Source organism: Acinetobacter sp. YH16044 (assembly GCF_013417145.1).
Taxonomy (GTDB): Bacteria; Pseudomonadota; Gammaproteobacteria; order Pseudomonadales; family Moraxellaceae; genus Acinetobacter; species Acinetobacter amyesii.
The window spans coordinates 57,672-262,698 of the sequence record NZ_VPEK01000002.1; the positions used below are offsets into that span (position 1 = coordinate 57,672).

Here is a 205,027-nt window from a genome sequence, read left to right on the forward strand (position 1 = left end):
TCTGACACTGCAACACGACGCTGCATTTTCGGGATACCGCTCAATGCATCAATCACATAAATATAGGCATTTGAAGAAGCGATGAGAACATGACGCGCATCGAGTGATACCGGTGCTGCCATACCACGTAAACTAAACTGCACATTTGGCAAGTTATAGGTCCAAGTTTGTTGACCCGTTGCCACATCGTTTGCGTATACCGTACCATCATTGGTGACTGAAATAACACGACCTGCTTGAATCAACGACGGTGAAAGTAACGCGCCAGTTAATTGTGCAGTCCACTTTTGCTCACCTGTTGCCTGATCTAATGCAAATAATTGACCTTTTGCATTACCGACAACCACGATACCGTCAGCAGCTTCAACACCTGCAGTCAAACCTTGCTTAGAGATTTTCTTCTGCCATAAACGCTCTTTACCTTTGTAGGCTTGAACTTCACCGTTAGGGTTTACGCTAAAAACAACGCCATTATCTGCATCCATACGTAAACGCAGTGGATCCGCTTCCTCAGTTGAAGCCACACTGTTTGAAAATACAGGTGCTAAAGTTTTTGCCTGTTCCAATTTTGGTAAAGGATTTGGTTTTACTTTTTCTACTTTTCCTTTATTTGCACAACCAGCCAAAGCAAGTGTTAAAACTGTCAGCGCACAGGTAATTTTGTATTTTCTATTCATTCAGTTGCTTCCACTTGTGTATCTATAATCGGACGTTCAATTTCAGGATCATCAACTAAAACGCCTACACTTTCGAGTTTAATTTGTAAAATTTGACGTTCTTCTTGTCGCTCAACCAAAGCATCCCATGCACTTTGATAAACTTTCTTTGCATTTTCGATATCATTTTTCGCAACATAGACATCGCCACGGGCTTCATCTGCAGTTGCTTGAAAAGCAGGTTCTTTAACCGCTTCTAAAGTTTTTAATGCTTCATCAAATTTCTTTTGTGCCAATTGTGCATACGCTAAACGTAATTTCACCAATTGAACTAAGCCCGCATCGTCAACTTTTGAATTTTCAACTTTTTTCAAAGCTTTTTCAGCGTTGGCATAATCCGCTTTATCATACGCCAATTTTGCCATAAGCAACTGAGTTTGGATGGCTTGTGGCGAATCTGGCGCTTCTTTTACAATTTTATCTGCAGTCGCAGAAAGTTGTGTAAAAGCGTCACCCGTCGCCGACTGAGCATCATCCATTAACTGCTGGACTTTGGCTGTTTGCATTTGTGATTCAGCCAAAGTTTTCTTCTGCCAGTATTCCCATCCGAAAAAGGCAATCAACGCAATTAAAATGCCGCTAACAATGGCAGAGCCATATTTTTTAGCAAACGATTTTAAATTATCAAGTTGTTCTTCTTCACTCAATGCGCTCATGAAATTACCTTTTTCCTTATGTTATAGGGATTATTTTGAAGAAATTTTTTCGATAATGAAGGCAACAAAGTCTGCCACATTCACTTCGTGTTGTTCTGCAATCGCTAGCTCTTTTACCAGCACTTGCCCTGCTGCTTGCTCACGTTCACCGTAAATCACAGCAAATAAAGCACCCGATTGGTCAGCTTTTTTCATTTGCGATTTCATTGAACCTTGTGAACCAACTTTTAAGCGAATGTTACTACCCGCTGCTTCAAGTTGATCACGTATTTGTTCAGCAAGCACCAACGCTTTACCTTGAGTTGCAGGATCTGAAACCAAGAATAGCTCACAGTCACGCACTGGGGTATTGTCTTCCACTTGTTCAAGTAGAAGAAGCAAACGCTCCATACCCATTGCAAAACCAACAGCAGGCACCGACTGGTCTGCTTTACCTTTAAGCTGACCGACTAAACCGTCATAACGACCACCAGCACATACCGTTCCTTGAGAACCTAAGTGTGTAGTTGTCCATTCAAAGACCGTTTTATTGTAGTAGTCGAGACCACGAACCAATTTTTGATTGATCACAAAACCAACACCAGCGTCAGTCAAATACTGCTGCAATTGGGCAAAGTGAGCCAACGTTTCTTCACCCATAAAGTCGTGAAGTTTTGGCGCATTTTCCAAAATGCTTTGTGTTTTCGCATCTTTAGAATCCAAAATACGCAGTGGATTTGTGGTGAGACGACGCTGAGAATCTTCATCTAAGTCATTTTTATGTGACTCTAAAAATTCAACCAATGCCGCACGATAAGCTGCACGTTCATCAGACTCACCTAAAGTATTGAGTTCTAATTGAACTTTATCTGCAACGCCCATGCGTTTCCACAAACGCGCAGTCATTAAAATCAATTCTGCATCTTGATCTGGTGTTGCAACACCAAAGGTTTCTACGCCAAATTGATGGAACTGACGGTAGCGACCTTTTTGTGGTTTTTCATAGCGGAACATTGGGCCGACATACCATACACGCGGTGTAGCACCACGAAGTAAGTTATGTTCAAGCATTGCACGTACACACCCTGCTGTTCCTTCTGGACGCAAAGTCAAAGACTCAGGCGGATTACCTTTGTCTAAGAATGTGTACATTTCTTTTTCAACGATATCCGTTGCATCACCAATAGAACGTTTGAACAGATGAGTCTGCTCCACAATCGGCAAGCGAATTTGCTGATAACCATAAGCATCCATCAGGCTAGATAGATGCTGTTCTAGACGTCTCCATGCAGGACTTTGCGTAGGGAGAATGTCATTAAAACCTTTGATTGCGACGATTGAACTCATGATCTACTCAGAAAAACTTGTGCGAATAATCTCTTTAGCTTTAGCGTCTTCAAGATCGCTAACACGTTGACGAACCATCGCTTCGATTTCGTCAACCAACTGATTTGTGTCAATTAAATGGCTCTTTTCGCCATTACGATACACCAGTGAACGCGGACTTGCACCTACTACACCAATATCGGCTTCTTTGGCTTCACCCGGACCATTTACTTTACAACCAATCACCGATACATCCATTGGGGTACGAATATCTTCTAAACGCTCTTCCAATGTTTGCATGACTTTGATGACATTAAATTCTTGGCGCGAACAACTTGGGCATGCAATAAAGTTAATGCCGTTTGAACGTAAGCCCAATGATTTTAAAATATCAAAGCCAATTTTGATTTCTTCTTCAGGCTCTGCGGCCAATGAAATACGCATGGTGTCACCAATGCCTTCCATCAACAAACCGCCTAAAGCGATAGCAGATTTGACTGAACCCGTGCGGTAGACACCTGCTTCAGTCACACCTAAGTGTAATGGGTTATCAATTTGTGCAGAAAGTAATCGGTAAGCATCCATCGTCAGAAAGACATTGGATGCTTTGACTGACACTTTAAATTCATGGAAATTTAAACGGTCTAAAATATCAATATGGCGCATTGCAGATTCAAGCAAAGCCTGACCTGTAGGCTCACCATATTTCTTTTGAATATCTTTTTCCAGTGAGCCTGCATTGACACCAATACGCATTGAAATGTCATTGTGCTTCGCTGCCGCAACCACTTCACGAATTTTGGCTTCAGAACCAATATTACCCGGGTTAATACGCAAACAATCTGCACCAAGGTCTGCAACACGTAAAGCAATTTTATAATCAAAGTGAATATCGGCAACCAATGGCACTTGCACACGTTTACGAATTTCACCAAAAGCTTCAGCAGCTTCCATACTCGGTACAGAAACACGCATGATGTCCGCACCGACGTCTACACAGCGCTGAATCTGTGCCACGGTCGCTTCGACATCACAGGTTTCAGTATTGGTCATACTTTGGATGCTAATCGGCGCATCACCACCGACATACACCGAACCTACTTTAATTTTACGCGTTGGACGGCGCTTAATTGGATTTTCAATCATTGTTCAGTCTGCTCTGTTGTCCCTTAACGTGATAAACGGAAATCTGCTTTGCCGTTTACGGTATATGGTGACAATGAAATATTTTCATTATTTAAGCTTAATGACACTACTGTTGCATCATCCAAACGAATTTGGAATGGTGTTTCACCGTTTAAGTTGAGCGTCGATGCTTGACGACCTGTCGCCAACACCTTACCCGTCGAATCAACAATATGTACTGAAGTCGGGCTACTGAAGGTCAATGTCAATTGATCGCCACTGACCGCTGCATTTCCGCCATTCATGTCGAGGACTTGAACTTCTGAAGCGACATCACTGGTCACAGCGTCTTCATTATCGCTGCCCGAGGTCATGCCTTGAATCGCTGCCACGATCGCACCAATGACCACCAACACCGCCAATGCAATCAAACCACGTTTGATCCATTTACGATTACGGTCACGGTTAGAACCGGGTAATTTACCCATAATTTTAATCGGTGAATTATTTAACGCGTGATTTGGCAACAATCCCGTATCGTTGGCATAAATATCATCAAAACGTTGAATGATATTGGTTGCATCAACTTTTAAATATTTGGCATAAGTGCGGTAGTAACCTTTAATAAAGGTCGCTTCAGGCAATGACTTATAATCATCTTGCTCAAGTGCAGTCAGTGTTTTTAATGGAATATTGAGTTCTGATGCGACAGCTTCAAGTTCCAGTTTTTGCGTAATACGTACTTGACGTAAATACTCACCTGGGCGTTGTACATTTCCTAATGCATTTGGAGCTACGCTCGAACCATTCGATTGCGGTGAATTAGGATTTACTTCCATACGGCCTCAGTACTGTACTGTAATTGCAAATAGCGTTGGTATTCAGGACTTTCTGGGAACAAAGCACGTAACTGGTTAACCAGTACTTGCATACCCAAATTGTCGCCATTGGCACGCGCTGTTCGAATGCCAATCCAGAGTGCGCGCGCACCCTGATTTTTTTGTCCTACTGCACGTACAAATTGTTCATACATTTGTGTGGCAGCAGGGAACTGCTGATTCAAATAAAAGATTTCAGACAACTCTAACATTGAAACATAGGAATCACGATTAGCCTGCAAAGCTTGTTTGAATGATTTTTCAGCATTCGCCACATCACCCACTTTCAGGTAAATTCGACCTAAATTTTCCAATGCTTTGAAACGTTGATCATAACCTAAAGTTGAACCTGCGATGCTGAACTGTTCAATCGCATCATTATAGCGCTCAACTTGGTATAAATACGTACCGTAGTTGTTACGCGCTTGAGAATTTTTTGAGTCTGCTGAAATTGCACGCTTAAAATAACTATCTGCTTTTTCTAAGTTGGCTGGGCTGCCTTCTCGTTGTAGTAAGACACCCATCATCATATTGGCTTGGGAATCGCGAGAATCCACTTCTAAAGCCTGATCTAATGCGCGTTTAGCAGAGTCCAAATCCCCTACTTTCATGTGTTCAACAGCCAATTGCGTTCTGATTTTTACGGCTTTCTCTGGGTCTTTTTTCCCAATCTCAGGCGTTTGACATGCTGTTAATGCCAAAACCGATGCACATAAAGCTGAAACGAAAGTGAACTTATACGTTAACTTTTTCAATTGGCTGCCTCTTTATTATCCTTGTGAGCGCAGTATCTCATTTTGCTGCGCAACTTTCTTTTTCCATTGCTCCGCACGACGAGTACGGTCAGCAACTTGCCCCACGAGTTGTCCACACGCAGCGTCGATATCATCACCACGTGTCTGACGAATCGTACACACAAAACCGGCATCAGACAAAGTTTTTTGGAAAGAAATAATACGGTTACGGCTTGAACGACCGTATGGCGCATGCGGGAACGGGTTAAACGGAATTAAATTAATTTTGCTTGGTAAGTTTTTCAACAGCTTTAACATTTGCTGTGCATGTTCAGGATGGTCATTTACACCATCTAACATCACGTATTCGATGGTCACATGTTTACGTGAACTTTCATTGCCATCTTTGGCGATATAACGCTGACAAGCTGCTATCAACTGTTCCAACGGATACTTTTTATTGATCGGAACAAGTTCGTTACGTAGTTCATCATTTGGCGCATGGAGTGAAATTGCCAAGGCTACATCAATGTCTTGTGCCAATTGGTCAATTTTAGGCACCACACCTGAGGTTGATAAAGTCACACGGCGCTTCGACATACCATACGCAAAGTCATCCAGCATGATACGCATTGAATTCAATACGGCATCATAGTTCAACAGCGGCTCACCCATGCCCATCATCACCACGTTGGTCACTGAACGTTCACGATCCGCAACTGGCACATCTTCCATATAAGAGAAGTTCGCCACCCAAAGCTGTCCAATAATTTCAGCTTGGCTCAAGTCACGTTGAAAACCTTGTTTCCCAGTTGAACAAAATGAACAGTCCAGAGCACAACCCACTTGTGATGAAATACACAAGGTCTTACGTGCGCCGGTTTTATCTTCCGCAGGAATGAGCACAGTTTCAACCAATGAACCTGCACCTTCACCTACACGGAACACCCATTTACGAGTACCGTCTTTTGAGTAATTTTTATGCACCACTTCAGGCGCTTTAATTTCACAAATCTTTTCTAGTTTTTCACGCAATTTACCAGAAATATTGGTCATTTCAGCAAAATCAGTCACGAAGAACTGATGAATCCATTTCATCACCTGCCCAGCACGGAATTTCTTCTCCCCCATTTCTTCGAAGAATTTTTCCATTTGCGGACGTGACATGCCCAGTAAATTCACTTTCTCCACAGTATTTTTCTGCGTCGGAGCGGATGGAGATTGTTGCTGTGCATCAGAAACAGCTGATGTAGCGACTACTTCAGTACTCATGTGTAATTACCTAAACCATGTCTAAAGATCAAAGGAGAAGCTCAGTTATTGAGCAAAGAATTATTCAGAGAATAAAAAAACCAGACAAGCAGTATACCACTTATCTGGTTTGAATACTTCGAATTAACGAGTACGTGGAGCGATCTCAGTTTGAGCGAAGAAGTAGTTAACTTCACGATCAGCAGATGCTACAGAGTCAGAACCGTGAGCAGCGTTTTCGTCGATGCTTACAGCGAAGTCTGCACGGATAGTACCAGGAGCAGCTTCTTTAGGGTTAGTTGCGCCAAGGATTTCACGGTGAGCAAGAACTGCGTTTTCGCCTTCAAGAACTGAAACTACAACTGGACCAGAAGTCATGAATGCAACTAGGTCAGCAAAGAAACCACGTTCTTTGTGCTCAGCGTAGAAGCCTTCAGCTTCAGCTTGAGTCAAGTGTTTCATTTTAGTTGCAACGATTTGAAGACCAGCTTTTTCGAAACGAGCAAAGATGTCGCCGATGTGGTTTTTAGCAACTGCGTCTGGTTTAACGATAGATAAAGTACGTTCAATAGCCATGAGAGGCTCCTTAAGTCAATTTGACGTGAAAAATTTGCCGCATTATACCGAATAATGCGCTATTTTCTGCTTTTGCTATACAAAAAAATTGCTTTTTTCGATGTAGGGATTAACTTGCCTCATCAATCCAGGCCATCTGAATTCCCTCAAGCAGACCTTCAGTCGACTTTTCTGGGTCATCAGTGAAATTTGGCAATGCACATACCCATGCATGTAGGTCAGTAAAGCGAATCCATTGCGGATCAACATCAGGGTGAGCTTCATACAGCTCAATTGCGATATCAATGGTATCTGTCCAGCGTAAACCCATGGGTCTTCCTAACATCGTCTATAGAATGATGGCTTACTTTAACAAATTTCGGCAATTGGACGTGATAAACCCTTTTAATTTTTTTATTACCAGATTTTGCAATTGAGATGTCCACTTCAAACTATAAAATCAAACCAAAAAGAGGTGCACAGAGAATAATTGCGGCACCCACTGCAGCGCCTATAGCAGCACCGACAGCGACATCACTTGGGTAATGCAAACCTAAGATCATGCGAGATAATGCCACCAATAAGCTAAAGGGCAACATTAAGACCAACAACATGGGTTGAATATAGCCCAGCACTGTTGTTGCCATGACCGCATGTAGAGTATGCCCCGATGGAAAACTAAAATGATCTAGAGGGCGTTCACCTAAGCGAATCACTTGATGCACTTGGTACGGTCTTGGGCGCACAGTTTTCTTTTTGAGGAGTTTATAGATCGAGGTGCCGACGAAACCACCCAGTAATACATAGACGATTTGTACACTGTAATACATGCCCTGCACGATCCAGACCGTCGCCAACATGACATACCAAAACACACCATCACCAAGTCGACTCACCATTTTAAATATGTCAGCGACAACTTGTTGATGCGAAAAATGATTGAGATAAATACAGCCTTTTAAATCGAGATGCAGCATTCTTGTTTTTGCATTTTTAAAATTCATCGCTAATCTCCTATCTACAGTCAAAGCCTGACTATGTTGGGGTTGAGCTAGATTTGTGTTGTTATTTTTACAAGTTGAGATCTGTGTTTGACTCAGCTTAAGTTATCTTTTTGACAGTGCAATGATGCTTTGATGACAGTTCGATGAATATTAATTTTTGAAGATGCTCAACTTTTCTATACAACCAATAGCGCTAGCTCCATTGGCTCATCATAGCTTGATCCACCACGCGATATAGCGCGTGCTCAAATTGCTGTACAGGATATTGCCAACCAATTTTAGCTGCGTCGTTTGCCGCTTCGATGCCCATGGTTTTTAATTTGGCGCGTTGCGGCAATTGCTGCATGAGGCGAATAAATTCATCGGTTCGAGATAAATGACATAACCATCCCGTTTGCTGATTTCTCACGTGCAGTTGGGCACATGCGGCATTATATGCAATCACAGGCAATCCGCTGGCCATTGCCTCCAAAACCACATTACCAAAGGTCTCAACCTGACTTGCGAAAACAAAAACATCCGCACTGGCATAGGCTTCCGATAAAGCCTGACCACTTAAACTTCCCATAAAAATAACATCTAGGGATTTTGCCAGTTGCATTAGTCGTTCACGATCAGGCCCATCACCCACAATGACCAATTTCGTTCGTGCATCCATAGCCAACATCGAACGGTAGGCAGAAATCAAAACATCCACCTCTTTTTCAGGAGATAGCCGACCGACATAGAGCATCACGCGGGTATGTTCATCTGCTTGCCACTGTTGTCTCAGTTCTGCTCGATAATGTGAGGGAGAAAATCGACTATGGTCCACACCTCGCCCCACCACCACCAATGGACAACTAAAACCTAATCGATGCAAGGCATCCGCAGTATCTTGGCTCGGGACACAGGTGAGTTGAGTATTGTTATGAAACCATCGTAAATAATGTTGTACAGGCTTCATTAAAAACGCTAAATCAAAGAAGCGACTAAAATCATGAAAGGCCGAATGAAAACCACTGGACACAGGAATCTGTAAAGAACGCGCCAGTTGAAGCATAGCAAATCCCAAAGGTCCTTCAGTGACTATATGCACAATGTCGACTTGGGCTTTTTTTAAAGCTTTACTCAGTTTAATTAGTTGCGGCCAGCCAAATTGTAAACCTGAATATTTAGGAATCGACTGCGCTCGAACCAAACACTCTTGATCAGGTCTGAAATCATGACAACTTTCGGACTGTTCAGGACGTATTAAAAAAATTGAGTTGCCTTGTTGCTGCAAGCCTTTACACAACTGCAATAAAGAATGTGCAACACCATTAATTTCTGGCGCCCACGTATCTGTAACAATGGCGATTTTTAGACCTGGACGGATTAAAGTTGAGACCGTTTGCATATCCATTCGTGATTGCATATGCTTAAATTGGAATTGAAAGCGTGCAGGTTCATCCTGCATACACCCCAAATCGTTAGCCGATTCTGTCATGATCTTACACGCTTCTTATAAATGTATATCCACAGTTTAAGCAGCAATTTTTTGCATTTTGATGATTATTTGATGACAGTTTATTGAAAGAAATTATCTTATTTCATCTACAAAATCATGATTTATCCGTAGTTTTTAATCACTTTTAAAATCGTCTGACCCGCACGAGAAGCTATTTGCATATCTGCGTTCATCCTTTCTAAACACCCACTCATACTACGAAGCCCCACACTCAAACCAGCTTGATTAACCAGATCCACATCCCCCCACGCCATTGTCTTCAACTTCCATTATCAACGCCGAGTTTTCATAATAAATTCGGATCTGCACCACGGTCGCATGACTATGCTTCACAATATTGGTTAATGCTTCTTCAGCTACGCGCTGTAAGCTTAGACATTCCAATGGGGTAACATCCACTTCCCATTTTGCAGGAACTGACCATTTAGCGTGTATATCGAGCTCATCAAATAACTGATTAAAACGGTGTCTAAAGTTGTTATCGGGGAAGCATATGCTGAAATCAAATTTCCTTCATTTCTGACTTTATACGCATAGCAGAAAATTAAGCTACTTAGATTAGAGCCCAAGATTCACCTAAATATCTATCATCAAGCTTCAATCTAGCGGTATGAACGAAATCAGCACTCTGCATTATTCACCTTAGCCATGAAGAAAATCGGTCGCTAAGCATCTCAAAACACCATATTTACAAAGACTGTATCGCGGTAGATTCCTGCAGGTGTCGTTGCATTCACTCGTTCTACCAAACGCACAGCAATCACATAGTTATTTTTGCCAGCGCCTTGCTCGGTAGAAACATTCCACAGATTTTCCATCGCACCTGAAACAGTCATTCGTGTTTTCAGCTTAATCGGGCCATTCGTTACAAAACTACTGCCCGAAGTATCCTGCAAATTTCGGCTATTAAAGCGTATGCGGTATTTACCTGAACAATCGACACTAAATGAACTTGCCGCTTGACTATTATAGTAATTCGCCAAGCGCATATTGGTTTCACTGATTCGTCCCATTTCACAGCGACTCGGTGCTGCAAATGTTATTGAACTAAATAACGCTGCTGAGATGAGTAAAATACTTTTCATTGGAAATACTCCTTTATTTACACTGCAATGTAATTAATTCAGGAGTTTGGTTTTCTACCTTTTTCGGCACTGTTAACGCTGTTTGGCAAGATCGACCACCACTGGTCCTCACCGTCAACTTGTAGTAGCCTTCAACCAAACCATATAACATTACCGTGCCATCTGAACCCACTGGATAAACATCAGCTTCTGGGGTATCAATTGCAACTTCACTTCCTGCCACAAATTGATGACCTTGTTCATCCAATATTTTGACCAATATTTGTTGTGTATCAAATACTGAAAAATTAATGTTATAACCACGCTGTCTTAACGCAACTAAACGATGTGCAGCATTTGGAACTTTGCTTTCGATCGGCAATTGATTTTCATCGAATGAAATATCGTAATTAATATAAGGAACGATATCGTGTACAAAGGCATAGCCTTTTTTATTGGTTTTCGCGACTGGAGACATTGATCGCATGACATCAATATCTTCACGACCACCAACATTCACTAAAGCAAAAGCATTATCGACAAAACTGGTCAATGCGTATTGACCGCCCAACCACACCATAGCGCCACGGTAGCCAACCTGTGTTGTTGAATCATTTTCACTATAGAGATGACTCAAGGTTAAATCACCAACATTAGTGGACAAACCACCATAGGCATTTAATACCGTTTCATCATTACGATAATCCACACCGAGCGCATAATTTGCACCATATTCACCAAATGCATTTTGGATGAAACGTACACCGCCGGATTTATTGGTACCTGCATCAGCCTGAATACGTTTACCACCACCAAAATTATAAGAAAATGTAATAAAGGCACCTGAGTCATCGCTATCACCAAATTCTTTAAAATAATTGGCGGTATACATTAAATTCTGTGTGATTTCGCGACTCACACCCACTGTGAGCATTTTGCGATCCTCTAATTCAAATAAAGGATCATTAGATTCATACTGGGTTTGTTCGATATAGTTCAGGTTTAAATTTTGAAAGAATGGAAAATTAGCAAAACTCAAATACGCCATATTTTCAAATTTTGGAAAAATATGATTATCTTCATAACCCAACGCCCGATAATCATTTGTAGCGTAACGAGAACTCACACCAAAATTGAGTTTCCCGAAATTACGACTGATAGCAAAACCAGCAGAATAGCCATCGTCGTCATCGGTTTTACTGCCTAAAAAAATACTGTCTAAAACAAACCATCGATTGACCGCTTGCGTCCATAGCAGTCCTGCATTTTTTACTTTGTCACTATAGGTTGCACTTGCACCCAACGTGGTACGACTGGTGACACCTCTACGCCAATAGGCTGAACTAAAAAAATCGCGATAATCACTATTTTCTTCGTCATAACTGAAGCGTAGTTTCCCTAATGATATGTTATAATCATTTAAATCTTCTTTAAGCAATTTACTACTAATTAATACCGGGAAGCTTCGAACAGTGGTATTCCCCAATACATCTTGTACAACCATTTGCGCTGTACCGGCACTTTCAATATTGGCACCTGTTTGTAAGTTATAATCTCCAGGTGAAATCTTTTTCTGATAAATATTTACGCCATCAATATATAAATCAACAGTCGAAGGTAAAACCGCACTGCCTTTTAGACTTGGAATATTCCAATACACGAAATCTGGGCGTGACGTATAGTCTGTACCAAAACTCAAACCACCAAATCGCACACCATGAATTAATGCACTATATGCAGAGGTCGTATCACCAATAACCAGTTTGGTCGCACTTTTAGAAAAATCAAACTCAAGACTACTATTTAACCTGACGAATTTTTCTTCACGATAATCATCACCTTTATTATTTCGATAAAAGGCATTATTTCTTAAAATCCAATTGTCTTTAAACACGCCCAGTTCAGGTAGCACACCAAAATTATTATGTTGAGTATTATTTTCAAAATGCATTTCATAATTAAGAAATGCACCAAAATTTGCAGGCATCGGCTGGCTGATTAAGGTATCAGTTTCTAGCCCAAAGAAATATTTTGATGGAAGATTAATTTTGACGGCTTGCAATTGAGGATCAAATCCAGACTGAATATCTTGATCCGTTACCAAACAAAATGAATTTTTAGTTGCATGTCGTTTCAGAATTTCTACTTTGATTTGCAGCTTATCAAGATCTGCGCATTCTATATAAAACTTGTTATTTTCAGTCAGTAATAATACTTCGCTCTTGCGGTCTACTTCGTTTACCCAAATACTGGTTGGAAATAAATCATCAGGCATATCAACGGCTTCTGCATGAGCAGAATTAGCACATAAAATACAATATAGAAGCAATGTAATTCTGTTCATAGCCACTACTCAACTAAATTAAACTCCAAAGGAGTGTCACCTTTATCTGTTTCCACAACGACTTTATAATTACTAGCGCCTTGTAAAGAAACATTCCCGATGTCGTATTGGTTTTTACCTAATGCCAATAAATATTTCATATCGGAAGATTCAGCGACTGTTTTTTTGCTTTTATCGATGACATAAAGTTTTTGGATTTGAATGTGTGATTTTGCTAAATTTTCAACCTGAATAATGGTGCGACCATTCGTTTTTTTGGCAATAAATTTCAAATAAGCGGGTTCTTGTTTGCCGACAAAAAATGGCACATTAATACTTAATAACAGTGCAATTTTCGATTCAGAGTTCGTCACTTGTGGTAGCTCAGTATAAATAATACGCCATGCTTCTTCTTGTTGTAGATTCATACTTTCTACAGATTGAGTAAAACCCACACGAACCATTTGTTTTGAATTTGGTTTTAAAATAAAGTTTTTCGGATTGATAATAATATTGGATTCAGGTGAAAGAACATCTTCCCCTGCGGCATTTTGAGTCCATTTAAATGCTTGAGCCTCAAAAATACGTGGTGTCTCATCATCCCCTTTCGACTCCAAAGTAAATGTCGCACTGCGTTGTTTAGATTTATCGGTTAAATATAACTGCACAGGGCTAATTGAAATACCTGCAAATATTTGAGGACTCAATAAGCAAGTCATTAAACTAAATGAAACGACTTTGAATAAACTTTTCATATACCCACCCCAGTACATTTAAATATTATTATCAATTCAAAAATAAAAAGAAGTTGACCCTAACTGTGTAGAATCAACTCCCTAAATTTGGATTAGTAAGCTACTTTGATATATAAAGTATCTTTGTATGTACCAGCACGTTGAGTACCTGAAATTGTATTTTTTGGAGCTACAGATACAGCAAAGTTATCAACGCTCATACCAGTTACAGGTGTAGAACCGATTGGATAATTCACACCACCTTTTGAAGTCGTGATTTTTGTAAATACTTTGTCACTAGTGGTTTCATGTTTTACAAAAGTATCTGCACTTGAACCCGCGTTTAGCGTAGATAGATTTAATGTATATGGAGTGTTCGTTGTAACTGTAAAGCCACTAGCACCCCTATAACTGTCTTCAACGAGTTTGATGTCTTTACCTACCAAAAGCTCACATGCTTTAAGAATCTGTAACTCGATGTCGATTTCGCCTTCACACGGCGCACCGCCACATTGTTTAGATTCTTTTTTACCACCAGCGATTGCAGATGTTGCTGGAAGTGCTACGAACAATGTTGCAGATAGTACTGCGGTTAAAATTTTAGATGTAGACATTTCACTTCTCCATTCTCATATGAGATTTATTAGTATGTGCATCAAAGGATATTTATTAAGAAAAACTAATTAATCTTACTTTCCCTAGGTGCTGATTCATTCTTAATCATGTGGAGAAAAAAAGAACCTAATGCGGAATATTCACACGAATATTCATGTAATATTATTTTTTACGAATATTTAAATTATGTGGTTGTAATATATTAAATATTTTTAATTTTTATATTTTTATTTAATTTTTCTCTTTATCCCAAATTTTGGGGATTTTTTTCATATCCCTATTTTTTGGTATAACATATCTTATTGTTTTTATTAATTTTAGTAACATTAAAAATAATATAGGCTGTTACATATTTCACCAAATATTTGTGAAATAGTTCAAAATAATTTTCAAACAAACCAATACTACATGAATATTCAACCATATTAATAGTAAAGACCGATTAAATTTAAATTTTAAATAGAATCTCAAATGTATAATCACCACTTTCAGGTATGTCTTTTGAAACGCAATACAAGAATTACGTCACCAAATACTGAGCCTTTGTATTAAATTACAGGTTTTGAAACACGTCTTAGTTTCCAATGTTAAGCTTTTGTAAATCATATTTTCTTTCTTTAAATTTCAGATTTTTGTTTTTCAATTTTTTAGAATCTCATTTATTACATGAACTATCACGCATATTGAAATTCAGCTCCTCTCTTTCAACGCACTTTTTACTTTGATTTTTTATTCAAAATACTGAATACCTCTTTTAAAACTGCCTACATTCTTCTTTAGAAAATTCTATAAATAAAAAAAGCCCCAAGTTATGGGGCTTTTTAAAAAATTTAACTTACTCACTGACTGGATAAAGCAATCCTTGATCGACTCGAAAGATTTGACCTGATCCAAAGTCGATCTGCTGCAACTCTCCTTTTAATTTTGGGAAGCCTGCAATTTTTTCCAATTGTGGTGAGCGCTGAAAATTCTTCGTTTTAGGGTTGTACATCCAATAAATAAATTGCTTATCTTCTATTTTTCGACCATCAGAGGTATCTGAGAGTACAACATCATAGTATCCATCAAAATTAACATCCAAGAATCCTATACTACTCCCAAAGGCATTAAAGCCTTGTAAAGACTGTAGTACTGTGCCATTTGACTTATTAATCACATCTACGCGTTTTAGAGACTTCCCATAAGGTTGGTCTGCGGATTGCACCCCATAAAACTTAAACAGCAGGATAGGTTTATCTACAGCTTTAAACGCAGGCTCAAACTGTAGATAACTTGTAGATGGTGGTGCCGTTTGTTCCGTCAGTTCAGCTTTAAACGAGCCTGTATTTGCATTCAATGTTCCTGCTAATCGATAAGCTGTTGCAGCACTTTGTTCAGTCACAACATTAACTGAATTCAAGTCAATAAAATCAGCTTTTTGAGTCCCTTTAAAGTTAATTTGTTTGGGCTCTTGCAGATCAGTCAAAGTCCCGTGCGGATTCCATATTCCAGCATACAAGTCTAAGAAATAGCGCCCTTCAGTCGAACGAAGCATCCGCTGCATGGATATGCGAACATCAGGTAAAGGCTTTAACTCAGGCTGTGCTATATCTGCATCTTGTGCAAAACCCACCACAGGTAGACAAAGAGCGAGTAAAAGAGAGAGTTTTGATATTTTCATTGCAATTACACACTCCATACAGCATGAATAATGCCTACTCTATCACAACCTAAATTCAACACAGATGACACAAATATAGGAGTTTTGAAACTATCTATGACTCAAACCATTAGATTAAATTGGTGCCGCTTTTAAAGCCCATGTTTCCAATCTTTGGCATCCCCATTAAAAACATCTTTTTTGACTGAGAAATAAAATTTTGTTCTTTTATTGCTCTACAACTTTTTTTACTTGAATACAAGGAAGAAAAAGTACTGCTTTGAATGAAGCCCAAAAAGCAAATCACCGTTGTGGACGCAAAGAGGCCACGTACTGCCTTTTATCCTTTCTAGGTACTTAGCAAATTTAAATACCACTCAAATGAGTGGGCTTCCACATTCAAATCAATTGATTGGAGAAATTAGTTTTTCTCTTTATCAACGGTTTTACTTGCCTTTATGCTGATTTCAGTAAGGCATAAAAAAGCCCCTGTTAAAAACAGGGGGCTTTTTGACTTAGAAATCAAAACTTAGTTCTTTTCTTTGTCTACGATTTTGTTCGCTTGAATCCAAGGTATGAGCAAACTCAGAACACTGTTCTGAGTGAAGCGCAAGGAATAAAAGCACTGCTTACATCATTTGAGGCACGCAGCCTTGATACCGTCTTTTGTAAGGCATAAAAAAGCCCCTGTTAAAAACAAGGGCTTTTTGACTTAGATATCAGAACTTAGTTCTTTTCTTTGTCTACGATTTTGTTCGCTTGGATCCAAGGCATCATTGCACGTAGCTTACCGCCAGTTACTTCAATACCATGAGCAGCATTTTGACGACGACGAGCAGTCATAGAAGGATAGTTCAACGCACCTTCTTGGATGAACATTTTCGCGTATTCACCAGATTGAATACGTTTAAGCGCATTACGCATCGCTTCACGAGATTGTTCGTTGATTACTTCAACGCCAGTTACGTATTCGCCATATTCAGCATTGTTTGATACTGAGTAGTTCATGTCCGCGATACCGCCTTCGAACATTAAGTCAACGATCAATTTAAGTTCGTGTAAACATTCGAAGTAAGCCATTTCTGGTGCATAACCAGCTTCAACAAGAGTTTCGAAGCCCATTTTAACCAATTCAACAGCACCACCACAAAGGACTGCTTGCTCACCGAAAAGGTCAGTTTCAGTTTCTTCACGGAATGAAGTTTCGATAATACCAGTACGGCCACCACCAACACCTGAAGCGTAAGAAAGCGCAACGTTACGTGCATTACCAGAAGCATCTTGGTGAACAGCGATAAGATCAGGTACACCTGAACCACGTTGGAATTCTGAACGTACAGTATGACCAGGCGCTTTTGGAGCAACCATGATTACGTCAAGGTCAGCACGTGGAACAACTTGGTTATAAAGAACAGAGAAACCATGAGCAAATGCTAGCGTTGCACCTTGCTTGATGTTTGGCTCAATTACGTCACGGTAAAGTTGTGATTGGAACTCATCTGGAGTCAAAATCATAACTAAGTCAGCTTGAGCTACAGCAGCAGGAACTTCTGAAACTTTAAGACCAGCATTTTCAGCTTTTTTCCAAGAAGTAGAACCAGCGCGTAGACCTACAGTTACGTCAACGCCTGAATCTTTAAGGTTAAGCGCATGAGCATGACCTTGTGAACCATAACCAATGATTGCTACTTTTTTGCCTTGGATGATAGATAAGTCTGTGTCTTTATCGTAAAAAATTTGCATTGCTGTCTCCGCTAAAATGCTTTCGTTTCCTTTAACTTGATACCGTGATTCTGTTTGATTATTCACGTTTCAAGTACCTCACCCATAGGAGTGAGGTGAATATATAAAATTAGATAGTTAAAACTTTTTCGCCACGTGCGATACCTGAAACACCTGAACGTACAACTTCTAGAATTGTATTTTCAGCTAAGGCATCAATAAAACCATCTATCTTTTCAGTTGTACCTGCGATTTGAATGGTATATGTCGTTGGCGTTACGTCTACGATTTGTCCACGGAAAATATCCGCAGTACGTTTAATTTCGGCACGTGCTGAACCGAGTGCTTTGACTTTAATTAACATCAATTCACGTTCAATATGAGCACCTTCAGACAAATCAACAACTTTAACAACTTCGACAAGCTTGTTGAGTTGTTTGGTGATTTGTTCAATTTTATGCTCATCGCCATACGTGGTTAAAGTCAAACGCGAAAGCGTCGGATCTTCTGTTGGCGCTACGTTTAATGTCTCAATGTTATAACCACGCTGAGAGAATAAACCTACCAAACGTGAAAGCGCACCTGCTTCGTTTTCTACAAGTACAGAGATAATATGTCTCATTGTGTGCGCTCTCCTTTGCCTAACCACATATCTTTCATTGACTGGCCAGCAACCAACATTGGATATACATGCTCTGAACGGTCAACCATCACGTTAATAAACACGCACTTGTCATTGATCGCCATTGCTTCAGCAAGCTTCGATTCGAGTTCATCTGCATGATCAATTTGAATACCCACATGCCCATACGCTTCCATTAATTTAGGGAAGTCAGGAAGTGACTCAACATAAGAACTTGAGTGACGACCTTCGTAGTTCATGTCTTGCCATTGCTTAACCATACCTAATGCACGGTTATTCAAGCATAGAATTTTTACATTCAAGCCATATTGCTTACATGTAGAAAGTTCTTGGATACACATCTGAATCGATGCTTCGCCAGTAATACACACTACTTGTTGATCTGGGAAGGCAAGTTTAGCTGCCATAGCATATGGCAAACCTACACCCATGGTTCCTAGACCACCTGAGTTGATCCATTGACGTGGACGTGTGTATTTGTAGTAAAGCGCACCAAACATTTGGTGTTGACCAACGTCTGAAGTAATGATGGCTTGACTATTGGTAATTTTATCCAAGGCTTCAACAACTTGCTGTGGTTTCATTGAACCATCAGTTGGTTTGTCATAGTTCAAACCATGAACTTGACGCCATTCATTGATTTGTTTCCACCAAGCCGCGATATCTTCAGGATTTGGTCTAGACACATTCAATTGCTTTAATTGAGCCAACATTTCAGTCAATACAGGCTCTACTGCACCCACAATTGGGATGTGCGCCATAATTGTTTTTGAAATCGTTGCTGGGTCTATATCAATATGAATGACTTTCGCATTTGGACAGAATTTCGCTGGATTATTGGTTACACGGTCATCGAAGCGCGCGCCCACACACAGAATCACATCTGCATTGTGCATAGTCATATTGGCTTCGTAAGTACCATGCATACCCAACATGCCGATGAATTGTTCATCATTGCCCGGATACGCACCAAGACCCATTAGGGTACTGGTTACTGGATAACCCAGTAAATGTGCAAGTTCTGTCAACTGTGCAGAAGCATTGCCTTGAACCACACCGCCGCCTGAATAAATAATTGGGCGTTTAGCATGAATCAATTCATCAATTGCTTTACGAATTTGACCTGAGTGACCACGATGCGGCGGTTGATACGAACGCATTTTCACTTTTTCAGGATATTCGTAAGCAAATTTCTCTGCAGGATTCGTCGCATCCTTTGGAATATCAACGACAACAGGACCCGGACGACCACTTGAAGCGATATAAAATGCCTTCTTAATAATCGAAGGGATTTCGCTTGCATGACGTACTTGGAAGCTGTGTTTTACGATTGGGCGCGAAATACCAACCATATCAGTTTCTTGGAACGCATCCTCACCGATAAGATGGCTTGCAACCTGACCTGACAAAATCACCATTGGGATTGAGTCCATATAGGCAGTTGCAATTGGAGTTACGGTATTTGTTGCACCCGGACCAGATGTCACCAGTACGACACCTGTTTTACCTGTGACACGTGAGTAAGCATCAGCCATATGACCAGCAGCTTGCTCGTGGCGCACTAGGTAATGATTGATTTTTTCTTGTTGAAATAGCGCATCATAAATATGCAGTACTGCGCCGCCTGGGTATCCAAAAACATGTTCAACGCCTTCGTCCGCTAAAGCGCGTACGAGCATTTCACCACCAGATAAAAGTTCCAACGTGATTCACCCTAATCTTTTTTCACGCACAAATGGAGGGCATTTGTCGTGGTTAATTCATTAACTGTGTGCTCTGTTATAGCACACAAATTTCATAGTTTTCATAGCAATAAGAAAAAAATCTGACCTGCTTGCTGTTTGAGCAATATGGGGTCTAAAACATGTTGGGATAAACATATTTTGTTGGCTTTGTTCAACTTCTCGGCTAGAGAAGAAGTCCATTGCTAAAATGCACTCATTCGAAGGGTGATCGATCTAAGGCATATAAAACTAAAGACAGCATTTTTGTAGTTTCAACCATTAAAGTCAAGTTTAAAAATCGGCTTTTTTCTGATTACTTACAGACCGTTTGTTTTTTAAGCATACTCCCGTTCTTTGCATTCTTTGTAGTTTGTTTATTTATAACCAGTTAGCATGCATTTAATAAAATACTTTTATAAATCTAATAAATAAATTAAATGAATGGCTGTGGGTTTTTCATTCAATTGCCTCACTTTCAACTTAATGCATGGATTGGATCATAAGAACCCAACATTTTTATTGCTCATTAATTCCACAATTCATCATTCACAAAGTTACTCATCCCACGCGATGCCCCTTTTATCCTTTGTGCTAAAAAATGCATAGATTCTGCTGTCAAAAAAGCGCAAAATTTTCAGCATAATTTTGCATGATCACTATAACTTTGGGACTGAATTTATGATGAAGACGACGATTGCACGAACTGCCTGTATTTTATCTAGCATGGCGTTTTGCCTGACCAGTTTGGACCTTTCAGCGAAAGAATATTACAAATGGGTGGATGCTAAAGGTTCAACGCATTACACCACCACGCCACCGCCAAAAAATGCGCAGCGTAAAGGTAAAGTAAATACCTATGGCGCAACAACGACTACGCAATCAACTCCAGCAAAAAACCAAGAAGAGGTTTCACGTGAAGCCGAACAGTCGAATGAACAAAATGAGCAACAAGCAGAACAACAACGCGAAGCCAATGCAGCACTCCGCCAAGCTCAAGCGGTAGCTGCCGCAGCACAATAATTCACGCCAAAGTCCTGCTATATCGACTTAAATTATTTACATCTAGGCAGCATCGCAAAATTCACTCTAGGCGTATTTTGCGCTATGCTGTAGCACAAACTTTTTAACCGTTATTTCTATTTACGTTTATGACTACTCACATTGACCCTGAATATCAAGCCAGTGCGATTGAACCTACAGTCCAACAAGACTGGGAAAATCGCAAAGCCTTCAAAGTTGCCGACCAAGTAGAAGGACCACGTCGTTATATCCTCTCTATGTTCCCTTATCCAAGTGGCAAACTGCATATGGGTCATGTGCGTAACTATACAATTGGTGACGTGATCAGCCGTTTCCACCGCTTACAAGGTGAAACTGTACTACAACCAATGGGTTGGGATGCTTTCGGTCTACCTGCTGAAAATGCTGCAATTGCCCATCAAGTCGCTCCTGCAAAATGGACTTTTGAAAACATTGATTACATGCGTAATCAGCTTAAAAAGTTAGGTCTTTCTGTAGATTGGGATCGTGAATTTGCAACTTGCACACCTGAATACTACCGTTGGGAACAATGGTTATTCGTACAGCTTTATAAAAAAGGTTTAATTTACCGTAAGCTTTCAACAGTGAACTGGGACCCTGTAGACCAAACTGTTTTAGCAAACGAACAAGTTGAAAATGGTCGTGGCTGGCGTTCAGGTGCATTGGTTGAGAAACGTGATATTCCAATGTACTACTTCCGCATCACTGACTATGCGCAAGAATTACTTGACGATTTAGAAACATTAAAAGACGGCTGGCCACAGCAAGTTTTAACCATGCAACGTAACTGGATTGGTCGCTCACAGGGTATGGAAATTACCTTCCCTTCAGCGAATCCAAATGTTTATGCAGATGGTTTAACTGTATTTACCACTCGTGCTGACACACTCATGGGTGTGACTTATGTTGCAGTTGCAGCAGAGCATCCAATGGCACTTAAAGCTGCGGAAAACAACCCAGAGCTTGCTGCATTTATTGAAGAATGCCGTATGGGTTCTGTTGCAGAAGCCGATCTTGCCACTGCTGAGAAGAAAGGTATGGCAACAGGTTTGTCAGTTAAGCACCCAGTTACAGGTGAAGAAGTTCCTGTTTGGATCGCAAACTACGTCTTGATGTCTTACGGTTCCGGTGCGGTGATGGCGGTTCCATCACACGATGAACGTGACTTCGAATTTGCGAATAAATATGGCTTAACCATTAAGCAAGTGATTGATGCCAAAGGTGCAGACGATTCAGACTTTGACGCAACCACTTGGCAAGAATGGTACGGTTCTAAAGAAGGCAAACTGGTGAATTCAGGCGAATTTGACGGTTTAGATTTCCAAGGCGCGTACGATGCATTCCTTGCAAAACTTGAGCCTCAAAAGCTTGCAAATGTAAAAGTTCAATTCCGTTTACGTGACTGGGGTGTTTCTCGTCAGCGTTATTGGGGTTGTCCAATTCCTATGATCAACTGTGAAAAATGTGGTCAGGTTCCAGTACCTGAAGAACAACTTCCAGTTGTATTGCCAACGGACGTGGTTCCAGACGGTTCAGGCAATCCACTCAACAAAATGCCTGAGTTCTATGAAACCACTTGCCCATGCTGTGGTGGCGATGCTCGTCGTGAAACAGATACTTTGGATACCTTTGTAGAATCATCTTGGTACTATGCACGCTATGCATCTCCAGATTTCACTGACGGTATGGTGAAACCTGAAGCGGGTCAAACTTGGTTACCTGTGAACCAATACATCGGTGGTGTTGAACACGCAATTCTTCATTTACTTTATGCACGCTTCTTCCACAAATTGATGCGTGATGAAGGCGTCGTTCAAGGTAACGAACCATTCACTAACCTTTTAACACAAGGTATGGTGCTTGCGGATACTTACTACCGTGAATCTGAGTCAGGCAAGAAAACATGGTTTAACCCTGCTGACATCGATTTAGAACGTGATGAAAAAGGCCGTATCATTTCTGCGAAATATCAAGGTGATGGTCAAGATGTCGTGGTTGGCGGTCAAGAAAAAATGTCGAAATCGAAAAACAACGGTATCGACCCGCAAGCGATTATTGATCAATACGGCGCAGATACTGCACGTGTATTCATGATGTTCGCGGCACCACCAGATCAATCACTAGAATGGTCTGACGCAGGTGTTGAAGGTGCAAACCGTTTCTTAAAACGTGTATGGCGCCTAGCATCTGGTTTCCTTGAACAAGGCAACTCTGCTGCAAACATCGACAAAGCGACACTATCTACCGCTGCACAAGACTTGCGTCGTAAAACACACGAAACCATTCAAAAAGTGGGTGATGACATTGCTCGTCGTCATGCCTTCAACACCGCCATTGCTGCGATGATGGAACTTTTGAATGCAAACAATAAGTTTGAAGCGAAAGATGACAATGACGTTGCCGTTGCACGTGAATCAATCACAACCCTTCTAACTTTACTTGCTCCGTTTGCACCACATTTAAGCCAAACCTTATTGGCTGAGTTTGGTATCGAATTAACATCAGCACGCTTCCCTGCGGTAGATGAATCTGCGCTGACTCGCAATACACAAACGATTGTAGTGCAAGTGAACGGTAAACTTCGTGGCAAATTAGAAGTGTCTGTCGATGCCTCTAAAGATGACATTCTGGCGCAAGCAAAAGCATTACCTGAAGTTCAACAATTCTTGACTGGTCCAACCAAGAAAGAAATTGTGGTGCCGAATAAATTAGTGAATTTGGTGGTTTAATTTAATCCCCCTAAATCCCCCTTTATAAAAGGGGGACTTCCCGCTCCCAACAAAAAATCGGATCTCCTCCCTTTTTTAAAGGGAGGTCGGGAGGGATTAAAAAACAATTCCCAAACAAAGCCCGTTGCGAGTCAACGGGCTTTGACTTTACAATCCACACAGGATTTCAACATTATCCCTTCGGGAAACAGAGGACACTTTATGCACTTGGTTCAACGTGTTGCTGCAATTGTATTAACTATGGGCCTGAGCGCAGGCATGGTCGGTTGTGGTTTTCATTTAAAAGGCACCAACCCTGCTGCTGTACCTGTAGCCTATTCCAATATGCGATTGGCACTTCCTGAAGATACGGATGACTTACATGAAAAGTTAGCGATTTATTTAGGTTCTGCAGGCGTGCAATTGAGCAATAATCAAAATGCCTATGTCTTACATGTGTTGGATTACACTCCACGACGTTTAGAACTCAATGGTAAATTGGTTGAAACTTTACTGCGCTTGAATGTGACGTTCCAAATTGAAGATGCTCAAGGTAACCCTGTGACAGAACCACGTACATTGATGGCAACACGTAGCTACCAATACGACGTAGCAACCGTGAACACTGATGACCAAGAAGAAAAATATTTAAAACAAGTGATTATTGATGACATTGCACAACAGATCGTGCGCCAAATTTCATCAAACCGCTTACCAAAAGCAAACCCACTAACTGCACCGACCAAAGCTGAGTAATTTTGATTTATGAAACTTGACTATCTTCAGGCATTAAAACGTGTAGATGAAGCGCAAGGTGCCTGGGTGCTGCATGGTCAAGAGCCTTTACTTGAACAAAATCTCCTGGATGCATTTCGTAAGAGTTGGAACACTCGAGAAGTCGAGCGTCAACGGTATGATATTAGCTCTGCTGCTGATTGGAAACATGTCTTTAATGCTTTAAATAGCTTGTCATTATTTTCCAGTCAACTGGCAATTGAGGCACATGGCAGCATTAAACCCGATGCCAATGGACTAAAATTGTTAAAAAGCTATTTGCAGCAAAATGAAAGCAACTTGCTGCTCGTGGTCATGCCAAAGCAAGACAGTGCGAGTTTAAAGACCAGTTTTTTCCAAACCATTGATGCCAATGGAGTCAATGTTGCACTGACTGCAAACTACCCTAAAGATCGTCAGCAAATTTTGGCCGTTGAAGCACAAAAGCTCGGCATTAAACTCGCCAATGATGCTTGGCAATGGCTAGAACAGCATCATGAGCACAACTTACTGGCTGCAAAAAATAGTTTAATGCGTGTCGCAGATACTTTTCCTGAGGCAGAGATGATCCAGATAGATCATCTGTACTCTTGCTTACAAGATCAGTCACGCTACACCACCTATGATTTAAATGATGCCATGCTGCAAGGCAATTTGGCGCAATCAATTAAAATTTTTCAATATTTGATTGCCTCTGGTGAGCCAATGTCACTCATTTTATGGAGTATCAGTAAGGAAATGCGTTTGCTAATGCAACTGTTTGAGCAGCCACAAAATGCTTTGCAAATTGGTATTTGGAAAACCAAAGTCGGGCTGTATCAACAAGCGTTACGCCGTTTAAATGCGAACGATTTTTTGACTTGGCCTGCCCTATTACTTCGTTTAGACGCGTCAATAAAAGGTTTAGGTCATGAAAATCCTGAGCACTTGGTACAACAAGCTATTGCCAGCTTGTGTGGGCGCAGACTCTTCTAGTCTAATAAAAGGCTGTAATAACTTGCATTCCAGTATAAAAGAATAATTATCATTACTGTTTGCTCAAAAAGTTCACAATTTATCCGTATTTAAATCTTATAATTCAATCATCTTTATAAACTTTTAACTGCCAATCATGCCAAAAATAAAACCAGCAAAATTGATCGTAGCCATCATCGTTGCTTTGGCAATCGCTGTCACTGCATGGCATTTCCTAAAACCTAAAGAAACTCAGCCGCAATATATTACTGCTGAAGTGAGTCGTGGTGACATTGAAAACTCTGTACTTGCAACAGGTGTACTTGAAGCAACCAAAATGGTGAGTGTTGGTGCACAGGTTTCTGGTCAGGTGAAAAAGATGTATGTGCAACTCGGTGATGAAGTGAAACAAGGTCAGCTGATTGCCCGTATTGACTCGGTACGTCAGGAAAATGATTTAAAAACTGCAGAAGCCAGCATCAAAAACCAACAAGCGCAATTGGCAGTTAAACAAGCAAATCTTGCAAAAGTCCAAGCTGAATATAATCGTCAACAAGCAATGTACGCTCAAGACGCGACTAGTCGTGCAGAACTTGAATCTGCGCTAGCAAGTTATAAAACTGCGCAAGCTGATATTGCAGCCATTAATGCACAAATCGAACAATCACGTTTAACTTTAGCGACTGCAAAAGAAGACTTAGGCTATACACAAATTGTTGCACCTATGGATGGAACCATCGTGGCGATTGTGACTGAAGAAGGTCAAACCGTAAATGCCAACCAAAGTGCGCCAACCATTGTGAAATTGGCAAAACTCGACACCATGACCATTAAAGCTGAAATTTCTGAAGCCGATGTGATGAAAGTCCAAGAAGGTCAAAACGTCTATTTTACAACCTTGGGCGACAGTGAAACAAAACACTATGCTACCCTGCGCCAAGTTGAACCTGCGCCAAACTCAATTAACACCGAAAGTAACAACAACACCTCTTCGTCTTCAAGTACTGCGGTTTACTACAATGCGTTATTTGATGTCCCAAATGAAGACGGTAAATTGCGTATTGATATGACTGCTCAGGTGTATATCATTTTAGATGAAGCCAAGAATGTCTTGACTGTACCTGCCGCAGCCGTTCAAACCTCGAACCGTCCACAACGTAGCCGTAATAATGCATCTGCAAATGGTGAATCTACTGATAAAAAAGCCATCGCAGAAGCTAAATCGAATAAAGATAATCCAAACCGTCCTAAACGTTTAGAACTGACTGAAGCTGAAAAAACATTGGTCAAACAAGGTAAAGCCAGCGTTGCGATGGTTCGTGTACTACAAGCCGATGGTTCAGCTCAACCACAACAGGTATTACTCGGTTTAAATAACCGTGTGACCGCACAAGTGATCCGTGGCTTAAAACAGGGTGACAAAGTCGTGATTGCCGACGGTTCAGATACCTCTAATGATTCAGCGAAACGCAGCAACCGTGGTGGTGCTGGCGGCCCAATGAGAATGTAATGATGAGTCAAAATCAGACGCCTCTACTCGAGGTCAAGAATCTGACTCGTGAATTCCCTGCCGGTGAAAGCACAGTCCAGATTCTAAAAGGGGTCAATCTTGAGATTTACCCAGGTGAACTGGTAGCAATTGTAGGTCAGTCCGGTTCTGGTAAATCTACCCTCATGAACATTTTGGGGTGCCTTGATAAGCCAACCAATGGCAGTTACAAAGTCAAGGGGCGTGAAACCCGTGAACTTGAACCAGATGAACTGGCACAGTTACGCCGTGAATATTTTGGCTTTATTTTCCAGCGCTATCACTTACTCGGTGATTTGAATGCTGCAGGTAACGTTGAAGTTCCCGCAATCTATGCCGGTGCAGATGCAACCGAACGCAATGCACGTGCCAAGCAACTACTAACCGATCTTGGACTGGGTGAAAAAACCCAAAACCGTCCGAGCCAACTCTCGGGTGGTCAGCAACAACGTGTATCGATTGCGCGTGCCCTCATGAATGGTGGCGATGTTATTCTTGCCGATGAACCGACCGGTGCACTAGATAAGAATAGTGGTATTGAAGTGATGCGGATTTTGCGCGAACTCAATGCCAAAGGTCATACCATTATTTTGGTCACGCACGACCATAATGTTGCAAAAAATGCGACTCGAATTATTGAAATTTCTGACGGTAATATCATCTCAGATCAGCCCAATGTACCTGAAACAGATGATGAACCTTTAGAAAAACAGCAACTCGTTCCAAACACACAGAAAAAAACTTCAAGCTGGCGCTCTGCCGTTGACCGTTTAGGTGAAGCCTTCCGTATGGCGATCCTTGCCATGAATGCTCACCGTATGCGTACATTTTTAACCATGCTCGGGATCATTATTGGTATCGCTTCTGTGGTTTCTGTTGTGGCTCTTGGGAATGGTTCACAAAAGCAAATTTTAGAAAATATCAGCAGTTTAGGTACCAATACCATCACGGTGTATCAAGGTCGAGGCTTTGGTGATAATTCCAGATCCTCCCAAGTAAAAACATTGGTTCCAGCCGATGCGACGGCCCTTGCTGAGCAGCCTTATGTCGATGGCGTTAGTCCTTCGGTCAATTCATCTGTCACAGCACGTTTTAAAGACACAGAAGCGTCGACCACAGTGAATGGCGTGAGTGAAGATTTCTTCTATGTCAAAGGAATGAACTTCGCTTCGGGTCAACCTTTTGATAAAGAAAGTGTGACTGAGCAAGCGCAAGATGTGGTGATTGATAGTAATACTAAAAATACTTTCTTTGCAGATGGCACCAACCCTGTGGGGCAAGTGATTTTATTAGGCAGTGTGCCGAGCCGTATCATTGGCGTGATCGAAGAACAAAAAAGCATGATGGGCAACTCAGATAGCCTGAATGTGTATTTGCCTTATTCAACGGTTATGAGTCGTATGCTGGGGCAGTCGAATGTGCGCAGCATTATTGTCCGAGTGAAAGATGAATACCCAAGTGCCGCTGCTGAAAACGCCATATTAAACTTGTTAGTGCAACGTCATGGCGCGCAAGATGTCTTTACACAGAACTCCGATAGTATCCGTGAAACCATTCAACAAACTACTCAAACGATGACCTTGTTAGTTTCTGCAATTGCGGTGATTTCATTGATCGTCGGTGGTATTGGGGTCATGAACATTATGTTGGTTTCTGTGACTGAGCGTACTCAAGAAATTGGTGTACGTATGGCCGTGGGTGCCCGTCAAAGTGACATTCTGCAACAGTTCCTGATTGAGGCTGTATTGGTATGTATCTTAGGCGGTGTACTTGGAGTTTTATTATCTTTGGGTATTGGACAATTGATTAGTCATTTTGCCGGTGGAACATTCCAAATGGCCTATTCAACGACGTCTATCGTTGCTGCATTTGTCTGCTCAAGTATGATTGGTATTGTGTTTGGCTTTATTCCTGCACGTAATGCCGCACAGCTTAACCCTGTCGATGCGCTTTCTCGCGAATAAGGAAATAATGATGCAAATGACCTTAACTAAACTTGCAAGTGCCTTCATTCTCGGAACTAGCTTAGTCGGCTGTGCCGCTGTGGTTAAGACGCCGTATGAAGCTCCTGCAACACAAATCCCGACGCAATTTCAAAATGCGAAAGCCATGAGTCAGCAAGTTCATGCAGATACGTATGCTGACCAATGGTGGACATTGTTTAATGATGCTCAATTAAACCAGTTAGTGAATCAAGTTTTATCTGCCAATACAGACCTTGCGGTTGCAGGTATTAATTTACAGCAAGCTCGACTACAAGCAGGTTTGGCTGAAAATAGACAAGGGCCACGCGTGAGTTCAAGTGTCTCTACTGGACATAACTTTGACCTTAACTCAGGTGATGACTCATCAAAAGGTGTATCACTCAGTGGTGGCGTCAGTTATGAAGTAGATTTATTTGGTCGTTTGGCTAGCCAGACTGAGGCCGCAAAATGGGAAGCTTTAGCAACTGAACAAGACCTGCAAGCCACTGCCCAAAGTTTGATTGCAACAACAGCAAACCTATATTGGCAACTTGGCTATTTAAATGAGCGCTACAGTATTGCGCAGCAAAATTTGGCCAGTACGCAAAAAACCTATGACTTGGTCAAGGTGCAATATAAAGCCGGTGCTGTGTCAGGTTTAGATCTAACGCAAGCAGAACAGTCGGTCCAAAGTCAAAAATCGACCTTAAGCCAAATTGCCCAACAAAAAGTGGAAACACGTACTGCATTGGCTGTGTTATTACATCAACCTGTACAGCAACTGAATATTGCTGAGCCACAGCGTTTACCTCGAATTGCATTACCGACGATTGCAGCAGGTTTACCTGCCGAGTTGTTGTCTCGCCGTCCAGATTTACAAGCGAGCGAATTAAGATTACGTAAAGCTTTGGCAAATAAAGATGCAACGAAAGCCAGTTACTATCCTTCAATCAGTTTAACTGGCAGTTTAGGCTCGAGTAGTACCTCTTTGAGTAATTTATTACAAAACCCCGCTTTGGCTTTGGGTGCAAGTTTGAGTTTACCTTTCTTGCAATATAATGATATGAAGAAAGACCTTGCGATTAGTGATTTAGATTATGAAAAATCTATTATTCAATATCGTCAGACCCTGTATCAGGCTTTTGCCGATGTGGAAAATGCGCTATCCAATCGTACTGAATTAAGTCAACAAGTTGCTTTGCAAGAGCGTAATGTACAGCTTGCAGAAAAGACTGAGCGTTTGACTGAAGTACGTTATCGAAATGGTGCAATTGCGTTGAAAAACTTGCTTGATGCACAGGAGACCACACGTAATGCGCGACTGTCTTTGGTTCAGACGAAGCAAAGTCAATACAATGCTTATGTGACTTTGATGCAGGCGTTGGGTGGCAGTCCGATTCAGCAGTTGCCTTGATTAATATAAAAAAAGCCCTGAGGGGCTTTTTTTACACCTAAAGGGTTTAAATAACAAAAACTCTCTTTTTGAGATATTAAATTTGCTTTATTCTTTGGCAATATTTTAACAACTCTATAATTTTTAAGAATATGATTAATCGAAAATTCGCTTTTATTTTCCTCTCAAGCCTGACATTAGCGGCTTGTGCTAAAACGCCATCAGAGCCAGCAGCATCTTATCAAAAGCAAGCCAATCAGAAAGTAACTGATCCAAGTTTACAGAGTGAAATTCATGAGCTTGTCGAGCGCACAAAGAAAAATATGGTGAATGTACAAGGTGGTTCATTTATTATGGGGGATTTCGGCACCATCACCAAAGAACTAGAAAAAACAGCTCCAGATAGTGTGGCAGTAACGAATCCCAAAGGCAATGTCGAGACACCTCCCTACAATAGCTATGTAGGTTATTCATCTGATAAAGATAATAAACCACCGCATAAAGTGGTCTTAGACAGCTTTAAGATGACCAATAATAAAATTACTTTGCAAGATTATTTGATCTATCTCAAGGCCACCAATCAGGCACAACCAGATTATTTAGAAGACTATCCAAAAGAAATTTTTCATAAACTCCCAGCAGGTGCAAATTGGTACAATGCACAAAAGTATTGTCAGTGGTTAGGCAATCAAATGGGGCAAAAAATGGATTTACCGACAGAAGCACAATGGGAATATGCTGCCCGAAACCGTGGACAATACCTTCTCTATGCAACCAATGATGGCACCATGAAAAATGGGGTAAATATTGCAAGCTATGAACAACTCAAAACCAATTCTGTTAAATATGGGTATAATAATTATGGACATCTTCCTATATTAGGAAAAGTGTCACCAAATCCTTTGGGAATCTACGATATGGTGACAAATAATACTGAATGGGTCAGAGATTGGTATAGCGAAAACTACTATGCAGAGTCACCTGTTAAGAATCCACAAGGCCCTAAAGTGGGCACAGAAAAAGTCTTGCGCAGCTCCTTTCCACAAGGTGGTGATAATGCTGCTGGTGGTGATGGCATGAATATTTACCGTCAAAAAGCCCCTCCATCCGCTACGTTCAATGAGCATGGCAATACTATTGATGGAAGCCAAGATACCGCATTTCGTTGTATAAATTAATTTAAACTTGATACGTTCCATTTTGGTTATTTGATTCTAGTGAAGTATCAATGATCTCAATATTAGTTGCCAACAGTATTTCGCTATCAGATTTCCCCAAGTCTAGATCATTGGCAAGAATTTCATAGTCATTACTATCATTCATTAGCATGACTTGACCAATAGGAACTGTATCTAACACACTACAACGTAGTTGAATATACTCATCCAATATTGAATTACCTGTTTTCGGTGGTGAGATACAAGAGCGTCCCTCACTAATCGCATCATTCACTTCATTTTGATTGGCCAAAAATTTTCCTTCATTTAAAAAGAAAATGATGCGTGATTCCAAGTGAGAAATTGGCTCTATTGCTTTAGTACCACTCTCTGTCATATGTTGCAAAGTATTATCCCAAGCAGATTTTGTCATAATCGATTTAAATATATTTAAAACTGCACGTTTTCGTTCTGGTAAATGATGTATTTCCATTTTTGAAAAATCATATTCCAATCTATCAAAAGATTTTGAGAACCATACATCTTTTGTCAATGCATAAATCAACACTCCCCTAGTTTCAGGGGTTGCATATAATAATGCTTCCGGATTTATATTGATATTTTGTGCCAATGATTTTAATTCTCTTGCTTCACTGAACTCGTTATAAATACTTTTTATAACACTCCGTATTTCCCTTACAGAAGCATAAACTATAGAAATCCCCTTAATTGCAGCATAAACTTGTAGCATTCCCCAATATTCGAAAGCATCTTTAGCAATATAAGGTAAAATTTTTGTGCCATTCTGTCTAAGTTGGTAAGCAAGACATCGATTAAATTCAACTAATTTATTTGCCCCAACAGCAAGCTCTAACTCACCTTTTGCCCCGAATCCTAAACATAGTGAAGCTTTAACCTTTATCCTAAATTCACCACCAACTAACTTTATTTCAAAATTAAAAGCACCACTTACTCCTGCCTGTGCTGCCATTTTTGGTGCAACGGATGCAATATTTTCAAATTTTTTAGATTCCGGAGAAAGCCATTCCAAACCAGCTCCAATTTTTAATCCACCTTCAATTCCTGAAAAAGCTTCCACTCCAATTTTTGTATCAGCATTTAATCCTTGTTGTGATCCTGATTTGCTGTCCTCTTTTTCAACAACAAAAGTTGGGCGCTTATTTTTGCTATCATAATTCTGAGCAACTGATTGTTTAGGATAAATTACTCCATCACCTGAGAGCTCAGGCTCACCCAAAGCGTTATATCCAAGATTTAAACCAAAACCTATAGCAGCTCTAGCTCCATAAAATGCACTGACCTCTCCAAACACAATTCCCCTTAATGCACCCAAATAAATATCATGGTACTTTAGACTCACACCAGAACGACTTGGTATACATAAATTTGCCTTATAACCAGCTTCCACCAATACAAGTTTAGCCTGTGCTGTAACTTGAACTTTAACCCCTACATCTCCTTTTGCAGGATTCCAATTCATACTTCCTGATGCACCTGCACCACCAATTGCGCGTAACCATTGTGCATCGGTTGAAGAATCAAATGAATTCGACTGTTTTGCTTCTTGATGAAATGCTCCACCCAATGAAATCAAATCGATACTTTTTTCTTTTTTATACCATTCTTGTTTTAAGAGTGTGAGTTCAATTTTTTTTAGTTCATCAAAACCGGCTTTTTTTAATTCTGGGCTAATTTCTTTACTTTTTGCTGATTGAATCAGACCTTTAGTTAAATTATCAATTTTAAAATCAGCAATATTTAAGCGTTTAGCATTATATTTATCTTCATAACTTTTTAATTTTATATAACGACGAATAAAACCGTTTTTGACATCTTTTCCGTTATCAGTTTTATATGAAGTTGCAATAAAAATTTCAACTAAGTCTGCTTTATTTTTAAAGTTTTTATTTAAATGCTCAGCTACCTTCTTTTCATTTTCATCAATCTTCTTTTCTAGAGCTTTTATAACTTCAGCACTCGCTTGCTCACTTATGGCCTTATCTAGTTCTTGTTTACTTAAATATGAGTGGTACAACACTTTATCTAATTGTTTGCTCTCCTCCTCAAATTTTGCAAAATTCTCCGGATCTAGCACACAAGTCTCACACTTTAACAAATTGAATAGAATAGGAATCTTACTCGCTTGCTGTAAGTTTGCTTTAGTATCAACAGGTTTTTCACTGACCGCTTTCACTGCTGGCCATTCAATATCTTGATAATTTTTATTTGAAAATATTGAATAAAACTTTAAGCTATTTATTGGCACACGTTTTTCAATCCCTCCTTTTTCAAATCCAACTAATATCACTTCTCCTTTAATAGAATATAAAACTGGTGTCATTCCATTTTTATTTGTTTTTAAATTTTTTATATCAGTTCGATTGATTTTCTTAAATTTATGTTTTTCATCCAAAGTATAAAGATTAAATTTTATATCTGATAATGGTTTCTTTGTGATCGAGTCAATTAATCTATAACAATAATATTGCTTAACTTGAATATCTAAAGAGATGACATCATGCGTATTCTTAAGAATTTCAAAACCATGTAGCAAAATTCCTTTATCATTACCAACTCGTGAAATTTTATTCTGTACCCTATTATCTGTTATCCAAATTGCATATTTACCCACTGGTAAATCCATAACCTCAGTTATTCCATTTATATCAGTAGTCGAACTTCTAGCATTATAATTTTTTCTTATATTTTCAAGATTAATCGCATTTTTATCATTTAAAACAATTTTATTTGGGACATTAAAAACCTGTTTACTCTTATTAAAATCTTCAAGACTCAACTTTACATCTTTGGAATCAAAGTTTTTAATTCTAGCGGATCCATTCACAGCAGACAGCCGTTCTTTAAAAAACTCAGTAGTAGACTGATCATATTTTGTAATTACATAAGGCTTTGAAGAGAGAGGGATAATTTTGCCACTCGGCAACTCTTTTACAAACAATTTAAGTTTAATTTTGCTCATGTAATGTTTTCTCTCATAATTTCATAGCCATTGGTTTCTTCCTCAGGTAATTCTTCAAGTGTCACTAAAACACCTTGCGGTCCCTTTGTTATAACTTTCTGAGTTCTTCCTAATGAATCAGTTACTCCATGCAACTCTTGCCCATTAGCAAGAGTCATAACATATTTTCTATTAATTATAGGTTTTCCTGCTGAATCTTTTGCAACGTAGGTCATATGGTAATCAGGCAATAAAGCTAACTCTGGTTGTCTCGAATTAACCTTTTCCCCTTCCATAAACTTATGCTGCCCCGCTTTCGCCTCAAATTTTCCACTTGTGGTTGGAAATACACCCGAACCATTTAGTTTGATCTGCGACCCGCCCGCAGTTAAATTAATCTCTTTAGGGCTGGTGATATATACCGTATCTTCGGTTGAAATAACCTGAATGCCCTTACGTGCTATCAGATCCAAGCCATCGCCCTGTGCTTGAATTTCAACTTTCCCTTTCCCTGCAAATGCACGTAAACCCTCTTGAGCAGCAAATAAACTGATTTTTTTGCCTGCATGACCTATTAAAGATTTTTGCGTGGAAATGTTCATACTATCGCCTGCAGTTTGGCTAATCTGGCCATTTGAGGAAATATGTACATCTTCATTGGAACTCATCGCAATCGAATTTGGCGCAGCTAATACCATTACTGCCGACTTAAACTCAGCAGCTTTTTGCTGATCATCCTGACTTAACACCTCAATAAAGGCTTGAAGACTCTCCAATACTTCAAGCGGGTCGGTCTGTTGGTTTTTCGCTACATCACTCAACCCTTTAGCATTATTCAATGCGCTTTCTATTTGAGTATGGGCTTCATGGGTCGCTAAATGTAGCCCACCTGCCTGTGCTTGCTGATGTGTCGACACCAATAAACCTTGTCCAGCTCGTACTGCCCCCCATTGATCGGTCCGCAGCTCAAAACCTTCACCCCGACTTTCACTCTCAGCCTTTTCTTTAGGATGACTTAAATGACCTAAATTCAGTTGTGTTGCACCATGGCTACTTTGCAACTGCGTACTAATTTGCCCCGTGGTGTCATCAAAGCGTAATTGACCAAAACCCTCTCCCGCCACTTCTTTGGAACGAATTCCCGCGAGTTTTTTGGTATCGGGTAATTGTCCTTTATTGTCAAATTTAGTGGGACTACGCTGCGCTTCATGAATACGACCCACGACAAAAGGTCGGTCAATGTTGCCATCAAAGAAATCGACGACAACTATTTCACCAATTCGAGGTAAGAAGCGTGCACCATAGCCTTCGCCGGCCCAAGGGGTCAACACATCAACCCAAGCCGAGTCTGTGTCATTATTGTTCGCACCTGCACCACCATCATGGCTATGATCATCAGAACGGGTAAACAGAAAACGGACTTTTATCCGCCCCCATTCATCAACATGGATTTCTTCACCGGCAGGCCCCACAACTTTAGCACGCTGCGGATGTGTTACTGGTCGATGTGTAAGTGGATTAAATTCAGGAACGGTCGTAATATTTCGACGTTGCAAAGCCAAGGTATTGGCTTGGCGTTCATCCGCATCGCTTTGTTTGACTTGCCACTGACTTTGATGGATCAGCTGGGTCACTTGATCAGTTAAATCTTTAGGTAAATTATTTTGGTTATAAAATGATTTAGATAGAATAAGAAATTCTTGATCTGCACCGTTATGCTGATCAATTTCAGGATGCTCATCCAATTTGAACCAATAACCAACTTGCGTATCACGTACGGTACTTTTAGCAATAAATTGTTTGGCTTGAGCCGCATAATAATCACTAAAATTTTGATTGAGACGTTCAACTTGAGCACTATTAGAAGCTGTTGCAGCATCTTCACCATTCAGATCTTGCATCCATGCAGGGCTCAAATGCCATGCCTGCTCTAAGCTTAAGCTCGCATTATCTTGATTTTGACTATGTAGGTGCTTGCTTTGTACTGCACCACCACCTTCGTCCTGTTCAAGCACATCCGCCTGCCATCGTTGCACATGTACCGACGTCGGTTGCAGACTACGCTGACCGATAAAACTGGTCATACTGTCATTTTTTTCAGTCGCACTACTGCGATGAAAACGGATATTACGTCGCTCTAAAGCTTGATATTGACTATTATCATCAATCAAGCGTAGCTTTTGAGCTGCGATGGGTGTCGCAGACGATGTTACAAAAGATTGAGCTTCATCAACCAACCAATGAATGCCTTCACTGCGTAGTAAGCGGGTAATAAAATCATAGTCGGTTTCATTACTTTGCATCATGAATGGTCGAACGTCATACTCTTTTTTTAAGCCACTTAAGTCCAAACTTAAGCTCGCTGCAAAAAGTGGGCTCTTTTTTTGCCATTCTTTAAAAATAATCTCGACCACATCTTTGACCGATTTATTCATAAACACACGGCTATTACGACGCTTATACCACAATGCCGTTGCATCTTCTAAGGTCAACTTATATAGCGTTAATGCACCATCACTTTGGCCTTGAAATGCTTCAGTAATGATCCCGGTAATACGAAAAAGTTGCCCCGCATCGGTCACCTGATCAATTGCGACTTGTGTGCCAATAAATTGTTTCAGTTCGAGCGTGGCAGAAGTTGAGAGACAGATGAGCTGAACATTCAAACCTTCACTTAAGGCATGTTCCCCATCAATGCGTTGTAAAAATACCGCCTGATTTAATGTCGAATTTGAAAATTGAATATGCAAAGCACGTTTTTGTGGACTAATGCCCAATTTTTCAATTGCAGAATATATATTGTTCAGCATCGTTATTATCTAAAATCAGATTTTTATAAAATATGCGGGGTATTTAATCAAAAAAACTCATATTTTTCTAGGCATAATTTGCCTGCTTTTTTGGGTTTTATGTAAGTAAAAATTCAAATTTCCACATCAATTCTTTATGTTATTTTTACTCTATTTATTTCTGTATTAAAATAAATGTAGAGACCATCAAACTAAACTTCAGGTCTCTTCATACCACCTTACTGCTTTGCATCACGATTAATTGGCATTTAAAAATGCGTGAATATTCTCCAATTGTTCTTGTGCTTCAACATAGCCTTGCAAAGCCGCTTTTTCCAAATATTGCTGTGCAATTTTAAGATCACGCTCTACGCCCATGCCATGAATATAGAAATAACCCAATCGCGTTAATGCCGCAGCATTCATCCCCTGAGCCGCTTGTGCATAATAACTATGCGCTTGGGTTAAATCTTGCTGTACACCTAAACCATGTTCTGACATTTCACCAAGCTGGTACAAGGCAGTCACATTTCCCAATCCCGCCGCTTGCGAAAAATACTGCGATGCTTGTTGGAAATCTTGTGCTCCCCATTGTCCTTTTAAGTTAACCAGACCCAGTTGCGTAAGTGCATCAGGATGACCTAATTTCGCCGCTCTCAACAATGCTCGCTGTGTTTGAGCATCATCAAATGAGAGATCAGGCAAGATATTGTCCACGGCTAAACGGTAGAGATACCAAGCAGCATCCTGCGAACCTTGTTCCGCGGCTTTTTCCAGATAACTCAGACACTGATCACGATGTGCTAAAGGATATTCTGGCAATGCATAAAAACGTCCAATCACATAATTCTGATCGGCGACACAAGTAATGGACATATCATTTAAGTGTCTTGCCGCTTCAACTAAAAGTTGCTGCGCTTGCTTGATATTTCGCTCAACACCGACGCCGTGTAGATAGCATAGGGCCAAACCAACTTGGTTAATGAATAATGGTTTGAATTGATACGCTGTTTGATATAACTCAAATGCTTTTTGCGGATCATCACGAACCAAATACTTTTCAAAATACAGTGCGGCAATAAGACTAATCGCTTCAGCATCTTTAAGTTGAGCAGCTTCGGTCAGAAAGCGAAAACCTAAAGTTTCCTGCTTCTCCAAGTACCAACCATGAAAATGTGCAATACCTAATAATCGGCTGGCTGCAGCAACTTTGTGCTCTTTGGCCTGCTGCAAAAGATCATGATAAACCCGCTGACGCTGATCGACATCGATCTTACCCATCAATACTGCTTGATAATACTCATACAACTGCTGCTGGTGCCCGAGTAGCAATCCTCGCTTTAAATATTGCAATGACTTTTCATCATTTTGCGCAAGATACTTTCCTTGTGCATAGAATTGCTGCAATTGCTGCATAGCCGCCATATGATCTTGTTGGGCAGCTTTCAGTAAATATTCCAATCCCAGAGCAATATTTGGCGTGGCTTGGTTTAAATAGAACTGTGCCAATTGATACTGTGAATTGGCATGTCCATTGTCCGCATTTTTTTGCAACAAATCTAAATGTTGTTGCTCGGCATGTGTCTGATCTTCTGGGTTTAGTTCGGCGAGTCGATATTGCGCATCCAAATGACCGCGTGAAATCGCATGTCGATACCAATACTGCGCTTTTTCAAGATTGGGTACACCGCCATAGATACCTTCTTCAACTTGTCCCAACACATATGCAGCATCATCGCTGTCTAAACTATTGGCTTTTTCCAATAGAGCCAGCGCATTTTCCACACTGACTTCTCTGCCTAAGCCTTGTAAATGCATCTGTCCCATAGCGACATAGGCCTGTGGAATTTCATGCTGTTTGGCCAAATTTTGATACAACTCATAGGCACGCGCATAGTCGGTTGGTGCATCAAGCATTAAACGTTCTGCAAATTTCAGCTGTGCATCTAATTGGTCTATCCACAAGTCATGCCCAACCGCTTTAGCCTGATCGCGTTTCACTGGATCGGGTCTTTTCCACATCCAAAACGCAAGTGCTCCCATCCCCAAAATTAGTATCAGTAAAAACCACATACTCGCCCCAAAAAAATCAATATTTTAATTATTCCAACATTGTGTCTGATTTTAATTCTATATACAAAAAAAGCACCGAATTCGGTGCTTTATTTTTTTCAAAATGAGATAACTGTCATGCTTTTGCTCGTTTTGCATCAAGTTTTTTGAGCACCTCTGACACAGCCACCATCGCAAAGCTGGACGTCACCACTACTGCTGAACCATATCCACCACAACGTAAGCCCGCACTTGGACAAACATCAGCACTGGAAAATGGATTATCAATCGAATAAACACAGGTAATCCCAAACTTTTCTTTCGGCTTTTTACAAATGCCTTTGCCGCGTAATTGTGTGCGCAATTTGGCTAACATCGGGTCTTGCTCTGTTCTTGATAAATCTGCGACTCGGATTTTCAGCGGATCAAGTTTACCCCCTGCTCCACCGGAAACGATCAACGGAATTTTATTAAAACGGCAATGTAGCATTAAGGCAAATTTGGCCTTCACATCATCAATGCAATCTAAAATCAAGTCAGGATCACCTGCCAAAATTTCTTTGACATTTTCAGGTGTGAGATAATCATCAATCAAATTTATTTTGATTCGGGGATTAATCGCACGGCAGCGCTCTGCCATCACTTCAATTTTTTCATGTCCCAATGTCGTGCTCATGGCAGGCAATTGTCGATTAATATTCGATGCAGCAACCACATCCATATCGACCAAGGTCAGCTCACCAATACCTGTACGCGCTAAAGCTTCGACCGCCCAAGAGCCTACTCCACCGACCCCAATCACCATGACATGACTTTTTTCATAATGATGAAAACTTTCATCACTATATATTTTGGCTACGCCAGCAAAACGGCGGTCATATTCATCATCTTGGAGCAGTTCAGTCATAGGTTTGGAGGCTGTGTTAAATGAGCCGCCATTTTAGCAAATTCGCTACTTATTTTCTTTGATAAAACGCAATTCAGCAGTCAGCGCAACAGAGCGGCATTCACATCAGGTCTAAATCCATCAAAATAAACATTTACAGCGAACGGAGGTCTGCTTTAAAAAGTATAACCATAGATCTAAAACTCAAGTGTGTATTGCCATGGACATCCATCCTCTGCCAAATAATTTAAAAATTACCGATGACAAAAATGAAATGGATTTAGACACCGTGCATCGCTTTTTAAGACATACCTATTGGTCAAAAGATATTCCAAAACATGTGGTGAAAAAAGCGATTGAAAACTCTTTGGCCGTGGCCTTACTTCTCGATGATGAACTCATCGGTTTTGGTCGTGCTATTACGGATTATGCAACTTTTGCTTATTTAGCCGATATTTATGTCGCCGATGAGCATCGAGGCAAAGGCTATTCAAAATTAATTGTGAGTACTTTATTTGAAAAATGTGGCTCCTCAGATCTAAGACGCATGTTGCTTGCAACGGCAGATGCACATGGTTTATATCGTCAATTTGGCTTCACTGATTTGGCTCAGCCTGCAAGTTTTCTCGAGATTCATCAAGCCAACATCTATCAACGATAGAGAAAATTTCTCGGATAAAAAAAAGAGGCTTTCGCCTCTTTTTCGATCTCACAACCTTAGTCTTTATTCATAATAAAGAAATATTCACGGTAGTATTTGAGCTCTGCAATCGAGTCTCGGATATCATCCATTGCTAAATGTGAAGCATTCTTTTTCAAGCCACCCATGATCTCTGGGCGCCAGCGTTTCGCCAATTCTTTCACTGATGATACATCGAGATTACGGTAGTGGAAGTATTGTTCCATTTCAGGCATTAAACGATGCAAGAAACGACGATCTTGGCAAATTGAGTTACCGCACATCGGTGATGATTTTGGATTTACCCATTTTTTCAAAAATTCTAAAGTTTGCTGTTCAGCATCTTGTGCTGTCAATTTACTACGACGTACACGTTCGATTAGGCCTGATTGACCATGTTGGCGAGTATTCCATTCATCCATTGCATTGAGCACACGGTCAGACTGATGTACCGCAAGCACAGGCCCTTCCGCCAGAATATTTAAATTATCATCCGTCACAATTGTTGCAACTTCAATAATCTGGTCGTTATCTGTATCTAGACCTGTCATTTCAAGGTCAATCCAAATCAGGCGTGTATCAGGTGTGCTGCTCATAAATGTGCAATCTTATTAGGCTGTAAAAATGAACATAGTAGCAAATTTATTGGGCTTGCGCTGTAAATAGACCCTGCTTTCATGCTATTTTTGCCATCTAGTTTTCATGGTTTTTTAGGATATGAATGGCTTTAATTCGTAAGCGCCGACTGACTGAACAGCAGCAACGTCGCATTCAGAAGCAACATAAATCTCGTCAGGAAGAAATCGATACTTCTGCAGATTTGGAAGGCTTGGTCGTCCAACATTATGGTCGTCAACTTGAAGTTCAAGCGCTGTCTACACCCGACCAACATCCTGAAAAACCAATTGTGCAAGCAGGTGAACCTGAACCCCATTGGAAACCCATCGAATTAGGCAGTGTTTGGCGCTGCCATACCCGTACCAATCTCGAATTATTGGTGACGGGTGACCGTGTCAAATGGCAAGCTGACCCGATCACAGGTTTAGGGATTATTACCGCGATTCATCCACGCCAATCTTTACTGACACGCCCTGACCGTTATCACAAAGTGAAACCTGTCGCAGCCAATGTCAGCCTGATTGTGATTGTATTTGCACCGCTTCCTGAGCCAGCACCTGGCCTGATTGACCGCTATTTGGTGGCCTGTGCAGATGCTGATATTCCAGCCTTATTGGTCTTAAATAAATCAGACTTACTTAAAGACAACGATCCGATCTTAACGCTATTACAAGAATATCGTGACTTGGGCTATGAGGTCATGCAAACCCAATCCGATGGTGACTTAAGCGCACTTTCTGCTCGACTTTCTGGTGAAACTGTCGCATTTGTAGGTCAGTCTGGGGTTGGTAAAAGTACTTTAATTAATGCCATTGTTCCGGATGCTGCGCAAAAAACCAATATTATTTCGGAAAACTCCGCGCTCGGTCAGCACACCACCACCTCTACGCGCTTAATTGCGTTTGGTGAAGGTTCTGCATTGATTGATTCACCTGGAATCCGTGAATTTGGTTTATGGCACCTAGAATTGGAAAAAGTTCAGCAAGGTTTCCCTGAGATCGAGTCACATTTGGGTTATTGTCAGTTCCGTAACTGTACGCATAAACATGAAAAGCAATGTGCGCTTAGAATGGCGGCTCAAAATGGCGAAATTTTGCCGCGCCGATTAGACAGTTATTTACGTCTGATCGACGAAATCACGGAAGCGCAGCAAAAAAATTAATTTTTATTCTGTTCATGCCCTTGAAGGGGTGATTTTGATCACCATATTTATGGGCTATACTCTTGGCAATTTAAAATTGTAGTTAGGTGAATTGTGGAACGTTGGTTCGAATTTATGGGGAATCACCCCTTCTTATTTGGAACGCTGGCTGTATTGGTCGTGCTGTTCTTTATTCTTGAAGGCCAGCGTAATGGTCGCAAAATTTCACCTCAATCTTTAGGGATTTTAGTAAAAGCTAAAAATGCTCAATTGATTGACTTACGTGATGCGAAAGACTTCCGCGAAGGTCATATTAGCGGTAGCCGTAATATTCCATATAGCCAAATTACAAAACACATTGAAGAGTTAAAAACTTCTGATCGCCCGTTGGTTTTTGTATGTAACCTTGGTCAAGTGGCAGGTTCTGCATTGCAACAAGTCGGTCATGCAGATGCATACCGTTTAGACGGCGGCATTAGCAACTGGAAAGCTCAAGGCTTACCTCTAGTTAAAAGCAAATAAGCGCTTCTTAGGAGATTAACATGGCTGAAGTTACGATTTATTCAACAACGGTATGTCCTTACTGCATTCGTGCAAAACAGCTCCTAGAGCGTAAAGGCGTGGCTTATAAAGAAATTAATTTATCAAATGAAGCGCCTGAAGTACGTGTTGAATTGATGCAACGCACCAACCACCGTACCGTTCCTCAAATTTTTATTAATGATCAGTTTATTGGCGGTTTTGACCAACTTTATGCTTTAGAGCGTGAAGGCAAACTCGACGGCATGCTATCTTAATTTTAAACATAAATCGTCACCTCATATTAAGGAATAAACAATGAGTGAAGAACAACAAGCTCAACCACAATTGGCATTAGAGCGTATTTATACTAAAGATATTTCTTTCGAAGTACCTGGGGCTCAAGTATTTACTAAAGAATGGCAGCCTGAACTAAATATCAACCTTTCTTCTTCTGCAGAAAAAGTTGATCCAACACACTTCGAAGTTTCACTGAAAGTTGTCGTTCAAGCGAACAATGCGGGTGACACTGCATTTATCGTTGACGTTACTCAAGCAGGTATCTTCCTGATCGATAGCGTTGAAGAAGAACGTCTTCCGTACATTCTTGGTGCTTACTGCCCAAATATCTTGTTCCCATTCCTACGTGAAGCAGTGAACGATATGGTTACTAAAGGCAGCTTCCCACAATTATTGCTTACACCAATTAACTTCGATGCTGAATTCGAAGCGAATTTGCAACGTGCGCAAACTGCTGCTGAAGGCCAAGCTTAATTACTTGATCTCAGATATAAAAAAGACCGCTTTTAGCGGTCTTTTTTATTGCCTTTTAGCTTCCCCCTTTACTAAAAGGGGGAATGAGGGGGATTTACTTCTACTTAACAAAATCCCTCCCACCCTCCCTTTTAAAAAGGGAGGAGCAAATTACTCAGCATCTGCCATTAGATCAGCGCTCATACCTACAGTATTAAAGCCTGCATCAACATACAGAATTTCACCCGTAATACCATTTGCCCAAGGCGAGCAAAGGAACAATGCTGCATTACCGACATCTTCAATAGTTACATTGCGTTTAAGTGGTGCGACTTTTTCATTTAGGTCTAACATTTTACGGAAAGATTTAATCCCTGAAGCCGCTAAGGTACGAATCGGACCTGCTGAAATCGCATTTACACGAATACCTTCAGCGCCAAGACTTGTTGCCAAATAACGTACGCCTGCTTCTAGTGACGCTTTTGCCATACCCATAACGTTATAGTTTGGCATTACGCGTTCAGAACCTTGGTAAGTCAGCGTCAATAAGCAACCTTGACGTGCAGCCAATAAAGGTTTTGCCGCACGAGCCATCGCAATAAAGCTATATGCGCTGATGTCGTGAGCAATTTTAAAACCTTCACGGTCGGTAATATCAGTGAAATCGCCATCTAAAGTATGCGCCGGTGCAAAACCAATTGAATGCACAACACCGTCTAGACCATCCCAATGTTTAGCAAGTTCAGCAAAAGCGGTATCTATTTCAGCGTCCACTGCTACATCACATGGGAAAACTAAAGTTGAACCAAATTGTTCAGCAAAATCATCTACACGTTTTTTTAATTTTTCATTTGGATATGTAAAAGCCAGTTCTGCACCTTCGCGATGTAAAGCTTGCGCAATACCAAATGCGATTGATAACTTACTTGCAATACCCGCGATTAAAAAGCGTTTGCCAGCCAATAGTCCTTGTGCCATGTGAAACTCACTCAAAATAATTTAACAGCATAATGCCAAGTCTAAAGCATTTTAGAAATTGCATAATGCGCCTTTTTTTAGAAAACCATCATTGTATAAACAATGTGGAGAAAACCTGATTCAATCAAGCAGCGTCAATATTTGTTGCCGCTTAAGCGTTCAAATGCAATGCCTGTAATGAATTAGTCCATAAGATCTGTGCAATCTCAGATTCAATACGGTTTAAGCTCTGAGCTAGCCCCTGCAATACATAAGGCAAATTGACCGGCGTATTGCGGGTACGCCCTTCCGTCGAATGCTGACAACATAAGGGTGTCATATCTGGACAATCAGTTTCTAAGACCAAATGCGCTGCACCCAAAGTCTGAACCACTTGATGTAATTTTTTTGCATTGGGATTGGTGATTTGCCCTGTTACACCAATTTTAAAACCTAGCTTGGTAAATGCCTTGGCTTCTTCAACACCACCACTAAATGCATGTGCAATACCACCGAGCTTAAATTGATGCTTTTTCAACATCGAAAGCACCTCCGCATGGGATTTGCGAATATGCAGCAATATCGGTTTATCAAACTGCTGTGCTAACTCAAGTTGTGCGGAAAAATACTGCTGCTGCTTTTGAAAAAGTTCAGGCTGTTTATGCTGTTTCAAAAAAGTATCTAAACCTATCTCACCGACAGCAACACAATCATGCTGCTTTAGCATCTGTTCCACGTCGAGCAAATGTTCTGCACGATGTTGCTCAATATAAAACGGATGTAAGCCGGGAGCTAAATAGCTTTTGGGAGCATTGGATAAACGATCTAAAAACTCTTGGGTTTGCAGCAAATCGTGAAAACGTGACTGTACAAAACCAATCAATACTAACGCATCGACACCCGCCTGTTTGGCAGCATACGCCAACTGTTCCCGATCAGCGTCAAAATCGGGAACATCAAAATGCGTATGCGTATCAAACAGTGAGTAAGTCATTGAACTAATTAATTTGCTTTTGCGGCTGAGGCTTCAGTAGCTTCAACTGGAGGTAGATATTGCTTTTTCAATACACTTTGCAATTGATCATACGGAATGGTCAAGCGAGGTAAACCCACCACATACGGCCCAATTTCATATTCGGCATATTGCAAAATTAAACCTTGCTGACTCAGATAAAAATTATCAGACAGTTTAAATTTCCAAATCTGTTCGTATTCTTGAATATTGTCTGCCAACTTGGCATCTTTCACCCAAGTTTTAAAGACTTCATAGCCCCGCTTTTCAAGCTCTGCACGTTGATTAGGCAATAATATGTCATTGAGCTGCACCAATTTTTGAGCGCTTAAATCAAAGTTATAATATTGCTGTGCAGAAGAACCATGCGCTCCACCTAAATATGAACTGGTATTTAAAACCACTGTTGCCAAGGGTTTTTCAGCATTCAATATTTTAGGTTTAATCATCAAACTGATTTGCTGATTGGCACTTAAAGATTTCAATTCTTTATCTAAATTTAAGAACGCTTGCATGTAAGGCTGCGTGGCTTTTTCCAATTTTAATTTGGGCGTTTCAACCTTTGCCAAAGCAGATTTTGCTTCAGACGCTGCAGGTACTTCACTTGCAGCGGGAGCGTCTTTGCTCAGCGTTTTATCTTCTAAAGGCGAAACAGACAGGATCTCTCCCAACTGTTTTAAAATTTCCGCATCAATAAATTCATCAATAAAGGCTTGATTACTGTTTAAGCGTTCAACTGAAATTTCAGGACAGACCCCGCCATCACATTCAGGTAAATTCAGTTGTAATTTTTCCGCATCACCAATCAGTTTTGCACTCAAATCTGGCTGTTCAGTTTTGGCTTGATCCGGCTTTTTTTCAGGTTCAGCTTGTTGTGGCTGACACGCCGTGAATGCAACAGAAACTGCCAATATTGAGCTTGCCCAAATTTTATTTTTTTGCACCATTGCTTCAACCTTTCATTTCGAATAATTGATATTTATCTCAGTAAATATCTCATCAAATTAAATACTTTCGTTGTTTAGAACATATGCTGATACACATCAGCTTTCAAGACTTGTTGTGTTTGCGCTTTGCTGAGATAAATATCCAGTTGTGTACTATCTTTGATAATTTCATCTGTACGGTAATGCAAACCGACACCTTCTTGATCAAAGAACCAATCTGCTTGGCCCCAATAGAGCTTTTTCGGTGCCGATTTTTTGACATCCACATCTTGTTCATCTAACCATTTGCCATAGGCTTGCTGCACAATGGCATCCATATTTTGCTGCTGCTTTGCATCAATAATATCTAAGGGTTTGAGATTTTTTTTCGCACGACGGTCTGCCACAAAAAAATAATAGCGCTCTTTGACCGTGATATTTTCCTGTTTGGTATCGACACCGATTTGCAGCAGCACATATTGATTCCGTTGATATGGAACTCGTGTGTACATCGCCAATTCATAGGCTTTATTGGTTTTAAACTCGGCCTGCCAAGCATCTGATTTTTTCACATACGCATCGACAGCTTGTTGGAGATTCATATTCTGCTTTAGTGCAATCTGATCTTGTACGACGCTCGCCTGATTCTTTTCAATCCAGCTATTCAACCACGTATCTACGGTCTGAATGGTTTGTATCTCTAAATCAATACAACTTTTATTTTCACAAAACGGTTTGGCAATTTTAGCGGCTTGCTCTTGGATATTTAAATAAGGCAAAACATCTGGATTGATCACGGCCGCTTCAGAAGCGCCATCATCGGCCGGCTTTGTCGCTTTGTTTTCTTTTCCTGAATCACATGCACTGAGCAGCAAAACACTCCCCAAAAGTGCAAAAACTGTAGCATCCTTGAATATTTTCATGATGTCCTAAACGACCAAATGATTGCGTAATGTATGGATTTAAAAACTCTACCACAAAATAAAACAGCTTCACGAAGAAGCTGTTTTATTTCTGTAAAAGAACAACTTAGTGTTCACGTGTATTACGGAACACGATATCCGGATAACGTTCTTGCATTAACTGTAAATTCACACGACTTGGTGCAAGATAAGTTAAATGACCACCGCCATCGACAGACAATTGGTCATGTGCTTTTTTCTTAAATTCGTTGAATTTTTTCTCGTCATCACACGATACCCAACGTACGGTATTGATACTTACAGGCTCGTAAATACAATCAACTTTGTATTCTTCTTTCAGACGATAAGCCACGACTTCAAACTGAAGTACGCCCACAGCACCCACGATTAAGTCGTTACTGTTTTGTGGCATAAAGACCTGAGTTGCACCTTCTTCTGAAAGTTCTTTTAAGCCTTTTTGTAGCTGTTTTGACTTCAATGGATCTTTTAAACGCACGCGACGGAACATTTCAGGTGCGAAGTGAGGAATACCGGTAAAGTGTAAATCTTCACCAGAAGTGAAGGTATCACCGATCTGAATCGTACCATGGTTATGCAAACCGATAATGTCACCCGGCCATGCTTCTTCAAGGTGCTGACGGTCACCAGCAAGGAACGTCAAAGCATCACTAATACGTACATCTTTACCTAGACGCACATGTTTCATTTTTAAGCCTTTTTCATACTTACCTGAACAGATACGCATGAATGCAATACGGTCACGGTGTTTTGGGTCCATATTGGCTTGAATTTTAAAGACGAACCCTGTGAAGCCCTCTTCAGTCGCTTCAACTTTACGGTCTTGAGTCGGATGTGCTTTAGGTTCAGGTGCATATTGACTAAATGCATCCAACACATGGTCTACACCAAAGTTACCGAGTGCCGTACCAAACAGGACTGGCGTTTGACGGCCTGCCAAAAATTCATCACGGTCTAAAGGTTCATTGGCCATTTGAACCAGTTCCAACGACTCTTCAAATGCAGCCCAAGCGAGATCGCCAACTTTTTCACGCAAATCTGCATAGTCATAACCATCACGGACTTCAATATCCGTAATGGTTGAACCGAAACCTGCCTTATAAACGTAGAATTTTTCTTCAAGTAGGTTAAATACACCCGCAAAGTCACGACCTGTACCCAGTGGCCAAGTAATCGGAACACATTTAATTTTTAATACGTTTTCGATTTCATCAAGTAGTTCTAATGGCTCACGAATTTCACGATCCATTTTGTTGACGAATGAAATAATCGGCGTGTCGCGCATACGACACACTTCCATCAATTTGATCGTACGATCTTCGACACCTTTTGCACCATCAATCACCATAAGCGCAGAGTCAACAGCGGTTAATGTACGGTAAGTATCTTCAGAAAAGTCTTCATGCCCTGGGGTGTCGAGCAAGTTAATCATCTTGTCTTTAAACGGGAACTGCATAACAGAGGTGGTGATCGAAATCCCACGTTCTTTTTCCATTTCCATCCAGTCAGACGTTGCCGCACGATCAGATTTACGGCTTTTTACCATACCTGCAACCTGAATCGCCTGTCCCCATAACAACAGTTTTTCTGTCATTGTGGTTTTACCGGCATCGGGGTGGGAAATAATAGCGAAAGTACGTCGCTGAGCGACCTGTGTCGCTAATTCTTCTTTAAAACTCATGAAAGACACCTACTGCAAAACTCGCAGTGCAAAAGATCAGATCTGATCAATATGGAAAATTGGCGATATTGTATCAGATTGACCATTAAAAATAATCAACCACATCGGGTTGAGTCAAAATCTTAGCGTGGCGTGTCTTGATGTTTTACATTGGATGACGACCTGTTTTTATCGACGATATAACGTATTCCACTGTCTTTTCTTCTATACTCATTGGCAATGCGATCAGACTACGAGGACTTTATTCAACTTTCGCTTTCATGCTTTCTTCAAGCTGTACCACTGGCATCGGCATTCCTAACAAATATCCTTGTAACTGTTGGCAACCTAAACGTTTTAAAATTTCTGCTTGTTGTTCTGTCTCTACACCTTCTGCAGTGACTGTTAGCCCCAGTCGAATTGCCAAGTGAATAATACTTTCTAAAATAATTTCTTCTTTAGAGCCAACGCTCAAATTGCGGATAAATTCACGGTCAATTTTCAGCTCATCTACAGGTAGTTCTTTTAAATACAAGAAACTTGAATGTCCTGTTCCAAAGTCATCAATCGCAACTTTAATCCCCATCTGTCTCAAATGTTCAAAAGTCACGATACTGGCATCGATATGATGCATCGCTGTTGACTCGGTAATTTCAATAATTAAATTTGACGGGTTAATTTCATAACGTGCAAAAAGCGACTCTAAAGTACTAAATAAATGTTTATGCTCAAACTGGATGGCCGATAAATTGACCGCAATCGGATACAGCGGCATATTCAGCTTTTCCCAGTGCTGAATTTGCTTACAGGCTTCTTCAAGCGCCCAATAGCCCATGGCAATAATCAGTCCAGTTTTTTCCGCACCATTGATAAACTTATTTGGCGTCAGCATACCTAAGGTTGGATGATTCCAACGAATTAAGGCCTCAACCCCACAAATTTCACGATCAACGGCATTAAATTTTGGCTGATAAAACAAGCTAAACTGCTGTTCTTCTACCGCTTTATATAAATCATTGATCAGTTTCGTCTGACTTTTTTCTTCAAATTGGTCGGCAGTATAATTAAAAAATGAATAGGTATTACGCCCCTGATACTTCGAACTCAGCATTGCAGTGTCTGCATTGATCAGCAGATCTTGTAAGTTCGCACCATGTTCTGGGTACATCGCAATACCAATACTGCCTGAAATATTGATTTCCTTACCTGCAATCAAGAAGCTTTCTTGCATCAATTCCAATATTTTTTCAGACATTGCTGTGGCGGAGTCATTGCTTGCCGACTCAAGCACAATCAGAAACTCATCGCCACCGATTCGTAGCAATTTGGCTTGATCATCGATTAAACGGTGAATACGCGTAGCAATTTGAATCAGCAGTTGATCACCGACATGGTGTCCAAACACATCATTGACCGCTTTAAAACGGTCAATATCAATATAAATAAAAGCAATTTTATCTTGTCTTAAACGATGCTCTGTAAATAGAAAATGTGCATATTCAGCCAAAAATAGTCGATTAGGTAAACGGGTCAAATTGTCCTGTACCGCTTGATTGGCCAGTTCTCGATTTGCGCGCATCAACTGCAAACTGCGATGTTCTAAACGTTGCTCAAGTACTGCAACGCTAAAGGCCGCCATCAACAATAAACTGGTGACAAATAAGACAATAAATAGCAATAAATTATGGTTAATTTGAGCCGCAACCAATACATCCATCGAGTTTAGCGGTACAAAATCAACAGCTGCCATACCAATATAATGCATAGCGACAATGCTAAATGTCAGCATGACCGCAACAAAGGCATTCATGATGTTACGTTTAGACGAATATTTATTTTTAAACGTCATCCAAAAGGCCAAACCCGAACCACAGATCGCAACTAAAATTGAACAGATAACAATTAAAGGTTCATACCGTTGTTCATAGCCCTGAACGGCTAAACTCAGCATACCGGTATAATGCATGCCGGAAATGCCAAGGCCCATTAACACTGAACCTAAAATTAAACGCGGAAAAGGTAATGTCTGTCGTGTGGTTAACCACACAGCAAAAGTGGAAGCAACGAAAGCAATAAAATAGGATATCAGGGTCAGACTGGTATCGAAACTATGGCTTGAAGGCAAATGGCTGGCTATCATGCTTACAAAATGCATGCACCAGATCGCAGCACCTAAAATTGCACCGCTGAAGAATAAAATGACATTTTCATATCTTGGTCGTGTTCCACGAAACAACATTTGTTCGAGTGAAACAGCAAAGTAACAACTTAATAATGCAACTACGATTGAACCAGCGACCAGACTGTAATCATAATGAATATGAGTCATATCAAGCGTTCCGCTTAGGTTATCGTGGCACTTTCTTTAACCGAATTACCCAATCTATCTCTTCCCTTTAACTTGTTACGTTTTCAATTACTTACTTATTTTCCCTTAGAATCTATTAGTCTACGATAATGGTCAAGTCTTTCTTTCAAGATTTTAAGCAACTGATTAATTTAAAAAAAGAAAGCTTGATGAAGTTCACTAAAACTTAAACTTTTGATAAAAAACGCATCAGGTGGTTTTTATTTTAGAACAGTTTCTAACCATAATAAAATGAATAAGTTAGAATCATTTATAGATTGCTTTCTAGATTTAAATCGAACACCGCCCTACTCACAAAAAAAATAGCGAGCCGTAGCTCGCTATTTCTCAATGGATAAATTCATCTTTTCTGTCAAAAACTCAAGCAATCATCTCAATGTTATTTATGGATGAATTACTTACTTTTTGGCTGTTGTTGTATGCGTTTTGCCTTGTAATTTGGCATAGTCCATTAGCACGTTTGCTGCTTCCGTCACAAAGACTTCTTCTTCAGGCAGTGCTGGACGTTGGTTTGCCTTCATTTTTGCACGTGCCTCCACCAATGCATCCATAGACGCTTGGTAGCTTTCCCAGTTGGCATAAGGTTTTTGACCCACCACTTTACGACGCTGATTTTCAGCATCCAAAGACTTTTGCTCTAATGCCAACAGCTCAGCTTTACGCTTCGCTAAGTCAAGCACCACACGCTTTTGCTCTTCTGTCTTTTTCGCAATCGCAGTACGTTGCTCTAAATATTTAAATTGCGGATCAATGCTGACACGTTGCTGAGATGACTTAATCAAATCGGGAACATAGGCTTGGATCGAGCCTTCACGTTTAAACGGTGCGGTTGGAATAGTATCCCACTGTAAAGCATTTTTCGATTTACGCTCACCAAACTCTTCATTGTAAATATCGACCAGCTTAATATCCGGTACGACCCCTTTATTCTGGGTACTACCGCCAGTCACGCGGTAGAATTTACGTTGCGTTAAGGTTGCTTGACCATAGGCTAAAGAGTCAAGTTGTACCTGCGCTGTTCCTTTACCCGTTGTGGTACTACCAATCACCACACCACGCTCATAGTCTTGAATCGCAGCAGAATAAATTTCACTCGCAGAAGCCGAAGCCAAATTAATCAATACCGCCAATGGGCCTGCATAAGTTTGCGCGCCACCATCATCATCTTCAAACACGCTGACATTGCCATTACCATCACGGATTTGCACCACTGGACCTGATTTAATCACTTGTCCAAGCATACGTGCCACTTCTTCAAGTGAGCCGCCTGGGTTGTTACGCAAGTCAATGATGATGCCTTCAACATTTTGCGCATCTAATGTTTTTAAGGCTTTATTGGTATCTTCCGACACAGAACGGTAGTCTGTACCCGCACGACGTGCACGATAATTTAAATAAAACGATGGAATTTCAATCACACCAAACTTATGTTTTTTGCCATCACGTTCAATTTCAACGGTACGTGAACGCACGCCTGCATCTTCTTCTTGAATTACATCACGTACAATCGTGACATTTCGCGCTTGATTCATGGACGCACCAGCACCCAATAAACGTAAAGTCACTTTGGTGCCACGTTTACCACGAATCAGTCCGACAATTTCATTGCTCGGCCAACCGATCACATCCACCATTTTGTCGCCATCTTGGGCAACACCAACGATGCGATCACCTGACTTGACTTGTCCTGATTTGCTGGCTGGACCACCTTCTACAATCGTTTCAATTTTGGTGTAGTCTTCGTTGCCACGTTCAGGACGAATCGACACCCCAATCCCTTCCAATTGCAACGTGGTTTGACGGTTCAATTCCATCGCATCTACAGGCGGAAAATAGTTACTGTGCGGATCATACGTCAGCATCATGGCATTCAGAGTTTTATCAAGCACATCATCGCTTTTTAAACGACTAATCCGCTCTAACTGACGTGTATAACGCTTAGTTAAGGTCTGTTCAGGAGTTAAATCTTCAGGACCAGTTAAATCTTGACCATTTGCTAGGGCAGGATCATCTTTCAACGCTTTCTGTTTGGCTTTCTCTTCTTCTTTGCTGATGGTTAAATTGATCAGCTGAGAGACCAACATTTTATTCCAATGCGCACGCTGTTCTTCTGTCGACTTAAAGAATGGCGCTTTTTCACGATCGGTTTCGATGTAGCTATTCGGTTGATTTAAATTTTGTGGCTTTTTCAGCTCTTCCAACATATAGGTGTAGAACTGTTTTAAGCGCTCACGATATTGCGCATGAATGGCATACGGCCCTGTTAAATTGCCCGCTTTGAGATTTGCGCCAAAAGTTGGGCCATAACGTTTTTTATAATTTTCAATGTCCGGTGCCAAGAACAACGTATGTTCAGCGTCTAAACTATCAATATAAAAATCTAAAATACGGTTAGAGGTATTGGCATCTAAACGCTGATTTAAATAGTGTTGACGGTCTACCAATGTTGCAAGCTGACGTGAGACCAAGGCTTGTTCTTGAGTGGGTTGAATAGTACCCGCACTCACTGCTTCTGTATTATTGGCAGCAATTGCGTCATTCACCACATGAGTGAAAAAGAATCCACCTGTCGCAATCGCAACGGCACAAGCTAATGTTTGAAGTTTCATAAATAATTTGTACTTCCTTGGTATTAAGACCAATATTACCGTGTTGGTTTTCGACCTGAATTGAATAGATTCAAAATCTTAAACAACTTAATATGTTTATGTCGTGTAGTTTTATCATATTCTCTGCTGACAAAGTGTAGCAAATCATTGCAGAATTCAGGTATTGTTTTTCCTTAAAAATTCCAACACGGACACCGAATATGATTGGCGCATTAATGCTCGACATTGCTGGCACAGAACTCACCCAAGAAGATATTGAACTATTACAGGCACCACAAGTTGGCGGCATGATTTTATTTGGTCGCAACATTGAATCTCCTGAACAAGTTCGTGCCCTGACCGACCATATGCGTCAAATTCGTCCTGATATTTTAATTGCCGTCGATCAGGAAGGTGGTCGTGTACAACGCTTAAAGCAAGGCTTCACACTCCTACCAGCTATGGGTAAGTTTGGAGAACTTTACTTAACTGAACCTGAAAAAGCAGTTGAACTGGCTGAACAATGTGGCTGGTTGATGGCGGCTGAAGTCCTTGCGGTCGGGATCGATTTCAGTTTTGCACCAGTGCTGGACCTAAATAATGTCAGTGATGTGATTGGTGACCGTGGTTTTGCCAAAAATATGCAAGACATCATTCCACTTGCAAGTGCCTTCTTAAAAGGTATGAAACGTGCGGGGATGGCATCTACAGGTAAGCATTTCCCAGGCCATGGCTCGGTGAAAGCAGATTCACATGTCGCTGCTGCCATTGACCATCGTAGTTATGAAGAAATCTATCAAAAAGACATGCAAAGCTTTATTCAACTGCAACCACAGCTTGATGCCTTAATGCCTGCGCATGTGATTTATGAAAATATCGATCCTAATCCTGCTGGATTTTCACCGTATTGGATTCAGAAAGTCTTACGTCAAGAGCTCCAATTTGATGGCATTTTATTCTCCGATGATTTAAGCATGCAAGCCGCTTGTGTCGCTGGCGGCGCAGATGCTCGTATCCAAGCAGCATTAAATGCAGGTTGTGATATGGGCCTCGTGTGTAATAACCGTGAATCTGCATGCATTGCGCTGGATGGCATTCAAAACTTGGCTCTCCCAAATCAAGAACGCCTAGAACGTATGCGCGGTAAAATCCCACAGATTGAGATTGGACAAAGCATTGAACTCGGGGCGGACTGGCAAAACGTGCGTAACCGTATTGTGGATTTTAAAAATCAATATTGCTAATCCAAGACTTTCAAAATTCTAGAAAATGGAGCACGACAAGGTGCTCCTTTTTGATTTATGATGAAGACAAAATAAGTGCTTCGGCGCTATACAAAAATTGCCAATAAAAACAACATTAGGTCAGGACGACATGACACAAAGTTTATCGGAACATCGACACATTTCCTTTACTGCACATTACACCGGCTATATTTGGTACAGCATGGGGATTTCGCATCCCGTTTTTGCCACACGTAAAGGCAAATTTTTAGCACGTTTAGTCCATCCTTTAGAAAGCTGGGCAGAAAAGAATGTGGGCGGTAGCATGCGCTCGACGCTCAAACAGCGCCATGCCATGATCGATCAACATTTAGATCAACTCATTGCCCAACACCCTCAGCTACAAGTCCTTGAAATTGCCTGTGGCCTCTCCCCGCGCGGTTGGAATTTTCGCACCAAACATCCTGAAATTGACTATCGTGAACTCGACTTGCCAGATATGGCAAAAATCAAAACACAGGCACTCAAACAGATTGACCCGCATGCCCCCGAGGTCTTAACTGGCGACATTTTCACACAAGATTTTGAACGTATTTTTCAGAGTTTCAACCCTGAACGTCCTTTGGTGGTGATTAGTGAAGGGCTAATTAATTATTTTGATCAAACGCTACTGAATAAGTTATTGCAAGGGATCACCGAATATGGCGCCTCGTTTCAGGAATTACATTATCTGACCGACATCTATCCAGAACCCGTTAAAAACCGTTTAGCACGTTTTATTTGGGCCAGTAGTAAATTACTCAAAGTCATGTCTCGCAGCGCTTTTACTTTTCATTTTCAATCCCCTGCTGAATTACAGCAGTTTTTCACCCATACAGGATTTGAAGAAGTAAAAGTCGTTCAGCCGGCCTTATACTTTCCACAACAGCAACATGAACAAGTGATTCCTTTCCACGATGCAGAGCAGCACTGTGGCGATTTGGTTTGGATGGTCCATGCCAAAACAAAAAAACAGCGCTAAAGCGCTGTTTTTTTTAGTTGTTCATGTTTTAACTGACGGCTTCTAATAACAATACATCTTCTTTTTGGCGTTGTACAAAGCGTAATAAGCGCTCTGCCAACTCAAAACTACCATGCTTAAACAAAGCGCGAACCTGTGTATCCACAACGTCAAAGATGAGACATTCAATTTTAAACTCACCTTCTTCGTCTTCTAGATGTAAAGCCAAATCTCGTGGATATGCGTGCATGGAGTCCAACATTTCAGCCTGCACATTCAACAACACACCGAAATAATTTAAATCCATAATTTGAGTATCAACCACAAGGTCTGAATGGCGATGAGATAAATGCGTGAATGGCTGTTGTACACTTACACGCGCTTCGCCACGGCGTTCAATATTTTGCATTTGCTCACGGCTCATTGGAATGATCCCGTCCAACTGCTGAATAGACTCACCGCGTAGATAAGTTGCAAACAAATTCATGGTTTCCTTACGGCGTTGCAACTGCGGTAAATGATCCGCATTGGCAATCATAGCAAATTGCATATTCGGACATTGCAATGCAAAGCCCGCATTTTCATGTGGCAAAGTAAAACTGTCGTACTGCCCGCATGACACCAATACATCACACTGTGGAATCGGCACGTCTTGCAAACGCAGCAAACGATTACAGTTAATGTCATAACGCTCTTGTTCGGTATTGGTGAATTCAGCCATTTGTCTAAAGAACAAACGCTTCGCTGTCGGTGACATCCGCGTCACATCCAGTTTGGCATGATTGACCAAATACAAAATCACCGCTTGACCAAATTCATCCATGCGCTGTTCTTTCATTAAGTGCAAGGATTCTTCAAGCAACATGCGCCAGCTCTTGCGCGTTTTTTGCATCACGCCCATTAAAATCATGCGATCAATCAATTCAGGACGTTGATCGGCCAGACCTGCTGCCACCACTGAACCTAGTGACATCCCCATCACGGATACTTTTTCTAGCCCGACGATATCCAACCAAACGCCCAACATCTGCGCCAGATCACCCAACTCTAAAGTCCCTGCTGACACGGCTGTATCGACATTGGTAATTTGCTGGTTTGAGCCCATGGAGGGTAAATCAATTAAAATAATAGGGCCTGCCGCAAATAATTGTTCGACACAATATTTGTAGGAATTAAAGTTTTGAAATGCCCCACCAATAATAACAATCGGGGTGCGATGAATGGTTTCAGGTTGTGCAATGGCCATATATTCGACCTTCCAGCCATCAATCCATGTCGTTCTGGCAGGCTGTTTAAAGCTTTGCTTGTCATACAGATCAAAAAAACTGTAATGCGTACTTTCCTGTACGGTGGGATCCATTTGGATAATGGAATTCATATTCCTTTCCTCCATTCCTGCCTTATTTTTATTGTCAGGAATTCATTTAGAGACTCTGCTCGACTTAGCGTCCTGCTCTTTAATCGTTATTTGTACGACTTCAATGTCGCTATTGTTTCATTCTATACAGAGGTTCATTTTACAAGCAACTGATATCCCCGCCGCTTATCTACTTTTGTTCTAAAAACAATTTCAAAATGTTAATTCTGGTCAGCAAGTACAGTCGAATATGCACTTAAGTGCTTCATTGTTCAGTCACAGGCTGTTAATATCGAGTTGAAATTTCTAAGTGATCAAACCGCTATGCAAGAGTCTATTGAACAATACATGCAAACGGTAGGACAGCAAGCACGCACAGCATCACGTGTGCTCGCAGGGGCTTCTACCCAGACTAAAAATAATGCCTTATCAGCAATTTATACTGCTTTACAAAACAGTGAAACTGCAATTTTGGCAGCTAACCAAGTGGATATGACCAAAGCGCATAACAACAACTTGGATAGTGCTCTCCTTGATCGCTTAGAACTTACCCCCACACGCTTTAAAGGCATGCTTCAAGGTCTAAAAGATGTAATCGCACTGACTGACCCGATTGGCGAAATCACCGATATGGCCTTTCGTCCGACAGGTATTCAGTTAGGAAAAATGCGTGTGCCACTAGGTGTTGTCGGCATGATTTACGAATCTCGCCCGAATGTAACCCTTGAAGCCGCATCTTTAGCGCTTAAATCAGGTAACGCGATTATTTTACGTGGTGGTTCTGAAGCTTTGGAATCTAACCAAGCAATTGCAGCAGCGATTCAACATGGCTTAACTGCCGCTGGCTTGCCTGAACATGCCGTTCAAGTGCTTAATACCCCAGACCGTGCTGCGGTTGGCCAATTAATTACCATGCCTGAATATGTCGATGTGATCGTACCTCGTGGTGGCAAAGGCTTAATTGAGCGTATTACCAATGAAGCACGTGTGCCGGTCATCAAACATCTTGATGGTAACTGCCATGTTTTTGTGGAAGCTCAGGCTGATTTGCAAAAAGCATTACCTATTGCGCTCAATGCCAAAACACACCGTTATGGCGTATGTAATGCCATGGAAACCTTACTTGTCGATGAAAATGTCGCTGAAGAGTTTTTACCACGCATTGCTGAACTTTATGCGGAGAAAAAAGTTGAACTTCGTGGCTGTGCTGAAACGCAGCGCATTTTGGGTGAATCGATTGTTCCTGCAACTGAAGAAGATTGGTATACCGAATACTTAGGCCCGATTTTGGCAGTGAAAGTCGTTACTGGCTTAGATGAAGCGATTGAGCACATCAACAAATATGGCTCACACCATACCGACTCAATCATTACCGAAAACTTCAGTTTGGCGCGTCAGTTCTTAGCGCGTGTAGATTCGAGTTCAGTGATGATCAATGCCTCAACGCGCTTTGCAGATGGGTTTGAATATGGTCTTGGTGCTGAGATCGGTATTTCAACCGATAAAATCCATGCACGTGGTCCAGTCGGTCTAGAAGGTCTGACTTCTCAAAAATGGATTGTGTTTGGTGATGGTCAAATTCGCCAATAACACCCAATAAGACAATGAAAGCTGTGCTTTTCTGATTAAAGGCACAGCTTTTTTTATGGCAATTTAAAAAACTAGACCCAAGGTTCACATATTGAAATATAAGCCTGCAAACACACAGGATCTAGAATCGAAAAACAGATATTTTGACAATTAAATGCTTCAGAAAAATAAGAGAAGTTCAAATTACCTGCTTTTTTGCAACAATTTTAGGATTACAGCGCAGCAACCGCATGTTATGTTCTATGTATATCCCTTAAATCGTATAAATTTTGAGGATTATTTTATTAATAAATGAAAACTATGAACTGATAAATTTTAATTATTATTGTGCTCAGGGTCGATAGTGCTTAAGTCTAATCTCCTAAAGTCTATCTAGGACGATAAAAAAACCCATGATAAAACATCATCACAGATCTAAATTGCATCAATCAATACAACTGCAATCAGATCAACATTATGGATAAGTATTTCAATTAGAATTCGGGTATTTAAACGTGTCTACATCAGTATTAGTAATTAACTGCGGATCTTCTTCTATCAAATATGCGTTAGTTTCTGAGCGCCGTGAAGATCGTATTTTTGGTCTGGCCGAGAACCTAGGTTCTGCTGATGCACGTATTAAAGGGGTCACTACGGGTGGTGCTGCGCTTGAGCTGTCTATTCCACATGCTGACCATGAAAAAGCCCTCGAAACTATTTTAGAGCGTTTGGCTCACCATAATCCTCAAGCGATTGGTCACCGCGTGGTACACGGCGGTACATTAACCAAAGCTGAGCTATTAACACCAGAAATAATTGAACGTATTCGTGAAGCAACTCCGCTTGCTCCATTGCATAACCCGGCTCACTTGGTGGGTATCGAAGCAACCATGCGTTTGTTCCCTGAACTTCCGCAAGTAGCCGTATTTGATACAGCATTCCACCAAACGATGCCGTCTCATGCATACCGTTATGCATTACCAAAATTCTTGTACACACAGCATAACGTGCGTCGTTATGGCTTCCACGGTACAAGCCATGCCTACGTATCTGAGCGTGGCTCAATGTTGGCAGGCAGCTTTAAACAAGGTGGCTGGTTAACTGCTCACTTAGGCAATGGTAGCTCGACTTGTGCGATTTGGAATGGTCAATCTGTAGATACTTCAATGGGTCTAACACCACTTGAAGGTGTGGTTATGGGCACGCGTAGTGGTGATGTTGACCCAAGTATTCACAGTTTCCTTGCGAGCAACTTAGGTTGGGATATCTACAAAATCGACAAAATGCTGAACAGCCAATCGGGCCTACTCGGTTTGTCTGATCTTTCAAATGACATGCGTACATTGATCGAAGCATCAGAACAAGGCAATGAAGATGCCGCGCTTGCCATTGAAGTATTCTGCTACCGTTTAGCAAAATCTTTGGCAGGTCTCAGCTGTGGTCTACCACGTATTGACGGTTTATTCTTTACCGGTGGTATTGGTGAAAACTCTGCCTACATTCGTGAAAAAACCGTTTCATATTTACCACACTTTGGTTTCAACCTTAGTAAAGAATTAAATGACAACTTAAAACGCGGTACGGAAGGTCGTATTGACCACGGAACTGGCCCACAAATTTGGGTTGTTCCAACCGATGAAGAAGGCCGTATTGCCAAAGAAACTGAGCATGTTGTAGACGAGGTGACAGCGTCTGCTACAAAAAAGTCTGATGCTGAAGCTGCGATTGCATAAGCAATCGCATCAGCCCCTTCGCCTTCAATATTAATTTTTAGCTTTAATTTAGACACCGTATGAAAACAATTTTACTCGTGCCAACTGGGGAAGGTGTAGGTTTAACATCTGCATGCTTAGGTTTAATTTATGCTTTGGAATGCCAAGGGGTCAAAGCAGGTTTTCTGAAACCATTTTCACAGGAAAATGTCGCAGATACCGTGGACCGTACAACGGCTCTTTATCGTCATTTATTTAATAATGAAACGGTAGAACCTATTCATCATGCCACCATCGTGAAGCAAATCAGTCATGATGAAAGTGATGAACTGCTCGAAGAAGCGGTTCGTTTGCACCGTGAAATTGCAAAAAAGCATGATCTGATTATTGTTGAAGGCTTGGTTCCAAACAGCCGAGATAACTTTGCCTCAGAACTCAACGCAACTTTAGCAAAAGCTCTTGATGCTAAAGTAATTATTGTCAGCACAGCAGATATTCAAAATGCCACGAAAACGGCTGAGAAAATTGACAGTTCACTACGCCAATTTGGTGGTGCTGCATCTGAACGTACTGCGGGTGTTTTGTTTATGCGCACACGTGGCTTGCCAGAAGAGTCTGCGCAAATTCCTGTCACACTTGATCCAAATCTGCGTTTAATTAGTGACACCAATAAATTTGTACTCGAATTACAACAAAGTAATCCGCAAATTGGTTCTACACAGCTACCTGTTATTGGCCTCGTTCCATTTAGTAATACGCTCAGCGTACCGCGGATGTCTGACTTGGCGACGCATATTCAATCAGAATGGATCAACCAAGGCGATGCTGCTCATCGACGCGTACTACATAGCAGCTTAGTTGCCTCTAATATTGAACATGAACTTCACAAATTTGTGGCAGGTGAACTGATTATCAGCGCCTCTGACCGTATTGATGTGTTGTTGGCTTCTAGCCTTGCAAGTAGCAATGGTATTCCACTTGCCGGTTTGGTTTTGACTGAACACCATCAACCGAACCCACAAGTTTTGGATTTCTGCCAAACCGCGATTAAGCAAGGCTTACCGATTTTACATACGCCTTTAAGCACTTTTGAAACGGCACAACAACTTTCAAATTTAGGCAATGAAATTCCTGTCGATGACGTAGAACGTGCAGAACAAGTGACCCGCTTTGTTTCAAGCCACATCAATGCTGAGTGGATTACTGAAGTATTGAATGGTTCGTATCAACCCCGTTTGTCCCCTTCTGCATTCCGTCATGAATTAGTACAAAAATCTATTGCTGCGAAAAAACGAATTGTTCTACCTGAAGGTGATGAACCACGCACCATTCAGGCGGCTGCCATTTGTCAATCACGTGGCATTGCACACTGTATTTTATTGGCAAAACCTGAAGCCGTGATTGAAGTTGCAAAAGCACGTAATATCGAACTTCCACATGATTTGGAAATTATTGATCCAGATCTGATTCGTGAAAACTATGTGCCTAAAATGGTTGAGCTGCGTAAAGGTAAACTCAATGATCTACAAGCACGTGAACAGCTACAAGATACTGTGGTTTTAGGTACCATGATGCTTGCACTCGATCAGGTGGATGGCTTAGTCTCAGGCGCAGTACATACTACGGCGAATACTGTACGTCCTGCATTCCAATTGATTAAGACTGCACCTGATTATTCACTGGTTTCTTCTGTGTTCTTTATGCTGTTACCAGATGAAGTCTATGTATATGGTGATTGTGCCATTAATCCAGATCCAAATGCAGAACAGCTTGCAGAGATTGCGATTCAATCTGCAGATTCAGCGAAAGCTTTTGGTATTGACCCACGTATTGCGATGATTTCGTATTCAACAGGTACTTCTGGTGCAGGTGCAGATGTCGAGAAAGTGGCTGAAGCAACACGCATTGCCAAAGAACGCCGTCCAGATTTACTCATTGATGGCCCGCTTCAATACGATGCTGCATCGGTGGAAAGTGTGGGACGTTCTAAAGCACCTGACTCTAAAGTGGCTGGTCGTGCCAATGTGTTTATTTTCCCTGATTTAAATACAGGTAATACAACCTATAAAGCAGTTCAACGTTCTGCAAATGTAGTCAGTGTTGGCCCAATGCTGCAAGGTTTAAACAAGCCTGTAAATGACTTGTCTCGTGGCGCATTGGTCGATGACATCGTGTTTACCATTGCATTAACGGCGATTCAATCCGAACAACAAGAAGCTTAATTTTAGTTTCGAGTTCTTAACCACCCTTTCGAAAGACTGGGTGGTTTTTTGTTTTATATAACTTCCATTATATTAAAAATGGCTCAGAATTAGTGGAAATTTCTTTTAAATTCTATGGCTGAATTTTGAGTATTTGGTACATGACCAATAATGTATTCATTCTTCGCTTAAAAAAAGAAATCAAAGCTCTGATACACATATCTAATTTAAAAAATAAAAGGAAAAATTTACATAAATTAGAGCCTGGATATGAAACTAGGGCGTGACGTATTGCTTCAGTTTATGCCAATATTTATCTAGAAAAAGAAAAACATCGAAACAAAGATTTAGTTGGCCGTTACTATTGGATGGGCTTAGGTGCATTTGCTTCAAATAATCTTAGCTGCCATTTTAAACATGGTTTAACTGCATGGGAATATAAATGGATTCCACTAGGGGTAATTCGTGATCCTGTACATACTTTTGCAAAAGGTAACTTATGGCTATTTATGGATATTGCACCTTGGCATTATGCTTTGAGCATGTCTTCATCCTCTTTTAATCAATGCCGAACTCAACGTGATGTTTCCAAATTTACTCATATTAAAGAAGAAGTTATAAACGTTCCTTGGTCAAATTGTTTACCCATAATTAAAAACTTAAAAGCACTTTAGAAATTAAAAGTGCTTTTGAATATCTACCAAAATTGAAAAGTATTCTGCCGAGTTCTTATAATATCAAAAACATGGAAAGAGAATATCAGGGGCGACACGCCGGTGTACTCGATAAGGTACCAGAAACAGTATACAGCGAACCATTATCAAACACTAAAGTAGCCAATTATGATAGCCGTATGGAATGGATTAAAAAAGCAGCAGAAAAATATCATCGTTTAATGCAAAGTGATAAAGGAAGATACTTTTTAGAAGAAGAACTAAAAATTATTGCGAAATGGGGCGATAGCAAAGCTAATTTTACAGTTGGAAAGGATAGTAATGATGGAAAAATTTAATTACTGCATTGTTATTTTTATGGTGGGTTATCTCCTTTCAGCTTGTCAACCTAGTGCAAAAAATACAGAGAATAATGTCATGAATCAACAGCGTTTTAGTTTACATTTAGGCCAACAAGGATTTAAAGATTTTTCTCAACATAATCTTGGGCATCCCGATAGTCATCCATCTGGAGCAGGTTTTAGAGAGTTAGATTTTACACCGCCCAACTTAGGTCAGATTAAAGTTGAAAATGGTGAGAATAGCTTAGTGATAGATCATGTATTTTCAGTTCTAGGAACATCGTTTAATAATGAGGATGGAATACAAGGGCTTGATATTAATGCAGGGCTAAACAAAGAGGAATTTGTACGTCCTGAACAAGCCCACCAAGCTTATGTTGACTTAATGAAACGTATAAATCAGGCCGAATGGAAAAATTATTTCTATCGTTTTTCTGCACGAATAGCAAAGGATGATAATATTCGATATCTAATGAAATCAGGTGATGTCATTGACCCGACTTATATCTTTAATTATGAAGAATGGAAAAAGATAATAAATACAGTTGGAGGGAACTCTATAGGCTACCGATTATATGCCAATGGTATCCTTTTGGATCTGAGTATAAAACAAACTCAAAAAACTGAAGATGGTAAAGAACAATATATGGTTCGTTATGCTTTCAATACGATTCGTTATGATGAAAGAAATTCAATGGATGATTCAGAGAATAATATTGATACTTACAAAATGACCTCAAAAGAGTTAGAACAAGCATTTGCAAATGAGCTGATAAGAAATAAAAAATCAAGAGAAATTGATGAAAAAGAAGTTATAGTACAAGGCTACCATATCGATGAAAATTATGAAGATCCTGATGTTTGGCAATATGTTAAATAATCAAATGTTGTCGCGTTTAGACTCAATTTTAAAGCACTTTTACACAAAATTGATCATTGAAACTAAAGATTTGAAGATTTGAAGATTTGAAGATTTGAAGATTTGAAGATTTGAAGATTTGAAGATTTGAAGATTTGAAGATTTGAAGATTTGAAGATTTGAAGATTTGAAGATTTGAAGATTTGAAGATTTGAAGATTTGAAGAAGAATATTATTTTTATAAAATTTAAAGCAAAAAAAAAGAAGATAAAGCTTTAGGCTTGATCTTCTTGTTGACCGTAGAACCAAGTTGCTGCGATAAATAGAGAAAAACCAATAACTGACAACACTGGAGTAACCATATATTTCACACTCTAACTTTGATGACGTCATTATGTAAAAGTTTTATGACAGTTATATGACAAATATGAAATATTCAAAAACAAAAAATATCATTTATTTTCAATAGTTTGAAAATAAAAACATATCTCTCCCTCTAGTTTTGTGACAAATATTTCATGAAATATGACAGTTAAAACGTCATTTTCAGGCCATTTATGACTGCGAAACATGGCGCTGTTTAAGCCTATTAAACTTTCGGCCAAAGATTAAGCGAAATACCCACACAACTGTGTTTTTGTCTTATAATTTAGCCCGCTAGCTAACAGCCCGCTCAAGAGATATTTGTATGACAACTATTATCAAGCAAGATGACTTGATCACATCGGTAAAAGATGCGCTTCAGTTCATTTCTTACTATCACCCACAGGACTTCATCCAAGCGATGAGCCGTGCGTATGACCGTGAAGAAAACAAAGCCGCAAAAGACGCGATTGCACAAATTTTAATTAACTCTCGTATGTGTGCAGAAGGCCATCGTCCTATCTGTCAAGATACGGGTATTGTGAACGTATTTCTTGAAGTGGGCTTAGACGTTAAATTTGATTTAACCATGAGCCTAGACGATGCAATTAACGAAGGTGTACGTCAAGGTTATCTTGAAAACTCAAACATTCTTCGTGCATCAGTATTAGCTGATCCTGCTTTTGGTCGTAAAAATACCAAAGACAACACCCCTGCTGTAATTCACTACAAACTCGTTCCGGGTAATAAAGTTGATATTACTGTTGCTGCTAAAGGTGGTGGTTCAGAAAACAAATCTAAACTTGCAATGCTTAACCCTTCTGACTCTATCGTAGATTGGGTACTTAAAACTGTTCCAACAATGGGTGCAGGTTGGTGTCCTCCTGGTATGCTCGGTATCGGTATTGGTGGTACTGCTGAAAAAGCCATGATGCTTGCAAAAGAAGCATTGATGGAAGAAATCAACATGGACGAACTCCTTCGTCGTGGCCCACAAAACCAAATCGAAGAACTTCGTATCGAAATCTTCGAAAAAGTAAATGCTTTAGGTATTGGTGCTCAAGGTCTTGGCGGTTTAACGACTGTTCTTGATATCAAAATCAAAGACTACCCATGTCACGCTGCGGGTAAACCAGTAGGTATGATTCCGAACTGTGCTGCAACTCGTCATGCGCATTTCCAATTAGACGGTTCAGGTGTAGCGCATATTCAAGCGCCTAGCCTTGAAGACTACCCTGCGGTAACTTGGGATTCATCAACATCTAAACGTGTTGACTTAAATAACATCACTCAAGAAGAAATGAACTCTTGGCAACCTGGTGACACACTACTTCTTAACGGTACAATCTATACAGGTCGTGACGCTGCGCACAAACGTATGGTTGACATGTTAAACAAAGGTGAAGAACTTCCAGTTGACCTAAAAGGTAAATTTATTTACTACGTTGGCCCTGTTGATCCAGTCGGTGACGAAGTGGTTGGTCCAGCTGGCCCAACAACTGCAACACGTATGGATAAGTTCACACGTCAAGTGCTTGAAGCAACTGGCATGTTCGGTATGATTGGTAAAGCGGATCGTGGTCCTGCTGCTGTTGAAGCAATCAAAGACAACAAAGCAACTTACCTCATGGCTGTTGGTGGTGCTGCTTACTTAGTATCGAAAGCGATTCGTGAAGCTGAAGTTGTAGCATTTGCTGACTTAGGTATGGAAGCGATCTACAAATTTGTTGTAAAAGACATGCCGGTATCTGTAGCTGTTGACGTAAATGGTACTTCTGTTCACGCAACTGCACCAAAAATCTGGCAAGCAAAAATTGGTAAAATCCCAGTAGTTGATGCTGCTGCGAACTAATTTCGCCACATTCAAGATCAAAAAAAAGCACCCCATCGGGTGCTTTTTTATTGTCAATATTTAGACTGTCTGTCGAATGACATTCGCTATTTAATGCTTTCACACACTCAAAAACACGAGCTAATTACATTACCAAGTTAATGGATTCCACAGTTTAAAAGGCTTGGTCAACTGCACATCTTCCGCAGGATCATAATGAGGTGCTTTCAACTTCTGCGCACTTTTCCGCACTTTTCCAGTGTTTTGATCTTCTGCCACAAAGTTAAAACTGTTGGATTTCAACTCTGTAAATGCGATTTCATTTCGACCAATTTTTTCAGGCATGAGCAGCAATGGCCCTGAAACCGTTCTTTTACTGGATAAATTCTCTTCATCATATTTAATGAAGTAAGTTTGACCTGCTTCAACATCAAAGTCTAAATATTTAGGTTTTTGAAAATGATTCACCCCCAAAGGGCGACTCGATGATAAGCGGTAATTCCCCGCAGGTAACTCCACCCAGTAATAATGATTATTCAATAAACTTGGAATACGCTCACTGTTCAGAAATAAGCTGCTGGCCACAATTTCTTGACGATTCCATTTACTGTCTGGACGATATAAATACACAATCGCTGCTTGATCATGCTGAGCTTTCACTTCTTGAAAATGTCGGCCTTGTTTCTGATTGACCCAACCACCAATGGTAAACATACCCAATCGATATTGCTCAATATGACCCGGTGTACTTTCAGGATCCACAGGCTTTAATGTTGAAGCCAATGACGTTTGCTCAACGGCTGATTTTCCATGACAACCCAGCAGCGCTACACTGCTTAAAAGTAGAATTGCAACTCCACGCATGATTATCCCTCACTGCGTCTTTTTTTATTTTTACACTTTTGTTTTCAGTTTTTTACATTCAGGCATCCACGCCATCCTGCTGAGATTAACATTCTGCTTTTATTTTTGGAAATAAAAAACGTGTGCAAATCTTGGATTTACACACGTTTCAGACGAATAGCGCTTAAGCAGATTTAGAGTTCACAACTTTTAAATCTGACCTCGGTGCAGCTTCTTCAGTTTTCTTTGGTTGACGTTCTGATTTAAATTCAGGTTCCGCTTCACCATTAATCACCGCTTCATTGACGACAACCGTACCCACATCTGAACGACTTGGTAGGTCGTACATCGTTTCAAGCAATGAATTTTCTAAAATCGAACGTAGACCACGCGCACCCGTATTACGGTCAAGGGCTTTTTTAGCCACGGCACGTAATGCTGAGTCTTCAAATACGAGGTCAACATTTTCCATTTCAAATAAATATTGGTACTGACGTGTCAATGCATTTTTTGGTTCTGTCAGAATCTGCATCAATGCTTCTTCGTCGAGTTCTTCCAAGGTAGCAATGACTGGCAAACGACCAATAAATTCAGGAATCAGACCGAATTTAACCAAATCTGTCGCTTCAACTTGGCGGAATAAGTCAGATAATTTTTTAGTTTCATCTTTCTTACGCACTTCAGCTGTAAAGCCAATACCTCCTTTTTCCTGACGCTGCTGTACGATTTTCTCTAAACCAGAGAATGCACCACCACAGATAAACAGGATATTTGAAGTATCAATTTGAATAAATTCTTGCTGCGGATGCTTACGACCACCTTGAGGCGGAATCGACGCAACCGTACCTTCAATCATTTTCAATAACGCTTGCTGAACACCCTCACCCGATACATCACGAGTGATTGATGGATTTTCAGACTTACGGGTAATTTTGTCGATTTCATCGATATAGATAATGCCTTTTTGCGCTTTTTCTACATCGTAATCGGCTTTTTGAAGGAGTTTTTGAACAATGTTCTCAACATCTTCACCAACATAACCGGCTTCAGTTAAAGTCGTTGCATCTGCCATCGCAAATGGCACATCTAAAAGACGCGCAAGTGTCTGAGCAAGCAGCGTTTTACCTGAACCTGTTGGTCCAACCAACATAATGTTACTTTTCGAAATCTCTACACCGTCTTCTGGTTTTTTACCACTAGTGCCAACTTTTAGGCGTTTATAATGGTTGTATACCGCAACAGAGAGGGTCTTTTTCGCAACATCTTGCCCAATCACATATTGGTCAAGCGCAGCACGGATTTCATGCGGTTTTGGTAAAGGACGAGTTGCCCAGTCATTTGATTCAACTTGCTGACTGGTCTGAACTAGGTCAAGACATACGTCCACACACTCATTACAGATGTACGCGTCCTCACCTGCAATCAGTTTCCCGACTTCAGACTGCGTTTTACCGCAAAATGAACAATGCTTTTGTCCTTGAGGATGTTCGGACATATTCACTCCAATAATTAATTCTTTAAAACTTATGGGCGTTTAGATAAAACTTCGTCCACAAGACCGTATTCTTTCGCAGCTTGCGCTGTCATAAAGTTGTCACGGTCAGTATCTCGAGCAACAGTTTCGTAGTCTTGACCACTATGCTCTGCCATTAAACGATTTAAACGTTCTTTGATGAATAGAATTTCACGTGCATGAATTTCAATGTCAGATGCCTGACCACGGAAACCACCGAGTGGTTGGTGAATCATGACACGGGCATTTTCAAGACAGTAACGTTTGCCTTTAGCACCGGCGTTAAGCAGGAATGCACCCATCGATGCTGCTTGCCCCATGCAGTAAGTCACAACATCAGGTTTAATAAATTGCATGGTATCGTAAATCGCCATACCCGCAGTAACCGAACCGCCTGGTGAGTTGATATATAAATGAATATCTTTATCTGGGTTTTCTGCTTCTAAGAACAACATTTGGGCAACAATCAAATTTGCCATGTTGTCTTCAACTTCACCGGTTAAAAAAATCACACGTTCACGCAAAAGGCGTGAATAAATATCAAAAGAACGCTCGCCACGAGATGACTGTTCTACCACCATTGGCACTAGTGCGTTTTCAATTGTTGGAACATACATACGTTATTTATTCCTAAATTTTTCTGACTCAACCCATAATTCACAATATGAGGGATATTTGTCGAAATTGCAAAAGATTCCCAATTAAATAACAGATATTTTTTTCATAAGCATTGTGAAATCAGGACAACTTATTTGGGGGCAAATTTCGATAAAAAAAGGCGCTTAATGCGCCTTTTTTTGAAAGCTAAAAATTAGCCTTGTTGACGAGCTTGTTGCTCTTTCAATAAGTCTTCATAGCTCACAGTTGTATCAGTTACTTTAGCAGAAGCTAAGATGTGATCTACAACTTGGTCTTCTAGAATAACAGCTTCGATTTGAGCACGTTGCTGTTTATCGTTGTTGAAGTATTCAATTACTTCTTTAGGATCTTCGTAAGAAGAAGCCATGTCTTCGATGTAAGCATCAACACGTGCAGCATCAACTTCAATTTTAGCATCAGCCAATACTTTGCTGACTAATACGCCAAGTTTAACTGATTTTTCAGCTTGCTCTTTGAATAGGTCATCTGGAAGCATGCTTGAATCAAACGCTTTAGCGCCTTGAGCACCAAACTGTTGAGTGAATTGTTGGATCATTTGTTGACGTTGACGGTCAATTTCTTGAGCAACCATTGCTTCTGGAAGTTCTACTTCGTTTGCAGCTACAAGCGCATCAAAAGTTGCACCTTTCACTTGGTTACGAAGACCGTTTTTCACTTCACGTTCCATGTTTTTACGCACGTCAGCTTTCAGCTTTTCAACGCCTTCTTCTTCAGTTAGACCGAAGATTTTTAAGAATTCAGCATCAACTTCTGGAAGCTTTTGTTTTTCAACAAGCTTAACAGTGATTTTGAATTGAGCAGCTTTACCAGCAAGGTTTTCAGCTTGGTAGTCTTCAGGGAAAGTTACATCGATAACTTTCTCTTCGCCTTTCTTCATACCAACGATGCCGTCTTCGAAGCCAGGGATCATACGACCAGAACCTAGTACTAATTTAAAGTCTTCAGCAGCGCCGCCTTCAAACTTCTCGCCATCAACAGTACCTTCAAAGTCGAAAGTTACTTGCATGTCTTTTTTAGCCATGCCTTTAGTTTCAACCCATGAAGCGCGTTGTTTTTGAAGATTTTCAATCATCTTCTCAACGTCTTTGTCGTCAACTGAAGTTGTTTTACGTTCAACTTCTAGACCTTCGAACTTAACTTCAACTTCTGGATAAACTTCTACAGTTGCTTCATAAACTAAAGCATCATCTTTCATTTCAGTTTTTTCAATGTTTGGCATACCAACAGCATTGATTTTTTCTTGTTGGATCGCTTCGAATACTGTGTCACGAATGATGTCGTTTACAACTTCTTGATAGATACCAGCACCGTATTCACGACGAACAACGTTTACAGGTACTTTACCTGGACGGAAGCCGTTGATCTTCACAGTTTTGGCAGTGCGTTTCAAGCGAGCTTCAAACTGCTCGTTAATACGGCTCGTCGGTACAGATACATTTAAACGACGGGCAACGCCCGAAACCGCTTCAGAAGTTACTTGCATGGCTTCCTCGATAATTTGTTAGTTAAAACAGTTTTAAAAAAAAGTGCCACATTATATGACAACAATTAAAGATATACAAAAATGGATTATAACACTATAAATTCAGGCATGGATGCCCTTCTTATTTTTAGAATTTTTCAGCTTTTTTCGAAGAAATATTGATTATTTTTTAATTCACCATTGAAAATGAGAAACTTTCTCACTATTATTCTTGATGATATTTTTTTAATTTATTTTCATATATTTATCTTGTCCATATTTGGTATTCTTTTATGAGTAAATTTAATCTCAACCCTCTTTCCGCTGCTTTATTTGGGGCAATTGTAACTACTACGAGTTTCGCACATGCTGAAACGACTGAATCTCAAGCTCAACAGATGGAAACCATTGTTGTTTCTGCAGCGGGCTTTGAACAAAAGATCAAGAATGCTCCTGCTTCAATTACCGTGATTACGGCTGAAGACTTAAAAAATAAACGAATTACATCCGTTGCAGATGCATTAAGTGATGTAGAAGGTGTCGATATTAGCCCTACAGCAGGGAAAACCGGCGGATTAAATATTCGTATTCGTGGTATGGACGCCGAATATACCTTGGTTTTAATTGATGGCCGCCGACAAAATAGTACAGGTGACATTGCCCCTAATGGATTTGGTGAGTCGAATAATAGTTTTATCCCCCCTGTTTCGGCTATCCAACGCATCGAAGTCATCCGCGGACCAGCTTCTACTTTATATGGTTCTGATGCAATTGGTGGTGTAGTCAATATCATTACCAAAAAAGTTTCACCTGAATGGACTGGTTCGGTCACGTTAGAAGGGACAGTACTGCCAAATCACTCAGACTTTGGTAACCAACGCGCTGTCGATGCATTTTTAACAGGGCCAATCATTCAAGATTTATTGGGCTTACAAATCCGTGCACGTAAAGCGGAACGTGATCAATCAGATTTAATACGTAGTGATGACGATGATACTGGTGCTGAACTTAGTGGCGGAAATAGCCCAACTAAATCAGATCTAGAAACTATCGGTGCTCGCTTAACCCTGACACCGCACAGCGACCATGATATTTCAGTTGAATATGAAAAAACTGAACAATGGTATGACAATAGCAAAGGTCAATTAGGGACGCTTGGCGCAAACGGTGGTTATGGTGATGCTCAAGAATATAACCGTGAGAAAATGATCCTCGCACATACTTGGAATAATGCTATTGGCAAACTTGAGTCAAGTATTATCAATACTCAAACAGAAACGGTTGGACGTTTAATTCCTGCACGTGCACAAGGAATGTCAACAGCCATCACTCCTCGTGTGTTAGAAAGTGAAGATACGATTTTTGATACTAAATTTACCACTCAACATTTTGAAGACCACCGTATTACTCTAGGCGGTCAATGGTGGGAAGCCAGTATCAGTGATGGTTTGCGTGTAAAAAAAGAAGTTTCTTTTGAGCAATTGGGTCTATTCGCCGAAGATACTTGGTCGCTGAACGACAATCTTGCATTAACACTTGGTCTTCGTTATGACGACCACGATACGTTTGGTGACTTTTGGACACCACGTGCATATTTGGTATGGAATGCAAATGAAAACTGGACCTTCAAAGGCGGATATAGTGAAGGTTATAAAGCCCCACGTTTAGAACGTTTAACTGATGGTGTGGTCAATGTCAGTGGTCAGGGTCGTACACCAACTTTTGGCAACCCAAATCTAAAACCTGAAACCAGCAAGAACTTTGAGTTTGGTACATACTTTTCTACCAATAATAATTTTGACTTCAACGTAACAGCTTTCTTTAGCCAAATTGAAGATAAAATTATGACGGGCAATAAAGAAATTAGCTGTAATACTGATAACACAACAACTTCGGGTATTAATTGGTCTAAAGCGGACTGTGAAGCATTCATGGCATCGGTGGGAACGCCGTGGGTGATGGATTATAACCGTGGCAAACCAGATTCATGGAATGTGACTCGTCCTGTGAATGCCGAAGAAGCTGAAGTTTATGGTATTGAAGCTGGTTTAAACTGGGCATTTGCCGACAATTGGAAATTTGGTCTGAACTACACTTGGACTGAAACTGAAATTAAAGATAGTAGTTTAGGTAATCCTGTACTTAATGACACACCAGAACATATGGTCAATGCTTCACTTAAATGGCAAGCTGCTGACTTTGTGAATTTATGGGCGCGTGGTGAGTATCGAAGTGAACGTGCACGTTTCACCTCAACCTATGACAATCTAACTGTAGCGAATCAACAGGTTTATGACGCCCTAGGTGACTACAAGGAATACGCATTATTACACGTCGGTTCAAACTTTAATGTAACGCCAAACTGGGATATAGGTGTTGCTCTGTACAATATATTTGATAAAAACTTTAACGATTACGAGAAAGTCGCAGATAGCTATTACAACCGTTATAGCAATACTCAGGAAGGCCGCCGTGTACAATTAAGTACAACCTTTAAATTCTAAATAACCGCATAATAAAAAACCTGCTTCGGCAGGTTTTTTTGCATAAATAATTTACGATTACTTCTTATTTAATTCACAATCATGTCTATATTTATAATCTCAATTAAACATAAAAAAACAATACATTTTATCAATATTTAAATAAAACATAGTCTTAATTAATACTTGTTATATCATTACATTAAATAGGACTATCACAATATGATTATTTATCGTGATTTACAATTACACAAAGATGTAAGAAAAAATAAGAATCATTATTATTCGCATACAAATTCACTATTCCAAAACGGGTTCGAAATGGCCTTCATTAAAACACGTAAGAAAATTGTTTCTTCAGCAATTGCTTCTTCACTTTCTGTTATTGCTGTTAATGCAATCGCACAAGAGCAAGTTACTCAACTTCCAACGATTAACCAAGAAGTTGCTGCTGAAAAAGCACCAAGCTTAAAAGTTGATAAATCTGCGAATGCTAAATTTGTTGCTCCCCTTCTTGATACACCAAAATCAGTATCAGTGATTTCTAAGCAACTGATTGAAGACACGCAAGTCACAACTTTAAGTGATGCTTTACGTACAGTACCTGGAATTACCCTCGGTGCTGGTGAAGGTGGCAATCCAAATGGCGACCGTCCATTTATTCGTGGTTATAACTCTGAAAGCTCAATGTATGTTGACGGTGTACGTAACTCAACTTCTCAAAACCGTGAGATGTTTGCTGTAGAGCAAGTAGAAGTTACCAAAGGTTCAGCTTCTGCTATGGGTGGTGCAGGTACTTCTGGCGGCAGTATCAACATGATTTCGAAAGTTGCGAAAAAAGGTGACTTTTTAGAAGGTTCAGTTGCTGGTGGAACAGATGCTTATGCACGTGTGACGCTTGATGGCAACAAAGATTTTGGCAATGGGATTGCTGCACGTGTTGCCGTTATGGGCCACATGAATGAGAAAGCTGGTCAAGCTGATGGTGCTGAATACAAACGTGCTGGTATTGCCCCTAGTATTACTTTCGGCTTAGACACACCTACTCGTGCAACTGTTGGCTATTACTATCTAAAATCGGATGATACACCTGATTCTGGTGTGCCATATAACAATCCATTTGGCGCACCTAAAACTGGTGAAATGGACTACCGCCCATTAAACGGTAACGGTAAACCGATTGATGTCAAACAAGGCATTTACTACGGTTGGAAAGATCGTGATTTCCAAAAACAAGAAAATCATATTGGTACAATTAAGTTAGAACATGACTTAACTGACAACTTGACATTGACTAATACTGCTGTTTATAGCAAATCAAAAAATGACTATCTATGGACAAACCCAGACGACTCAAAAGGTAACTTTTTTGATAAAGCAACAGGCCAAGTAACAGGCAATGTATGGGCACGTGCAAACTCACGAGTTGCGGATACAGATGGCTTTACTGATCAACTGGCTTTAACTGGTAAATTTGACACAGGCTTTTTAAAACATCGTTTTAATTTGGGCGCAGAATATTCAGATCAAGAAACAGATCGTACCCAGTATATTATTGACGGCAAAAACTCGACAGGCTCTGCACATCAATCTTGTCCGGCAGATTCGATCGCAAATGGTTGGTGTACATCAGTGCAAAACCCTGACCGTGGTAATTGGACAGGCTCTTTAAGTACTGCTGGCGCAGATCTTTATAATATCGAAACTAAAAATACTTCAGTATATTTCCTTGATAGCATTGAATTACACCCACAATGGATCTTAGATTTGGGTGTACGTTGGGATGATTACTCAACAGAGCAAACGATGACTTATGGTGCGCTCAACAGCAATGTGACCTCAAATCCTGCTAAAGCTCAAGCTGGCGATAAAGTATCAATCAAAAATGAAAAAGACTTTATTAACTGGCAAGCAGGTTTAACATTTAAACCAACTGAAAATAGCAGTATCTATGCAAGCTATGCGACATCCTCAAATCCAGTCGGTGTTGATGGTGGTGATGGCTCAGAAGGTATTACTGCAGCAATCGAAAACCTTAAACCCGAAGAGGTTAAAACTTACGAGTTAGGAACGAAATGGGATGTATTAAACGACCGTTTAAACTTAACTGCTGCAATTTTCCGTACAGAAAAAACCAATACACGTGCAACAACAACAGAGGGTACTACAAGCAACATTGGTGAAACACGTGTTGATGGTATCGAACTTGGTGTTACTGGTAATGTAACTGATAAGTGGGCTGTAATGGCAGGTTATACCTACTTAGACAGCGAATTAGTTGACGGTGGTTTCACGAAAGTCGGTGACGACTATGTTGTAAATCCAAGCAATGGTAACCAAGTTCAAAACGTTGCGAAAAACTCAGCAACACTTTGGACAACTTACCAAGTCCTTCCACAGTTCACAATTGGTGGTGGCGCTACCTACATGGATAAAGTATTTGGTAATGCTACCAATACAAAATGGGTTCCAAGCTACGTACGCTACGATGCTATGGCGCGTTATACCGTTAACAAAAATGTGGATTTACAGTTGAATGTAAATAACCTTTCTGACAAACGTTATTTCACTAAAGCCTACGCATCTCACTATGCCACTGAAGCAGAAGGTCGCAGCGCAGTTCTATCTGTTAACTTCAAATACTAAGAAAAAATAAATACCATAAATAATTTATGGTATTGACTCAAATAGCCTCGCTTCGAGGCTATTTTTGTATATGATCAAAACATTAATATTACAGTTCCAAAGGGTTAGGCCGTGATTCACCATATCCCAAATGTATTGAGTAAAGAACAGGTCAACTACTTCCGCACAGAAATGCAAAAAGTAGAATGGATTAATGGTCAAAAAACTACGGGCTCACTGTCTAAAAATGTAAAAAACAACCAACAGCTAGATATAGACCATCCATTAACACAGCATTTAGGTGACATTATTCTGCATGAATTGTCACAACACGCGCTTTTTACATCTGCGGCTCTCCCCCTCAATATTTTGCCGCCCTATTTTAACCGCTATGAAAATGGTGAAACGTTTGGTTTCCATGTCGACAATGCCATTCGCTGGATGCCTGACAGCAATCAAAAAATTCGTACCGATTTGTCCTGCACGATTTTTCTAAGTGAACCCGAAGAATATGAGGGTGGTGAACTTGTGGTAGAAGACACCTATGGCTACCACGAAGTGAAATTGCCTGCCGGAGATTTGATTTTGTATCCATCTACCAGTGTGCATGAAGTTACTCCTGTGACTGCAGGCTGTCGTATTGCATCATTTTTTTGGTTGCAAAGTATGATCCGTGAAGATGCTGAGCGTCACATGTTATTTAATCTCGATCAAAGCATTCAAAATTTGCGTATGCAATTGGGTGATGCACATAGTGAAGTCGTCAAGTTGACTAGTCTGTATCACAACCTTATCCGCAAATGGGCCGAAATTTAAAGCTTAAGGTCAATAGACATGGACAAACTGACAATGACTGATCACAACATTTTAGCGCCACTCACTCAGATTCCAGCTCATTTGCAAACCATTGCAGATTATGAAGTCGAGGCTGAAAAACACCTTTCCAACATGGTGTGGCAGTACTTGCAAGGCGGCTCGATGGATGAACACAGTGTCCGTGGCAATTTGTCTCAGTTTGAACAGATACAACTGCTACCACGTATGCTGAAAGATCTAACCCAAGGTCATACCCAAATCGAAATCTTAGGGCAACGTTTCCCACATCCTATTTTTGTAGCCCCGATAGGTCATCAACAACAATTTCATCCTGATGCTGAAGCTGCAACAGCCCTCGCTGCCGAAGTCCTTGGCAGCAATATGATCCTCAGTACGTTTACCAATACAGATATGCGTAAGTTAAAGCAGAACAATCCGTACAAATGGTTCCAATTGTATTGGCAAGGTGAGCGCGAAAAGTCATTATCACTGGTCAAGATGGCAGAAGAACATGCCTATAAAGCGATTGTGGTGACTGTTGATTCCCCGCATACAGGGATTCGTGACCGTGAACGTCGAGTGTTTTTTCATTTGCCTGAAGGCATGCAGCATCCGCATACCCCTGCACATATCCCATTGCCTGAGCTCAACGATGGCGACCATCCCGTTTTTAAAGGTCTGATGAAAATCGCACCGACATGGGCAGATATCCTTTGGCTCAGTCAAAACACCTCATTACCAATTATTTTAAAGGGCATTGTCAGTCCACATGATGCTGAACTTGCCCTGCAACACGGTGTACAAGGCATTATTGTGTCGAATCATGGAGGGCGCGTACTGGACGGTTGCATTTACCCTCTCACCGCCTTAGAACTGATTAAAAAAGTTGTGCCTACGGATTTTCCAGTTTTATATGATGGTGGTATTCGTCGTGGTTCAGATGTGTTTAAAGCGATAGCCTTGGGTGCATCTGCCGTATTAGTTGGACGTCCTTGCATTTATGGTTTAGCGACTGCGGGGGCTTTAGGCGTTGCCCATGTACTCAAAATACTGAAAGAAGAATTTGAGATTACGATGGCATTGATGGGAACAGCCACCGTCGATGAGATCAATAAAGATTATATTTTTCAAAAAAGCTAATTTTATAGAAAAATATTTTCCAGTAATGGCATCTTGACGCAAAAATAGGAAATTATTTCCGGAATATATGGACTAATATTTAGTTATACATTTACGAGCTTACGGTAAAGCTAAGTCATGTGAATCTTTACAGATTTATTTCGACTTTCGACTAAAGACTCCGAAATTAAACTTGTAAATTGTTAGAATAGACACAATCTATATAAGTAGTACCTTGCCGTTTATCCACGACATTTATCCACGGTGCTATAAGGAGTTTTCACATGATGTTGGCAGATCCAAGCAAAAAATACCGTCGCATGTACCAACGTGTAGACTTACCAGACCGTCAATGGCCAAATAACGAAATCAATAAAGCGCCGATCTGGATGAGTACCGACCTTCGTGACGGTAACCAAGCGATCTTCGAGCCAATGAACATTGAACAAAAGTTCAAAATGTTCCAAATGCTTGTGAAAATTGGTTTCAAACACATTGAAATCGGCTTCCCTTCTGCATCACAAATCGACTTTGATTTCACCCGTTTGTTGATCGAAGGCGGCCATATTCCCGATGATGTGTACATCGAAGTTTTGGTTCAAGCACGTGATCATTTGATTCAACGTACATTTGAATCATTACAAGGTGCAAAACGTGCCATCGTGCATATCTACAACTCAAACTCGCCAACATTCCGCAATAAAGTGTTGAATGTTGATGTTGCTGGTGCAAAACAATTAGCGATTAATGCCGCAACGAAAGTCAAAGAATACGCTGCAAAACAGCCTGAAACTGAATTTGTATTCCAATACAGTCCAGAGTGTTTTACTGCAACAGAATTAGAAGTTGCTAAAGATGTCTGTGATGCGGTCACTGAAATTTGGGAAGCATCTCCAGAGAACAAAGTGATTTTAAACTTGCCTGCAACGGTTGAAGTTTCAGGTCCGAACGTCTATGCCGACCAAGTGGAATGGATGCATCGTAATATTGAGCGCCGTGACGGTGTGATTATTTCTGTACACTGTCATAACGACCGTGGCTGTGGTATTGCCGCTTCTGAGTTGGCGATTATGGCTGGTGCTGACCGTGTCGAAGGTTGTGTGTTTGGTAACGGTGAACGTACAGGTAACGTGGACGTTGCAGCGATTGCATTGAACATGTATACCCAAGGTGTTGCGCCAAACTTAGATTTCTCAAACATTAACGAAATTATTTCAATCATTGAAGAATGCACAGGCTTGCCGGTACACCCTCGTCATCCGTATGCTGGTGATTTGGTCTTCACCGCGTTCTCTGGCTCACACCAAGATGCCATTAAAAAAGGTTTCGAGTTCCAAAAGAACGAAGAAATGTGGGATATGCCTTATTTGCCAATCGACCCGAAAGATTTGGGCCGCGACTATGATGCCGTGATTCGTGTCAACTCACAGTCTGGTAAAGGCGGTATTGCGTACTTGTTAGAATCAAATTACAACGTGGTTTTGCCTCGTCGTATTCAAATTGAGTTCTCGCAAATCGTACAGCAAAAAACAGATGAAGACGGTACTGAGATTTCTGCGCAAGCGATCTGGTCATTGTTTAAAGACACTTATGTGGCTGCCAAAGATACGCATTATGCGGCGAAAAACTACCGCTTACATGATGAAAATGGCAAACAAGTCATTGAGCTTGATGTCGAAGTGAACGGTGAGATCCAGCAATTGCGCGGTGAAGGCAACGGCCCAATCTCTGCTATCTTAAATGCCTTGCAGTTGCCGATTGATGTCTTGAACTATGAAGAACGCAGCATCAGTTCAGGCGCGCATGCCAAAGCCTTGGCGTTGATTGAGCTTCAAGTGAAAGGCACAGGCAAGTCTGCATTCGGCGCAGGTGTACATGACAACATCGTGACTGCATCCATTGAAGCGATTATTGCCAGCACTAACCGTTTAATTGAACAAGGTGTTTTGAGTACTGAACAAGTGATTGCTGCTGCAGTCTAATTCAATGCTATAAATATCAAATAGCAATAAAATGACTTTAGAAGGATACCCTCAAGTGGTATCCTTTTATTATTCATACTAAAGATTTAAGGCGAATTATTCCTGTGTCTTTTCCAGCTGACTCAGTGGGCTTAGTTACCCCACAAAAGTTTATTTTTGAAGAGCCGTTAGAGCTCGAATGCGATCGCATACTCCCACGTTTTGAGCTCATGGTTGAAACTTATGGCGAACTGAATGCAGACAAATCCAATGCAATTTTGATTTGTCATGCACTGTCAGGCCATCACCATGCTGCAGGTTATCATCATGAAGATGACCGTAAGCCGGGTTGGTGGGACGCATGTATTGGACCAGGCAAAGCCATTGATACGTCAAAATTCTTTGTCGTAGCACTAAATAATATCGGCGGCTGTAGCGGTTCTACTGGACCGACCTCTCCAAATCCTGAAAATGACAATCGCCCTTATGGTCCTGATTTCCCATTAGTGACTGTCCGTGACTGGGTCAAAACCCAAGCCATGTTGTCTGATCGTTTAGAAATTCAGCAGTGGTATGCGGTGATTGGCGGCTCTTTAGGGGGCATGCAAGCTCTACAATGGTCTGTGGACTATCCAGATCGTTTACAAAAGTGCGTGATTATTGCCAGTACACCAAAACTGTCTGCGCAAAACATTGCCTTTAACGAAGTGGCGCGTCAGTCGATTTTGTCTGACCCTGATTTCCATGATGGTCGCTATTTAGAAAATGATAGTTATCCTAAGCGAGGTTTGATCTTGGCCCGTATGGTGGGTCATATCACTTACCTCTCTGAAGAAGCCATGAAACAAAAATTTGGCCGTGACTTAAAGTCAGGTAAATTTATGTATGGCTTTGACGTCGAATTCCAAGTCGAAAGTTATTTGCGTTATCAAGGTGAGCAATTTAGCCGTAACTTTGATGCCAATACCTATTTGATCATGACCAAGGCTTTAGATTATTTCGATCCATCACGTGAATATGAGCAATCATTAAAAACCGCGATGTCTAAAACCAAGTGTCAATTTTTAGTTGTTTCATTTACAACGGACTGGCGTTTTACCCCTGCTCGTTCGCAAGAAATTGTAGATGCATTAATTAGCAATCATAAGCCTGTGAGCTATGTGGATATTGATGCTGAACAAGGCCATGACTCTTTCTTGTTCCCGATTCCTTTATATGTGAAAAGCTTACGTGCATTCCTAGGCGGTGTAAAACACCTGCAAGAAACACCGAAGGAGACCAACTAATGCGTATTGATCATCAACTGGCTGAACGTTGGATTAAACCAGATTCAAGTGTACTCGATTTAGGGTGTGGTGACGGTGAACTGCTTGCACATATGAGCAAAAAGCACAATATTCGTGCATATGGCTTAGAAATTGATCAAGAAAAGATTGCAATTGCAGTCAGTCGCGGGTTAAATATCATCCAACAGGACTTGAACTTAGGTTTAAGTCGCTTTGCCGACCAGTCTTTTGACTATGTGGTTATGGCACAAGCCTTGCAAGCTGTAGATGCACCAGACGTTCTCTTAAGAGACATGGTGCGTGTGGGGAAACAGGCTATTATTACCTTTCCAAACTTTGCACATTGGAAGGCTCGTTCTTTCCTTGCATTAAAAGGAATGATGCCCGTTTCAGACGCGTTACCCTATATGTGGTATAACACGCCCAATATTCATTTATGTACTTTCCGTGATTTTGAAGCGCTGTGTGCTGAAAATAACATCCGGATTATTAACCGACTTGCCGTGAATGGGGATCAACAAGACAGTTTACTCAGTAAACGTCTCCCAAATCTATTTGGTGAAGTCGCAATTTATCGAGTGAGCGCTCTATGAAAAAATTATTATTAAGCACGACGCTACTGATTGGACTTTTTAGCATACAAGCCCATGCGGATTATGTTGCTCCATCATCTTCAGTTTCTAGCCAAGCTGCTCAATATTCAATTATGGATATTCACAGCTTAAGTAAAGCTGCTAAAGCAGGTCAGCCCGGTGCTCAGTTTTACTTAGGCACTAAATATCAACAAGGTAAAGACGTTGCCAAAGATGAACGTCAAGCTTTTGCATGGTATAAGGCTGCTGCTGATCAAGGTTTATCTGCAGCACAGCTTAATGTAGGTCGTATGCTTGCAGATGGCATTGGGACTAAAAAAGATGAAGCGCTTGCTCGTCAATATTTCGAAAAAGCAGCCAGCCGTGGTGATAACCGCGCAAGCTTTAACTTAGCCATGATGGAAGAGCAAAAGAAAAACTACATGGGTGCATACCAATGGTATGAGCTTTCTACCCGTGATGGCATGCTCGACAACAAAGTGATTAGCTTGTCTGAAGGTAAGAAAACGGCATTGGCAGCCAACTTAAGCCAAGACCAAATTCGTCAAGCACGTGACCGTGCAGACAAATGGATTCAAGCGCAATAAGTTTTTGAATCTTAAAAAGCACCTTCGGGTGCTTTTTTATTGCCTGTCAACCACAGCATCTTGTTAAAATAGCCTCAAATCTTGTTTTATGATGAATATTCACATGGCTTCAACTGATTGGTTATCTCAAGGCACTTTGGTGCTTGCAAGTAATAACAAAGGCAAAATTGCAGAATTTGAAAAAATGTTTGCGGAACTGAATTTGCCTGTTGAAGTGATTCCTCAAGGTCAATTGAACATAGAAGATGCCATCGAAGATGGTCTAAGCTTTGTTGAAAATGCCATTATCAAAGCGCGTCATGCGTCGAAAATTTCAGGCAAGCCAGCCATTGCAGATGATTCAGGCATTTGCGTTCCTATACTTGGTGGCGCACCAGGGATTTACTCAGCGCGCTATGCAGGTGAACATGGCAATGATGCCGCTAACAATGCCAAGTTGCTTGCTGACCTCAAACCGCTCCGCAAAGAGGGTGAAGCAATCGAAGGTATGTTTGTATGTGTCTTGGCTTTGGTCCAACATGCAGAAGACCCACTCCCACAAATTTTCCAAGGGGTTTGGCGCGGTGAAGTGATGGAAGCAGCACGTGGTGAAAATGGCTTTGGCTATGACCCACTGTTTTGGCTGCCAGAACTGAATGTTTCTAGCGCTGAATTATCAAAAGAAGAAAAAAATAAAATCAGCCATCGTGGTCAGGCGATGAAATTATTTAAAGCAAGTTTGAAATAATTTGCATTGGAGTTAATCTTAATGCCAAAGATTAACTCCAATCCCTGAATAAAAATAGAATAATTATGGAACTTCAACCGATACAGATCATATGCAACGCTTGCCATTACACTTCAACTGAAATCCCGACACGCTCTTTTCTTGGTTTTCAAAAACTAAGCTGCCCTCATTGCCAGGCGCAACTGACCTACCCGCTCACCTCAGGCTTTCGTACCACTTACGCTATTTTTGCAGTGTTGATCGTACTGTCGATCATGCTTAATCTGTCGCAAGGTCAAATTGGATTTCCAGGCCTGATAGGTATCGCGATGATATATGCCCTCGTGCGTGATTGGCAGATTCGCAAACAGCTCAAGTAGTCGCCCTTTACGGGCATTTATAATTCACTTTTCATTTTAAAGCGAAAAAAGATGCAAAATTAACCCATATATACTAACGACGATGCAGCTCATAATCGTGCCTGAAGCAATATAACGCGCCGAAGTGCCTGTTCCTTGATAATGCGTTTCTAAAGCCACAATATTCGCTGCAGGGGGTAAGCAGAACAGCATAAACATCACCCCAATATATTTCTCGATCTGGGGAATCGGAAGAAAGGCATAACTCAAACTACAGATCACCGCGCCAACGGTGAGTTTCATCGCATAAATACGACTACTGTTCATCAGATCACGCCATTGTACCTTGGTTTGACGCAGCCACATGCCTAAGACACACATCCCCGTGAAACTCATTCCAATTTTTGCAGCTTGATAGAGCCAATCTAAGATCTGATGTTCTTCTAAATGCTGCAGTCCAACTATTCGACAGACGCCTGCAATCATCAAGGCAAATACAGGGGGAGACATCGCCACTTTTTGCATCACGCTCGACCATGGTAATTGGGCTGAACTGACGGCTGTCACGGCCCACATATTGCCAAAGATAGAGCCACCGACATACAGAGCCACCATCGCTGCACTAATTTCAGGGCCAAACAGTGCTAAGGCAAAAGGAAAACCCAGCCAAGCCAAGTTCAAATAACTGACACACAAGGCACGTAAACTATCTTTTAACAGCCAGCGAAATAAATAAAACATCAGCACGGCAACACTAAAGCTAAAGAGCATGAGCGCTAAACTGCCTGCTTGATAGAACACCATGTTGTAGATGATTACGGCTGGAATAAAACAGCGTGCAAGTAAGCTAGAGAAAATCGATTTGAGCGATGCGGTTCCTGATAATGATGCCAATCCGAGGCCACTTAAAAAACCCAATATCGGAAGAAGAAACGCCACTACACCACCCTCACTGCTCAATCCATGCATAGTAACACTGAACATAAGCTTCGCGGCTGTCTTTAAACTGCAACATCTTGGTCACTTCACTGTCATCTACAACTGCTGAAATGTTGTGCAGACCAACAAGAGGATAACAAGATGGCTGGACTATCGATTTGGCATGTACTGATTTTTGCAATTGTGGTGATTTTACTCTTTGGTACATCAAAACTAAAAAACTTGGGCAAAGATGTCGGCGGCGCTGTCAAAGATTTCAAAAAATCGATGCGTGATGAAGACGCAGCAAAGACACAGCTTAATGAGCCTCGCACGCTAGAGCATGAAGCTCAAAATAAAACCAATTCCTCAGTTCAAAGCTAAGGAGTTGTCATAATGCTTAATATTGGTATTAGCGAATTACTGGTGTTCAGCATTATTGCGCTGATCGTACTCGGCCCAGAAAAACTGCCTGAAGGTATCCGCTTTGCAGGTAAATGGTACGGGAAAGTTAAACGACTGATCAGTAACGTGCAAACAGATATTGACCGTGAACTTCGCATGTCCGAACTTCGTGAAGAAATGCAAAAAGAAATGCAACGTATTCAACAGCTCGAAGCGCGTATGCAGGCTCAGATGAATGAATTGCAACAAACGCAACACCCCATAGAACAGACTGCGCTAAAACAACAAGAAGCCGTCCTACCTGACAATAAAAATTTATCCCCACGTTATCAGTACATCGAACGTGGTCAGAGCACGATCTTTGCCGTGGCTACACCCCAAATGAAAAAAAAGCACGAGATTAAAACAGACCAAGCTCCCACATTAAGTTCGACCGATGCATTAGCAGAATATCAGGTGGCCGTATGACAGATCTTTCATTGAATAATTCACAGAACACTGTGCCTGATTTGGAAGAAATGCCGATCACCAAACATTTGGTGATTTTGCGTCGGCATTTGATCAAAATTACAGGACTCATTTTGATTCTGTTCTTTTGTTTATTGCCCTTTGCCAATCAAAGCTATCAATTGATGTCAGAGCCTCTGCGTGCGCAGTTGCCGATGACCTCATCCATGATCGCAACGGATGTGACCGCCACGTTTATGGCGCCGTTTAAGCTGAATTTTTTTGTCGCGCTAATGCTCGCGATGCCCTTCGTGATTTATCAACTTTGGGCCTTCATCAAACCTGCACTGTATGAAAAAGAGCGGTATTTAGCGATGCCCTTATTATTCGGCAGCATCGTCCTCTTCTATGTCGGTATTGCCTTTGCCTATTGGGTTGCCCTGCCGTCCATCCTACATTTTTTTATGAGTGTTTCGCCTGAAACGGTCGCCCCGATGACGGACATCAATAGTTATTTAAGTTTTTGCTTAAAGCTTTTTTTGGTGTTTGGATTGACCTTTGAAATTCCGATCATCACATTAATTTTGATTTTGATCGGGGTGGTGTCTACTCAAACCTTGGTGGAGAAGCGTCGTTTTATTATCGTTGGCTGTTTTTTTGTCGCCATGTTTGCCACGCCACCCGATGCACTTTCGATGATCATGTTGGCCATACCCATGTGGATGCTGTTTGAACTAGGTTTATTTTTTGGCAAGCTGATTGAAAAACGACGTACATCTGCAACTTAAATAGACATATGTTTCGACAATTTTGGTGAGTTTTACACCTAAGAGGCTGAGATAGCCTCTTTTTTTATGCGCCCATTTAATGTTTTGCAATTTTCAAGCAGCGAAATCTAAACACCTATTTCATCAGTTTGCAACATTAGCTTCAAAGCACTGTCATATTTTATCGATAGTTTTATGTGATCAACTTTTACCCAGCACACCTTTGCCAGGATTTAAATTCATGACAAACATGCCATATAACGAAGATCAAGAACTTGATAACAACACTTCGGATAACCTTCATTTTCGTGACATTTTAGAACAACGCATCAGCCGTCGTAGCTTGATTACCAAGACTGCGAGTGGTGCAGTCGCACTTGCATTGGCATCTTCATTAACGGGGTGTAATGATGACAATGACTCAGATTCAAATAGCAATACCAAACCACCAGTTACCGATCCAAATCAAAAACCGACCAAATTCAATTTCACACCAGTGAAAAAGAATTTAGACGATATCGTGACCGTTCCTGAAGGCTATCAAGCGCATGTGCTATATGCGATGGGTGACTCGATTAACCCTGCATACCCAGCGTGGGATGATAACAATGTTCCTTCTGGCCCGAGCTTCCAATTCCGCTCTGGTGACTGCCATGACGGTATGAGCTTCTTTGGTTTAAATACCACCTCTGGACGTTATGATGCCAAGCAGTCTGACCAAGGTTTGTTGGTGATGAACCATGAATACATCAATCCGACCTTCTTGCACCCGCAAGGCCCAACCAAAGTAGAAGGTCGTCGCCCTGAAGATGAAGTCATCCGTGAAGTCAATGCACACGGTGTTTCTATCATTCAAATTGAAAAAGACAGTAAGACTCAAGCTGTCAAACTGGTACAAAACTCACCTTTCAACCGTCGTATCACAGCATCGACCGTAATGGACTTTAAAGGCCCTGTTGCAGGCTCAAGCTTAGTTAGTACGAAGTTTTCAGCCAATAGTCAACAAACCCGTGGTACACACAACAACTGTGGTAATGGTTATACCCCTTGGGGTACTTACCTGACGACAGAAGAAAACTTCATTGGTTACTTCGCTCGTGCGAAAGACGATGATGCCAAACGTAGTCCTGCTGAAATTGTTGCACTCAACCGTTATGGTCTAAAAGCGGGTGCGAACTCACGCTATGGTTGGGAAACAGCGATTGGAAGTAATGAGTCACAAGATTTATATGACCGTTGGTCAGCAAATATCATAGGTGCTCAGGCAGCTGAAGATTACCGTAATGGTCCAAACACCTTTGGTTGGATTGTCGAAATTGATCCATTTGACCGCCGTGAAAACCCCGTAAAACGTACTGCACTGGGTCGCTTTGCACATGAAGACTGCCGTGCAAGTCGCTTACGTGAAGATGACAACCTCGCATTTTACATGGGTGATGACTCGCGTGGTGAATACATCTATAAATTTGTATCCGACCAAAAATGGAATAAAAAAGATGTCAACGGTGGCTATGCTGCTGGTGACAAATACATGAACAACGGTAAGTTATACGTTGCCAAATTTAACAATGACGGCAAAGGTCAATGGATTGAATTGAGCTATAACGTCAATGGTTTAAACCAAAGCAACAGCGTGTATCCTTTTAGCTCACAAGCAGATGTTCTGACCTTCGCACGTCTTGCCGCAGATGCTGTCGGTGCTACCAAAATGGACCGCCCAGAATGGGTCGCTGTGCATCCAGACAATGGTGAAGTCTATGTGACTCTCACCAATAACTCGAACCGTGGTACGACGCATGCACTAGATGCTGCCAACCCACGTAACTACACCGACCCTGAAGGTGGTAAAGGCAACGTCAACGGTCATATTATCCGTTTCCGTGAAGATGGTGATACAACCACAGCGCTCAGCTTTACTTGGGATATTTACCTGTTTGGTGCTGAAGCAAAAATGGCGAGCAACATTAACTTATCTGGTCTCAATGACAACAATGACTTGTCTTCACCCGATGGGATGTGGTTCGACCCACGTGGTGTGTTATGGATTCAAACCGATGACGGTGCTTATACCGATACCACCAACTGTATGATGCTTGCTGCGCTTCCGGGTCAAGTCGGTGATGGTACAAAAGCCACGACATCATCGGGTCAAGAAACCATTGTGGGTGCAAAACTGAATGATGAAAACTTACGTCGCTTCCTGACTGGACCTAAAGAATGTGAAATCACAGGTGTGACGATGACACCTGACTACAAAGCGATTTTTATCAATGTGCAACATCCCGGTGAAGATTCAGCATCCTATTCTGAACCGACCAGCCACTGGCCTGCATCACAAACCAATGCAGCAGCGACTTCACGTCCTCGCTCAGCGACCGTAGTCATCACCCGTAAAGATGGTGGTGTGATTGCTGGCGAAGCGGTAGAACAAGCTCAGCCAACGCAAAAAACCGCATAAGACACCTCTAAAAAATAAGCCGACGAATCGTCGGCTTTTTTTTATGGCTTTAAATGCACTTCTATCTGGGTGATCTGTCCTTGTTGCTCACCCTGCTGCTGTTTTTCCTGCCAATGCCACTGTGAATCCCGCATACACAATAGATTTGAACAGCGGGTGCCATACACCGGACTTTGAATAAAGGTCGAAGACAGCAAATGTTCCATCTCTGTCTGAATCCCAGTATTGGGTAACAATGCTGGAATGATTTTACGTTCATCTTCCAAAATATCCCACGCAGCGGCATCTATGTCCGCCTGTGGTTGCTGGCTTTGTAGCATCGGCAAAAATTCTTGCGTGAAACGTTTACGTAAATGTCGGGTCTTTTCCCAATGCTCAGTCATTAAACCATTGGATGTGACATACACCCCTTTGGCTAAGACTTGTGGTGCTTCACCGCGATTACTCATATAAACGGCTTGAGTAGCGTCGCCAACGAATAAATTAAAGCCAGCATAATTACATTGGATTTGTTCAAGTGCTTGCGCAAAACGAATGGGCGTTTGCTCAGATTCTAAAAATTGCTGAATCAAAGCACCACGTGAAGTGGGATATGCAGTCTGATCACGACCATCACGAAAATTGGTCACAATCGCCCAACGCCCTAGAGCGGTTATCCCCATCCATGTTCCACAAGACTGTAAGTCCTGCCCTGCAATAATCGGACTATCCACCCATTGTTTTAGGCCTGCCGTCGGTCGATGATAAAACTCATCACGATTCGAAATCAGGCAGAGTGGCATGTCATCCAAGACCTGCCAAGCAAAAGCCACAATGCACATATTCAACTCTCAATATCTTTACACATTGAATGTACAACATTTTTCAGCACATTCAGCTAAAATCTGTGCAAAACATAATGACAAGGAACAGCAATGCTGACATATCCAAATATCGACCCTGTGGCGATATCACTGGGGCCACTACAAGTTCACTGGTATGGTCTGATGTATTTATTGGCCTTTTTATTTGCATGGGGCTTGGCAACCTACCGTGCAAAACAACGTGACGGCTGGAACGCAGAAATGGTCTCTGACCTGATTTTCTACGGTGCATTGGGTGTCGTGATTGGTGGACGCTTTGGCTATGTCTTCTTTTATGGTTTCGATCAGTTCCTTGCCAACCCACTATGGCTGTTCCAAGTTTGGACCGGCGGCATGAGCTTCCATGGCGGTTTCCTTGGTGTCATGATTGCCATGTTACTGTGGTGCAAGAAATATAAAATGACCTGGTTCCAGACCCTCGACTTTATTGCACCCTGCGTTCCAACAGGCTTGATGTTTGGTCGTATTGGGAACTTTATTGGTGGCGAACTGTATGGTCGTGCAGTGACCGATCCTAATTTTGCTTTCGGCATGATCTTCCCGACCGATCCACTTCAGTTGGTGCGCCATCCGTCACAGCTCTATCAAGCCCTCTGTGAAGGTTTAATTCTGTTTATTGTGCTGTGGTGGTTTAGTTCAAAACCTCGTCCACGTTATGCCGTTTCAGCCTTGTTCCTCATCGGATATGGTATCGCACGCTTCACCGTTGAATTCTTCCGTGAGCCGGACAATGGTCAACTGTTCATTGGATGGATGAGTAAAGGTCAGTTCCTGACAGTTCCGATGATTCTGATTGGCCTATGGATGATGTGGTATGCCTACCAGAAAAAAATCTATGACTGGGGTCCACAAAAAAATCATTAATTTTCCATGTGGTCTTAAATAAATTGATACTAATTTATCATTCAACGCCCAATGATTTTCATTGGGCGTTACTGTTTTAATGACAGGCCCATTGGAAAATAACTTGAGAAAAATCTTTATTCTTTAAATCCTGAGGATGAATATACCATTGGGCGATACCACCATCACACCATTCAAGACTATCATCTGTATCTAGCTGCATTAATAAAATATGATCTTGAATTCCAAGTTCAATACGATTATCTCTTGAATGTAAAAAGTTGGCATACCCTCCAAGACGGTGTCCACCTTCGATTTGAAAATATTCTGTATAGGGCTTTTCATAATACTCATACGCATGAGCAATATCTGCATAAGTATTGTTAGTCTCAACCTGTGTACGATTAAAAAGTAATGGAGCAAAACGGTAATCAAAAAAAGTCATGTACTGCTGTACAAATCTAAAATCAATCAAACGACTAGGTGCTACCCACAATTGTTCTTCATCTTCAGATAATTCAGTAAGCGCTTTAAAATTTTCAACCTGTTGTAAACAACCCTGCTCTTCAACGACTATTGGAAAATACAAAACACGATGATTTATTTGAACATTATCTCGGCTTTCATCTATTCCCAAACCTAAATCTTTCATATTTAAATAAAATTGTAAAATCCCTTGGTCTGGAAAATTTTCTAGATGAGGAATTTCACCAAAATTAATTTGACCTAAAAATTGTAAAGGTTGATCTGATTCTTTGGATTTCGGATATTCAAAACCCAATGGTAAATAAGGAGATCCTCCTAAATTACTATCCCAAGGTTTGAACTCATCGCTTCGCTCTTTATCAAACTCAATACAGGTTACTCTTGTTGACTTTATTTTTTCTAAAAAGGGATGAAATTGTTGAGGTAATTGTTCAAGTTCTGACATTATTATTTCCATTTTCTCTCATTAATCCGATATACAACTAAAACTTACATTCTACAAAAGATGATTTATACTTTTATTATCTAATAACACTCTTTCAATTATGCTTGAATTTTGGTTTAACCCCAGCATTTCTGTACTTAAAAAAATCCTGGTTTTTATTGCGATGGCCGTACTGACCGGTGTTCTCTACTGGATGGAACCCCTAACACTTCAAGCCATTCTAATGTTCATGGGTACAGGCGTCATTTTCCTGATTTGTCGTTATTGCAAGATTCATTTTGCAGCAAAAAATCCAACAGGTTTGCTCTATCGTTTATTGACTTGGATACCGATTGCACTGCTGTTAGCATTGGTTTTTATCAACATGAATAAGGGTGAAATTCTGATTCCCGGTGCTCAAGGCATTGGCTTTATGGCTTTGGCAATCTGCCTGCTCTCCCCGATTTCACTGCTGAATAAAAACGAGAAAACTTCACCCCAAGGTAAAGTTTAAATGCTGACGTTTTGGTATTCTGAGCGCTGTAACCGACAAATCAAGCTCATCATTTGTATCAGTACCTGCGTGCTTATTTTTCTATGCGCTGAACAAAAACAACTAGACCCCCGCTTTGCGGGCTTCAGTTTAGCGATTGGTTTGATGATTGATCTGCTTTATAAGCTCAGACAAGACAAACTAAAAACACTGTCTCAGTCATTAAAATGCGGTTTGGCTAGTTTGCCCATTTTATGTTTAGTGTGCTTAATTTATTTTCTACCCAATGAGCAACGCTGGATTTTAGCGCTGCAATGTGTGGGCTTTACTGCAATTGGATTATTTATCGTCTCGATCTACAGTCAGCGCTCAAAAAGGTTTGAAGACTAACCTTTTTTGCAGCCACGGGCTGTTAATCTGCTAAGCGATAATAGCTGTATTTCACATTTGGAGTTCGATAGACCGCATAGCCCGCTTGACGATAATCAGACACCCAGTCCTTACCTGAATATGCTGCGATATGACCATAACGACTACTTTGATTGCGGTCGATAATATAAATATCGCCTTTCTTAGGACGATCAAACGCTAAATTAATTTTTTGATAACCAATTTTTTGTAATGTGCTGCCCCAGTCTGCTGCGGCAACGGGGTGACCGTTAAAACGTGCCCCAGCGGACTCAAGTGCTAGACGAACACTGCGGGCACATTTCTGAGTACTGCTTTGACGGGTAATGCCTTGTAAAAATCCAGTCAAACGATCGATATCGATACGCTGACCATTTCGGGATACCACATTTTTAGTCGCTGCTTTTTGAGTGGTATTGGACTTGCCCGTATTTTTACTCGCCTGAGAACGAATTATGATATTTGCCTGAACTGGAGCATGCACTTCACTCAAGTTTACATTGTGATCATAAGCCATTCTTTAACCCACACTCCCGCCTGTATTTAGGCATTCAAAAATTTTAACGAGGGTGATAGTACCGCGTAAATCATGTTTTTTCATGTAAAAAATGTAAGATTTCTTAAACAAATCTTCACATTTAAATACGACCGTCTATTTTTAATTCAAATCGATTTATTTTTGATATCAAACCCTTATTCAGAAATAATAGCCCAAAATCATCTCTTCACAATGAGAAAAATCACGTTTATTTTTTAATCAAACTTATCTGTATTTTTTTCAACGCTTCGAATGAAACATCGTTCAATATAAAAACAATAGAGCTTAAGTTTCCTAAGCTCATGCTTGATTTAACAGACATATTGTCTCGTTAACGCTTGGTGTAATTGTTATTAATAGACGTATTCGCTCCAATAATTCAGTGCTTGTGGCATGCAAAATTTGGTCATCACCCAATAAACACCGTATGTTTTTGATTTTTTAAACCCGACCATATTCAAGTGCCCATCACAGTTCCTTCCACACGCAAAACAAGCTAATATGTGCCACAAGAAATTTAGCAAATTATGAGAGAGACATGCGCCAGTATTTAGACCTTTTACAACACATTCTCGACAACGGCGGCGACAAGGGCGACCGTACGGGTACGGGAACACGTTCTGTATTTGGTCATCAAATGCGCTTCGATCTTTCTCAAGGTTTCCCTTTACTCACCACCAAGAAAGTTCATTTCCGCTCTATCGTGATTGAACTGTTGTGGTTCCTTAAAGGCGATACCAATGTTCAATATTTGCAAGACAATAAAGTCTCGATTTGGGATGAATGGTCTACAGCAGAACAAACTGCACGCTTCGGTCGTCCTGCCGGAGAATTAGGTCCTGTTTACGGTCATCAATGGCGTAATTTCGGTGCAACCAAAAAAGCCGATGGCCTATATGAACAAGATGGTTTTGACCAAATTAAATGGTTGGTCAATGAAATCAAAACCAATCCTAACTCACGTCGTCTAATCGTGTCTGGTTGGAACCCAAATGAGGCCGGTAATGTTGCATTGCCACCATGCCATACCTTGTTTCAATTTTTTGTTCAAAACGGAAAATTATCTTGCCAATTATATCAACGCAGTGCTGACGTTTTTTTGGGTGTGCCGTTTAACATTGCCAGCTATGCCCTGTTAACACACATGATTGCGCAAGTTTGTGGTCTAGGTGTAGGCGACTTCGTTTGGACCGGTGGGGATACACATTTATATGCCAACCATTTCGAACAAGCGCAGTTGCAATTGACACGTGAACCAATGGGTCTGTGCCAATTAAAACTCAATCCTGAAATTACCGATCTTTTCGATTTTAAATTTGAAGATATTGAAATCGTAGGTTATGAATCACATCCTGCGATTAAAGCCCCTGTTGCGGTTTAATTTTTAGAAATCCCAAGTGAAAAGCAAAATCCCGCTTTACCTCAAGCGGGATTTTGCATTCTAATAGACGGCAAATATTTCGGCTATTTGAGTTCAAACTATGGCATTTCAAAATTTAGAAATCGTGCACGTTGTCGCTATGGATCAGCAGCGCTGCATTGGTAAAGGGAATGATTTGCCGTGGCATATATCTGCCGATTTACAGCACTTTAAAGCCATCACTCAAGGCGGTGTAGTGGTCATGGGACGCAAAACCTTAGAGTCTATGGGACGTACCCTACCGAAGCGTGTCAATTGGGTCATTACACGAGATAGCAATTGGTCATTTGAAGGCACCAAAGTCGCATATAGTATCGACGAGGCGTTAACGCAAGCTGTTGCTGATGTTGCAAGTTCAGAAAAACCAACGAGTTTGTTTATTATTGGTGGTGGTGAAATTTTTAAGCAAACCATCGGCATCGCAGACCGTTTAGAACTCACGCATGTTGAACTCGATGTTCAAGGTGATGCGCATTATCCTGAAATTCCTGCGGACTTTCAAAAAGTGGCGTCAGAACAACATATCGACGACAAAACTGGGATTGCTTTTGAGTTCGCAACTTACCGAAAATAAAGAAAAATCTTAAGCTAAAAGAAAAATATGCAACAGAGTGACCAACAAGCAATCTTCAAAAAAATAGGGCGAAGTATTCTTCATGCTCTATTTAGTGTGTTTGTCCTCTGTTCTTCGATTTGGCTCTGTGCCGCCCTGTGGATACAGCAACCGGCAGGCTGGTTAGGCAGCCGCATTATCATTGGGATCTGGATCGCTTTTGCCCTGAGCATTTTAGGCATCTATATTACCCAACACTTTTTTAGCCGTCGTAAAGATGTCTTGATTTATATTGTGGGCTTTATCTGTGGTCTATTTTGGTATTTTGGCATGGAGGCACGCCAAGATCGTGAATGGAATCCTGAAGTGGCAGAAATTCTGCATTATGAAAAGCAAGGCAATCTGGTCACCTTACACAATGTGCGTAATTTCGACTGGCATGCCGATGGCAGCTATACCCCGCGTTGGGAAACCCGCCAATATGACCTAAGTCAAATCAATGGCGTCAACATCATTACCTCGTATTGGATGGGGCCGAAAATTGCACATACACTGGTCAGTTTTGATTTTGCTGACCAACCACCGCTGACGTTTTCGATTGAAATTCGCAAAGAGAAAAATGAAGAATTCTCTGCGATTGGTGGTTTTTTCCGTAAATATGAACTGAGCCTCATTGCTTCTGATGAAAAAGATATCATCTATACCCGCAGCAACACACGCGGTGAACAGGTCTATTTCTTCCCCGTAAACATGCCAAAATCTGAAATGCAGGCGCTGTTTATTGAATATCTGCATAAAGCCGATGAACTACAGACTCAACCCAAATGGTACAACACGCTCACCAGTAATTGTACAACACTGGTGTTTGACATGATTCAAGCGGTTTCCAAACATCAACTTCCAACCGATTACCGCTTATTTGCATCCGGTTATTTGCCGAATTATTTGCACGACCTCCATGCCATAGACCAAAATTGGGATATGAAAACATGGTATCAAAAAGCCCATGTTAACCCCCGCGTCTCTCAAATTAAGCAACTGAGCAGTGAACAATATTCGAAGTTAATCCGACAAGGTTTGCCGCATTCACAGTCTAATCCAAGCGCCAATCAATTGTAATTCTTAAATATTGATACAAATATGGCTAGCTTATCTGTGCGATATTTGCTTAGATAATTGAAATGCTTCCACGGGGAAATTCCGATGCTAAAACAAATATTTGTTGCTGCAACTTTGGTTTCAACTTTAGTGGTGACAGGCTGTGAAAGCATGCCTGCACAAGACAACACCATAACTGAAAATTTAAACCTATTACAAAACCGTACTTGGATTGCCACTCAGATTGGCAACACCCCAATCAAAACAGCACCCAATGCGCATAATATTCCAAGCATTCAATTCGATGCGGCTTCAAAACGTGTCTCAGGTGCAGATGGCTGTAATCGTATAATGGGCGGCTATAATGCTGGCAAAGACACCATAACGTTTGGCCCGATTGCAGCGACACAGATGGCTTGTCTCAATAACAATGGGCTAGACCGACAGTACCATGCAGCACTCGAAAAGGTAACGCATTATCAAGTTTTTGGAAAAACTTTGAAATTACTAGACCGTCATGGCAATTTATTAATTCAATATGAAAGCGCCGTTCAACCGCGTTAAATCATTTTAAAAGTCTGCTTCGGCAGACTTTTTTATTCACTGTTCAGTCATGCCAGAGACATTTAATGCACATAAACTTGTGATTAGTATACAGACGTACATTGCAGTTTTTAGCTATAACCCCATATTAAACATCAGGGAACAAGATAGGATTTCACTATGCAACAAGCGGTATTTGGTGGTGGATGCTTTTGGTGTGTAGAAGCAGTTTTTCTACAACTTCAGGGCGTGCAAACAGTTGTCAGTGGTTATGCAGGGGGAATTACTCAGCATCCAAGCTATGAGCAAATCTGTGAGGGAAATACCCAACATGCAGAAGTCATTCAGATCAATTTTGATGACAGCCAAATCAGTTTTAGCCAATTGCTGGATGTATTTTTCGCAACCCACGATCCCACTACGCTGAACCGTCAAGGCAATGATGTCGGTACACAGTATCGCTCAGTGATTTTCTATCAAGACGAATCACAAAAGCAAATCGCTGAACAACGTATTGAAGAATTAAAAGCTGAAGGCATCAATATCGTGACTGAACTCAGTCCAATGCCGACCTTCTACCCTGCCGAAGAATATCATCAGAACTTCTTTGCGCGTAACCCAAACCAAGGCTACTGTAATTTTTCAATACCACCTAAACTCATGAAATTACGTAGCAAATTTCAAGACCTACTCAAATCTGAGTGATCTATTTGTACGACATTTTTTCAAAATAGAGACATAAAATAAAGCGACATTTCAGTCGCTTTTTTTTAGCTATCTTTACTTAGTGCTTAGTTATCACTGGCAAAGGCGATATCGCTGAGTCCGGCTCCACTCGCACGCGACATCACTTGCGCAACTGTGTCATAACGTGATTCTTTATCGGCTTTTAAGACCAATGCAGGTTTACGCTCTTGCTGACCAGCTGTATTTAGACGACTTTCTAAATCTTCGAGCGTCACAATATCACCATTCCAAGCGATATCACCCGCTGAGTTAATACTGATGGTTACGCTTTCAGGCGGCAGATCAATCACTTCTGCAGTCGTTTGTGGCAAGGTTAATGGAATTGATGGGTTGGCAACAGTCGCAGTCACCAAGAAGATGATCATCAATACCAACATAATATCGATGAGCGGAATGAGGTTCATCTCATTCATGCCAGCATCGTTGTCTTCACCCAATTGAAAAGCCATTAAGCTTGACCTCCAGCTAAACTTTGCTGTGCAGTTTTCACGTCTTCTTTCTTCGCTGCAGATTCTTGTTGCAACATAGTATCAATCAATAAACCATGCGCTTGATCTTGCAATTCATTCGACAGTGTACGGTTAAAACGAACACAAATGTTATAAGCCAATACCGCAGGAATCGCCACAGCCAAACCAAGACCGGTCATGATCAAAGCTTCACCGACTGGAGTTGCCACTTGCGCTAAACCCGCTTGACCGCTTTTACCCACTGCTACAAGGGCATGAAAAATACCCCATACTGTACCGAACAAACCTACGAACGGTGCAATTGAAGCAATCGTACCCAATACAGATACGCCTTTTTCAGCATTAGCTTTTTCTACCGAAATTTGACGTAGTAATGCTTGTTCAGCCACAGCCTTACGTTGTTCAAAAGCCAAAGGAGCAAATTTCGCTTTCAGTTTGCTTAGTGCATCTGCAAGGTGGTTATACGCCACTTGTTTGAGCTGACGTGTGCCCATAATACGAAGAACGAAGATCGTCCAAGTCGCAATCGACATTGCAAGTAACACGAAATACAGTGTTTTGCTGACTGCATCTGCATGTTGCCAATAAACTGAAAAGTTCATATTCGAACTCCTAATGGGTTAGCCGGAATCTTAATTAAGTTTAAAGTTGAATGGTTGATCAACTCGCGTCGGAGTTGCCACACCATTATCAATATATTTGGATAAACGTGCACGCTTCACTGCATCAGTCACTTTACGGTTTACAGCAGCGCCACAAGTCGAGTTTTTAATGGTTGCTGATTCGACTTTACCTTCAGCACTTGCAGCAATCGCAACTTCAACTGTACACGACGCTTTTAATTCACCATCTTCAAATTGAACATTAGGTTTCTTAATCCAACTGACACCATTACCGATGCTGACTATTTTAGGTGTCGGTGGCGCAGGTGGTGCTGGAGGCGCAGGTGGTGGTGCAACAGGTGCCGGAGGTGTTGGTTCAACACGAACGACTTTCGTTTCAGAAACCACAGTTGAAACAACAGGTGTTGGTGGTACGTTTTTGACCGCTTCAACAGTTGGTTTCGGCGCATCTTTCTTTTTCACCTGTTCCACTTTTTCCACTTTCTTCGGTGGAGGTGGTAACGGCTTATCTACTATTTTAACTTCTTTTGGCTTTGGTGGCTCTTTCTTCGGTTCTGGTTTTGGCTTCGGAGGTTCAGGTTTTTTCTCTTCAACAATCTTCACAAAACGAACTTTAATCGGATCTTTTTCGATCGGTTTAAGTTCTGGTGCTTTCATATTGCTGACCGCCCACAATACCCCCATATGCCCCACCACAACAGCGAGAAGCGCAGTAATGATTTTCTTTTTCATCGGGTTAGGTGATTGCATCATTGGAGCGGGAGATTGACTCATTAAACTCAGTTACCTTGAAGAAGCGATTGCATTTATTTTGTTAAAAATACAATCATGCTCATCGGTTAGCACAATTAAAGTACAGCAATAATAAATGAGAAGTGTTTTCATTTGCAACTATTAATTCGTCAGTTTTAATGACTTTTTTTAATCATAATATAAAAAAGGCATACCTAAAGTATGCCCTTTTATTCAAAAATTCATCTCGTTTTATTGAAATACAACAGTTTTATTACCATCGACAATAATACGATCTTCAAGATGCCATTTGACTGCACGTGCGAGTACATTACGCTCTACGTCCTGACCTAACTCACGCAATTGTTCAACGGTAAAGTCGTGACTTACACGCTCTACGTCTTGCTCAATAATCGGCCCTTGGTCAAGATCCGCAGTCACATAGTGTGCTGTCGCACCAATCAACTTCACACCTTTTTCATGCGCTTGTTTATATGGGTTCGCACCAACAAAGGCTGGGAGGAATGAATGGTGAATGTTGATCACTTTCATTTCCCATTTTTGAACAAATTCTTCGTCTAAAATTTGCATATAACGAGCAAGAACCAATAAATCATTGCCTTGCATCAATTGATCAATTTGCTCATAAGCTTCACGTTTGTTTTCTTTGTTCACAGGAACAACTTCAAACGGAATACCGAAATTTTCTACAGATTCACGTAAAGCATCGTGATTAGACACGACTTTGGTGATTTCACATGGTAAACCACCACGTGCATGACGCCATAACAGTTCAAGCAAAGCATGGTCAACTTTAGACACCAAGATACCGACTTTCTTCACATCACTGACTAAGGCTAAACGCCAGTGCATGTTGTAACGCTCAGCAACATTGCTCGCAAATGTTTGAGTTAGACTTTCTTTACGGCTTTGTAAATTGTCCAATTCGAACTCAACACGCATGAAGTATCGCCCCCCTTGAGCTTCAGTCGCGTATTGATCAAGTGCGGTAATATTTGCTCCCTGATGATACAAAAAGCTCGATACAGCTTGCACAATCCCTGGTTTATCTTCACAGGTAATGAGTAAGCGTGCTGTGTTAGCGGTCGACATATTCATGTTGGTTTATATCACTAATCAGTTAAATTGAAAAAATAGCCGAGTATTCTAACGCTTTTTAAAGCCAGACTAAATAGTCTTATTCAGTAACCTGATGCTTTACGTTTGAAAGACTTGCAAATAAGTCCGACGGCCCTAAAGTTTCGAGCAGTCGCTCATAGGTTTCACGGCTTTCACCACGTAGATATGCGCCTTCTAAGAACACCATTTGTCGCAGTGCTTGCCACACCCACTTTTCTTCCAAAGTATTGGAGTCGGTAATATGGCCCGACATATAAAGGAAGTTGGTCCAGTTGGTCAGCACGATCCACAAGTTAATGGTTAAGGCCTCAATTTCAGAATCGGTCATCTGCATTAAGCCTGCGTCAACAAAGGCACGATAAATTTTCTGCCCTTGTTGCATAACTTGACCGGCAAAACGTGGATACATTTTGCGGAAATCTTCATTATTTTCGACCAAGTGATAAACATCACGATGTAAAAAGCGATAAGCCCATAATTGGCTACTTAACACTTGGAAATAGCGAATTTTATCATTGGCATCAAGCTGACGATCATCAGGAAGCGCTAACATTTCTAGCGTTTCATGCTGATATTGCTCCATTAATTCCTTAATAATTTCACTTTTATTTCGGAAATGGTAATACAAGTTACCTGGGCTCATTCCCAGTTCAGCAGCAATATGATTGGTTGTCACTGAACGCTCGCCACGCTCATTAAACAACTGCAAACTCAGCTGCAAAATACGTTCTTTCGTTTTTAAGGTTTTGGTTTGAGACATCCTAAAACAACCATTTATTTCAAAGCATTAGAACACTAACACATAAAGTAACTTGACTATTTAGAGTATTTGCTCTAAAAATTAATTAATCGCTAATTTGGATATGGTCGTGCGACATGAATAGTCAAACAAAAACAACTTCAATGACACCACATTCTTTTGATCACCAGCATCTCAACAATATGTTGGAACAGCAGAAACAAGCGTATTTACGTTACCCATTGCCTACAGCGAAGGAACGTATAGACCGTTTGGCTCGGCTTAAGCGTATCTTAGTTAAGTATCAAGATCAATTTGCTGATGCAATTAATCAAGACTATGGTAACCGTTCTATTGGTGAAACCAAGATTGGTGAGTTACTCACATGTCTTGAACACATTAAATATTATAGCAAGCATTTGACAGACTGGATGAAACCATCCAAACGCCATGTCGGAATTATTCACCAACCTGCAAAAGCATGGGTGCAATATCAACCACTTGGTGTCGTCGGCATTATTACGCCATGGAACTACCCACTGCTTCTTTCTATAGGCCCACTGATTTGTGCTTTGGCTGCGGGCAACCATGCCATGATCAAAATTTCGAGTGCCTCTGCGGTATTCGGTGATGTGCTCGAAAAAGCTCTCGCAGAAGCATTTCCTCAAGAATTGGTCGCAGTCGTCAATGGTGGTGGCCCAATTTCAGATGCGTTTAGTCACCTTGCCTTCGACAAAATGATTTTTACTGGCTCGACCAATGTCGGTAAAACTGTCATGGCGGCAGCGTCTGAAAACTTAGTTCCGGTGATTTTAGAATTAGGCGGAAAGTCACCTGTATTGGTTCATCCGTCTATTGACCTAGCAGATGTCGCACAGCGTCTTGCTGTTGGTAAACTTTGGAATGCAGGTCAAACTTGTGTTGCACCTGACTATGTGTTCTTACCTCGTGGTAAAACTGCTGAATTTTTAGATCACTATAAAGTGTGCGTTGAAGCTATGTACCCAAGTATTGCTCATAATCAGGACTACACCTCGATTATTAATGACAAGCAGTACAAGCGCCTACAAGGTTATTTAGAAGATGCACGTGATCAAGGCGCACAAATCATCAGTTTTAACCCACAAAATGAAAATGTGGACGCTGTACGTAAAATTGCACCGACTGTTTTAACGGGTGTCACTCCAGACATGCAAATTATGCAGCATGAAATCTTCGGTCCGATCCTTCCGATCATGGAATATGATCAAATTGACGAGGTTATTGCTTTTATTAATAGCCGTCCTCGTCCACTTGCTTTATACTATTTCGACTTTGATCAGGCACGTGCCGACTATGTCGCGACACGTACCCATTCAGGACATTTCGGACAAAACACGGTATTAACCCATGTGGCTCAAGATGACCTGCCTTTTGGCGGTGTGGGGGCTTCGGGTATGGGGAAATATCATGGTCCAGAAGGTTTCTTCAGTTTGTCGCATGAACGCTCGGTGATGTCGAATCCAAAACTCTATAGTTTGAAATTCATTCTTCCACCGTTCAATAAGCCGATCCACAAACTGATTTCGAAGACACTTCTTCGATAAACGATCAAGGCATGAACGATCACACTAGGTGATCGTTCGTTTTATGCAAAATCGCTTGTCTTTTAAGCGCATTTTTGATATAAAACGCCCCTTGAATGAATTCAATGTTTTTTTTGACTGGCCATACAGATTTGCTGTTGGCTAAATCAATGGAGTTACACCATGTCTAAGGTTTGCCAAGTTACCGGCAAGCGTCCAGTCGTTGGTAACAACGTCTCACACGCCAACAACAAAACTAAACGCCGGTTCGAGCCGAACCTGCATCACCACCGTTTTTGGTTAGAAAGCGAAAAACGTTTCGTACGTCTTCGTCTAACTACTAAAGGTATGCGTATTATCGACAAATTGGGCATCGAAAAGGTTGTTGCTGACCTACGTGCTCAAGGTCAAAAGATCTAAGGAGCTACGAACATGCGTGATAAAATTCGCCTAGTTTCTTCTGCTGGTACAGGTTATTTCTACACTACCACTAAGAACAAACGTACTATGCCGGAAAAAATGGAAATCAAAAAATTTGATCCAAAAATCCGTCAACACGTAATTTTCAAAGAAGCTAAAATCAAATAATTTTAGTTTTTTGAAAAAAACGACCTGCTTAGGTCGTTTTTTTTTGCATTTTTTTTATTCGAATTGCTAAACTTTCAAAATGCTTTTGGCACTTTTTGTGCTTGTCTTTTTTACCCTTAACTTAGGCTTAAGGAGTTTTTAGTGCCTCATGATGTAGAACTCATAATATTACTTGCTGTTGGCTTTGGTTTTGCCTTAATTTTTGGCTATATAGCTGCGCGCCTGCGACTTCCTCCCCTCATCGGCTATCTGATTGCCGGTATTATTATTAGCCCAAATACGCCTGGAGTAGTTGGTGACATCCATCTCGCTAACCAGTTGGCCGAACTCGGTGTCATGTTCCTGATGTTTGGCGTGGGTATGCACTTTTCACTCAATGATTTGATGCAAGTCCGTCGTATTGCTTTGCCCGGTGCCATTTTACAAATTGCAGTGGCGACCTTACTGGGTATGGGAATTTCCATGCTTTGGGGCTGGAGCATGGGCTCAGCCTTAGTGTTTGGCTTAAGTTTGTCGTGTGCAAGTACGGTGGTTCTCCTCAAGGCTCTCGGTGACCGAGGCTTACTTAATTCCGTGAATGGTAAAATTGCTGTAGGCTGGCTCTTGGTTGAAGATTTGGTCATGGTCTTGGTTTTGGTCTTACTCCCTGCCACAGCAGTATTGCTTGGTGGACAGCCACTCACAGAAAGTAGTGCAGATGAAAATATCTGGCTCACCCTTGGTATTACCTTACTCAAAGTGGCAGGTTTTATTGCCTTTATGCTAATCATTGGTAAACGCTTAGTGCCAATGATTATGCAAGTGGTTGCGCGCTTAGGCTCACGTGAATTATTCACGCTCACCGTGGTTGCAGCAGCCGTGTCTATTGCCTTTGGTGCCTACAAGGTATTTGGTGTATCCATGGCACTGGGCGCATTTTTTGCTGGGATGGTAGTCAAAGAATCGGACTTTAGTCACCGTGCAGAAGAAGAAACTCTGCCGCTTCGTGAAATTTTTTCGATTCTGTTTTTCGTCTCCGTCGGCATGCTGTTTGATCCACGGATCTTGATTGAACAACCGCTTCATGTCTTAGCTGTGGTCGGTATTATCATGATTGGTAAGACCATCGCTGCAATGGCGTTGGTGTTGTTCTTCCGTTACCCCATCAATACCGCATTAACCGTTGGGGCGAGTTTGGCGCAGATTGGTGAGTTCTCATTTATTTTGGCGACCTTAGGTGTATCTCTAAATCTCCTTTCAATGGAAGGTCAAAATCTGATACTGGCAGGCGCTTTAATCTCGATTACGCTGAATTCATTTATATTTTCAGCCATCGAGCCTATGCAGCGACTCATCCGTGAGCGCTCGAATTTGGCCCGTTTACTGGAACGTAGTAGTGACCCATTGGCCATGTTGCCGGATGAGGTCTCACAGGATTATCTGCGTGATCAGGTGGTGCTGATTGGTCATGGTGAAGTAGGTCGTCGTATTACCCGCGAATTAATGAATGAAAACATTAAAGTGGTTATTGCTGAAGAAAACCGTGAAATCGTGGAAAACTTGCGGGAAAAAGGCATCGCTGCGGTATCCGGTGTAGCAACAGAACCGGGTGTTTTAATTCAGGCCCATATTCAACACGCACGCCTTTTGGTCATTTCACCTATGGATATTTTAGATATTCATAAAATTGTCGACATTGCCAAAATGCTGAATCCGTCTATCCAAGTATTGGTTTGTGCGGAAAGCAAAGAAGAAGCTGAAGTCATTCGTCGTGACAATGTCGGTGAGGTTTATTATGCCAAAGAGGAAATGGCAAAAAATATGAGCAATCATATTTTAAATCAAATCCAAATTGCGCATCACCAAACACCGACACACTAAATGCCTAAATAAAACGCTTAGGGGCAATACCCAAAAGGCGATGCATTAAAGCATCGCCTTTTTTTAAACTGATATAATTCAGTAATATTAAAATCACAAATAATTGAATTTAAAAAACATATTGATAAAATGAGCACCAAACAAAGCATCATTTTAAAAACTTCAAACAAGATAAACATGTTCATTCTCTATTTAGGCTTTGCCATTATTTTAATTGGCGGTCTGGGCTTTCTCATCGCTGCATTTAAAACCAGTATTTTATGGGGACTGGGCTGTCTATTCTTTTATCCCATTTCCATCGTCTTTCTGATTTTGTATTGGCAAGATGCCAAAAATCCATTTTTCTTACAGCTCATCGGGGTCTTCATTGTATTTTTAGGATCGATGCTGATCTCACCTGCTGAATTGGGCAAAGTCTAAGTGCCATTTTGAGTATAAAAAAACGCACCAAAAGGTGCGTTTTCATCAACATGATCCACAAAATCAGCAGCTATATGATTAGCTCATATATTTTGGCTTTTCATCAACCACTTCGGCATGCCATTCATCCACTTGTTTTTCTAACAAACCAAACAATGCAGCCTGAATCATTTGCTGAGCGATCACACTCATTTGATCGCCCAAAATATTGCGTAATTCTTCATTGAATTGGATAGTCACCAAAGGCTCTTTTTCTGAGCCTGCATTACGCAATGCCAACTCACCACCTTCCAATTGAACCAGCTCTAAAATTGCTTCCTGGTTCCCAAAGAGTTCTTTCAACTGTTCTATAGACATATATCCCTCCATGCGCAACATGGTGATAAAGGCATCTGCACTTTGTATTACTTAGATAATCTTATATCGGGTTAAATAAATTTATTTCAAGTAGCAATAGTCCGATTAGAATTCCACCATCTCGTTACGAAATCCATCAATCAATTGGGTTAGATCACGATGCCATTCACGCAAAATAGCGGTATCTGGCAACCATGCTTGCGGTGTTTGAGTGACTTTAATAATTAAATTTGAAGACGTTTCATCTTCTGGCTCTGGTGCAGACGGTTCAGGTGCATATTGACACATACGATGTGCGCGTTTCAGCTCTGCAATAAAGCCCTGCTTTGCCAATTGCTGCATAACAGTCACTTCAGGTGATACCTGACCTTTTTCAGCCATCAGCGTTTCAATCGACTTTAACGTGGGCGCAGGATCATTTAAACGATAGTAACGCACCAACTCTTGTAAAAACGCAAGTACTGCACCATGCAAATGAAAAACTGCTGCTTCGCGATAAGCCTGAGCTTGTTGAACATGATCGGTCTGCTCAGCTTGCTGACATGCAAGACGGCTAAAATATAACTTTTGATTGGTACGATCAGCATGAAAGCGAGCAACACGAGACATGAACAATTCCCTAAATTTTGGCGTTTTTCTACATGAATAAGCTTAAACGGATTTTTAGGAAATTCACAATAAATATTATGGATGATCGATTTCAATTAAATAAATGTCACGCTTTGCGGGAACAGGCATATCCCAATCAATCATCCTGATATTTTCTAGACGCCAAGCCCAATATCCTGCTGCCCAATATGTCGCCTGCGCTTGCTCTATCTCATTTTCAGTCCATGCATGAACGTCATACACATCGACCATCGCCACCGCACGTCCAAAATCTTCTTCTCCGCTTTCATGTAAGTAGCGTTGATTTTCCACGATCACTAAATCTTTTAAAGGCAAATGTTCGGGCTGCCATGAGCGGACTTCAAGCGTTTTAAGCCCACACGCAATGTTCGAACCAGATGGCGCAACAATAGACAAAGCCGAGTAGCGTTTTTTCATAGATCACCGATAAAAAAAGGAGCGTTACGCTCCTTTTTAAATTTATGCTTTAGGCTTATCTTCAGCCGCTTTTACGCGAATACCCGCACCTTTGACTTTCAAAGTATTCAGGCCTTTAATCGCTTTTACAGCTTCACGACCATTTGGCATTTCGACAAAACCAAACCCTTTCGATTTACCTGTGCTTGCATCCATAACAACAACAGCAGACTCTACTGCGCCAAATGGTTTAAACAGTTCAACCAATTCTGCTTCAGTAACTGAACGCTCTAAGTTACGTACTAAAATTTTCATTCAATCTTCCAAATAGACAGCATCATCAAAAAGCATTTGTCTATTTTGCTTTTTAACTTGCATGTAAATCACGTCAAAAATCTATTTTAATCGAGATCGATACCAAAATCTAAATTAATCGATTTTCTTTCGATTAAGGCACTTTTTACGGTTTGCTGACGGGTTTTATAGTGTGTTTCCAAACTACATAAATTTCGAGTTAAATCATTCATAAAGTAACTTTCTACTTTACGGCCTTGCTCATCGACAGTTTCACGTGCCCAGTGGTTCAAGTTTTGCTTGGTCAAAATCAATTCATTTTGCGCACGTGTCAGCGCCACATATAACACGCGACGTTCTTCTTCCACTTCATCGAAATTACCTTGGGCACGTGCATGTGGATATTGCCCTGGTGTGACATTCGCCACATAACAGACTTTTTGCTCCGTTCCTTTTGCCGAATGAATGGTAATTAAAGTCACGACATCACTGTCAGATTGGCGTTCAATTTCAGAAATGGAAACTGGATCAAGGACATATTCTTCTAAGAATTCACTCAACTGCGTATGTTTGGATGCCAATTGTTTCACCAGATCAAAATCACCGACACGGCGGTTCCAATCTTTTTTATAGTTTTCTTCCAGCTGCTCAGAAATCGCTTGAACAGCCAAGCTTACACATTCTTTGACCTGATCTTTCAACACCGACATTTGCTTCATCATCAGAATCGCTTGGTCAGGTACTTTGCCAAACTTTTCCAACTTGGTTGCAATGGCTTGCATTTCTGGCTCAAGTAAAATCTGCTGCGATAACTTACTCGCACCGACATCACCCACACCATTCCACAAGGTTAAAAAGCGCATCCACGCGATATCATCTAAAGGATTGGCCACTACACGCAGCACACTGAGCAAGTCTTTTACATGGGCTGTTTCAAGTAATTTCATGCCGCCGATAAAGCGATACGGCACATTTGCGGCAATACAGGCCGCTTCAATATGACGAGCAGCAAAGCTTGAACGCACAAGCACCATATGATCCGACCATTTGCTGCCTTCGAGGTAATGACGCTCTTTGATGTCGATGGCAATCCATTTGGCTTCATCAAACTCATTCGGGAAAATATGCATTTTCGGCTTAATCCCTTCACCACGATAGGCATCTAAGCGTTTGTCATATTTAATTTCGCTTTCATCCAACAACCAATTCGACAGGTCTAAAATTTCTTGGGTTGAACGATAATTTTTTTCAAGTTTAAAAATCTGTGCGTCGGGTACCCGCTCTTTGAAATGATGAATATTTTCAAAGTCTGCACCTCGGAAGCCATAGATTGACTGTGCATCATCGCCGACACAGAACAAACTGACACGTTCCTTTAGTGGCTCAAGTAACGCCCATTGTAGCGGATTGGTATCCTGCATTTCATCAACCAACATGTGGCGACAAATTGAAGCGACATAATCGACCAGTCCATCTGATTCCGCCAAGGCTTTCGCCACAATCGCCAAGATATCGTCATAATCTAAAAAACTACGCGCACGTTTACGGGCTTCGTATTCTTTCATGATATCCGCGATTTGATCTTTCAACGCAAAGTACTCAGGCATTTGCTTTTCCATAGCAATGCTGAGTTTTTGGCGCGTATTCCGCGCAAAGGAATACAGATCACAGAGTTCTTTCGGCTTGGGCAAGTGATTGGGGTTTTTCTTATCATCACGACCACGAATCAGGCGGAACATCATGAGTTGATCATCACGATCAATAATCGAAAACTGTTCTAGACCAAAGGCTTTTGGAATACGGCGCAAGAGGTACATACAAAAGGTATGAAAGGTTGATGCACGTAACCCTTTGGCTTGCTCACCTAGAGCCAACTCCACACGAGCAACAATTTCACTCGCTGCACGACGAGTAAAAGTCAAAATTTGAATTTGATTAGCAGGCACGCCTTGATCAATTAAATAAGCTGCACGCGCTACGATGGTTTTGGTTTTACCACAACCTGCTCCCGCCAAAACCAAGCTATGCTGTGCTTCTGTTGTTGCGGCTTGTTTTTGTTGAGGATTTAATTCATCAATCAGGTTGGCTAAACTCATGGTGTCTCATCGTGCTATGTGAGTTGGTAGTTTAACAGAGCTATAGATAAATTATGAGTTTTACAATCTAGTAAGAAATCTTGATTACCAACAAAGTGCAACACTTTATAGAATTAATTTCATTTAATAATGCCACTTGCTATCGAAAGTTTTTCAATAGTTTCGCAGTTTTTTTCAAAAGTCGTTCCTGATAAATTCTGAATTGCTAGTTGAAAAGGTAATATTTCATTTTTCAAATTATTTGCTAGATGCCCAGCATCTTGAATCTGTTTATTTTCTAAAGCTAATTTATACATTGCAAGTTTTGAGTCCCAAACCTTACATGTTAATAAATTGCTTTTTACAGTTGCCTCAAACGAACTTTCAGAATTTAACTTCTTTAGTGCTGCCTGATCTCTAGCAAGTTCATTTTTATAATTCTTATAATTTACATTAAATTCCGCTTCAGAAATTCTTTCTGCATAAATCGGTGTGCTCATAAACACTATTGAGAGAATTATTATTGGTTTCATAAATTTCATTTGTTTAATAATTAAAGAAAAACAATACTACAAAATAAACAAAGCTATTAGTCTTTTATTATAAAAAAATCATTACTAAAATTTCAGTCCCTTATAATATTGTATCTACATCTAATAGCCCTAACCACATTCTTGCAACACCATTCTAAATTTCTCTTACCATTTTTTAATGCATCTTCCAACTTACAATCTGGTGGATTAATCCCAACAATCTGTGTGAAACCTAAATCATAAAGTTCTGTTATTTCCTCACCCACTAGACCAGCAAAGGCGATCACAGGTTTATTATATTTTTTTGCAACTTGCGCCACACCAAATGGTGTTTTACCTAACTTGGTTTGATGATCAATTTTCCCTTCACCAGTCAGTACATAGTCTGCCTGTGCTATTTTTTCCTTCAACTGAGTTTGTTCAATGACCAATTCCACACCTGATTGCATCGATGCACCTGCAAAAGCCATCAACCCAAAACCTAATCCACCTGCAGCACCTGCACCTGCGACAGCACGTAAAGCACAATCCAATGTCGCTTCAACCACATCGGCATAATGACTGAGGTTCTGATCTAACTGACGCACCATCTCCTGCGTTGCACCTTTTTGCGGGCCAAAGATATGGGTTGCACCATTTTCACCACATAGTGGATTAATGACGTCGCTGGCAATGATAATTTCTGTATGCGCTAAACGTGAGTCGAGCTGCGTCAAATCAAGACTGTTAATTTGATCGAGACAACCACCACAAACTGCTATTTCCAAGCCATTTTCATCTAAAAATTGTGCCCCCAAGGCTTGCGCCATACCTGCACCGCCATCATTGGTCACACTCCCGCCCAAGCCAATGATAATTTTACTTACTCCGAAGTCTAGAGCAGCCTTGATCATTTCGCCCGTACCATAAGTTGACGTCAGTAAAGGATTTCGCTGAGCCATATCGACAAGATGAATACCATTGGCTTTTGCCATTTCAATCACTGCGGTTTTCCCACCGTCGATCAAACCGAAATACGTCGTCACACGTTGATTGGGCAAAGGACCTGTAAGCGCTATCGTCAATTTTTGGCCGTCGCAAGCACTGAGTAACGCATCTACAGTTCCCTCACCACCATCTGCCATTGGCACAGCGATGACATTTGCATCAGGTATGAGTTTTAAAATTGCACGCCGCATCGCGTCACAGGCTTGTTGAGCACTCATACTTTCTTTAAATGAATCGGGCGCAAGAACAAAAGTGGTCATCTAAATGCTCAAAATAAAACTTGTCCTCAACCATAACGGTTTTAAAATAGCAGGTATATCTAAAAACATCAGAAAGGCTCGAAATGTCACGAATCAATCTAGGTCAGTCTGCACCTGAGCTATATAAAAAAGTCGCAGAACTTGATGCACTGGCAATGAAAAAAATAAATGAAGCTGGCCTAAGTGAAGGATTAGCTCATTTACTCAAATTACGTGCATCCCAAATCAACGAATGTGCGTTCTGTATTCGCATGCATGCGCAAGATGCACTGAAAACAGGTGAAAGCATTGAACGTATTAGCCTACTGACTGCATGGCGTGAAACTGCGTACTACGATAAAAAAGAACGTGCTGCTTTAAACTTGATCGAAGCGATTACATTGATCGCCGAAGGCCAAGTTCCCGATGCAGTTTATGAAGATGCTTTGCCCTTTTTAACAGATGAGCAAATCAGTGCCGTGGAATGGTTGGCTATTGTGATCAACACATGGAATCGTATCGCCATTAGTAGCCGCTATAGCGTGAAACCTTAACGGGTTGTACATATTAAAAGTAAATAAAAAAAGAGTGCCTCAGCACTCTTTTTTTATTTATCGGATCCGCAAGCAGCTTACTGCTCTGCCGAGCTTTTCGGTACTTCACGTCGAATATAAGAAGCCAAAGTAAGGTAGTTGACCCCTTGGAATAAAATATCAACCGCCAAGAATAATCCTAATACCCAAAATGGCGCATCAGGCGACATCAAAATGATCACACCTGTAATCAAGGTCAATAGACCTGAAAATAGTGTCCATCCCCAACCTTGAAATGCTCGAAATAGCACAGCATTAAAGATACGAATGACCCCTGCAATGATCAAGATAATCGCCAATAAATTAGTCAGGACAATGGCTGTTTTGACAGGCGTTGTAAATGCATAATAGCCTGCGACCAAATACAGCACACCAAATAGTGCCCAGAACCAGCGGTAGCCGCCTTCAAAAATTTTAAATGCCGCGACGAAGTGGATTACACCACCTAACATCATCAGCACACCAAAAATATAAATCACCGTAAGTGTCGCAAATGGCAAAGCTGCCAAAAGGACCAATCCGAAGACCACCAATAAAGCACCTAAACCGAGATACCACTTACGGTTTTCATGGAGCTGACTGCGAATTAAATCGTTGCCTACTGTTCTCATGTTTTTTCTCAAGTTATTCGTTATTCAATGGATTATGCAACTTCATGATGAAGAAAAATGAAAGAAAAGTCCAAATCTTATCCACACTGCTGATTTAGACTGTGGATAAGATAGGTTTTATCCACATTATTTTTTCCATCCCACTTCAATCGCTGTGACGTCATTCACCACAGTATCAGCTAAATCTTCAGGCATTTTACTTTGCGTCTGTGAGGTAGGAATATGCCCTGCCATCAGTTCAGCTTTGCTTTGTGGAAACAAAGGCTGCCGCTCAGGTTCTGCATAACCGACAGGAAAAATCGGCTGACCTGTAGCCAAATCATACTTATCAGTTGCACCAAAAGCGTGTAATAACTCATGTGCTAAAACGATTTTATTCTGCGCTGTCTGTTTATTCGATGCAAATAAATTCACCGATCCAATTCGACCATTTTCCAAGGCTGTGGAATGTTTAAGTTCTTTGGTTTGAGTCGGATCGTAATAATTTAGAAAGAGCGTGACACTCGAAACCCCGTCTACATTTTTATGCTGTTGCCAAGCATAGTAGCGGAATTTCAAACTCCACAAGATAACGTCCAACATACCGGCGTCATTGGGTACTTTGGGAGGTAAAACTTTCAGCTCACGACCTAACTTAAAATACACATAAGTCGGTTGCCCTCGGTATTTCTGTGCTGTCGCTTGTAAATATTGTTGAACATCGTTTAAATCATTGACAGAGAGCTGCTGTATATAAGCTTGAGTGCTCTCTCGACCATCTGCATTAATTGGATGTAACAATACAAAGATCGGTTTACTCCAGTCTTGGTTTTTGTCTTTATAGGCATTGACTGCGACCACTAGTAAAATCAGCAATAAACACAGTACCCGAATTTTTTTCCACATTTTAAATCGTACTCTGCTTTTTTATCTTTCTTAAATACATTTGACTCATTTCTATTTTTGTTTCAAATAAATTTAGCGTTTTAATTAGTCCAGATAATTTTGCTCGACCGTAGTTTCTAGAATCAAAGTCAGGTTTGACTGCGCTGATATATTGCCCAACCATACTTAAATTGGCCCATCCATTTTCATCCGCATTATCTTTCACAGCTTTATAAATCAAATTTAAAGTGGGTTTATCAATGATTTCAGTGATTGTATTCTCTTTAATCTGCACAGATGGCTTTGGTTCACTTACTTTTGTATTTTCAATGACTTCTTTAATTGGTGAATTAATAAGATCTTCTTCAGTATTTTTTAGCTCATTATCTTGCAGTAAGTTTTCAACATAAATAAATTTATCACATGCTTTTTTAAATGCCTCTGGCGTCGACTTTTTTCCAAAACCGTAAACACTTAGCCCATTTTCACGAATTCTAGATGCTAAAGGGGTAAAATCACTGTCGCTTGAAACAATACAAAAGCCATCCAATGCACCTGCGTACAGCAAATCCATCGCATCAATGATCAAAATCATATCCGTTGCATCTTTGCCCTTTGTGTAAGCAAACTGCTGAACAGGTGTGATTGCATGAGGAAGTAAGACTTCACGCCAATTTTTTAAGGTTTCGCTGCTCCAATCTCCATAAACTCGTTTAACACTTGCGATTCCATATTTTGCAACTTCTTCCAACACAGATGGAATAGCATTGATTGATGAGTTATCCGCATCTATGAGTACAGCAAACTTTTTTGTTTGAATTTCCACTATTCCCCCAATCATTTTTATCATTTAAATTTTGATTAATTCTGACATAAAAAATGCCGACCGAAGTCAGCACTTTATTGGTTTTAAAGCTTAAGCCTCAACCCACTTACCGTCTTGGTACACCAAAGACCATTTGGTTTGTTTGCCTTCAGCATTTTCAGAACCAATATATTGCGCTTGGTTTTTACGGCTGAATTTTACTAATGTTGGGTTTCCTTCAGGATCGACATCTGGTGCTTGTAAGATAAACTGATATTTCGCATCCAATTGATCTGCGACAGAACGTAGTTCCGCGACTTTAGGCGCACGAGTTTCACGTACTTTCGGGAACTTACTTGCAGCTAAGAATAAACCTGCTGCGCCATCACGAAGGACAAAGAAGTCATCATGTTTGGTTGAACGTAAGTGTTCCATTTTAATTGGATCTACACGTGGAGGTGCAGGCTGACCGCTCTTCAACACTTTACGTGTATTGTCACAGCTATTACATGCAAAGTATGGACCGAAACGGCCTGTCTTCAATTGCATTTCGCCATCACACTTGTCGCAAGGAATAGTTGGGCCATCATAACCTTTGATTTTGAACTCACCTTCTTCAAGCTCAAAACCAGCGCAGTCTGGGTTATTACCACAGATATGTAACTTACGGCCGCCATCAATCACATAGCTATCCATGGCTGTTTCACAGATTGGACAACGTTTTTTCGACATTAAATCTGCTGTTTCTGCCGAGTCATCGTCAGACAGTGCAGCCAATGATTCTACAGGTGTTAGGTTCAAAGTCCCCTTACAACGCTCTTTTGGAGGTAAGTTATAACCGGAACAACCCAAGAACACGCCTGTAGTCCCTGTACGAATCTGCATCGGACGATCACATTCTTTACAGTGCACAGCATCCACTTCTACAGGTAAATTACGGCGCATGCCATTTTCACCCTGAGCTGTGGTTAAACGTGTTTTAAAATCACCGTAGAAGCTATTGAGTAACTCTTTCCAGTTACGATCACCATCGGCGACTTTATCTAGCTGACCTTCAAGATCTGCCGTAAATGCATAGTTCATCAAGTTATTGAAGTTTTCATCGAGACGGTCTGTCACGATTTCACCCATTTTCTCGGCGAACAAACGACGGTTATCGAGCTTCACATAACCACGGTCTTGAATGGTTGAGATAATCGCAGCATACGTCGATGGACGACCAATACCTTTTTTCTCAAGCTCTTTGACCAATGATGCTTCAGTGAAGCGCGCAGGTGGTTTAGTAAAGTGTTGAGATGGGTCTAATTTTTCAAGTTTCAGTAATTCACCGACTTTTACAGCAGGAAGCAGTACATCATCATCCGATTTGTTTTGGCCACGCACTTTAGTGAAACCATCAAAGACCAATGTACGACCTTTGGCTTTGAGTTCGACGCCATTGGCATTGACTAAAATCGTTGATGATAAATATTCTGCAGGGGTCATTTGACATGCAACGAACTGACGCCAGATCAAGTCATAAAGACGCTGTGCATCACGCTCTACACCCACCAAACTATCGCCTTTTAGCGCGACATTTGATGGACGAATCGCTTCATGGGCTTCTTGCGCACCAGCTTTATTGCCGTAGCGATTTGGTTTAGCCGGTAAATATTTTTGACCAAACTCAGTTTCAATATGACCACGAACCATATTTACAGCGTCATCACTCAAGAATGTTGAGTCTGTACGCATGTAGGTAATAAAGCCGGCTTCATATAACCGCTGTGCCAACATCATGGTTTTCTTCACAGAAAAACCTAAACGTGTACTTGCTGCTTGTTGCAATGTAGACGTGATGTAAGGCGCGCTTGGATTAACCTTGGTTGGTTTGTCTTCACGTGCTGAAACTGTGTAGTCGGCATCTTTAATCAGGTTCAGTAAAGCATCCGTTTCAGCTTTATTGTGCAGTTTTAAAGTCTTGCCATTTTGCTTCACCGCTTCTAAGCGGATATCGTCTTTCTTCGACTTGGTATCTGCAAAAACTTGCCAAAATTCTTCTGGAACGAAGGCACGAATTTCACGTTCACGCTCAACCACAAGTTTAACAGCCACAGATTGCACACGACCTGCCGATAAACCACGGGCGATTTTTTCCCATAAGAGTGGCGAGATCATAAAGCCCACAATACGGTCGAGGAAACGACGGGCTTGCTGAGCATTGACTTTATCTGTATCCAGGCGAGAAGGATGTTTAAACGCTTCTTGGATGGCATTTTTGGTAATTTCGTTGAACACCACACGTTGATAACGTGAGTCGTCACCGCCAATTACTTCTTTTAAATGCCAAGCAATTGCTTCTCCTTCCCTATCCATATCCGTTGCGAGATAGACCTCGTCAACTTGCGATGCAAGCTTTTTCAGTTCCGCAACAACATGTTCTTTACCCGGTAGGACTTCGTACTGTGCCTTCCAGTCATTTTCAGGGTCTACCCCCATACGATTAACCAAAGCTTTTTGTGCTTTTTTGGCTTTTTCAGCTTCAGTTAATTTCGCACGAGTTACTGGCTTTTTCTCTGCTGTTTTCGCAGAGCCACCTGTAGGTAAATCACGGACATGACCCACCGATGATTTTACGATGTAATCAGAGCCCAAATATTTATTGATTGTTTTCGCTTTTGCAGGCGATTCCACAATCACTAACGCACGCTTTTTCCCAGCATCGGCAGATTTTGCTGTGGTACTTTTAGATGTGGACCGAGGAGCGTTCGCCATAGTTAACCATCATTCCTGTTTAATAGGTTTTTTAAAATTTAAAGTTCAGCCAATGAATGTAAAAATGCTTTCATATCTTCAAGCTGTGTGGCTCTTAAGTCAGATTCTTCGTTCCAATAGAGTCCTACACAGTTTGCCTGCATATCAATAGCATAAATGCCCTTTAATGTAATGGCTAAATCCTTGAACTTGTCATCACCATGTACCAGTTCAAGTTTGTCATCGACCACTAAAGCACGCATTAAAGGCAAACGCGCATCTGGAATCAGCACACTGTAATACGCCACCATACTGGCACGTTTTTCAGAAGCCATTGGAATCTTGGTCCAAGCAGGTGCAGCCACTAAACGTGGGTGCAGCCCCATCTTACGCGCCTTCTCGCGCATAATGCCTAAGGCTTTTTCTCTAGGATTTACTCGAAGTCCAAAAATCGACCCAAGTACAAAGACCACAATAAAAACAGTAACCCAGATTCCAGTATTTTCCATAGCACAACCTTTATATTCCTTTATTAGAGTTGCATAAGCGCAATATAAAACGCAAGTTCACTCGATAAAATTAATTCAGGAACATCTCGTGGCTATACAGCACTTCGTGACCATTCCAATAGATATATCCTTTTTCGATCAACTCTTTAAGTAATAGTCGAACATCAGATTGTGGGAACATTTGCTCTAATAAATCACGTAAGGCGTAGATATCTTTTGGTTTATCTGACTTTAATTCATGCAATTTTCGGATCACTTCCATTTGCACAGGATCAATCTTATTGAAATTTTTAAATAAGCCTTGCTGTGCAGCCTGAATCATCGACGCCGTATCATCAGTATTTGATGTTTGATCTTCGAGTGAAGCAGTAAATGCATTCAGGTCTGTTTTGATGGGCAATGCTGTTTCAGCAGTCGCATTTAAATCTAGCTGTACCCATTGTTTGAGTACTTTTTTTCGAATCGAAATTTGCTCATCAAAGCGTTTGACGATTTTTAGATTGATCAACATACCGACCAAATGCTGAGCTTTTTCGCTAGAGACTTGCAAAATATTCATCAATGAGTTTTTCAGTTTATCCAAACTGTTGGGTTTGCCACTGAGTTTTTCCAGACCATCACAATAGTGTTTAATCAGTAATAAATCAGGTTTATTCCGAATGGTTTCTAGGTCAGGAATTTTATACTTCACTTTATGTGAAACTTCTTGTTCTGACTGAATTTGAATGAGATGTGCACTGAGTCCAGAGCCATCCAATTGTTCCATCAGTAATTCAATATCAGGCATTGCTGAAATGACTTCAATATGCGCATCTGGATCCATCAAGGCCATCAGTTGCCCCACAATCACCGCATATTCAAATTCTTTTTGCGGTGTTTCTGGAATATCCAAAACCACCAATTGACCACTCGCGATCCACCCTGCAATTTCAGTCAAATCTTCAAGTGCATATTCAAATTTTCCGCTGCAGCTAAACACATACAAAGTACTGTAATGTTCAATGATATTGCGCAATAGATTTGCTGTGGGCGGGTTATTTTCCAAATCTAGCAGGACAACTTTTTGACTCATGAGATGAAATAATGGGTTTCGATCAGCAGATGCGGTGCATTAGACCTGTCACGCTGCAAAAGGTCAAATAAATTTACACCAATCCACAGCTTTGGCGCTGATTCGTCATCTGCCTGTCATTCAATAGTGACATTAATAATGCGGTGGGCGGTTGGTCATTGGGTCAAATGCCGCAATACCTTCAGATAAATCTGCCGATTCAATACGACGATACAACATCTGCATTTGTTTCTTTAAATCAGCGATTTCGGCGTTTTGACGCGCAACTTGATCATTCAATTGATCAACTAAATCATCTAAAAATGCAATTCGGACTTGCAAATCTTCAATGGGTGCGGAAAATGACGCCTGTTCATCAAGATTTTGTTGTGTAGTCAATTTACACTCCTCATATAAGATTTCAGGAAACATTATGGCCTATATTACCTTAAGGGACGTCCAGCTTGCGTTTGGCGGACCTTCCCTACTCGACGGCGCGAACTTCAGTTTAGAACGTGGCGAGCGAGTATGTCTAATCGGTCGTAATGGTGAAGGTAAGTCTACTTTACTTAAACTGATTGAGGGAACTTTATTGCCAGATGGCGGTGAAGTTTCATTGCAAAATGGCATTACGATTTCAATGCTTGCGCAAGATGTACCCATGGATTCGGGCAAAGTCGCTGATATTGTAGCCGATGGTGCTGGTGAAGCTGCAACTGTTCTACGTGCTTATCATGAAGCCAGCGAAGCCTGCGTACTCGGCGATATGGATGCCTGTGAGCGCATGGGTAACTTACAACATCAGATGGATCAAATGGATGGCTGGTCACTTGAAACCAAAGTGAATGCTATCCTCAGTAAAATGGGCCTAGACCCAGAAGCTGACCTTGCAGATTTGTCTGGTGGTCGTAAGCGTCGTGTTTTATTGGCACGTGCTCTCTTGACGCAGCCCGATGTCTTACTACTCGACGAACCAACCAACCATTTGGACGTTGAAAGTATTGAATGGCTCGAAAAATTCCTGCTTGATCAAAACAACTTAACCCTGCTGTTTATTTCACATGACCGTTCATTTGTCGACAGCATCGCAACCCGTATTGTAGAACTTGACCGCGGCATTTTGCGTAGCTATGAAGGTAACTATTCACGTTACCTCGAACTCAAAGCTCAGCAAATGGAAGCGGAAGAAAAGCAAAATGCGCTATTCGATAAAAAACTCGCTGAAGAAGAAGTTTGGATTCGTCAGGGCATTAAAGCGCGTCGTACCCGTAACGAAGGTCGTGTTCGTGCCTTAAAAGCATTGCGTGAAGAGTCTAAAGCGCGCCGTTCACAACAAGGTAAAGTGAGCATGGCAACGCAAGATGCGCAGCGCTCAGGTAAAGTGGTCTTTGAAATTGAAAACTTAGCTGTGCAATTTGGCAACAGCGCGCCAATCATCAAAGATTTCTCGGCACTGGTATTACGTGGTGACCGTATCGGCTTAGTCGGTGACAACGGTGTGGGTAAAACCACCCTTATCAAAGCTATTTTGGGTGAGCAAGAACATACTGGTACAGTGAAAACAGGTACACAGCTTGAAGTTGCTTACTTTGATCAGCTTCGAAATGCACTTGATCTTGAAAAATCAGTGAAAGATAACGTTTCTGAAGGCTCAGACCATGTCGATGTCAATGGTAGCCGTCGTCACATCTACAGTTATTTACAAGACTTTTTATTCTCTCCAGAACGCGCACGTACACCAGTTAAAGCACTTTCTGGGGGTGAGCGTAACCGTATTCTGTTGGCTAAACTGCTACTGAAACCATCGAACCTTATCGTGATGGACGAACCGACCAACGACTTGGATATGGTAACTCTTGAACTGTTGGAAGAAATGCTCAGCGCTTACAAAGGCACACTGTTACTGATTTCGCATGACCGTGCCTTTATGGACAACGTGGTGACTTCGACTTGGGTATTTGATGGTAAAGGTCAAATCGATGAATACATCGGAGGTTACCAAGACTATTTGGAACAGCGTCCTGACCAAACTGTCGTGGATCAAAAAAGCGACGTGAAAAAAGCCATGGCTAAAGCCGAAGCAGCGGCTGCCGCTGCCGTGCCTAAAAAAGTCAAGCTCAGCTATAAAGACCAACGTGCCCTAGAACAACTGCCGACTGAAATTGAAGCATTGGAACAAGAGCAAGCTGAATTGTCTGAAAAATTAGCTGACGGTTCTTGGTTCATGACTGACGCCGAAGCTGCGACCAAAGCATCACAGCGTCTAGCTGAAATTGATGACGAAATGCTGGAAAAAATGGAACGTTTAGATGAGCTAGAAACGCTCGCTAAAGGCTAAATCTACAAATATTCCACACAGAAAAAGCCGTATTTCGATACGGCTTTTTTATGTCATATGACTCGACTGGATGGCTAACCTAAATGACGCTGTTTCAAATTGGAGCATACAGCGTCTGTAAAGACGATTCCGCAAATGTGAAATGCTTGCTATGGTGACGTTCAATATAAGATTGAGTCACGAGCATGCAAATTTCAGATCAAATTGTCTTGGTTACAGGAGGCGCACGTGGCCTCGGTTTGGCAATTAGCCAAACTTTAATAGCTGAAGGCGCACGCGTGGTCGTGAACTATCTATCCAGTCAAACTTTGGCAGAACAGTTGGCGACCGCATTTCCTCAGCAAGTGTTTGCCTATCAAGCAGATGTCACAGATAAAGCTCAAGTAGAACAGCTTTTTGCCGCAGCAGAAGCACATTTTGGTACCACGATCACCTCTGTCGTAAATAATGCCCTCATCCATTTTCAATTTAATGGCGATGCCCGTCCTAAAATGGAAGAACTGACTGCACAGCACTTACAGCAACAGTTTGATGGCGCAGTCGTCGCTGCACTCAACACCACGCAAGCGGCGCTTCCCAATATGAAAGCACAGGGTTTTGGTCGCATTGTCAATATTGGTACCAACCTAGTACAAAACCCCGTCGTGCCTTACCACGACTACACTGCAGCAAAAGCGGCACTTTTGGCCTTCACTCGCACAGCGGCGCATGAACTGGGTGAGTTTGGGATTAACGTCAATATGCTTTCTGGTGGCTTATTACAAAGCACCGATGCCAGTAAAGCGACACCCGATGCCGTGTTTGATTTAATCGCGGCATCGACACCTTTACGCACAGTGACCACGCCTGAAGAATTTGCTGCGGCCATCATGATGTTCTTGTCCCCTTACTCACGTGCGGTCACCGGGCAGAATTTGATTGTCGATGGCGGTTTAGTCAAAGGTTAAGTCTGATGCAGCATGAGGTTGAACTTTCTCTTTCAATTCAGCTTCATGCTAAACTGAACCCTATTTTTTAATCTTTGATTTAGCCCTATGAGTCAAAAGCCAACATATCAACCCGGAAAATTCCAATGGTCTTTCTTACTTCCGCAGTATTGGGGAATATGGATAGGGATTGTATTTCTTATGATTTTGGCGATTCTTCCGTGGGCAGTTCAGTATCGACTTGGGCAATTCCTCGGCTCTGTCGCATTTAACAATCTCAAATCACGTCGTAAAACCACGATTCGCAATTTGGAAGTTTGCTTTCCTGAATGGACGGCAGAACAAGTTGAGGCCAATGCACGACAGGTTTTTATCGACCAAATGATTGGCATTTTTGAAACTTTAAATGCATGGTACAGTCCGCAGTGGTTCAAAAATCGGGTGCAAATTGAAGGCTTAGAACATATTCAAAATGCACAAGCTGAAGGCAAAGGTATTTTACTCCTCGGCACACATTCTACCCTGCTCGATGCTGGTGGCTATTTATGCGCACAGTTCTTTGAGCCGGATGTGGTTTATCGTCCGCAAAATAATCCGCTGTTGGATATGTTGATTGTGCGTTGCCGTGCCACCATCTATGCCAACCAAATCGACCATGATGATATGCGTGGCTTAATTCGCAATCTGAAAAATGCCCATGCCATTTGGTACAGTCCCGATCAGGACTTTGGTTTAAAACAAGGGGTCATGGCACCATTTTTTGGTACTCCCGCAGCCACTGTTACTGCGCATCGTCGCTTATTAAAAATTGCTAAAGCCGTGGCGATCCCATTGTATTTTTATCGAGATGGCGACATCAGCAACCCTCAATATCATGTGCTGATTGAACCTGCTTTGAATAATTTTCCGAGTGAAGATGAAGTTTCGGATGCTATTCGAACCAATAAAATTATTGAAAATCAGCTACGAATCGCACCGATGCAATACATGTGGTTCCATCGCCGCTTTAAAACCCGCCCTCAAGGCTATGACAAAATCTATTGAGTTCAACTCAGCACATAAAAAAGAGAAATGCTATGAAAGTAATGCAGCTTTTACCTGAATTGAACAGTGGTGGTGTCGAGCGAGGAACCTTAGAAATAGCTCGTGCTTTAGTGACCGCCGGTCATGAGTCCTTAGTGGTTTCAAATGGTGGTCGCATGGTAACTCAATTGGAAGCTGAAGGTTCAACTCACCTCACGCTCGCAATCCATAAAAAAGCCTTATCAAGCTTATGGCAAATTCGTCCTCTACGTAAACTGATTGAGCAACATCAACCAGACATCGTGCATGTGCGCTCACGTGTCCCTGCGTGGCTCACGCATTTTGCCCTCAAAGGGATTCCTGCAAACAAGCGACCTCACCTGATTTCAACTGTACATGGTTTTTATTCGATTAATCGCTATAGTCAAATCATGACGCAGGCTGAAAAAGTCATTGCGGTCTCGGATAGTGTTGTCAAATACATCACGGACAACTACAAAAACTGTCCTACCAAGGACATTGTGCGTATTTATCGTGGCATTGACCCCGCTGCTTTTCCACATGGTTATCAACCCTCAGCACAGTGGCTCAATCAAACCCTAAAAGATTTCCCTGAACTAGAAAATAAGCGTCTGATTTGCTTACCAGGCCGTATCACCCGTTTGAAAGGTCATGAAACCCTGATCCATTTAATGGAACAGCTACAAACACAGTATCCCGACGTACATGCGGTGGTGGTCGGTGGTGCAGATCCGAAAAAAGCGGCTTATTTACAAGAAATGCAAGACAGTATTGCGGCTAAAGGGCTGAGTGATCGGATTACTTTTGTCGGTCATCGTTCAGATATCCGTGAATGGTTAGCTTTTAGCGATTTGGTTTTGTCTTTGTCGAGCCAAGCGGAAACCTTTGGACGGACAGTACTTGAAGCACTGTCTATAGGTACACCTGTGATTGGTTGGAACCGTGGTGGCGTAGCTGAAATTTTATCGAATGTCTATTCGCAAGGTTTAGTCACTGTCGATGATGAAACACAATTACTCGACACTTTAAAGTTGCATTTAGACCAACCACAACACGTGCAGCCTATCAGTATGTTTAGTTTAAAAGAGATGTGTGACCAGACTTTGGAGTTGTATACGCAGGTGGTCTCTCAGCATTCAGCTTGATTGACTACACTCCATAGATCTTTGCTGTGCAGGATAACGCTCTGGAAATATTTTTAATTCAGCAACTAGATCTGCATCTAGAAAGGATATTGTGAAATGCACAATATCCTTTTTTATTATGAATGACTCAATGGTGATTCAACCCTACTATTTAGCCCTTCAATTTCGCGCTTCCACTTAGCCCTTCCACACACGGTATCGAGCCATTAACCAGAGGATTAGCGGCAGTAACAAGACATTCAAAATATGTTGCAAACTTTGCCCTATACGCCAATAACCTCTATCTAAAATATCATGCCGTGCATTAAACAATTCCAACCCCACTGCGACGACCACAACGGTCCAAATCGCATAATGTGATTTCAATTGGCGGTGATGGCAAAAGGCCACAAAAAAGAACAGGATTAAGCCAAGGTAAATGGAAAGTGCATCCGTAGATAAGTGTGTAATCTGCAATATTTTCTGGTACCATTCGGACAGCATAGAACGCCTCATACCTATATTTTTATTGGAAATTCATCGCTTTTTTCTTGGCACACTGTATAAAGAAATTGATCAAAAGAAAAGCAAAAAATTCTATATCACAAAAGCAAAACCCGAGTTCTGCATCCTGCAAAACTCGGGTCTATGAGGTTGTGCTTTCACAAGTATTCTTTTTATTTTTTATTGGCTTTCCTTTCCTGCATCCGTTCCGTGATGCTTCCATCGGCTTCGTCTTCCTTAGTGGGATGTTCCGTTCCCAGTTCCATGTGCCGATGAACAAAGAATAAGTCAATACACTTGACCTGACCATTCGTCAGAAGCCGAAAGCTGTGTAAGCTATTTCTTACACTTTTCTCTTAAATCAAACAAAATCAAGGTGCCTTCGTACCATCCTTATAATCACGGGCGATTTCATCAGTCACAATCTTCTCCTCTTTCTCAGCTTTTTCTATACCCTCCTGAATTGCCTCTTGCGCTTCTTGTTCATCTTCATCTGTTTGCTCTAATTCTTCTTGGATTTGCTCAAATACCCTGCCTGTTTGCAGCACCACATAGACTGGAAAATGGTCTGAACCGATATTGGGCAAGCGTTCCATGTGTACCAATGCAAAATCTGTACTATGAAAAATATGGTCGAGCGACCAACGCAGCAGTGGATAATTGGCATGAAAGGTATTCACGAAATGCCGCCCAACTCGTGGGTCTAAAAGCCCACTGATCCGTTGAAAGAGTCGTGTGGTCCGTGACCATGCCACATCATTCAGGTCCCCCATAACGATGCAACTTTCATCTAAATCTTTGATCTGATCACCCACAATCAGCAATTCTGCATCGCGTAAGGTTGAATCTTTTGCTTCCGTTGGACTTGGCGGTTTGGGATGTAAACAATACAGTTGTACCTGATTTCCTGACGCTAAGGTGACTTGGGTATGAATCGAAGGAATTTCATCACTGAGAATAAATTTAACTTCAGTTTCAGTGAGTTCTAACTTGCTATACAAATGCATGCCATACAAATTATCCAAAGGCACTGGAACGCGGTAAGGATAATCAGCCTCAATCACTGCCAATTCATTTTGCCAAGTTTGATCGGTTTCTAGCGTGAGCACCAAGTCCGGTTGATGCTTCTGTATTTGTGACAATAACAAATGATATTGGGTATTTGGCGTGAGTACATTGGAGACAATGATTGAAATCTGTTTTTGTGTATCTAACTGGTCTGATCGGACTTGTTTGACTTGTTTTTTCCACAGAAAGGTATACGGCAAAACCATTTTCAATTGATATGCCAAGGCGGCAATCAACCCAATTAAAATGATTTCACGCGCCAAGTCCCATTCGGCATTCCATAAAATTAAGCCCATGAAGGCAAATATACCCAAAGCCAAGATTTGCAGGCGCGGAAAATCTGCACCACGAAACCACCATTCATCTCGTGGGATCAGTGACCAAAATGTCAACCAAATGACGAAGCTTGCCAGTATTTCAATCCAAATCATCACGCCTCCCTTATATTCTTTATTTTTTATTGATTCATAAATTTATATCAGTTTTGCATGTAACATAAACAAGATATATTGCACAATATTATTGGTGTTTTCATTATGTAGCGCTTGCAGTTATGCGCCCTTTTGGTACACTCGAACCCCCTTTTATTTTTTAACGCACCGAGGCAAAGTGACATGAAAGTAGGTCTGGTCGGTTGGCGCGGGATGGTTGGTTCCGTCCTTATGCAACGTATGGTTGAAGAAAACGATTTCGCTCATTTCGAACCGTTTTATTTCTCTACCAGTAATGCAGGTGGTGAAGCCCCTGCGTTTGGTGGTAAGACTGCCCCAGCACTTATGGATGCAACGGACATTGATAGTCTGAAGCAAATGGATGTCATTATCACCTGCCAAGGTGGCGATTATACGACTGAAGTTTTCCCTAAGCTGAAAGCTGAAAACTGGAATGGTTACTGGATCGATGCTGCATCGACTTTACGTATGGATGATGAAGCGATCATCGTACTTGACCCAGTAAACATGAACGTCATCAAAGACGGCTTAGTAAAAGGCACAAAAACATTCGTGGGCGGTAACTGTACCGTTTCATTGATGTTAATGGGTTTAGGCGGTCTATTCCAAAATAATTTAGTGGAATGGGCAACGTCTATGACGTATCAAGCGGCTTCTGGTGCAGGCGCGCAAAACATGCGTGAACTGATTTCAGGTATGGGCTACTTGTACAACAATACTAAAGATTTGCTGGATGACCCACGTTCACCAATTTTAGATATCGATTCTAAAATTGCACAATTACAACGTGGCGAAGGTTTCCCATCTGCAAACTTCGGTGTGCCTCTAGCAGGTTCGCTCATTCCTTATATCGACAAACAGCTTGAAAGCGGTCAGTCGAAAGAAGAATGGAAAGGTCAAGTTGAAACCAACAAGATCTTAGGCAACCAGCAAATCGTTCCAATCGATGGACACTGTGTACGTATTGGTGCGATGCGTTGTCACTCACAAGCATTGACTTTAAAACTTCGTAAAGATGTTCCACTAGATGAAATCGAAGATATCATCGCTAGTGCCAACGATTGGTCTAAAGTGGTTCCGAATACGCGTGAAGCTTCAATGACTGATCTGACTCCTGTTGCTGTAACTGGCACCTTGTCTGTTCCAGTTGGTCGTCTACGTAAGCTCAATATGGGTAAAGAATACCTAGGTGCATTCACTGTGGGTGACCAATTGCTTTGGGGTGCTGCTGAACCTTTACGTCGTATGCTAAGAATTCTCATTGATTATAAAAATGCTTAAGCATTTTTAAGTCTCTGAATAAGAAGCCGATCACAATTGATCGGCTTTTTTATGTAACTGTCGTGTAAATATTTTACAATTCTTCGACAACTCGCTAATCTATAATTTTCGCCATGCGACATATATTCGAGCTAAAGATTAAGATGACCGTATATAACAAATTAAAGATCGCCATTTTAGCCGTTATTGCATCTCAAAACATTCAAGCGATCAGCATTGATCCTGTACAAGTCCAGTCAGCACCCGGGGAATTGCTGTACGCTGAGATTCATTTTCGCCACTCAAATACATCTGTGCCGCTCAATGCAAGTTTAGCCACGGCAGAGGATTTATTGAGTATGGGTACAGGGCATCAACCACCGGGGCATTTAAACTTCTTCACGCGTCGTGATGGTGCGGGCAATGGGGTAATTACCATTACCTCTTCGCGTCCAGTGACCGAGGCTGAGCTTAATTTTATTGTCAATATTAAAGAAGGTAATGCTTCACGCCTGCAACAAATTCGTACCCCATTAAAACGCAATCCAGCGCCGTCGAATGCGACTCAAACCCGTGCCAATGAGCGTGCTTTAGCACCTGTTGTGATCGTAAATGAAAAAGAAATTGCCTTAAATTTACCTGTTAGCACCCTTTACACCGCAAAAGCACCTGTAGCTGCAGAACAACCCTTATTACTCAGCACCAAAACACCGCCGAAGTTAGCACAATTAGCAACGTCAACGCCTGTTGCGATTGAACCTGTCACGCATGTGCAAAATTATAGCGTTGCACCTGCGGAGCAAAATAGCGCAAGTACATCATCTGGTTCTGAAACATCAATTTCGCAAGTTACAAAAACCAATTCGACCGGTTCTGTCAGTTCAGAAATGCAAGCTGCAACAGCATCAACTGCAAGATCTCAAGACCCATTGGCACAAAAATTTGCTGCGGAACAGGCAGCACAGAAACGTGAAAATCCAACAACGACAGCTCAAACAACATCTACACCAAAACCAACAAGTACTGCAGCTGCATCGACAGCAACACCAGCGGCAAAATATGTGGTTCGCTCGAATGAAAGCCTTTGGGGGATTGCCTCACGTATTGCGACAGAACAAAACCGCCCTGTTTCTGAAGTCATGCAACAGATTAAAAACAGTAACGAACATGCATTCATTCAAGGCGACGTCAACCGTCTGCGCCGTGGTGCTGCCTTAAATCTGCATGGTATGCAGCAAGCAAAACAGCCTGTCAAAGTCTCTGCGGCAGAACTTGCCAAAGTGCCTTCGAAGCAGTCAGGCAAAACCAAATACCGCTTGAATCAAGCTGAAATGAGTCTGGTTGCAGAGAAAGCGCAAGATTCGGCACAATCTTCTGCCAACAGTGCAGCAGAAAAGAATAAAACTTCGAAAGAGTTGTCATTAAAAGTTATGACATCTCGTGAAAAAACCGTTAAATTACAGAGAAACGTAACTCAATTAGAATTGGCGCTAAATCAAAAGGATCACAGAATTCAATTATTAAATGCTCGTCTTGCCCAATTGCAACAACAGTTGAAAGCACAACAAGCAGATAAAAGAAGCCAATAAACTAAAACGTTACCAATCAAGATTTTATAGAGATGAGTGCAACTGTATATCGCTCTATCTCCAAGGGGTTAAAACATGCTGATTTATGTGATTCCATTAGTGATCTTAGTGATCGTATTGGTTTTTTTAAACAAACGCCAAAAAGGTCAAGAATCAGATAAAGCCAAACTAACATCCACTAAAACCAAGAAAACGGGTGTTTCGGCCAAAGCGACTCCGAAGAAAACTCAAGTGGTTGAAAGCAGTGTCATTGAAAAAAAATCAATGACGCCATTAACGACCGAAGCTCGTGGCAAAATTGAAAAATTAATTGCAGAACGTAATTTCTTTTCTGCTGAAGCGCAAATCAATCAATCATTAAAACGTGATAACTCTCAACATGAGTTGTATCTCTATCTATTAGATATTCATGTGTTACAAAAAGACGAATTTGCCATCAGCCAATTGCTAAGCCATATTCGTTCACTTGAACTCGATGAAATTTTAGAACAAGCTGAAGCAAAAAAAGTAGAATTTGAAAATTCTCAAAATGTGAAAGATGATGCCATTAACTTTGTATCACCGATCACTGAAGAGGCTCCATCAAAAGCTCAAAATACCTCTGATTTTGATGCTTTAATGCAAAGTTCAACTTCTGCACCTGTTGAGCCAAAAGCAGCTGAAATTAAACCTCTAGATTTTAATTTCACCACTGAAACGCCTGCAAAAGCAGACATTTCAGCCCCTGTTGAAAGTGCGCCTGCTGAAAAAATACAGCCGCTTGAATTTGATACGCTTTCAATTTCACCAGAGCCTGTACTTGAAGCAGCACCGAAAACCGAAGAGATTGCTCAGCCATCTCCTGCTGTTGAAGAAATCAAACCAATTGATTTTGCAATGGACTTTGCCCCAAGTACAGAAGCTGCTGTCGAAACCAAAACAGAAACTGTAGAAGAAAAAATCGAGCCTTTAGATTTTTCATTTACAACAGAAACACCGGTTGTAGAAGAAAACAAAGTTGAAGCTCCAGCCTTAAACTTTGACTTAGGTGCTTTTGAAACAGCAAAAACAGAAGAAGCCGTTGTCGCTCCTGCAACAGCGTTTAACCTAGAGTCTACGCCTGAAGAGAAACCTGCCGCACCTTCTTCAAGTGGTGTGAGTTTTGACATTAGCGGTTTAGGCACACCTTCAACCCCATCTGCTACAGACCAAAACGATCCATTGGTTCAATCTTTCCCCGAACTGGTTGAAGTCAATGAAATTGAATTGAATCTTGAGTTGGCAGCGCAATACATCAAACTGGGTGCTTATGACGCTGCACGTGAAATTTTGACTGAAAAAGAAGCTGAGTTTTCTTCAGCTCAACGTCAACAAGCAGATCAGTTACTGAATCAAATCGCATCTTAAGCAAAAGCGATTTAAACTAAAGCAGTCTTTCAAGGCTGCTTTTTTTATGATGAAAAAAATTGCTCTTATTTATATGGGTGGTACCTTCGGTTGTATCGGTGAACCGTTAAGCCCCATGCCAGCGAATGTGTTTTTACCTAAATTACAGCATGTGCTGCCACTACACCTAAACATTGAATGTTTTGTTGCACCTGTCATTCGTGACAGTAGTGCTTGTACTGCGCCCGACTGGCTGGCGCTGATTCAACAAATTCAAAGCTTACAATTACAACAATTTCAGCATTTCGTAATTATTCATGGCACAGACACGCTTAGCTATGCCAGCGCAGTACTTGCACACTTTATGGCACAGTCTGCTCATATCGTGCTAACAGGCAGCCAATATCCGCTGTTTAATGTGGCTGGTGACAACACCCGTGAATTTACCGATGCCATCGACAATTTAAATTTTGCATTGGAATCGGTACACCAATCGAGTGTTGGGGTTTATTTGGCCTTTCATCATCAACTGATGCATGCTCAATCCGCACTAAAAGTACATACAACCGATCTGAAAGCCTTTGATGGGCTGCCAGCCACACAGCCACTTTCAATGCTGACATCGCCGTATATTGTTCAGGCCAATGATTTAGACAAAGCAGCTCATTTCAATTGCCTGAATTGGATGTGGCAACCGATAGCAACTGATCTACACAATCAAAATTTAGTGGCTCTGCTTTCACACACGCCAGATGTTTTAATTCTGCAAGGTTTTGGCACAGGCAACATTGCCGTTGATGCTGAATTACTCAATGTATTAAAGGCTATACAACAAAAAAATTGCAAAATTATTTTAAGTACACAGGTTGTTCATGGCGGTATAGATCAGCGCTATGCTGTCAGTGACTGGGTCAAAGACAGTGGAATATTACTGAGCAATTGTTTGGGTCATGCAGATCTTTATGCCAAATGTTTGAAAATGTATTTACAATACGGCAGTGCCGCAGACTGGACTGCGCATTGGAACGATTAAGTCATTTGAGGTAACTATGCAACGTTTTGCGATTGGGATTGAGTTTTGTGGCATGCAATACAAGGGCTGGCAAACTCAGCAACCGGGCGTACCAAGCGTGCAAGAAACCATTGAAACCGTCCTCAGTAAAGTGGCCAATGAGCCAATCATGTTGCACGGTGCTGGCCGAACAGATGCCGGCGTCCATGCAACCAATATGGTGGCACATTTCGATACTCAGGCGATTCGTCCCATTCGTGGATGGTTAATGGGCAGTAATAGCCAATTACCTCGTGATATCTCCATCCAATGGATTAAGGAAATGGATCAGGACTTCCATGCCCGCTTTAAGGCGCAAGCGCGTCGATATCGCTATGTGGTCTATAACAATCCACAGCGCCCAGCTTTACTGCACAAACAAGTGACTCATGTTTATGCCAAGCTAGATGTGCTGAAAATGCAACGTGCCGCGGCCAAATTTGAAGGCACTCATAATTTCGAAAGCTTCCGTGCCGCAGCCTGTCAGTCCAATCAGCCCGTTCGTCATGTCAGTCATTGTCGCTTGATCCAACACGGATGTTACTTGGTCCTAGATATTCAGGCCGATGGTTTTTTACATCACATGGTGCGTAACATCATGGGCTGTTTATTGGAAATTGGGCAAGGTATGTATGACGTTGACCATATTGACGACATTTTTGCGGCTGAAGACCGAAAAGCAGCTGGTGTCACCGCACCGCCCGATGGGCTGTATTTTATCCATGCAGACTATCCAGCACAGTTTGAACTTCCTCAAGTTCCGCTGGGACCTCATTGGTTAAATATGCCTGAATAAAAAATTCCTCCCAACCTCCCTTTCACAGAGGGATGAGTGTCATTTTCGCCATTGCTAGGTTCTAAAAATGAAAGTACCCCTTTCAAAGGGGGGATTCTGTTTAGGGAAGGATTTTATCGAAGATCAACCTTAACGCTGCTTCCGCTTACGGTATTCCACAGGCGTTTCATTGGTCCAGCGTTTAAATGCGCGATAGAACGTACTTGGCTCAGAAAAACCCGTTAAGTAAACAATGCGCTCCACACTTTCATTGGTATTGGCCAATAATTTTTTAGCCAAACGACAGCGATAGTCTGACAAAATTTGCTGAAAACTGGTATTGGCTTCTGACAACTGAGTCCGTAAACGACGTGGGGTAATGTTGAGCTGTGCAGCGACCGTTTCGAGTGTGGTTTCACCACTTTCAAGCGTTGAACCAATAGCACGGCGAACTTCACCAACCAAATCATAACGCGCCAACTCCTGAAGTTTTTCAATCGCTAACTGCTCATGCAATTGTAATAACTCAGGTTCTGCCTGCCACAATTGATACTCTAAAATAGCCGGATCAAAATATAATCGGGTTTCTTTCTGCCCTAAACTCACAGGGCATTCATAGACACGGAAATACTCATCATCTGGCGCGCCCTGACTAAAGTTAAAGTCGATATAAATTGGCTGAAAACGCCCTTCAGTAATAAACTTAAAAAAACGCAAAACACCCGACATCGCGCATTCAGAAAAATGACGATTCACGATATTTTCTGCCCAAGGCTGATGACCATTGGTCAAATAGCAGCGGTCATCTTCAATCACCAATTGCGCATGAAAGGCATCGCTAATGAGGCGTTGATACGCCAAAGCCCGCTTTAAACCTTCACCAAAATTCTCAGATGATATAAATAAGTGTTCAATCACCTGCCCTCGATATAAAGGCAAATGCTCTCCCAGATGCAAACCAATGTCAGGATCCTTACTGACTTCTTCTGCAGCCACCCAGAATGCAAATTGCGCATTCAATGGGGTACGGTCATTGGTTTCAACCTGATTTAATGCCACACCCGCTTTTGTTAAAATTTCTTCTGTTGGCAATCCGGCACGACGAATCGCTTGATACCCTAAACGCAACACAACAGATGCATCAGTTAGCTGACCCACTCCAGAACCTTCCTTGTATGTACTTCATTTATACCTAAAAAGATTGATTTTAGATTAACTGCGATTGACCAAACTGACAACAGTTACTGCACATTTTTTGTTGAAAATATTTAACTAAATTGTTCGCTTATTTTACTGACAGTCGATCAGTTCAAAGCCTTTTACGGCTTGTATTCTGAAAAAAAATTGACTATAATTTGCGCCTTGCTAATTTATTCATTCAGGTAGGCTATGGCCAATAAAGAGGAACTCATCGAGTTCGAAGGCGTTGTCACCGAGACGCTTCCTAATACTATGTTCCGTGTACGTTTAGAAAACGGTCATGAAGTGATTGCTCACATCTCTGGCAAAATGCGTAAACACTATATCCGTATTTTGACTGGCGACAGTGTTAAAGTAGAAATGACACCTTATGATTTGACTAAGGGTCGTATCACTTACCGTGCGCGCTAAGTTTTAGCGAAGCGAAAAAGCCACTTTATAAGTGGCTTTTTTTGTATTTATTTCAATACAATGATAAAAATTGACTGCAAATTTGCTTTCCTTTACAGTCTAAAAACATAAAAATTCGATTATAAAATTCAAAATATAAGGACATAAAATCATATGAAACATCTAGGATTAGTCGGTGCTATCTTTTGTGTGGCTTGCGCCACGACAGGCCAAAAACAACTCAATCAATCCCTACAACACTATATTGGACAGCCAGCTGATCAAGTTCGTAAAGAGCTCAACTTGAGTCAATTGGGCTATAAAGTGATGGGAGCACCCGTACAAAGCAACGAAAAACTTAGCTATACCATTTTACGCTCGATGCCAATCCCGATTGGTACACCAAATATCGGCACCAGTATAGCCATGGGCGCCCCTATCCCAACGCCATCTAAAGGTGGTGTCACTGTCGATATGGAATGTAAAATCGAGTTCAAATTACGCAATCAAATAGTTGAATCCATTGACTATGTCGGTAAAGCTTGTTGATCCTGTATTTGAATACTAGAGGCTAATCCTGCTCGGATGACCGTGTATCAAATGACTACAGTGTTATACAGACCAATCTGACTAAACTGAATTTATTTCGTGAGGAGCTGATCCATGAAATTTATTTTGGAACATCAGGTTTACGAAGATCAGCATTTTATTCGCCCAATATTGAGCATGGGATGCGTTCTAAGCATTGTATGGTTGGCTGGTTGTACCACGACATCAACGATATCCTCCGTTGAACGTGAACGCTATTTAGCCTCATTTATTGGTCAATCGAGCCAAACGATTCAAGCAGAACTTAATCTCAGCAAACTCGGCTATCAAAGAACCTCTCCCGTAGAGGTCAGTTCAGACTACCTTCGTTATCGTGTTACACGCCCGATCAGTATTCCTTTACAGATGGCGGAAAATCCTGCGATGCGCATGGGCAGCGGCGCTGCTGTGCCGATTCCCAGTGGAAATACACGCTATGAGGTTGAGTTAAACTGCCTTATTCAATTTCGCTTAAAGCATAATATTGCAACTGATGTCCGATTAACTGGTCGCACCTGTTAGCGCATCAATTCTAAGATTGATAATTTCTAGGCACAAAAAAACGCAGCATAAACGCTGCGTTTTTTGATTCGCCATTAGTTCAATGCAGAAACTACAGCTTGACCCATTTCAACAGTACCGACTTGAGTACTGCCTTCTGACATGATGTCACCTGTACGTAAGCCTTGATCTAAGACATTACCTACAGCATCTTCAATTGCTTTTGCCGCCGCTTCTTCACGGAAGGTATAACGTAGCATCATAGCAACAGACAGAATTGTTGCTAATGGGTTCGCAATGTTTTGACCTGCGATGTCTGGTGCTGAACCGTGGCAAGGTTCATACATACCTTTACCATTTTCATCTAAAGAAGCCGATGGCAGCATGCCGATAGAACCGGTTAACATCGCCGCTTCATCAGACAAGATATCGCCGAACAAGTTACCTGTCACGATTACATCAAACTGTTTTGGCGCACGGACCAATTGCATGGCAGCATTGTCAACGTACATATGAGACAAGTTAATTTCAGGATACTGCTCTTCTTTTAACGCAGTTACGGTTTGTTTCCAAAGCTCAGTCACTTCTAGCACGTTGGCTTTATCCACTGAACACACTTTACCACCACGTAAGTTCGCCATTTCAAAAGCAACTTTGGCAATACGCTTGATTTCAGATTCTGCATATACGTCAGTATTGAAACCTTGTTTTTCACCGTTTTCGAGTTCACGAATACCACGTGGTTGACCGAAATAGATCCCGCCAGTTAACTCACGTACGATCAAGATATCCAAACCTGCTACGATTTCAGGTTTTAAGCTCGACGCATCTGCAAGCTGCGGATAAAGAATTGCTGGACGTAAATTGGCAAATAAATTTAATTCTGAACGAATTTTTAATAGGCCACGTTCTGGACGAATTGAACGCTCAATGGTATCCCACTTAGGACCACCCACTGCACCCAATAAAATCGCATCAGCAGTCTTCGCTTGTGCTGCTGTTACTTCTGGATAAGGTGAACCGTGCGCGTCGATCGCTGCACCACCTAAAAGACCTTGTTCCCAAGTCAAACCTAAGTTGAATTTTTCGTTTACACGTGTCAGCACTTGTTCAGCCGCTTTCACGATTTCAGGACCAATACCATCACCTGGTAAAATCAAAATATGTTTTGACATGAGTCTTTCCATTTATACGCTGGCTTGATTACCAGTCGGATTTAAAGTTTCTTTTCTACAAACTCACCAAGTCCTGTGAGGACATTGTAGGGTCGGCAGAAACGTCGAATCGTTTTTGCACCTTGCTTTAAGTCTACACAGAGCGGATCAGGCGCAGATTTATCTAGTAAACTGCCTGTGTTTTTTGAACGCTCACGGTACATTTTAAAGGTGTACTCGTGTTTGGACCTAAAGTTGTGAATGACATGCAAGCGCTCTGCTTTTTCCTGAGAAATTGGATAATAGCGAATCACGACTTCATGCTGACCTGAAGGTACAGACAAATACAAAGGATTAGGCTCAGACAATGAACGACCATTCAACCGTACAATGCCTGCTTTAATCGCAGCACGTTGTACATGTTGATTATTTGGATCAACCACCTGTATTTGATCAAAACGCTCAAATTCACAATGCGCTGTACCTGCACAGTAAATCAGAGCATTATTTTTTGTACTTTCAGTTTCTTTCACATTTTTAATGCGTGCCGTGTCAAAGCTTTGACAGGCAGAGAGCGTTGCGAACAGCGCTCCCGTTACAACCAGCTGACCGAAGAACTTTTTCATTTTTCGAACCCAACCTGATAAATTCTGGCTAACGTATAAATTTTGTTTCGCCTGATATTAGCAAGACTTAAGCCGACTGACTACTAAGAAGTTCTACAGTGACACTGACTTAAGCTTTAATTTCTGCAAATACCCAAGGGCGAGATGCTTTGGTTTTTTCTTCATAAGCGCGAATATCATCGGCTGCTTGTAAGGTTAAACCGATATCATCCAAGCCATTCAATAGGCAGTGTTTACGGAATGGATCGACTTCAAATGTAAATGCTTCACCACTCGGTGTACGTACTTCTTGCGCAGCCAAATCAATGGTTAATTGATAGCCTTCAGATGCAGCACATTCTTTAAATAACTGATCTACGATCTCTTCAGACAAGATCACTGGCAACATGCCATTTTTAAAGCTGTTATTAAAGAAAATATCCGCATAGCTTGGTGCAATGACAGTACGGAAACCATATTCTTCTAATGCCCAAGGCGCATGCTCACGGCTCGAACCACAACCAAAGTTTGCACGAGAGATCAAAATCGACGCACCTTGATAACGCGGTTTGTTCAATTCGAAATCGGGGTTAATCGGACGTTTTGAAATGTCCTGACCTAAATAGCCTTCATCCAAATAGCGCAACTCATCAAATAAGTTGGCTCCGAAGCCTGTACGCTTAATAGATTTCAAAAACTGTTTTGGAATAATTAAATCTGTATCAACATTGGCACGGTCTAATGGTGCAACGATACCTTGTTCAACGGTATATTTTTTCATGCGATTTGCTCCTATTAGCCCTGATTAGAAGGTACGAACGTCAACGAAGTGACCTGCAATTGCCGCAGCTGCTGCCATTGCTGGACTCACCAAATGCGTACGACCACCATTACCTTGACGACCTTCGAAGTTACGGTTAGACGTTGATGCACAGTGCTCACCCGGTTGCAACTTGTCAGCATTCATTGCCAAACACATTGAGCAACCCGGCTCACGCCATTCAAAGCCTGCTTCAATTAAGATTTTATCTAAGCCTTCTGCTTCTGCTTGTGCTTTAACTAAACCTGAACCCGGAACCACCATGGCTTGTTTAATCGATGCCGCCACTTTTTTGCCTTTGGCCACTTCAGCCGCTGCACGAATATCTTCGATGCGTGAGTTGGTACATGAACCAATGAATACACGGTCTAATTGGATATCTGCCAAAGCTTGACCCGCTTCTAAGCCCATATAGTTGTATGCACGTGTCCAGTCATTACGCTGTACGTCATCTTTGGCTTGTTCTAAAGTTGGCACTGCTTGAGATACAGGAATCACCATCTCAGGAGAAGTCCCCCAAGACACTTGTGGCTCAATATCTTCACCTTGCAATACCACAACAGTATCAAAATGCGCACCTTCATCAGACACTAAAGTATTCCAATACTCTACTGCAGCGTCCCACTGTTCGCCCTTCGGTGCATACGGACGGTCTTTCACATAGGCAATGGTTTTGTCATCGACAGCCACCATACCCACGCGCGCGCCACCTTCGATCGCCATGTTACATACCGTCATACGACCTTCGATCGACATATCACGGAACACTTGACCACCAAATTCAATCGCGTGACCTGTACCACCCGCCGTACCGATTTTTCCGATAATCGCTAAAACCACGTCTTTAGGAGTTACGCCTTGACCCAATTGACCATCAACACGCACCAACATATTCTTCATTTTCTTTTGAACTAAGCATTGAGTCGCCAATACGTGTTCAACTTCCGATGTGCCGATACCATGAGCCAAGCAACCAAATGCACCATGCGTTGCAGTATGTGAGTCACCACATACCACGGTCATACCGGGCAAGGTTAAACCTTGTTCAGGCCCCACCACGTGCGCAATACCTTGACGTACATCGTTGATGTCAAACTGGGCAACATCAAAAGTTTTACAGTTGTCATCTAAAGTTTGCACTTGGATACGTGAGGTATCATCTTCAATACCTGCAATACCTTCAGCACGCTCCTTAGTAGACGTAGGTACGTTATGGTCTGGCGTTGCAACATTAGCGCTTAAACGCCACGGTTTACGACCTGCAAGTTGTAGCCCTTCAAAGGCTTGTGGAGAAGTCACTTCATGCAATAAATGACGGTCGATATACAATAATGAAGAGCCATCATCTCGCTGTTTTACTAGATGGTCATCCCACAATTTGTCATACAAGGTTTTTTTTATTTGGGTTTCCGCTTTTTGGGTTTCGCCTGCCATGTCGATTTGCTCCACTGGACTGGGTAAATTCTTTCGTTAAATCGATTATAACCACGTATTCACATAAATCTAATTTATCATTTTTATTAGTTTAAAAACTTATAGGAATGATATTTAACTGCTGATTTCCGCTACATTTTAAAGACCATTAATGCGTTTAAAACACGCTCACTTCAATACTTTCAGCAGATGAAACTTTAGAATTTTCTCCGACTTTTTTGTTCACTGTCTGCCATTATTTAAACAGTAATTTAAAAATTCAATGATCATAAATCGAATTTTCTCTTTTACATTGCAAATAAGAATCATTATTATTAAATCATTGCCAAGATTTATCAATTTAACAAGGAGCTTTTTCATGGCACACATTAACAAGTTCGTCGAAAATAATCAGCGCATGTTCAAAAAAACCTTGAGCTATTACATCATGCATATCACGGTTGCGATGTTGGTTGGTTATTACGTGACAGGCAGTATTGCAATGGCTATTACCTTAAGTTTACTTGAACCAACTGTTCAAGCGGTTGCCTTTTTCTTCCACGAAAAAGCATGGGAAAAGAAAGATAAAGCTGTAGAGGAAAATATCCCCGCTTAATTCAACCCTGCTCCTTGTAAAAAAACCACCATCACGGTAGTTTTTTTAATGACCTTAAAACGTTCTTTTACTCTATCCACTTTAACTTTCTATTCATTTCATCCTATAGATTCAATTGTAGACAGATCATCAAAGCTTGGTTTTTTGTTGTAAAACCAGCTGATCATGCGCCTCGATCAATTGTTCTATCGCAAGAATCAGTTTGTTTTTTGCCGCATTACACTCGGCAGCTGCACGGTTTTCTTCGTCTTCATCGTCTGCGATTTCATATATCGCACAGCGCTTTTCGACTGTCACTTCAAAAATATCCAATAAATTTTTAATGTGTTTAATATCCATCGCCTTCTCCCTGTGAGATAAAACATCGCTAATAGATGCCGCCCTGACTGTACCTGTTGCTTTAATTATTCACTGAAAACTATGTTCCCCAAGCCATCAAAACTTGAACTCATTTTTTTGTTCTAGTTTAAAGCTGAGTTAAAAAGAAAAGCCATCTCTCCTCTTTAATTCAAACGGTTAAAAATACTTTTCAGCCCTATATTTTTTATATTATGCATAACTCTGGTTTCTGTTTAAAAAACAACTTTGTAACAGCGCATTTGAGCTGAAAACGTCACAGCCCAATCTCTAATCATGCAACAATCAAGCACTCGAATAACGCTATAGAACTCGGAAAATCCCCTCAGATTTAACGCGTAATATGGCTTGAACGCCTAGTTTTAAATCAAAAGATACAACTTTCCCTTTGATTTATTCTTAAAATATTATAACAATGAGACTAAGCATAAAAATTCTTTATAGGAATGAAGATGAATCTCGCAGCCTTTGAAGCCTTTGTAAAAGTTATGGAAACTGGTTCGATCTCTTTGGCAGCAGATCAGCTCTTCATTACGCAACCTGCTGTAACCAAGCGTATTCACAGTTTAGAAGAATACTTCGGTGTCAAACTTTTTGAATCCGCGGGTCGTGGTGTTCAAGCGACGCATGCAGCAAACTCTCTCTTGCCAAAAGTAAAAAGCTGGCTGAATGAGTTGGGCGATATTCACCATACGCTCAGCCATGAGCAAGGTCAGGTTCAAGGTAAACTGAAAATTGGTACCAGTCATCATATCGGCTTACACCATTTACCAGCGCATTTGCGTCAATATGTACAACAGTTTCCGGAAGTGACCTTAGATGTACACTTTGTTGATTCTGAACAGGCCCATGAGCAAGTTTTGGCTGGCGACTTAGAATTGGCATTTTTAACTTTACCGCCACAAGGTGACAGCCGTTTAAAATACATCACGACATGGAATGATCCACTGGTATTCGTGGTTGCGCCTTTCCATCCTTTGGCGCAAGTTGAACATTTAACCTTAGAAGATTTGATCCAATACCCAAGTCTATTGCCTGCGGCGCAAACCTATACCAGTCAAATTACCTTGGCTGAGTTTGAAAAGTATGGACTCAAGCCAAAAGTCACCATGAGCAATAACTCACTTGAGTCGATTCGCATGTTGGTTTCCATTGGTCTCGGTTGGTCAGTTCTTCCTAAAACCTTATTGAACCAAGATTTAAAACAATTGAATTTACCTTCAAACATGAATCGTCAATTGGGCATGGTATGGCACCCAGGCCGTACTCAGTCACTTGCTGCACAAAAGCTGGTTGAATTGATGAAACACATCTAATCGAATTTTTTTGCCTACAATATTTAATCGTTAAAAAAGCCACCGCTATGGTGGCTTTTTATATTCATCTGTTTAAGCATCTAGAAAAAGCGAATGATTTGATTAGCCAAGTGTTGAACAGTCCTTGTTGAATAGTCATCATATACAATGCAGTGACCTTCAAATCTGCCATCAATATTTGTAGCTTGGCTCAAGGTCAGCAATTTTTCATTAAAAATGGGATCGCCTATTTCAGCCGATCCCATTAAAAAAACCAAGGAAGACCTGTCGGTTTTATTTCGTCAATGAATCTTCATGTAATGATTCATTCAATTGATCGACAATAATCGCCCATTCACCATCTGACTTAATTTTTTCGGCCAAGAACTGACGCTGAGCATCTGTCCAATAATCTGCTTCGGTGATTTTAGTTTGGGCACTGAGTTGATGCGTCACGATAAATAAAGCAATCGCGTCTTCACTCGAATCTAAACCCAGTTGTTCAAATAGATGAGTCATGCGTGGACGTACACTCATTGTCATTCTCCGTGTTAAAACTTATTGTTTATGGATACAAAATTATTCTGTTTTAAGGATATAACACGGAACGGACACGCACTCAATTACAGAATTCTACAGCGGTGAAAATTGAATAAAAGGCAAACTGAGCATAATCATCACGACCGATTGAATAAATACCAACAACAAAGGCAGCCCCCAGTTCACTCCGCCTTCTTCAGCAAACACCTGCTCACTATATTTCGGCTGCTGCATATAGGCTTTGGTCTTTTGCACCGCAAAATCGCTATAAAGCCGCTTTCCGATGCCAGCGAGTATGAGGTTAGGAATCAATGCTAGCCCCATCAAGACTTGATCAGGCACTCCGATGATGAGTGCCAACATACTAATCAAAAAACCAACCGCAAAGAATAAGAAGAAATAGCGATACATCTTCCGATAGAGTAACCAATAGGGCCCAAAAATTAACCCCGCCCAACTCAGGCCACTGTTCTGCCCACCTTGTTGTTCTATGAACTTTAAATAAGATTGAGCACGTGGCCCTATAAAGATTTGAATTAAATGTTTAAAAGAAGCTTCTGTCTGCATATAGAGCGATAGTTCAAATTAGTGAGCTGAAGTTTAATCAAAAGGACGTCAAATAAAAAAGCATCTAATGATGCTTTTTTATCATATCTATTTTTAGGCTTGAATTGACCAGTCTTGAATGTCCCAACCTTGTTCTTTTGCAAGGACTTCTAAACGGTCATCTGGGTTAATTGCAAAGGCATGATCGGCATATTCCAATAGGAAGCGGTCATTAATCGAATCTGAATAGGCCCAAGATTCTGTCACATCACGACCTTCTAACCATTGATTCAAACGGACTAATTTGCCCTTTTGGTAGCACGGAGTATTAATCACTTTACCCGTATATTTACCATCCACAACTTCGGCATTGGTCGCAATGATTTCAGTAATACCAAATTCACGAAAAATCGGTGCGGTAATAAAATCAGACGTTGCGGTGATCCCGACCAATTGATGTCCTGCATCTTGATGGCGCTGAATGGCAGCAAAGCCCTCAGGACGCATTTGCGCACGAATAACTTTTTTCATAAACAACTGATGTAACTCAGTTAAGTAGGCATTGTCATGTTGAGTTAAAAACTCAAATACAAATTCATTATAAGCAATCGGGTCAAGCTGGCCTTTTTTATAATCATCATAAAATTTATCATTCATGGCACGATGATGAATTGGATCAACCAAGCCTTCATTGACCAAAAACTCCCCCCAAGAATGGTCTGAGTCGGTATTTAATAAGGTGTGATCAAGGTCAAACAGTGCCAATTTCATGAAAATACTCGTAAAAGCTGAAATTTAAGAAAAAAATTGTAAATCTATCTCCGCTAGTCGATAGAAATTCGTTAAGATCATAACAATTTTAACATTTTTACACTTTGCTTTTTCGAGATGGACACAGAAATAAACGTCCCCGTGAGCAAAGTCATAAATTACACAATATTTAGGTAGCCAAATGATCGATTCAGAAGGTTTCCGACCCAACGTCGGGATCATTTTGGCAAACGACATTGGACAAGTTTTATGGGCAAAGCGCATTGGTCACAATGCCTGGCAATTTCCACAAGGAGGTATCCAACATGGAGAAACCCCCGAACAGGCACTTTACCGTGAGCTGAGAGAAGAAGTTGGCTTACTGCCCGAACACGTCCAGGTGATAGCACAAACCCAAGGGTGGTTGCGCTATCGTTTGCCACATCGGTATATACGTACGGATTCAGACCCCGTTTGTATTGGTCAAAAACAAAAGTGGTTTTTATTAAAACTGACGGCTTCGGCACAGCATATTCAGCTGGATTTGTCAGACCCACCAGAGTTTGATCAATGGCAATGGGTCAGCTATTGGTACCCTTTGGGTCAAGTGGTGAATTTTAAACGCGATGTATATCGTAAAGCCATGGTGGAGCTGTGCAATCAGCTTCCGCAAAAACCGTAAAAATTTGCAGAATGGATGCAGATTTTTAGGATGAGTGTTGTTATAAATAAAGCAGAATAAATTTTGGAGCAGACACGATGTCGAACATGCAACTGGATACCTTAAGACGCATAGTCCAAGAGATTAATGCGTCGGCCAGTTTGCATGAATCTTTAGACATTATGGTCAATCAAGTGGCCGAAGCCATGCATGTGGATGTCTGCTCAATCTACTTGCTTGATGAACGAAATCATCGTTATTTACTAATGGCTTCTAAGGGTTTAAACCCTGAAGCCGTTGGGCATGTCTCTTTGCATACCAGTGAGGGTTTGGTCGGCTTAGTTGGACAACGTGAAGAAATCGTCAACTTAGACAATGCACCCAAACACGAACGCTTTATGTATCTGCCAGAAACGGGGGAAGAAATTTACAATTCCTTCCTCGGTGTTCCGGTGATGTATCGCCGTAAAGTTATGGGCGTCTTGGTGGTTCAAAACAAAGAGCCTCAAGACTTTAGCGAAGCTGCCGAATCTTTCCTCGTGACCCTGTGCGCTCAACTTTCAGGGGTGATTGCCCATGCACATGCCGTCGGGAATATTGAAGTCTTTCGTAAACCAAACAACCTCCCTGCCTATAAAACTTTCCAAGGTATTTCAGGTTCAGGCGGTATTGCGCTAGGTCGTGCAGTCATCCTGTATCCACCTGCTGATTTGGCTTCAGTCCCCGATCGTGAAGCCGATGACATCAGTGAAGAACTCGAATTACTCGACAATGCCATAGACGCAGTTCGTCAAGAAATTTTGTCTCTCGATGAAAAGATGCAAGATGCCCTCATGGCCGAAGAGCGGGCATTATTTAGCGTGTTCTTGCGGATGCTCGATGCCAATGCCCTCCCCGCGGAAATCAAAAGTGAAATTCGTGACGGTAACTGGGCACAAGGTTCGGTACGCATTGTTATTGATAAACATATTGCGCTGTTTGCACAGATGGAAGATGACTATCTCCGCGAACGTGTTTCAGACTTAAAAGATCTAGGGCGTCGTATCTTGGCCTTTTTGCAAGAAGCAGATGCCAGTCATCGTGAAATCACCGATGAAAGCATTTTAATTGGTGAGGAAATTTCTACGGCTGCCTTGGTTGAACTCCCTGTCGATAAAATCGCGGCGATTGTAACCACTGAAGGTGCCATGAACTCACACATGGTGATTGTGGCACGTGCCCTCGGTATTCCAACCGTAGTCGGTGTGACTGAACTACCAATTAATACCCTCGATGATGTCGAAATGATTGTCGATGCACATCAAGGTCGTGTATTCATCAATCCACCTCGTCGTTTACGCACACGTTATAAAGAGATTCAAAAAGAAGAAGAGCAAATTGCTAAAGATCTGAAGCAATACGAAACCAAAGATGCCATCACCCCTGACGGTGTTGCAGTTCGATTGTTTGTAAATACTGGCTTGATGATCGATGTGGTTCGCGGTGTACAACGTGGCGCCAAAGGTGTCGGTCTATACCGTTCTGAAATTCCGTTTATGCTGCGTGATCGCTTCCCTGGTGAAGAAGAACAGCGCGCTATTTATCGTCAACAGCTCAGTCATTTTGCCAATAAACCCGTAGTGATGCGTACCCTCGATATTGGTGCAGATAAAGACCTTCCTTATTTCTCGATTGAAGAAGAAAACTCAGCACTGGGTTGGCGTGGAATTCGCTTTACCCTCGATCATCCTGAGATTTTTTCAGCCCAAATTCGTGCCATGCTCAAAGCCAGTATTGGCCTGAACAACTTGCATATATTGCTGCCGATGGTGACCAGTGTCAGCGAAGTCGAAGAAGCGTTGTATTTGCTCGATCGTGACTGGCAAGCGGTGCAAGAAGAAGAACAGGTGAAGATTACCAAGCCAAAAATCGGCATCATGGTCGAAGTGCCGAGTGTGCTGTTACAGATCGATGAGTTTGCTGAATTGGTTGACTTCTTCTCGGTCGGATCTAACGATTTAACTCAATATTTACTTGCGGTTGACCGTAATAACCCACGGGTTGCCAATGTCTATTCACACTCACACCCAGCCGTACTTCGTGCGCTGACTCGCTTGGTGCAAGAATGTCATAAATACGACAAGCCGATTAGTATTTGTGGAGAAATGGCCGGTGATCCACTCACCGCTATTTTACTGATGGCGATGGGCTTTAACACCCTATCGATGAGTTCGAGTAACATTCTCAAAGTCCGTAAAGCCATCTGCCATGTGCCGATGCCAGATGCAAAAGAGCTCTTGGATCGTGCTTTGAGCATGAATAATCCACTGATGGTGAAAAGCATGATGGAGTACTACTTCAAGACTCATGGTCTTGGTGATATGGTGAAATCGGCAACCCGAATCGTGAGTGCTTAAGAACACTCATGTAAAATAATAAAATGAGGTGATGATGGATTTTTTATTTTTTCTGGCTTTTGTCGCCATTGCCTTTTATATGACAAAGATCCATCCGCAACTCAAACAAAAAATGTTAGAGCTGCAACACGATACACCGATTGAAAAAGTATCCTCAACTCGACCTAGACCGTCCCAAGCACAACAAGTCAATATACGCCCAACCAAGCCAACAAAATCCAAAGCTCCGGTCAGCCGCTCTCGTATTCCCCCCTTACTCGGTATAGAAATTACTGCGTCACAGCAGCGCCGCTTAGGTAAAAATGATCCATCGGTGCTGGCTGCACAGCGCGCCAAACAGCTAAATCAGACGCAGCACAGCGACGCAACATGGTTTGAGCAATTGACCAGTCAGGTGGAACACGTACTTCAGCAACCTAATAACGCCGTAAAACATCAAAGCACAGCGTCTAGACCACAACAAAAATCCACATTCAACAAAATGTTTGAAGACTTATTTTCAAAATAAGCGGTGTTTTAATGTTCAATATTTCAACTCAAAACCAATGCTTTAAATCCTGCATGGAACCACCTAAATGAACGTTGGTATCTTATTATTCAACGAAGTTGAAGTCTTAGATGCTGCGGGGATTTCTTCGGGGATCCATGCATCGCTTTATATTGTGGCCAAATTGCATGGCTTAGAGATTGCGAAGCAAACAGCAAAACGTATGGAATATGATGTGGAATTTGTTTAAGCAGATGTTGAAGCCGAATCATTTAGTAGACTAAAAACTGAGAAAATACACTGAAATAAAAAGGGAGATAATCATTCGAATATCCCCCTTTTTTGTGCTTTGCATAGCCGCGTTTTGCATTTTTCTTTCGATCTACAAAAGTTTGGCTTTTGTTAAAATCGTTCATGTGTTTTGCCACAAAGTTGCGAACTTCAACTTCAGGCAGGACTTTTTTCTTTGCCATTTGCATTCACCTTTTTGCCTATACAGCACCCTCGTACTGTAGTGCATATATTGATCTATTTTTAGATTTTTTCAAGCACTTTCCTATGGCTTTTTGATACAGCGTAGTTAGCCCCAAGGCCAAAAAAAAATTGCTTTGCCACATTATTTCCCTCTCCCTAACCCTCTCCCATTGAGAGAGGGAAATACGTTGTATTTAGCTAGCAAAAGCCCGTTCTAATACTCGCTCTACATCGACCTTTTTAGCATCCAGCATGCCCACCACTTGCCCATGTTTCGCACTATAGCGGCTTTGAATAAAACCATTTGCTACATAATCAGGCGCATAGCGTTTCAATAACACCGCTTGTGCAAGTACCGTTAAACGGCTGACTAGGCTACGCCCCATAAATTGTAAATCTTCAGGTGATTGATGAAATGATTTAAACAAGTCTTGTAACTCGGTTTGCAGGGTTGCATCTGTATTTGCTGTAGCGGCTAAATCTTTAAATAATACTTCGATGGACTCAGGATCACGCCCAATCGCGCGCAGCACATCTAGGCACATGACATTACCCGAACCTTCCCAAATGGTATTCACAGGTGCTTCTTTAAAAATGCGCGCCATGATGCCGTTATCGACATAGCCATTACCACCAAAGACTTCCATCATCTCACCAGTTAGTTCGACTGCACGTTTACAAATCCAAAACTTAGCTGCTGGGGTCATAATGCGTTTCCATGCCACAGACAAGGCATCATCTGATTCATAGCACTGCGCCAAATGGAAACTGAGCTGCGTCGCTGCTTCACTCTCTAAAGCCAAATCTGCCAAAACTGCACGCATTAAGGGTTGTTCAATCAAATGTTTACCAAAAGCCTGACGCTGACGGGTATAGGCAATGCATTGCACCAAAGCTTGACGCAGCATGGCGCTCGAACCGACCGAACAGGTCAGACGGGTGTAATTCGCCATTTCAATAATGGTTGGAATGCCACGCCCTGCCTCACCAATCATAATGCCCCACGCATTTTTGAATTCGACTTCCGAGCTTGAATTACTGCGGTTACCGACTTTTTCTTTTAGGCGTTGCACCTGAATATTATTCTTCGTGCCATCTTCCAACCAACGTGGCACAAAGAAACAAGCCAAGCCATCTTGTTCGGTTTTTGCCACCACCAAATGCGCATCACACATTGGTGCAGAGAAAAACCATTTATGCCCTGTCAGCAAATAAGCTTTGCCTCGTCCTGTTTCTGCCACAGGCACAGCGATAGTTTTATTAGCACGTACATCCGAACCGCCCTGCTTTTCAGTCATGCCCATACCGAGCCAAATCGACTTTTTCTGCGCAATCGGTACATCGCGTTCATCATATTCAGTCGATAGTAGTTTCTCTCCAATTTTGGCCCACAGTTCAGGTTCACGCTGAATGAGTGGAATACTGCCGAGTGTCATTGAATTTGGACATAAATTGCCGCACTCGACCTGACCTGCTAAATAAAAACGTGCTGCCCACTCCACCCATTTTGCCTTGGAATTTGGCTGATTAAATGGATGTGCATGGGTATCAAACTGGCGGTTGAGTCCCATCCATTTATACCATGAAGGATGAAACTCGATAAAGTCAGTACGACGGCCTCGCGCATCGAAGGCATGTAAAATTGGGGTATGTTTGTTGGCTAAAGCCCCATGCTGAAAGTATTCACTCGAACCTGCCACTTTGCCCATTTCGCATAAAGTCGGCTGATCATGGCTGCTGCAGCGTTTTAAGATTTCATGTAAAACCGTATCGCTTGAAAATAGATTGTAGTTTTCTAGTTCATCAAATTGGTTGCTGATTTGATGTGTCATCCATGTCTGTTCTAATGTATTCATCGTCTATATTTTCCACTTGTTCTTGTTGGCTTTTCATTTCAGTATAGAGAAAATTTAAAGCATAGACGTTCGGTTTTCCGCGCTTAAAAATATGAAGCATTCAGCCATTCAAATACGGCGTAAGCCGCGTCAATCACGTGCAAAGCTCACCCAAGAAGCCTTACAGGACAGTTTTGTTCGGCTTTTGCATGAGCGCCCTGCCAGTCAAATTACCATTCGGGAAATTACCGACCTTGCCGGTGTCGGTTTAGGCACCTTCTATGAGTATTTTTCAAAAAAAGAAGATTTGATTGCGCTGACTATTCATTTACATGTGAAACACAATGCCGAACAGATGAAAACTTATGCACAATCGCTGATCAAGTTATCCACAGATTTGGATTTTCAAGAGTATTTACAGCAAATCATCCACTTTCAAATTGAGCAAATTCAAGCACAGCAGTTTTTATGGTCACAGGTGTTTTTGTTAGAACGGCAGATTTCAGATATTGAAAGTTACCGTAAGAGTTATGCCATGATGGTGCAAATGTGGCGCAGTATGCTTGAGCCATTTATACAGGATGATGAACAGCTCAAACAGATGGCTTTAAATATGCAGCGGGTGTGTTATGGCTTTGTGTCGCAAAGCTTGTTGATCGTACCCAACTTTACTGAATGGGATGAATTAAAGCGAGATATAATTCATATGTTGCGCGATTAGACTTCGCGGACAAGTCTAATGATGTTTCAAATGCATCGGTGAATAAAATAAAGTCATGTTATTTACAAAAAATCGGCTCTTAAACCAGTTATTTTAGATATTTAGGAAATTCATTTTTACGGTAGAAGAAAATCATTCATCACTTGTTTCATCCGTCAATAAAAGTGCTTTAGAAGTTAAGCTTTTATTGCCAGCTTACTTGTCTCATTTATACGCCTTTGCAATGCTGGCCAGTTGTAAGCTCTTTAAAAATTCAGCCGTATATTTTGGACTATGGCCTAATGCACCACGATGATAGCCATTTGGGATCGCCTGATAGACTACTGGCAATTTTTTATTTGCACACTTTTTGGTAATAACTTTTGAGTACCAAGGTGATCGACCAATTGGTCTGCGGCGCCTTAAACAAACATCAGTGTTACGGTTAGGGTCATATATTCAATCGACTGCCGTTTTAAATAGCTTGGGGATGGCCTTAAGTCTGAATTTTTTAAAAGATTGGCTGAGGTGCTTGTTTTAACTAATTTTTTAGTTCTGATAAACAACGTTTACGGGCCTGATTTAGTAAAGACTGCATATCTGGACTAACCTGTTGATCTACATTGATCGATCTGCTGCGGCTGCTCCCTACAACACGCTGGGGAAAAATGCCGCTACGTTGGTATCTGGGTTTGGATTGGTTTCTACGTATTCAGCAATACATTCATATTGATAACCACCCGGTGCCAAGGGTATTGCAGCTTTAAAATTTAATTCAAGCGCATCTTTTTGCTCCTGAGCTGCAACCGCAATCACAGCTGCACCACCTTGACTATGCCCCATCACCATCCAGTCTTTATTAAATTGCTTCGACTTGCAAGAATGCAGTGCATGTACAGAATGCACCAAATTATAAACTTAACTGACTACATTCATATGAGGGCGCAGTTTTGGCTTACCCAGTCCTTATAATCTGTTGCAACCACTACATAGCCATGCCTCAAACAACTGTAGATTGCACCATCTATGACTAGTTGCAAACTATATACAGGCCCATTGTATAATCACTTGAAGGAGCACTTGTATCAGCCACACAGTCGTGCCATGTGCTCATGCCAATACGGTCCAGTCTTGTTTAAGTGCTTATCCTTTTAGGCGTAAAATATATCCCGAGGTCAAAATGGGTTCGCCATTAACCCCCTCAACTACGATATGCGATCACGTAAGGTTGCCTAGTATGTTGATATGATGTAGGAATCGATTCAAGCTGGAGTGACAACACCTGACCTGACAACAATAAAGATAGGTGTGCCAACTAGCATCACCCCATAAAAAATTTATTTACAATTTTCTAAAACAACTTAGACCACTTGCCAATATTTCTTCAGCTGTATTTTTAGCTTATTTTAAGTATTAAATAATGTCTTTAATGTTGAAAAGCTCTGCAATATTAACAACATAAAAATGTCTTTCATTAACTAGAATCAGCAAAAAAACCTATATTAAGGCCAAAATCCATAATAAAAATATGGATTTAGATATTTCGTCCTGTTCTACCTATCATAGCTTTATATTTGAGTTTAATTCATGGATAAAATATTAAAACAAAATATATAAATAAATAATATAAATTCAATAACTTAACCAATCGAATTAACCATTTATTCAAAACTATTTTTCCATTTGTCAAAAGCCACAGAAAGCTTTAGAGTCAATAAGTATATAAAGATTTTTAAGCTTTTAACGGCTACAGTTTTATGACTTCTCTTCGATTGATTGCTGCTTGAAAAATTTTAGAATGAGAGAAAAACTGTTGTCACATTGTCACTTTAAAATGAATTAACAAAACGGTTAATGTCATGTGCTGTTGAGCGTGATATCAATTGAAAGGTTATAACTCCCAACTTTAATACATGATTATAATAATGGAGATACTCAATGAGCGACGACGTTAAAAAATGTCCTGTCACCCACCTAACAACTGATGCTGGTGCTCCTGTTGTAGACAACCAGAACAGTATGACGGCAGGTGCACGTGGTCCTTTGCTTGCCCAAGACCTATGGCTTAATGAAAAACTCGGTAATTTCGTTCGTGAAGTAATTCCAGAGCGTCGTATGCATGCCAAAGGTTCTGGTGCTTTCGGTACGTTTACCGTGACTAACGATATTACCCAATATACCCGCGCTAAAATTTTCTCAGAAGTTGGTAAAAAAACTGAACTTTTTGCTCGTTTCTCTACCGTAGCGGGTGAGCGTGGTGCTGCAGATGCAGAGCGCGATATTCGTGGTTTTGCCCTGAAATTCTATACTGAAGAAGGTAATTGGGATTTAGTTGGTAATAACACACCTGTCTTCTTCCTACGTGATGCTCGTAAATTCCCTGACTTAAATAAAGCAGTGAAACGCGATCCTAAAACCAATAAGCGTAGTGCAACTAATAACTGGGATTTTTGGACTTTACTTCCGGAAGCTCTACACCAAGTTACTATTGTGATGTCTGACCGCGGTATTCCAGATGGTTACCGTCATATGCATGGTTTTGGTAGCCATACTTTCAGTTTTATTAATGCCAATAATGAACGCTTCTGGGTTAAATTCCACATGCGCACTCAACAAGGCATTAAAAACTTAACCGATGCTGAAGCTGAAGCGATTATTGCCAAAGACCGTGAAAGCTCACAAACCGATCTGTTCAATGCAATTGAACGCGGCGATTTTCCAAAATGGAAAATGTACGTTCAAATCATGCCTGAACTTGATGCAGAAAAAGTACCTTATCACCCATTTGATTTAACCAAAGTATGGCCTAAAGGCGACTATCCGTTGATTGAAGTGGGTGAATTCGAACTCAACCGTAACCCTGAAAACTATTTCCAAGATGTTGAACAAGCCGCTTTCGCACCAAGTAACTTGGTGCCGGGTATTAGCTTCTCACCTGACCGTATGCTGCAAGCGCGTTTATTCAACTATGCTGATGCTGCACGTTATCGCGTGGGTGTAAACCATTACCAAATTCCTGTAAATGCACCACGTTGCCCTGTTCATTCCAACCGTCGTGATGGTCAAGGCCGTATGGATGGTAACTATGGTTCAACACCGCATTATGAACCAAACAGCTTCAGCCAATGGCAAGAGCAACCACAATACAAAGAACCACCATTGAAAATTACTGGTGATGCTGACTTGTGGGATTATCGTGAAGATGACAGCGACTATTTCAGTCAACCACGTGCATTATTCAACTTAATGAATGATGAACAAAAACAAGCATTGTTTAATAACACTGCTGGCGCAATGGGCGATGCACTCGACTTCATCAAATATCGTCATATCCGCAACTGTTACGCATGTGATCCAGCTTATGGTGAAGGTGTTGCAAAAGCATTAGGCTTAACTGTAGCGGATGCGCAAGCTGCTCGTGCAACTGATCCAGCTCAAGGTAATCCTGGCTTGCTTTAAGTTTTATCTTTGAATAAAAAAACCACCTTTTAAGGTGGTTTTTTCTTGGCATTAAATATTCCAATTACCTTCTATTAATCCTTAAACAATCAATTTTTTGCCTTCATGCATGGTTAAAAATGGATTCATTAACTTTGATGTTTTTCGCATGGCTTGATGTAAGTCATGCTCCGGCTGGTCTCTAGCTTCATCAGTCAACTGAAACGTCCGATAATGCATTGCCAATGAACATTTTGACTGTAAATCTTTATGCGCCTGAAAAGCTTCTTCGGGATTCATGTGCAAATATTTCATTAAACGACGTGGCTCATAAGCTCCAATCGGTAATAACGCTACTCGGGGTGCACCTAAGCGTGTATGGATTTGTTTGAAATGTGCGGCATAGCCCGTATCTCCAGCAAAGAAGAAATGTCCTGTACTATGCACGATGGAAAAACCTCCCCATAAGGCATGATTTTGATCTCGCCAACCACGACCTGAACCATGCTGTGCAGGCGTATAAACGATACGCAAATCTTCAAACATTTCCGATTGCCACCAATCAAGTTCAATGACATTGAAATGTGTGGGTAAATAATAAGCATTGCCTAAACCAGTATAAATCGGCATAGCAAATTGTTCATGTAACCAATTCAAGGTTGCTAAATCCATATGATCATAATGATTATGGCTTAGTAAAACCCCATGAATTGTAGGTAATTCTTCTAAGGCAATTCCTGCAGGACAAGCACGTCGTGGTCCAGTCCCTTGACGTGGGCCTGCATACTCCGCCCATACAGGATCGGTCAAAAAATTATATGGCCCAATTTGAATCAAAACCGTCGCATGTCCGACAAACCAAACCAACCAATCATCCATTTTAGCCAATGGCCGATTGTGCGGAATGCTACGCGAAGAAGCAAAAAACTGTTGGTATTCTTGCTCACGATCTACTTTCCATGTATCGCTTTTACGCGTCATGATCCATTTCAGCATATCTTTACGCGTAAACGCATCTGGATTTCGAAGGGTATTAAAGAATTTTTCCCCATTAAAATGGTCAGTTGCCAGATAATCAAATACAGGCTTCGTCCACGTATGTTTCATACAGCGTTCAGTACTGATTTGAAACTGTGCTGATTGAGTTTTTTGATTCATGTGTATTTAAAATTCATTCACTATGCTGACAAACCTTGCAAAGTATTTAACCTCGCAGACCTATTGATCAAGACGACCTTTCATGCGCTCAAGCCAAACCTTCCGAGATTGAGGCTTGACAAAGAGTGCCACAATTTCAGGATGAAGCTGTTTAATTTGTGCTTCAATTCTGTTGACACAAGCTTCGATATCATCTGACGTTAAATTATCTTTAAATTCAAGACTCAAAGATGCCAAAACTTGATGTGCACCCATCTGCTCTGTTAACACCCCATTGGCAGAATGCACTGCTGGATCTTGCTCTGCAACCATCAAGACATTATGCCTCAATTGTGGGTCAGCAGTTTCTCCCATGAGCAATCCTTTAGTCTCACGTGCAAGTAAAATTGCTGAAATAGCGAGTACAACCCCAATTAGAATTGATGCCAGACCATCAAGCATTGGCATATTCAGCGCGTGTGATAAATAGATACCGATCAGGGCAATAAACAGACCAATCAGCGCTGCTGAATCTTCAAATAACACGGTAAATGTCGTCGGATCTTTACTGCGTCGAAATGCTTCAAAATAGCCCTGTTTCCCTTTGATTTTACGAAATGCTTTCAATGCCACAAACCAAGAGGTCCCTTCACACAAAATCGCAATACCTAATACGATATAGTTAATCATCGGATTTTGCATTTCTTCGGGGTGATAAATATGACTAATCCCTTGATAAATCGACACGATCGCACCCAAAGCAAAGACCATCAACGCCACAATAAAAGCCCAAAAATACAGCTCTCTCCCATAGCCAAACGGATGGCGTGCATTTGCTGGCTGCTGCGATTTTTTCATACCGTAGAGCAGTAAGATTTCATTTAAAGTATCAACCACAGAGTGAATAGCTTCACTCAACATGGCCGAACTATTCGTGATATAGGCAGCGACAAACTTCACCAGTGCAATCGCTAAATTGCCGAAGAGCGCTGCATATACCACGATTTTGTTAGATTCAGACATTTAAAATTGTCCTAAATTTATTTTTATCAAACAGATCTATTTGATTTTATAACTCATTCCATAGTACTCAAACTGACTGTAGCTGTTGTTTGTTATTTTGTTGTTTTTACACCAACTGTCGATTGTTTCGACAATGCCATCATGTTCCATGTGAAACACGCTCTTTAGCGCAAAGGTATAGAAAAAAAAGGAAGCCGCAGCTTCCTTATAATTCTGTAGATGTACACGGTTCAACGTACTTTATTAAAATATTGCTCGCGCCACTCTTTCCAAAAGTACATCACAATACCAAACATCACGACCACGATTCCAACAAAGGCATTGGAGCTAATATGTTCACTGTTCAACGTCGCTCCCAAAACCAATGCTATGACAGGTGTCATAACATTACTGAGTGACACCGTTGATGCCGCCAAACGTTTGATCAGCCAGAAGTAACACAGCATTGCCACAATAGATGACATGATCATGGTAAAGACAAAACCTATCATGGCACGGCCACTTGGCAATTCGGTTGGAAAATGCTGCCAGATAAAAGGAATGATGAGTACCGAACCCAAGGCAGAAACAATCAGAGAACCTGTTGCCTGAGACATTGGCTTTAACGGTGCATTAATCTGCTTCACCCAAAAAATCGAACTAATATACGACACCATGCTGATTAGCATCAGTACAACGCCAATTGGATTGACTTTGCTATCAGCAGAATCTGCAAAGACAAAAGTTAAACCACCCACTGCAACCGCCATGCCCAACCACTGCAAAGCGACCAATTTATGTGTTTTTAAAATTACATGCCCAATCAAACCGGCAATTAAGGGTGAAAAACCAAAAATCAGTGCCATTAAACCAGAGGTGAGATAATTGGCTGCGAGATAAATAAACAACTGTGCGCCAATCAAATTCAAACTCCCTGCCACATAACTTTTTAATGAGGTTTCATCAAACGGCAAAGGATCACGCATCAATTTCAACAGAAACAGCGCAATAATAGATGCGCCGAAGTAACGGATAATCAACACCCACATCGGATGTATTTCCTGCACACTCCACACAATCGCGAGCGGCGTCGTCGCCCAAATCAGTACCAAAAGAGCATATATACTTGCCGTCAGCGGCAGTGAAGATTTCATTTCATTCTCAAATTTGATTGTTCTAACGACTTAACCTGAAACCCACTATTCAGATCTGGAACTACTCGTAAGACCATTAACTAATAAAGTTTAAGACCAATTATTGTTCTCCCCTTTATCAACTAAATTGGAGGCGGTATGAATGCCACCCGATCGTTTGGGGTATAAGGACTTCTCTTCAAACGATCAATAATCTCCCCTAACCCCTCTTTAAAAAAAGAGGGGGAATCATCCAAACGAAATCCATTCTTCACAAAGACTACTCCCTCCTTTGAAAAAGGAGGGCTGGGGAGGATTAAAACCGTTGAATAGATCTACATAAGCTAAAACTATATACATGGACTACAAAATAGCTTTATAAATGCGACGCTAAAACTAAAGACATAAAAAAACAGACCTACGTTACCGCAAGTCTGCTCCTCTTAGACATTCAGCTTACTTTACAAGTTTACGTAAATCTTGGCTTAAATCTAAATATTTATCCGCTTCAAACGCCGCATTCTTGCTAATCAATTTTTTCAAATGACGCATCTCTTTCGCAGCATTTACAGTGATACCACCCACGATTACACCGTCAGTAACACCAAATAAAACAAATGATGATTCTGCAGCTAATTCAGGATTAACTTCGCCACGTGCAATCCATTCGCTTGCAGCCATATCACCTACAAATTGATAGTTGATATTTAACTGATCTGTCCAGAACCACGCTGGATTTGGGGTTGGATGTTCTACATCCATTACATGACGAGCAAAGATACCTGCTTGCAAGTTCGCATTTTCCCAAGTTTCGACACGACGGTGGTTACCACAGTCACGAAGCTGAGTCGCAACGTCACCCGCTGCATAAATATCTGGATGCGAAGTTTGGCAGTTATTATTCACTTTAATGGCAAAATCAACGTCTAAACCTGCATCAATTGCAAGTTGAGCATTTGGCACAATGCCAATACCATAGATCACTGCATCGGCACGAAGTTCTTCACCGCCTTCAAGCGTGATCACTACTTCTTCGCCATCAAGCTTACAGTCAGCAATAGAAGTCGAAAGACGAACATCTACACCTGCAAGACGTTGCTGTGCCAATAAGAATTCACTTAAAACACGTGGAGATGAACGACCCATGACCATCGGACCCATTTCAATCACGGTCACGATACAGTCTTTAGAACGTGCTGAAGATGCAAGCTCAAGACCAATCACACCACCGCCGATCAATACAATACGGCGACCCGCTTGTAATACAGGCACCAATGCTTGTGAATCTTCAAGGTTACGTAAGGTATAAACGTGTTTACCCAAAGCATCGAAATTCGGTAAACGGCGTGCTGCACCGCCGGTTGCTAGAAGCAACTTGTCAAATGCAACAATTTCGCCATTTTTCAGTTCAACTGTTTTCGCATCGCTATGGATTTTCACAACGCCATTGCCACGAATATGTTCAACACCGAGTTCTGCCAATTTTTCTTCTGACAGAATTTCGATTTTGGTCTCTTCAGGTTTTAGAATTACGTCTTTAGACAAAGGCGGACGTTCATAAGGAAGATGTGTTTCATCACCCACCAAAATGATTTTGCCTTCATACTTGTTCGCACGGAGTTCTAAAATGGCGCTAGCACCAGCTTGACCAGCTCCAACAATAACGATGGTTTCGATACCATTTTGGCTCATGGGTTTGTTCCTTATTTCAATTCTGCAGATACGATGCCGAAGCCCGCAATCCACTCACTAATGTCTTCGTAGCAATGTGTTGTCATGTCGTATTCGCCCACTTCATGTAGTGCAGCAAAAGCAGCCATCCAAGAACGAACTTCTTGACCGCCACGACCACCTTCAACACGAATTTCAGCTTCAGTCATTGCTTCAATGGCAGCAAAGTCAGCTTTGGCAAACGTCTCAAGCAATGCACGATCCCATTCTGGGTTTAAAGGCACTGCGACAGAAGTATCACCCGCTGCGAGTTTTTGACCGACAGCAATGATTTTGCCTTGACGTGTATTACGTGCCTCTTCAGTTGGATTACGACCTGCAATCAGGAACTCTTCCACTTCTGGTGGAACTGAACCCATTTGCGGCGTTGGTGGATCATGTGAAAGACCACCTGTACCCAAGATCAATACACGTTCATTTTCGAGGTTCAATGATTGAATAAACTGACCGACTGCACGACCCAAAGCGACTGTACGCTTTGTGGTTGGCATCGGTGCAGCCGCACCATTGATAAAAATTGGAATCGTTGGATAACGATCAAGCTTGCCACCACAAAGGAAATGTAATGGTTGAGTCACGCCATGATCTGCTTGCATACGGTATGAGTACGCAACATCAACACCTTCATCCAACACACGACGAACCAGACTGATTGCTGTTTCTTCAGGCACATTGATGTGGTCATTGTCTTTACCATAATCCCAATCACCTGCTGCTTTGGCACGAATACCGACGCAGAAAGATGGCATGAGGTCATAGAAGAAACCATTGAAATGGTCTGGACCAAAAGTAATGATCAATGTTGGATTATAGTCTTCAACTTCTTTCGCAAGTTGGGCAAAAGTTTCGCGAACTTTTTCCTCTTTGTATTTCTCTTGCGGAGAAGCGAATTCCATTAGGGGACTGTGCGATGCACAAATGAGTTTAACGGCCATGGGTGACTCCTAAACGGAAGGCAGCCAAAACGGCTGCCGAGTAAGTCCTTTACGTTTTTGGCGAATTAAATCTCGTCAAAGAAGCCAGCACGTGGTTGTCGTAAACCACGGATACCCAGACCACATTCAGCATTAATTAAAACACCAGTTAATGGGCGGTTGTTTTGACGAGAAGCCAATAACACGTATGAACCAGTCATATCTTCAGGTTCGGGTAAGAAATTGAGCGGCATGCCGCGTGCAATCTTCTCAGGATCGCGTGCATCGAGTAGACCGAGGTTTTCTTGGCCTAAAGAAGCAGCACCTTTGATGTTTACATTCATACCCGACGGAGCAACAGCGTTCACTCGTACTTTAGGCGCAAGCTCGTAGGCTAATTCTTTCATGATCCCAACGCCAGCATGCTTAGACGCTGTGTATACAGGGCCTCCGCCTGCCGAATACAGTGCTGAGTTAGACAAAGTAAATATGATAGAACCTTCCGAAGCTATCAATGCATCAAGTGCAGCTTTGGCACCTAAGATGAGAGATTTGGTGTTAATACCCATAATCTCATCAAAAGCTTTTTCCAGCTGTTCACCCGATGTATTGACGATATCTGCGTAATGATCCCAGATACCTGCGTTTCCGACGAAACAGTCAAGTTTGCCATAATGTTCTACAGTTGCTTGAACTGCACGAACATTATCCTCATAGCTGGCTACATCTCCTGCGATCGCAAGCACGCGGTCACCAAAATGTTCTTTCAATGCATCAACTTTCGATTGAGAACGTTGAAGAACAGCAACTTGTGCACCTTCTTCTAAGAAACGTTCAACCAATGCCCAGCCTAAGCCTGAACCACCACCGGTAATAAGTGCAACTTCGCCTTGTAGCCAACCCATGATTACTCTCCTGCCATCTCTACGTATAAAGCACCATCTTCAACAATCACAGGGAATGTTTTGATAGGATCTGTTGCTGGTAAGCATAATGCTTGACCAGTTTTCAAACAGAATCGAGCCGAATGAAGTGGACATTCAACAGTGCCATCATCTTCAAGGTAACCTTCAGACATTGAAGCATTACCATGTGAACAACGGTCGTTCATCGCGAAAAATTCGCCATTGTTGTTGAATACTGCAAGCGCATCGATACCATTCACGCCGCAATCTACTTTCAATGCTTCGCCTTCGTCTAATTCGTCAACTTGGCAAACAAAAATCTTATTCATTAGAAGAACACGCTCAGGTTATGTGAGTTGTAAGTCACCTGATCAAGGGTAATCTTACGGTTGAAGATTTCGAAACCTTGCTCAGTGTCAACTTTGCGGATCTTGTCGTGACGCTTACCACAGTAGATTGTTACATCTTTCTCTTTCTGGGTACGGTACAACAAGTACGTTACGTAAACGTCGTATTCGCCTTCAACTTCTGTCGCTTCAACAATCACATTTGAAACCATGTGTGTTGTACGTGAAGGAGGTTCTTCAGCCCAAGCCATACCTGTCTCTAAACGAGCTACACGGCGTTCCAACAAATCTTTAGTATCGTTAAATACCCAAGTTGTTGGCGGCTCAATCGAACGACGACGGTCACGTGTTTGCGCGTTTGGTGTGGTGCGAAGCGTATAAGAAATATCTTCCGCTAACACAGCCAACCAATCACGGAACTTCCAGTCATCAAGAAGCTTGGCTTCTTGATAAAGGAACTGACTAATTTGGTGATGGAGTTCTAAACTAACTTGACTCATTTCATAAGCTCCTTCTCATATTCGTCAGCCGCAGCTTCAACGTCTTCCCATTTTTCATGAATCAATAGGTCAGCCCAACGACGGTACATACCACGTGCAGCTGTTTCTGAGAAAATGTAGTTGGTGATACCAGGGATACCATCTTCACGTACTTTCTCGTTACCTTTACCCATTTCCATAATTAATTTGTTTTGACGGGCTTTATAACCACGTAAAACTTTTTGAATTTCAATCCAGTTCTCAGAGTCATCTTGCTCAAGGAAACCAGCAGGACCGAATGCGCGAGTCGCAGAACGCTCAAATGCTTCTTTCACTTCTTGAGATGCTTCAGCGTCTGCAATACAGAATGCCCATACTTCAGTTTTGTTTGGACCACGTGGGTGCCATACACGAAGTGTTGCTGTACCGTTCAACCAAGACAATGTTGGGAACATGGTGTTGTGACCAGCAAGACGCAGTGCACGTACTTCGCCTAAACGCTCTTTAACTTCATCAAATGTTTCACGGAAGTAGTTTGCAACTTCACCATCTACCCAAACGTTTGCATCTGGTTTTTCTGTGAAGAAGAAGCCTGAACCGTGACCACGTGAACCGTATTGGATCGCGTCTTTCGCAGTTTCCCAAACTGGACGAGCTGTTTGTGCAGCACCTAATTTCTTAGATGATTCGTCATCTGGTTTTGCACCCAAAACTTGGATTGCAGATGCGTGAGAGAACAATGCGTGGTATTGGTCAGATGCAAACTGTTCAGCTGCAAATTTCCAGTTACACTCGATTTCCCACTTGTGTACACCACCGATAATTTCTGTACCACCTGGACGACGGTCAAGAACACCATCTAAGTACCAAGCGATATCGCCCATGTATTCTTCTAGGTCAGGTGTTGTTTCATCCCAACAAGCGAATACTAAGCCTTTGTATGATTTAACACGGTTAACTTCAACAAGACCCCATTTCTCTTTGCAAGCACCGTGCGGGAACGCGCGGTCTTCAAGTGGAATATCTTTTAAAGAACCGTCAATGCCGTAAGACCAGCCGTGGTACGGGCAAGTAAATGCACGTGTATTACCACAGTCCGCGAAGCTCACACGCATAGAGCGGTGACGACATTGGTTTAAGAATGCTTTGATTGAGCCATCTTTTTGACGTGCCACGATGATTGGATCTTCACCCATATAGGTATTGAAGAAATCGCCGGCTTTAGGAATTTGGCTCTCATGGCATAGGAATAACCATGTACGACCGAACACACGTTCTAATTCAAGTTCGTAGATGTCTGGATCTGTATAGATAGATGGCGTGATACGTCCATTTTGTGCATCGACTAAAGCATCGATTTCGCGCACATCAATTTTTCCACTCATGAAAAGCTCTCCTGTGACCATAAGGCACAAAGTAATAGACTCAACTTTTCAACGATGATGGATTTTAGAGCGATATTCGGGAAATATTTATTTTGTTTTAATTAAGAGATTTTATGGATTATTACGGTAGATTTTTTTTATAGTATTTTTTTTAAATCACCGTGAACACCATTTATTTCGTGAATGGCAAAATAATCCTCACGCAATAGTTGTTTATAGATTATACTGAACGAACTTCTAAGTAAGACATTTTTTGGATTACTCCACGGGTTGATTATATGGAATTACGACACTTACGCTACTTCATTACTGTTGCTGAAGAACTCAATTTCAGTAAAGCTGCGTTAAAACTTTATACTGCTCAACCTTCTTTAAGCCAACAAATTAAAGATCTTGAAGAAGATGTCGGCGTAAAATTGTTGCACCGGACTAAACGCAAAGTTGAGCTCACAGAAGAAGGTGCCGTATTTCTAGAACAAGCACGTTTGACACTAGCTCAAGCAGACAAGGCCGTAGCGATGGCACGTCAGGTTTCACAAGCCAAACAGCAGATGCTGCGCATTGGTTTTGTCCCTGTCGCAGAGATGAAAATCTTCCCTTATGTGCTGCCAAATTTACGTGTTCAGAACCCAGAACTCAAGATTGAATTACTCAGTTTAAATAACCGTGATCAGATGAAATTGCTGCAAAAAGGTGAACTGGACATCACTTTTACCCGCAATAACTTCCACAGCGACGAAATTGAAAGTCAGTTTGTACTACGTGAACCATTGATCTTTATTTTACCCAAAGATCACCCTTTAGCGAAGTACGAGCGCATTCCAGTTAAAGCATTGAATGGGATTGATTTTATCATTCCTGCACGTGAACAATCTGGCACGTTGCATGAAGCCATTTTGGACTTTGCTTCGACCCATGGTATTCAATTTAATATCGTGCAAAAAGCCGACAATATCCTGTTTAACATTAACTCCATCGGCATGGGCTTAGGCTGCACGATCCTACCGGGATACATCGCGCCATTGACCATGAACAATACGGTGATTCGTCCTTTAGATGTCGAATTACCGTATCTAGACTTGTATGTAAGTTACCGAAAAACGCCGAGTTCTGTGGCTGTAGATAAATTCCTTGAACTGCTAACCAAAGTTTTTTATCTCGATATCAATCGCGAACAGCGTTAATTTTCGCCAAGTCATAATTTATAGATATAGCACCATTATTTTTGAAATAAATAATGGTGCTTTTTTTATGGCTAAAAAGTCGCTTTTTTAATCGTTTAAATGTTTTAATCGACGCATTTTATCTATCATGCATATCGACTTGATGGAAAATAACTTATAAATTTTAGTTTAGACATTGATAAAAATTGCTAAAAATAGCCGATTTACAACTTAAGTCTAATAAATAATTCCCCTTCCCCAACCATTTAGATGAGCTTATTTTATGCCTTTTTACTGATTTAGACCGTATACTGCCGCCTCATTAATGATAATAATACTCATTTAAAGTATTTCTGTCAAAAGATTTATATAAAAAAAGGATGGCAAAACCATCCTTTTTGTATTAACTCGGCTGCTCGATTAAACACCGCGTGCAGTTAAGTAATCTTTAATAACCGTGTTAAATTCTTCAGCTTTTTCAACTTGTGACCAGTGACCACATTGGCTGAAAATATGCGCATCAGCATGAGGAACGGTATTCAAAATATCCCACGTACGAGATACAGGAATCACCACGTCTTGTACACCGTGAATCAACAATACTGGCACAGTAATGTCTTTCATTTTTTCAAAGTCGAGTGGGAATTCGAAACGGTCACGGTCGCGTGCGCCAACAACATCCATCAAACGATTTGATGCATAGTCATTTGCAGCAGAAGCGAAACGTACTTTTACTAATTCATCAGTAATCAAGTCTTTGTTTACAACAAACATAGACAAGGTTTTCTTGATGCCTTCTTCGGTTAATACAGGGTTTGCATGTGCTTTAAGTGCTGCAGTTTGTTTAGCACCGCCTGTACCCATAGACACGATACCCAATACACGTTCTGGATAGTCCAAAGCCATTTGGAATGCTAACCAGCCACCGAGTGAGTTACCCACTAACCAAGTTTTTTCAATACCTAGGGCATCTAACGTACGTACAGCGTGATCAACCCAAGCACGGATACCATAAGCAGTATTCGGTGCAACAACAGTTTGACCATAACCAATAGTATCGATAGCGATACAACGTGCTTGTTCACCAATTTGTGGAAGGTTTAACCACCAGTTTGCAGCAGCAGATACACCTGTACCTGAACCGTGTAAAAATAGAATTGGTGTGCCTTCACCCACTTCGTGGTAATGCGTTAATTCGCCTTCAGCAGTTTCAATCCATTTATCTTCTAAACCAAAGAATGAATCAGTTGTATAGTCAGGAATCTGAACAGTGCTCATACATGCTCCTCGTATTGCGTAGAGCTTATGTTTCAATCCATAACGGATTTAAACACAAGGGGGACTCTTTTGGATTTTGTGGTTTTTACAGTCTCATATTACCTGTTCAGCCACTGCTAACTGATACATATTTACGATCATAAACAACAAATAGACTATAATTTAAGTTATTGTTTTTAAATACATAACTCAAAAATATATCCATAAAATCTTTGAGGTATTTCTTTTTTGAATAGCCCAGCGAATAAAAAGGGAAGCAATGAATCCACTTCCCTCTTTTTTATCCTGAGAAATTAGAACTTATAGGTATAAGTTGTCGCGACACGGTACTCTTGCAAGTCAGATTTGTAATCGAAATCGGCATCAATATACATTGCCTGGAAGCCTAAGCCCTTCAACTTACCTTCAGGCACGGTGTAGTTCACAATTAAGTTCAATTCATCTGACTTCTGATCTTTAAGACCAGCAATTTCTGCATCTGAACCTGTGAAATACACAGCAGTTGTATTTAAGCCTTTCACACCCATTTCTGAGAAATCATAACCATAAGTAAAGCCCCATGATTTTTCATTTTTTGCAGTAAATGTTGCTATACCCCAGTTGACTAAGTACGGCTGCGGCACCCATCCACCCAGTGTTGGGAATGCATTATCACCAAACATTTGTTGATAACCCAAACCAAAGGTATGCGAACCGTAATTCACTTTCGCACCAACCGATAACGCTTGGTTATCAATTTCGCCATACAGTTTGTCACCCGAATCTGAGTTGTCAAAATAACGGATATGGCTATCCAGTTTGGCTTTGTCACCTAACTTAGTTTTATAGTTCGCGCCGACATATTGCTGTGTGTAAATGTCTTGAACATCGGCATACCAATAGCTACCACCAATTTCAGGTGTAAATTGATGGTCAATACCCGCAATATACATACCATCAGAAGTTGGCCCAAGATCATAATGACCTATGGTGCCATCTGGTAATCTTTTACCTGGAGCGAACATTGATAAATCACGGAATTGGTTGTCATAACGGTTATTGATCCCGTCAATGTATGCCAAAGTTAACTTGGTATCTTTAATCTCTTTCGACTCTAACCATGCACCGCTATAAGTTGTCATTAGCTGACGAGATGGATCGAAAACCAACACTGGAGAAACTGGTAATAACTCACCCACTTTCAACTCAGTTTCAGATACTTTGGCTTTAAGGGTCACGCCCACTTTACCAAAGTTATCTTTTGATTCTTTACCATCGTGCGGCAAGATCCAGTCTGGGTTTTTATCGCGTGCATTAAGTTTAAATGCATGTTGAACCAAAAGGTCAGCACCCACTTGAATACCTGCACCAATATCTTGATACCCTGACTTGGCATCCAAAGTCACACCCTGTGACCATGAACCCCAGTTACCCGCCGGATTTTCTTTAATTTGACGGTCTAAGTAGAAGTTTTTAAATTTCAATTGTACTTGGCTGTCGTCAACAAAGTCCGCATAAGTTGCAGATGTTCCTAATGTTGCTGTCGCAGCAAGAATTGCTATCCATAAATTTTGACGACGCATGGCTTATTCCCAGTGATCAAATTAAGCTATGACATCATCATGCTCAACAATACCTTGGAAAAAAATCCGACTACAGTATTAAGGTTTATCAGGCTTTTGTACGACTTGAACTTTGGAAGCTATTTCTGCTTATTTTCCTTAGAGATTAAAACAATAACTCTTTTTTATCATTTAGAACAACTGATTAAATTAACCCCATGTTTTACTAGCATAAAATTTAAAGTTTTTTATTTTTTGCAATTACATGCGCTGTATTAATTGCTTTTAAGTTTAAACAAAGTTTTTTACTGAGATTTATCCTTATTTGAGTTATAAAATTTAGCTATGACATGATATTTAATTTATATAATCATCAATAACTTAAAGTTAAATTTTACTACTATGGCTGCTCGAAATCAGCCATTGGTTCGTAAGACATTTCTTATTTCAATCCGCTTTTCATGCCTCAAATCAATCTCAACGTAATCTCAAGCCCATCTCAAACCAAAACAGCCACTTCAGACATAAAAAAAGCGCCCATTTCGGGCGCTTTTTGATTTAAAGCAAATTAAGCATTGGCTTCTTTTGCTTTAGACATGGTCAATGCCAAGTCTTCGATCATATCTTCTTGACCACCAACAGTACCACGGCGGCCCAATTCCATTAGGATTTCACGAGCAGATACGCCGTATTTCGCTTCAGCACGTTTTGCGAACAATAGGAATGAGGAATACACACCTGCATAACCTAAAGTTGCTGCATCACGGTCAGCACGGATCGGGTTGTGCATCATTGGAATAACAAGGTCTTCAGCAATGTCTTGTACTTTAAACAAGTCAACGCCAGTTTCCATTTGCATACGGTTCGCAACAGCCACGAATAACTCAAGTGGTGTGTTACCTGCACCCGCACCTAGACCTGCAGATGCAAGATCGACACGAATCGCACCCGCTTCAACAGCAGCAACCGTATTTGCCACGCCCATACCTAAGTTATGGTGACCGTGGAAACCGATTTCGATCTCTGAAGCCAGGTTTGCACGTAAGATACCCACGCGGTCAGTCACGTCTTGAGGCAACATATAACCAGCAGAGTCAGTCACATAAATACAGTTTGCACCGTATGACACCATTTTGCTGGCTTCTTCCAAAAGTTTTTCAGGAGTTGCCATGTGCGCCATCATCAAGAAGCCCACAGTGTCCATGCCGAGTTTACGCGCAGCCGTAATATGCTGTTCAGAAACGTCTGCTTCAGTTGAATGTGTTGCTACACGAATCGTAGAAACACCAACATCATGTGCCATATGCAAATGATCAACCGTACCGATACCAGGAAGTAAAAGTGCAGACACTTTCGCCTGTTTTAGGTTTGGAATAACGGCTTTTAAATATTCTTCATCAGTTGCTGCAGCAAAACCATAGTTCACTGAGTTACCACCAAGACCGTCACCATGAGTAACTTCGATCAGCGGTACACCGGCATCATCAAGCGCAGTTGAAATAGCAATCATTTGCTCGATTGATGTTTGATGGCGCATTGGGTGCATACCATCACGTAAAGTCATATCGTGAATAATAACCTTAGACATGTGGCTACTCCTTAAGCTTCAACAGTGGATAAAACGCGTTCTGCAAACATTTCTGCAGTACGTGCAGCTGCCGCAGTCATAATGTCGAGGTTACCTGCATATTTAGGAAGATAATCACCTAAACCTTCAACTTCTAAGAAGATTGAAACACGGTTACCGTCAAATACAGGACCATTTACAAGTTTGTAACCTGGTACATATTTTTGAACTTCAAGAATCATCGCATGTACAGATTCAGTGATTGCTGCTTGATCTGGTTCACCTTCAACAAGACAGTGAACAGTATCACGCATCATCAGTGGTGGCTCAGCAGGGTTAATGATGATGATCGCTTTACCTTGTTTCGCACCGCCCACTTTTTCAATAGCGCCGGCAGTGGTACGAGTAAATTCATCAATGTTTTTACGTGTACCTGGACCCACAGATTTTGTTGATACTGTTGCAATGATTTCGCCATATTCAACAGGCTGAACTCGTGAAATCGCAGCAACCATAGGAATCGTTGCCTGACCACCACATGTCACCATGTTGACGTTCGGAACTTCACCTGCGTCCAATAACGCTTCTAAGTTTACTGGTGGTACGCAGAATGGACCGATTGCAGCAGGTGTTAAGTCAATCATTAACACGCCAAGTTCATTTAATTTGCGGCTGTTTTCAGCATGAACATAGGCAGAAGTTGCATCAAATGCGATTTTGATTTCGTCTTCAATTACGTGTGGAAGTAAACCATCTACGCCTTCAGCAGTGGTTTTTAAACCCATTTTAGCAGCGCGAGCCAAACCTTCAGACGTCGGGTCAATACCAACCATCCATACTGGTTCTAAAAATTCGCTGCGTTGAAGTTTGTAAAGCAAGTCAGTACCAATGTTCCCTGGACCGATCAATGCACATTTAATCTTTTTCATGAATGTGTACTCTTAAAAATTCCGTAAAACCCAAGCTTATTTCGCTGCAAATGCTGCAGTCACAGAACCAAAGCCTTCAATTTCAACTTTGAATTCATCACCAGGATTTGCCACAACCATTGGGCCTAAGGCACCGGTCAATACGATGTCACCTGCAAGCAATGGACGACCACGACGAACCATTTCGTCAGCCAACCACACTGCTGCATTTAATGGGTTAGAAAGACACGCTTTACCCACACCTTGTGAAACCACTTCTTCACCACGAGTCATGACCATTTTGCAATTTACAAGGTCAAGATCTGCAAGTTTTACAGGCTTAGAACCCAGTACAAAACCTGCTGAAGATGCGTTATCTGCCACAGTATCAATCAACGAGATTTTCCAGTTTTCGATACGGCTATCGACCACTTCAATTGCAGGCAGTGCATATTCTGTTGCACTAATAATGTCTGCATAGGTGTGTTTTTCTTTAGTCAAGTCTTGGTTAATCACCAAAGCAATTTCTGCTTCAACTTTTGGCTGAATCAATAAACCAGCAGGGATTTCTTCACCATCGCCATACGCCATGTCAGCAAACAACATACCGAAGTCAGGTTGATCAACGCCTAACTGCGCTTGTACAACTTTTGAAGTTAAGCCAATTTTACGACCTACAAGGCGACGACCTTCTGCCACCGCACGTTTGGTATTCACTTCTTGAACGGCATAAGCAATATCTACATCAGCACTTTCGCCACCAAGTTGTGGACGGATCGGTGCAATCGCAGCCTGATTTACTTCCGCATCGCGTAATGCTTGCGCAACTGATTCAACAACAGCAGAATTCGACATCAATGTTTCCTTAAACTGCAAAAATTGGATGCACAACGTGTTTCATCCCGATCACCATCAAAATCAAAGTGATGAAAGTCATGTCAGGATTCGCCTAAGGCATTTCACTTGACATACTACACGTTATGTTTAGATGCATTTAGCATCGAGATTTTAGAAAGTGAATACCAATACTTATTTTATTTATGACTATAGCTATTAGCTATAAATTAATCATTATTTATTATTAATATTCAAAAACTTAAGTCAAAATAATTAAATAAAATTCACTATTTTTTTCGCCCTTAAATCTGAATCTCTACTAAAAAACTTGGCTTATACGACTAAAAGATAAGATTAAAAGGTTATTTTAGCGTCAGGCCAGCTTTTACACATAGGTGTTCAATTTCATCTGATTTAGTTTAATAAATTGAAAATTTAAAAATAAATCAATAAACAACAATAAGATAAAACCAAAAATTCAAACAAAAAATCTATTCCAGCTTGTGGTAAAAGGCCAAATAGTTGCGCTCAACTTTTTAAGGTAAATTTGCTAGAAGACTGCTTGTTATTGTAGAAAAATCTAGTGTTATTACTTTTTTAAATAATTGAATTTACTCATTTCAACAACTAGAGCTTGCGTTACTATTCATTTGGTAACAAAAAAGGTGAAAACAAATTTCACCCTTTTTACTCGTTTGTATCTAAAACTATACAGCTAGACGTAATTTCACGTGTTCTAGTAGAAATTCAGTCAAATCACCTACGCTATGTGCAATATGTAAGGGTTGAAAACACTGGAGTGTTTCTACAGTATGCACTCCATAGCTCACGCCTACACGTGGCATCTGAATATTGAGGGCCATTTCTAAATCATACGACGTATCACCAACCATAATGGCTTGATCGGCACGTAGTCCTGTTTCCGCCAAAATTTCTGCCAACATCAACGGATCTGGCTTAGATTTGGTTTCACTGGCTGCACGTGTCGCACGAAACAACTCATGACTTTGCGTTTGAGCCAAGACACGGTCTAGACCTTTACGACTTTTTCCTGTTGCAACAGCCAATTGTAGACCGGCATCGCGTAATTCCTGCAACATATCCGCGACACCATCAAACCACATATCCCCTTTGGAATGGGCCACATAGTGATCGGCATAACTTTGCAAAATGTCGCTGTGCAATTCAGGAACCGTCGGAAATAACCGCTGTGCGACTTCCGGCAGACCTAAACCAATAATACTTTTCGCATCAGCATCGGTCAGCGGCTGTGAATATTGATCTGCTGCAAATTTTAAACTCGCTACAATTTGACCCACAGAATCAAATAAAGTGCCATCCCAATCGAAAATGACTAGTTTTACAGCTGAGTTCATACGTTTTCCTAGATTTGATTCAGTGTTTGGTAATTCAGATTCTGGAGTGCATCAATTTATTTACCTCACCCCGGCCCTCTCCTTAAAGGAGAGGGAGAAAGAAAACTTACGAAGCAGTCCTGCTCAGGGAGAGAAGTCTCGTATTTAAAACTTACTCGTCATCTTCTGAAGACTTCACCACTTTGTCGGCTTTTTGCGCGCGTAGCTGCGCCACAAGGCTTTGCATATCTTCTGGCAATGGCGCTTCAATGGTTTGGTAACCCGGAATTTCTAAACGCATAGCATGCAGACATAAACGACGTGGCTTGGGACCACGGTATTCAGTTTCATGACCATATTTTTCATCGCCCACCAATGGATGACCAATACTTAAACCATGTACACGGATCTGATGGGTACGGCCCGAAAGTGGAGACGCATACACCAATGTGGCATGCATAAAACGTTCTTTCACGTTCCACAGCGTCTTCGACTCTTTACCTTCTTTAGGTGATACACGTACACGACGCTCGCCATTCGCCAGTTCATAACGATGCAAAGGTTGATCAATCAGTTGCTTATCCAAACTCACTACGCCTTTCACCACAGCAGCATAGGTTTTTTGGATTTTGTGTTCGCGTAGCATGTCTTGCAGGCTTTTTAACACGCTACGTTTTTTCGAAATCATCACCAAACCAGAAGTGTCGCGGTCAATTCGGTGAATCAGCTCTAGGTATTTCTTCCCTGTTGCGGCACGTAAACCTTCGATCAAGCCATACGCTACACCACTACCGCCGTGAACAGCAATACCAGAAGGTTTGTTTACCACCATTAAGCCTTCATCTTCGTACACCACACGGCTCAGTAAACTTTGCGCGACTTTGTCCGATACGGGAACCGCAGACTCATCTTTTTGCTCATAGCGAATTGGGGCAACACGGATTTGGTCACCAATATTGAGTTTGGTTTCTGCTTTGACACGTTTTTTATTGACGCGAACTTGGCTTTCACGAATCAGACGATAAATGCGACTTTTAGGCACACCTTTCAGACGACTAAACAGGAAATTATCAATACGTTGACCCGCCTGATGCTCGTCCACTTCAAACCAGGTGACGCTTTGCCATTCTTGCGTAGAATTCATACAGTTACTGTGACCTAAAAAAATACTAAAATTGATTAAAAATTGATCATTTAAGCTATACTTTTCGCAAGAAACATAAGCTTAGCCCATAGGCAGATGATGCAAGGTTTGATATAGTCAGCGCACGGAAACCACCGTAACTGAGTAAAAGTTGATTCATTTCAGTATTTACTGTCATTGAACTTTCAAGCAATTACTCATTTAGCTCGGAAAGGTCCCAAAAGAATTATGCCGACGCCGAAGGCTTATTATATCGGCAAAACTGCAAACTGTTGCGTTTAATTGTGCCGTAGGTACATAAAACAGTTTGCCCCAAAAAAATATGTGCCAACCAAGGTTGGTTTTTAAACGTAAACTGATACACATCAGACCAGTCGCTCCCTGGAAATCGTGTTCAGGCCACAACGTTTGATGCATTGGATCTGCACAGTTTGTAAAGGTACGATGATAATTCCGTATCAAGACGCTCTATCAGATATGAATGGATGCTCTTCGAGCAATGTGACAGTGAAAGTTACTCACATCCAATGCACCGTTTGTCCGCCAGTGAAACGCGTTCAGGTGACTTTAATCGTTTAAAAGATTGAAGCCGTATTGCCATCATCAATACGTGAATCAAAAACCGTTGCCCGCCCAAAGAAGGTCGGTACACATGCACAGATGATGTTTTTCGATCTGTGCAACTTGATCCATGCTATCTGATGCTCGCTACGAGTCAGGCGATGTTCTTCTGTGTATCACTATTAGGTGTTACACCCATGAAACGTATGTTGATTAATGCAACACATGCCGAAGAAATTCGCGTTGCACTTGTCACTGGTCAGCGTCTTTACGATTTTGACTTAGAGAATCGTACCCGTGAACAAAAAAAATCGAATATCTATAAAGGTCATGTGACTCGCGTAGAGCCGTCTTTAGAAGCTGTATTTGTTGAATACGGTGCAGGTCGTCAAGGCTTCTTGTCGATGCGCGAAATTGCTAACTCTTATTACAAAGCCGATCCTCGCCAAACTTCAAACATCCGCGAATTGATCACTGAAGGCACTGAGCTTTTAGTTCAAGTGGAAAAAGAAGAACGTGGTAATAAAGGTGCTGCCCTTTCCACATTTATCTCACTTGCTGGTCGTTATTTGGTCTTAATGCCAAACAACCCGAAAGGTGGCGGTATTAGCCGTCAAATTTCAGGTTCAGTTCGTGAAGAATTGAAAGAAATGTTGGCGTCTTTAAATGTCCCTCGTGGCATGAGCGTGATTGTACGTACTGCAGGTATTGGTCGTTCTCAAGAAGAACTCCAACTTGACCTGCAACACTTGCTTGACCTTTGGGCACAAATCCAAAGCACATCAAGTTCAGGTCCATCACCAATGTTGGTTCACCAAGAAGCCGGTGTGGTTACACGTGCAATTCGTGACTATTTACGTGATGATGTTGCTGAAATTCTGATTGACTCTGAGCAAGCGTATAACGAAGCGTATAACTTTGTTAAAGCAGTGATGCCACGTCAAATCGACAAATTAAAAACCTATACTTTAAATGAACCGTTATTCGCTCATTTTGGTATCGAAAGTCAAATCCAAACTGCCTATGAACGTGAAGTAAAACTTCCTTCTGGTGGTTCAATTGTGATTGACCAAACTGAAGCATTGGTTTCAATTGATATTAACTCTGCAAAATCAACACGTGGTAGCGACGTAGAAGATACAGCGCTCAATACCAACCTTGAAGCTGCTGAAGAAATCGCTCGCCAATTACGTTTACGTGATATCGGTGGTTTGGTTGTGATCGACTTCATCGACATGACCAAAGACCGTAACCAACGTATGGTTGAAGCTAAACTTCGTGAAGCAACACAAAGTGACCGTGCACGTATCCAATTCGGTCAACTGTCACGCTTTGGTTTGATGGAAATGAGCCGTCAACGCTTACGTCCATCGCTTGAAGAAGCCACTGGTTATGTGTGCCCACGCTGTCATGGCACAGGTATGGTACGTGACCTACGTTCTTTATCACTTTCAATTATGCGTAAAGTGGAAGAAATTGCGCTACGCGAACGTCATGGTGAAGTTCAAGTTGAAGTGCCTGTTGAAATTGCTGCATTCTTATTGAATGAAAAGCGTCACAGCCTTGTATATCTTGAGCAAACTTCAAATGTACGTGTGACTGTACTTCCACACCCTCATCTAGAAACACCACATTACGAAATTTCGTATAACCCTGAAGGCTTTGCACCGACAAGCTATGAACGCACTGAAGCGACACGTTCTAGCGAAAAAGAATTGGGTTACGAAGCATCTGAATGGCATTTAGGTGAAGAACAGGCCGCTGCTGCTCAGCAACAAGCACCTGTACAACAACAAGAAAAAGGCCACAAAAAGAATAAGCAACAACCCGTTGCTGCTCAACAAGCACCTGCACAAGTTGCCGCTTCTGCAGCATCATCTAGTCCATGTGCATGGTTAGAAAACTTATTTGTTCAAAAACAAGCTGCAACCGTTGACCAGTCGCGTACTGCAAACAATGCCGCTGCTGCAATTGAACAAATGGTAAATAGCGGTGCTGCAAGCCGTGGCCAGTTTGGTCAAATTACCCCTGCATCGGCAGCGCCTGTTGTTGTCGTAGACAATAATGCTTACCTTGCGCCTTCTTCTGTTGTGCACAAACAAGAACGTGACAGCCATTCAGAAAAAGCTGACCGTGAAGAAAAACGTCACAACAAAAAGCGTACTAAGCATAAAGAACCACGTGAACAAGAAGCTCAACCGCATCAAGTTCATGAAGAAGTGTTACAACCTTCACGTCAAGATCGTCAAGAGCAGCGCAATAACGAAGCACGTCAAAACGAACGCCAAGAGCAACGTTCTGAACGTCAAGAACCGCGCCAAGACAACCGTCAAGACCAACGTGAAAACCGTCGTAACTCACGCCGTCAACATAACAATGAACAAGTACAGCACGATGTTCAAAACAATGAACAACCGCAGTCTGTTCCACGTCGTGACCGCAACAACCAACAACGTCCAAATCGCCCAAATCGCCACCGCGATCAAAGCGTATTGAACGAGCAAGTGATTGCTCAGGAAGTTGCAACTGAGCAACAATCTGAAAACCGCAATCAACGTCAACCTAAAGTTGAAGTTGTTGATGCACCACGTCAAGACGTGATACCAACAGCACTTGTAGTAAATGTTGATCAAGCTCAAAGCGAAATCGTAGCGCTAAATACTGCCCCAGCAGTTGAAAAACCTGTAGAAACCCCAGTAGTCCAAAAAGCCGCTGTCGTTGAAGCAGAAAAAGTGGAAAAACCTGCGACTGAAACAAAAGAAGTAGGACATAAACCACAGCATGCTCAGCAAAAACCGTCTCGTGCAAGCAATGACCCACGTCAACGCCGCCGCGAACAACGTGCAGCTCGCGCTCAACAAGCACAGGCTCCGAAAATTTCGCCATCTCAAGTGCCGACACTGAGTCAATACACTGTAAGCAGCTTGATTAAGCATGTATACGGTGAAGACTGCTCAGTACTGATTGAGCAATTTGGCTTAATTCCAACATTCAACCGTGCATTGCAAAAATTCACGGAAGAATATGCCGCGACTTTGACTGCACCTGCAGCTGAAGCAGCTGTAGAGAAAAAGCCTGTCACTCGTGATGTTCAAGTTGCAAAAGCTGCACCTGAAGCTGAACCAGCGCCAATGTTGGATTTGACACCACCAAAGCCTGTGTCAGATAAACGTGTTGCTAATGACCCACGTGAGCGTCGTCGCCTTGCTAAACTTGCCGCTGAACAAGCGAAACAAGACCAAGCAAAAGCACATGCTGAGGTGGAAGCTACGCCTGTCGCAGACACTGCTGTTGAGGCGCCTGTAGTTGCAGAAGCTAAAGCTGCTACAGTTGAAGCCAATGTATCCGACGTTGCAGTTCAAACTGAAGCACCTGAGCCCGCTCAAGCTGAAGTACCGACACCCGTTCAAGCTGAACTCGATGTGAGTGCGCAGCCTGAAAAGACGGAAGAAGTGTCTGAAGCTCCTACTAAACCAGTAGAAGAAAAAGCTCAAGCCGTTGAAGCGGAAAAGAAAGTTGAGGTTCCTGTAGACGAGAACTCGGCCGCTGAAGGTGAAAAACCTGCACGCCCTCGTCGTCCTCGCGGTCGTCCACCGAAAAAAGCAAACACCGCAACTGAGCAGTAATTTGCTATTTTGCAGGTGAATAAAAAAATCCAGTCATTTCGGTGACTGGTTTTTTTTTGATACTTTTGTCAAATTAGGTTGATTGCACTAGATCGAAACGATTAAAAGACAATTGTAGAATTTGCTGCAAATTTCATTGCAAAGAAATAGACCGTATCGGATTACGAAAAATAAATAGGATTCACATGAGCCAAACTACACAACACGACCTTATTGGGATTGCTGATGTTGCAGCAAAAATTCCCTCGTTCATTAGCAAAGTACCCAACCTGTTGAGTGGTCTAAAGCAAGCCTATTTACGTACCCCAAATACTTCCGCAGGCTTAGGAATTGCATTTGAAAAAGCAGTAAAGCGTAATCCCAAAGGTTATGCGCTTTATTTTGAAGAGCAAAAATATACCTATAACGAATTAAATGAATGGGCCAATCAAATTGGTCACTATTACCTAGCACTCGGTGCAAAAAAAGGTGATGTGATTGCAGTGATGATCGAGAACCGATCTGAACTCGTGGCAACCATCGTGGCATTAGCCAAAATTGGCGTCACCAGTGCCTTGGTCAACACCTCACAAGTCGGCAAAGTCCTGACACACAGCATCAACTTAGTAAACCCAATTGCGGTAATTGTGGGCGAAGAATGCCGTCAAGCTGTAGAAGAGATTCGTGATGATCTCAGTGTGGCTGAAGATCGTTTACATTGGTTCGCAGATCAAGCCACTCGTGTCGATGCCGGCCAAGCACCTAAAGGCTTTTTAAACCTTGCAGTAGCGATTGATGAATTTCCAAAATTCAACACACCCACCACTGCAAGTGTAAAAGGCAAAGACGGCCTATTTTATATCTACACCTCTGGGACAACAGGCTTACCTAAAGCGGTGATTTTTACCAACAGCCGTTGGACTTTGGCTTATGGAACATATGGTCACGTCCTCAATTTGAACAAAGATGATGTGATGTATGTGACCTTGCCGCTCTATCATGCTACAGGTACTGTGGTTTGTTGGTGTGGGGTGATTGCAGGTAGTGCTACCCTTGCCCTGCGTCGCAAGTTTTCAACCTCATCGTTTTGGAAAGATGTACAAAAATTTGATGCTTCAGCCATTGGCTATGTGGGCGAACTTTGCCGCTATTTAATGGATGCCCCACATTCAGACCTTGAAAAAGGCCATCGTGTGAAAAAAATGATTGGTAATGGCATGCGACCAAACATTTGGGATAAGTTTAAAGAACGCTTTGGGGTTGAAGAAGTCCTTGAACTCTATGCGTCAAGTGAAGGCAACGTCGGCTTTAGTAATGTGTTTAACTTCGACAATACCGTTGGTTTTTCACCAACGCCTTATGCGATTATTCAGTTTGATAAAGAAAAAAATGAAGCTGTACATGATGCTAAAGGTCGTTGCATTAAAGTCAAAAAAGGCGAAGTCGGCTTACTCATCGGTAAAATTACCCGTCGCTCACCTTTTGATGGCTATACCGATACGGAAAAAAACAAATCCGTCATTATGAAAGATGTGTTCAAGCATGGTGATTCATACTTCAACACTGGCGACTTGGTTCGTGACATTGGCTTCCGACATGCTCAATTTGTCGACCGTCTAGGCGATACCTTCCGCTGGAAAGGTGAAAACGTCTCAACCACTGAAGTTGAAAATATGGTGAGTGAGTACGATAAAATTGCTGAAGCTGTGGTTTATGGCGTAGAAATTCCAGATACCAATGGCCGTGCAGGTATGGCTGCCATCACACTGACTGATGGTGCTGAACTCAATGAACAAGATTGTAGTGAAATGGTTCTACAATTTAAAAAATGCTTACCAGCTTATGCTGTACCGGTATTTTTACGTGTACAGAAAAAAGTCGAAACCACAGGTACGTTTAAATACCAAAAAAATAAGCTGAAAGAACAAGCCTTTGATCCTAAGCAAACAGATGAGCGAATCTTAGTTTTACTGCCGAATGCGAGCGCTTATTGTGACTTGACCCCTGAAATTTATAACAATATTCAGGCCTATCAATACCGTTTCTAAATCAAACTTGCTCATTTTGACGACAATCACCCGTCAAAATGAGCCACTTTGTTGTATTTATAATCAAACACAAGCAAGTTTATGATTTTTTACTTGCGCTTGAAGCAGATCTTGCTACAATACGCACCATCAAGCGAAATGGGTCGTTAGCTCAGTTGGTAGAGCAGTAGACTTTTAATCTATTGGTCCCGCGTTCGAGTCGCGGACGACCCACCATTTCCTTCGATACCACAAGATGGGTCGTTAGCTCAGTTGGTAGAGCAGTAGACTTTTAATCTATTGGTCCCGCGTTCGAGTCGCGGACGACCCACCATCTTTCTAAAATGCCAGTTTTAGATTACAATCTTGTGCATACCCCCTAAGGGTCGTTAGCTCAGTTGGTAGAGCAGTAGACTTTTAATCTATTGGTCCCGCGTTCGAGTCGCGGACGACCCACCATTCTTTCTTAGGGCTTCTTTCTTTCGGCAGTTGAAGAAAAAGAAACCTGCAGGTTCCGACCAAGACAAACCATCACCATTATTGGTTTTGATTCGCCATTCTCGAAATTTTGCTATAACGATGTTGCGAAGTATCATTCTTGTCTTGCTAGATGAAGTATTTGACCTGAAAAATTTTAGATAACAAATATTCCCTAGTACTCAAAACTACGCGCTTCGTTTATCTTGCTAAAATTTTAAAATGTTATTTTAAAATTTTCTCAGGGTTGTTAGCTCAGTTGGTAGAGCAGTAGACTCTTAATCTATTGGTCGTGGGTTCGAACCCCACACAACCCACCAATTCTATGTCGTATTAATAATTCAATTTTTTATAAGCTAGTTGCATTCGATTAGCCAATGTCTGCGAATTTCACGCCAACGCTCAAACGCAATTTATAATTTTATTTACTTCATTCGCAGCATTTAATTCGGGTCTTTCACCAAGGTATAGGCATGTTGCGGCTGAGGATAACCCTTGGAAAATAATTCCTGATTTCGGTCGACTTCACCTTGACGAATTTTGTCTAAATCCATGGTGATTTTATTTTCATTAATCACGTGATAATAAAAATTCACGCCTTCTTTTCGATGAACCACCAGCTCGGTATGTGCTTCATTGACACTCCACGTATCCTTTCGGTATTTCACATTAATGCCTGGCGTATTGGTTTTTTCAGCAAATACTTTTCCAATTTGAATAATACTGCGGTGTACCGTGCCATCTGGTAATAAGTTGAGGATGAACTCCGCATCGCCTTCTGGGCATGGAATAAAACTGTCATCGCATTTTACTTTGGCATGAAAACGTCCAATAAAAATTTTGGCATGTTCAGGAACAGGAGCTGACTTTAATTCATCATCATTCGGCAATGTCGCCTGCCCTGCCACTTGGGTTAATTTTTTTCCATGATCTTGCTTCGCTTGAACTTCCGATGCGACAGTTGATGCTGAACTTTCACCCTTATCCGCTGCGGGTTGATGCGTTGGACTACAACCAATAAAAGAGAGGCTGAACACTCCTGCAAACACTGAAAGATATGCAAATTTCATCAAAAAAGGTGAAGCCGATGTTTTCATATAATGTGCCAAGACCAATCATTCATTGGTTTTTTCAGTTCTTGCTGACTTAATATTGTAATCAAAAAATCAACGCTGTATACATATATTTGCGATATATGTTAATCATATCTCATTGTTATCGTTGATATTTAATTAATACTCAAGCTATTTTAAAGGCAAACTAATCAAACTAATTCTTCAAATTACATAACTTTACTTAATTTTTTTTTGCACCCTTTAAATCGTAAAGCTTGTCACCATTTCTATAATATGAATTTGGAAATATTCAAATTTGTTCTATTTTTTTAAGGAGACCTGAATGGCCAATGTTGGTTTATATCGCTCAAACCGCTCTAACATGATTGCTGGTGTGATGGGGGGTATTGCTGAACGTTTTGGTTGGAACGTAAATTTACTGCGTATTATTTTTATCTTTGTATCATGCTTAAGCGCAGCCTTTCCCGGTATTTTGGTGTACTTGGTTTTATGGTTAGTCATGCCTAAAGCACAAGATAACTTTTTCCGTACCAATGGCTATTCAGATCCAATCCGTACTGTGAATGATGACAGACGTTAAAATCCCTTGACCCAGTTTGGTCGCTACGGTTTCTCCCCCAAGATTCCGTAGCTTTTTTTTGCCTACATTTTGGCAAAACCATATTTAAGTCTGATGAATTTAAATCAAAGTTTAAGGCTTAAGATTTTGTTTGCTGATTTAACTGTTGATATAACGCGGCAATCATATCGGCACGGCTAATCATTCCCACCAACCGTTTTTGCTCAACGACTGGAATATAATTAAAAGATCTTTCCACAAAATATGGCACCAAGTCTTCAATCGGCTGATCCGGCTGCACGGTCACCACTTTGGGATTCATAATTTGATAAACGTGATTTTCCCAACTGGCTTTGGGGTCTGCGGCACGCTTAAACCATTCCACTACATCATATAAAGCCAAATTTCCCACCAATCGATCCAAATCACTCACCACAGGCAAACTCATCAAATTGACTTGTTTAAACTTTTCCAACGCTGACTGAATATCATCTTCTGCACGCAAGCTAATCACTTGCTGGCTCATGAGATCACGACAATGAAACTGGCTTAGACCACGACGACTAGCTAACTGCTGTGCTTCTAAAATGATTTTTTGTAGGTCGTATTCACTGATATCGAGTAACTGACTTTGCTGTTCTAAGACTTGCTGAATATCCGCAGGTTGAATCGACACTTTTTGTGTCGGTGTTGGATCTGTCGTCCGTGTATTAACTTGTGATTTTTGTGGATACTGCTTACCTAGTAATCGGTTATAAATAATAGCAACCACCATCAAGAGGACCGAATTTAAAAGGACTGGATAAAAAAGAAAGGCGTAGCCTAAATCATGGACAGCCTCGCCGCCCAATACCGCGGTAATCGCTACTGCCCCACTCGGTGGATGCAATGAGTCCGTGGTCATCATTAAGATAATCGCTAATGCAACTGCGATACTAAAAGCTTCGGTTAAATTAGGAATATACATCGCACAAGTCACGCCAATCAAAGCCGCAAGACTATTACCGACCACCATATTCCACGGCTGTGCCAAAGGACTAGCAGGTACAGCAAAGAGCAGCACAGACGATGCGCCCATCGGGGCGATATACCATGCATTTAAGTCACCTAGCGCTAACCAACTAATCAGCGAAGATATACTCAAGCCAAGCAAAGCACCTACCCCACATAGGATGCGATCTTTTAATGGTAAAACTTTAAAGTTGGGTTTAAGTGTATTAAGCCAAGCTGATTTTGCGTGAAACACGAGATGCCTGATTGATTATTCGAACAGATGGGCGATTATAAAACGAAGTCTCTTATAAGATGTATTTATTTTATACCTTTATCTTATAAAATTTTCTACTGAACAATATCTAATCCAAATTAAAGCCGAAAGAACTGAATAATGCTCACGAGTCAATCACCTGCTCATCTCTCTTATTTCATTAACGTTTTACAACAAAACCTAGACAGGCTAGCTGTTTAAAATTCCATATAGTCAAAAGACCTATAAAAATATTTGAAAAAAGGATGTTCTGAATGAATAAAAATATCTTCGCAATGTGTGCCCTCTGTATGCTTGGCTTGGGTTTATCGGCCTGCTCCAAAGAACCTCAACAAGCCAATCCGCCAGCCAATGATAATACACCTCAAGAAATGGCCCCAGCTGAAACTGCAAAAAATGGGGATGATCTTATTCGAGAACCAGCACCACAAGTTGAAGCACCAGCGCCTCAACCCACTTTAGCTGAAATCCCCATGAGTAAAGGCACTTTAGGTTTACAAAGCGTCAAGGTGATTGGAAAAATTTTAACCGTAAAAGTGATAGCTCAACCTAACCCTGCCCCAAATGGAAACACTGAATTTATGAGCACATCCATCAATTTGGAACAAACCAATTATATTGATGATGACACAGCCAAAAAAGTAGGACTGCTGCAAGATGATGCTGGCATTTGGATGGCAGCACCTTTAAATGCAACAAATAAAGCTATCCAAAAAGCCAGTTATGAACCTATTTTACTCACCTTTAAATTCCCTGCGCCGCCTGAAAGCACCAAGACCATTAGCATCAATTTAGGTAATGCAGGTTCTTTTGACGGCATACCGGTTGAACGCTAATGAGAACATTACTGTATAGCGCAAGTTTGAGCTTATTGATTGCAGGATGTGTAGATTCCAAAACTGATCCACCGCCTACTCAGACTGAACAGAACGTCACGGAAATAGACAACTCTCAGACTGTGCCAGAACAGCAGCCGAAGTCATCTGAACCAAGTCAACCTCAGGCAGAAGCCAGTAATTTATCGGCTGTCGGTTCAGATTTAAGTGCCAATCATAATGAATTTAATATTCAGGTGAATTTAAGTTCGGATGTGCTGTTTGATTTTGGCAAAGCCAATTTAAAACCCGAAGCTGAACCTGAGTTACAGCAAGCAGCCCAGACCTTAAAAAGCAAAGGTAAAGGCATTATTGCCATTGTCGGCCATACCGATAATATTGGTTCAGATGCCGCCAACCAAAAACTGTCGTTACAACGGGCTGAAGCGGTGCGTGATTATTTTAAAGCCCAAGGTATTGATTTAAATTATCAAATCAGCGGGATGGGAGAAAGTCAGCCGCTTAAACCGAATACCCTATCTAATGGTGAGGACAATCCTGAAGGTCGTCAGAAAAATCGACGGGTTGAAATTGTAATTAATAAAACCAAAAGCTTATCTGAGTCATAAAGCCTTGATAAAAATGAGTCTAAACGACTCATTTTTTATTTTACGACTAAATTTTTAGTGGTGAATTTTGATTCTTTTTTTGAGAATATCTCTAAACGATAGACGCGCCAAAGTCATATAGCAAACGTTCATTGAGCGGCGATATTTTTTATTCGATTTTCGTATGCTGTACCAAGCCACCTAAGTTGCAAAAGACGTTATAAAAGACCGATTACCCTGTTGGTTATTTGGGATTTTTTTGAAAATTACAGGCTGAATTTTCTTAAAAGATATTGATTTTATCTATCAAATTTAATCGATTACGCATCCGATACTTAATACATAGCATGAGCTGCCTTGCACCTCAGTCACTTCATGCCGATACAAATCTGGTCTAAATAATTTAACTCTTGGTAAATCAATGATGCTTCGCTCACATATAAATTCACCACCTGCTTTCGATTTTTTAATCACGATATTCAACCTAAAATGCTGCCCATATTGTACAGAGTCTTGACGTGGTGGAATCATTGAACCCACAGGAAAACGAAGAAAATAGGCATCACATTTAAGTCCTAAATGGTTTTGTAATAACAACATTTTATCTGAACCCGAATGCTGTCTTCCTTTTTTCAATGCAACCATTTAAAACCCATAAGTCTTTGAATAATTTTATTATTCCTAAATTTTATTGTATTTTTATAGCATGATCATCGTTAACAACAGTATCACTGATGAAGCTTTCTTATTGCTACCATTCTTACCAATAAATACTCAGCTTCATTTAAAACCCGCAGTGCCTTTATTCTATCTGGCATTAAAAGCCCACTTGTTCACGCGAAACCTTTGCCACACACCCCCAAAATCCTTATAATTGAGCACAATTTTTATCTAATTTTAAGTGGATGACCATGAGTCGCGCCATATCGCATATTGATACCTTCCAAGGCTTAATTCTTGCCTTACAAAACTACTGGGCTGAACAAGGCTGTGTAATTCTTCAACCATACGATATGGAAATGGGTGCGGGTACATTCCACACTGCAACTTTCCTACGTGCCTTAGGCCCTGAAACTTGGAACGCTGCTTATGTTCAGCCATCTCGCCGTCCGAAAGATGGCCGTTATGGTGAGAACCCAAACCGCCTACAACACTACTACCAGTTCCAAGTGGTGTTGAAACCAAACCCAGACAACATCCAACAGTTGTACTTAGATTCATTAAAAGCCATTGGTATTGATACCCTTGTTCACGACATTCGTTTCGTGGAAGATAACTGGGAATCTCCAACACTTGGCGCATGGGGCTTAGGTTGGGAAGTTTGGTTAAACGGTATGGAAGTAACTCAGTTCACTTACTTCCAACAAGTTGGTGGTGTTGAGTGCTACCCTGTGACAGGTGAAATCACTTACGGTCTAGAACGTCTAGCGATGTACCTCCAAGGTGTAGACTCTGTTTACGATTTGGTTTGGACTAAAGGTCAGTTTGGTACAGTGACCTATGGCGACGTGTTCCACCAAAACGAAGTTGAACAATCAACCTATAACTTCGAATATGCCAACGTTGAAAAAATGTTTGAACTCTTCGACTTCTATGAAGCGGAAGCGACTCGTTTAATGGAAGCGGAACTTCCACTTCCTGCTTACGAGCAAGTGATTAAAGCATCGCATAGTTTTAACTTGCTTGATGCACGTGGCGCAATTTCAGTAACTGAACGTCAACGTTATATTTTACGTGTACGTACATTGGCTCGTGCGATTGCGCAAAGTTATGTTGCTGCACGTGCGAAGCTTGGCTTCCCGATGGCAGAACCAGCTTTACGTGACGAAGTCCTTGCTCAACTTAAAGCACAAGTTGAAGCGGAAGCAAAAGTAGAATCTAAGGAGAGCAAATAATGTCTAAACATACAGTATTGTTCGAATTAGGCTGCGAAGAACTTCCACCAAAAAGCTTAAAAAAATTACGTGATGCGCTACATGCAGAAACGTTAAAAGGCTTAAAAGACGCAGGTCTTGCATTTGATGCGATTGAAGCTTATGCAGCACCACGTCGCCTTGCACTTAAAATTGTGAATGTTGATGCAGCGCAAGCCGACACTCAAAAACGTTTCGACGGCCCTGCAAAACAAGCAGCGTTTGATGCCGAAGGCAAACCGACTAAAGCACTTGAAGGCTTTATGCGCGGTCAAGGCATTACGGTTGATCAAGTTTCAACTTTCCAAGCAGGTAAAGTTGAAAAAGTGTGCTACTTAAAAGATGTAAAAGGTCAAAGCCTTGATGTTTTACTTCCTCAAATTTTACAACACGCTTTAGATAACCTACCTATCGCAAAACGCATGCGTTCTGCTGCAAGCCGTACTGAGTTTGTACGTCCTGTAAAATGGGTTGTTTTGTTGAAAGACAGTGATGTAATTGAAGCAACCATTCAGGATCACCAAGCAGGTAACGTGACTTATGGTCACCGTTTCCATGCTCCTGAAGCAATTACACTTGCAAATGCCGATGCTTATCTTGATGCCCTTCGTACTGCAAAAGTGATTGCAAACTTTGAAGAGCGCCAAGCGATCATCGACCAACAAGTGAAAGCTTTGGCTGATGAAGTAAATGCCATTGCGATTGTCCCTGCGGACTTACGTGACGAAGTAACAGCATTGGTTGAATGGCCAGTTGCGCTTCGTGCTAGCTTTGAAGAACGCTTCCTTGCAGTGCCTCAAGAAGCACTCATCACCACCATGCAGGACAACCAAAAGTACTTCTGCTTAGTGAATAGCGACAATAAACTTCAACCGTACTTCATTACCGTGTCAAACATTGAGTCGAAAGATCCGTCTCAAATTATTGAAGGTAACGAAAAAGTCGTTCGTCCACGTTTGTCAGATGCTGAATTCTTCTTCTTACAAGACCAAAAGCAACCGCTTGCATCTCGTAAAGAGAAACTTGCAAATATGGTATTCCAAGCTGAATTGGGTACCCTTTGGAACAAGTCTGAACGTATTGCTAAATTGGCTGTGGCTTTGTCGGCTATCACAGGTGCGAACCCTGCAGATGCTGAAAAAGCTGCACTCCTTGCAAAATGCGACTTAACTTCTGAACTTGTGGGTGAGTTCCCTGAGCTTCAAGGTATTGCGGGTACTTACTACGCACGTATTGAAGGCGAAAATGATGAAGTTGCTGAATCTTTAGGTGAACAATACTTACCTAAATTTGCAGGTGACGTTTTACCAAAAACCAAAACAGGTACTACGCTTGCGCTTGCTGACCGTTTAGATACATTGACAGGTATTTTTGGTATTGGTCAGGCGCCGACAGGTTCTAAAGACCCGTTTGCATTACGTCGTTCAGCCATTGGTATCTTGCGTCTTGTGACTGAAAATGATTTAGACGTTTCGATTGAAGATCTAATCAAACTTGCACTTGCTGCCTATGGCGATGTATTGAAAGATCACGATAAGACTTTAGCGGATGCTGTTGCATTCCTTGAAGGTCGTTACCGTGCGAAATATGAAGACCAAGGCGTGGCTGTAGATGTGATTCAAGCGGTTCAAGCACTTTCTCCAAAATCACCACTTGATTTTGACAAACGTGTAAATGCGGTAAATCATTTCCGTGACTTACCTGAAGCTGCTGCGCTTGCTGCTGCTAACAAGCGTGTTGCGAACATTCTTGCAAAAGAAGCTGCACCTAAAGGCGCTGTGGTTGAAGCGAACTTGGTTGAAGATGCTGAAAAAGCATTGTTCGCTGAACTTGCGAAAATCACGCCTGTGGTTGAGCCGTTATTTGCTGCGAAGGACTACACCGCTGCCCTTTCTGCACTTGCTGCACTTCGTGCGCCAGTCGATGCGTTCTTTGACGGTGTGATGGTGATGGCAGATGATGCTGACCTAAAAGCAAACCGTTTACGTATGCTTGCACAGCTTCGTGACTTGTTTACGAAAGTGGCTGATATTTCAGTGTTACAGCACTAAGTTTAAGTATTCATTAAAAACCCGCTTTAAAGCGGGTTTTTTTATGCCGTTTGAAATCTAGGTAAAATCCTGTTAGAAATAGCGGGATTTTTTGATAAGAACAATATATGAAAAGTATTACAGTCAATCATCCTTACCGCCCAGATCTCTATCTTTTTATCTTACATACAGTATTGATGGCATGCAGCTTTTACCTTTGGAAGGTTTATCCATACATTCCAAACAAGCCAGATATGGGTGCTTTATTCTTTTTGATTATTTCTGTTTTGGGTGGATTTATTGGAATCGTCATCCTTGCGGTGACTTTGCCAAGATTAGACCGCACTGTGCGTTACTTAACGCTTTCAAAATTTGTTTTAAGTTTGGTGTATTGGTTGTCGAGCACAACCATTTTCGTTTTATTGGGCAGTACTAAATTTATATTCAATAATCCCCTCGTGCTATTTGTCTTCGTTTTTCTATTTTTTAGCAGCCTGTATTTTTCAGTAATTCGTGTTGCAGATATGCGTAAGAAAGATTGGCTCATTATCGGTGGAGTATTGGGTGGCCTTGTGTTGTTGTTCTTTTTGCCAAAACTTTAATCGCTAAATAAACCAGCTAAGGCCTCATGGGTTATTTAGAATAACGTCCTGATAATTCAATGAGACCGTTTGAAATATTAGTTAAATCACCAAGCTAAATCACTTCTTAATACATCAATGTGAAAAAGATCTGCTGTTGCACTCAATATCTCGTTTTAAATAAAGTTGAATAAGACTTGAGCAAATAAATCTCGGCATGCTAAAAATAACTCAACCTGAATAAAATGAAATACCTATGATGAATAAAAAATTACTTAGCTTTGGATTATTGATCCTATCTATTTCTTCTGCAAATGCTGGAACGGAAATGACTCATTCCCAAATCATCATTTCTTCACCTGATACCGTTGCAAGTTATGATTGCGCAGGACGCTCAGTGAATATTCCTGCTCCAGATAGCCGTATTACTCTAAAAGGCAGTTGCCCGATGATTACGGTTGCAGGTCCAAATACAACGGTCTATGTAGAATCAGTCAATAAAATCAATATTTATGGACCAAATTCGAAAGTGTATTATCAAAAAAGCACCCATCCATCACGCCAAGTCAGCATCAATGCCGTTGGTCCAGGAAGTGCAGCCTATAAACGTTAAATATTAAGTGAATGAAGTTGAATTTAGGCTTAAGACTTAAATCTATAGCCAATAATTCACCAATTCCCTATACTCAATCCAACAACACTCAACAAGAATGAAACTTATGAAATTGAAAGCATTCCTTTTGACTGGTCTTGCGGGTCTAACACTTTCTGCATGTACATCTGCACCAACGATTCCACAACTTGAAACAGGTGTATTACAAGAGGTTCAAAACATTGATGTCTACCCAGATACCACAGATAACAAAGCAAAACTGACTAAATTTGTAGATAAATGCGTGATTGAATTTACAGGCAATTTAGAAGAAGCAAAATCTGTTGAACAATGGTCATTTAAAGGCTTAACCCTAATTTCAGGTGGTACAGCAACCTTTGCCAAAGATGGTACAAGTTCAGCGCACAATTTTGATTTAAATGCGGCGGATGTACAGAAAAACTTCCTTGCATTACGCGGTCATTTTGCAAAAGATGCGCTTACACAATGTGAATAAATAATAAAAACCATATCTCCAAAATGGAGGTATGGTTTCATTTTTCGTTTAATCTTGAATCATAATCAGTTCAAACCCATAATTTTTAATCATGAAAATCGTAACTAGAACCACACCACAGCAACGCTCAAAACACATATAAGCCACTGTATTTTCATAAAATTACAATAATGCATTAACTTAACCATGTTTCCACACTTCAAACTTCCGCGTATCTGAGCTGTTATTGCATTGTGTGACTTATCGCACAAAACCACTTTTTGCTTTTTTTTACTCTTAAGATGTCCTCTGCTCCAAAAGCGCAAATGCTGAGTGCAACAGCAGCGTTCAATAAAAGAGGACAATTGCAAAGATGAAACCTTTATTTAAAACAACACTGATCACCGCAGCATTATTCGCAAGCACCCCACTATTTGCGAACACCGCAGTAGAAGCCAATGCGAAAGTTGAAACACAGCAACCGTCTGTACTGCAAAATCTAAAACAAGACATTAATCAGTCTGCGCATACAGCCGGTGACAAAATTGAAAAAGGCGTCGATAAGACCAAAACATTCACCCAAGAAAAGTGGCAAGACACCAAAGAATTCAGTGCTGACAAAAAGCAAGATGCAAAAAATAAATGGGCTGACCTAAAACAGTCTAAAGATGAAAAGTCAGATGCAGCGAAAGCCAAGATCGATGCCAAGGCTGAGCAAAATAAAGCTAAGCTTGATGAGCGCAAAGCACAGCTCGATGAAAAAGCTGCAAAAGACAAAGCAAAACTCGATGAACGTAAAAGCAATGTCGACAACAAAGTTAATCAAACCAAGAGTTATTTAGGTGAAAAAGCTCAGGAAGGTCGCCAATTTGCCAGTGAAAAATGGCAACAAACCAAAGCGAATTTCCAAAAAGGTCAAGAAGCTAATGTGAGTGGCAGTAGCAATGTACAGTTGCAAACGCCTGTCGCACAAGCTGAAGTCCATAGCTCACATGAAGCCAGCTTAGGTGCTCACAAATAAATAAACTGGCTTTCATACCCTCTCCTCCAGAGAGTAGGCTCACTCTTCTGTGGGCCTTTTTTTGCCTTCATCAAAATACAACCGTGTACAAAGCTGTCATTTGCTGTATTGATTTTGCTACGGCAAGTTTTTTTCGCTGCAATTTTTCCTATAATGCATTAAAACCATTCATCAGATAGAAAATCTATAAAATTCAGAGGTGAAGCTGTGAAGATTTCATTAAAAGCAACGTTATGCATAAGCTTAATATTCACGACACCCATGCTTTGGGCACAAGAAAAAACAGCAGCGCAAAGTACTGAGCAACAAGCGAAAAAGCCTGTGAGCCCTTATGGCGACAATCCAAATTTATTGCATGTGTGGGCCTATAAAGCCCAAGAAGGCGTGGTCGGTGCTGCTAAAAATATTGGTGAAATGACTGAACGTGGAATTTCTAAAATTAAGCCTTCGGTTGACCAAGCTTGGGACAATACGAAAACAGCTACACAAAATACAGTACAACAGGTTGATCAGGGCGCACAGCAAGCCACCCAAAACGTCAATGAAAAATTGAAGCAAACCCGTGAAAATATCACAGGCAAAACCAGCCAACCTGCGCCCATCAGCCAACAGTCGTTGAGTGAACCGTCTTCAGGCAACACGATTAATACGGCTCCAAGCAACAATGCGGGACAAAATAACAATCAATATCCACAAAGTAGTTATCCATCGAGTTCGACGTCTACGACGTATCCAGTGACTGATTTATAATTTAACACCACATTTAAAAGCTCAACTTTAGTTGGGCTTTTTTAAAACCAAAATTGAATGCTGTTGGTCTTTGACCTATGCCTATAAAAACAATGAATTAATGAGAAAAAAATGCGAATTTTATTTGGTATCTTGCTTGGTATTCTGCTCTGCGTTGGCTCTTTGATTGGCTTACAACGTTTTCCACAATTGTTAAAAAGTTATCCACAGTTGCAGGCCATTTTTCCCCAATTGTACGATTCATACCAATATAATCATGATGCCGAAGGTAAATTATTACAAACCTTAGAGATGCTAGATGACGAAGAATACAAATCGACTGAAGGCAATGAAGCGACACTGTATCAACTCGATGGTCAATGCAAAATAAACCTCTATGTTTTTGGTGAATCCAATCAATCCCTAACAAGTTTCTATTTTCACAATGATCAGATTTTACGTGCCTATGAGACAAATTTGATCTACCCAAATGGTGGCTTTAATCCTGTACCCAATACCAAAGATCCTTTTAAACTCGAAAAAAGTTATTTACGAATCATGATGCCAAACAGTATCAAGACTGAACTTGAATTTGAGCGGATCAAACATCACTTCAATGCTAAATTTTTGAAAAAATGCTGAAATTTAACTATTAAATTAAGCATTAATGCATTAATGCATTAAGCAGCTGGCTTAAGATATCGCCTACGTACAAACGATGCTGTACAGATTTGAATAAGCATCAACAGGCAAAATGGATAGTCAACCCAGACTGATAAATGATCAATATGCGCAACCTCTCCAAAGACAGAAAAATAGACCTGTCCCACAATAATAGGCACCACAACCAGCCATAGTCCCCAATACCAATAGCGATTTAAAAAATCAATAAGTGCTAAGACGAAATGCGCAATAAAAAATACCGAAACCAGCACAACTTGTAAGGTCGGCATGAATTTATGAACTTCAAAATCAGGATTCTGGAATAAATAATTTTCACTGATATTTAGTACATAACTGCACCATGCCCAAGTGATGCATGCGGTAAAAAGAATCAGCATGCAAAATATTCTTAAACTTTTTTTATTGGCAAGATCGACCTGCATAGACATTCCTATTTATACGGAGCTTTGTTCAAAAATAATATTCCTTAAACTCGATTTTAATTGACCTGTCGAATAACCATCCCCGCTTTAAAGGCCTCTACATTTTCCACCAATTGCTGCACAATGCGTTGTCGCGCATCGACGCTTCCCCATGCACTATGTGGGGTAATGATTAAATTTGGAATACTTGGGTCGAGCAACACATTGCCCTGCTTTGGTGGCTCAACCGTCAAGACATCGGTTGCTGCGCCTGCGATCGTCCCTAATTTTAATGCCTCGGCTAATGCCGATTCATTAACCACACCACCTCGTGCACAATTGATCACAAAGGCCGATGCTTTCATTTGAGCCAAGCTTTCATGATTGAGTAAATCACGGGTTTCCTCTGTTAAAGGGCAATGCAAACTCAGAAAATCAACCTGCGCTAACATCTCAGAAAAGGCCACTCGTTCAGCCGCCATGGGGCGATTCGGTAGTGCACCAATCATAATTTTCATGCCAAAAGCTTTAGCCAAATGTGCCACGGCTTGCCCCAATTCGCCATAGCCGACAATCCCCAAAGTCTTACCAGCCAGCTCAATAATTGGAAAATCTAGTAAGCAGAACTGATCTGCTTTTTGCCAATCTCCCTGTTGGACCGCCCGATCATACTGTCGAAATGATGTCGCCAAGTTCAACATTAACATCAAGGTATGCTGTGCCACCGCAGCGGTGCCATAAGCTTGGCAATTACACACCACGATGCCTTGTTGCTGTGCGTGTACAAGGTCAACGTTATTGGTGCCAGTGGCAGAAATTAAGATCAGTTTTAATTGCGGATTGAGCTGCATGTGCTCAGCATTGATGTGTACTTTATTGCTGATAATCACATCAGCCCCTTGTATGCGCTGAGCAACCTCTGCAGCCGTTGTTGCGGGATAGAGCGTCAAGTCATCAAACTGTGCTTCTAGTCCGCTAAAATCTAAGTCCTGTTTATCTAGAGACTGATAATCTAGAAATACCGCTTTCATGGCTGCTTCCCTTCTGGCCGATTATAAAAATTCGATTGTGAATGATTAAAACCTGTGATGCACCAAAGTGCAATCGAACAGCATATAAAAAAACCCGCTATTTCGCGGGTTTATCGAGATGATGTTGCAGTGAATTTCGAATTTTGAGTATGACATAAATGGTCAGTATCGTAAGTAACAACATACTGCTGCTAAAAATCAGTATGCTTGAACTAACCCCCTGTGCATAGGCTGAACCCATGGTCAGCACTAAGATGAATAATACAGCAAGCATCTGCGTTGAATGCATACTGATACCCCTCATATTCCTTATGATGTTTTGGGTAGTATGATTGTTTTTTATACTACCTTTCTCTCATCATAATCTCTTCCTACAAATTAGCAAGCTTTGGATTTTCAAACAAATGCCGAGCTTAAATCTGTTCGGGCTGCACCACAAACTGGCAAGACGCATCGGCGTTTTCGACAAAGAAGACTTGACCAAATTCATCGCTACTCAAACGCAGTTCTTTATAGTTCAGCGTGTAATAGCCCACATATTTCTGCATTAAAATCGGATGCATACCTACCGCTAGTTCATCTTGAGCTAAGACCAATTTCATTACCTGACGGTCATTCATCACCACCATGTAACGCTCATCTTGGACTTGTACGTATACCAGGCCTGTGCCCTTCGGCTGCAAAGGGATCAAAAACTTGTGATTCAGCGCAATCACACCGGCTGCATAGCTTTCAATTTTTTGGCTAATCACGTTAAACACTAAACCATGTTCAAACTGGTCGAGTAGTAGGCTACGATTTTCCTGTGGCAAAAAGGTCGTGATCCCCAACTTTTGCAGATCTTGCTCACTGACTTGTTTGTTATTAAACAATACCCGTAATAAGGTTTGTTTTTGTTTGGCATCAAAAAACTGAGGGTCAAGCTGAAACGAATTGCTTTTTAAAATTTCACCCAAGGCATCACGATGGCGTGTCAGTAAATTTTCGATGACTTTTCGATAATAAAATTTGCTGTTTTTCTTAACCCGACGCATTTTTTGATAAAAATACGGCGCATCAAAAGGATGTCTCAAGAAATCATTTAACAGTTCAGAACTCGCCAATACTGCAATGGCATCATGCCCTGTAAACGGCAGATGCAACACATGCACATGCGGAATTAAAGCCTGTAATTTTTCAAAGTGCGCGCGATCTTCTGGACAATAAGGATCATACACCACGATATATTCACGTGTAGTCGATACGTCTTCAGCAAGTACCCGCATATTGGCATGCAGATTGGGTTGAAAGAACATGCCATAGCGTGTATCGACAATGTCTTCTGGGTCGATGGAGTACTGCGGCACCATACTGACCACGCGCTGAAAACCAAATAAATTGGCATACTTAATGGCAGCATAGCCGCCCATGGAACCACCATAGGCAATACGCAGCTCAAATTGTTCGAGGATCGGCTTGATGGCTTGATACATCGGTTGCATTGACGATGCTGGAAACCACGATTTTTGTTTCGGCATCACACCGATCACATTAAAACCATATTTTTGCAAAGACTTCTCGGCATTGATGCTCAAGCCCTTGGCGCGGGTAATCAAATCACCGAAGGAGAAAATAAGCTCACGAGAACTACCGGGCTGAAAAATGACACGAATTTGATCATCTTCAAAAATGATGTGCTTTTCCATTGTACTTTGCTCCAGTCCTTGTTGCGTCACGCTTTTCCTTCCTTGTTGCATTCAAAGTTTATCTTGTTCCGAATATGCTATTTTATAGAGGCCATACAGATTAAAAAGTGCAGAATATGACACATTCAATACATCCTGCCGCACAACAAGGCTTTAGCTCTGCAGCTGAACTCTATCAACAAGCCCGCCCTGACTACCCGATTGAAATCAGTGCGTGGCTACAACAACATTTAGCTTTAGCCCCTCAAGCCCATCTGGTGGACTTAGGCTCAGGTACAGGCAAATTTCTCGAGTATATTCGCCCACTCAGTGAAAATATCACCGCGATCGAACCTGTGCATGAAATGCTGCAACAATTGCAGAAAAAACATCCGCATATTGCAACTTTAGCCGCCCAAAGTGATCAGATTCCACTGCATGATCATTCTGTGGCAGCGGTATTTTGTGCCCAGTCTTTTCATTGGTTTGCCACCCCTGAAACCCTCAATGAAATCAGTCGTATCTTAGTTCCCCATGGGGATCTTGTATTGATTTGGAACCAGCGTGATATCCAAGTCAATTGGGTCAAACAACTCGCTGATATCTTGAGTGTACTCGAAGGTGACACACCACGTTATCATAGTGGGCAATGGCAAAAAGTGTTTGAACAGCAGCAAACATTTAAATTAATTGCCGAAACCACCTTTCAACAATTGCATCATGGTACAGTGGAACACGTGGTTTCCAAACGATTATTGTCCACCAGTTTTATTGCAGCGTTAAACACGGATGAACAACAAAAACTGAAACAACAATTTGAAAATATCGTGGCTGAATCAACCCAAAAGACTGCACAGGATTTCATTGATTTTCCGTATATCACGCATGTCTATATCTTTAGAAAAACACATTAGGACACGATTATGCTCATGCCTATCTCTTTTAAAAAACTCAGTGTCATCTTCCTCATGGGTACAGTCTTAGGACTCTCTGCATGTGAAAAATCATCAAAAACGGTGGAACAAAATAGTGAAATCAGTTCCGACGATCAAATCATGAAAGAGCTGAATAGTGATCCTATTAAAAACTTTGCCAAGACCCCAGATGATCTACACGACCTCACGCTTCTGACACAATATGACGAGAGCTTTAGTCAAATTAGCGATGAGATGGAAGATGAGCTGATGAAACTGCGTGAGGAAGGCAAACTCACCGATGAATTTGCCACACAGCGTAAGCGTGACAACATCCAGTCAGCACTGAATATGCTCAAAGAACTCGAAATGAAAACTGAACAAGGCCGTTACATTCAAGGCTTGATGTACCAGTACTGGGACAATCAATCACAAATTTATCGTGAGAAAAATCAAGCAGCCGATGGTGAGTTGAAAAATCCTAGTGATAGTGTCAGAGGTCTCGGTCAGTTTATTCATGCTCAAGAACAATTGGGACATTGGCAGGAACAATATCCTGAACTACAAAAAACTCGACAACCTTAATTTTCACCCCTGTTGCAATCTATTCACCCAAATTCAACATGGATGAATGAGAAGGTGACACGAGCTTAAAACTCAACCTCAAGGGCAAATTCATGCCCTTGAGATGATTGCTCAATCTTAATTTGCGCTATGGTCGTTCAGCATATTGCGGTAAATCACCTGCGATATCATCCCATTCAGCTTTGGATGCGACAAAGATATGACAGGTCGGTTTCTGTGTCAGAGGCGTGTCTAAAGTGCCTATACGTAGGCTGTAATAATCAGGCGTTTCAGCCTTTATACTGATGATTGGCGAACCACACTCACTACAAAAACAACGCTGTGTGGTGGCCGTAGACGCATACTGTTTCAGAAACTGCTCGCCGGCCACAATTTTAAAATCTGCTTTGGCAATCGGGGCATTGGTCGCAAATGCTGTACCATTGGCTTTTCTGCACCGAGAACAATGGCATTGCACGATCTCACCGATCGGACCATTGATCTCATAACAAACCGCTCCACACAAGCAGCTTCCCGTATATTGTTCTTGTACGCGCATAGTGGTCTTTCTTAGAAGAATTTCATCTCAAAATATCACAACTCCTCAGCAAGATTGTGACAATTTGAAGCGCTTAGTTCCGCAAAGAAACCAGATAATTTTGAACCCCTTCACCCGCTGCTCGACCGGTCGCAAGGCATGCTGTCAGCAAATAGCCTCCTGTAGGCGCATCCCAATCCAACATTTCCCCGCAGACAAATACTGCAGGATTGCTCTTCAATTGTAAGCCATCATTTAGGACTGAACGCTTCACACCGCCTGCGCAGCTAATCGCCTCATCTATCGGGCGAAATCCATCAAGTTGAATATCTAAGTGCTTAATTTTCGCAGCAAGTAAGGCCGGCTCATACCATAAAGATTTATCCACCAGTTCACGGACCAGCGCAGCTTTCGCCACATCTAAACCGGCTTTACGCCAAACATTGGTTAAAGACTGCTTCTTTGAAGGCTGTAGTTTCTTTGCCAATTGCTCAACACTTTGATCTGGCAATAAGTCCAAAGTCAGCTGCATGAGCTGAGCAGATTTCACCTGTTGACGCAGAGCTCGACCTTGTTTGTAGATTAATCCACTTTCCAGTCCATAGTGTGAAATAATGATATCGCCTTGGGTCGGCTCGGCTTGATCGACCCATGCATTGACTCGCTTTAAGGGCTGTCCAAACACAGGCTGCATAAACTTCGACCAAACGCGTTCCACACCTGCATTACTGGCCTGAAAAGCTTCAATGCTCTCAGGCCGTAGCCATTTTTGCCATGCGCCATCACTGCCTAAACGTGACCAAGACACAGCCCCACATGCCATAATAATCGCATCAAAGCCAAACGCTTGGCTTGATCCATCAACAAGGTTTTGAATCGTTAGCTGATTAGAGCGTAAATCCAAAACTTGATGTCGATAATGAAACTGCACCCCGTCTAAACTGAGGCGTTTTAACCAGGCACGAAGCAAAGGCGCAGCTTTCATTTCAATAGGAAAGACCCGACCCGATGAACCAATATAGGTTTCAATACCCAGTCCCATCATCCATTGTTGAATCCATGCTGCATCCCACTGCTTAACCCATGGACTCAGCCATTCCACTTGATCATAGCGCTGTACAAATTGCTCAACGGGTTCTGCATGCGAAATATTCAGCCCCGTCTTGCCCGCCATTAGAAATTTACGGGCTGCCGATGGTTTTTGCTCATAAACATGAATGTCATAGTCAAATTGGCTAAGCACTTCCGCTGCCATCAATCCCGCAGGACCTGCCCCAATGATTGCAATACGCTGAGTCATGCCCGATTATTCCGCAGATGCTTCGGTGGGTTGAATACCTTGTAGCGGCTGAAAATCATCAAAACGTGTGGTGTAATCTACAGGCTTGGTAATGATTAGCTGCTGACAGAGTTCACCACGTTCAAGATATTTAATCTCAAAGTGTGTACGTGCTGAAGTCTCTGCAATGCGTTCTTTAACAAAAGGCAGCTTCCAAACATCAATTAACTGCTGCTGCGCCTCCTCAATGTATTCAGGAATATTACTCGCCAATGTAATCTGACCACCCGGCTGCAAACGCGACAATAAAAATTCAAAAAACGGCATATTTAACCAGCGCTGTGCAGGATTATGCGGTTCAGGGTTTGGATACAAAATAAAGAATTGCTGTACTTGCGCAGGATGTAAGGCATGTACTACCCAAGGCAATGCATCAGCATGAATTGGAGTTAAATTGCTTTGCCCTTCAAGTTGATGCTGCTTTTGCATTGCCACAAATTTTTCACGTGTCCGCTCAACAGCAATCAATTGAAATTCAGGGTGATTGGCTGAAAACAATAATGCATGTTTACCTTTACCAGCCCCAATTTCCACACAAATCGGTGTGGAATCAATCGGCTGAAAATCACGGGGAGCTCGCATACGCTGCGCTTGAAATTGACGAATAGGCATAAACAGATCAAACTAAACAGAACGGCATAAGTCTAACAACTGCGACTGTATTTGCCTAATTGAATCATCCGTTTTTGCTGGAGTTAAGCATGCCCACCACCATGAATTGTCCACGCTGCGGCGCATTGACGACTTGGGAAAATAATGAATACCGCCCATTCTGCTCAGATCGCTGCAAATTGATTGATCTTGGTGCTTGGGCCAATGACGAATATCGCCTGCCAACCCAAGATGCACCTCAAGCTGATGGTGGCCGTGAGGAAGATCAGTTCTAAATACGTTTAGCTCAAATTTAAATATAAAAAAGTTCCAATAAAAAAGGTCTAACCATGTAGACCTTTTTTTATTTTACCCAATCAAGTTAAAGCGTATTGCTTAACCCGCTTTACCAGCAACGAAAGGGTTATGTTGTTTTTCATAACCAATGGTACTCATTGGACCATGCCCTGAAATAAACTGGGTGTCATCCGGCAAGCTAAAACATTCACGCTGAATGGAGTCGAGCAATTGTTGATGGTTACCACGTGGAAAATCTGTCCGGCCTATCGAGCCTTTAAATAACACATCACCCGTCCAAAGCACGGCATATTTTGCGTTATAGAACATGATATGACCTGGTGTATGCCCCGGTGCAAAACGAACTTCAAACTCTTCTGCACCCAACTTCAAGGTTTCGCCGCCTTCCAACCATTGGGTCACATGGACATTGTCAGGGATCGGGAAACCATATTTCGCAGAAACTTCCTGAATCATGTCCAACCAAAACGCATCTTCTTTATGCGGGCCAATCACTGGAACATTCCAAGCTTGGGTTAATGCCCCAACCGCACCCGCATGGTCTAAATGGCCATGCGTTAACCACAAGGCTTTGACCGTTAAACCGAGCGCTTCAACTTCGGCTTTTAATTTTTCAGGCTCTCCCCCTGCATCAATCAAGACCGCTTCTTTCGACTCAGAGTCCCAAACAATGGAACAGTTTTGTTGAAATGCCGTAACGGGCACGATTTTAACTTGCAACATAGGGCGAAAACCTCAAGGCGATGAATGGGCTAATGTTTGCTTTAAGGCATCAAGATTAGCTTGAAGTAATAAATTGAGCAATGCGACATGATCATCCCGCGCGTTTAATGCAGGAATATAACCATATTCACCACCGCCTGCAGCTTGGAAAATTTCAGCATTTTGCAGCGCCAACTCTTCTAGCGTTTCCAAACAATCCGCTGAAAATGCAGGGCTCATAACCTGTACCGATTTCACGCCTTGTTTGCCCCATGCGTCCAAAGTGGCATCAGTATAAGGTTTCACCCATTCTTGCTTACCAAAGCGCGATTGGAAACTGATTTCATATTGATCTTCAGTTAAACCAAGCGCTTGCGCGACTAAATGTCCTGTTACACGGCAACGGTCAGCATAGGGATCACCCTTGTCTGCATAAGGCTGTGGAATGCCATGAAAAGACATCAATAACTTATCCGCGACCCCATGCTCCGCTTGATAATCACGCACACTTTGCGCTAAAGCTTGAATAAATAGCGGGTGCTGATAGTAATCACGAATAATACTCAAGCCCGGCAAATTGCGTTGCTGCGGAATCCATTGTGCGATCGCATCATATAGCGGTGCAGTCGATGTTGCTGAATATTGTGGGAATAGTGGAAACAGGACGATGTGGTCTTGTGGCTGCTGTGCCAATTGATCTAAAGCTGCTTGAATGCCTGGATTACCATAAGTCATGGCCGGAATCACATTCAGTTCAAATTCTGGATATTTTGCTGTGAGATGCTGTTTTACTGCGGCAACTTGCTCAAATAAAATTTCACGCATGGGTGAATCATTACCCCAAACCATTTCATAAGCATGTGCAACACGTTTAGGGCGAAATGGCAAAATAAACAAACGTAGAATGATTTGCCAAATCGGTTTCGGGATTTCAATCACCCGCTGATCTGACAAAAACTGTTGCAGAAAACGACGCACTGCGGGCACAGTTGGCGCATCAGGCGTGCCTAAGTTCGCCAGAATAATGGTGACTTTAGCTTTCTCGACAGGCAACATTACACTTTTTCCATCAATTTGAATGACGCTAATGTAGCAGCTTTTTATCCATTTAATAAAATTGATTAATATGCAGATTTAAATTGAAAAACTCGATCATTATCAAGCAAATTACTTTCTAACAATTTTTGACCTTTACTGGTTACTTGCCACAACATCCGCTGACGGTCATCTCGGCCATTGGGCACAATCCAGTCATTCTGCCGCATCTGGCTTTTAATGCTGTGTAAAGCACGAATATTCACTTGTGCCCGCGCAACCGCATGAGCACGTGGCATCTCAATACGTGCATCATCCAGACCTGTTTCATTCAAAAACTCATTCATACGTTTAGAGAAGAATTCTTCAGGGGTTGGATTAACAAAGGTTGCGCCTAAAATCGACAAGAGCTGCGCCCACGTCATTTTCTTCTGTACTTTTAATTCTTTGAAATTACCATCTTGATAAGCGTGCATGCGGTATTCAAATGAAAATAGTTCATGCATCGACACTTTTGGTAAAGATAGGAATGGATCAACTTCGCGTTTTCCAGACTCTGTTTCGAGTTGAACTAACTGGGCTTTTAAACGATCAATTTCATCATGTAAAGCTTGAGTATTCTGTGGGCGTACCCAACCTGTAACAGGATAGCGTTCTAGCATTTGTGGCATGTTCAATCGAACTGCCATTTCTAAATCACGCAAACTACGATAGGTAAAAACTTGATCCACTTCATTTTGTAATAGTTTTCTAAATTCTTTAAATTTTTCACGAAGTTCAGGTTTAGCATCATGTAACGCATCATCACGTGAATCTGGATCATCATGCATAAACACAATGACGGGTTTTTGCTTGGTCACCGCATAGATGTATTCAAGGTGCATATAGCCCACACCAGACACAGACTGCTCACCGTATTGACTACCCAATAAAATCATCACATAGTCACAATCGTCAATTTGACGACGTGCAAAAGCAGTGCTCAATGGTGTGCGTTGTTCTAGCCCCCATGAGAAAAACCCCATTCCCACAAGCGTCTGAGCCAAAATGATCCGTTCTGGCTGCATTTCGCTACCAGATGTGGAAATGAATACTTGATAACGCTTATCGAGCATTAGTGATCCTCTCCCGCTGCATAACGCACTCAGCATCGAATTGATCTTAGCTGGAAAATGCGACATGACTACCCCAATAAAAAACTAATTTTTTCATTTAACGTTGTCCAAAATGACTGATTTAGTCTTCTGAACTTATAAGTCCGATGTTGGCAATGTTCCAAGAAATATCATCTTGAATCAGGCGCGCCACAACCGGTTTTAAATTTTCCGCATTATTGCCACTGACATAGCATTCTATACGCAAACAATTTTCTCTTTTCTGATCAAATAATAACTCATTTTTAATCAAAATTCGGGCTGTTTGTCGTGCAACTGCAAAACCTGAGTCAATTAATGTCAGCTTCTGACCAAAAATATACTGAATTGCCGATTTTAGGAAGGGGTAATGCGTACATCCAAGCACTAAATAATCTGCACCGGCATCTACAACTGGCTGTAATATCTCGGTTAATGTCTGCAGGCAAGGCTCAGTCATTTGCGCACCTGCTTCAACAAAGGGCACCAATTCCAGACTGGTCACTGACAAAACTTGCACCCCTGCAGGTTCAGCAAAACGATGCATCACATCTTTAATCAACTTTCCACGAAATGTCGCAGGCGTTGCGAGGACAGCCACAGTTTTACTTTTGGTCTGTAATACCGCGGGTTTTAAGGCTGGAACCAAGCCAATAATCGGAAAATTTTCACCGTAGTGTTCACGCAAATAATCCAAACTAAATGCCGATGCCGTATTGCATGCCACCACCGCGACTTTACACCCCTGACGGTATAACCACTCAATCGCATGTGCAGTCAGTTCACGGATGTCCTGATCTTGACGCGGGCCATAAGGGACATGTGCCGTATCTGCAAAATAAACAATCCGTTCATTCGGTAAATAACGTGCAATTTCCAACGCAACAGACAAACCACCAATACCTGAGTCAAATACCCCAATAGGCGCATCAGCAGTCGCTTTTGGCATGGGTACATTTAAGGGGTAAATGGGATGAATGGCGGTCATAGGGTCACTTTAATTTAGATTCAGAATGACAAGGTGGAAAGCTTAAACCTCAGGTGCCTAATTGCAAGTGCAAATCACCACTTTGTAACACTAAAATGGACTCCCCTTGCTCATTTTCAAGCAGCTCACCCATCTCGACTAAATGAAAAAAAGCTGCACGTTGAATTAAGGCATTTATACCAAAACGAACATGCACATAAGGACGTAGTTCACCCTGATATTCACGCATAAAAATCGGATGTTCCTGATCAACAATAATCAGGTCTTGGGTGGTTGTGGTGAATTGAATATAGTTTTTAGCGTCAATCTCAACGTGATCCACCTGATTGACAAATAAAGGCTCATCTTCCACCTGTATTTCAATTTGTTCCACAGGGGTTTTTAAATAGAATTTCCCATCTTCTTTCCAAAGCACGGTTGAGAACAGATCTATGAGCGCTTGTCGCTTGATCAATTGACCATCGTGCCACCATTCTCCATTAGCTAAAACCTTCAAATCCATTGCACCACAATGCTTTGGATGCCATTGATCTAATGGGGGGATTGACCTTTTGTGACCGGACTGTCCATCTTTTAAGTATTGTGCAATGTTCATTAAATTTCTATCATCCCTATTAATGAATTTTTTCGTCGGGTTTTCGTTCAATTGCTGCTTCATCCGCCTAATAAATACCTTAGTGACGGAAAAATAATATGATTCAGCCAATTGGCTAGAACTCGGTTTAAAACTATACTAGCCCACAATATCAAAGACACGATAGAAAAATTGTGTCTGGGCATTAAGAACACTCATGGCAGCACCATTTAAATGAATTGAATGGATGCCACCTTCCGAAATATGAGGAGTCCTACATGGAACACATCGAACGTGAATCGATGGAGTTTGACGTAGTTATCGTCGGTGCAGGTCCTGCCGGCCTATCTGCTGCGATTAAAATTCGTCAACTTGCAATTGAAAATAACCTAAACGATCTGTCCGTTTGTGTCGTGGAAAAGGGCTCCGAAGTGGGTGCGCATATTCTATCGGGTGCTGTGCTTGAACCCCGCGCGATGAATGAATTGTTCCCAGATTGGAAAGAACAAGGTGCACCTTTAAATGTGCCTGTGACTGAAGATAAAACCTTCTTCTTATTGTCAGATGAAAAATCACAAGAAGCACCGCATTGGATGGTGCCAAAAACCATGCATAACGATGGCAACTATGTTATTTCGTTAGGTAACGTGGTTCGCTGGTTAGGTGCTAAAGCTGAAGAATTAGAAGTGTCTATTTTCCCAGGCTTTGCAGCATCTGAAATTCTTTACCATGAAGACGGGACTGTGAAAGGTATTCAGACTGGCGACATGGGTATTGGTAAAGATGGCGAACCAACGCACAACTTTACCCCTGGCTATGAACTTCATGCGAAATACACATTATTTGCTGAAGGCTGTCGTGGTCATTTAGGTAAACGTTTAATCCAAAAATTCAACTTGGATAAAGATGCCGATCCACAACATTACGGTATTGGTATTAAAGAATTATGGGAAATAGATCCTGCTAAACATAAACCAGGTTTGGTGATGCACGGTGCAGGTTGGCCTTTAAGTGAAACAGGTTCTTCAGGCGGTTGGTGGTTATACCACGCTGAAAACAACCAAGTGACTTTGGGCATGATCGTTGACTTATCATATACCAATCCACACATGTATCCATTTATGGAAATGCAACGTTGGAAAACACATCCACTGATCAAGCAATATCTTGAGGGTGGTAAACGTATTTCTTATGGCGCACGTGCGGTTGTAAAAGGTGGTTTCAACTCTCTACCTAAATTCACTTTCCCAGGTGGTAGCTTAATTGGTGATGACGCAGGTTTCCTAAACTTTGCAAAAATCAAAGGCTCTCACACTGCCATGAAATCAGGCATGCTGTGCGGTGAAGCTGTATTTGAAGCGATTGCTGCGGGTGTGGAAAAAGGTGGTGACCTTGCCATTGCACGTGTAACTGAAGGTGAAGACTTCTTCACAAAAGAGTTAACTGCGTACACAGACAAGTTTAACAACAGTTGGTTGAAAGAAGAGTTATATAACTCTCGTAACTTCGGCCCTGCTATGCATAAGTTTGGTCAATGGATGGGTGGTGCGTTCAACTTTGTTGATCAAAACATCTTTAAAGTGCCATTTACACTACATGACTTACAGCCAGACTTCAGCGCTTTAAAAACTGTTGATGCTGCGAACTTCAAACCGAATTATCCAAAACCAGATGGTAAAATAACATTTGACCGTTTGTCTTCAGTATTCGTATCGAATACCGTTCATGAAGAAAACCAGCCTGCTCACTTGAAACTGACAGATGCGTCTATTCCAGTAAATGTGAACTTACCAAAATGGGATGAGCCTGCTCAGCGCTACTGCCCTGCTGGTGTTTATGAAATTATGGAAGAGAATGACGGCTCTAAGCGTTTCCAAATTAACGCAGCAAACTGTGTTCACTGTAAGACGTGTGATATCAAAGATCCGTCTCAAAACATTACTTGGGTAACACCTGAGGGTGGCGGTGGTCCGAACTATCCGAATATGTAATCTTTTTGAGATTGAAATAAACCCGCTTAATGCGGGTTTATTTTTTAATAGACAATAGATCTCTTTCATAAATCAAAAAACGATCTTCTTTTTGGTTAATATTTGCACTCCGGATTTCTTAGCATTCGTGCATAATCTGCGGATGAAATACATCGATTCAAACAAGCTTTCTGATCCTCAGT

191 protein-coding genes, 4 tRNA genes and 2 pseudogenes (1 of these 197 running past the window's edge) are annotated in these 205,027 nt (G+C 41.4%); 91 read left to right on the forward strand and 106 right to left on the reverse strand.

Going from position 1 to position 205,027, the window contains the following annotated elements; translation table 11 throughout:
* From bamB to FTV38_RS01890, 20 genes are all read right to left on the reverse strand, one after another.
* Positions 1-677: the 5' portion of an outer membrane protein assembly factor BamB gene (gene bamB / locus FTV38_RS01795; RefSeq protein ID WP_180021000.1), read on the reverse strand. 469 nt of this gene lie to the left of the window's left edge; the window shows 677 of its 1,146 coding nt (coding positions 1-677); the start codon lies at positions 675-677; its stop codon lies off the left edge, out of view.
* Entirely contained in the window at positions 674-1,372 is a 699-nt protein-coding gene (locus FTV38_RS01800; RefSeq protein WP_078189608.1) for a tetratricopeptide repeat protein, read from the reverse strand. Before FTV38_RS01800 ends, bamB begins: the two co-directional genes overlap by 4 nt.
* 30 nt (positions 1,373-1,402) lie before the next feature.
* Positions 1,403-2,698, reverse strand: coding sequence for a histidine--tRNA ligase (gene hisS / locus FTV38_RS01805; protein WP_180005380.1), 1,296 nt, complete (start codon positions 2,696-2,698; stop codon positions 1,403-1,405).
* A gap of 3 nt (positions 2,699-2,701) precedes the next feature.
* On the reverse strand, positions 2,702-3,823 hold the full coding sequence (gene ispG, locus FTV38_RS01810; RefSeq protein ID WP_180007218.1) for a flavodoxin-dependent (E)-4-hydroxy-3-methylbut-2-enyl-diphosphate synthase: 1,122 nt from the start codon (positions 3,821-3,823) through the stop codon (positions 2,702-2,704).
* 23 nt (positions 3,824-3,846) lie between these two features.
* Entirely contained in the window at positions 3,847-4,641 is a 795-nt protein-coding gene (locus tag FTV38_RS01815; protein WP_111884744.1) for a RodZ domain-containing protein, read from the reverse strand.
* Entirely contained in the window at positions 4,632-5,435 is an 804-nt protein-coding gene (gene pilW / locus FTV38_RS01820; RefSeq protein WP_180021003.1) for a type IV pilus biogenesis/stability protein PilW, read from the reverse strand. Before pilW ends, FTV38_RS01815 begins: the two co-directional genes overlap by 10 nt.
* Before the next feature lie 15 nt (positions 5,436-5,450).
* Positions 5,451-6,686: a 23S rRNA (adenine(2503)-C(2))-methyltransferase RlmN gene (rlmN, locus tag FTV38_RS01825; protein WP_180021005.1), complete on the reverse strand. Its 1,236-nt coding sequence runs from the start codon at positions 6,684-6,686 to the stop codon at positions 5,451-5,453.
* Positions 6,687-6,809: 123 nt separating this feature from the next.
* Positions 6,810-7,241 (reverse strand): nucleoside-diphosphate kinase, encoded by a 432-nt coding sequence (ndk, locus tag FTV38_RS01830; protein ID WP_004697669.1) that lies wholly within the window; start codon positions 7,239-7,241, stop codon positions 6,810-6,812.
* A gap of 109 nt (positions 7,242-7,350) precedes the next feature.
* Complete coding sequence (gene iscX / locus FTV38_RS01835; protein ID WP_078189615.1) at positions 7,351-7,551, reverse strand: Fe-S cluster assembly protein IscX; 201 nt, start codon at positions 7,549-7,551, stop codon at positions 7,351-7,353.
* Positions 7,552-7,672: 121 nt separating this feature from the next.
* Entirely contained in the window at positions 7,673-8,224 is a 552-nt protein-coding gene (locus FTV38_RS01840; RefSeq protein ID WP_180021007.1) for a phosphatase PAP2 family protein, read from the reverse strand.
* Between the two features lie 193 nt (positions 8,225-8,417).
* Positions 8,418-9,695: a glycosyltransferase family 4 protein gene (locus tag FTV38_RS01845; protein WP_373886999.1), complete on the reverse strand. Its 1,278-nt coding sequence runs from the start codon at positions 9,693-9,695 to the stop codon at positions 8,418-8,420.
* Between the two features lie 243 nt (positions 9,696-9,938).
* Entirely contained in the window at positions 9,939-10,112 is a 174-nt protein-coding gene (locus tag FTV38_RS01850; protein ID WP_180021011.1) for an ATP-binding protein, read from the reverse strand.
* A 275-nt stretch (positions 10,113-10,387) separates the two neighbouring features.
* Positions 10,388-10,798 (reverse strand): hypothetical protein, encoded by a 411-nt coding sequence (locus tag FTV38_RS01855; protein ID WP_078189619.1) that lies wholly within the window; start codon positions 10,796-10,798, stop codon positions 10,388-10,390.
* 13 nt (positions 10,799-10,811) lie between these two features.
* Positions 10,812-13,121 (reverse strand): fimbria/pilus outer membrane usher protein, encoded by a 2,310-nt coding sequence (locus FTV38_RS01860; RefSeq protein ID WP_180021013.1) that lies wholly within the window; start codon positions 13,119-13,121, stop codon positions 10,812-10,814.
* A 5-nt stretch (positions 13,122-13,126) separates the two neighbouring features.
* Positions 13,127-13,855: a molecular chaperone gene (locus FTV38_RS01865; RefSeq protein ID WP_180021015.1), complete on the reverse strand. Its 729-nt coding sequence runs from the start codon at positions 13,853-13,855 to the stop codon at positions 13,127-13,129.
* Between the two features lie 92 nt (positions 13,856-13,947).
* Positions 13,948-14,448, reverse strand: a complete 501-nt coding sequence (locus FTV38_RS01870; RefSeq protein ID WP_180011654.1) for a hypothetical protein — start codon at positions 14,446-14,448, stop codon at positions 13,948-13,950.
* An 836-nt stretch (positions 14,449-15,284) separates the two neighbouring features.
* A complete protein-coding gene (locus FTV38_RS01875) occupies positions 15,285-16,109 on the reverse strand; it encodes a hypothetical protein (protein ID WP_257227268.1) in 825 nt (274 codons plus the stop codon).
* 705 nt (positions 16,110-16,814) lie between these two features.
* Positions 16,815-17,831, reverse strand: coding sequence for a ketol-acid reductoisomerase (ilvC, locus tag FTV38_RS01880; protein ID WP_180021019.1), 1,017 nt, complete (start codon positions 17,829-17,831; stop codon positions 16,815-16,817).
* Positions 17,832-17,940: 109 nt separating this feature from the next.
* Entirely contained in the window at positions 17,941-18,432 is a 492-nt protein-coding gene (gene ilvN / locus FTV38_RS01885) for an acetolactate synthase small subunit (protein WP_078189625.1), read from the reverse strand.
* Entirely contained in the window at positions 18,429-20,156 is a 1,728-nt protein-coding gene (locus tag FTV38_RS01890) for an acetolactate synthase 3 large subunit (protein ID WP_180021021.1), read from the reverse strand. The genes ilvN and FTV38_RS01890 overlap by 4 nt, the downstream gene beginning before the upstream one ends.
* A 744-nt stretch (positions 20,157-20,900) precedes the next feature.
* Here FTV38_RS01890 and FTV38_RS01895 point away from each other — a divergent pair.
* From FTV38_RS01895 to FTV38_RS01930, 8 genes are all read left to right on the forward strand, one after another.
* Positions 20,901-21,197, forward strand: a complete 297-nt coding sequence (locus FTV38_RS01895) for a DUF4124 domain-containing protein (RefSeq protein WP_373683082.1) — start codon at positions 20,901-20,903, stop codon at positions 21,195-21,197.
* A 128-nt stretch (positions 21,198-21,325) separates the two neighbouring features.
* Positions 21,326-23,947 carry a leucine--tRNA ligase gene (leuS, locus tag FTV38_RS01900; RefSeq protein ID WP_180021023.1) on the forward strand — a complete coding sequence of 874 codons (2,622 nt, stop codon included), beginning with the start codon at positions 21,326-21,328 and terminating at the stop codon, positions 23,945-23,947.
* Between the two features lie 201 nt (positions 23,948-24,148).
* Positions 24,149-24,682, forward strand: a complete 534-nt coding sequence (gene lptE / locus FTV38_RS01905; protein ID WP_078192675.1) for an LPS assembly lipoprotein LptE — start codon at positions 24,149-24,151, stop codon at positions 24,680-24,682.
* Positions 24,683-24,691: 9 nt separating this feature from the next.
* A complete protein-coding gene (gene holA, locus FTV38_RS01910) occupies positions 24,692-25,675 on the forward strand; it encodes a DNA polymerase III subunit delta (RefSeq protein ID WP_180021025.1) in 984 nt (327 codons plus the stop codon).
* Between the two features lie 136 nt (positions 25,676-25,811).
* Positions 25,812-27,164, forward strand: coding sequence for a MacA family efflux pump subunit (locus FTV38_RS01915; RefSeq protein ID WP_180021027.1), 1,353 nt, complete (start codon positions 25,812-25,814; stop codon positions 27,162-27,164).
* 2 nt (positions 27,165-27,166) lie between these two features.
* On the forward strand, positions 27,167-29,146 hold the full coding sequence (locus FTV38_RS01920) for a MacB family efflux pump subunit (protein ID WP_180005400.1): 1,980 nt from the start codon (positions 27,167-27,169) through the stop codon (positions 29,144-29,146).
* Between the two features lie 10 nt (positions 29,147-29,156).
* Complete coding sequence (locus tag FTV38_RS01925) at positions 29,157-30,560, forward strand: efflux transporter outer membrane subunit (RefSeq protein WP_180021185.1); 1,404 nt, start codon at positions 29,157-29,159, stop codon at positions 30,558-30,560.
* Positions 30,561-30,691: 131 nt separating this feature from the next.
* Positions 30,692-31,717: an SUMF1/EgtB/PvdO family nonheme iron enzyme gene (locus tag FTV38_RS01930; RefSeq protein ID WP_180021036.1), complete on the forward strand. Its 1,026-nt coding sequence runs from the start codon at positions 30,692-30,694 to the stop codon at positions 31,715-31,717.
* Position 31,718: 1 nt separating this feature from the next.
* Here the strand turns inward: FTV38_RS01930 and FTV38_RS01935 are convergent, their stop codons facing one another.
* The 4 genes from FTV38_RS01935 to FTV38_RS01950 all read right to left on the reverse strand — a co-directional run bounded on the left by FTV38_RS01935 (position 31,719) and on the right by FTV38_RS01950 (position 40,424).
* Positions 31,719-34,697 carry a hypothetical protein gene (locus FTV38_RS01935; protein WP_180021038.1) on the reverse strand — a complete coding sequence of 993 codons (2,979 nt, stop codon included), beginning with the start codon at positions 34,695-34,697 and terminating at the stop codon, positions 31,719-31,721.
* Positions 34,694-37,486 carry a type VI secretion system Vgr family protein gene (locus FTV38_RS01940; RefSeq protein WP_180021040.1) on the reverse strand — a complete coding sequence of 931 codons (2,793 nt, stop codon included), beginning with the start codon at positions 37,484-37,486 and terminating at the stop codon, positions 34,694-34,696. Before FTV38_RS01940 ends, FTV38_RS01935 begins: the two co-directional genes overlap by 4 nt.
* Positions 37,487-37,723: 237 nt before the next feature.
* Complete coding sequence (locus tag FTV38_RS01945) at positions 37,724-39,538, reverse strand: tetratricopeptide repeat protein (protein WP_180021042.1); 1,815 nt, start codon at positions 39,536-39,538, stop codon at positions 37,724-37,726.
* A 115-nt stretch (positions 39,539-39,653) separates the two neighbouring features.
* Positions 39,654-40,424, reverse strand: coding sequence for a ThiF family adenylyltransferase (locus FTV38_RS01950; RefSeq protein WP_180021044.1), 771 nt, complete (start codon positions 40,422-40,424; stop codon positions 39,654-39,656).
* Between the two features lie 199 nt (positions 40,425-40,623).
* Between FTV38_RS01950 and FTV38_RS01955 the strand changes: the two genes are divergently transcribed.
* Positions 40,624-41,064: a GNAT family N-acetyltransferase gene (locus FTV38_RS01955; RefSeq protein ID WP_180021046.1), complete on the forward strand. Its 441-nt coding sequence runs from the start codon at positions 40,624-40,626 to the stop codon at positions 41,062-41,064.
* Positions 41,065-41,120: 56 nt separating this feature from the next.
* Here the strand turns inward: FTV38_RS01955 and orn are convergent, their stop codons facing one another.
* On the reverse strand, positions 41,121-41,678 hold the full coding sequence (gene orn, locus FTV38_RS01960; protein WP_067763591.1) for an oligoribonuclease: 558 nt from the start codon (positions 41,676-41,678) through the stop codon (positions 41,121-41,123).
* Between the two features lie 125 nt (positions 41,679-41,803).
* On the opposite strand from orn, the gene rsgA reads away from it, so the two are divergent.
* The 4 genes from rsgA to secB all read left to right on the forward strand — a co-directional run bounded on the left by rsgA (position 41,804) and on the right by secB (position 44,134).
* The gene (gene rsgA / locus FTV38_RS01965) at positions 41,804-42,862 is read left to right on the forward strand and encodes a ribosome small subunit-dependent GTPase A (protein WP_180004539.1); all 1,059 of its coding nucleotides are present in this window, start codon (positions 41,804-41,806) and stop codon (positions 42,860-42,862) included.
* Positions 42,863-42,955: 93 nt separating this feature from the next.
* On the forward strand, positions 42,956-43,363 hold the full coding sequence (locus FTV38_RS01970; RefSeq protein WP_078189639.1) for a rhodanese-like domain-containing protein: 408 nt from the start codon (positions 42,956-42,958) through the stop codon (positions 43,361-43,363).
* A 20-nt stretch (positions 43,364-43,383) separates the two neighbouring features.
* Positions 43,384-43,638 (forward strand): glutaredoxin 3, encoded by a 255-nt coding sequence (gene grxC, locus FTV38_RS01975; protein WP_078189640.1) that lies wholly within the window; start codon positions 43,384-43,386, stop codon positions 43,636-43,638.
* Positions 43,639-43,678: 40 nt separating this feature from the next.
* Positions 43,679-44,134 (forward strand): protein-export chaperone SecB, encoded by a 456-nt coding sequence (gene secB / locus FTV38_RS01980; RefSeq protein ID WP_078189641.1) that lies wholly within the window; start codon positions 43,679-43,681, stop codon positions 44,132-44,134.
* A 150-nt stretch (positions 44,135-44,284) separates the two neighbouring features.
* Here secB and FTV38_RS01985 read toward each other — a convergent pair whose 3' ends face one another.
* From FTV38_RS01985 to FTV38_RS02015, 7 genes are all read right to left on the reverse strand, one after another.
* Positions 44,285-45,091 carry an enoyl-ACP reductase gene (locus tag FTV38_RS01985; RefSeq protein ID WP_078189642.1) on the reverse strand — a complete coding sequence of 269 codons (807 nt, stop codon included), beginning with the start codon at positions 45,089-45,091 and terminating at the stop codon, positions 44,285-44,287.
* Positions 45,092-45,242: 151 nt separating this feature from the next.
* Complete coding sequence (locus tag FTV38_RS01990) at positions 45,243-46,064, reverse strand: TatD family hydrolase (RefSeq protein WP_180021048.1); 822 nt, start codon at positions 46,062-46,064, stop codon at positions 45,243-45,245.
* 8 nt (positions 46,065-46,072) lie between these two features.
* Positions 46,073-47,029: an RsiV family protein gene (locus FTV38_RS01995; RefSeq protein ID WP_180021050.1), complete on the reverse strand. Its 957-nt coding sequence runs from the start codon at positions 47,027-47,029 to the stop codon at positions 46,073-46,075.
* A gap of 74 nt (positions 47,030-47,103) precedes the next feature.
* Complete coding sequence (locus FTV38_RS02000; RefSeq protein WP_180021052.1) at positions 47,104-47,931, reverse strand: hypothetical protein; 828 nt, start codon at positions 47,929-47,931, stop codon at positions 47,104-47,106.
* Between the two features lie 106 nt (positions 47,932-48,037).
* The gene (locus tag FTV38_RS02005) at positions 48,038-49,630 is read right to left on the reverse strand and encodes a peptide chain release factor 3 (RefSeq protein ID WP_078189646.1); all 1,593 of its coding nucleotides are present in this window, start codon (positions 49,628-49,630) and stop codon (positions 48,038-48,040) included.
* A gap of 241 nt (positions 49,631-49,871) precedes the next feature.
* Positions 49,872-51,938, reverse strand: a complete 2,067-nt coding sequence (locus FTV38_RS02010; RefSeq protein ID WP_180021054.1) for an EAL domain-containing protein — start codon at positions 51,936-51,938, stop codon at positions 49,872-49,874.
* Positions 51,939-52,375: 437 nt separating this feature from the next.
* On the reverse strand, positions 52,376-54,586 hold the full coding sequence (locus tag FTV38_RS02015; protein WP_180021056.1) for a carboxy terminal-processing peptidase: 2,211 nt from the start codon (positions 54,584-54,586) through the stop codon (positions 52,376-52,378).
* 200 nt (positions 54,587-54,786) lie between these two features.
* Between FTV38_RS02015 and nagZ the strand changes: the two genes are divergently transcribed.
* Complete coding sequence (nagZ, locus tag FTV38_RS02020) at positions 54,787-55,809, forward strand: beta-N-acetylhexosaminidase (protein ID WP_180021058.1); 1,023 nt, start codon at positions 54,787-54,789, stop codon at positions 55,807-55,809.
* Between the two features lie 130 nt (positions 55,810-55,939).
* Positions 55,940-56,809, forward strand: coding sequence for a class I SAM-dependent methyltransferase (locus FTV38_RS02025; protein ID WP_180021060.1), 870 nt, complete (start codon positions 55,940-55,942; stop codon positions 56,807-56,809).
* Between the two features lie 28 nt (positions 56,810-56,837).
* Here FTV38_RS02025 and FTV38_RS02030 read toward each other — a convergent pair whose 3' ends face one another.
* Positions 56,838-58,166 carry an alpha/beta fold hydrolase gene (locus FTV38_RS02030; protein WP_180004547.1) on the reverse strand — a complete coding sequence of 443 codons (1,329 nt, stop codon included), beginning with the start codon at positions 58,164-58,166 and terminating at the stop codon, positions 56,838-56,840.
* Positions 58,167-58,469: 303 nt separating this feature from the next.
* Here FTV38_RS02030 and FTV38_RS02035 point away from each other — a divergent pair, with 303 nt between their 5' ends.
* The 6 genes and pseudogenes from FTV38_RS02035 (at position 58,470) to FTV38_RS02060 (ending at position 67,716) form a co-directional block, all read left to right on the forward strand.
* Positions 58,470-59,735 (forward strand): glutamate-5-semialdehyde dehydrogenase, encoded by a 1,266-nt coding sequence (locus tag FTV38_RS02035; protein ID WP_180021062.1) that lies wholly within the window; start codon positions 58,470-58,472, stop codon positions 59,733-59,735.
* A 494-nt stretch (positions 59,736-60,229) separates the two neighbouring features.
* Positions 60,230-61,447: an acetate/propionate family kinase gene (locus FTV38_RS02040; RefSeq protein ID WP_180010213.1), complete on the forward strand. Its 1,218-nt coding sequence runs from the start codon at positions 60,230-60,232 to the stop codon at positions 61,445-61,447.
* Between the two features lie 59 nt (positions 61,448-61,506).
* Positions 61,507-63,648 (forward strand): phosphate acetyltransferase, encoded by a 2,142-nt coding sequence (gene pta / locus FTV38_RS02045; RefSeq protein WP_180021064.1) that lies wholly within the window; start codon positions 61,507-61,509, stop codon positions 63,646-63,648.
* Positions 63,649-63,917: 269 nt separating this feature from the next.
* Positions 63,918-64,639: pseudogene (locus FTV38_RS02050) on the forward strand (DUF2515 family protein).
* Positions 64,623-65,522, forward strand: a complete 900-nt coding sequence (locus FTV38_RS02055; RefSeq protein WP_180021066.1) for a hypothetical protein — start codon at positions 64,623-64,625, stop codon at positions 65,520-65,522. Before FTV38_RS02050 ends, FTV38_RS02055 begins: the two are co-directional and overlap by 17 nt.
* Positions 65,523-66,189: 667 nt before the next feature.
* Positions 66,190-67,716 carry a fumarate hydratase gene (locus FTV38_RS02060; protein WP_180021068.1) on the forward strand — a complete coding sequence of 509 codons (1,527 nt, stop codon included), beginning with the start codon at positions 66,190-66,192 and terminating at the stop codon, positions 67,714-67,716.
* 129 nt (positions 67,717-67,845) lie between these two features.
* Here the strand turns inward: FTV38_RS02060 and FTV38_RS02065 are convergent, their stop codons facing one another.
* From FTV38_RS02065 to tig, 4 genes are all read right to left on the reverse strand, one after another.
* A complete protein-coding gene (locus tag FTV38_RS02065) occupies positions 67,846-68,559 on the reverse strand; it encodes a DUF2846 domain-containing protein (protein ID WP_180007185.1) in 714 nt (237 codons plus the stop codon).
* A gap of 163 nt (positions 68,560-68,722) precedes the next feature.
* Positions 68,723-70,033: an ATP-dependent protease ATP-binding subunit ClpX gene (gene clpX / locus FTV38_RS02070; protein WP_180021069.1), complete on the reverse strand. Its 1,311-nt coding sequence runs from the start codon at positions 70,031-70,033 to the stop codon at positions 68,723-68,725.
* 29 nt (positions 70,034-70,062) lie between these two features.
* Positions 70,063-70,668 (reverse strand): ATP-dependent Clp endopeptidase proteolytic subunit ClpP, encoded by a 606-nt coding sequence (gene clpP / locus FTV38_RS02075; protein ID WP_078192707.1) that lies wholly within the window; start codon positions 70,666-70,668, stop codon positions 70,063-70,065.
* A 194-nt stretch (positions 70,669-70,862) separates the two neighbouring features.
* Complete coding sequence (tig, locus tag FTV38_RS02080) at positions 70,863-72,194, reverse strand: trigger factor (RefSeq protein ID WP_078192708.1); 1,332 nt, start codon at positions 72,192-72,194, stop codon at positions 70,863-70,865.
* Positions 72,195-72,466: 272 nt separating this feature from the next.
* Here tig and FTV38_RS02085 point away from each other — a divergent pair, with 272 nt between their 5' ends.
* From FTV38_RS02085 to FTV38_RS02130, 10 genes are all read left to right on the forward strand, one after another.
* On the forward strand, positions 72,467-74,677 hold the full coding sequence (locus tag FTV38_RS02085; protein WP_180021071.1) for a TonB-dependent receptor domain-containing protein: 2,211 nt from the start codon (positions 72,467-72,469) through the stop codon (positions 74,675-74,677).
* A gap of 300 nt (positions 74,678-74,977) precedes the next feature.
* A complete protein-coding gene (locus tag FTV38_RS02090; protein WP_180021073.1) occupies positions 74,978-77,302 on the forward strand; it encodes a TonB-dependent siderophore receptor in 2,325 nt (774 codons plus the stop codon).
* 111 nt (positions 77,303-77,413) lie between these two features.
* Positions 77,414-78,097, forward strand: coding sequence for a Fe2+-dependent dioxygenase (locus FTV38_RS02095; RefSeq protein ID WP_078192711.1), 684 nt, complete (start codon positions 77,414-77,416; stop codon positions 78,095-78,097).
* Positions 78,098-78,130: 33 nt separating this feature from the next.
* The gene (locus tag FTV38_RS02100; RefSeq protein ID WP_180021187.1) at positions 78,131-79,237 is read left to right on the forward strand and encodes an alpha-hydroxy acid oxidase; all 1,107 of its coding nucleotides are present in this window, start codon (positions 78,131-78,133) and stop codon (positions 79,235-79,237) included.
* Between the two features lie 263 nt (positions 79,238-79,500).
* Complete coding sequence (gene leuA, locus FTV38_RS02105; protein WP_180021075.1) at positions 79,501-81,198, forward strand: 2-isopropylmalate synthase; 1,698 nt, start codon at positions 79,501-79,503, stop codon at positions 81,196-81,198.
* A gap of 104 nt (positions 81,199-81,302) precedes the next feature.
* Positions 81,303-82,463: a homoserine O-acetyltransferase gene (locus tag FTV38_RS02110; RefSeq protein ID WP_168377871.1), complete on the forward strand. Its 1,161-nt coding sequence runs from the start codon at positions 81,303-81,305 to the stop codon at positions 82,461-82,463.
* Positions 82,463-83,056, forward strand: coding sequence for a methionine biosynthesis protein MetW (gene metW, locus FTV38_RS02115; RefSeq protein WP_180021077.1), 594 nt, complete (start codon positions 82,463-82,465; stop codon positions 83,054-83,056). The genes FTV38_RS02110 and metW overlap by 1 nt, the downstream gene beginning before the upstream one ends.
* The gene (locus tag FTV38_RS02120) at positions 83,053-83,643 is read left to right on the forward strand and encodes a tetratricopeptide repeat protein (protein ID WP_078189669.1); all 591 of its coding nucleotides are present in this window, start codon (positions 83,053-83,055) and stop codon (positions 83,641-83,643) included. The genes metW and FTV38_RS02120 overlap by 4 nt, the downstream gene beginning before the upstream one ends.
* A 103-nt stretch (positions 83,644-83,746) precedes the next feature.
* Positions 83,747-84,370, forward strand: a complete 624-nt coding sequence (gene rdgB, locus FTV38_RS02125; RefSeq protein ID WP_180021079.1) for an RdgB/HAM1 family non-canonical purine NTP pyrophosphatase — start codon at positions 83,747-83,749, stop codon at positions 84,368-84,370.
* A 65-nt stretch (positions 84,371-84,435) separates the two neighbouring features.
* A complete protein-coding gene (locus FTV38_RS02130) occupies positions 84,436-84,729 on the forward strand; it encodes a hypothetical protein (RefSeq protein ID WP_180021081.1) in 294 nt (97 codons plus the stop codon).
* Positions 84,730-84,765: 36 nt separating this feature from the next.
* On the opposite strand, the gene FTV38_RS02135 is transcribed toward FTV38_RS02130, so the two are convergent.
* On the reverse strand, positions 84,766-85,647 hold the full coding sequence (locus FTV38_RS02135; protein WP_180021189.1) for a permease: 882 nt from the start codon (positions 85,645-85,647) through the stop codon (positions 84,766-84,768).
* Between the two features lie 141 nt (positions 85,648-85,788).
* On the opposite strand from FTV38_RS02135, the gene tatA reads away from it, so the two are divergent.
* The 4 genes from tatA (at position 85,789) to FTV38_RS02155 (ending at position 89,703) form a co-directional block, all read left to right on the forward strand.
* The gene (gene tatA, locus FTV38_RS02140; RefSeq protein ID WP_168377874.1) at positions 85,789-86,010 is read left to right on the forward strand and encodes a Sec-independent protein translocase subunit TatA; all 222 of its coding nucleotides are present in this window, start codon (positions 85,789-85,791) and stop codon (positions 86,008-86,010) included.
* Between the two features lie 12 nt (positions 86,011-86,022).
* Positions 86,023-86,499 carry a Sec-independent protein translocase protein TatB gene (gene tatB, locus FTV38_RS02145; RefSeq protein WP_180021083.1) on the forward strand — a complete coding sequence of 159 codons (477 nt, stop codon included), beginning with the start codon at positions 86,023-86,025 and terminating at the stop codon, positions 86,497-86,499.
* A complete protein-coding gene (gene tatC, locus FTV38_RS02150; protein ID WP_180021085.1) occupies positions 86,496-87,266 on the forward strand; it encodes a twin-arginine translocase subunit TatC in 771 nt (256 codons plus the stop codon). The genes tatB and tatC overlap by 4 nt, the downstream gene beginning before the upstream one ends.
* A gap of 220 nt (positions 87,267-87,486) precedes the next feature.
* Positions 87,487-89,703, forward strand: a complete 2,217-nt coding sequence (locus FTV38_RS02155) for a PhoX family phosphatase (protein ID WP_180021087.1) — start codon at positions 87,487-87,489, stop codon at positions 89,701-89,703.
* A gap of 41 nt (positions 89,704-89,744) precedes the next feature.
* Here FTV38_RS02155 and FTV38_RS02160 read toward each other — a convergent pair whose 3' ends face one another.
* The gene (locus tag FTV38_RS02160) at positions 89,745-90,524 is read right to left on the reverse strand and encodes an NRDE family protein (protein WP_180021089.1); all 780 of its coding nucleotides are present in this window, start codon (positions 90,522-90,524) and stop codon (positions 89,745-89,747) included.
* Positions 90,525-90,617: 93 nt separating this feature from the next.
* On the opposite strand from FTV38_RS02160, the gene lgt reads away from it, so the two are divergent.
* A complete protein-coding gene (gene lgt, locus FTV38_RS02165; protein WP_078189677.1) occupies positions 90,618-91,430 on the forward strand; it encodes a prolipoprotein diacylglyceryl transferase in 813 nt (270 codons plus the stop codon).
* Positions 91,431-91,506: 76 nt separating this feature from the next.
* Here lgt and FTV38_RS02170 read toward each other — a convergent pair whose 3' ends face one another.
* Positions 91,507-92,340, reverse strand: coding sequence for a YwqG family protein (locus FTV38_RS02170; RefSeq protein WP_180021090.1), 834 nt, complete (start codon positions 92,338-92,340; stop codon positions 91,507-91,509).
* Between the two features lie 100 nt (positions 92,341-92,440).
* Here FTV38_RS02170 and FTV38_RS02175 point away from each other — a divergent pair, with 100 nt between their 5' ends.
* Both FTV38_RS02175 and FTV38_RS02180 read left to right on the forward strand, forming a co-directional pair.
* Positions 92,441-92,833, forward strand: a complete 393-nt coding sequence (locus FTV38_RS02175) for a hypothetical protein (protein ID WP_180021092.1) — start codon at positions 92,441-92,443, stop codon at positions 92,831-92,833.
* Positions 92,834-93,202 (forward strand): hypothetical protein, encoded by a 369-nt coding sequence (locus tag FTV38_RS02180; protein WP_180021093.1) that lies wholly within the window; start codon positions 92,834-92,836, stop codon positions 93,200-93,202.
* 22 nt (positions 93,203-93,224) lie between these two features.
* Here the strand turns inward: FTV38_RS02180 and FTV38_RS02185 are convergent, their stop codons facing one another.
* On the reverse strand, positions 93,225-93,737 hold the full coding sequence (locus FTV38_RS02185) for a peptidoglycan amidohydrolase family protein (RefSeq protein WP_078189680.1): 513 nt from the start codon (positions 93,735-93,737) through the stop codon (positions 93,225-93,227).
* Positions 93,738-94,296: 559 nt separating this feature from the next.
* Between FTV38_RS02185 and thyA the strand changes: the two genes are divergently transcribed.
* The 5 genes from thyA (at position 94,297) to msrA (ending at position 98,077) form a co-directional block, all read left to right on the forward strand.
* Positions 94,297-95,139 carry a thymidylate synthase gene (gene thyA / locus FTV38_RS02190; protein ID WP_078189681.1) on the forward strand — a complete coding sequence of 281 codons (843 nt, stop codon included), beginning with the start codon at positions 94,297-94,299 and terminating at the stop codon, positions 95,137-95,139.
* 100 nt (positions 95,140-95,239) lie between these two features.
* A complete protein-coding gene (locus FTV38_RS02195; RefSeq protein WP_168377882.1) occupies positions 95,240-95,752 on the forward strand; it encodes a dihydrofolate reductase in 513 nt (170 codons plus the stop codon).
* A gap of 27 nt (positions 95,753-95,779) precedes the next feature.
* Positions 95,780-96,850, forward strand: a complete 1,071-nt coding sequence (locus FTV38_RS02200; RefSeq protein ID WP_180021095.1) for a DUF4105 domain-containing protein — start codon at positions 95,780-95,782, stop codon at positions 96,848-96,850.
* A gap of 84 nt (positions 96,851-96,934) precedes the next feature.
* On the forward strand, positions 96,935-97,393 hold the full coding sequence (locus tag FTV38_RS02205; protein WP_168377884.1) for an META domain-containing protein: 459 nt from the start codon (positions 96,935-96,937) through the stop codon (positions 97,391-97,393).
* 159 nt (positions 97,394-97,552) lie between these two features.
* Positions 97,553-98,077: a peptide-methionine (S)-S-oxide reductase MsrA gene (gene msrA, locus FTV38_RS02210; RefSeq protein WP_180010195.1), complete on the forward strand. Its 525-nt coding sequence runs from the start codon at positions 97,553-97,555 to the stop codon at positions 98,075-98,077.
* Positions 98,078-98,163: 86 nt separating this feature from the next.
* Here msrA and FTV38_RS02215 read toward each other — a convergent pair whose 3' ends face one another.
* The 5 genes from FTV38_RS02215 to FTV38_RS02235 form a co-directional block, all read right to left on the reverse strand.
* Positions 98,164-98,568, reverse strand: a complete 405-nt coding sequence (locus tag FTV38_RS02215; RefSeq protein WP_078189686.1) for a biopolymer transporter ExbD — start codon at positions 98,566-98,568, stop codon at positions 98,164-98,166.
* Positions 98,568-99,191: a MotA/TolQ/ExbB proton channel family protein gene (locus FTV38_RS02220; RefSeq protein WP_078192725.1), complete on the reverse strand. Its 624-nt coding sequence runs from the start codon at positions 99,189-99,191 to the stop codon at positions 98,568-98,570. The genes FTV38_RS02215 and FTV38_RS02220 overlap by 1 nt, the downstream gene beginning before the upstream one ends.
* Before the next feature lie 30 nt (positions 99,192-99,221).
* Positions 99,222-99,986, reverse strand: a complete 765-nt coding sequence (locus FTV38_RS02225; RefSeq protein WP_180021097.1) for a TonB family protein — start codon at positions 99,984-99,986, stop codon at positions 99,222-99,224.
* Between the two features lie 210 nt (positions 99,987-100,196).
* Entirely contained in the window at positions 100,197-101,063 is an 867-nt protein-coding gene (gene purU, locus FTV38_RS02230; protein ID WP_078192727.1) for a formyltetrahydrofolate deformylase, read from the reverse strand.
* 79 nt (positions 101,064-101,142) lie between these two features.
* The gene (locus FTV38_RS02235; RefSeq protein WP_180021099.1) at positions 101,143-101,844 is read right to left on the reverse strand and encodes a TetR/AcrR family transcriptional regulator; all 702 of its coding nucleotides are present in this window, start codon (positions 101,842-101,844) and stop codon (positions 101,143-101,145) included.
* Between the two features lie 116 nt (positions 101,845-101,960).
* Between FTV38_RS02235 and FTV38_RS02240 the strand changes: the two genes are divergently transcribed.
* The 5 genes from FTV38_RS02240 (at position 101,961) to FTV38_RS02260 (ending at position 106,256) form a co-directional block, all read left to right on the forward strand.
* On the forward strand, positions 101,961-103,409 hold the full coding sequence (locus tag FTV38_RS02240) for a coniferyl aldehyde dehydrogenase (protein ID WP_078192729.1): 1,449 nt from the start codon (positions 101,961-101,963) through the stop codon (positions 103,407-103,409).
* Between the two features lie 162 nt (positions 103,410-103,571).
* Positions 103,572-103,808 carry a 50S ribosomal protein L28 gene (rpmB, locus tag FTV38_RS02245; protein ID WP_000048256.1) on the forward strand — a complete coding sequence of 79 codons (237 nt, stop codon included), beginning with the start codon at positions 103,572-103,574 and terminating at the stop codon, positions 103,806-103,808.
* A 12-nt stretch (positions 103,809-103,820) separates the two neighbouring features.
* Positions 103,821-103,976 carry a 50S ribosomal protein L33 gene (gene rpmG / locus FTV38_RS02250; RefSeq protein WP_001205031.1) on the forward strand — a complete coding sequence of 52 codons (156 nt, stop codon included), beginning with the start codon at positions 103,821-103,823 and terminating at the stop codon, positions 103,974-103,976.
* Positions 103,977-104,117: 141 nt separating this feature from the next.
* Entirely contained in the window at positions 104,118-105,836 is a 1,719-nt protein-coding gene (locus tag FTV38_RS02255; RefSeq protein ID WP_078192730.1) for a cation:proton antiporter, read from the forward strand.
* A 177-nt stretch (positions 105,837-106,013) separates the two neighbouring features.
* On the forward strand, positions 106,014-106,256 hold the full coding sequence (locus FTV38_RS02260) for a hypothetical protein (RefSeq protein ID WP_180021101.1): 243 nt from the start codon (positions 106,014-106,016) through the stop codon (positions 106,254-106,256).
* Positions 106,257-106,334: 78 nt separating this feature from the next.
* Here the strand turns inward: FTV38_RS02260 and FTV38_RS02265 are convergent, their stop codons facing one another.
* From FTV38_RS02265 to FTV38_RS02295, 7 genes are all read right to left on the reverse strand, one after another.
* Complete coding sequence (locus FTV38_RS02265) at positions 106,335-106,613, reverse strand: hypothetical protein (protein WP_078192732.1); 279 nt, start codon at positions 106,611-106,613, stop codon at positions 106,335-106,337.
* Positions 106,614-106,718: 105 nt separating this feature from the next.
* Complete coding sequence (locus FTV38_RS02270) at positions 106,719-107,222, reverse strand: DUF6586 family protein (protein ID WP_180010190.1); 504 nt, start codon at positions 107,220-107,222, stop codon at positions 106,719-106,721.
* A gap of 75 nt (positions 107,223-107,297) precedes the next feature.
* The gene (locus FTV38_RS02275) at positions 107,298-107,660 is read right to left on the reverse strand and encodes an ASCH domain-containing protein (protein WP_180021104.1); all 363 of its coding nucleotides are present in this window, start codon (positions 107,658-107,660) and stop codon (positions 107,298-107,300) included.
* A 42-nt stretch (positions 107,661-107,702) separates the two neighbouring features.
* Positions 107,703-107,954, reverse strand: coding sequence for an RNA-binding protein (locus tag FTV38_RS02280; RefSeq protein ID WP_078189697.1), 252 nt, complete (start codon positions 107,952-107,954; stop codon positions 107,703-107,705).
* A gap of 86 nt (positions 107,955-108,040) precedes the next feature.
* Positions 108,041-110,029 carry an ATP-dependent helicase gene (locus tag FTV38_RS02285; protein ID WP_168377891.1) on the reverse strand — a complete coding sequence of 663 codons (1,989 nt, stop codon included), beginning with the start codon at positions 110,027-110,029 and terminating at the stop codon, positions 108,041-108,043.
* A 119-nt stretch (positions 110,030-110,148) separates the two neighbouring features.
* Positions 110,149-110,508, reverse strand: coding sequence for a hypothetical protein (locus FTV38_RS02290; RefSeq protein ID WP_180004573.1), 360 nt, complete (start codon positions 110,506-110,508; stop codon positions 110,149-110,151).
* 125 nt (positions 110,509-110,633) lie between these two features.
* The gene (locus tag FTV38_RS02295) at positions 110,634-111,788 is read right to left on the reverse strand and encodes a glycerate kinase (protein ID WP_180021106.1); all 1,155 of its coding nucleotides are present in this window, start codon (positions 111,786-111,788) and stop codon (positions 110,634-110,636) included.
* An 83-nt stretch (positions 111,789-111,871) separates the two neighbouring features.
* Here FTV38_RS02295 and FTV38_RS02300 point away from each other — a divergent pair, with 83 nt between their 5' ends.
* Positions 111,872-112,321 carry a carboxymuconolactone decarboxylase family protein gene (locus tag FTV38_RS02300; protein ID WP_180021108.1) on the forward strand — a complete coding sequence of 150 codons (450 nt, stop codon included), beginning with the start codon at positions 111,872-111,874 and terminating at the stop codon, positions 112,319-112,321.
* 77 nt (positions 112,322-112,398) lie between these two features.
* Here FTV38_RS02300 and FTV38_RS02305 read toward each other — a convergent pair whose 3' ends face one another.
* The 7 genes from FTV38_RS02305 to FTV38_RS02335 form a co-directional block, all read right to left on the reverse strand.
* Positions 112,399-112,971 carry an HdeD family acid-resistance protein gene (locus FTV38_RS02305; RefSeq protein WP_180021110.1) on the reverse strand — a complete coding sequence of 191 codons (573 nt, stop codon included), beginning with the start codon at positions 112,969-112,971 and terminating at the stop codon, positions 112,399-112,401.
* A 126-nt stretch (positions 112,972-113,097) separates the two neighbouring features.
* The gene (locus FTV38_RS02310; protein WP_180021112.1) at positions 113,098-113,856 is read right to left on the reverse strand and encodes a hypothetical protein; all 759 of its coding nucleotides are present in this window, start codon (positions 113,854-113,856) and stop codon (positions 113,098-113,100) included.
* 1 nt (position 113,857) lies between these two features.
* Positions 113,858-114,661: an NYN domain-containing protein gene (locus FTV38_RS02315; RefSeq protein ID WP_180021114.1), complete on the reverse strand. Its 804-nt coding sequence runs from the start codon at positions 114,659-114,661 to the stop codon at positions 113,858-113,860.
* Between the two features lie 90 nt (positions 114,662-114,751).
* Entirely contained in the window at positions 114,752-117,394 is a 2,643-nt protein-coding gene (topA, locus tag FTV38_RS02320; protein WP_180021116.1) for a type I DNA topoisomerase, read from the reverse strand.
* A gap of 38 nt (positions 117,395-117,432) precedes the next feature.
* The gene (locus tag FTV38_RS02325) at positions 117,433-117,882 is read right to left on the reverse strand and encodes an ammonium transporter (protein WP_180005286.1); all 450 of its coding nucleotides are present in this window, start codon (positions 117,880-117,882) and stop codon (positions 117,433-117,435) included.
* A 70-nt stretch (positions 117,883-117,952) separates the two neighbouring features.
* Positions 117,953-118,954 carry a hypothetical protein gene (locus tag FTV38_RS02330; protein ID WP_180021118.1) on the reverse strand — a complete coding sequence of 334 codons (1,002 nt, stop codon included), beginning with the start codon at positions 118,952-118,954 and terminating at the stop codon, positions 117,953-117,955.
* A 132-nt stretch (positions 118,955-119,086) separates the two neighbouring features.
* A complete protein-coding gene (locus FTV38_RS02335) occupies positions 119,087-119,332 on the reverse strand; it encodes a SlyX family protein (RefSeq protein WP_078189840.1) in 246 nt (81 codons plus the stop codon).
* 34 nt (positions 119,333-119,366) lie between these two features.
* Here FTV38_RS02335 and FTV38_RS02340 point away from each other — a divergent pair, with 34 nt between their 5' ends.
* The 4 genes from FTV38_RS02340 to FTV38_RS02355 all read left to right on the forward strand — a co-directional run bounded on the left by FTV38_RS02340 (position 119,367) and on the right by FTV38_RS02355 (position 124,386).
* Positions 119,367-121,271 carry an ATP-binding cassette domain-containing protein gene (locus tag FTV38_RS02340; RefSeq protein WP_180021120.1) on the forward strand — a complete coding sequence of 635 codons (1,905 nt, stop codon included), beginning with the start codon at positions 119,367-119,369 and terminating at the stop codon, positions 121,269-121,271.
* Positions 121,272-121,456: 185 nt separating this feature from the next.
* Complete coding sequence (locus FTV38_RS02345; protein ID WP_180021122.1) at positions 121,457-122,218, forward strand: 3-oxoacyl-ACP reductase; 762 nt, start codon at positions 121,457-121,459, stop codon at positions 122,216-122,218.
* An 87-nt stretch (positions 122,219-122,305) separates the two neighbouring features.
* On the forward strand, positions 122,306-123,241 hold the full coding sequence (locus FTV38_RS02350; RefSeq protein ID WP_180021123.1) for a lauroyl acyltransferase: 936 nt from the start codon (positions 122,306-122,308) through the stop codon (positions 123,239-123,241).
* A gap of 32 nt (positions 123,242-123,273) precedes the next feature.
* A complete protein-coding gene (locus tag FTV38_RS02355; RefSeq protein ID WP_180021125.1) occupies positions 123,274-124,386 on the forward strand; it encodes a glycosyltransferase family 4 protein in 1,113 nt (370 codons plus the stop codon).
* Positions 124,387-124,563: 177 nt separating this feature from the next.
* Here the strand turns inward: FTV38_RS02355 and FTV38_RS02360 are convergent, their stop codons facing one another.
* Both FTV38_RS02360 and FTV38_RS02365 read right to left on the reverse strand, forming a co-directional pair.
* Complete coding sequence (locus FTV38_RS02360) at positions 124,564-124,869, reverse strand: hypothetical protein (RefSeq protein WP_257223129.1); 306 nt, start codon at positions 124,867-124,869, stop codon at positions 124,564-124,566.
* Positions 124,870-125,240: 371 nt separating this feature from the next.
* Positions 125,241-126,368, reverse strand: coding sequence for an endonuclease/exonuclease/phosphatase family protein (locus FTV38_RS02365; protein WP_180021127.1), 1,128 nt, complete (start codon positions 126,366-126,368; stop codon positions 125,241-125,243).
* 183 nt (positions 126,369-126,551) lie between these two features.
* On the opposite strand from FTV38_RS02365, the gene asd reads away from it, so the two are divergent.
* The 5 genes from asd (at position 126,552) to truA (ending at position 132,450) form a co-directional block, all read left to right on the forward strand.
* Positions 126,552-127,670 (forward strand): aspartate-semialdehyde dehydrogenase, encoded by a 1,119-nt coding sequence (asd, locus tag FTV38_RS02370; RefSeq protein ID WP_180005293.1) that lies wholly within the window; start codon positions 126,552-126,554, stop codon positions 127,668-127,670.
* Positions 127,671-127,813: 143 nt separating this feature from the next.
* Positions 127,814-129,238, forward strand: coding sequence for a hypothetical protein (locus FTV38_RS02375; RefSeq protein WP_180021129.1), 1,425 nt, complete (start codon positions 127,814-127,816; stop codon positions 129,236-129,238).
* A 75-nt stretch (positions 129,239-129,313) separates the two neighbouring features.
* Positions 129,314-130,624: a fimbrial protein FimV gene (locus FTV38_RS02380; RefSeq protein ID WP_180021131.1), complete on the forward strand. Its 1,311-nt coding sequence runs from the start codon at positions 129,314-129,316 to the stop codon at positions 130,622-130,624.
* Between the two features lie 49 nt (positions 130,625-130,673).
* Positions 130,674-131,636 carry an asparaginase domain-containing protein gene (locus FTV38_RS02385; RefSeq protein ID WP_180021191.1) on the forward strand — a complete coding sequence of 321 codons (963 nt, stop codon included), beginning with the start codon at positions 130,674-130,676 and terminating at the stop codon, positions 131,634-131,636.
* A gap of 16 nt (positions 131,637-131,652) precedes the next feature.
* Positions 131,653-132,450 carry a tRNA pseudouridine(38-40) synthase TruA gene (truA, locus tag FTV38_RS02390; RefSeq protein ID WP_078189716.1) on the forward strand — a complete coding sequence of 266 codons (798 nt, stop codon included), beginning with the start codon at positions 131,653-131,655 and terminating at the stop codon, positions 132,448-132,450.
* Between the two features lie 129 nt (positions 132,451-132,579).
* On the opposite strand, the gene FTV38_RS02395 is transcribed toward truA, so the two are convergent.
* Positions 132,580-133,587: an AraC family transcriptional regulator gene (locus FTV38_RS02395; protein ID WP_078189717.1), complete on the reverse strand. Its 1,008-nt coding sequence runs from the start codon at positions 133,585-133,587 to the stop codon at positions 132,580-132,582.
* A gap of 231 nt (positions 133,588-133,818) precedes the next feature.
* On the opposite strand from FTV38_RS02395, the gene infA reads away from it, so the two are divergent.
* From infA to FTV38_RS02410, 3 genes are all read left to right on the forward strand, one after another.
* Entirely contained in the window at positions 133,819-134,040 is a 222-nt protein-coding gene (gene infA / locus FTV38_RS02400) for a translation initiation factor IF-1 (RefSeq protein WP_001284370.1), read from the forward strand.
* A gap of 153 nt (positions 134,041-134,193) precedes the next feature.
* Positions 134,194-134,568, forward strand: coding sequence for a hypothetical protein (locus tag FTV38_RS02405; protein ID WP_111884085.1), 375 nt, complete (start codon positions 134,194-134,196; stop codon positions 134,566-134,568).
* 114 nt (positions 134,569-134,682) lie between these two features.
* Complete coding sequence (locus FTV38_RS02410) at positions 134,683-135,129, forward strand: hypothetical protein (RefSeq protein ID WP_306669471.1); 447 nt, start codon at positions 134,683-134,685, stop codon at positions 135,127-135,129.
* A gap of 74 nt (positions 135,130-135,203) precedes the next feature.
* Here the strand turns inward: FTV38_RS02410 and leuB are convergent, their stop codons facing one another.
* The 4 genes from leuB to leuC all read right to left on the reverse strand — a co-directional run bounded on the left by leuB (position 135,204) and on the right by leuC (position 139,121).
* Positions 135,204-136,283: a 3-isopropylmalate dehydrogenase gene (gene leuB / locus FTV38_RS02415; protein ID WP_078192754.1), complete on the reverse strand. Its 1,080-nt coding sequence runs from the start codon at positions 136,281-136,283 to the stop codon at positions 135,204-135,206.
* A 41-nt stretch (positions 136,284-136,324) separates the two neighbouring features.
* The gene (locus tag FTV38_RS02420; protein ID WP_168377913.1) at positions 136,325-136,888 is read right to left on the reverse strand and encodes a hypothetical protein; all 564 of its coding nucleotides are present in this window, start codon (positions 136,886-136,888) and stop codon (positions 136,325-136,327) included.
* 109 nt (positions 136,889-136,997) lie between these two features.
* Positions 136,998-137,648, reverse strand: coding sequence for a 3-isopropylmalate dehydratase small subunit (gene leuD, locus FTV38_RS02425; protein ID WP_078189721.1), 651 nt, complete (start codon positions 137,646-137,648; stop codon positions 136,998-137,000).
* A 24-nt stretch (positions 137,649-137,672) separates the two neighbouring features.
* Positions 137,673-139,121, reverse strand: coding sequence for a 3-isopropylmalate dehydratase large subunit (gene leuC, locus FTV38_RS02430; protein ID WP_180010169.1), 1,449 nt, complete (start codon positions 139,119-139,121; stop codon positions 137,673-137,675).
* A 358-nt stretch (positions 139,122-139,479) separates the two neighbouring features.
* Here leuC and FTV38_RS02435 point away from each other — a divergent pair, with 358 nt between their 5' ends.
* Positions 139,480-139,716, forward strand: coding sequence for a DUF2061 domain-containing protein (locus FTV38_RS02435; protein WP_078192757.1), 237 nt, complete (start codon positions 139,480-139,482; stop codon positions 139,714-139,716).
* Between the two features lie 129 nt (positions 139,717-139,845).
* Here FTV38_RS02435 and FTV38_RS02440 read toward each other — a convergent pair whose 3' ends face one another.
* Positions 139,846-140,055 carry a hypothetical protein gene (locus tag FTV38_RS02440; protein WP_078192758.1) on the reverse strand — a complete coding sequence of 70 codons (210 nt, stop codon included), beginning with the start codon at positions 140,053-140,055 and terminating at the stop codon, positions 139,846-139,848.
* 470 nt (positions 140,056-140,525) lie between these two features.
* On the opposite strand from FTV38_RS02440, the gene FTV38_RS02445 reads away from it, so the two are divergent.
* Entirely contained in the window at positions 140,526-141,389 is an 864-nt protein-coding gene (locus FTV38_RS02445) for a LysR family transcriptional regulator (protein ID WP_078189725.1), read from the forward strand.
* Between the two features lie 273 nt (positions 141,390-141,662).
* Here FTV38_RS02445 and FTV38_RS02450 read toward each other — a convergent pair whose 3' ends face one another.
* From FTV38_RS02450 to FTV38_RS02460, 3 genes are all read right to left on the reverse strand, one after another.
* Positions 141,663-141,905, reverse strand: coding sequence for a DUF2789 family protein (locus FTV38_RS02450; protein ID WP_078189726.1), 243 nt, complete (start codon positions 141,903-141,905; stop codon positions 141,663-141,665).
* Between the two features lie 96 nt (positions 141,906-142,001).
* Positions 142,002-142,475: a DUF2628 domain-containing protein gene (locus FTV38_RS02455; RefSeq protein WP_168377917.1), complete on the reverse strand. Its 474-nt coding sequence runs from the start codon at positions 142,473-142,475 to the stop codon at positions 142,002-142,004.
* Positions 142,476-142,568: 93 nt separating this feature from the next.
* Entirely contained in the window at positions 142,569-143,225 is a 657-nt protein-coding gene (locus FTV38_RS02460; RefSeq protein ID WP_078189728.1) for an HAD family phosphatase, read from the reverse strand.
* 181 nt (positions 143,226-143,406) lie between these two features.
* Here FTV38_RS02460 and FTV38_RS02465 point away from each other — a divergent pair, with 181 nt between their 5' ends.
* The 4 genes from FTV38_RS02465 (at position 143,407) to FTV38_RS02480 (ending at position 146,998) form a co-directional block, all read left to right on the forward strand.
* Positions 143,407-143,886, forward strand: coding sequence for an RNA pyrophosphohydrolase (locus tag FTV38_RS02465; protein WP_078189729.1), 480 nt, complete (start codon positions 143,407-143,409; stop codon positions 143,884-143,886).
* 77 nt (positions 143,887-143,963) lie between these two features.
* Positions 143,964-146,261 carry a phosphoenolpyruvate--protein phosphotransferase gene (ptsP, locus tag FTV38_RS02470; protein WP_180005299.1) on the forward strand — a complete coding sequence of 766 codons (2,298 nt, stop codon included), beginning with the start codon at positions 143,964-143,966 and terminating at the stop codon, positions 146,259-146,261.
* A gap of 79 nt (positions 146,262-146,340) precedes the next feature.
* Positions 146,341-146,769 carry a hypothetical protein gene (locus FTV38_RS02475; RefSeq protein WP_180020946.1) on the forward strand — a complete coding sequence of 143 codons (429 nt, stop codon included), beginning with the start codon at positions 146,341-146,343 and terminating at the stop codon, positions 146,767-146,769.
* Between the two features lie 67 nt (positions 146,770-146,836).
* A complete protein-coding gene (locus FTV38_RS02480; protein ID WP_180010167.1) occupies positions 146,837-146,998 on the forward strand; it encodes a hypothetical protein in 162 nt (53 codons plus the stop codon).
* Positions 146,999-147,020: 22 nt separating this feature from the next.
* On the opposite strand, the gene FTV38_RS02485 is transcribed toward FTV38_RS02480, so the two are convergent.
* Both FTV38_RS02485 and FTV38_RS02490 read right to left on the reverse strand, forming a co-directional pair.
* Positions 147,021-147,221, reverse strand: a complete 201-nt coding sequence (locus FTV38_RS02485) for a hypothetical protein (RefSeq protein WP_067764150.1) — start codon at positions 147,219-147,221, stop codon at positions 147,021-147,023.
* 195 nt (positions 147,222-147,416) lie between these two features.
* On the reverse strand, positions 147,417-149,078 hold the full coding sequence (locus FTV38_RS02490; RefSeq protein WP_180021133.1) for an acyl-CoA dehydrogenase family protein: 1,662 nt from the start codon (positions 149,076-149,078) through the stop codon (positions 147,417-147,419).
* 91 nt (positions 149,079-149,169) lie between these two features.
* Here FTV38_RS02490 and FTV38_RS02495 point away from each other — a divergent pair, with 91 nt between their 5' ends.
* Positions 149,170-149,778: a TetR/AcrR family transcriptional regulator gene (locus FTV38_RS02495; RefSeq protein WP_180021135.1), complete on the forward strand. Its 609-nt coding sequence runs from the start codon at positions 149,170-149,172 to the stop codon at positions 149,776-149,778.
* 627 nt (positions 149,779-150,405) lie between these two features.
* Here the strand turns inward: FTV38_RS02495 and FTV38_RS02500 are convergent.
* Positions 150,406-150,663: a hypothetical protein gene (locus tag FTV38_RS02500; protein WP_180021137.1), complete on the reverse strand. Its 258-nt coding sequence runs from the start codon at positions 150,661-150,663 to the stop codon at positions 150,406-150,408.
* Positions 150,664-151,695: 1,032 nt separating this feature from the next.
* On the opposite strand from FTV38_RS02500, the gene FTV38_RS02505 reads away from it, so the two are divergent.
* On the forward strand, positions 151,696-153,216 hold the full coding sequence (locus FTV38_RS02505; RefSeq protein WP_168377922.1) for a catalase: 1,521 nt from the start codon (positions 151,696-151,698) through the stop codon (positions 153,214-153,216).
* Between the two features lie 81 nt (positions 153,217-153,297).
* Here FTV38_RS02505 and FTV38_RS02510 read toward each other — a convergent pair whose 3' ends face one another.
* The 9 genes from FTV38_RS02510 to hcaE all read right to left on the reverse strand — a co-directional run bounded on the left by FTV38_RS02510 (position 153,298) and on the right by hcaE (position 162,228).
* The gene (locus FTV38_RS02510) at positions 153,298-154,353 is read right to left on the reverse strand and encodes an MBL fold metallo-hydrolase (protein ID WP_180021139.1); all 1,056 of its coding nucleotides are present in this window, start codon (positions 154,351-154,353) and stop codon (positions 153,298-153,300) included.
* 60 nt (positions 154,354-154,413) lie between these two features.
* Positions 154,414-155,355 (reverse strand): cation diffusion facilitator family transporter, encoded by a 942-nt coding sequence (locus FTV38_RS02515; protein ID WP_078192768.1) that lies wholly within the window; start codon positions 155,353-155,355, stop codon positions 154,414-154,416.
* A gap of 230 nt (positions 155,356-155,585) precedes the next feature.
* On the reverse strand, positions 155,586-156,488 hold the full coding sequence (locus tag FTV38_RS02520; protein ID WP_180021141.1) for a DMT family transporter: 903 nt from the start codon (positions 156,486-156,488) through the stop codon (positions 155,586-155,588).
* Between the two features lie 435 nt (positions 156,489-156,923).
* Positions 156,924-158,159 (reverse strand): 3-phenylpropionate/cinnamic acid dioxygenase ferredoxin--NAD(+) reductase subunit, encoded by a 1,236-nt coding sequence (hcaD, locus tag FTV38_RS02525; protein WP_180021143.1) that lies wholly within the window; start codon positions 158,157-158,159, stop codon positions 156,924-156,926.
* An 11-nt stretch (positions 158,160-158,170) separates the two neighbouring features.
* Positions 158,171-159,133: a 3-carboxyethylcatechol 2,3-dioxygenase gene (locus tag FTV38_RS02530; protein WP_180021145.1), complete on the reverse strand. Its 963-nt coding sequence runs from the start codon at positions 159,131-159,133 to the stop codon at positions 158,171-158,173.
* Between the two features lie 65 nt (positions 159,134-159,198).
* Positions 159,199-160,017 (reverse strand): 3-phenylpropionate-dihydrodiol/cinnamic acid-dihydrodiol dehydrogenase, encoded by an 819-nt coding sequence (gene hcaB / locus FTV38_RS02535; RefSeq protein WP_078192772.1) that lies wholly within the window; start codon positions 160,015-160,017, stop codon positions 159,199-159,201.
* Between the two features lie 2 nt (positions 160,018-160,019).
* The gene (gene hcaC, locus FTV38_RS02540) at positions 160,020-160,346 is read right to left on the reverse strand and encodes a 3-phenylpropionate/cinnamic acid dioxygenase ferredoxin subunit (protein ID WP_067763933.1); all 327 of its coding nucleotides are present in this window, start codon (positions 160,344-160,346) and stop codon (positions 160,020-160,022) included.
* On the reverse strand, positions 160,346-160,864 hold the full coding sequence (hcaF, locus tag FTV38_RS02545) for a 3-phenylpropionate/cinnamic acid dioxygenase subunit beta (RefSeq protein WP_180010270.1): 519 nt from the start codon (positions 160,862-160,864) through the stop codon (positions 160,346-160,348). Before hcaF ends, hcaC begins: the two co-directional genes overlap by 1 nt.
* The gene (gene hcaE, locus FTV38_RS02550; protein WP_067763943.1) at positions 160,861-162,228 is read right to left on the reverse strand and encodes a 3-phenylpropionate/cinnamic acid dioxygenase subunit alpha; all 1,368 of its coding nucleotides are present in this window, start codon (positions 162,226-162,228) and stop codon (positions 160,861-160,863) included. Before hcaE ends, hcaF begins: the two co-directional genes overlap by 4 nt.
* A gap of 278 nt (positions 162,229-162,506) precedes the next feature.
* Between hcaE and hcaR the strand changes: the two genes are divergently transcribed.
* A complete protein-coding gene (gene hcaR, locus FTV38_RS02555; RefSeq protein WP_180021147.1) occupies positions 162,507-163,412 on the forward strand; it encodes a DNA-binding transcriptional regulator HcaR in 906 nt (301 codons plus the stop codon).
* Positions 163,413-163,811: 399 nt separating this feature from the next.
* Here the strand turns inward: hcaR and FTV38_RS02560 are convergent, their stop codons facing one another.
* From FTV38_RS02560 to FTV38_RS18350, 8 genes and pseudogenes are all read right to left on the reverse strand, one after another.
* On the reverse strand, positions 163,812-164,669 hold the full coding sequence (locus FTV38_RS02560) for an alpha/beta fold hydrolase (protein ID WP_180021149.1): 858 nt from the start codon (positions 164,667-164,669) through the stop codon (positions 163,812-163,814).
* Between the two features lie 293 nt (positions 164,670-164,962).
* Positions 164,963-166,231, reverse strand: coding sequence for an OprD family outer membrane porin (locus tag FTV38_RS02565; RefSeq protein WP_078192777.1), 1,269 nt, complete (start codon positions 166,229-166,231; stop codon positions 164,963-164,965).
* Between the two features lie 547 nt (positions 166,232-166,778).
* Entirely contained in the window at positions 166,779-167,798 is a 1,020-nt protein-coding gene (dmpG, locus tag FTV38_RS02570; RefSeq protein WP_180021151.1) for a 4-hydroxy-2-oxovalerate aldolase, read from the reverse strand.
* Positions 167,799-167,809: 11 nt separating this feature from the next.
* Positions 167,810-168,706 (reverse strand): acetaldehyde dehydrogenase (acetylating), encoded by an 897-nt coding sequence (locus tag FTV38_RS02575; protein WP_180021154.1) that lies wholly within the window; start codon positions 168,704-168,706, stop codon positions 167,810-167,812.
* Between the two features lie 36 nt (positions 168,707-168,742).
* Entirely contained in the window at positions 168,743-169,540 is a 798-nt protein-coding gene (mhpD, locus tag FTV38_RS02580; protein WP_078189749.1) for a 2-keto-4-pentenoate hydratase, read from the reverse strand.
* A 689-nt stretch (positions 169,541-170,229) separates the two neighbouring features.
* Positions 170,230-170,898, reverse strand: coding sequence for an HAD-IA family hydrolase (locus FTV38_RS02585; protein ID WP_111884106.1), 669 nt, complete (start codon positions 170,896-170,898; stop codon positions 170,230-170,232).
* Between the two features lie 151 nt (positions 170,899-171,049).
* Positions 171,050-172,021, reverse strand: coding sequence for an RluA family pseudouridine synthase (locus FTV38_RS02590; RefSeq protein WP_180021156.1), 972 nt, complete (start codon positions 172,019-172,021; stop codon positions 171,050-171,052).
* Between the two features lie 55 nt (positions 172,022-172,076).
* Positions 172,077-172,385 (reverse strand): annotated as a pseudogene (locus FTV38_RS18350) (hypothetical protein).
* 394 nt (positions 172,386-172,779) lie between these two features.
* On the opposite strand from FTV38_RS18350, the gene FTV38_RS02595 reads away from it, so the two are divergent.
* The 6 genes from FTV38_RS02595 (at position 172,780) to FTV38_RS02620 (ending at position 179,011) form a co-directional block, all read left to right on the forward strand.
* A complete protein-coding gene (locus FTV38_RS02595) occupies positions 172,780-176,208 on the forward strand; it encodes an Rne/Rng family ribonuclease (RefSeq protein WP_180021195.1) in 3,429 nt (1,142 codons plus the stop codon).
* 185 nt (positions 176,209-176,393) lie between these two features.
* Complete coding sequence (locus FTV38_RS02600) at positions 176,394-178,235, forward strand: long-chain-acyl-CoA synthetase (RefSeq protein ID WP_180021158.1); 1,842 nt, start codon at positions 176,394-176,396, stop codon at positions 178,233-178,235.
* Positions 178,236-178,375: 140 nt separating this feature from the next.
* Positions 178,376-178,451 (forward strand) — tRNA-Lys (locus FTV38_RS02605).
* Positions 178,452-178,472: 21 nt separating this feature from the next.
* Positions 178,473-178,548 (forward strand) — tRNA-Lys (locus FTV38_RS02610).
* A 49-nt stretch (positions 178,549-178,597) separates the two neighbouring features.
* Positions 178,598-178,673 (forward strand) — tRNA-Lys (locus FTV38_RS02615).
* 262 nt (positions 178,674-178,935) lie between these two features.
* Positions 178,936-179,011, forward strand: a tRNA-Lys gene (locus tag FTV38_RS02620).
* 123 nt (positions 179,012-179,134) lie between these two features.
* Here the strand turns inward: FTV38_RS02620 and FTV38_RS02625 are convergent.
* The gene (locus FTV38_RS02625) at positions 179,135-179,788 is read right to left on the reverse strand and encodes a hypothetical protein (RefSeq protein WP_180010263.1); all 654 of its coding nucleotides are present in this window, start codon (positions 179,786-179,788) and stop codon (positions 179,135-179,137) included.
* Between the two features lie 301 nt (positions 179,789-180,089).
* On the opposite strand from FTV38_RS02625, the gene FTV38_RS02630 reads away from it, so the two are divergent.
* Positions 180,090-180,347, forward strand: a complete 258-nt coding sequence (locus FTV38_RS02630) for a PspC domain-containing protein (protein ID WP_180007126.1) — start codon at positions 180,090-180,092, stop codon at positions 180,345-180,347.
* Between the two features lie 118 nt (positions 180,348-180,465).
* Here FTV38_RS02630 and FTV38_RS02635 read toward each other — a convergent pair whose 3' ends face one another.
* A complete protein-coding gene (locus tag FTV38_RS02635; protein ID WP_168377935.1) occupies positions 180,466-181,572 on the reverse strand; it encodes an HPP family protein in 1,107 nt (368 codons plus the stop codon).
* A 275-nt stretch (positions 181,573-181,847) separates the two neighbouring features.
* Between FTV38_RS02635 and FTV38_RS02640 the strand changes: the two genes are divergently transcribed.
* Positions 181,848-182,429 (forward strand): hypothetical protein, encoded by a 582-nt coding sequence (locus FTV38_RS02640; RefSeq protein WP_168377936.1) that lies wholly within the window; start codon positions 181,848-181,850, stop codon positions 182,427-182,429.
* Positions 182,429-183,037 carry an OmpA family protein gene (locus tag FTV38_RS02645; RefSeq protein ID WP_180002927.1) on the forward strand — a complete coding sequence of 203 codons (609 nt, stop codon included), beginning with the start codon at positions 182,429-182,431 and terminating at the stop codon, positions 183,035-183,037. Before FTV38_RS02640 ends, FTV38_RS02645 begins: the two co-directional genes overlap by 1 nt.
* Positions 183,038-183,328: 291 nt before the next feature.
* On the opposite strand, the gene FTV38_RS02650 is transcribed toward FTV38_RS02645, so the two are convergent.
* Positions 183,329-183,661, reverse strand: coding sequence for a 2OG-Fe(II) oxygenase (locus tag FTV38_RS02650; protein ID WP_180007122.1), 333 nt, complete (start codon positions 183,659-183,661; stop codon positions 183,329-183,331).
* 266 nt (positions 183,662-183,927) lie between these two features.
* Between FTV38_RS02650 and glyQ the strand changes: the two genes are divergently transcribed.
* The 8 genes from glyQ to FTV38_RS02690 all read left to right on the forward strand — a co-directional run bounded on the left by glyQ (position 183,928) and on the right by FTV38_RS02690 (position 191,020).
* The gene (gene glyQ / locus FTV38_RS02655; protein ID WP_067666981.1) at positions 183,928-184,911 is read left to right on the forward strand and encodes a glycine--tRNA ligase subunit alpha; all 984 of its coding nucleotides are present in this window, start codon (positions 183,928-183,930) and stop codon (positions 184,909-184,911) included.
* The gene (gene glyS / locus FTV38_RS02660) at positions 184,911-186,980 is read left to right on the forward strand and encodes a glycine--tRNA ligase subunit beta (RefSeq protein WP_180021160.1); all 2,070 of its coding nucleotides are present in this window, start codon (positions 184,911-184,913) and stop codon (positions 186,978-186,980) included. Before glyQ ends, glyS begins: the two co-directional genes overlap by 1 nt.
* 107 nt (positions 186,981-187,087) lie before the next feature.
* Positions 187,088-187,561 carry a hypothetical protein gene (locus tag FTV38_RS02665; protein ID WP_180007118.1) on the forward strand — a complete coding sequence of 158 codons (474 nt, stop codon included), beginning with the start codon at positions 187,088-187,090 and terminating at the stop codon, positions 187,559-187,561.
* 235 nt (positions 187,562-187,796) lie between these two features.
* On the forward strand, positions 187,797-188,153 hold the full coding sequence (locus tag FTV38_RS02670) for a DUF3060 domain-containing protein (RefSeq protein WP_078192788.1): 357 nt from the start codon (positions 187,797-187,799) through the stop codon (positions 188,151-188,153).
* Between the two features lie 106 nt (positions 188,154-188,259).
* Positions 188,260-188,649 (forward strand): hypothetical protein, encoded by a 390-nt coding sequence (locus tag FTV38_RS02675; RefSeq protein WP_078189759.1) that lies wholly within the window; start codon positions 188,260-188,262, stop codon positions 188,647-188,649.
* 352 nt (positions 188,650-189,001) lie between these two features.
* Positions 189,002-189,649 carry a hypothetical protein gene (locus FTV38_RS02680; RefSeq protein WP_180007117.1) on the forward strand — a complete coding sequence of 216 codons (648 nt, stop codon included), beginning with the start codon at positions 189,002-189,004 and terminating at the stop codon, positions 189,647-189,649.
* 261 nt (positions 189,650-189,910) lie between these two features.
* The gene (locus tag FTV38_RS02685; RefSeq protein ID WP_180021197.1) at positions 189,911-190,399 is read left to right on the forward strand and encodes a hypothetical protein; all 489 of its coding nucleotides are present in this window, start codon (positions 189,911-189,913) and stop codon (positions 190,397-190,399) included.
* Positions 190,400-190,510: 111 nt separating this feature from the next.
* On the forward strand, positions 190,511-191,020 hold the full coding sequence (locus FTV38_RS02690) for a hypothetical protein (RefSeq protein ID WP_180021162.1): 510 nt from the start codon (positions 190,511-190,513) through the stop codon (positions 191,018-191,020).
* A 38-nt stretch (positions 191,021-191,058) separates the two neighbouring features.
* On the opposite strand, the gene FTV38_RS02695 is transcribed toward FTV38_RS02690, so the two are convergent.
* The 4 genes from FTV38_RS02695 to FTV38_RS02710 all read right to left on the reverse strand — a co-directional run bounded on the left by FTV38_RS02695 (position 191,059) and on the right by FTV38_RS02710 (position 194,179).
* Positions 191,059-191,484: a hypothetical protein gene (locus FTV38_RS02695; RefSeq protein ID WP_180021164.1), complete on the reverse strand. Its 426-nt coding sequence runs from the start codon at positions 191,482-191,484 to the stop codon at positions 191,059-191,061.
* Between the two features lie 56 nt (positions 191,485-191,540).
* Entirely contained in the window at positions 191,541-192,494 is a 954-nt protein-coding gene (locus FTV38_RS02700) for a 2-hydroxyacid dehydrogenase (protein WP_180021166.1), read from the reverse strand.
* 97 nt (positions 192,495-192,591) lie between these two features.
* Entirely contained in the window at positions 192,592-192,783 is a 192-nt protein-coding gene (locus tag FTV38_RS02705; RefSeq protein ID WP_078189765.1) for a hypothetical protein, read from the reverse strand.
* 124 nt (positions 192,784-192,907) lie between these two features.
* Positions 192,908-194,179, reverse strand: a complete 1,272-nt coding sequence (locus FTV38_RS02710) for an alpha/beta fold hydrolase (protein ID WP_180021198.1) — start codon at positions 194,177-194,179, stop codon at positions 192,908-192,910.
* Between the two features lie 116 nt (positions 194,180-194,295).
* On the opposite strand from FTV38_RS02710, the gene FTV38_RS02715 reads away from it, so the two are divergent.
* Both FTV38_RS02715 and FTV38_RS02720 read left to right on the forward strand, forming a co-directional pair.
* Positions 194,296-195,072, forward strand: coding sequence for a class I SAM-dependent methyltransferase (locus tag FTV38_RS02715; protein WP_180007106.1), 777 nt, complete (start codon positions 194,296-194,298; stop codon positions 195,070-195,072).
* Positions 195,073-195,081: 9 nt separating this feature from the next.
* The gene (locus FTV38_RS02720) at positions 195,082-195,657 is read left to right on the forward strand and encodes a hypothetical protein (protein ID WP_306669472.1); all 576 of its coding nucleotides are present in this window, start codon (positions 195,082-195,084) and stop codon (positions 195,655-195,657) included.
* Positions 195,658-195,784: 127 nt separating this feature from the next.
* Here FTV38_RS02720 and FTV38_RS02725 read toward each other — a convergent pair whose 3' ends face one another.
* The 3 genes from FTV38_RS02725 to FTV38_RS02735 form a co-directional block, all read right to left on the reverse strand.
* Positions 195,785-196,195 carry a GFA family protein gene (locus tag FTV38_RS02725; RefSeq protein WP_180021168.1) on the reverse strand — a complete coding sequence of 137 codons (411 nt, stop codon included), beginning with the start codon at positions 196,193-196,195 and terminating at the stop codon, positions 195,785-195,787.
* Between the two features lie 73 nt (positions 196,196-196,268).
* Positions 196,269-197,474, reverse strand: a complete 1,206-nt coding sequence (locus FTV38_RS02730; protein ID WP_180021170.1) for a TIGR03862 family flavoprotein — start codon at positions 197,472-197,474, stop codon at positions 196,269-196,271.
* 6 nt (positions 197,475-197,480) lie between these two features.
* Positions 197,481-198,131 carry an SAM-dependent methyltransferase gene (locus tag FTV38_RS02735; RefSeq protein ID WP_180021202.1) on the reverse strand — a complete coding sequence of 217 codons (651 nt, stop codon included), beginning with the start codon at positions 198,129-198,131 and terminating at the stop codon, positions 197,481-197,483.
* An 83-nt stretch (positions 198,132-198,214) separates the two neighbouring features.
* Between FTV38_RS02735 and FTV38_RS02740 the strand changes: the two genes are divergently transcribed.
* Positions 198,215-198,400, forward strand: coding sequence for a DNA gyrase inhibitor YacG (locus tag FTV38_RS02740; RefSeq protein WP_078189771.1), 186 nt, complete (start codon positions 198,215-198,217; stop codon positions 198,398-198,400).
* Between the two features lie 100 nt (positions 198,401-198,500).
* Here the strand turns inward: FTV38_RS02740 and FTV38_RS02745 are convergent, their stop codons facing one another.
* The 5 genes from FTV38_RS02745 to FTV38_RS02765 form a co-directional block, all read right to left on the reverse strand.
* Positions 198,501-199,145 carry an MBL fold metallo-hydrolase gene (locus FTV38_RS02745; RefSeq protein ID WP_180021172.1) on the reverse strand — a complete coding sequence of 215 codons (645 nt, stop codon included), beginning with the start codon at positions 199,143-199,145 and terminating at the stop codon, positions 198,501-198,503.
* Positions 199,146-199,157: 12 nt separating this feature from the next.
* A complete protein-coding gene (gene hemH, locus FTV38_RS02750; protein ID WP_180021175.1) occupies positions 199,158-200,180 on the reverse strand; it encodes a ferrochelatase in 1,023 nt (340 codons plus the stop codon).
* A gap of 65 nt (positions 200,181-200,245) precedes the next feature.
* A complete protein-coding gene (locus FTV38_RS02755) occupies positions 200,246-201,274 on the reverse strand; it encodes a DUF4062 domain-containing protein (protein WP_067764038.1) in 1,029 nt (342 codons plus the stop codon).
* Positions 201,275-201,395: 121 nt separating this feature from the next.
* Positions 201,396-202,280: a glutamate racemase gene (gene murI, locus FTV38_RS02760; RefSeq protein ID WP_180021177.1), complete on the reverse strand. Its 885-nt coding sequence runs from the start codon at positions 202,278-202,280 to the stop codon at positions 201,396-201,398.
* 49 nt (positions 202,281-202,329) lie between these two features.
* The gene (locus FTV38_RS02765) at positions 202,330-202,938 is read right to left on the reverse strand and encodes a DUF1285 domain-containing protein (RefSeq protein ID WP_168377951.1); all 609 of its coding nucleotides are present in this window, start codon (positions 202,936-202,938) and stop codon (positions 202,330-202,332) included.
* Between the two features lie 194 nt (positions 202,939-203,132).
* On the opposite strand from FTV38_RS02765, the gene FTV38_RS02770 reads away from it, so the two are divergent.
* Positions 203,133-204,845: an electron transfer flavoprotein-ubiquinone oxidoreductase gene (locus FTV38_RS02770; RefSeq protein ID WP_168377952.1), complete on the forward strand. Its 1,713-nt coding sequence runs from the start codon at positions 203,133-203,135 to the stop codon at positions 204,843-204,845.
* The last annotated feature ends 182 nt before the right edge of the window (positions 204,846-205,027 follow it).

Bases quoted from the DNA above. Each gene is read 5' to 3' on its own strand.
- FTV38_RS02340 (WP_180021120.1), top strand. From the start codon at position 119,367: ATGGCCTATATTACCTTAAGGGACGTCCAGCTTGCGTTTGGCGGACCT.
- FTV38_RS01895 (WP_373683082.1), top strand. From the start codon at position 20,901: ATGGCGTTTTGCCTGACCAGTTTGGACCTTTCAGCGAAAGAATATTAC.
- secB (WP_078189641.1), top strand. From the start codon at position 43,679: ATGAGTGAAGAACAACAAGCTCAACCACAATTGGCATTAGAGCGTATT.
- FTV38_RS02130 (WP_180021081.1), top strand. From the start codon at position 84,436: ATGGAACTTCAACCGATACAGATCATATGCAACGCTTGCCATTACACT.
- FTV38_RS02085 (WP_180021071.1), top strand. From the start codon at position 72,467: ATGAGTAAATTTAATCTCAACCCTCTTTCCGCTGCTTTATTTGGGGCA.
- FTV38_RS01840 (WP_180021007.1), bottom strand. From the start codon at position 8,224: ATGAATTTTAAAAATGCAAAAACAAGAATGCTGCATCTCGATTTAAAA.
- FTV38_RS02530 (WP_180021145.1), bottom strand. From the start codon at position 159,133: ATGGCCGTTAAACTCATTTGTGCATCGCACAGTCCCCTAATGGAATTC.
- FTV38_RS01875 (WP_257227268.1), bottom strand. From the start codon at position 16,109: ATGAAAATATCAAAACTCTCTCTTTTACTCGCTCTTTGTCTACCTGTG.
- FTV38_RS02495 (WP_180021135.1), top strand. From the start codon at position 149,170: ATGAAGCATTCAGCCATTCAAATACGGCGTAAGCCGCGTCAATCACGT.
- leuS (WP_180021023.1), top strand. From the start codon at position 21,326: ATGACTACTCACATTGACCCTGAATATCAAGCCAGTGCGATTGAACCT.
- FTV38_RS02600 (WP_180021158.1), top strand. From the start codon at position 176,394: ATGAGCCAAACTACACAACACGACCTTATTGGGATTGCTGATGTTGCA.
- FTV38_RS01985 (WP_078189642.1), bottom strand. From the start codon at position 45,091: ATGGCACAAGGACTATTGGCTGGCAAACGCTTTTTAATCGCGGGTATT.
- FTV38_RS02650 (WP_180007122.1), bottom strand. From the start codon at position 183,661: ATGGTTGCATTGAAAAAAGGAAGACAGCATTCGGGTTCAGATAAAATG.
- FTV38_RS01995 (WP_180021050.1), bottom strand. From the start codon at position 47,029: ATGGTGCAAAAAAATAAAATTTGGGCAAGCTCAATATTGGCAGTTTCT.
- ptsP (WP_180005299.1), top strand. From the start codon at position 143,964: ATGTCGAACATGCAACTGGATACCTTAAGACGCATAGTCCAAGAGATT.
- FTV38_RS02375 (WP_180021129.1), top strand. From the start codon at position 127,814: ATGACCGTATATAACAAATTAAAGATCGCCATTTTAGCCGTTATTGCA.
- hcaF (WP_180010270.1), bottom strand. From the start codon at position 160,864: ATGAGTCAAGTTAGTTTAGAACTCCATCACCAAATTAGTCAGTTCCTT.
- FTV38_RS02240 (WP_078192729.1), top strand. From the start codon at position 101,961: ATGAATAGTCAAACAAAAACAACTTCAATGACACCACATTCTTTTGAT.
- nagZ (WP_180021058.1), top strand. From the start codon at position 54,787: ATGATTGGCGCATTAATGCTCGACATTGCTGGCACAGAACTCACCCAA.
- FTV38_RS02740 (WP_078189771.1), top strand. From the start codon at position 198,215: ATGCCCACCACCATGAATTGTCCACGCTGCGGCGCATTGACGACTTGG.
- FTV38_RS02035 (WP_180021062.1), top strand. From the start codon at position 58,470: ATGCAAGAGTCTATTGAACAATACATGCAAACGGTAGGACAGCAAGCA.
- mhpD (WP_078189749.1), bottom strand. From the start codon at position 169,540: ATGTCGAATTCTGCTGTTGTTGAATCAGTTGCGCAAGCATTACGCGAT.
- FTV38_RS01870 (WP_180011654.1), bottom strand. From the start codon at position 14,448: ATGTCTACATCTAAAATTTTAACCGCAGTACTATCTGCAACATTGTTC.
- glyS (WP_180021160.1), top strand. From the start codon at position 184,911: ATGTCTAAACATACAGTATTGTTCGAATTAGGCTGCGAAGAACTTCCA.
- FTV38_RS02170 (WP_180021090.1), bottom strand. From the start codon at position 92,340: ATGTCAGAACTTGAACAATTACCTCAACAATTTCATCCCTTTTTAGAA.
- FTV38_RS02090 (WP_180021073.1), top strand. From the start codon at position 74,978: ATGGCCTTCATTAAAACACGTAAGAAAATTGTTTCTTCAGCAATTGCT.
- FTV38_RS02345 (WP_180021122.1), top strand. From the start codon at position 121,457: ATGCAAATTTCAGATCAAATTGTCTTGGTTACAGGAGGCGCACGTGGC.
- FTV38_RS02745 (WP_180021172.1), bottom strand. From the start codon at position 199,145: ATGTTGCAAGTTAAAATCGTGCCCGTTACGGCATTTCAACAAAACTGT.
- rsgA (WP_180004539.1), top strand. From the start codon at position 41,804: ATGGCTTTAATTCGTAAGCGCCGACTGACTGAACAGCAGCAACGTCGC.
- FTV38_RS01860 (WP_180021013.1), bottom strand. From the start codon at position 13,121: ATGAACAGAATTACATTGCTTCTATATTGTATTTTATGTGCTAATTCT.
- FTV38_RS02060 (WP_180021068.1), top strand. From the start codon at position 66,190: ATGACAACTATTATCAAGCAAGATGACTTGATCACATCGGTAAAAGAT.
- FTV38_RS01865 (WP_180021015.1), bottom strand. From the start codon at position 13,855: ATGAAAAGTTTATTCAAAGTCGTTTCATTTAGTTTAATGACTTGCTTA.
- ndk (WP_004697669.1), bottom strand. From the start codon at position 7,241: ATGGCTATTGAACGTACTTTATCTATCGTTAAACCAGACGCAGTTGCT.
- FTV38_RS02365 (WP_180021127.1), bottom strand. From the start codon at position 126,368: ATGATTTGGATTGAAATACTGGCAAGCTTCGTCATTTGGTTGACATTT.
- orn (WP_067763591.1), bottom strand. From the start codon at position 41,678: ATGAGCAGCACACCTGATACACGCCTGATTTGGATTGACCTTGAAATG.
- FTV38_RS02220 (WP_078192725.1), bottom strand. From the start codon at position 99,191: ATGAACTTTTCAGTTTATTGGCAACATGCAGATGCAGTCAGCAAAACA.
- hcaB (WP_078192772.1), bottom strand. From the start codon at position 160,017: ATGGGTTGGCTACAAGGCGAAGTTGCACTTATTACCGGTGGTGGTTCA.
- FTV38_RS02275 (WP_180021104.1), bottom strand. From the start codon at position 107,660: ATGAAAAAACGCTACTCGGCTTTGTCTATTGTTGCGCCATCTGGTTCG.
- thyA (WP_078189681.1), top strand. From the start codon at position 94,297: ATGCGCCAGTATTTAGACCTTTTACAACACATTCTCGACAACGGCGGC.
- FTV38_RS02480 (WP_180010167.1), top strand. From the start codon at position 146,837: ATGAACGTTGGTATCTTATTATTCAACGAAGTTGAAGTCTTAGATGCT.
- FTV38_RS02695 (WP_180021164.1), bottom strand. From the start codon at position 191,484: ATGCAGGTCGATCTTGCCAATAAAAAAAGTTTAAGAATATTTTGCATG.
- FTV38_RS02680 (WP_180007117.1), top strand. From the start codon at position 189,002: ATGAAACCTTTATTTAAAACAACACTGATCACCGCAGCATTATTCGCA.
- FTV38_RS02625 (WP_180010263.1), bottom strand. From the start codon at position 179,788: ATGAAAACATCGGCTTCACCTTTTTTGATGAAATTTGCATATCTTTCA.
- FTV38_RS01935 (WP_180021038.1), bottom strand. From the start codon at position 34,697: ATGAGCAAAATTAAACTTAAATTGTTTGTAAAAGAGTTGCCGAGTGGC.
- FTV38_RS02565 (WP_078192777.1), bottom strand. From the start codon at position 166,231: ATGCGTCGTCAAAATTTATGGATAGCAATTCTTGCTGCGACAGCAACA.
- lgt (WP_078189677.1), top strand. From the start codon at position 90,618: ATGCTGACATATCCAAATATCGACCCTGTGGCGATATCACTGGGGCCA.
- FTV38_RS02175 (WP_180021092.1), top strand. From the start codon at position 92,441: ATGCTTGAATTTTGGTTTAACCCCAGCATTTCTGTACTTAAAAAAATC.
- FTV38_RS02305 (WP_180021110.1), bottom strand. From the start codon at position 112,971: ATGAGAACAGTAGGCAACGATTTAATTCGCAGTCAGCTCCATGAAAAC.
- leuB (WP_078192754.1), bottom strand. From the start codon at position 136,283: ATGTCAAAACATATTTTGATTTTACCAGGTGATGGTATTGGTCCTGAA.
- FTV38_RS02295 (WP_180021106.1), bottom strand. From the start codon at position 111,788: ATGACCACTTTTGTTCTTGCGCCCGATTCATTTAAAGAAAGTATGAGT.
- FTV38_RS02280 (WP_078189697.1), bottom strand. From the start codon at position 107,954: ATGAAAATTTTAGTACGTAACTTAGAGCGTTCAGTTACTGAAGCAGAA.
- FTV38_RS02260 (WP_180021101.1), top strand. From the start codon at position 106,014: ATGTTCATTCTCTATTTAGGCTTTGCCATTATTTTAATTGGCGGTCTG.
- clpX (WP_180021069.1), bottom strand. From the start codon at position 70,033: ATGTCCGAACATCCTCAAGGACAAAAGCATTGTTCATTTTGCGGTAAA.
- ispG (WP_180007218.1), bottom strand. From the start codon at position 3,823: ATGATTGAAAATCCAATTAAGCGCCGTCCAACGCGTAAAATTAAAGTA.
- rdgB (WP_180021079.1), top strand. From the start codon at position 83,747: ATGGCTTCAACTGATTGGTTATCTCAAGGCACTTTGGTGCTTGCAAGT.
- FTV38_RS01930 (WP_180021036.1), top strand. From the start codon at position 30,692: ATGATTAATCGAAAATTCGCTTTTATTTTCCTCTCAAGCCTGACATTA.
- hisS (WP_180005380.1), bottom strand. From the start codon at position 2,698: ATGAGTTCAATCGTCGCAATCAAAGGTTTTAATGACATTCTCCCTACG.
- FTV38_RS02285 (WP_168377891.1), bottom strand. From the start codon at position 110,029: ATGAGTTTAGCCAACCTGATTGATGAATTAAATCCTCAACAAAAACAA.
- FTV38_RS01990 (WP_180021048.1), bottom strand. From the start codon at position 46,064: ATGACTTACTCACTGTTTGATACGCATACGCATTTTGATGTTCCCGAT.
- FTV38_RS02205 (WP_168377884.1), top strand. From the start codon at position 96,935: ATGCTAAAACAAATATTTGTTGCTGCAACTTTGGTTTCAACTTTAGTG.
- murI (WP_180021177.1), bottom strand. From the start codon at position 202,280: ATGACCGCCATTCATCCCATTTACCCCTTAAATGTACCCATGCCAAAA.
- FTV38_RS02195 (WP_168377882.1), top strand. From the start codon at position 95,240: ATGGCATTTCAAAATTTAGAAATCGTGCACGTTGTCGCTATGGATCAG.
- FTV38_RS02225 (WP_180021097.1), bottom strand. From the start codon at position 99,986: ATGAGTCAATCTCCCGCTCCAATGATGCAATCACCTAACCCGATGAAA.
- holA (WP_180021025.1), top strand. From the start codon at position 24,692: ATGAAACTTGACTATCTTCAGGCATTAAAACGTGTAGATGAAGCGCAA.
- glyQ (WP_067666981.1), top strand. From the start codon at position 183,928: ATGAGTCGCGCCATATCGCATATTGATACCTTCCAAGGCTTAATTCTT.
- FTV38_RS02725 (WP_180021168.1), bottom strand. From the start codon at position 196,195: ATGCGCGTACAAGAACAATATACGGGAAGCTGCTTGTGTGGAGCGGTT.
- leuC (WP_180010169.1), bottom strand. From the start codon at position 139,121: ATGGCAGGCGAAACCCAAAAAGCGGAAACCCAAATAAAAAAAACCTTG.
- FTV38_RS01925 (WP_180021185.1), top strand. From the start codon at position 29,157: ATGCAAATGACCTTAACTAAACTTGCAAGTGCCTTCATTCTCGGAACT.
- FTV38_RS02640 (WP_168377936.1), top strand. From the start codon at position 181,848: ATGAATAAAAATATCTTCGCAATGTGTGCCCTCTGTATGCTTGGCTTG.
- FTV38_RS02475 (WP_180020946.1), top strand. From the start codon at position 146,341: ATGACAAAGATCCATCCGCAACTCAAACAAAAAATGTTAGAGCTGCAA.
- lptE (WP_078192675.1), top strand. From the start codon at position 24,149: ATGCACTTGGTTCAACGTGTTGCTGCAATTGTATTAACTATGGGCCTG.
- FTV38_RS02410 (WP_306669471.1), top strand. From the start codon at position 134,683: ATGAAATTTATTTTGGAACATCAGGTTTACGAAGATCAGCATTTTATT.
- FTV38_RS02710 (WP_180021198.1), bottom strand. From the start codon at position 194,179: ATGGAAAAGCACATCATTTTTGAAGATGATCAAATTCGTGTCATTTTT.
- FTV38_RS02505 (WP_168377922.1), top strand. From the start codon at position 151,696: ATGAGCGACGACGTTAAAAAATGTCCTGTCACCCACCTAACAACTGAT.
- ilvC (WP_180021019.1), bottom strand. From the start codon at position 17,831: ATGCAAATTTTTTACGATAAAGACACAGACTTATCTATCATCCAAGGC.
- truA (WP_078189716.1), top strand. From the start codon at position 131,653: ATGCAACGTTTTGCGATTGGGATTGAGTTTTGTGGCATGCAATACAAG.
- FTV38_RS02025 (WP_180021060.1), top strand. From the start codon at position 55,940: ATGACACAAAGTTTATCGGAACATCGACACATTTCCTTTACTGCACAT.
- FTV38_RS02715 (WP_180007106.1), top strand. From the start codon at position 194,296: ATGACACATTCAATACATCCTGCCGCACAACAAGGCTTTAGCTCTGCA.
- tatA (WP_168377874.1), top strand. From the start codon at position 85,789: ATGGCTGGACTATCGATTTGGCATGTACTGATTTTTGCAATTGTGGTG.
- FTV38_RS02455 (WP_168377917.1), bottom strand. From the start codon at position 142,475: ATGCAGACAGAAGCTTCTTTTAAACATTTAATTCAAATCTTTATAGGG.
- FTV38_RS02730 (WP_180021170.1), bottom strand. From the start codon at position 197,474: ATGACTCAGCGTATTGCAATCATTGGGGCAGGTCCTGCGGGATTGATG.
- FTV38_RS01945 (WP_180021042.1), bottom strand. From the start codon at position 39,538: ATGTGGTTTTTACTGATACTAATTTTGGGGATGGGAGCACTTGCGTTT.
- FTV38_RS02705 (WP_078189765.1), bottom strand. From the start codon at position 192,783: ATGCATTCAACGCAGATGCTTGCTGTATTATTCATCTTAGTGCTGACC.
- FTV38_RS02270 (WP_180010190.1), bottom strand. From the start codon at position 107,222: ATGTCTCGTGTTGCTCGCTTTCATGCTGATCGTACCAATCAAAAGTTA.
- FTV38_RS01800 (WP_078189608.1), bottom strand. From the start codon at position 1,372: ATGAGCGCATTGAGTGAAGAAGAACAACTTGATAATTTAAAATCGTTT.
- topA (WP_180021116.1), bottom strand. From the start codon at position 117,394: ATGGCGAACGCTCCTCGGTCCACATCTAAAAGTACCACAGCAAAATCT.
- hcaC (WP_067763933.1), bottom strand. From the start codon at position 160,346: ATGAATAAGATTTTTGTTTGCCAAGTTGACGAATTAGACGAAGGCGAA.
- FTV38_RS02030 (WP_180004547.1), bottom strand. From the start codon at position 58,166: ATGAATTCCATTATCCAAATGGATCCCACCGTACAGGAAAGTACGCAT.
- hemH (WP_180021175.1), bottom strand. From the start codon at position 200,180: ATGTTGCCTGTCGAGAAAGCTAAAGTCACCATTATTCTGGCGAACTTA.
- FTV38_RS02670 (WP_078192788.1), top strand. From the start codon at position 187,797: ATGATGAATAAAAAATTACTTAGCTTTGGATTATTGATCCTATCTATT.
- FTV38_RS02010 (WP_180021054.1), bottom strand. From the start codon at position 51,938: ATGACTCATATTCATTATGATTACAGTCTGGTCGCTGGTTCAATCGTA.
- FTV38_RS02520 (WP_180021141.1), bottom strand. From the start codon at position 156,488: ATGAAATCTTCACTGCCGCTGACGGCAAGTATATATGCTCTTTTGGTA.
- hcaE (WP_067763943.1), bottom strand. From the start codon at position 162,228: ATGAGTGGAAAAATTGATGTGCGCGAAATCGATGCTTTAGTCGATGCA.
- FTV38_RS02360 (WP_257223129.1), bottom strand. From the start codon at position 124,869: ATGCTGTCCGAATGGTACCAGAAAATATTGCAGATTACACACTTATCT.
- FTV38_RS02160 (WP_180021089.1), bottom strand. From the start codon at position 90,524: ATGTGCATTGTGGCTTTTGCTTGGCAGGTCTTGGATGACATGCCACTC.
- msrA (WP_180010195.1), top strand. From the start codon at position 97,553: ATGCAACAAGCGGTATTTGGTGGTGGATGCTTTTGGTGTGTAGAAGCA.
- FTV38_RS02595 (WP_180021195.1), top strand. From the start codon at position 172,780: ATGAAACGTATGTTGATTAATGCAACACATGCCGAAGAAATTCGCGTT.
- FTV38_RS02215 (WP_078189686.1), bottom strand. From the start codon at position 98,568: ATGGCTTTTCAATTGGGTGAAGACAACGATGCTGGCATGAATGAGATG.
- tatC (WP_180021085.1), top strand. From the start codon at position 86,496: ATGACAGATCTTTCATTGAATAATTCACAGAACACTGTGCCTGATTTG.
- purU (WP_078192727.1), bottom strand. From the start codon at position 101,063: ATGAATATGTCGACCGCTAACACAGCACGCTTACTCATTACCTGTGAA.
- pta (WP_180021064.1), top strand. From the start codon at position 61,507: ATGAAAACAATTTTACTCGTGCCAACTGGGGAAGGTGTAGGTTTAACA.
- FTV38_RS02445 (WP_078189725.1), top strand. From the start codon at position 140,526: ATGAATCTCGCAGCCTTTGAAGCCTTTGTAAAAGTTATGGAAACTGGT.
- FTV38_RS02350 (WP_180021123.1), top strand. From the start codon at position 122,306: ATGAGTCAAAAGCCAACATATCAACCCGGAAAATTCCAATGGTCTTTC.
- FTV38_RS02450 (WP_078189726.1), bottom strand. From the start codon at position 141,905: ATGAGTGTACGTCCACGCATGACTCATCTATTTGAACAACTGGGTTTA.
- FTV38_RS02575 (WP_180021154.1), bottom strand. From the start codon at position 168,706: ATGAAAAAGATTAAATGTGCATTGATCGGTCCAGGGAACATTGGTACT.
- tig (WP_078192708.1), bottom strand. From the start codon at position 72,194: ATGCAAGTAACTTCTGAAGCGGTTTCGGGCGTTGCCCGTCGTTTAAAT.
- FTV38_RS02690 (WP_180021162.1), top strand. From the start codon at position 190,511: ATGCGAATTTTATTTGGTATCTTGCTTGGTATTCTGCTCTGCGTTGGC.
- FTV38_RS02310 (WP_180021112.1), bottom strand. From the start codon at position 113,856: ATGTGGAAAAAAATTCGGGTACTGTGTTTATTGCTGATTTTACTAGTG.
- leuA (WP_180021075.1), top strand. From the start codon at position 79,501: ATGATGTTGGCAGATCCAAGCAAAAAATACCGTCGCATGTACCAACGT.
- FTV38_RS02755 (WP_067764038.1), bottom strand. From the start codon at position 201,274: ATGCTCGATAAGCGTTATCAAGTATTCATTTCCACATCTGGTAGCGAA.
- FTV38_RS02675 (WP_078189759.1), top strand. From the start codon at position 188,260: ATGAAATTGAAAGCATTCCTTTTGACTGGTCTTGCGGGTCTAACACTT.
- FTV38_RS01955 (WP_180021046.1), top strand. From the start codon at position 40,624: ATGGACATCCATCCTCTGCCAAATAATTTAAAAATTACCGATGACAAA.
- FTV38_RS01915 (WP_180021027.1), top strand. From the start codon at position 25,812: ATGCCAAAAATAAAACCAGCAAAATTGATCGTAGCCATCATCGTTGCT.
- FTV38_RS02485 (WP_067764150.1), bottom strand. From the start codon at position 147,221: ATGGCAAAGAAAAAAGTCCTGCCTGAAGTTGAAGTTCGCAACTTTGTG.
- rpmB (WP_000048256.1), top strand. From the start codon at position 103,572: ATGTCTAAGGTTTGCCAAGTTACCGGCAAGCGTCCAGTCGTTGGTAAC.
- FTV38_RS02015 (WP_180021056.1), bottom strand. From the start codon at position 54,586: ATGAAACTTCAAACATTAGCTTGTGCCGTTGCGATTGCGACAGGTGGA.
- FTV38_RS02005 (WP_078189646.1), bottom strand. From the start codon at position 49,630: ATGAGTTTTAAAGAAGAATTAGCGACACAGGTCGCTCAGCGACGTACT.
- grxC (WP_078189640.1), top strand. From the start codon at position 43,384: ATGGCTGAAGTTACGATTTATTCAACAACGGTATGTCCTTACTGCATT.
- FTV38_RS02235 (WP_180021099.1), bottom strand. From the start codon at position 101,844: ATGTCTCAAACCAAAACCTTAAAAACGAAAGAACGTATTTTGCAGCTG.
- FTV38_RS02065 (WP_180007185.1), bottom strand. From the start codon at position 68,559: ATGCGTGGAGTTGCAATTCTACTTTTAAGCAGTGTAGCGCTGCTGGGT.
- FTV38_RS02055 (WP_180021066.1), top strand. From the start codon at position 64,623: ATGATGGAAAAATTTAATTACTGCATTGTTATTTTTATGGTGGGTTAT.
- FTV38_RS02770 (WP_168377952.1), top strand. From the start codon at position 203,133: ATGGAACACATCGAACGTGAATCGATGGAGTTTGACGTAGTTATCGTC.
- FTV38_RS02560 (WP_180021149.1), bottom strand. From the start codon at position 164,669: ATGAGCACTGTTCAGATTCCTGACTATACAACTGATTCATTCTTTGGT.
- FTV38_RS02100 (WP_180021187.1), top strand. From the start codon at position 78,131: ATGACTGATCACAACATTTTAGCGCCACTCACTCAGATTCCAGCTCAT.
- FTV38_RS02510 (WP_180021139.1), bottom strand. From the start codon at position 154,353: ATGAATCAAAAAACTCAATCAGCACAGTTTCAAATCAGTACTGAACGC.
- FTV38_RS02465 (WP_078189729.1), top strand. From the start codon at position 143,407: ATGATCGATTCAGAAGGTTTCCGACCCAACGTCGGGATCATTTTGGCA.
- FTV38_RS02665 (WP_180007118.1), top strand. From the start codon at position 187,088: ATGAAAAGTATTACAGTCAATCATCCTTACCGCCCAGATCTCTATCTT.
- FTV38_RS01920 (WP_180005400.1), top strand. From the start codon at position 27,167: ATGAGTCAAAATCAGACGCCTCTACTCGAGGTCAAGAATCTGACTCGT.
- FTV38_RS02765 (WP_168377951.1), bottom strand. From the start codon at position 202,938: ATGAAGCAGCAATTGAACGAAAACCCGACGAAAAAATTCATTAATAGG.
- FTV38_RS02405 (WP_111884085.1), top strand. From the start codon at position 134,194: ATGAAACATCTAGGATTAGTCGGTGCTATCTTTTGTGTGGCTTGCGCC.
- FTV38_RS02290 (WP_180004573.1), bottom strand. From the start codon at position 110,508: ATGAGCACACCGATTTATGCAGAAAGAATTTCTGAAGCGGAATTTAAT.
- FTV38_RS02440 (WP_078192758.1), bottom strand. From the start codon at position 140,055: ATGGATATTAAACACATTAAAAATTTATTGGATATTTTTGAAGTGACA.
- FTV38_RS02180 (WP_180021093.1), top strand. From the start codon at position 92,834: ATGCTGACGTTTTGGTATTCTGAGCGCTGTAACCGACAAATCAAGCTC.
- FTV38_RS02265 (WP_078192732.1), bottom strand. From the start codon at position 106,613: ATGTCTATAGAACAGTTGAAAGAACTCTTTGGGAACCAGGAAGCAATT.
- FTV38_RS02380 (WP_180021131.1), top strand. From the start codon at position 129,314: ATGCTGATTTATGTGATTCCATTAGTGATCTTAGTGATCGTATTGGTT.
- FTV38_RS02435 (WP_078192757.1), top strand. From the start codon at position 139,480: ATGGCACACATTAACAAGTTCGTCGAAAATAATCAGCGCATGTTCAAA.
- FTV38_RS02185 (WP_078189680.1), bottom strand. From the start codon at position 93,737: ATGGCTTATGATCACAATGTAAACTTGAGTGAAGTGCATGCTCCAGTT.
- leuD (WP_078189721.1), bottom strand. From the start codon at position 137,648: ATGAAAAAATATACCGTTGAACAAGGTATCGTTGCACCATTAGACCGT.
- FTV38_RS02420 (WP_168377913.1), bottom strand. From the start codon at position 136,888: ATGAAAAAGTTCTTCGGTCAGCTGGTTGTAACGGGAGCGCTGTTCGCA.
- FTV38_RS02630 (WP_180007126.1), top strand. From the start codon at position 180,090: ATGGCCAATGTTGGTTTATATCGCTCAAACCGCTCTAACATGATTGCT.
- FTV38_RS02200 (WP_180021095.1), top strand. From the start codon at position 95,780: ATGCAACAGAGTGACCAACAAGCAATCTTCAAAAAAATAGGGCGAAGT.
- ilvN (WP_078189625.1), bottom strand. From the start codon at position 18,432: ATGAGACATATTATCTCTGTACTTGTAGAAAACGAAGCAGGTGCGCTT.
- FTV38_RS02355 (WP_180021125.1), top strand. From the start codon at position 123,274: ATGAAAGTAATGCAGCTTTTACCTGAATTGAACAGTGGTGGTGTCGAG.
- asd (WP_180005293.1), top strand. From the start codon at position 126,552: ATGAAAGTAGGTCTGGTCGGTTGGCGCGGGATGGTTGGTTCCGTCCTT.
- FTV38_RS02685 (WP_180021197.1), top strand. From the start codon at position 189,911: ATGCTTTGGGCACAAGAAAAAACAGCAGCGCAAAGTACTGAGCAACAA.
- FTV38_RS01950 (WP_180021044.1), bottom strand. From the start codon at position 40,424: ATGACTGAACTGCTCCAAGATGATGAATATGACCGCCGTTTTGCTGGC.
- infA (WP_001284370.1), top strand. From the start codon at position 133,819: ATGGCCAATAAAGAGGAACTCATCGAGTTCGAAGGCGTTGTCACCGAG.
- FTV38_RS01855 (WP_078189619.1), bottom strand. From the start codon at position 10,798: ATGAAAAGTATTTTACTCATCTCAGCAGCGTTATTTAGTTCAATAACA.
- metW (WP_180021077.1), top strand. From the start codon at position 82,463: ATGCGTATTGATCATCAACTGGCTGAACGTTGGATTAAACCAGATTCA.
- FTV38_RS02585 (WP_111884106.1), bottom strand. From the start codon at position 170,898: ATGAACTCAGCTGTAAAACTAGTCATTTTCGATTGGGATGGCACTTTA.
- FTV38_RS02590 (WP_180021156.1), bottom strand. From the start codon at position 172,021: ATGAATTCTACGCAAGAATGGCAAAGCGTCACCTGGTTTGAAGTGGAC.
- FTV38_RS02460 (WP_078189728.1), bottom strand. From the start codon at position 143,225: ATGAAATTGGCACTGTTTGACCTTGATCACACCTTATTAAATACCGAC.
- FTV38_RS02300 (WP_180021108.1), top strand. From the start codon at position 111,872: ATGTCACGAATCAATCTAGGTCAGTCTGCACCTGAGCTATATAAAAAA.
- tatB (WP_180021083.1), top strand. From the start codon at position 86,023: ATGCTTAATATTGGTATTAGCGAATTACTGGTGTTCAGCATTATTGCG.
- dmpG (WP_180021151.1), bottom strand. From the start codon at position 167,798: ATGTCTAAGGTTATTATTCACGATATGACTTTACGTGATGGTATGCAC.
- clpP (WP_078192707.1), bottom strand. From the start codon at position 70,668: ATGTATGTTCCAACAATTGAAAACGCACTAGTGCCAATGGTGGTAGAA.
- FTV38_RS02000 (WP_180021052.1), bottom strand. From the start codon at position 47,931: ATGAAAATATTCAAGGATGCTACAGTTTTTGCACTTTTGGGGAGTGTT.
- FTV38_RS02325 (WP_180005286.1), bottom strand. From the start codon at position 117,882: ATGGAAAATACTGGAATCTGGGTTACTGTTTTTATTGTGGTCTTTGTA.
- FTV38_RS02515 (WP_078192768.1), bottom strand. From the start codon at position 155,355: ATGTCTGAATCTAACAAAATCGTGGTATATGCAGCGCTCTTCGGCAAT.
- iscX (WP_078189615.1), bottom strand. From the start codon at position 7,551: ATGGGTTTACGCTGGACAGATACCATTGATATCGCAATTGAGCTGTAT.
- hcaR (WP_180021147.1), top strand. From the start codon at position 162,507: ATGGAATTACGACACTTACGCTACTTCATTACTGTTGCTGAAGAACTC.
- FTV38_RS02700 (WP_180021166.1), bottom strand. From the start codon at position 192,494: ATGAAAGCGGTATTTCTAGATTATCAGTCTCTAGATAAACAGGACTTA.
- hcaD (WP_180021143.1), bottom strand. From the start codon at position 158,159: ATGAGCCAAAATGGTATCGAAACCATCGTTATTGTTGGAGCTGGTCAA.
- FTV38_RS02385 (WP_180021191.1), top strand. From the start codon at position 130,674: ATGAAAAAAATTGCTCTTATTTATATGGGTGGTACCTTCGGTTGTATC.
- rlmN (WP_180021005.1), bottom strand. From the start codon at position 6,686: ATGAGTACTGAAGTAGTCGCTACATCAGCTGTTTCTGATGCACAGCAA.
- rpmG (WP_001205031.1), top strand. From the start codon at position 103,821: ATGCGTGATAAAATTCGCCTAGTTTCTTCTGCTGGTACAGGTTATTTC.
- FTV38_RS01940 (WP_180021040.1), bottom strand. From the start codon at position 37,486: ATGCTGAACAATATATATTCTGCAATTGAAAAATTGGGCATTAGTCCA.
- FTV38_RS02330 (WP_180021118.1), bottom strand. From the start codon at position 118,954: ATGAGTCAAAAAGTTGTCCTGCTAGATTTGGAAAATAACCCGCCCACA.
- FTV38_RS01815 (WP_111884744.1), bottom strand. From the start codon at position 4,641: ATGGAAGTAAATCCTAATTCACCGCAATCGAATGGTTCGAGCGTAGCT.
- FTV38_RS02155 (WP_180021087.1), top strand. From the start codon at position 87,487: ATGACAAACATGCCATATAACGAAGATCAAGAACTTGATAACAACACT.
- FTV38_RS02490 (WP_180021133.1), bottom strand. From the start codon at position 149,078: ATGAATACATTAGAACAGACATGGATGACACATCAAATCAGCAACCAA.
- FTV38_RS02120 (WP_078189669.1), top strand. From the start codon at position 83,053: ATGAAAAAATTATTATTAAGCACGACGCTACTGATTGGACTTTTTAGC.
- FTV38_RS02645 (WP_180002927.1), top strand. From the start codon at position 182,429: ATGAGAACATTACTGTATAGCGCAAGTTTGAGCTTATTGATTGCAGGA.
- FTV38_RS02720 (WP_306669472.1), top strand. From the start codon at position 195,082: ATGCTCATGCCTATCTCTTTTAAAAAACTCAGTGTCATCTTCCTCATG.